At 68.5% G+C, this 228905-nt stretch carries 212 protein-coding genes and 1 pseudogene (2 of these 213 running past the window's edge); 83 read left to right on the top strand and 130 right to left on the bottom strand.

Annotation, left to right across the window (positions count from 1 at the left end; genetic code table 11):
* From ACFYO1_RS10720 to ACFYO1_RS10700, 5 genes are all read left to right on the top strand, one after another.
* On the top strand, positions 1–313 hold the 3' portion of the coding sequence (locus tag ACFYO1_RS10720; RefSeq protein WP_150404614.1) for an Lrp/AsnC family transcriptional regulator. 125 nt of this gene lie to the left of the window's left edge; 313 of the gene's 438 nt are visible here — the last part of the coding sequence; its start codon lies beyond the left edge, outside the window; it ends in the stop codon at positions 311–313.
* 76 nt (positions 314–389) lie between these two features.
* Positions 390–1025 (top strand): precorrin-8X methylmutase, encoded by a 636-nt coding sequence (locus ACFYO1_RS10715; RefSeq protein WP_387229219.1) that lies wholly within the window; start codon positions 390–392, stop codon positions 1023–1025.
* A 98-nt stretch (positions 1026–1123) separates the two neighbouring features.
* Positions 1124–2842 (top strand): precorrin-3B C(17)-methyltransferase, encoded by a 1719-nt coding sequence (gene cobJ, locus ACFYO1_RS10710; RefSeq protein ID WP_387231831.1) that lies wholly within the window; start codon positions 1124–1126, stop codon positions 2840–2842.
* A gap of 32 nt (positions 2843–2874) precedes the next feature.
* Positions 2875–3141 (top strand): hypothetical protein, encoded by a 267-nt coding sequence (locus tag ACFYO1_RS10705; protein ID WP_150404611.1) that lies wholly within the window; start codon positions 2875–2877, stop codon positions 3139–3141.
* 72 nt (positions 3142–3213) lie between these two features.
* Positions 3214–3744: a PadR family transcriptional regulator gene (locus ACFYO1_RS10700; protein ID WP_387229217.1), complete on the top strand. Its 531-nt coding sequence runs from the start codon at positions 3214–3216 to the stop codon at positions 3742–3744.
* On the opposite strand, the gene ACFYO1_RS10695 is transcribed toward ACFYO1_RS10700, so the two are convergent.
* From ACFYO1_RS10695 to ACFYO1_RS10675, 5 genes are all read right to left on the bottom strand, one after another.
* Positions 3730–4470 (bottom strand): cobalt-precorrin-6A reductase, encoded by a 741-nt coding sequence (locus tag ACFYO1_RS10695; RefSeq protein ID WP_387231829.1) that lies wholly within the window; start codon positions 4468–4470, stop codon positions 3730–3732. The genes ACFYO1_RS10700 and ACFYO1_RS10695 overlap by 15 nt on opposite strands.
* Entirely contained in the window at positions 4467–5084 is a 618-nt protein-coding gene (locus ACFYO1_RS10690; protein WP_387229215.1) for a hypothetical protein, read from the bottom strand. Before ACFYO1_RS10690 ends, ACFYO1_RS10695 begins: the two co-directional genes overlap by 4 nt.
* 78 nt (positions 5085–5162) lie before the next feature.
* Positions 5163–6437: a precorrin-6y C5,15-methyltransferase (decarboxylating) subunit CbiE gene (cbiE, locus tag ACFYO1_RS10685; protein WP_387229212.1), complete on the bottom strand. Its 1275-nt coding sequence runs from the start codon at positions 6435–6437 to the stop codon at positions 5163–5165.
* On the bottom strand, positions 6434–6904 hold the full coding sequence (locus ACFYO1_RS10680; protein WP_387229209.1) for a hypothetical protein: 471 nt from the start codon (positions 6902–6904) through the stop codon (positions 6434–6436). Before ACFYO1_RS10680 ends, cbiE begins: the two co-directional genes overlap by 4 nt.
* A 44-nt stretch (positions 6905–6948) precedes the next feature.
* Entirely contained in the window at positions 6949–7704 is a 756-nt protein-coding gene (locus ACFYO1_RS10675; protein WP_387229206.1) for an SDR family NAD(P)-dependent oxidoreductase, read from the bottom strand.
* A 696-nt stretch (positions 7705–8400) separates the two neighbouring features.
* On the opposite strand from ACFYO1_RS10675, the gene ACFYO1_RS10670 reads away from it, so the two are divergent.
* On the top strand, positions 8401–8835 hold the full coding sequence (locus ACFYO1_RS10670; RefSeq protein WP_387229203.1) for a pyridoxamine 5'-phosphate oxidase family protein: 435 nt from the start codon (positions 8401–8403) through the stop codon (positions 8833–8835).
* Positions 8836–8943: 108 nt separating this feature from the next.
* Here the strand turns inward: ACFYO1_RS10670 and ACFYO1_RS10665 are convergent, their stop codons facing one another.
* On the bottom strand, positions 8944–10071 hold the full coding sequence (locus ACFYO1_RS10665; protein WP_387229200.1) for a M24 family metallopeptidase: 1128 nt from the start codon (positions 10069–10071) through the stop codon (positions 8944–8946).
* 924 nt (positions 10072–10995) lie between these two features.
* Here ACFYO1_RS10665 and ACFYO1_RS10660 point away from each other — a divergent pair.
* The gene (locus ACFYO1_RS10660; protein ID WP_387229198.1) at positions 10996–11967 is read left to right on the top strand and encodes a 5'-3' exonuclease H3TH domain-containing protein; all 972 of its coding nucleotides are present in this window, start codon (positions 10996–10998) and stop codon (positions 11965–11967) included.
* Positions 11968–12401: 434 nt separating this feature from the next.
* Here ACFYO1_RS10660 and ACFYO1_RS10655 read toward each other — a convergent pair whose 3' ends face one another.
* From ACFYO1_RS10655 to ACFYO1_RS10625, 7 genes are all read right to left on the bottom strand, one after another.
* On the bottom strand, positions 12402–13091 hold the full coding sequence (locus ACFYO1_RS10655) for a DUF4333 domain-containing protein (protein ID WP_387229196.1): 690 nt from the start codon (positions 13089–13091) through the stop codon (positions 12402–12404).
* A gap of 119 nt (positions 13092–13210) precedes the next feature.
* On the bottom strand, positions 13211–15913 hold the full coding sequence (locus ACFYO1_RS10650) for a DEAD/DEAH box helicase (protein ID WP_387229194.1): 2703 nt from the start codon (positions 15911–15913) through the stop codon (positions 13211–13213).
* Positions 15914–15915: 2 nt separating this feature from the next.
* Entirely contained in the window at positions 15916–16869 is a 954-nt protein-coding gene (gene tatC, locus ACFYO1_RS10645) for a twin-arginine translocase subunit TatC (RefSeq protein ID WP_387229192.1), read from the bottom strand.
* 115 nt (positions 16870–16984) lie between these two features.
* Positions 16985–17260: a Sec-independent protein translocase subunit TatA gene (gene tatA / locus ACFYO1_RS10640; protein WP_387229190.1), complete on the bottom strand. Its 276-nt coding sequence runs from the start codon at positions 17258–17260 to the stop codon at positions 16985–16987.
* Between the two features lie 103 nt (positions 17261–17363).
* Positions 17364–18389, bottom strand: a complete 1026-nt coding sequence (locus ACFYO1_RS10635; protein WP_387229188.1) for a 2-dehydropantoate 2-reductase — start codon at positions 18387–18389, stop codon at positions 17364–17366.
* Complete coding sequence (locus ACFYO1_RS10630; protein ID WP_387229186.1) at positions 18386–19360, bottom strand: helix-turn-helix transcriptional regulator; 975 nt, start codon at positions 19358–19360, stop codon at positions 18386–18388. The genes ACFYO1_RS10635 and ACFYO1_RS10630 overlap by 4 nt, the downstream gene beginning before the upstream one ends.
* Entirely contained in the window at positions 19357–20352 is a 996-nt protein-coding gene (locus ACFYO1_RS10625; protein ID WP_387229184.1) for a helix-turn-helix transcriptional regulator, read from the bottom strand. The genes ACFYO1_RS10630 and ACFYO1_RS10625 overlap by 4 nt, the downstream gene beginning before the upstream one ends.
* A gap of 112 nt (positions 20353–20464) precedes the next feature.
* Here ACFYO1_RS10625 and ACFYO1_RS10620 point away from each other — a divergent pair, with 112 nt between their 5' ends.
* Complete coding sequence (locus tag ACFYO1_RS10620; RefSeq protein ID WP_387229182.1) at positions 20465–20761, top strand: MTH1187 family thiamine-binding protein; 297 nt, start codon at positions 20465–20467, stop codon at positions 20759–20761.
* 102 nt (positions 20762–20863) lie between these two features.
* Here the strand turns inward: ACFYO1_RS10620 and ACFYO1_RS10615 are convergent, their stop codons facing one another.
* The 7 genes from ACFYO1_RS10615 to dop form a co-directional block, all read right to left on the bottom strand.
* Positions 20864–21241, bottom strand: a complete 378-nt coding sequence (locus ACFYO1_RS10615) for a nuclear transport factor 2 family protein (protein WP_387229179.1) — start codon at positions 21239–21241, stop codon at positions 20864–20866.
* Positions 21242–21371: 130 nt separating this feature from the next.
* Entirely contained in the window at positions 21372–21524 is a 153-nt protein-coding gene (locus ACFYO1_RS10610; protein WP_387229177.1) for a hypothetical protein, read from the bottom strand.
* A 47-nt stretch (positions 21525–21571) separates the two neighbouring features.
* The gene (gene pafA / locus ACFYO1_RS10605; protein WP_186818252.1) at positions 21572–22930 is read right to left on the bottom strand and encodes a Pup--protein ligase; all 1359 of its coding nucleotides are present in this window, start codon (positions 22928–22930) and stop codon (positions 21572–21574) included.
* Between the two features lie 199 nt (positions 22931–23129).
* On the bottom strand, positions 23130–23903 hold the full coding sequence (gene prcA, locus ACFYO1_RS10600) for a proteasome subunit alpha (protein WP_387229175.1): 774 nt from the start codon (positions 23901–23903) through the stop codon (positions 23130–23132).
* Complete coding sequence (gene prcB / locus ACFYO1_RS10595; RefSeq protein WP_387229173.1) at positions 23900–24691, bottom strand: proteasome subunit beta; 792 nt, start codon at positions 24689–24691, stop codon at positions 23900–23902. The genes prcA and prcB overlap by 4 nt, the downstream gene beginning before the upstream one ends.
* A gap of 65 nt (positions 24692–24756) precedes the next feature.
* Positions 24757–24951, bottom strand: a complete 195-nt coding sequence (locus ACFYO1_RS10590; RefSeq protein ID WP_150404595.1) for a ubiquitin-like protein Pup — start codon at positions 24949–24951, stop codon at positions 24757–24759.
* 286 nt (positions 24952–25237) lie between these two features.
* On the bottom strand, positions 25238–26737 hold the full coding sequence (gene dop, locus ACFYO1_RS10585) for a depupylase/deamidase Dop (RefSeq protein ID WP_387229170.1): 1500 nt from the start codon (positions 26735–26737) through the stop codon (positions 25238–25240).
* A 155-nt stretch (positions 26738–26892) separates the two neighbouring features.
* Here dop and ACFYO1_RS10580 point away from each other — a divergent pair, with 155 nt between their 5' ends.
* On the top strand, positions 26893–28110 hold the full coding sequence (locus ACFYO1_RS10580; RefSeq protein WP_387229168.1) for a DUF418 domain-containing protein: 1218 nt from the start codon (positions 26893–26895) through the stop codon (positions 28108–28110).
* Between the two features lie 6 nt (positions 28111–28116).
* On the opposite strand, the gene ACFYO1_RS10575 is transcribed toward ACFYO1_RS10580, so the two are convergent.
* Positions 28117–28872 (bottom strand): DUF6882 domain-containing protein, encoded by a 756-nt coding sequence (locus tag ACFYO1_RS10575; RefSeq protein WP_387229166.1) that lies wholly within the window; start codon positions 28870–28872, stop codon positions 28117–28119.
* Positions 28873–28936: 64 nt separating this feature from the next.
* Between ACFYO1_RS10575 and ACFYO1_RS10570 the strand changes: the two genes are divergently transcribed.
* Complete coding sequence (locus ACFYO1_RS10570) at positions 28937–29464, top strand: NUDIX domain-containing protein (RefSeq protein ID WP_387229164.1); 528 nt, start codon at positions 28937–28939, stop codon at positions 29462–29464.
* 9 nt (positions 29465–29473) lie between these two features.
* On the opposite strand, the gene ACFYO1_RS10565 is transcribed toward ACFYO1_RS10570, so the two are convergent.
* A complete protein-coding gene (locus ACFYO1_RS10565) occupies positions 29474–30184 on the bottom strand; it encodes a TetR/AcrR family transcriptional regulator (protein ID WP_387229162.1) in 711 nt (236 codons plus the stop codon).
* A 99-nt stretch (positions 30185–30283) separates the two neighbouring features.
* Here ACFYO1_RS10565 and ACFYO1_RS10560 point away from each other — a divergent pair, with 99 nt between their 5' ends.
* The 13 genes from ACFYO1_RS10560 (at position 30284) to yidC (ending at position 47860) form a co-directional block, all read left to right on the top strand.
* A complete protein-coding gene (locus ACFYO1_RS10560) occupies positions 30284–31183 on the top strand; it encodes a diiron oxygenase (protein ID WP_387229160.1) in 900 nt (299 codons plus the stop codon).
* On the top strand, positions 31180–32937 hold the full coding sequence (locus tag ACFYO1_RS10555; RefSeq protein ID WP_387229157.1) for a DUF4873 domain-containing protein: 1758 nt from the start codon (positions 31180–31182) through the stop codon (positions 32935–32937). The genes ACFYO1_RS10560 and ACFYO1_RS10555 overlap by 4 nt, the downstream gene beginning before the upstream one ends.
* 39 nt (positions 32938–32976) lie before the next feature.
* Positions 32977–33258 (top strand): DUF427 domain-containing protein, encoded by a 282-nt coding sequence (locus ACFYO1_RS10550; protein WP_387229155.1) that lies wholly within the window; start codon positions 32977–32979, stop codon positions 33256–33258.
* Between the two features lie 210 nt (positions 33259–33468).
* Entirely contained in the window at positions 33469–35085 is a 1617-nt protein-coding gene (locus tag ACFYO1_RS10545) for a hypothetical protein (RefSeq protein WP_387229153.1), read from the top strand.
* A 195-nt stretch (positions 35086–35280) separates the two neighbouring features.
* A complete protein-coding gene (locus ACFYO1_RS10540) occupies positions 35281–37086 on the top strand; it encodes an AMP-dependent synthetase/ligase (protein ID WP_387229151.1) in 1806 nt (601 codons plus the stop codon).
* Between the two features lie 19 nt (positions 37087–37105).
* Positions 37106–38278: a PucR family transcriptional regulator gene (locus ACFYO1_RS10535; protein WP_387229149.1), complete on the top strand. Its 1173-nt coding sequence runs from the start codon at positions 37106–37108 to the stop codon at positions 38276–38278.
* A 261-nt stretch (positions 38279–38539) separates the two neighbouring features.
* A complete protein-coding gene (locus ACFYO1_RS10530) occupies positions 38540–40588 on the top strand; it encodes a CocE/NonD family hydrolase (RefSeq protein ID WP_387231827.1) in 2049 nt (682 codons plus the stop codon).
* Between the two features lie 440 nt (positions 40589–41028).
* The gene (locus ACFYO1_RS10525; protein WP_387229146.1) at positions 41029–42474 is read left to right on the top strand and encodes a condensation domain-containing protein; all 1446 of its coding nucleotides are present in this window, start codon (positions 41029–41031) and stop codon (positions 42472–42474) included.
* A complete protein-coding gene (locus ACFYO1_RS10520) occupies positions 42468–43922 on the top strand; it encodes a condensation domain-containing protein (protein ID WP_387229144.1) in 1455 nt (484 codons plus the stop codon). The genes ACFYO1_RS10525 and ACFYO1_RS10520 overlap by 7 nt, the downstream gene beginning before the upstream one ends.
* Positions 43922–45301, top strand: a complete 1380-nt coding sequence (locus ACFYO1_RS10515) for a condensation domain-containing protein (protein ID WP_387229142.1) — start codon at positions 43922–43924, stop codon at positions 45299–45301. Before ACFYO1_RS10520 ends, ACFYO1_RS10515 begins: the two co-directional genes overlap by 1 nt.
* Before the next feature lie 197 nt (positions 45302–45498).
* Positions 45499–46290 carry a helix-turn-helix domain-containing protein gene (locus tag ACFYO1_RS10510; RefSeq protein ID WP_387229139.1) on the top strand — a complete coding sequence of 264 codons (792 nt, stop codon included), beginning with the start codon at positions 45499–45501 and terminating at the stop codon, positions 46288–46290.
* 85 nt (positions 46291–46375) lie between these two features.
* A complete protein-coding gene (locus tag ACFYO1_RS10505; RefSeq protein ID WP_378722261.1) occupies positions 46376–46675 on the top strand; it encodes a DUF6412 domain-containing protein in 300 nt (99 codons plus the stop codon).
* Positions 46676–46768: 93 nt separating this feature from the next.
* A complete protein-coding gene (gene yidC, locus ACFYO1_RS10500) occupies positions 46769–47860 on the top strand; it encodes a membrane protein insertase YidC (protein WP_387229136.1) in 1092 nt (363 codons plus the stop codon).
* A gap of 49 nt (positions 47861–47909) precedes the next feature.
* On the opposite strand, the gene ACFYO1_RS10495 is transcribed toward yidC, so the two are convergent.
* From ACFYO1_RS10495 to ACFYO1_RS10475, 5 genes are all read right to left on the bottom strand, one after another.
* A complete protein-coding gene (locus ACFYO1_RS10495; protein WP_387229134.1) occupies positions 47910–48140 on the bottom strand; it encodes a hypothetical protein in 231 nt (76 codons plus the stop codon).
* Positions 48141–48284: 144 nt separating this feature from the next.
* On the bottom strand, positions 48285–48728 hold the full coding sequence (locus ACFYO1_RS10490; RefSeq protein WP_387229132.1) for an SRPBCC domain-containing protein: 444 nt from the start codon (positions 48726–48728) through the stop codon (positions 48285–48287).
* Positions 48729–48730: 2 nt separating this feature from the next.
* Positions 48731–49072 (bottom strand): ArsR/SmtB family transcription factor, encoded by a 342-nt coding sequence (locus ACFYO1_RS10485; protein WP_387229130.1) that lies wholly within the window; start codon positions 49070–49072, stop codon positions 48731–48733.
* Between the two features lie 104 nt (positions 49073–49176).
* Positions 49177–49557, bottom strand: a complete 381-nt coding sequence (locus ACFYO1_RS10480; protein ID WP_387229128.1) for a VOC family protein — start codon at positions 49555–49557, stop codon at positions 49177–49179.
* Between the two features lie 93 nt (positions 49558–49650).
* The gene (locus tag ACFYO1_RS10475) at positions 49651–50034 is read right to left on the bottom strand and encodes a nitroreductase family deazaflavin-dependent oxidoreductase (protein WP_387229126.1); all 384 of its coding nucleotides are present in this window, start codon (positions 50032–50034) and stop codon (positions 49651–49653) included.
* A 91-nt stretch (positions 50035–50125) separates the two neighbouring features.
* On the opposite strand from ACFYO1_RS10475, the gene ACFYO1_RS10470 reads away from it, so the two are divergent.
* Positions 50126–50632, top strand: coding sequence for an NUDIX domain-containing protein (locus ACFYO1_RS10470; RefSeq protein WP_387231825.1), 507 nt, complete (start codon positions 50126–50128; stop codon positions 50630–50632).
* Positions 50633–50776: 144 nt separating this feature from the next.
* Here the strand turns inward: ACFYO1_RS10470 and ACFYO1_RS10465 are convergent, their stop codons facing one another.
* Together ACFYO1_RS10465 and ACFYO1_RS10460 are read right to left on the bottom strand one after the other, a co-directional pair.
* On the bottom strand, positions 50777–51457 hold the full coding sequence (locus ACFYO1_RS10465) for a TIGR00266 family protein (RefSeq protein ID WP_150404576.1): 681 nt from the start codon (positions 51455–51457) through the stop codon (positions 50777–50779).
* 62 nt (positions 51458–51519) lie between these two features.
* Positions 51520–51888 (bottom strand): arsenate reductase family protein, encoded by a 369-nt coding sequence (locus ACFYO1_RS10460; protein ID WP_387229124.1) that lies wholly within the window; start codon positions 51886–51888, stop codon positions 51520–51522.
* 91 nt (positions 51889–51979) lie between these two features.
* Here ACFYO1_RS10460 and ACFYO1_RS10455 point away from each other — a divergent pair, with 91 nt between their 5' ends.
* Positions 51980–53461 carry a bifunctional phosphatase PAP2/diacylglycerol kinase family protein gene (locus ACFYO1_RS10455; RefSeq protein WP_387229121.1) on the top strand — a complete coding sequence of 494 codons (1482 nt, stop codon included), beginning with the start codon at positions 51980–51982 and terminating at the stop codon, positions 53459–53461.
* Between the two features lie 151 nt (positions 53462–53612).
* Here the strand turns inward: ACFYO1_RS10455 and ACFYO1_RS10450 are convergent, their stop codons facing one another.
* The 7 genes from ACFYO1_RS10450 to ACFYO1_RS10420 all read right to left on the bottom strand — a co-directional run bounded on the left by ACFYO1_RS10450 (position 53613) and on the right by ACFYO1_RS10420 (position 61043).
* Positions 53613–54755 (bottom strand): ABC transporter substrate-binding protein, encoded by a 1143-nt coding sequence (locus tag ACFYO1_RS10450; RefSeq protein WP_387229118.1) that lies wholly within the window; start codon positions 54753–54755, stop codon positions 53613–53615.
* Entirely contained in the window at positions 54752–55537 is a 786-nt protein-coding gene (locus ACFYO1_RS10445; RefSeq protein ID WP_387229116.1) for an ABC transporter permease, read from the bottom strand. The genes ACFYO1_RS10450 and ACFYO1_RS10445 overlap by 4 nt, the downstream gene beginning before the upstream one ends.
* Positions 55537–56439, bottom strand: coding sequence for an ABC transporter ATP-binding protein (locus ACFYO1_RS10440; protein WP_387229114.1), 903 nt, complete (start codon positions 56437–56439; stop codon positions 55537–55539). The genes ACFYO1_RS10445 and ACFYO1_RS10440 overlap by 1 nt, the downstream gene beginning before the upstream one ends.
* Before the next feature lie 91 nt (positions 56440–56530).
* A complete protein-coding gene (locus tag ACFYO1_RS10435) occupies positions 56531–57412 on the bottom strand; it encodes an ABC transporter permease (RefSeq protein WP_387229111.1) in 882 nt (293 codons plus the stop codon).
* 286 nt (positions 57413–57698) lie between these two features.
* The gene (locus ACFYO1_RS10430; RefSeq protein ID WP_387229109.1) at positions 57699–58733 is read right to left on the bottom strand and encodes a TIGR03842 family LLM class F420-dependent oxidoreductase; all 1035 of its coding nucleotides are present in this window, start codon (positions 58731–58733) and stop codon (positions 57699–57701) included.
* 39 nt (positions 58734–58772) lie between these two features.
* A complete protein-coding gene (hydA, locus tag ACFYO1_RS10425) occupies positions 58773–60194 on the bottom strand; it encodes a dihydropyrimidinase (protein WP_387229107.1) in 1422 nt (473 codons plus the stop codon).
* A gap of 12 nt (positions 60195–60206) precedes the next feature.
* On the bottom strand, positions 60207–61043 hold the full coding sequence (locus tag ACFYO1_RS10420; RefSeq protein ID WP_387229104.1) for a nitrilase-related carbon-nitrogen hydrolase: 837 nt from the start codon (positions 61041–61043) through the stop codon (positions 60207–60209).
* Positions 61044–61285: 242 nt separating this feature from the next.
* Here ACFYO1_RS10420 and ACFYO1_RS10415 point away from each other — a divergent pair, with 242 nt between their 5' ends.
* Both ACFYO1_RS10415 and ACFYO1_RS10410 read left to right on the top strand, forming a co-directional pair.
* Positions 61286–62707: a PLP-dependent aminotransferase family protein gene (locus ACFYO1_RS10415; protein ID WP_387229102.1), complete on the top strand. Its 1422-nt coding sequence runs from the start codon at positions 61286–61288 to the stop codon at positions 62705–62707.
* Positions 62708–62894: 187 nt separating this feature from the next.
* Positions 62895–63623, top strand: coding sequence for a peptidylprolyl isomerase (locus ACFYO1_RS10410; RefSeq protein ID WP_387229100.1), 729 nt, complete (start codon positions 62895–62897; stop codon positions 63621–63623).
* Here the strand turns inward: ACFYO1_RS10410 and ACFYO1_RS10405 are convergent.
* The 7 genes and pseudogenes from ACFYO1_RS10405 to arc form a co-directional block, all read right to left on the bottom strand.
* A pseudogene (locus tag ACFYO1_RS10405) lies at positions 63620–65615 on the bottom strand (CocE/NonD family hydrolase). The gene ACFYO1_RS10410 and the pseudogene ACFYO1_RS10405 overlap by 4 nt on opposite strands.
* 231 nt (positions 65616–65846) lie before the next feature.
* The gene (locus ACFYO1_RS10400) at positions 65847–66593 is read right to left on the bottom strand and encodes a class I SAM-dependent methyltransferase (RefSeq protein ID WP_387229098.1); all 747 of its coding nucleotides are present in this window, start codon (positions 66591–66593) and stop codon (positions 65847–65849) included.
* A 48-nt stretch (positions 66594–66641) separates the two neighbouring features.
* Positions 66642–67856, bottom strand: a complete 1215-nt coding sequence (locus ACFYO1_RS10395) for a Fic family protein (protein WP_387229096.1) — start codon at positions 67854–67856, stop codon at positions 66642–66644.
* Positions 67857–67980: 124 nt separating this feature from the next.
* Positions 67981–69495 carry an ArnT family glycosyltransferase gene (locus ACFYO1_RS10390; protein ID WP_387229094.1) on the bottom strand — a complete coding sequence of 505 codons (1515 nt, stop codon included), beginning with the start codon at positions 69493–69495 and terminating at the stop codon, positions 67981–67983.
* Positions 69488–70123: a TetR/AcrR family transcriptional regulator gene (locus tag ACFYO1_RS10385; RefSeq protein ID WP_387229092.1), complete on the bottom strand. Its 636-nt coding sequence runs from the start codon at positions 70121–70123 to the stop codon at positions 69488–69490. Before ACFYO1_RS10385 ends, ACFYO1_RS10390 begins: the two co-directional genes overlap by 8 nt.
* An 18-nt stretch (positions 70124–70141) precedes the next feature.
* Entirely contained in the window at positions 70142–71392 is a 1251-nt protein-coding gene (locus tag ACFYO1_RS10380; RefSeq protein WP_387229090.1) for a carboxylesterase/lipase family protein, read from the bottom strand.
* A gap of 177 nt (positions 71393–71569) precedes the next feature.
* Positions 71570–73330: a proteasome ATPase gene (gene arc, locus ACFYO1_RS10375; RefSeq protein WP_387229088.1), complete on the bottom strand. Its 1761-nt coding sequence runs from the start codon at positions 73328–73330 to the stop codon at positions 71570–71572.
* Between the two features lie 293 nt (positions 73331–73623).
* On the opposite strand from arc, the gene ACFYO1_RS10370 reads away from it, so the two are divergent.
* A complete protein-coding gene (locus ACFYO1_RS10370) occupies positions 73624–74019 on the top strand; it encodes a hypothetical protein (protein ID WP_387229086.1) in 396 nt (131 codons plus the stop codon).
* An 81-nt stretch (positions 74020–74100) separates the two neighbouring features.
* Here the strand turns inward: ACFYO1_RS10370 and ACFYO1_RS10365 are convergent, their stop codons facing one another.
* Complete coding sequence (locus ACFYO1_RS10365) at positions 74101–74934, bottom strand: tRNA (adenine-N1)-methyltransferase (RefSeq protein ID WP_387229084.1); 834 nt, start codon at positions 74932–74934, stop codon at positions 74101–74103.
* Positions 74935–75015: 81 nt separating this feature from the next.
* Here ACFYO1_RS10365 and ACFYO1_RS10360 point away from each other — a divergent pair, with 81 nt between their 5' ends.
* Complete coding sequence (locus tag ACFYO1_RS10360; protein ID WP_387229082.1) at positions 75016–75927, top strand: RecB family exonuclease; 912 nt, start codon at positions 75016–75018, stop codon at positions 75925–75927.
* Between the two features lie 7 nt (positions 75928–75934).
* On the opposite strand, the gene ACFYO1_RS10355 is transcribed toward ACFYO1_RS10360, so the two are convergent.
* From ACFYO1_RS10355 to ACFYO1_RS10335, 5 genes are all read right to left on the bottom strand, one after another.
* Positions 75935–76096 (bottom strand): hypothetical protein, encoded by a 162-nt coding sequence (locus ACFYO1_RS10355; RefSeq protein ID WP_387229079.1) that lies wholly within the window; start codon positions 76094–76096, stop codon positions 75935–75937.
* Positions 76097–76256: 160 nt separating this feature from the next.
* A complete protein-coding gene (locus ACFYO1_RS10350; RefSeq protein ID WP_387229077.1) occupies positions 76257–77468 on the bottom strand; it encodes a YeiH family protein in 1212 nt (403 codons plus the stop codon).
* The gene (locus tag ACFYO1_RS10345) at positions 77468–77602 is read right to left on the bottom strand and encodes a hypothetical protein (RefSeq protein ID WP_387229075.1); all 135 of its coding nucleotides are present in this window, start codon (positions 77600–77602) and stop codon (positions 77468–77470) included. Before ACFYO1_RS10345 ends, ACFYO1_RS10350 begins: the two co-directional genes overlap by 1 nt.
* A gap of 125 nt (positions 77603–77727) precedes the next feature.
* Complete coding sequence (gene hisG, locus ACFYO1_RS10340) at positions 77728–78579, bottom strand: ATP phosphoribosyltransferase (RefSeq protein ID WP_387229073.1); 852 nt, start codon at positions 78577–78579, stop codon at positions 77728–77730.
* A 48-nt stretch (positions 78580–78627) separates the two neighbouring features.
* A complete protein-coding gene (locus tag ACFYO1_RS10335) occupies positions 78628–78909 on the bottom strand; it encodes a phosphoribosyl-ATP diphosphatase (protein WP_387231824.1) in 282 nt (93 codons plus the stop codon).
* Positions 78910–78947: 38 nt separating this feature from the next.
* Between ACFYO1_RS10335 and ACFYO1_RS10330 the strand changes: the two genes are divergently transcribed.
* The gene (locus tag ACFYO1_RS10330; protein WP_387229071.1) at positions 78948–79916 is read left to right on the top strand and encodes an NAD(P)H-dependent flavin oxidoreductase; all 969 of its coding nucleotides are present in this window, start codon (positions 78948–78950) and stop codon (positions 79914–79916) included.
* 48 nt (positions 79917–79964) lie between these two features.
* Here the strand turns inward: ACFYO1_RS10330 and ACFYO1_RS10325 are convergent, their stop codons facing one another.
* The 6 genes from ACFYO1_RS10325 to metH all read right to left on the bottom strand — a co-directional run bounded on the left by ACFYO1_RS10325 (position 79965) and on the right by metH (position 90254).
* Positions 79965–81776, bottom strand: coding sequence for a choline/carnitine O-acyltransferase (locus tag ACFYO1_RS10325; protein WP_387229069.1), 1812 nt, complete (start codon positions 81774–81776; stop codon positions 79965–79967).
* A complete protein-coding gene (locus ACFYO1_RS10320) occupies positions 81773–82609 on the bottom strand; it encodes a class I SAM-dependent methyltransferase (RefSeq protein ID WP_387229066.1) in 837 nt (278 codons plus the stop codon). Before ACFYO1_RS10320 ends, ACFYO1_RS10325 begins: the two co-directional genes overlap by 4 nt.
* 61 nt (positions 82610–82670) lie before the next feature.
* Complete coding sequence (locus ACFYO1_RS10315; protein ID WP_387229063.1) at positions 82671–83534, bottom strand: arpA protein; 864 nt, start codon at positions 83532–83534, stop codon at positions 82671–82673.
* A 149-nt stretch (positions 83535–83683) separates the two neighbouring features.
* Complete coding sequence (locus ACFYO1_RS10310; RefSeq protein ID WP_387229061.1) at positions 83684–84355, bottom strand: HAD family hydrolase; 672 nt, start codon at positions 84353–84355, stop codon at positions 83684–83686.
* Positions 84356–84470: 115 nt separating this feature from the next.
* Positions 84471–86180, bottom strand: a complete 1710-nt coding sequence (locus tag ACFYO1_RS10305; protein WP_387229059.1) for a protein kinase — start codon at positions 86178–86180, stop codon at positions 84471–84473.
* Positions 86181–86657: 477 nt separating this feature from the next.
* A complete protein-coding gene (gene metH / locus ACFYO1_RS10300) occupies positions 86658–90254 on the bottom strand; it encodes a methionine synthase (RefSeq protein WP_387229057.1) in 3597 nt (1198 codons plus the stop codon).
* Positions 90255–90404: 150 nt separating this feature from the next.
* Between metH and ACFYO1_RS10295 the strand changes: the two genes are divergently transcribed.
* Entirely contained in the window at positions 90405–91289 is an 885-nt protein-coding gene (locus ACFYO1_RS10295; RefSeq protein ID WP_378720949.1) for a PAC2 family protein, read from the top strand.
* A gap of 586 nt (positions 91290–91875) precedes the next feature.
* Here ACFYO1_RS10295 and ACFYO1_RS10290 read toward each other — a convergent pair.
* Entirely contained in the window at positions 91876–92181 is a 306-nt protein-coding gene (locus ACFYO1_RS10290) for a hypothetical protein (protein ID WP_387229055.1), read from the bottom strand.
* A 328-nt stretch (positions 92182–92509) separates the two neighbouring features.
* On the opposite strand from ACFYO1_RS10290, the gene ACFYO1_RS10285 reads away from it, so the two are divergent.
* The 4 genes from ACFYO1_RS10285 to ACFYO1_RS10270 all read left to right on the top strand — a co-directional run bounded on the left by ACFYO1_RS10285 (position 92510) and on the right by ACFYO1_RS10270 (position 101090).
* Positions 92510–93649, top strand: coding sequence for an XRE family transcriptional regulator (locus ACFYO1_RS10285; RefSeq protein ID WP_387229053.1), 1140 nt, complete (start codon positions 92510–92512; stop codon positions 93647–93649).
* A gap of 172 nt (positions 93650–93821) precedes the next feature.
* Positions 93822–95492, top strand: coding sequence for a TIGR02677 family protein (locus ACFYO1_RS10280; protein ID WP_387231822.1), 1671 nt, complete (start codon positions 93822–93824; stop codon positions 95490–95492).
* Positions 95492–96901 (top strand): TIGR02678 family protein, encoded by a 1410-nt coding sequence (locus ACFYO1_RS10275; RefSeq protein WP_387231820.1) that lies wholly within the window; start codon positions 95492–95494, stop codon positions 96899–96901. Before ACFYO1_RS10280 ends, ACFYO1_RS10275 begins: the two co-directional genes overlap by 1 nt.
* A 4-nt stretch (positions 96902–96905) precedes the next feature.
* Positions 96906–101090 carry a TIGR02680 family protein gene (locus tag ACFYO1_RS10270; protein ID WP_387229050.1) on the top strand — a complete coding sequence of 1395 codons (4185 nt, stop codon included), beginning with the start codon at positions 96906–96908 and terminating at the stop codon, positions 101088–101090.
* 50 nt (positions 101091–101140) lie between these two features.
* Here ACFYO1_RS10270 and ACFYO1_RS10265 read toward each other — a convergent pair whose 3' ends face one another.
* From ACFYO1_RS10265 to ACFYO1_RS10250, 4 genes are all read right to left on the bottom strand, one after another.
* Positions 101141–102532, bottom strand: coding sequence for a serine hydrolase domain-containing protein (locus tag ACFYO1_RS10265; protein ID WP_387229048.1), 1392 nt, complete (start codon positions 102530–102532; stop codon positions 101141–101143).
* A gap of 27 nt (positions 102533–102559) precedes the next feature.
* Positions 102560–103549, bottom strand: coding sequence for an alpha/beta hydrolase (locus ACFYO1_RS10260; RefSeq protein WP_387229045.1), 990 nt, complete (start codon positions 103547–103549; stop codon positions 102560–102562).
* Positions 103550–103953: 404 nt separating this feature from the next.
* Positions 103954–105558: an FAD-dependent oxidoreductase gene (locus ACFYO1_RS10255; RefSeq protein WP_387229043.1), complete on the bottom strand. Its 1605-nt coding sequence runs from the start codon at positions 105556–105558 to the stop codon at positions 103954–103956.
* A 53-nt stretch (positions 105559–105611) separates the two neighbouring features.
* Positions 105612–106262: a TetR/AcrR family transcriptional regulator gene (locus tag ACFYO1_RS10250; protein WP_387229041.1), complete on the bottom strand. Its 651-nt coding sequence runs from the start codon at positions 106260–106262 to the stop codon at positions 105612–105614.
* Between the two features lie 94 nt (positions 106263–106356).
* Between ACFYO1_RS10250 and ACFYO1_RS10245 the strand changes: the two genes are divergently transcribed.
* Positions 106357–107241, top strand: a complete 885-nt coding sequence (locus ACFYO1_RS10245) for an NAD(P)-dependent oxidoreductase (protein WP_387229039.1) — start codon at positions 106357–106359, stop codon at positions 107239–107241.
* On the opposite strand, the gene ACFYO1_RS10240 is transcribed toward ACFYO1_RS10245, so the two are convergent.
* From ACFYO1_RS10240 to ACFYO1_RS10220, 5 genes are all read right to left on the bottom strand, one after another.
* Positions 107238–107684 (bottom strand): M15 family metallopeptidase, encoded by a 447-nt coding sequence (locus ACFYO1_RS10240; RefSeq protein ID WP_387231818.1) that lies wholly within the window; start codon positions 107682–107684, stop codon positions 107238–107240. The genes ACFYO1_RS10245 and ACFYO1_RS10240 overlap by 4 nt on opposite strands.
* 136 nt (positions 107685–107820) lie before the next feature.
* Complete coding sequence (locus ACFYO1_RS10235; RefSeq protein ID WP_387229036.1) at positions 107821–108144, bottom strand: hypothetical protein; 324 nt, start codon at positions 108142–108144, stop codon at positions 107821–107823.
* Entirely contained in the window at positions 108141–108401 is a 261-nt protein-coding gene (locus ACFYO1_RS10230) for a hypothetical protein (RefSeq protein WP_387229034.1), read from the bottom strand. The genes ACFYO1_RS10235 and ACFYO1_RS10230 overlap by 4 nt, the downstream gene beginning before the upstream one ends.
* A gap of 463 nt (positions 108402–108864) precedes the next feature.
* The gene (locus ACFYO1_RS10225; RefSeq protein WP_387229032.1) at positions 108865–109332 is read right to left on the bottom strand and encodes a hypothetical protein; all 468 of its coding nucleotides are present in this window, start codon (positions 109330–109332) and stop codon (positions 108865–108867) included.
* A 281-nt stretch (positions 109333–109613) separates the two neighbouring features.
* Positions 109614–110471, bottom strand: a complete 858-nt coding sequence (locus tag ACFYO1_RS10220; RefSeq protein WP_387229030.1) for a class I SAM-dependent methyltransferase — start codon at positions 110469–110471, stop codon at positions 109614–109616.
* 273 nt (positions 110472–110744) lie between these two features.
* Here ACFYO1_RS10220 and ACFYO1_RS10215 point away from each other — a divergent pair, with 273 nt between their 5' ends.
* Positions 110745–111836 (top strand): alkane 1-monooxygenase, encoded by a 1092-nt coding sequence (locus ACFYO1_RS10215; protein WP_387229028.1) that lies wholly within the window; start codon positions 110745–110747, stop codon positions 111834–111836.
* Between the two features lie 34 nt (positions 111837–111870).
* Here ACFYO1_RS10215 and ACFYO1_RS10210 read toward each other — a convergent pair whose 3' ends face one another.
* Entirely contained in the window at positions 111871–113547 is a 1677-nt protein-coding gene (locus ACFYO1_RS10210; RefSeq protein ID WP_387229026.1) for a fumarate hydratase, read from the bottom strand.
* Positions 113548–113805: 258 nt separating this feature from the next.
* Between ACFYO1_RS10210 and ACFYO1_RS10205 the strand changes: the two genes are divergently transcribed.
* Entirely contained in the window at positions 113806–114276 is a 471-nt protein-coding gene (locus ACFYO1_RS10205) for a MarR family winged helix-turn-helix transcriptional regulator (RefSeq protein WP_150404525.1), read from the top strand.
* 4 nt (positions 114277–114280) lie between these two features.
* Here the strand turns inward: ACFYO1_RS10205 and mftD are convergent, their stop codons facing one another.
* A complete protein-coding gene (mftD, locus tag ACFYO1_RS10200; protein WP_387229023.1) occupies positions 114281–115531 on the bottom strand; it encodes a pre-mycofactocin synthase MftD in 1251 nt (416 codons plus the stop codon).
* On the bottom strand, positions 115528–116283 hold the full coding sequence (gene mftE, locus ACFYO1_RS10195) for a mycofactocin biosynthesis peptidyl-dipeptidase MftE (protein WP_387229021.1): 756 nt from the start codon (positions 116281–116283) through the stop codon (positions 115528–115530). Before mftE ends, mftD begins: the two co-directional genes overlap by 4 nt.
* Positions 116284–116323: 40 nt before the next feature.
* On the opposite strand from mftE, the gene mftR reads away from it, so the two are divergent.
* The 6 genes from mftR (at position 116324) to ACFYO1_RS10165 (ending at position 121741) form a co-directional block, all read left to right on the top strand.
* Positions 116324–116917, top strand: coding sequence for a mycofactocin system transcriptional regulator (gene mftR, locus ACFYO1_RS10190; protein ID WP_387229019.1), 594 nt, complete (start codon positions 116324–116326; stop codon positions 116915–116917).
* Positions 116918–117044: 127 nt separating this feature from the next.
* On the top strand, positions 117045–117950 hold the full coding sequence (locus ACFYO1_RS10185; RefSeq protein ID WP_040735778.1) for an STAS domain-containing protein: 906 nt from the start codon (positions 117045–117047) through the stop codon (positions 117948–117950).
* Positions 117951–117964: 14 nt separating this feature from the next.
* Complete coding sequence (locus ACFYO1_RS10180; protein ID WP_107660644.1) at positions 117965–118354, top strand: STAS domain-containing protein; 390 nt, start codon at positions 117965–117967, stop codon at positions 118352–118354.
* Positions 118344–118757, top strand: coding sequence for an ATP-binding protein (locus ACFYO1_RS10175; RefSeq protein WP_387229016.1), 414 nt, complete (start codon positions 118344–118346; stop codon positions 118755–118757). Before ACFYO1_RS10180 ends, ACFYO1_RS10175 begins: the two co-directional genes overlap by 11 nt.
* Positions 118750–119385, top strand: a complete 636-nt coding sequence (locus ACFYO1_RS10170) for a SpoIIE family protein phosphatase (RefSeq protein ID WP_387229014.1) — start codon at positions 118750–118752, stop codon at positions 119383–119385. Before ACFYO1_RS10175 ends, ACFYO1_RS10170 begins: the two co-directional genes overlap by 8 nt.
* A 13-nt stretch (positions 119386–119398) precedes the next feature.
* Positions 119399–121741, top strand: coding sequence for a SpoIIE family protein phosphatase (locus ACFYO1_RS10165; RefSeq protein ID WP_387229012.1), 2343 nt, complete (start codon positions 119399–119401; stop codon positions 121739–121741).
* Here the strand turns inward: ACFYO1_RS10165 and ACFYO1_RS10160 are convergent.
* Positions 121738–121941 carry a hypothetical protein gene (locus tag ACFYO1_RS10160; protein WP_387229009.1) on the bottom strand — a complete coding sequence of 68 codons (204 nt, stop codon included), beginning with the start codon at positions 121939–121941 and terminating at the stop codon, positions 121738–121740. The genes ACFYO1_RS10165 and ACFYO1_RS10160 overlap by 4 nt on opposite strands.
* Before the next feature lie 101 nt (positions 121942–122042).
* Between ACFYO1_RS10160 and ACFYO1_RS10155 the strand changes: the two genes are divergently transcribed.
* Positions 122043–122672 carry a flavin reductase family protein gene (locus tag ACFYO1_RS10155; RefSeq protein ID WP_387229007.1) on the top strand — a complete coding sequence of 210 codons (630 nt, stop codon included), beginning with the start codon at positions 122043–122045 and terminating at the stop codon, positions 122670–122672.
* 172 nt (positions 122673–122844) lie between these two features.
* The gene (locus tag ACFYO1_RS10150; protein ID WP_387231816.1) at positions 122845–123183 is read left to right on the top strand and encodes an STAS domain-containing protein; all 339 of its coding nucleotides are present in this window, start codon (positions 122845–122847) and stop codon (positions 123181–123183) included.
* Between the two features lie 60 nt (positions 123184–123243).
* Here the strand turns inward: ACFYO1_RS10150 and ACFYO1_RS10145 are convergent, their stop codons facing one another.
* Complete coding sequence (locus ACFYO1_RS10145) at positions 123244–124281, bottom strand: LLM class F420-dependent oxidoreductase (protein WP_387229005.1); 1038 nt, start codon at positions 124279–124281, stop codon at positions 123244–123246.
* A 131-nt stretch (positions 124282–124412) separates the two neighbouring features.
* Between ACFYO1_RS10145 and ACFYO1_RS10140 the strand changes: the two genes are divergently transcribed.
* A complete protein-coding gene (locus ACFYO1_RS10140; RefSeq protein WP_387229002.1) occupies positions 124413–125072 on the top strand; it encodes a cyclodeaminase/cyclohydrolase family protein in 660 nt (219 codons plus the stop codon).
* A 68-nt stretch (positions 125073–125140) separates the two neighbouring features.
* On the top strand, positions 125141–126115 hold the full coding sequence (locus ACFYO1_RS10135) for a TIGR03557 family F420-dependent LLM class oxidoreductase (protein WP_387229000.1): 975 nt from the start codon (positions 125141–125143) through the stop codon (positions 126113–126115).
* On the opposite strand, the gene ACFYO1_RS10130 is transcribed toward ACFYO1_RS10135, so the two are convergent.
* On the bottom strand, positions 126116–127036 hold the full coding sequence (locus tag ACFYO1_RS10130) for an NADP-dependent oxidoreductase (protein WP_387228998.1): 921 nt from the start codon (positions 127034–127036) through the stop codon (positions 126116–126118).
* Between the two features lie 67 nt (positions 127037–127103).
* On the opposite strand from ACFYO1_RS10130, the gene ACFYO1_RS10125 reads away from it, so the two are divergent.
* The 3 genes from ACFYO1_RS10125 to ACFYO1_RS10115 all read left to right on the top strand — a co-directional run bounded on the left by ACFYO1_RS10125 (position 127104) and on the right by ACFYO1_RS10115 (position 129557).
* Positions 127104–127508 (top strand): winged helix-turn-helix transcriptional regulator, encoded by a 405-nt coding sequence (locus ACFYO1_RS10125; RefSeq protein WP_387228995.1) that lies wholly within the window; start codon positions 127104–127106, stop codon positions 127506–127508.
* A 241-nt stretch (positions 127509–127749) separates the two neighbouring features.
* Positions 127750–128502, top strand: a complete 753-nt coding sequence (locus ACFYO1_RS10120; RefSeq protein WP_387228993.1) for a L,D-transpeptidase family protein — start codon at positions 127750–127752, stop codon at positions 128500–128502.
* A gap of 155 nt (positions 128503–128657) precedes the next feature.
* Positions 128658–129557, top strand: a complete 900-nt coding sequence (locus ACFYO1_RS10115; RefSeq protein ID WP_387228991.1) for an alpha/beta hydrolase — start codon at positions 128658–128660, stop codon at positions 129555–129557.
* Here ACFYO1_RS10115 and ACFYO1_RS10110 read toward each other — a convergent pair.
* Complete coding sequence (locus tag ACFYO1_RS10110) at positions 129554–131311, bottom strand: ABC transporter ATP-binding protein (protein WP_387228989.1); 1758 nt, start codon at positions 131309–131311, stop codon at positions 129554–129556. The two genes, ACFYO1_RS10115 and ACFYO1_RS10110, sit on opposite strands and share 4 nt — an antisense overlap.
* Positions 131312–131393: 82 nt before the next feature.
* Here ACFYO1_RS10110 and ACFYO1_RS10105 point away from each other — a divergent pair, with 82 nt between their 5' ends.
* Both ACFYO1_RS10105 and ACFYO1_RS10100 read left to right on the top strand, forming a co-directional pair.
* Entirely contained in the window at positions 131394–131819 is a 426-nt protein-coding gene (locus ACFYO1_RS10105) for a MarR family winged helix-turn-helix transcriptional regulator (protein ID WP_387228987.1), read from the top strand.
* A 170-nt stretch (positions 131820–131989) separates the two neighbouring features.
* Entirely contained in the window at positions 131990–132760 is a 771-nt protein-coding gene (locus tag ACFYO1_RS10100; protein WP_387228985.1) for a hypothetical protein, read from the top strand.
* Positions 132761–132769: 9 nt separating this feature from the next.
* On the opposite strand, the gene ACFYO1_RS10095 is transcribed toward ACFYO1_RS10100, so the two are convergent.
* From ACFYO1_RS10095 to ACFYO1_RS10065, 7 genes are all read right to left on the bottom strand, one after another.
* Complete coding sequence (locus ACFYO1_RS10095; RefSeq protein WP_387228982.1) at positions 132770–133903, bottom strand: mandelate racemase/muconate lactonizing enzyme family protein; 1134 nt, start codon at positions 133901–133903, stop codon at positions 132770–132772.
* Positions 133900–135279 carry an aldehyde dehydrogenase family protein gene (locus ACFYO1_RS10090; RefSeq protein WP_387228980.1) on the bottom strand — a complete coding sequence of 460 codons (1380 nt, stop codon included), beginning with the start codon at positions 135277–135279 and terminating at the stop codon, positions 133900–133902. Before ACFYO1_RS10090 ends, ACFYO1_RS10095 begins: the two co-directional genes overlap by 4 nt.
* A complete protein-coding gene (locus tag ACFYO1_RS10085) occupies positions 135276–135866 on the bottom strand; it encodes a thiamine pyrophosphate-dependent enzyme (protein WP_387228978.1) in 591 nt (196 codons plus the stop codon). Before ACFYO1_RS10085 ends, ACFYO1_RS10090 begins: the two co-directional genes overlap by 4 nt.
* A 2-nt stretch (positions 135867–135868) precedes the next feature.
* Positions 135869–136411: a thiamine pyrophosphate-binding protein gene (locus ACFYO1_RS10080; protein WP_387228976.1), complete on the bottom strand. Its 543-nt coding sequence runs from the start codon at positions 136409–136411 to the stop codon at positions 135869–135871.
* Positions 136412–136535: 124 nt separating this feature from the next.
* Positions 136536–137255, bottom strand: a complete 720-nt coding sequence (locus ACFYO1_RS10075) for a GntR family transcriptional regulator (protein ID WP_387228975.1) — start codon at positions 137253–137255, stop codon at positions 136536–136538.
* Between the two features lie 78 nt (positions 137256–137333).
* A complete protein-coding gene (locus ACFYO1_RS10070; protein ID WP_387228973.1) occupies positions 137334–138632 on the bottom strand; it encodes an MFS transporter in 1299 nt (432 codons plus the stop codon).
* A 199-nt stretch (positions 138633–138831) separates the two neighbouring features.
* Positions 138832–139650, bottom strand: a complete 819-nt coding sequence (locus ACFYO1_RS10065; protein WP_387228972.1) for an MBL fold metallo-hydrolase — start codon at positions 139648–139650, stop codon at positions 138832–138834.
* 110 nt (positions 139651–139760) lie between these two features.
* Here ACFYO1_RS10065 and ACFYO1_RS10060 point away from each other — a divergent pair, with 110 nt between their 5' ends.
* A complete protein-coding gene (locus ACFYO1_RS10060) occupies positions 139761–140369 on the top strand; it encodes a helix-turn-helix domain-containing protein (protein ID WP_387228969.1) in 609 nt (202 codons plus the stop codon).
* A 7-nt stretch (positions 140370–140376) separates the two neighbouring features.
* Here the strand turns inward: ACFYO1_RS10060 and ACFYO1_RS10055 are convergent, their stop codons facing one another.
* Positions 140377–141228: a bifunctional 5,10-methylenetetrahydrofolate dehydrogenase/5,10-methenyltetrahydrofolate cyclohydrolase gene (locus ACFYO1_RS10055; protein ID WP_387228967.1), complete on the bottom strand. Its 852-nt coding sequence runs from the start codon at positions 141226–141228 to the stop codon at positions 140377–140379.
* Positions 141229–141452: 224 nt separating this feature from the next.
* On the opposite strand from ACFYO1_RS10055, the gene ACFYO1_RS10050 reads away from it, so the two are divergent.
* Together ACFYO1_RS10050 and ACFYO1_RS10045 are read left to right on the top strand one after the other, a co-directional pair.
* Positions 141453–142322 carry a YdcF family protein gene (locus ACFYO1_RS10050; protein ID WP_387228965.1) on the top strand — a complete coding sequence of 290 codons (870 nt, stop codon included), beginning with the start codon at positions 141453–141455 and terminating at the stop codon, positions 142320–142322.
* A 115-nt stretch (positions 142323–142437) separates the two neighbouring features.
* Positions 142438–143238: a putative protein N(5)-glutamine methyltransferase gene (locus tag ACFYO1_RS10045; RefSeq protein ID WP_387228964.1), complete on the top strand. Its 801-nt coding sequence runs from the start codon at positions 142438–142440 to the stop codon at positions 143236–143238.
* A gap of 2 nt (positions 143239–143240) precedes the next feature.
* Here the strand turns inward: ACFYO1_RS10045 and ACFYO1_RS10040 are convergent, their stop codons facing one another.
* Both ACFYO1_RS10040 and ACFYO1_RS10035 read right to left on the bottom strand, forming a co-directional pair.
* Positions 143241–144071, bottom strand: coding sequence for an SDR family oxidoreductase (locus ACFYO1_RS10040; protein ID WP_387228962.1), 831 nt, complete (start codon positions 144069–144071; stop codon positions 143241–143243).
* 30 nt (positions 144072–144101) lie between these two features.
* Positions 144102–145673 carry a succinic semialdehyde dehydrogenase gene (locus ACFYO1_RS10035; protein ID WP_387228960.1) on the bottom strand — a complete coding sequence of 524 codons (1572 nt, stop codon included), beginning with the start codon at positions 145671–145673 and terminating at the stop codon, positions 144102–144104.
* A 168-nt stretch (positions 145674–145841) separates the two neighbouring features.
* Between ACFYO1_RS10035 and ACFYO1_RS10030 the strand changes: the two genes are divergently transcribed.
* A complete protein-coding gene (locus ACFYO1_RS10030; protein WP_387228958.1) occupies positions 145842–146513 on the top strand; it encodes a TetR/AcrR family transcriptional regulator in 672 nt (223 codons plus the stop codon).
* A 69-nt stretch (positions 146514–146582) separates the two neighbouring features.
* Here the strand turns inward: ACFYO1_RS10030 and ACFYO1_RS10025 are convergent, their stop codons facing one another.
* Entirely contained in the window at positions 146583–147347 is a 765-nt protein-coding gene (locus tag ACFYO1_RS10025; protein ID WP_387228956.1) for a ferredoxin reductase, read from the bottom strand.
* A 174-nt stretch (positions 147348–147521) separates the two neighbouring features.
* On the opposite strand from ACFYO1_RS10025, the gene ACFYO1_RS10020 reads away from it, so the two are divergent.
* The gene (locus ACFYO1_RS10020; protein ID WP_387228953.1) at positions 147522–148187 is read left to right on the top strand and encodes a TetR/AcrR family transcriptional regulator; all 666 of its coding nucleotides are present in this window, start codon (positions 147522–147524) and stop codon (positions 148185–148187) included.
* Here the strand turns inward: ACFYO1_RS10020 and ACFYO1_RS10015 are convergent.
* Complete coding sequence (locus tag ACFYO1_RS10015) at positions 148184–149677, bottom strand: flavin-containing monooxygenase (protein ID WP_387228952.1); 1494 nt, start codon at positions 149675–149677, stop codon at positions 148184–148186. The genes ACFYO1_RS10020 and ACFYO1_RS10015 overlap by 4 nt on opposite strands.
* A 548-nt stretch (positions 149678–150225) precedes the next feature.
* Here ACFYO1_RS10015 and ACFYO1_RS10010 point away from each other — a divergent pair.
* From ACFYO1_RS10010 to ACFYO1_RS09980, 7 genes are read left to right on the top strand one after another with little or no spacing between them, the layout of a single operon-like run.
* On the top strand, positions 150226–151275 hold the full coding sequence (locus tag ACFYO1_RS10010) for a 3-oxoacyl-ACP synthase III family protein (protein ID WP_387228950.1): 1050 nt from the start codon (positions 150226–150228) through the stop codon (positions 151273–151275).
* 8 nt (positions 151276–151283) lie between these two features.
* Positions 151284–152186 carry a hypothetical protein gene (locus ACFYO1_RS10005; protein WP_387228947.1) on the top strand — a complete coding sequence of 301 codons (903 nt, stop codon included), beginning with the start codon at positions 151284–151286 and terminating at the stop codon, positions 152184–152186.
* Complete coding sequence (locus ACFYO1_RS10000) at positions 152183–153853, top strand: fatty acid CoA ligase family protein (protein ID WP_387228945.1); 1671 nt, start codon at positions 152183–152185, stop codon at positions 153851–153853. The genes ACFYO1_RS10005 and ACFYO1_RS10000 overlap by 4 nt, the downstream gene beginning before the upstream one ends.
* Positions 153850–154125: a hypothetical protein gene (locus ACFYO1_RS09995; RefSeq protein ID WP_387228943.1), complete on the top strand. Its 276-nt coding sequence runs from the start codon at positions 153850–153852 to the stop codon at positions 154123–154125. Before ACFYO1_RS10000 ends, ACFYO1_RS09995 begins: the two co-directional genes overlap by 4 nt.
* Entirely contained in the window at positions 154122–155168 is a 1047-nt protein-coding gene (locus ACFYO1_RS09990) for an NAD-dependent epimerase/dehydratase family protein (protein WP_387228941.1), read from the top strand. The genes ACFYO1_RS09995 and ACFYO1_RS09990 overlap by 4 nt, the downstream gene beginning before the upstream one ends.
* Before the next feature lie 31 nt (positions 155169–155199).
* Entirely contained in the window at positions 155200–156399 is a 1200-nt protein-coding gene (locus tag ACFYO1_RS09985; protein ID WP_387228940.1) for a peptide synthetase, read from the top strand.
* Positions 156396–158510 carry an MMPL family transporter gene (locus ACFYO1_RS09980; protein WP_387228939.1) on the top strand — a complete coding sequence of 705 codons (2115 nt, stop codon included), beginning with the start codon at positions 156396–156398 and terminating at the stop codon, positions 158508–158510. The genes ACFYO1_RS09985 and ACFYO1_RS09980 overlap by 4 nt, the downstream gene beginning before the upstream one ends.
* A 379-nt stretch (positions 158511–158889) precedes the next feature.
* Here the strand turns inward: ACFYO1_RS09980 and ACFYO1_RS09975 are convergent, their stop codons facing one another.
* Entirely contained in the window at positions 158890–159909 is a 1020-nt protein-coding gene (locus ACFYO1_RS09975) for an NAD(P)/FAD-dependent oxidoreductase (protein ID WP_387228937.1), read from the bottom strand.
* Positions 159910–159988: 79 nt separating this feature from the next.
* Between ACFYO1_RS09975 and ACFYO1_RS09970 the strand changes: the two genes are divergently transcribed.
* Positions 159989–160579, top strand: coding sequence for a helix-turn-helix domain-containing protein (locus ACFYO1_RS09970; protein WP_387228935.1), 591 nt, complete (start codon positions 159989–159991; stop codon positions 160577–160579).
* Positions 160580–160744: 165 nt separating this feature from the next.
* Entirely contained in the window at positions 160745–161497 is a 753-nt protein-coding gene (locus ACFYO1_RS09965; RefSeq protein ID WP_387228932.1) for a nucleotidyltransferase domain-containing protein, read from the top strand.
* A 49-nt stretch (positions 161498–161546) separates the two neighbouring features.
* On the opposite strand, the gene ACFYO1_RS09960 is transcribed toward ACFYO1_RS09965, so the two are convergent.
* From ACFYO1_RS09960 to ACFYO1_RS09945, 4 genes are all read right to left on the bottom strand, one after another.
* A complete protein-coding gene (locus ACFYO1_RS09960) occupies positions 161547–161942 on the bottom strand; it encodes a hypothetical protein (protein WP_387228930.1) in 396 nt (131 codons plus the stop codon).
* Positions 161903–162124, bottom strand: coding sequence for a 50S ribosomal protein L28 (gene rpmB, locus ACFYO1_RS09955; protein WP_387231814.1), 222 nt, complete (start codon positions 162122–162124; stop codon positions 161903–161905). The genes ACFYO1_RS09960 and rpmB overlap by 40 nt, the downstream gene beginning before the upstream one ends.
* Before the next feature lie 196 nt (positions 162125–162320).
* Entirely contained in the window at positions 162321–162926 is a 606-nt protein-coding gene (locus ACFYO1_RS09950) for a DNA-binding response regulator (protein ID WP_387228928.1), read from the bottom strand.
* A gap of 375 nt (positions 162927–163301) precedes the next feature.
* A complete protein-coding gene (locus ACFYO1_RS09945) occupies positions 163302–164180 on the bottom strand; it encodes a LysR family transcriptional regulator (RefSeq protein ID WP_387228926.1) in 879 nt (292 codons plus the stop codon).
* Between the two features lie 145 nt (positions 164181–164325).
* Between ACFYO1_RS09945 and ACFYO1_RS09940 the strand changes: the two genes are divergently transcribed.
* Positions 164326–165381, top strand: coding sequence for an AMP-binding protein (locus ACFYO1_RS09940; protein WP_387228925.1), 1056 nt, complete (start codon positions 164326–164328; stop codon positions 165379–165381).
* Positions 165381–166742 carry an aldehyde dehydrogenase family protein gene (locus ACFYO1_RS09935; RefSeq protein ID WP_387228923.1) on the top strand — a complete coding sequence of 454 codons (1362 nt, stop codon included), beginning with the start codon at positions 165381–165383 and terminating at the stop codon, positions 166740–166742. The genes ACFYO1_RS09940 and ACFYO1_RS09935 overlap by 1 nt, the downstream gene beginning before the upstream one ends.
* 13 nt (positions 166743–166755) lie before the next feature.
* On the opposite strand, the gene ACFYO1_RS09930 is transcribed toward ACFYO1_RS09935, so the two are convergent.
* Both ACFYO1_RS09930 and ACFYO1_RS09925 read right to left on the bottom strand, forming a co-directional pair.
* A complete protein-coding gene (locus ACFYO1_RS09930) occupies positions 166756–168750 on the bottom strand; it encodes a TerD family protein (RefSeq protein ID WP_387228921.1) in 1995 nt (664 codons plus the stop codon).
* A 139-nt stretch (positions 168751–168889) separates the two neighbouring features.
* Complete coding sequence (locus ACFYO1_RS09925; protein WP_387228919.1) at positions 168890–169126, bottom strand: hypothetical protein; 237 nt, start codon at positions 169124–169126, stop codon at positions 168890–168892.
* Positions 169127–169444: 318 nt separating this feature from the next.
* Between ACFYO1_RS09925 and ACFYO1_RS09920 the strand changes: the two genes are divergently transcribed.
* The 3 genes from ACFYO1_RS09920 to ACFYO1_RS09910 are packed head-to-tail and all read left to right on the top strand — an operon-like array spanning position 169445 to position 171103.
* Positions 169445–169774 carry a hypothetical protein gene (locus ACFYO1_RS09920; protein WP_387228917.1) on the top strand — a complete coding sequence of 110 codons (330 nt, stop codon included), beginning with the start codon at positions 169445–169447 and terminating at the stop codon, positions 169772–169774.
* Positions 169710–170264, top strand: a complete 555-nt coding sequence (locus tag ACFYO1_RS09915; protein WP_387228915.1) for a DUF6879 family protein — start codon at positions 169710–169712, stop codon at positions 170262–170264. The genes ACFYO1_RS09920 and ACFYO1_RS09915 overlap by 65 nt, the downstream gene beginning before the upstream one ends.
* Positions 170261–171103 (top strand): helix-turn-helix domain-containing protein, encoded by an 843-nt coding sequence (locus ACFYO1_RS09910; protein WP_387228913.1) that lies wholly within the window; start codon positions 170261–170263, stop codon positions 171101–171103. Before ACFYO1_RS09915 ends, ACFYO1_RS09910 begins: the two co-directional genes overlap by 4 nt.
* Before the next feature lie 99 nt (positions 171104–171202).
* On the opposite strand, the gene ACFYO1_RS09905 is transcribed toward ACFYO1_RS09910, so the two are convergent.
* The 5 genes from ACFYO1_RS09905 to ACFYO1_RS09885 form a co-directional block, all read right to left on the bottom strand.
* Complete coding sequence (locus tag ACFYO1_RS09905) at positions 171203–171562, bottom strand: hypothetical protein (RefSeq protein ID WP_387228911.1); 360 nt, start codon at positions 171560–171562, stop codon at positions 171203–171205.
* Positions 171563–171687: 125 nt separating this feature from the next.
* Positions 171688–171918 (bottom strand): ferredoxin, encoded by a 231-nt coding sequence (locus tag ACFYO1_RS09900; protein WP_150404470.1) that lies wholly within the window; start codon positions 171916–171918, stop codon positions 171688–171690.
* Between the two features lie 12 nt (positions 171919–171930).
* Positions 171931–173133 (bottom strand): cytochrome P450, encoded by a 1203-nt coding sequence (locus ACFYO1_RS09895; RefSeq protein WP_387228908.1) that lies wholly within the window; start codon positions 173131–173133, stop codon positions 171931–171933.
* Between the two features lie 107 nt (positions 173134–173240).
* Entirely contained in the window at positions 173241–173837 is a 597-nt protein-coding gene (locus ACFYO1_RS09890; protein ID WP_387228906.1) for a TetR family transcriptional regulator, read from the bottom strand.
* A 144-nt stretch (positions 173838–173981) separates the two neighbouring features.
* Positions 173982–174878, bottom strand: a complete 897-nt coding sequence (locus ACFYO1_RS09885) for an alpha/beta hydrolase (RefSeq protein WP_387231812.1) — start codon at positions 174876–174878, stop codon at positions 173982–173984.
* A gap of 589 nt (positions 174879–175467) precedes the next feature.
* Here ACFYO1_RS09885 and ACFYO1_RS09880 point away from each other — a divergent pair.
* Complete coding sequence (locus ACFYO1_RS09880) at positions 175468–175671, top strand: cold-shock protein (protein ID WP_387228904.1); 204 nt, start codon at positions 175468–175470, stop codon at positions 175669–175671.
* A gap of 101 nt (positions 175672–175772) precedes the next feature.
* Here the strand turns inward: ACFYO1_RS09880 and ACFYO1_RS09875 are convergent, their stop codons facing one another.
* The 8 genes from ACFYO1_RS09875 to recC all read right to left on the bottom strand — a co-directional run bounded on the left by ACFYO1_RS09875 (position 175773) and on the right by recC (position 187510).
* A complete protein-coding gene (locus ACFYO1_RS09875; RefSeq protein ID WP_387228902.1) occupies positions 175773–176282 on the bottom strand; it encodes a methylated-DNA--[protein]-cysteine S-methyltransferase in 510 nt (169 codons plus the stop codon).
* Positions 176283–176344: 62 nt separating this feature from the next.
* Positions 176345–176608, bottom strand: coding sequence for an Ada metal-binding domain-containing protein (locus ACFYO1_RS09870; protein WP_387228900.1), 264 nt, complete (start codon positions 176606–176608; stop codon positions 176345–176347).
* 4 nt (positions 176609–176612) lie between these two features.
* A complete protein-coding gene (locus ACFYO1_RS09865; protein ID WP_387228898.1) occupies positions 176613–177341 on the bottom strand; it encodes a 2OG-Fe(II) oxygenase in 729 nt (242 codons plus the stop codon).
* A 36-nt stretch (positions 177342–177377) separates the two neighbouring features.
* Complete coding sequence (locus tag ACFYO1_RS09860) at positions 177378–177992, bottom strand: methylated-DNA--[protein]-cysteine S-methyltransferase (RefSeq protein ID WP_387231810.1); 615 nt, start codon at positions 177990–177992, stop codon at positions 177378–177380.
* A complete protein-coding gene (locus tag ACFYO1_RS09855) occupies positions 177992–178465 on the bottom strand; it encodes an RNA polymerase sigma factor (RefSeq protein WP_387231809.1) in 474 nt (157 codons plus the stop codon). The genes ACFYO1_RS09860 and ACFYO1_RS09855 overlap by 1 nt, the downstream gene beginning before the upstream one ends.
* A gap of 49 nt (positions 178466–178514) precedes the next feature.
* A complete protein-coding gene (recD, locus tag ACFYO1_RS09850) occupies positions 178515–180428 on the bottom strand; it encodes an exodeoxyribonuclease V subunit alpha (protein WP_387228896.1) in 1914 nt (637 codons plus the stop codon).
* Between the two features lie 52 nt (positions 180429–180480).
* Positions 180481–183873: a UvrD-helicase domain-containing protein gene (locus tag ACFYO1_RS09845; protein ID WP_387231807.1), complete on the bottom strand. Its 3393-nt coding sequence runs from the start codon at positions 183871–183873 to the stop codon at positions 180481–180483.
* Between the two features lie 247 nt (positions 183874–184120).
* On the bottom strand, positions 184121–187510 hold the full coding sequence (gene recC / locus ACFYO1_RS09840) for an exodeoxyribonuclease V subunit gamma (RefSeq protein WP_387228894.1): 3390 nt from the start codon (positions 187508–187510) through the stop codon (positions 184121–184123).
* Between the two features lie 667 nt (positions 187511–188177).
* On the opposite strand from recC, the gene ACFYO1_RS09835 reads away from it, so the two are divergent.
* On the top strand, positions 188178–189023 hold the full coding sequence (locus ACFYO1_RS09835) for a tat pathway signal sequence (RefSeq protein WP_387228892.1): 846 nt from the start codon (positions 188178–188180) through the stop codon (positions 189021–189023).
* 21 nt (positions 189024–189044) lie between these two features.
* Here ACFYO1_RS09835 and ACFYO1_RS09830 read toward each other — a convergent pair whose 3' ends face one another.
* A complete protein-coding gene (locus ACFYO1_RS09830) occupies positions 189045–190556 on the bottom strand; it encodes a cytochrome P450 (RefSeq protein ID WP_387228890.1) in 1512 nt (503 codons plus the stop codon).
* 221 nt (positions 190557–190777) lie between these two features.
* Here ACFYO1_RS09830 and ACFYO1_RS09825 point away from each other — a divergent pair, with 221 nt between their 5' ends.
* Positions 190778–192241 carry an NAD(P)/FAD-dependent oxidoreductase gene (locus ACFYO1_RS09825; protein ID WP_387228888.1) on the top strand — a complete coding sequence of 488 codons (1464 nt, stop codon included), beginning with the start codon at positions 190778–190780 and terminating at the stop codon, positions 192239–192241.
* Positions 192242–192533: 292 nt separating this feature from the next.
* Positions 192534–193253, top strand: coding sequence for a hypothetical protein (locus ACFYO1_RS09820; RefSeq protein ID WP_387228886.1), 720 nt, complete (start codon positions 192534–192536; stop codon positions 193251–193253).
* A 344-nt stretch (positions 193254–193597) separates the two neighbouring features.
* Here the strand turns inward: ACFYO1_RS09820 and ACFYO1_RS09815 are convergent, their stop codons facing one another.
* From ACFYO1_RS09815 to ACFYO1_RS09800, 4 genes are all read right to left on the bottom strand, one after another.
* Positions 193598–194254: an urease accessory protein UreD gene (locus tag ACFYO1_RS09815; protein ID WP_387228884.1), complete on the bottom strand. Its 657-nt coding sequence runs from the start codon at positions 194252–194254 to the stop codon at positions 193598–193600.
* Positions 194244–194960 carry an urease accessory protein UreG gene (gene ureG, locus ACFYO1_RS09810; protein WP_387228882.1) on the bottom strand — a complete coding sequence of 239 codons (717 nt, stop codon included), beginning with the start codon at positions 194958–194960 and terminating at the stop codon, positions 194244–194246. The genes ACFYO1_RS09815 and ureG overlap by 11 nt, the downstream gene beginning before the upstream one ends.
* A 26-nt stretch (positions 194961–194986) precedes the next feature.
* The gene (locus ACFYO1_RS09805) at positions 194987–195619 is read right to left on the bottom strand and encodes an urease accessory protein UreF (RefSeq protein ID WP_387231805.1); all 633 of its coding nucleotides are present in this window, start codon (positions 195617–195619) and stop codon (positions 194987–194989) included.
* A gap of 253 nt (positions 195620–195872) precedes the next feature.
* Positions 195873–196208: an ArsR/SmtB family transcription factor gene (locus ACFYO1_RS09800; protein ID WP_387228880.1), complete on the bottom strand. Its 336-nt coding sequence runs from the start codon at positions 196206–196208 to the stop codon at positions 195873–195875.
* Between the two features lie 118 nt (positions 196209–196326).
* On the opposite strand from ACFYO1_RS09800, the gene ACFYO1_RS09795 reads away from it, so the two are divergent.
* The gene (locus ACFYO1_RS09795; RefSeq protein ID WP_387228878.1) at positions 196327–197526 is read left to right on the top strand and encodes an FAD-dependent monooxygenase; all 1200 of its coding nucleotides are present in this window, start codon (positions 196327–196329) and stop codon (positions 197524–197526) included.
* Between the two features lie 50 nt (positions 197527–197576).
* Here the strand turns inward: ACFYO1_RS09795 and ACFYO1_RS09790 are convergent, their stop codons facing one another.
* A complete protein-coding gene (locus tag ACFYO1_RS09790) occupies positions 197577–198470 on the bottom strand; it encodes an SDR family NAD(P)-dependent oxidoreductase (RefSeq protein WP_387228876.1) in 894 nt (297 codons plus the stop codon).
* Positions 198471–198626: 156 nt separating this feature from the next.
* Complete coding sequence (locus tag ACFYO1_RS09785) at positions 198627–200126, bottom strand: MFS transporter (protein WP_387228874.1); 1500 nt, start codon at positions 200124–200126, stop codon at positions 198627–198629.
* Between the two features lie 91 nt (positions 200127–200217).
* Between ACFYO1_RS09785 and ACFYO1_RS09780 the strand changes: the two genes are divergently transcribed.
* The 3 genes from ACFYO1_RS09780 to ACFYO1_RS09770 are packed head-to-tail and all read left to right on the top strand — an operon-like array spanning position 200218 to position 202572.
* Positions 200218–200898 (top strand): TetR/AcrR family transcriptional regulator, encoded by a 681-nt coding sequence (locus ACFYO1_RS09780; RefSeq protein ID WP_378721394.1) that lies wholly within the window; start codon positions 200218–200220, stop codon positions 200896–200898.
* Between the two features lie 52 nt (positions 200899–200950).
* Positions 200951–201946, top strand: coding sequence for a zinc-binding dehydrogenase (locus tag ACFYO1_RS09775; protein ID WP_387228872.1), 996 nt, complete (start codon positions 200951–200953; stop codon positions 201944–201946).
* A 44-nt stretch (positions 201947–201990) separates the two neighbouring features.
* On the top strand, positions 201991–202572 hold the full coding sequence (locus ACFYO1_RS09770; RefSeq protein ID WP_387228870.1) for a TetR/AcrR family transcriptional regulator: 582 nt from the start codon (positions 201991–201993) through the stop codon (positions 202570–202572).
* Positions 202573–202576: 4 nt separating this feature from the next.
* Here ACFYO1_RS09770 and ACFYO1_RS09765 read toward each other — a convergent pair whose 3' ends face one another.
* The 10 genes from ACFYO1_RS09765 to ACFYO1_RS09720 form a co-directional block, all read right to left on the bottom strand.
* Positions 202577–205300, bottom strand: coding sequence for an acyl-CoA dehydrogenase family protein (locus ACFYO1_RS09765; RefSeq protein WP_387231803.1), 2724 nt, complete (start codon positions 205298–205300; stop codon positions 202577–202579).
* 314 nt (positions 205301–205614) lie between these two features.
* Positions 205615–206469, bottom strand: coding sequence for an enoyl-CoA hydratase/isomerase family protein (locus ACFYO1_RS09760; protein WP_387228868.1), 855 nt, complete (start codon positions 206467–206469; stop codon positions 205615–205617).
* Positions 206466–207482 (bottom strand): TIGR03617 family F420-dependent LLM class oxidoreductase, encoded by a 1017-nt coding sequence (locus ACFYO1_RS09755; protein WP_387228866.1) that lies wholly within the window; start codon positions 207480–207482, stop codon positions 206466–206468. Before ACFYO1_RS09755 ends, ACFYO1_RS09760 begins: the two co-directional genes overlap by 4 nt.
* Positions 207479–208738, bottom strand: a complete 1260-nt coding sequence (locus ACFYO1_RS09750) for a cytochrome P450 (RefSeq protein WP_387228864.1) — start codon at positions 208736–208738, stop codon at positions 207479–207481. The genes ACFYO1_RS09755 and ACFYO1_RS09750 overlap by 4 nt, the downstream gene beginning before the upstream one ends.
* A 254-nt stretch (positions 208739–208992) precedes the next feature.
* Positions 208993–209667, bottom strand: coding sequence for an O-methyltransferase (locus ACFYO1_RS09745; protein WP_387228863.1), 675 nt, complete (start codon positions 209665–209667; stop codon positions 208993–208995).
* A gap of 189 nt (positions 209668–209856) precedes the next feature.
* Positions 209857–211497: a tetratricopeptide repeat protein gene (locus ACFYO1_RS09740; RefSeq protein WP_387228861.1), complete on the bottom strand. Its 1641-nt coding sequence runs from the start codon at positions 211495–211497 to the stop codon at positions 209857–209859.
* Between the two features lie 122 nt (positions 211498–211619).
* Entirely contained in the window at positions 211620–213458 is a 1839-nt protein-coding gene (locus ACFYO1_RS09735) for a hypothetical protein (RefSeq protein ID WP_387228860.1), read from the bottom strand.
* Positions 213458–214726, bottom strand: a complete 1269-nt coding sequence (locus ACFYO1_RS09730; protein ID WP_387228858.1) for an ABC transporter substrate-binding protein — start codon at positions 214724–214726, stop codon at positions 213458–213460. The genes ACFYO1_RS09735 and ACFYO1_RS09730 overlap by 1 nt, the downstream gene beginning before the upstream one ends.
* A gap of 61 nt (positions 214727–214787) precedes the next feature.
* Positions 214788–216101 carry an SPFH domain-containing protein gene (locus tag ACFYO1_RS09725; RefSeq protein WP_387228856.1) on the bottom strand — a complete coding sequence of 438 codons (1314 nt, stop codon included), beginning with the start codon at positions 216099–216101 and terminating at the stop codon, positions 214788–214790.
* On the bottom strand, positions 216101–216532 hold the full coding sequence (locus ACFYO1_RS09720; protein WP_387228854.1) for an NfeD family protein: 432 nt from the start codon (positions 216530–216532) through the stop codon (positions 216101–216103). The genes ACFYO1_RS09725 and ACFYO1_RS09720 overlap by 1 nt, the downstream gene beginning before the upstream one ends.
* Positions 216533–216653: 121 nt before the next feature.
* Here ACFYO1_RS09720 and ACFYO1_RS09715 point away from each other — a divergent pair, with 121 nt between their 5' ends.
* The 3 genes from ACFYO1_RS09715 (at position 216654) to ACFYO1_RS09705 (ending at position 219837) form a co-directional block, all read left to right on the top strand.
* Positions 216654–217481 (top strand): DUF3097 domain-containing protein, encoded by an 828-nt coding sequence (locus tag ACFYO1_RS09715; RefSeq protein WP_387228852.1) that lies wholly within the window; start codon positions 216654–216656, stop codon positions 217479–217481.
* Between the two features lie 90 nt (positions 217482–217571).
* A complete protein-coding gene (locus ACFYO1_RS09710; RefSeq protein ID WP_387228849.1) occupies positions 217572–218387 on the top strand; it encodes a hypothetical protein in 816 nt (271 codons plus the stop codon).
* 697 nt (positions 218388–219084) lie between these two features.
* The gene (locus tag ACFYO1_RS09705) at positions 219085–219837 is read left to right on the top strand and encodes a S1 family peptidase (RefSeq protein WP_387228847.1); all 753 of its coding nucleotides are present in this window, start codon (positions 219085–219087) and stop codon (positions 219835–219837) included.
* 153 nt (positions 219838–219990) lie between these two features.
* Here the strand turns inward: ACFYO1_RS09705 and ACFYO1_RS09700 are convergent, their stop codons facing one another.
* From ACFYO1_RS09700 to ACFYO1_RS09660, 9 genes are all read right to left on the bottom strand, one after another.
* Positions 219991–220464 (bottom strand): hypothetical protein, encoded by a 474-nt coding sequence (locus tag ACFYO1_RS09700; RefSeq protein WP_387228844.1) that lies wholly within the window; start codon positions 220462–220464, stop codon positions 219991–219993.
* Between the two features lie 70 nt (positions 220465–220534).
* Positions 220535–221596: a ferrochelatase gene (locus tag ACFYO1_RS09695; RefSeq protein WP_387228843.1), complete on the bottom strand. Its 1062-nt coding sequence runs from the start codon at positions 221594–221596 to the stop codon at positions 220535–220537.
* Positions 221597–221613: 17 nt separating this feature from the next.
* Positions 221614–222450: an NADH-dependent enoyl-ACP reductase InhA gene (inhA, locus tag ACFYO1_RS09690; protein ID WP_387228841.1), complete on the bottom strand. Its 837-nt coding sequence runs from the start codon at positions 222448–222450 to the stop codon at positions 221614–221616.
* A 78-nt stretch (positions 222451–222528) separates the two neighbouring features.
* Entirely contained in the window at positions 222529–223245 is a 717-nt protein-coding gene (fabG1, locus tag ACFYO1_RS09685) for a 3-oxoacyl-ACP reductase FabG1 (RefSeq protein ID WP_387228839.1), read from the bottom strand.
* A gap of 77 nt (positions 223246–223322) precedes the next feature.
* Positions 223323–224327 (bottom strand): VWA domain-containing protein, encoded by a 1005-nt coding sequence (locus ACFYO1_RS09680; protein WP_387228838.1) that lies wholly within the window; start codon positions 224325–224327, stop codon positions 223323–223325.
* Entirely contained in the window at positions 224324–225325 is a 1002-nt protein-coding gene (locus tag ACFYO1_RS09675) for a DUF58 domain-containing protein (protein WP_387228836.1), read from the bottom strand. Before ACFYO1_RS09675 ends, ACFYO1_RS09680 begins: the two co-directional genes overlap by 4 nt.
* 26 nt (positions 225326–225351) lie before the next feature.
* Positions 225352–226566, bottom strand: a complete 1215-nt coding sequence (locus ACFYO1_RS09670) for an AAA family ATPase (protein WP_387228834.1) — start codon at positions 226564–226566, stop codon at positions 225352–225354.
* A gap of 144 nt (positions 226567–226710) precedes the next feature.
* Positions 226711–228126, bottom strand: a complete 1416-nt coding sequence (locus ACFYO1_RS09665) for an NlpC/P60 family protein (protein ID WP_387228832.1) — start codon at positions 228124–228126, stop codon at positions 226711–226713.
* A 265-nt stretch (positions 228127–228391) separates the two neighbouring features.
* A protein-coding gene (locus tag ACFYO1_RS09660; protein WP_387228830.1) for a DUF6676 family protein crosses the window boundary here: on the bottom strand, positions 228392–228905 show its 3' portion. The gene runs 59 nt beyond the window's last position; 514 of the gene's 573 nt are visible here — the last part of the coding sequence; its start codon lies beyond the right edge, outside the window; the stop codon is at positions 228392–228394.

The raw sequence follows: 228905 nt of genomic DNA, 5'->3' as shown, positions 1-228905 counted from the left end.
CGCGAGCAAACAGATCACCGGTTTCACCGCGCTGGTGAACCCGGCGGCGATGGGCTGGAAGACCGAGGCGTACGTCGAGGTGTACTACCGCGACAACATCTCCCCCGCCGAACTGCGCCGCACGCTGGAACCGATCCCGCAGATCGTCGGCGTGTGGACCATCGCCGGCGAGGCCGACGCCCTGGTGCACGTCATGGCCACCGACATGGCCGAGATCGAGGTCACCGTCGAGCGCATCCGCGAGAACGCGCGGGTCGGCCGCACCCGCAGCTCGATCGTCATGTCCCGCATCCTCGAACGTCCCCGCACCTGATTGCCGCAAACGCGAACCGGATCCTCCGGCGACCCGCGCCGACCTGGCCGGGAACCCACCTCTTAGGGTGGAGCGCATGTCCGACGTGCGTGCCAGCTACCTCACCGACGGGGCCGAGATCTATCGGCGCTCGTTCGCGATGATCCGCGCCGAGGCGGATCTCAGCGGGTTTCCGCTGGACGTGGCGCAGGTGGTGGTACGGATGATCCACGGTTGCGGGCAGGTGGATCTGGCCGAGGACGTGGCGTTTTCGCCGGGGGTGGTGGCTTCGGCGCGGGCCGCGTTGCGGGCGGGGGCGCCGATTCTGTGTGACGCGAACATGGTCGCGTCCGGGGTGACGCGTAAGCGGCTGCCCGCCGGCAATCCGGTGCTGTGCACGCTCACCGATCCGCGAGTGCCGGAACTTGCCGCGGCGCTGGGGAATACGCGGTCCGCGGCGGCGCTCGAGCTGTGGCGGGAGCATCTCGACGGTGCCGTCGTCGCCATCGGGAACGCGCCGACCGCGCTGTTCCATCTGCTCGACCTGCTCGACGCGGGTGCTCCTCGCCCGGCCGCCATCCTGGGCATCCCGGTCGGCTTCATCGGTGCGGCGGAGTCGAAGGACGCGCTGATCGATTTCGGCGGCATCGAGTACCTGACCGTTCGTGGCCGGCGGGGTGGCAGCGCGATCACCGCCTCGGCGCTGAATGCGATTGCGAGCGAACAGGAATGACGAACGGTACGCAGCCTCGCGCTGACCACGCCGTGCGTGCTGACGGCACCAGCGACACCAGTATCGCGCCGTTGATCGACGGCTCAGGTGCGCCGCCGATGGACACTCCGGGGTCAGCGACAGCCGAATCACGAACGCCGCCAGGGAAGTTGTGGGGTGTCGGGCTCGGCCCCGGCGATCCCGAGCTGGTCACGGTGAAGGCGGCGCGGATCATCGGTCAGGCCGATGTAATCGCGTTCCACAGCGCACGGCATGGGCGGAGCATCTCCAAAGGAATTGCCGCGCCGTACATGCGAGCCGGGCAGTTGGAGGAGCACCTCGTCTATCCGGTGACCACCGAGACCACCGATCATCCCGGCGGTTATCAAGGTGCGATCGATGAGTTCTATGAACAAGCGGCCGAGCGGCTTGCCAGGCATCTGGCGGCAGGGCGTTCGGTTGCGCTGCTCGCCGCGGGTGACCCGCTGTTCTACAGCTCCTACATGCACATGCACCGGCGGTTGGCCGATCGGTTCGAGGCGGAGATCATTCCGGGCATCACCTCGGTGAGCGCGGCGTCGGCGGCGCTCGGCACCCCGCTGGTCGAGGGCGAGCAGGTGCTGACCATTCTGCCGGGCACCATGCCCGTCGATGAGCTGACCCGTCGGCTCCGCGACACCGAGGCCGCCGCCATCATGAAGCTCGGCCGCACCTACCCCGGTGTGCGCCAGGCCCTTTCGGATTCCGGCCGACTCGATGACGCCTTCTACATCGAACGCGCGAGTAGCACTCGCCAGCGCGTCCTGCGCGCGGGCGACGTCGACGACGCGGACGTCCCCTACTTCTCCATCACGCTCGTCCCCGGCCCGACGCCGACTACCCCACTCCCCCCCGCCAAAGCAGAACCCGCCGCGGTGTATCAGGATCCGAAAACTCACGAATCACGCTCAGCAGCAAACCATCTCGCGACACAGCCAGTAAGCAACGCCGCGTACCGCCAAGGTCGAGCGCACGCCGCCGACGTTCAAGTCAGCACTTCCGACCAGGAATTCGCACAGGGCAACCCTCCCGGTCACGTTGTCGTCGTCGGCCTCGGCCCCGGTGCGGCCGAGTGGACGACCACCGAGGTGCACGAAGCGCTCGCGGACGCAACAGATCTCGTCGGTTACACCACTTACTTGAACCGGGTGCCCGAACGCCCCGGCCAGCGCAGGCACGCCAGCGACAACCGCGTCGAGTCCGAGCGCGCCGCCATGGCGTTGGACTTGGCCAGCCGCGGCGCACGGGTCGTGGTGGTCTCGTCAGGCGATCCCGGCGTGTTCGCGATGGCGGCGGCGGTGCTGGAGGAGGCCGCCGATCCCCAGTGGCGGGGGGTGCCGGTGCGGGTGCTGCCGGGCATGACCGCGGCCAACGCGGTGGCCAGCCGGGTCGGGGCGCCGCTGGGGCACGACTACGCGATGATCTCCCTCTCCGATCGCCTGAAACCGTGGGAGGTTGTCGCCCAACGCCTTTCCGCCGTGGCCGCGGCCGACATGGCGATCGCCGTCTACAACCCCGCCTCCTCGCAGCGCACCTGGCAGGTCGGCGCCATGCGCGACCTGCTGCTCGAGCATCGCAAGCCGGACACGCCCGTGGTGCTCGGCCGGGACGTGGGCGGCCCGGCGGAGTCCGTGCGTGTGGTGCAGCTCGGCGAACTCGAGCCGGCCGAGGTCGACATGCGCACCCTGCTGATCATCGGCGCGTCCACCACCGCGATACAGGAAACCGACCGAGGAGTCCGTGTTTATACCTCGCGACGCTACGCCCGCGCGGGCGACGCACCCTCGCCCGACGCGTAAGATCTCCTGACGCACTGACGATTGGAGGGATCTTGGCCGCGACACTGTCGGAGCTGACGCTGCGCGCCCGAGCCCTGGAGGCCCGAGCTACCGCCGGCGAACAAGCACTCGACGAACAGGGTGACGTCCTCAGCGAACTCGCGGCCCTCACCAGGAAAGCGCTCGACGGTATCGACCGGATCGAGGAGCGGACCGAAAAGATCGAGGAAGACCTCGTCGAACTGCGCCTGGGTCAGGCGCGCTTGGAAGAGGGCATGGCGCTGGTGCTGGCCCGTCTCGACCAGCTGGCCGGAAAGTAGGCCGGCCGCCGATCCGGCGCACGTTCGTATAACATTCCATTATGGAAGGTTGAGGGCGAAGGGAGCAGTCGGTTGACGAACACCGCGACCAGCCGCAAGCCGTTGAACTCCACGGCCGCGTCGCTGCTCGGATTTCTGCACGAAGGACCGATGTCCGGCTGGGATCTGGTGGCCAAGGCCCAGGACCGGATCGGGGACTTCTGGACGATCACGCAAAGCCAGGTCTACCGCGAGCTCGCCTCGATGGACGCGGCCGGCCTGGTCGAGAAGGGCGCACCGGGCGCCCGGGAACGCACGCCATACCTGATCACCGACGCGGGACGTGAAGTGTTCCTGGAGTGGATCGCTCGCGACCCCGGCGGCGAGAACATCCGGTTCCCACTGCTGTTGACGCTCTCCTTCGGCGACCATCTCGATCGCCCGCATCTGGATCGAATCATCGCCGCCAACCGGGAGATCCACCAGACGCGACTCAGCAGGTACCTGGACGAGGATCCGACCGACCTGCCCGCCTTCGCCCGCGCCACCCTGGATTTCGGTATCGGGTACGAACGCGCGGTGCTCGACTGGTTCGATCGCCTGCCCGAGCTACTCGGCAGCTGACCTCAGCCAATCCCATACCTGCGCAACGTTTTCCATGATCACCGCGCCTGCGGGAAGTGGGGGGCGGTCGATCATGACAACAGGAAGTCCCGCCCGGCGAGCGGCGGTCAGTTTGGCCTCGGTCTGGTCGCCGCCGCTGTCCTTTGTGACGACGACATCGATGCGGCGGTCCGCCAACAGCCGGACCTCGTCCTCGATCCGGAAAGGTCCACGGGCAAGCAGCAATTCGTGCCGCGGCGGGAGTTCGCCCGCCGGCGGATCGATCGCGCGGATCAGAAACCACTGGCGGGTCGATCCGGCGAAAGCGCCGACACCCTGTCGGCCGATGGTCAGGAAGACCCGATCCCCCAGTTCCCCAACGGCCTTCGCCGCGGCGCCGAGATCGGGCACCCGGATCCACCGATCGCCGGGCCGCGCCGACCAGCCGGGCCGCCGCAGATGCACGAGCGGCAAGCGCAGATCCGCCGCTGCCGCAGCGGCATTCGCGCTGATGCTGCCCGCGAACGGATGGGTGGCATCGACCACGGACTCGATACCGTTGTCTGCCAACCATTTCCGCAGACCCTCGACCCCACCGAAACCGCCGACGCGCACCGCGCCGACCGGCAGCAAGGGGTCGCGAACGCGTCCGGCGAGCGAGGAGACGATGTCGAATCCTTGCTCGCCGGACGCGATGGCGGCCAGTTCCCGGGCTTCCCGGGTACCGCCCAGAATCAGGGTTTTCAGGGCTGACCGCTGAAGTAGGCGATGCCCGCGTTCAGCAGCGACGGTCCGCCCGCGACGGCCAGGCCGATAATCGCGCCGAGCACGGCACCGGGCAGGATGCCGACACCGAAGAACAGGATTCCGACCGCGGCGCCGATCAATCCGCCGACGAGCGCACCGAGCGAGGCCCGCTGCAGCTCGGCGAAGAACCAGTCCTGCGCGCCGATGAATTCGGCGGCGACCGGCGCGTTCGCGTTCGGCGCGACCTTCGGGGTCAGGGTCAGCTGCTTGGCGTCGTCGGCGATGGCTGCGGCGATCTCCACCTGCTCGCCCTTGACCGGCTGGGTCAGCGGAATGGTGGTGACGGTCTGGCCCGCGGCGTTGGTCAGAGTGACCGACTGCTTGTCCGCGGCCAGGCTGAACGCGCCGCCGGTGACGTTGGTGACGACGGACTTGCCCGCGTCGGCCAACTGCAGCGCGTAGCTGACACCCTGGTCCTCGCCCGTGACGGACGGGACGGCGGCGGTCTGGTCCTGCACGGCGGGCGGCGTGGGCGCGGCATACGCGGTGCCCGCGCTGACTCCGGTGGCGGCGATGGCCAAAAGTGCGGTAGCGGCGAACTTCTTGTATTTCATCTATCTCCCCATCAGGAACCGGATCTCCGATCATGACCGGAACTCGGCCCCGACCCTACCCGCTGGAGTGAACCCTTTTCATTCGTGGACTTCATTCTGCGGGTTCGCTCTGTGCAGTTTCACAACTGACAATTGCGTGACGGGGAGTTGCGGACGCCAGGTCGTGAACGATCCCAGCGGCTCCGCACGATAGATCTGAAACTTCCGCAATGTGCCGCCGTGCGCGGCCGCCCAGCTGAGCAGCAGCGATTCGGATTCCGCGGTCACCGCGTTCACCACGAGGCGGCCGCCCTGTCGCAGCTGTGCCCAGCATGTCTCGAATAGGCCAGGCTGGGTGAGTCCGCCGCCGATGAAAATGGCGTCGGGAGCGGAGGATTGCGATGCCGCGGTCTGCCGCAGTTCGGCGGCGGCCTCGCCGCGTACGACGATGTTCGGTACGCCGAGGGCGGCCGCGTTGTCGGCGATCTGCTTCCGTCGATGTTCGAGGCGTTCGAAAGTGATTGCGCGGCAGGTGGGGTGGGTGCGGCACCATTCGATCGCGATGCTGCCCGAACCGCCGCCGATGTCCCACAGGAGTTCGCCGGGGGCGGGGGCCAGGGCGGTCAGGGTCAGGGCGCGGACCTCGTGCTTGGTGAGTTGCCCGTCGCCGGTGAACAGTTCGTCCGGCAGGCCCGGCAGTCGCGTCGCTCGAAGGTGGTCCGGGTCGGCGACGCATTCGATTGCCACGATGTTCAACGGATCACCCGCCGGTCGCTGCCATTGTTCGGCGATACCCGCCTCGACGTGTTCCGCCGGACCGCCGAGCTGCTCGAGCACGGTCACTGCCGAATTCCCGAATCCGTTGCGCCCCAGCAACTCCGCCAGCCGACCCGGTGTGTGCTCATCAGCACTGAGCACCAAAACCCGTCGGCCGTCGACCAACTCCGGGATGACTGTCTCCAACGCGCGCCCCACCACACTGATCACCGGCGTCTCGGCGACTCCCCACCCTAATCTGGCGCACGCCAACGAAACCGACGACGGCTGCGGCAGTACCCGAAGCGCCTCCGCACCCAGCAACCGGGCCAACGTCACCCCGATCCCATAGAACATGGGATCCCCACTCGCCAGGACGCACACCCGCGCGCCCGCATACCGCTCGAACAACCCGGGCAGCGCAGGCACCAACGGCGACGGCCACACCACCCGCTCCCCCACCGAATCCCGTTCCGGCACAAGCGAAATCTGCCGCGCAGACCCGAAAAGCACCTCCGCCGTAGCGATCGCCTCCCGCGCCGCCCGCCCGAGCCCGTCCCACCCATCGGCCCCGATCCCGACCACCGCGACCGGCGGACCAGACCACGAACCCGTCATCGCACGGCACCGCGCAGGACATCCAGCGTCAGGTGACGCGGCGACGGCAACCGGCCCACACCACCCCGCCCCACACCCACCGAAACACCCGCCGCCAAATCACTTCCCGGCAGCGTCACGCGACGCGGCGACGGCAACCGGCCCGCACCTGCCTGACCGACACCTACCGAAACACCCGCCATCAGATCACTTCCCGGCAGCGTCACGCGACACGGCGACACCACCCGGCCCACACCGCCCTGCCCCACACCCACCGAAACACCCGCCGCCAAATCACTTCGCAGCAACGTCAGGCGACGCGGCGACACCACCCGGCCCGCACCTCCCTGACCGATACTCGCCGAAACACCCACCACCAGCTCGCTTCCCCGCAGCGTCAGGCGACGCGGCGACACCACCCGACCCACACGGCCCTGCCCCACACCCATCGAAACACCCGGCACCAGATCATTTTCCGGCACCGTCACGCGACCCGACGACACCACCCGGCCCACACCTCGCTGACCGACACTCACCGGGGCATCCGGCGCCAGATCGATTGGGGCATAAGGCGCATCGCGACGAATACCAGTCGCAGGATGCCCGGAGTGGTGACGACTCCCGCGCGCTTGTGCAGGCCCTTGACCACAGCGGCGGCTACCTGGTCGGGGGTGCTGGAGAACGGGGCCGGTTCCATGCCCGCGGTCATTCGGCCGATGACGAAGCCGGTGCGCACCAGCAGAAGGTGAACGCCGGTGCCGTACAACGCATCCGCGAGTCCGCTGGCGAAACCGTCGAGGCCGGCCTTCGCCGATCCGTAGACGTAGTTGGCCCGGCGGACGCGCACACCCGCGACCGAGCTGAACACGACGATCTGCCCTTCCCCTTGTGCGCGAAGGAGATTCGCGAGGGTGGTGAGCACGCTGACCTGAGCGACATAGTCGGTCTGCACCACGGCGATCGCGTGCGCCGGATCCTGTTCGGCCCGCGCCTGATCACCGAGCACGCCGAACGCGAGCACCGCCACGCCGATCTGCCCGTACTCGGCCGCGATCTTCTCCAGGAAAGCCGGATGGGCCGCGGTGTCGTCGGCGTCGAACTCCACGCAATGCACGGCCGCCGCGCCGCCCTCGGTCAACGCCGCGACCTGCTCGCTCAGGTCCCCACTCCGCCGCGCCGCGAGAATGACCACCTGCCCCGGCGCCAGCCGCCGCGCCACCTCGAGCCCGATCTCGCTGCGCCCGCCGAGCAGCAGCACCGTCCCCTCCGCAATCCCGCGCAATCCCATGCCCTAAGTCTGTCATTCCACTCCCACCCACCCGCACACCCCACACCCAACGAACCCCACCGAGCCAACACCCGAGTACGCCCACCGCGAAGTCCCGTTGACCGCACTGCGCTTCACCGAACGGGCCACCGCGGCGACAACCTCCCGCGTCCTCCCGCGCCGGCGAGCCCCTCGTTCCCGACCCGGTGATCCCACTCATTCTCGAATCGACAGGCGACGCCGAGGGACACGTCCAACCGCCCCGCCAAACGGGACACCACCGAGCCAATTACCGCGTGTCGCCACCATGAAGTCCCATCCGACACGCCACGACCCACCGAGCGGGACACCGAGCTTCACCGAACCGGACCCCCGCAGCGGCAACCTCCCGAGCTACCGCGCCGGCGGGCGCCGCGTTCCCGACCTGGTGGTCCCACTCATTCTCAAATCGACAGACGACGCCGAGGGACACGTCCAACCGCCCCCGCGCCAAACGGGACACCACCGAGCCAATTACCGAGTGCGGCCACCGTGAGGTCCCGGTGACCACGCCACTGTTCACCGAGTGGGACACCATCGTGGGGCCCTTCAGGGTGCTACCGCCGTGGTGTCCCGTTGGTTCGAAATTGTGCATGAGGGGCCGCTGGGTTTCTGGATTCGGCGCGGAGACGGCGTCCCTGCGAGGTGCGGGGTGGAGGTGGCGGCTACGGTCGGGGGATGGCGACCCAGATTGTGGAGCTCTCTCCGGCAGCGCTCGAGTTCGTGACCGAACGGCACCTTGCGACGTTGACTACGTTGCGGGGCAACGGGACACCGCATGTTGTCGCGGTGGGATTCACCTGGGATCCGGAGGCCGGTATCGCCAGGGTGATCACCGATGGTGGGTCGACGAAGGTGCGCAACGTGCGGCGGGGTAGTTATGCCGCCGTCAGTCAGGTCGAGGGGCGTCGGTGGCTCACGCTGGAGGGGCCGGCGACGGTGCTCGATGATCCGGAATCGGTTGCCGAGGCGGTCGAGCGGTACGCGGGACGCTACCGGGTGCCTCGCGAAAACCCCACTCGCGTAGTAATCGCCATCCAGGTCCAGCGCATCCTGTCCAGCTCCACCCTGGTTGCGCCCTCGGCCGACAACGGCTCAGCTCGACCGCTGTAGACAAAAACGCGCCTGCCCGACCCCTATCAAATGGAAACGCGCCCGCCAAGGCTCGCAGCAGACAGAAACGCGCCCGCTCGGACTCGAGCGGGCGCGTTCCGGGTTCGGCTACAGAACGGTCAGACCATGCGGGCGCTGGTTCATGGACTCACATCCGTCCTCGGTGACCACGACGATGTCTTCGATGCGGGCGCCCCAGTCGCCGCGGAAGTAGATGCCGGGTTCGATGCTGAACGCCATCCCCTCTTGCAGCACGAGGTCGTTGCCTTCGACGATGTAGGGCTCCTCGTGCACCGACAGGCCGATGCCGTGCCCGGTGCGGTGCACGAACGCCTCGCCTAAACCGGCCTCCTTCAACACATTTCGAGCGGCGGCATCGACGAACTCGGCGGTGGCGCCGGGACGGACCGCCGCCACCGACGCGGCCTGCGCCTGCTCCAGCACGGCGAAGCGGGCGGCACGCTTCGGGTCGGGCTCGCCGAGGGCGTAGGTGCGGGTCGAGTCGGAGTAGTAGCCGGGGTCGACCGGGCCGCCGATGTCGATGACGACGATATCGCCGGATTCGATCCGTCGCTCGGAGTCGTGGTGGTGCGGGTCGGCACCGTGCGGGCCGCTGCCGACGATGACGAACGCGGCCTCGGTGTGGCCCTCCTCGACGATGGCGGCCGCGATGTCCGCGCCGACCTCGGCCTCGGTCCGACCGACCTGGAGGAACTCGCCCATCCGCGCGTGCACTCGGTCGATGGCGGCGCCCGCCCGGCGCAGCGCGTCGATCTCCGCGGCGTCCTTGATCATGCGCAGCTCGCGCAGCACGGGGGTGGCGGAGGCGGGCAGGCCGGTGAACGACTCGGCCAGCGGGATCAGGTGCAGGGCGGGCATCGCGTCGGCGACGGCCACTCGCGAACCGACGTGCAGCGCGGACTTCACCACGCCGTACGGATCGACGCCGTCGACCCAGTCCAGGACCTGCAGGCCGAGTTCACCGGCCGCGGAACCCGCCAGCGAGGCCAGTTCCAGCTTCGGGATGACGACCGACGGCGTCGCACCGTCGGCGGGGATAACCAGGCAGGTCAGGCGTTCGAAGGACTCGGCGGCGGACCCGATCAGATAGCGCAGATCCGGGCCCGGAGTGATCAACAGGGCGTCCAGATGGGCGGCCCGCATCAGCTGCACCGCCCGCTCCAACCGCTCCCCGTAAATGTCCGCCGCGAACCTGGAATCCGTATGCGAGCTCATTCGTCCGACGTTACCTGTCCGAACCGCCCCGACGAACCCGAGTGCCCCCACTCCCCTCCCCGAATCCGCCCCGTCGTCGCACCCAGCGGCACCCCCGCTGAACCGCACCGACTCCCGGCCCCCACACCCCGGCACCGCACGCACACCATCTCACCGATCGACGCCAACTTCACTCCGCGCGGCCACACACAACCACGACTCTCTGCCCCGCATCTTTGGCACTGAGCCCGCAGCAGCTCACACATCGACACCAACTTCACGCACCGCTGCCAGGCCCACTGCGCCGACTCCCGCCCCACACACCCAGCACCGAACCCGCACTACCTCAACGATCGACACGAATTTCGCCCCGCGCTTCCACACACAAACGCGCCGACTCCCGGGGACGCCCCCGGTTGATTCCTGATCTGTAAGGACTTCGTCCTCGCTGAAAGCGATGTACACAATGCCGAAGCCGTATCCGGTGGAATTCCGCCGCGATGTTGTCGCGATCGCCCGTAGGGGCCATACGCCGATCAAGCAGGTCGCGAAGGATTTCGGGATCGCCTAAGTGTGCTTGCACAACTGGCTCAACCAGGCCGATATCGAGGACGGATACAAACCCGGTATGACACGGGAAGAGTCCGCGCAGCTGCGTGAACGCACCAAGCAGCTGGAACAGGGAACGAGATCCTGCGCCGGGCCCCAACTGGCGTCGAGCCCATATCAACCCGCACTTCGACACCAACTTCACTCCACGCGGCCACGCACAACCGCGCCGACAGCCGGTTCCACAGATCTGGCGTCGGGGGCGCGACGACTCACCGATGGACACCACCTTCGGTCGGCGCGTGACACCGGTGGCCGAGGGCTGCGTGCGCTACGGCTCGCACGCCTCGGGCAGATCGGCCGGGGTTTGTCGGGGGCTGGAGGTAGCCTCAGCGCGTGACTTCTGCTGCGACTTCCGGTGGACCGCTGTTGCTCCTCGACGGGGCGAGTCTGTGGTTCCGTGCCTTCCACGCGATCCCCGAGAAGATCACCGCGCCGGACGGGCGATCGGTCAACGCGCTGCGCGGGTTCACCGACATGGTCGCGTCGCTGATCGCCAAGCATTCGCCGAGCAGGCTGGTCGTGTGCCTGGATCTGAACTGGCGGCCGGATTTCCGGGTCGAACTGGTGCCGTCGTACAAGGCGCATCGGCTCGATACCTCACCCGACGCCGGGCCGGGCGCCGAGACGGTGCCGGACACGCTGACCCCGCAGGTGGACATGATCCTCGAGGTGCTCGAGGCAGCCGGGATCGCGACCGGCGGCGCCGACGGGCTGGAGGCCGACGACGTGCTCGGCACGCTCGCCACCCGCGAGACCTCCGACGAGGTGGTGGTCGTCAGCGGCGACCGCGACCTGCTGCAACTCGTCCGCGACACGCCCGGTCCGCCGGTGCGGGTGCTCTATGCCGGACGCGGACTGGCCAAGGCCGAGTTGTTCGGCCCGGCCGAGGTGTCCGCCAAATACGGTGTGCCGCTGGAGAATGCGGGCCGCGCCTACGCCGACCTCGCCACCCTGCGCGGCGACGCCTCGGACGGCCTGCCCGGTGTCGCGGGCATCGGCGAGAAGTCCGCGTCGCTGCTGATCACCCGATTCGGTTCCCTGGAAGCGTTAGTCGCCGCCGTCGAAGACCCCGACGCCGACCTCGCCCAGGGCATTCGCGCCAAACTCCGTGCGGCAGAAGAGTATTTGAAGGCCGCCGCCCCGGTCGTCCGCGTAGTCTGCGACGCCGACGTAAAACTCTCGCGTTCCGACACCCTCCCCACCACCCCCGTGGACGAAAACCGCCTCCGCGAACTGGCCACCGCCTACAACGCGGAAAGCCCCATCACCCGCCTCATCAAGGCCCTGACCACCCGCACCCCTTAACCCCTCGCGCATTTCCGCTCCCCGCACCCGGACTGCCAGCAATTCCATGCGCAGCAACACAATTCGTGCCCCGCGGCGCGCGGCTCGGCAGTGCGTGCGCCCATCAACGCGTGCGCTCTGCGCACCACAGCCGCACTCCCTCGGGATCCGCACTCGGAATAGGGCCCGGAACGCCACCCGCACTACTGCTGATTTCCCGCACCGAGAATCGCATGCGAATTTCGGTGCGGGAAAATAGAAGTGGTGCGGCTGCGTCGCTGCGGCTGCATACGCGCCAGGTCGGTGGGCGGCTCGACATGGAGGGCGGGCGGCTTGCGTGAATCCCAAGTTTCAGCGCGGATCTCGAGTCAAAGTGCGGACCCGGATTTGGCCGGGAAAGGGAACGGTCGGCCCACCGTGGTGGGCCGACCGGGGGGTTCGAGCGGGGGCTGAGGCTAGTTCGGGCGGCCGACCTCGTAGGTGCCGTCGTCGCGGGTGATCTTGATGGTCACCTTTTTGGCTTCGCCGCTGACCTTGAGGTTGCAGTCGAAGGTGGCGTCGACCTTGACCTCCTGGCCGGACGGGCAGGAGACGTCGCTGACGTCCTGGATGCCGTAGGAGTCGGTGAGGACCTTCTTGACGCCGTCCTGGACGGCCGACTGGTCCAGCTTGTCCTTGGAGGTCAGCAGGAGCACAAGGGCGAGGATGGCGCCGATGACCACGAGGGCGAGCACGGCCAGGCCGATGAGCAGGCCCTTTCCTTTGCCGCCGGACTGCGGCGGCTGCTGCTGCCCGCCCCACTGCGGCTGCTGACCCCACTGCGGCTGCTGACCCTGCTGCCAATCCTGCGGCTGCTGGGCCTGACCCCACTGCGGCTGGCTCGGCTGGCTGGGCTGCTGACCCCACTGCGGCGCGGGCTGCTGCCCCCACTGCGGCTGAGCCGGCTGCTGCGGCTGACCACCCCACGGCTGCTGCGGTGGCTGCTGGTCACCGCCACCCCACTGCTGGGTCGGCTGCGCCGACGCCGGGGACTGCGGTTGACCACCCCACTGAGGGGTCCCGCCGGGTGCCTGCTGTCCACCCCACTGCTGGGTGGGATCGTTGCGTCCCTCCCCGGGTTCGCTGGGTCCAAACGGGCCGCTCATCTGGTTGCCTCCACTCGCATCGTTGTACACACGGTAGCCCCCCGCGTGGGAACGGTCCGATAACTCAAGCCCTCCACCACGGTCGGTACGCGAAAGAAATCAAATCACAATCGAATCCGCTACGCGGCGTCCACCGCGACGACACCCCGCCGGATCGCGCGCACCGCCTTCGCGGCGGTCGACGCGACCTCCGGATCGTCGGCACTGCCGTGGATCTGATCGAGCAGGTCGATCACCTGCCTGCACCAGCGCACGAAATCGCCCGCGGACAGCGGCGCGGCCTGGTCGCCACTGGCGAGCAACGACTCGGCCAACCCGTCGCCGCGCGCCCACTTGTGCACCCCGGTGACGAAGCCGAGGTCCGGTTCCCTGGTCGGCGGCAGCTTGTGCCGCGACTCGTCGGCGCGCAGCTCGCTCCACGCCCGGATGGTCTCGCCGATGGCCCGCCGGATCGGTTCGGTCGGACCGGTGACACCGAGATAGCCACCGTCCTGGCGGGATTCGAACACGAGAATGGAGACGACACCGGCCAATTCGGCCGGACCCAGCCCGCGCCACAGTCCCTGGCGCAGGCATTCGGCGACCAGCAGGTCGCTCTCGGAGTAGATCCGCGCGAGCCTGCGGCCGTCGGCGGTCACCTCGGACTCGTGCACGAACCCGCGCTCCTCCAGCAGCCCGACGATCCGATCGAAGGTGCGAGCCAGCGAGTTCGTGGTCGCGGCAACCTTCTGGCGCATGGTCTCGGTTTCCCGCTCCAGCCGGTTGTAGCGCTCGCCGATGCGCGACATCTGCTCCCGATCCGGGCGGGTGTGCGCCGGATGCGAGCGCAGGCTGCGCCGCAGGGTGGACAATTCCCGATCGTCGGCCGCGGAGGCGCGCTTGCCCCGGCGCGGGCGGCCGGGCGCGGAAATTCCGGTGCTGCGCAAGGCCGAAGCCAGATCGCGACGGGCCTGGGCGGTCCGGTGATCGACCCGGCGCGGCAACCGCATGTGCCCCAGCGTCTCCGCGGGCACCGGGAAGTCCGCCACCGAAACCCGGCCGGCCCACTTGTCCTCGGTGAGCACCAGCGGCCGCGGATCTCCCGGCGTCGCATCGGGTTCCAGGATGACCGCGAGCCCGGCGCGGCGCCCGGACGGGATGGCTACCACGTCACCGCGGCGCAACGCGGTGAGCGCGGCGACCGCCACCCCGCGCCGGTCCGAGCGGCCCTGCTGCTCGATCTGCCGTTCCCGCTGCTTGATCCGCTCGCGCAGCGAAATGTATTCCAGGAAGCCACCTTCGGCACCGCCGAGCTGACTGCGCAGCTTGCGCAGCTGGGCCTCGTTGCGTTCGATGCCGCGCACCAGCCCGACCACCGAGCGATCGGCCTGGAACTGCGCGAACGAACGCTCCAGCAGCGCCCGGGATTCGCTCGCACCCATCCGATCGATCAGGTTGATCGACATGTTGTAGCCCGGCTTGAACGAACTGCGCAGCGGATAGGTCCGGGTGGAGGCCAGGCCGGCGACCGCGCTGGTGTCGACCTCGGGCTGCCACAGCACCACCGCGTGCCCCTCGACGTCGATGCCGCGACGTCCGGCCCGACCGGTCAGCTGCGTGTACTCGCCGGGCGTGAGTTCGGCATGCGACTCGCCGTTGTACTTGACCAGCCGCTCCAGCACGACGGTCCGCGCGGGCATGTTGATGCCGAGAGCCAGTGTCTCCGTGGCGAATACGGCCCGCACCAGACCCTTGACGAACAGTTCCTCGACGGTGTGCCGGAACGCGGGCAGCATCCCCGCGTGGTGCGCGGCCAGTCCGCGATCCACCGCCTCGCGCCACTCCCAGAAGCCGAGTACCTCCAGATCCGCCTTCGGCAGATCACCGGTGTGCTTCTCGATGATCGCGTCGATCTCCTCGCGGTCGCCGTCCCGGCTCAGATCCAGCCGCGCGCGCAGGCACTGGGCCAGCGCGCCGTCGCACCCCGCGCGACTGAAGATGAAGGTGATCGCGGGCAGCAGCCCCTCTTCGTCCAGCTTGGCCAGCACCTCGGGCCGGGGCAGCGGCCGGAAGTCGCGCCGCGGTCCCCCGCGCCCGTGCCGCGGCCGGTCCCAGCTGTTCGCCCGGTCGGCCGCCTCCCGCTGCCGGATGAACCGCACGAGATCCTCGTCGACCACCACCTTCTGGTCGGTGGAATCGGTGTCGAACAGGTCGAACATCCGCCGCCCGACCATCACGTGCTGCCACAGCGGCACCGGCCGGGTCTCGTCCACCACCACGGCGGTGTCGCCGCGCACGGTTTCCATCCAGGCGCCGAACTCCTCGGCATTGCTGACCGTGGCCGACAGGCTGACCAGCTTCACGTCCGGCGGCAGGTGCAGGATCACTTCCTCCCACACCGCGCCGCGGAACCGGTCGGCGAGGTAGTGCACCTCGTCCATCACCACGAACGACAGCCCGCGCAACGCGTCCGACGACGCGTACAGCATGTTCCGCAACACCTCGGTGGTCATCACGACCACCGGCGCATTCGGATTGATCGACTGGTCGCCGGTGAGCAGGCCGACGCTGTCGCGCCCGTAGCGCTCGGTCAGGTCGGCGAACTTCTGGTTCGACAACGCCTTGATCGGCGTGGTGTAGAAGCATTTGCCGCCCGCGGCCAGCGCCAGGTGCACGGCGAACTCGCCGACGACGGTTTTACCGGCTCCGGTCGGCGCGCATACCAGGACGCTGTGTCCTTCTTCGAGTGCCGTACAGGCGGTGCGCTGGAAGGGATCCAGGCTGAACTTCAGCTCGGTGGAAAACTTCGCAAGCTCGCCCGTATGCGACCGGTGATGTGTCACCGTCAGAGGGTATCGGAGTAGTCCGACATCGAGCGCCCGGTTTTATCCGGGGGCGTCACCAGCGAGTCGGCGGGGTCGATCGGGCTGGGACCGGTGATCGAGGACGCTTCTTCGTCGGACAGCGCGGCCAGGTCTTCGGCTTCCTTGCGTGCCCGGCGGATGTCGTTGATCCGGGAGAATTGGATCGCGACCTCGAACAGCACGGTCAGCGCCAACGCCAACGCCAGCATGGAGAACGGGTCCTGCGGGGTGACGATGGCCGCGAACACGAACAGCCCGAAGGTGATTCCGCGCCGCCACGCCTTGAGCCGCTTGTAGGTCAGCACCCCGATCAGGTTCAATCCGATGATCAGCAGCGGGGTTTCGAAGCTGACGCCGAAGATGACCAGCAGCTGGATGATGAAGCCGAAGTACTGCGAACCGCTCAGCGCGGTGATCTGGACATTGTTGCCGATCGAGAGCAGGAAGCTCAAGGCATGGGCGACAACGACATACGCGAGCGCGGCGCCGGTGGCGAACAGCACCGTCCCGGTCGAGACGAAGCCGATCGCGTACTTGCGCTCCTTCGCGTACAGGCCCGGGGTGATGAACGCCCACAGCTGGTACAGCCAGACCGGCGCGGCGAGCACGATGCCCGCGGTCATGCCGACCTTCAACCGCAGGGTGAACTGCTCGAACGGAGCGGTGGCCAGCAGCTTGCAGGTGCCGTCCGGGCTGATCGCGGCGCGCGCGGAGTCCGGCAGCGAGCAGTAGGGTCCGCGCAGGATGTCGCCGAGGCTCTCGATGCCGAGGAACCCGTACTCGTACCAGATGAACCCCAGCACGGTGGTGACGATGACCGCCGCGATCGAGACCAGCAACCGGTAGCGCAGTTCCTGCAGATGCTCGACCAACGACATGGTGCCGTCGGGGTTGGTCCGGCGCTTGCTCTGCCGGGGATCGAACGGGATTCGCATGGCTGGTGATTGCCCCTGGGTCGGAAGCTCGGCAACTGAACGCGCTGGCGGGCGCACGAGGCGACCGCATTACTACCGGAGTGAGAATCTACTCACCCCGGGACGAGCATTGCGCTCAGAGCGTCTTCGGCTCGGCCTGCGGCTGGGGCTGCTGGGCGACCGACGGGGTCACCGGCTGCGCGGCAGGCAGTTGCTGCGCGGGCTGCTGCACCGGAGCGGCCGGCGCGTGGTCGGACTCCTTGCCCTCGTTCTGCATCTGACTGACCTCGCTCTTGAAGATGCGCAGCGATCGGCCCAGGCTGCGGGCCGCGTCGGGCATCCGCTTGGCACCGAAGAACATCACGAAAACGACCGCAATGATCAGCCAGTGCCAGATGCTCAGACTGCCCATGATTATTACCTCCCAAGACTGGTGATGGTTCTGATGCTACCGGAGGGTGACGTGCGCGAACGCACCCTCCGGCCGGGCGTTCGGCCGCGTGGTGACGACTCTCTCAACGGACGCTCGCGTGCGCGGCCCGCAGTTGTTCGTACAGTTCGGCCCCGGTCCAGGTCCGCCGGTCGCCCTGCTCGGCCGCGACGATCAGTTCGATCAGCCGCTGGTTCACCGGGGTGGGCAATCCGACCATCGTCCCCAGACCGATGATTTCCCCACAGAGCCAAGAGATTTCGGTCTTGCGGCCGAGTTCGAGGTCATCGGCCATGGACGAGCGGGCCATCGGGTCGACGGCCAGCACGCGGCCGAAGACGCGCCGGAACACGCCGTCCGGCACGGTCAGCAGCCTGGCCATCGCGGCGGGCGGCAGCGGAGTCAGGCGGGCGGGGGTGATGCGCGCTTTGTGCATCACCGCGAGCGCTTCGCGCTGGGTCAGCGCCAGGCAGCGGCGATAGTTACGGTCGGCGAGTTCCTCGCGTAGCGGCCGCCCGGACAGCGCGTTGATCGGGTTGTTCAGGTTCAGCAGCAGCTTCGCCCACTGCACGGGCCGCAGGTCGGGGTAGCGGCGCAGGGCGAGGCCGGCCTGCTCGAAGATCCCGAGGAACGGGGTGAGTCCCGGATCGTCCTGCACGGCGAGCACGCCCTGGGTGCCGCGATGGAATCGGCCGCCCGGGTGGTGCACCACGTTGAACATGACCATGCCGGCCAGCACCACGCAGTTGGGCAGGATCTCCCGGATGACGGTGTCGTTGCCGATGCCGTTCTGCAGGCTCAGCACCACCGTGCCGGGCCGGATCTTGCCGGTGAGCTCGCGCACCGCGTCCGCGGTCGCCGCCGATTTCACCGCGACCAGGACCAGGTCGGCCGAGCCGACATCATTCGGTTCGGTGGCGACGTGGAAGCGATCGGTGGGCAGCGAATCGTCGCCGCCGTCGAGGTCGGTGAGCCGGAGGCCGGACGCGGAGATCTCGTCGAGCATCCGCGGCCGGCCGACGAAGGTCACGTCGGCGCCCGCCACGGCCAGTTTGCCGCCGACGAACAGGCCGATGCTGCCCGCGCCGACCACCATCACCCGACTCTTCACCCGGCCTCCTCGAATCCGGCCGCTGCGTAGGCGGCCAGTGCGGCGTTCGAGCGTTCGCGCACCGCGGCGACCAGGTCCGGTGGGCCGAGCACGGTGACGCCCGCGCCGAAACCGAGCAGCAGGCGCGCCATCCAGTCCAGGGTGGCGAACCGCATGGTCGCCTCCAGGCTGCCGTCGGCGTTCACCGCGACCCGGTGCATCGGGTACTGATCGAGAACCCAGGCGTAGTCGCCGTGAATGCGCAAGCGCGCCAACGGAACCGCGGGATCGTCCTGGAACAGGTCGAGGGCGGCGGATTCCTCGGTGGCGTGGCTCGGCGGCCTGGCCGGCTCGTCGAGTTCGGTGGCGGCCTCGATCCGGTCGAACCGGAACAGCCGCACGCCCTCGGCCTGCCTGCACCAGGCCTGCAGGTAACTCATGTTGTCCACCAGGACGATCCGGATCGGATCGACGACGCGTTCGGTGACGACGTCGCGGCTGGCCGAGTAGTAGACCAGGGCCAGCGCGCGCTGCCTGGCCAGCGCCGAACGCACCGTGGCGACGGCCGGAGCCTCCGGCGGCGGGATGCGGGCGTGGCCGGGTTCGGCGGCGGAACCGCCGACGATGGCCGATTCGATCTTCGCGATGGCGGCGTGCGCGGCGGTCGGGTCGACCATGCCCGGCATGTCCACGATCGAGCGCAGCGCCACCAGCAGCGCGGTCGCCTCGGTGGAGGTGAGGCGCAGGGGTCGGTCGATGCCCGCGGAGAAGGTGACCTCGATGCTCTCCTCGGAGAACGACAGGTCGATCAGGTCGCCGGGTCCGTAGCCGGGCAGGCCGCACATCCACAGCTGGTTCAGGTCGCTCATCAGCTGTTTGCTGGTCACGCCGAGATCGGCGGCGGCCTCGGCGGCGCTGATCCCCGGGTGTGCGATGAAGTACGGGATCATGTTCAGCAGGCGCGAAAGCCGAACGGAGAGCCGGGAGTTCACGCCGTGACCTCCGTGCGGTCGAAGACCGAGCGCAGCCGGGCGACGACATCGGTGCGCAGTTCTTCCGGGGCGAGCACGACCGCGTCCGGGCCGAGGCCGGTGATCAGGCGGGCGATCCAGTCACGTGAGCGGACCGGCAGTTCGACCACCGCGCCGGGCCGGCCGCCGATGGTGCGTTCGCCGGTGACCTGGCCGATCCGGCGCAGTTCGCGGCCGCGGCCGTCGGCCACCCAGACCGTGGCGGTGCCGCTGACCGGGGCCGAGCGGGTGACCTGATCGACGATCTTGCGCAGATCGATACCGTCCGGTTTGCTGACCGCGTTCTCCGGGCCGTAGGCGGTCACGTCGTCGCCGATCCGGGACAGGCGGAAGCTGCGGACGGCATCGCGGGCACGATCGTGTCCGACGAGGTACCAGCGGCCGTGCCGGGTCACCACGCCCCATGGCTCGACATCGCGCATCAGATAGGGGGCGTTGATCGCGCCGCGGTGTTCGAAGCGCACGGCCTGGCCGGCGTCGATCGCGGCGAGCAGCTTGCCGAGCACCGGTTCCGAGCCGCGGGTTCGCGCGGGGACCGCGGGCACCGAGGCGACGGCGGTGTCGGTCTCCACGTGGATTCCGGCGGCGCGCAGCTTGAGCAACGCGCCTTCCGCGGCGGCGGCCAGTTCCGGCGATTCCCACATCTGCACGGCCACCGCGACGGCGGCGGCCTCCTCGTCGCTCAGGTCGATCTCGGGCAGCTCGTAGGCGTCGCGGTTGATCCGGTAGCCCTCCACCGACGAGTACCGGCCCACCGGCCCGATCTCCAGGGGTATACCCAGGTCACGCAGCTCGTTCTTGTCTCGTTCGAACATTCGGCTGAACGCCTCGTCGCTGGCCGAATCCTCGTATCCCGCGACGCTGTCCCGGATCCGCTCCGCGGTCAGGAACTGCCGGGTCGACAGCAGCGCGATGACCAGATTCATCAGCCGCTCGACCTTGGATATCGCCACCCGATAGAGGGTAATCTGCCCGGCTGCGCGCGTGCGCGTCGGCGCGCGATTCACTCGATCACATGTGCGCCTGTACGCCATAACCACAGCTCTGGCGGGCAGTATTGATCTCATGATCATCGCCTTCTCCGTGACCCCACTCGGCACCGGCGTAGACGTCGGCCGCGCCGTCGCCGAGGCCGTCCGGGTAGTCCGCGCCAGCGGCCTGCCCAACCACACCGACGCCATGTTCACCACCCTCGAGGGCGAATGGGACGAGGTGATGTCCGTCGTCAAACAAGCCACCGACGCCGTCCTGGCCGCCGCACCCCGCTGCAGCCTCGTCCTCAAAGCCGACATCCGCCCCGGCGTCACCAACGGCATGACCTCGAAGGTCGAGACCGTCGAGCGCTACCTCGCCGAGGGCTAAGTCCGATCAGCCGCACACCGTCTGATTTCCCGCACAGCAACTCGCCGCCGTGACACGCGTGCGGATGTCAAAAGGTGTGCGGCGGGATACCCGCAGCCGGGCCTAGTCCGGAATCGGCGTCTGTTGATAGAGCGCCATTTTCCATTCGCCGCCTGCCCGCAGGTAGACGCTGGACATGATCCCGCGGAACGCGGGCGCCTCCGCCGCGCCGTAGGCGACGCCGGTGTAGACCAGGATCTTGCTGTCTACATCGGCGTCGACCACGCGCGGATCGAGGATCTCGTAAGTCCGCCACGGCGGTGAATCTTTGAGCGCGGCAACGACTTCGTCGCGCCCCAGCACCATCCCGTTGGCCAGCACCATCACCGCGTCCCCGGTCATCAACGATCCGTAGAAATCGGCCCCGGTCCCGTCACACAACGAGTCCCAGCCCTTACGTTCGACCTCGAGCAGCTCGTTCAAAAGCCCCGTATCTGCCATACCCCACGGTAGGCACAATCACGGAAGCCGCGCCGCCCGACACAACGGGACGCAGACCGACTGTGCCCACTCTGCGACGGCACGGTCGCTGCGTCGCATTCCGGATGCGCCGAACCGCTGTTCGCGCTCATCACGCACCACGAATATCCGCCCTGATATGCTCCGCCAGCCCGATCGCCCACTGTCGCAGGTAAGCCTGAAGCGACATACCTGCATCGGCCGCGCAACGACGCAGCGCTTCGACGTCTTCGTCCGGGACATCCCGAATCCAGATAGTTGCCATAGCACTACCCTATGAAGCGGCATCGGCTCCGCGAAGCGTTCCTTTACCTACATGGATGCGATCAGGCGGTCCACGCGTTCGTCCACCGAGCGGAACGGGTCCTTGCAGAGGACTGTGCGCTGGGCTTGGTCGTTGAGCTTGAGGTGGACCCAGTCGACGGTGAAGTCGCGGCCTGCTTCCTGGGCGGCGGTGATGAAGTCGCCGCGGAGTTTGGCCCTGGTGGTCTGGGGCGGGGTGTCGACGGCGGCGTCCACCGCCTCGTCCTCGGTGATGCGCTTGGCCAGGCCCTTGCGCTGGAGCAGGTCGAAGACGCCGCGACCGCGCTTGATGTCGTGGTAGGCGAGGTCGAGCTGGGCGATCTTCGGATCGGACAGCTCCATGCTGTAGCGGTCCTGGTAGCGCTGGAACAGCTTGCGCTTGATCACCCAGTCGATCTCGGTGTCGACCTTGGCGAAGTCCTGCGCCTCGACGGCGTCGAGGGTGCGGCCCCACAGATCGACGACCTGGTCGATCTGCGGATCGCGATCCCGGTTGCGCAGGTGCTCGACCGCGCGGGCGTAGTACTCGCGCTGGATGTCGAGGGCGCTGGCCTGCCGGCCGCCGGCCAGCCGCACCGGACGACGACCGGTCAGATCGTGACTTACCTCGCGAATGGCGCGAATCGGGTTGTCCAGGGCGAAGTCCCGGAACGAGACGCCCGCCTCGATCATCTCCAGCACCAGCGCCGCGGTGCCGACCTTGAGCATGGTGGTCGGCTCGGCCATGTTCGAGTCGCCGACGATCACGTGCAGGCGGCGGTATTTCTCCGCGTCCGCGTGCGGCTCGTCGCGGGTGTTGATGATCGGCCGCGAGCGCGTGGTCGCGGACGAGACACCCTCCCAGATGTGCTCGGCCCGCTGGGACAGGCAGAACGTGGCCGCCTTCGGCGTCTGCAGGATCTTGCCCGCGCCACAGATCAGCTGGCGCGTGACCAGGAACGGCAACAGCACGTCGGAGATCCGGGAGAACTCACCGGCGCGCACCACGAGGAAGTTCTCGTGGCAGCCGTAGGAGTTGCCCGCGGAGTCGGTGTTGTTCTTGAACAGGTAGATGTCGCCGCCGATGCCCTCCTCGGCGAGCCGCTGCTCGGCATCGATCAGCAACTCTTCGAGGACCCGCTCGCCCGCTCGGTCGTGGGTCACCAGTTGGTGCAGGCTGTCGCATTCGGCAGTCGCGTACTCCGGATGGGACCCGACATCGAGATAGAGCCGAGCACCGTTGCGGAGGAACACGTTCGAGCTGCGGCCCCAGGACACCACCCGGCGGAAAAGGTACCGGGCTACCTCGTCGGGGGACAGCCGACGGTGACCGTGGAAGGTGCATGTCACACCGAACTCGGTCTCGATCCCCATGATTCGTCGCTGCACACTATCGACATTACAGCCATGTCATGCGCTCGCGTGGGGCTGCGGACAACACGAACGCATACGTCTTCACAACGATTCGGCTCGGCCTACCGGCGCGAGTGGGCAGTATCACCCTCGATCCGGGCCCGCGATGAACACAGTTCGGGCCCGTGCACTGGTGCGACGCACCCGTGCACGGGCCCTGGCTTCGGTCCGGTGGCTACTCCGCTTCGGGAGTCTCCTCCGCCGGCGGTTCGGCCGCCTTGGCCTTGGTGGCCTTCTTCGCCGGACTCAGCAACTGCTCCAGCGCGGAGTTGGTGACCCGGCGGAACGCCCGCCGCGGCCGCGCCTGCTCCAGCGCCGCGACCTCGAGCGAGTTCACGTCGAGCACCCGCTTTTCCTTCTCCGCGCCTTCGGGCACGCCCGCCTGCAACGCCCCGACCGCGACCTTGATCGCGCCGGCCAGGTCGAGACCCGGCTTGTAGGACGCCTTCAGCGCCGTGACGATCGGCTCGGTCGTGCCGCCCATCACCACGTATTCGCGCTCGTCCACGATCGACCCGTCGAAGGTGATCCGGTACAGCACCGAGGTCGGCTGCTGGTCCGGGTAACCCACCTCCGCCACACAGATCTCCACCTCGTAGGGCTTGAGCTGATCGGTGAAGATCGAGCCGAGCACCTGAGCGTAGGCGTTGGCCAGTGCACGGCCGGTCACGTCGCGGCGGTCGTACTGGTACCCGCGAATGTCGGCCTGCAGGATTCCGCTGCGGCGCAGATTCTCGAACTCGTTGTACTTGCCGACCGCGGCGAAACCGACCCGGTCGTAGAGCTCACTCACCTTGTGCAGCGTCGCGGACGGGTTCTCCGCGACGAACAGCACACCCTTGTCGTACACCAGGACCACGACGCTGCGACCCCGACCGATGCCCTTGCGGGCGAGCTCGGTCTTGTCCCGCATGATCTGCTCTGCGGACGCGTAATAAGGCAGAGTCATGGGCGGGCACTCCCCTCTTCCGCCGCCGCACGATCGGCGACGATGCCGCGCGCGATCACCTCGAGGCGGTCCTCGGTCACCTCGACCGCACCTTCCTCATCGATCACGATCGCCGTCGGATAGATCCCGCGCATCAGATCGGGACCGCCCGTCGCGGTGTCGTCGTCGGCCGCGTCGAACAGCGCCTCCACGGCGATGCGCAACGCGCGCTCCTGATCAATTCCCTTGGCGTACAGCTTCTTCAGCGACCCCTTGGCGAAGACCGAACCCGATCCCACCGCGGCGTAACCGAACCGCTCCTCGCTGCGTCCACCCACCACGTCGTAGGACACGATGCGACCGACCTTGTCCGGATCGGTGGCATTCACGTCGTAACCGACCAACATCGGAACCACCGCCAGCCCCTGCAGGGCGGCGGGCAAGTTCTCGCGCACCATCTTCGACAGCTTGTTGGACTTGCCGTCGAAGGTCAGGGACACGCCCTCGAGCTTCTCGTAGTGCTCCAGCTCCACCGCGAAGATCCGCACCATCTCGACGGCCATGCCCGCGGTGCCGGCGATGCCGGCCGCGGAGTAGCTGTCGGTGATGTAGACCTTCTCGATGTCCCTGCTGGCCAACAGGTTTCCCTGGGTGGCCCGCCGGTCACCGGCGATGAGCACGCCACCGCGGTAGCTGATCGCGACGATGGTGGTGCCATGCGGCGCGATGTCCTTCGCATTCGAGGCGCTCATAGCCGCGCCGTCGATCTGTCCGAACCTGTTGCCGGGCAACATTTCCGGAGCGTGCATGCGAAGGTATTCGGAGAAGGACGAGAGGGCGTACCCCAGGTGGAGACGCGAGGGGTCACCTACTGTCACTGGCCGCCTTTCTGAACGTACGCACGGACGAAGTCTTCGGCGTTCTCCTCGAGCACATCATCGATCTCGTCGAGCAGGTCGTCGGTGTCCTCCGCCAGCTTTTCGCGGCGCTCCTGACCGGCGGCGTCCGCACCCTCCGGACCATCATCCTCGTCGCCGCCCCCGGCGCGCTTGGTCTGCTCTTGTGCCATGGCAGCCGACCTCCTCTGTCCTCATCATGACCGGAGCTCAATTCTGAGCACGGCCCCGGTCATGAGCAATGTCCGTGCTCGTTCCTCAACACTACTGTGTTAGTCGGCTGCGTGGCCGCAGCTTGCCCGCGGCCGCCGTATGTCTCGCGTCCGGGCTGTCGAGACTGGCGACTTCGTCGCATGCGCTTCGACAGCCCGGACGCGAGACCGGCCGCGGGCGAGTCGCTCGCTGAACTCGCTCCGTTGTGGGCGGGTCCGGTCGACCGTCTCACCCGTTCTCCGTGACCTATGTTGTGAGCTGTTCCACAAGATCGGCGGCGGAGGTTACGCCGTCCAGCAGCTTGCCTACGTGCGCCTTTGTCCCGCGCCGCGGTTCCAGGGTGGGGATGCGGACCAGCGAATCGCCGCCCAGGTCGAAGATCACCGAATCCCAGCTCGCCGCGGCGATGTCGGCGCCGAAACGGCGCAGGCATTCGCCGCGGAAGTAGGCCCGGGTGTCGGTGGGCGGGTTGGTCATCGCGTCCAGCACCTGCTGCTCGGTGACGAGCCGTTTCATCGACCCGCGGGCCACCAGGCGGTTGTAGAGGCCCTTGTCCAGGCGCACGTCGGAGTACTGCAGGTCCATCAGGTGCAGCTTGGGCGCGGCCCAGCCCAGGCCCTCGCGCTGGCGCATGCCCTCGAGCAGGCGCAGCTTGGCCGGCCAGTCGAGCAGGCTCGCGCATTCCATCGGGTCGCGCTCGAGCAGATCGAGCACCATGGCCCAGTTCTCGATGATGTCCTGCACGCGCTTGTCGTCGTTGCCGGTGCGATCGACTAACTTGATCACCCGGTCCAGGTACATCCGCTGCAGCGCAAGGCCGGTCAGCTCGCGGCCGTCGGTGAGCGCGACGGTGGCGCGCAGCGTCGGGTCGTGGCTGATCGTGTGCACGGCGGTGACCGGGCGGGCCAGCTGGAATTCGGACAGGTCCTCGCCGGCCTCGATCAGGTCGAGCACCAGCGCGGTGGTGCCGACCTTGAGGTAGGTGGACATCTCGGCCAGGTTGGCGTCGCCGATGATGACGTGCAGCCTGCGGTACTTGTCCGCGTCGGCGTGCGGCTCGTCGCGGGTGTTGATGATGCCGCGCTTGAGCGTGGTCTCCAGGCCGACCTCGACCTCGATGTAGTCGGCGCGCTGGGACAGCTGGAAGCCGGCGTGATCGCCGGACTGCCCGATGCCGACCCGGCCGGAGCCGGTGATCACCTGACGCGAGACGAAGAACGGGGTGAGGCCGAGGATGATCTGGTTGAACGGGGTGTCGCGGCTCATCAGGTAGTTCTCGTGGGTGCCGTAGGAGGCGCCCTTGCCGTCGACGTTGTTCTTGTACAGCTGCAGGCGCGGTGCGCCGGGCACGCTCGACGCGTGCCGCGCGGCGGCCTCCATCACGCGCTCGCCCGCTTTGTCCCAGATGACCGCGTCCAGCGGATCGGTCACCTCGGGGGCGGAGTATTCGGGGTGGGCATGGTCGACGTAGAGCCGGGCGCCGTTGGTGAGGATCATGTTCGCCGCGCCGACCTCGTCGGCGTCGATCACCGGCGCGGGGCCGTTCATCCGGCTCAGGTCGAAGCCGCGCGCGTCGCGCAGCGGCGACTCCACCTCGTAGTCCCAGCGGGTGCGTTTCGCCCGCGGCACACCCTCCGCGGCGGCGTAGGCGAGCACGGCCTGGGTTGAGGTGAGGATCGGGTTGGCCGACGGCTCGGTTGGGGTCGAAATGCCGTACTCGACCTCGATTCCGATGATGCGCTGCATGGGTCGAGCCTAACGGGCATCGCCGGGCGAAGTCCGTGGGCTGCCCGCGCCGGGCCCGGTGTCGGCGCCGCGGGCACTGGTGGAGCCCAATCTCATACCGCGGGTGGTACTTCCGGAGGACCCGCGCGAACGCCGGTCGGCGGGACAGTTTCGGTATGACCGAATCTCTCGCCGATCCGCAGGTCGGCACCGCGGCGCGACATCGTGCGCCGGACGTCCCGGCCACGGCCGGGCACTCGCGACTGGTCGCGCTGGACGTGCTGCGCGGAATTGCGATCCTCGGCACGCTCGGCACCAATATCTGGATCATGACCAACCGGGAGGGACTCGTCGGCTATATCGGCGAGTTGAAGGATCCCGCGTCCGGCTGGCTGTGGGCCGAGCGGGTCTTGCAGCAGTTGGCGCAGGGCAAGTTCCTCGGGTTGCTGACCATCATGTTCGGCATCGGGCTGGCCATCCAACAGGGCTCGGCGCGGCGGGGCGGGCGGCACTGGCCGGGCACGTATCCGGTCCGGGCCGGGCTGTTGCTGCTCGACGGACTGCTGAACTTCGTGTTCGTCGCGGAGTTCGACGTCCTGATGGGGTACGCGGTGACCGGGTTGGTCGTCGCGTTCGTGCTCGCGACAAGTGAACGGGCGCAACGGCGTTGGCTATTCGTGTCGGCGGGTATCCACCTCGCGATGCTCACCGCGATCGGGCTGGCGATGGCGTTCGCGCCGCGCGCGGATCCGCCGCCGCGCACGCCGCTGGACCCGAATCCCTATGCGGACGGGTCGTTCTGGGATCTGGTGGTGTTCCGGCTGCACAACGCGGGCGAGTTCCGGTCGGAGACGGTGTTCGTGTTCGCCATGTCGGTGGCGTTGTTCCTGCTCGGCGCCCGGCTGTTCCGGGGCGGGGTGTTCCGGCCGGAGGGCGCGCGGATGCGCAAGTGGCTGATGATCGCCGGGTTCGGTGTCGCGGCGCCGATCGACCTGGTCGCCGGTGTCGCGGGCAATGGCGATTACTTCCTCTTCACCCGCTACGGCACCGCACCCGTTGTCTCCCTGGGCATCCTGGCCCTGGTCGCGCACTTCTACCTGCGGCGCACCGAGGCCGGATTCCTCGGCCGACGCATGACCGAGGTCGGGCGCACCGCGCTGAGCTGCTATATCTTGCAGAACCTGGTGGCGTCGATCCTGTGCTACGGCTGGGGTTTCGGGCTCGCCGCACGCGTCGGCGCCGATGCCAGGGTGCCGTTCACCGTGGGCGTCTATCTGCTGGTTTCACTGATCATCGTGACCGGAGCGCACCTGTGGCTGCGGCGCTTCGAGCGCGGGCCGGTCGAATGGGCGTGGAACCGCAGCTTCCAGGCATTGACCGGCGGCAAAGCCTGATCCCGCTCACAACGAGTTGGCCGAGTGCGCTTTCGGCTCCGACGGCAGCTCGATGCGATCCATGACGACCCCGACGTCGAGGTTCGCGACGAGCCCGTCGTGGTCGAATTCGATGCTCCCGGCCATGCCGGAGCCGCTGAATTCGAGCAGCCGCTGATTCTCCACGAACTCGGTCACCAATCCTCTTCTACTCAGGTAACTCTGGGTGGCGCGCCGATAGTCGACCAGCGGCAGCGCGCCTATTCCGTGCGCCAGCACCCGCGCGATGCCGGACGCGGTGGGCGGCGGTAGCTCGAATGCCGGATGCTCGACGAGAAACGCCACACAGGTGCCCTCGGTGACCCCGCAGTACGAACTCCAGTGCCCGGAAATCACTTTCGCGGCGTCCGCGAGCAGCTCGGCCACCTGGTGCGGTTGCGGCGCCGCCCGCCCGAGCGCGACCGGCATTTCCGCGGCGCACAATTCGGCGACGCCGTATCGGAAACCGAACTCGCGCACCATCCGGGCCACCGCGATCAGCGGCTTGGGGAAACCCCACGGATTCGCCCAGGCCCACAGCCAGGTCTCCGCGTCGGCCGTACCGAGCAGGTGAAAGTCGGTGCACTCGAATGTCTGTTCGTCGCCGACGAATTCGAGCCGGCCCCCCTCCATGTCCGCCTGCCACCGGTGCGGACCCAGCAGTTCTTCGACGTGTAGCCGGTGCTCGAGCGACAGCAACCCCGCGTCGTCGAGCAGCCTCGTCAAGGGCACAGGTTCGGACACCGGCATGAGCGTAGTCAACGCACTCCCCCTCGTATGTAACGCCCGATCCCACTAGTTTCGTGAGGTGACCTTGGCCGACCGTTATCCGTTGTTGCACACCCCGGCCCACTGGGCGTGGGGCGATCTGGATGTCCAGTTCGCCGCCGAAGCACCACCCGACGAGCTGGTCACCAACGTCCACCTCGTCTGCTTCGTCGGCGACACTATCGTGCTGTGCCGCGACGACCGCGACATTTGGCTGCTTCCCGGCGGCACCCGCGAGCGGGACGAATCCATCGATGAATGCATCCGCCGCGAACTCCGCGAAGAAGCAGGCGCCCACCCTACCGGCCCGGTCCGCTGGATCGGCGCGCACTATGCCACCAGCAATCGGGCTGCGCCCTTTCGCGATTGGCAGCCGCATCCGCACAAGGCGTGGCTCTGGTGCGCCGCGGATGTCGTGCTGGATTCCGCGCCGACCAATCCGGACGACGCCGAGCAGATACTCGAGGTCCGCGCGTTCCCGTTCGCCGACGCGATGCGCCTGGCCCGCACCGACGGTGCGCATCTGGCCGAATTGATCGCTCTGGCAATCGAATTGCACCGGCCCTGACGGCTGGGATTACCGGGTGCGCAACGCTTCCGGCCGGACGAGCAGATCGCCGACGACCACGTCGCGTTCCAGCGGAACACCGAGACTGCGCGCGTTGCCCTCGAACAGGGCCAGCACCGACTCGGTGAGAATGCCTTCGACCTGATCGGAGGAGAGGGTCGAGGCGGGGTCGGCGCGCCAGCTGTTCACCACGCCGTCGACGAAGCCGATGATGCCGAACGCCATCGGGCGCGCCCGGCCGGGATCGATACCGAAGCGGGACAGCCAGATCGCGAACAGGTCGGCGAGCCGTCCGCCGATCCGGTCGCGCGCCCCGGCCAGTGACGAATCCCCCTGGGGCGCCGCGCCGCCGATGAATCGGTGCAGGTTCGGGTGACGTTCGACCCAGCGGACATAGGTGCCGACCGCGCCGCGAACGGCATCACGCACCGTGCCCTCCGGGTCGAGCTTCGGCATCATCTGTGCCAGTAGCGATTCCAGGATCTGCCGGCGGATCTGCTCGTCCAGATCGGCGCGGCCGTCGAAATGGCGGTAGACCACCGGACGCGGCAGCTCGAGCCGATCGGCGATCTGCTGCACCGACACCTCTACGCCGTGCTCCTCGATCACCGTGATCGCGGCGTCGATCACGTCGGCCCGGCGCTGCGCTTTGTGTCCGTTCCAGCGGGTGGCGCGGCCGTCGGTGACGGGAGGCTCGGGGTTTCCGCTGGTTGTGGTCACAGAATCACGATACCCGCAAGTAGGTTGACTGCGACAGGCCGTCTCACTAATCTAAATGTGACAGCTTGTATCGGTTAGTCGACATGTTGGAGAGCAGTCATGGGCAACGAGGCCGCACTGATCCCGCAAGAGTCCTTCGCGCAGCGCCTACTGACCGGATCGGTCAAGAAGTCCTACGACCCGGTGGTCGACATGGATTGGGACGCGCCGCTGGATCCGGACAAACTCTTCCTCCCCGCGGCGGTCGTGTCGCTGTACGGCACCGAGCTGTGGGAGTCGATGACGCCGCAGCAGCAGCGCGAACTGTCCCGCCAGGAGCTGGCGAACGTGCTGTCGGTCGGCATCTGGTTCGAGAACCTGCTGAACCGACTCTTGTTGCGCGAGTTGCTCGCCGACGATCCGACCACCCGCCACTCGCACTACACGCTGGTCGAGATGGGCGACGAGTGCCGGCACATGATGATGTTCGGCAAGCTGATCGACCGCATCGAGGCCCGCCCGTACTGGCCGCGGCGCGCGGGCAGGCTGGCCATCGGCGTGCTGCCGATTTTCTTGCGCGGCTCCATGACCTGGGTCGGCGCGCTGGTCGGCGAGGAGATCTTCGACGCGATCCAGCGGCGCACCCTGGACGATCCGGAGTTGCAGCCCTTGGTTTCCCGGGCGATGCGCATCCACGTCACCGAGGAGGCGCGGCACATCGGCTTCGCCAGGGACGCGCTGGCCAGGAGGGTGCCGACCATGTCGCGGGCCGAACTCGCCTACACCAGACTGTGTGTCGCGGTCGCGGCCCCGTTGTTCGTCTATCTGCTGACCAACCGGCACATGTACACCCGCGCGGGACTGGACGGGCGCGCGGCCCGGCGGATCGCGGTCGGCAATCCGGACGCCAAGCGGGCGCTCGGCATCGGCGCCGCGAATCTCGGTGCGTTCCTGCAGAAGCAGGGCCTGATCGGGCCGGTCGGCGAGTGGATCTGGCGTCGCCGGGGGCTGCTCGCATGAGCCGAGACCCCGAAATCGTCATTGTCGGCGCCGGTTTCGGCGGTCTCGGCATGGCCATCGAGCTGCGTAAGGCGGGCATCGACGACTTCGTCGTGCTGGAGAAGGCCGGCGAGATCGGCGGCACCTGGCGGGAGAACACCTATCCCGGCGCGGGCTGCGACGTGATGTCGCTGATGTATTCGTATTCGTTCGAGCCGAACAAGCGGTGGTCGCGAATGTTCGCCCGGCAGCCGGAGATCCTGGACTACCTGCGCCGCACCGCCGACAAGTACGACCTGCGCAGGCACATCCGGCTCGATTCCGAGGTGGTGACCCTCGATTTCGACGACGCCGCCGACCGCTGGGACGTCGGCCTCGCGGACGGCCGGGTGTTCCGTCCGCGCTTGGTCGTGATGGCGCCTGGACCGCTGCACGAGCCCTCGGTGCCGGACTTCCCCGGCCGGGACACCTTCCGCGGCAAGAGTTTCCATTCGGCCCGGTGGGACCACGACTTCGACGTGCGCGGCAAGCGGATCGCGGTCATCGGAACCGGTGCCAGCGCGGTGCAATTCGTGCCGCAGATCGCCAAAGACGCCGCCCAGGTGACAGTTTTCCAGCGCACCCCGCACTGGATCATCCCGAAACCGGACCGGCCGCTGTCCGCGGCGGAACACCGGATGTTCCGGTATCTGCCCGGCGCGCAACGGCTTTACCGGTGGGCGATCTACTGGGGCTACGAGTCGATGATCCCCGCGTTCATGAATCCGGAACTGATGCGTCAGGTGGAGAAGGTCGCCCGTGGCCATCTGCACCGCCAGGTGCACGACCCCGAGCTGCGTGACCGGCTGACCCCGGACTACCGGCTCGGGTGCAAGCGGATCCTGGTGTCCAACAACTACTACCCCGCCCTACAGCGCGAGAATGTGCGGCTGGAGACCACGCCCATCGCAGGTCTCACCGAGTCCGGCGTCGCCACCGTCGACGGCGTCGAGACCGACTTCGACGCGATCGTCTACGGCACCGGCTTCAAGATCTCCGACCGGTTCGCCGATCAGCACATCGTCGGCGCCAACGGCCTTGCGCTGCAGGCGGCTTGGCGCAACGGCGTCGAGGGTTTCCTCGGCGTCGCGGTGCACGGGTTCCCGAACATGTTCCTCATCGTCGGCCCCAATTCCGGCGGCGGTCATCAGTCGATCGTGTTCATGATCGAGGCACAGGCCCGCTATATCCGCCAGTGCGTCGAACTGTTGCGCAGGACGTCGAGCACCCGGATGGAGGTGCGCGCGGCGACCCAGCACGAGTTCAATCGCCGCACCCAGCGGAAACTGGCGGGCACCGTGTGGAATTCGGGCGGCTGCGACAGCTGGTACCTGGACGAGCACGGCGTCAACCGCGCCGCCTGGCCCGGCTCCAGCGTCTCCTACTGGCGCGCCGTGCGCCGTCCTGATCCGGGGCACTACGACCTCACCGTCGCGGCCGATCGTGAACCGGCACACGAGTATTCGGGTCCGGCCACGCTCGACTCCCCCGGCTCGCTGTGCTCGGTGACGGTCTCGCTCAGCGGCCACGCCGACCCGATCGACGGCCGGTACCACTGGTACGGCCGGATCACCGGCGACGATCTGCCGGACCCCGGTCGCGCCGAGGTCTTCCTCACCCTCCCCGGTCGCTTCCCCACCCCCGGCCGTCTCCAGGAGCGCGACCCGTGGGGCAACGTGCGCATCGTCGGCATCGGCGACCCGCCGTACCCCCTGGAGCCCGCCGAGGCGCGTTGATCGGTGGGCCACTCCTGGCGCTCAGGCAGAATCGATCGCATGGCAACGGCAACCTGGCAGGGCCGCGTCCTCGCGAGCAGCGACGACACGGTCATCGTCGAAGGCAACCACTACTTCCCACCCGACTCCGTGCAGCCCGAGTTCTTCAAGGCGTCCGAAACCAACACGTTCTGCCCGTGGAAGGGCACGGCGAGCTACTACACGGTCGTCGTCGACGGGGAAACCAACCCCGACGCCGCCTGGTACTACCCCGACCCCAAACCCGAAGCCGCCCACATCAAGGACTACGTGGCCTTCTGGCGGGGCGTAGACGTCGCCTGACGGGCAGCCGCACACCTTCTGACACACGCACGCGGGTCAGGACGGCGATTCGGTCTGCGGGAAATCAGGAGGTGTGCGGCTGCAGGCCTGGCGTCGGCACAAAGAATCGGCGGCAGGTTCGGCAATCTGTCAATACCACGCGGTCGGATCATGGGGTGGGCTGGAGTTGACGGCGGTGCGCGGCATCGCCGAGAACTCCGGAAGGCTCCCATGACACTGTCGTCACCGCGGTTCGCCGCGGCCGCCGCGCTGGGCTGCGCGCTCGCCGCCCCTGCGCTCCCCGCGAACGCCGAGCCCGGCCAGACCTGGTACGTCAGCGCGACCGCCATGCCCGGTGGAAACGGCACGGAAGCAACACCTTTCAATTCGTTGCCGACGGTGCAGCAGGCCTCGGGCGAGGGTGACACGATCGTCGTGCTGCCCGCGCCGATCGGCACTGCCCCGCTCGACGGCGGCCTCGCGCTCAAACCCGGCCAGCGCCTCCTCGGCCGTGCGGCGCCCGGAAGCGTTGCCGCCGTGGCGAATACGACCGACGCCAACGACGGTGACGCGATCCGGCTGGCCCCGGACACGGAGGTCCGCGACCTCACCGTCACCAGCGCCCAGCGCGGCGGCATCTACGGTCGCAATGTGGGCAGCACGGTCCTGGCCGGCAATACGATCGCCGCCACCAACCGCGCCTGCCACGACGGGTTCCTGGTGCAGCCGTTCCCGCCGATGATCGGCGTCCCGTTCGGCATGTCGCTTCCGGTCGCCCCCAACCTGGTCGCACTGAACAACGGCTGGGCGGGCATCATGATCGACTCCGACGCCGGCCCGAGCACGCTCACCCTCGACCGGAACACCGTGCGCGACACCGCGTGTGGCGACGGCATCGACCTGCGCACCACCGGCTCGGCCCAGGTCGGCGCCACGCTCACCGACAACCTGACCCAGAACATCAACGAGGGCATCGCCAAGCTCTCGGTGCTGGCCGTGGGCTTGCAGAGCACCGGAACCTCCTCGCTCACCGCCGCTTTGCGCGGCAACACCCAGCGCGGCATCGCGCTGCCGGCGAACGATCCGCTCAACGCCGCGGCGGACAGCGAGGGCATCTTCGTCAACGCAGCCGACCGCGCCCGCATGCGAATCACCATCGACCGCAACAGCTATCGGCACGGCGGCGGTCACCTCTCCGCCAACGGCATCGAATTCGTCACCAGCAACGGCACCCCGGACAGCGAGGTGACCCTCACCGACAGCGAATTCCTCGATGTCCCAGGCGATATCGTGCAGAACCTGAACCTCAGCGCGGAGGGCGCCCGGCACGTCATGACCATCGACGGCCTCACCGCGTCGGGCTCGAGCTTCCCCGGCGCGGTGCTCAACCCGCTGGTCCCGGGCAATCTCGGCAGCTGCCTGTTCGCCGCGAGCTTCGGCCGGGACAACACCACGGCCCTCACCCTGCGCAACGCACACCTGAGCCGATGCAGCGCCGACGGCATCGGCGTCTACGCCTATTCCCCGGCAGGTCCGGCCCCGGCCAAGGCGACCATGCGTTTCGACATCTCCGACACCACCGTCGCCGATACCGCCGTGGCCGACCTGCATGTCCGCACCGTCGGCGACCTGGCCCAGTTCACCGGCAGGATCGAACGCTCCCGCTTCGCCGGCCCCCTCATCCTGGGCCAGAGCGACAGCACGCTCGGCCCCGGCTCGGTACTCGACTTCGGCGGCGGCCGTCTCGGCAGCACCGGCGACAACTGCTTCGCTCCCGCCACCGCCGCCACCATGACCACCCCAAACCTGCCCCTCGACCAACCCGGCTCCTGGCCGGCCTGCGGCTGAACCGCCGTCCGCCTGGGGGCGGGGGGTCGCGAGGCCAGGTTTGGTCGAGTGCACAATGTCGCGCGCCACACTCTGCGTGTTTGTCGCTAGCGAACACAGTCTCTGATGCGTTCTGCTGATAGATGACGATGAGGTCATCCCCGTCCCCACACGACCGGGCATGACCTCGGCCCTTCGCTAGCAGAGGTTAGGTTCTTGGTTTCATCGACAGTCCCGGCGGCCGCCCGCCCGGACACGCTATGTGCGGCGTTCCAGTCGAACGTCGCGAAGTACCCGGACGCGGTCGCGCTGCGCACGCTCGGCGGCGCCGTCTCGATCACCTGGCGTGAGTACGGCGAGCGGGTGCGGGCCATCGCGACGGGTCTGGCCGCGCTCGGCATCGAATCCGGCGACACGGTCGCGATCATGCTGACCAACCGTCCCGAGTTCCACCTCTGCGACACCGCGATCCTGCACGCCGGCGCGACGCCGTTCTCGGTGTACAACACCAACCCGGTCGACCTGCTGGTCTATCAGTTCGGCAACGCGCGCAACAAGGCCGTCGTCTGCGAGAAGCAGTTCGCGCCGAAGATCCTGGAGGCCGTCGCCAAGGCCGCCGAGCAGGGCATCGTCGTCGAGCACGTGATCTGCGTGGACGAGGCCCCCGAGGGCGCCATCGCGCTGTCCGACGTCGAGCGGGCCACCGCGGGCGGCTTCGATTTCGACGCCACCTGGCGCAAGGTGCAGCCCGACGATCTGCTCACCATCGTCTATACCTCCGGCACCACCGGCCCGCCGAAGGGCGTCGAGCTCACCCACACGAACTTCATCGAAAACGCCCGCGTCCTGGACACATTCGGCGGTGGCGGCCCGGACGACCGGGTGATCTCGTACCTGCCCGACGCGCACGCCGCCAACCGCTGGTTCGCGCACTACCTGACCATCCTCGAGGGCTGCCAGATCACCACGGTGCCCGACTTCAAGCAGGTCGCAACGGCTTTGGCCGAGGTGCACCCGAGCGTGTTCCTCGGTGTTCCCCGGGTGTGGGTGAAAGTCAAAGGCGCGCTGGAGGAACGCTTCGCCACCGAGTCGCCGGTCAAGCGCCGCCTGATCGACTGGGCGATCGGCGTCGGCCGCGCCAAGGCCCGCGCCACCTCCGACGGCCGCGCCCTCGGCACGCTCGACCGGCTCCAGTACGCGCTCGCCGACCGGCTGGTGCTCGCCTCGATCCGCAACGGCCTCGGCCTCGATCAGGTCCGCGTCGCGGTCACCGGCTCGAACGCGATCCCGCCGGAGGTGCACGAGTTCTTCCTCGGCCTCGGCATCCCGCTGTGCGAGGGCTACGGCATGAGCGAGTGCACCGCGGGCGCCACGCTCAACCCGCCGGAACGGGTCAAGATCGGCACGGTCGGCACCCCGATCCCCGGCGCCGAGATCAAGCTCGCCGACGACGGCGAGGTGCTGATCCGGGGCAAGATGGTGATGCGCGGCTACCGCGACGACCCGGCCAAGACCGCCGAGACGATCGACGCCGACGGCTGGCTGCACACCGGCGACATCGGCAGCATCGACAGCGACGGCTACCTCTCGATCGTGGATCGCAAGAAGGAGCTGATCATCAACGCGTCGGGCAAGAACATGTCGCCGGCCAACATCGAGAACACGGTCACCGACAACTGCTCGCTGATCGGCACGGTGGTGGTCATCGGCGAGCAGCGCCCGTTCAACACCGCGCTGCTGGTGCTCGATCCCGACCTGGCCGCCGCCTACGCGCAGCGGCACAACCTGCCGGGCAAGACCGTCGCCGAGCTGGCCGAGGATCCGGACATTTTGACCGCTATCGAGCAGGGCATCGCCGCGGCGAACAGCAAACTGTCCAGGGTAGAGCAGATCAGGAAGTACATCGTGCTTCCCGAGGTCTGGGAGAACGGCAGCGACTACCTGACCGCTACTGGCAAACTCAAGCGAAAGCCCATCTCCAGCGGCTACACAGATACCATCGAAGCCTTGTATTCGACTTAGGTTCCGGAAGAAGAACAGCATGATGCCATCGCGGACTCGGGTGTTCGACGATCTCCATCGGCGGACCGCGTCGATGCTCGAAGCGTTCTACGCCGCGCTGCCGCCGTACCAGCGGCTGCCGCAATCGATGGTGGAGACCGACTTCGCCCGGGGCACCAAGCTCAACGTCGACCTGTTCTTCGACTATCTCGTCCGGGGCGAGGAACCCGCGGAAGAGGAAACCAGGGAGCTCGTGGAGCTGGCGATGGACCGGTTGCGCGACGGCACCCCGCTGCCGGAGGTGCTGGAGCGCTACCGATTCGGCGCGGCGTTCATCTGGGAGCGGCTGCGCGCCTCGGCCACGCCGGCCGAGCGCGAGCTGCTCTTCGACGCCTCGCTCATGCTGCTCAAGTACGTCACGCTGATCACCTCGCGGATCGCCACCGCGGCCACCCAGCGCGTGCACGACCCGCGCTGGGAACTCCTGGAGCGCCGGCGCGGCATCGCCGACGCGCTGCTCACCGGCCGCGACCCGGTCGAGTGGGCCAACGATCCGGTGATCCCGGTGGCCGACGCGTTCCTGGTCGCGGTGTTCCGCCTGTGCGGCACCCGCGGCGGGCCCGCGTCGGCGCTGCGGCACCGGGTGGAGGCGATCCCCGGGGTGTTCCTGCGGCTCGACGCGGGCGGCTGGACCGCGCTCATCCCGCTGCAGGCCGGCGACGACGGCTCGGCCACGCTGTCCGCGCTCACCTCCCGGCTGCCCGCGCAGGAACCGGCCGAGCCGCCGCCGTACTGGGTGGGTGTCGGCGCGGCGCGCAGCAAAGACGCGATTCCGGCCATGTACGCCGAGGCACGCGTGCTCGCCGAACTGGGCCGCTGCCTCACCCGGCGGGAAATCCTGTGCCGCCGAAAGGATTTGCAGTTCGAATACACGGTCGCGGTGAGCGACGCGGCCCGGCCGGGACTCGCGTCGGTGCTCGCCCCGCTCGACGCGCAACCGATGCTGGCGGAGACCCTGGAGGTGTTCGTCGACAGTGGTTTCAATCAGCTGGCGACGGCGCGACAACTCAATGTGCACCGAAATACGGTGACCTATCGCCTTTCCCGGGTACACGAGCTGACCGGGCTCGACCCGCATCGCCCCGCCGACGCGATGACCCTGTCCGCCGCTCGACTGGCTCGGCGACTCGAATCCGCCGCGTTCGCGCCGTAATCCGCTGCGGCGAGACAACTTTAGGCACTTTTCCAAAGACACGGCGAATCCCCTTCGGAATTGCCGGTGTTGCGGCACCCTGCTTATGCGTTGTGCTGTGTAGCGACGATGAAGTCAGGCGTGACTGTCGGACATCCGGACACAATCCGGGATCCAGCGGCCCCCAGGTTTCGGCACCCGATCCGCGGCATCGACCGGTGGAGGGTAGCGCCCGCCCGGCTTCGACCCCTAGCCCAGCAAAGGTTCAGGTAGTTGAGAATTGTGTTCCGGGCGCGGACATTCCGCCGCTCCATGCCGGTCGCCGCGGCTGTCACCGCCGTAGGTCTGATCGTTCAGCTCGCCCCTGCGGCAAACGCGGTGCCCGCCGCAGGCCCAGTTCCCAACGCACCGGCCAACTTCGGGTTGCCCGCCGACTATCAGCCGACACCCGAGCGCTACGGCATCGCTTACGAACTGGGACATATCGTTCCGCTCTCCGACGGCACCCGGTTGCAGACCGAGGTGCGCTACCCCACCGACCCCGCCACCGGTCAACGCGCCGCGGGCGAGTTCCCGGTGGTCGTCAACTTCACCACCTACGGCGCGGTGTCGAGCGCGCTCGCCGCCGCGGTGACCGGCGTGATCGACACGCTGCACATCGCGCTGCCGGATCAGCTGAAAGACGCGCGCCGAATCATCAACCAGGCCACCAGCGCTCAGGACATGCTGGTGCGGCGCGGCTACATCGAGGTGATCGCGGACGTGCGCGGCACCGGCGGGTCGACCGGTGCGTGGAACCCCGCGTCTCAGCAGGACGGCCTGGACGGCGCCCAGCTGGTCGACTGGGCCGCGAAGCTGCCCGGCGCCAACGGCAAGGTCGGCATGTTCGGGTACTCGTTCCCCGCGCTGTCCGCGCTGCGCACGGCCGAATCCGTCTCGCCCGGTTCGCCGTTGAAGGCGATCGTGCCGATGGCCATGCCGAACAACATCTTCAACGAGGTGCTCGGCCACGACGGCATGATGAGTCCGATCCTGCTGACGGCGATCTCGGTGCTGGTGCCGTACCTGAGCCTGATCGGCCCGTTCATCACGGCGGTGGTCTCGCCGCAGATGTTCATCGAGACCCTGGTCGACCATCTGCAAGCGGCGGTCTCCTCAGACAGCACCATCAAGTTGCTGATCGACGCGTACGCCGGCGGGCCGCTGGCCTACGACGGCCGGTTCTGGCAGGACCGCCGGTTCGAGACCGACCTGAACAAGGTGGTCGGCAACGGCATCGCCGTGTACCAGGTCGGCGGCCTGTGGGATCTGTATCAGGAAGGCCCGTGGCGCAACTACTCCCAGTTGCAGAACCTCGCGGCGGGCAAGGACCAGTTCGCGCCGATGGCGCCGGGGCAGGCCACCGACGGACGGTTCCAGCTGCTGATGGGCCCGTGGTATCACGTCGGGCTCGGCTTCGGACCCGGCTCGCGGATGGACACCGACATGATCACGCTGGCCTGGTTCGACCGCTGGCTCAAGGACATTCCGAACGGCGTCGACCGGACCGCCACCCCACTGCATGTCATCGACCCGAACAACATGGCCGTGGCCACCGCGCGCTATCCGTTCGAGCAGGCGGCCGTGCAACAGCGGTACTTCGACGGCGATCGGCTCGTCGCGCAGCCGCCGACGGTCGCGGACGCGTCGGATCGCCTGGACTACACCGGCATCGACACCATCTGCAACCGGCAGAGCCTCGGCCAGTACAGCGCCGGGCTGTTCGATTTCCTGTTCCGCCTGTTCAACGCCTATAACCCGTGCACCGAGTGGGTGCAGGAACCGGTCGCGGGCCGGCGCTACACGATGGACCCGGTCACCGAGCCGACGGTGCTCGCCGGGCCGAGCAGCGTGACCCTGTACGCGTCCTCGACCAGCACCGATGCCGCCTTCCAGGTGTGGCTCGACGATGTCGCGCCGGACGGTTCGGCGGTCAATATCACCGGCGGGTCGCAGTTGGCCAGTCAGCGCACGTTGAACGACGAAAAGACTTGGCGCACAACCGATGGCACGATCTACGCGCCGGAGCACGTGATCCGCGAGGACACCGAGCAGCTGCTCACCCCCGGCGCGGTGACCCGATTGGACATCAAGATCCGCCCGACCTTCTATCGCCTGGAACCCGGACACGCGCTGCGCCTGCGGATCACCAGCGGCACCTTCCCCTCCACTATGCCCATTCCGACTGATTTGCCGCGTTTGCTCGGTTCGTCCCAACAGCTGCACCGGGATGCGGCGCGGCCGTCCAGCCTGATCGTCCCGCTCGCGCCGGCCTCGGCGTTCGGCGGCTGAGACACCGGGGGCGCCTGGCGCCCGGATCACCGGGCCCGGATGCGTCCGAGGTCACGTTTAGCCCCTCTTCAAGCGCGGGAGCTGTAAAGATCATGCAAACCTGGGATGAATTCCAGGTGCATTGAGACACATTGTCCAGCAATCTATCAGCTACCTGAACATTAAGCGTTTCACATCCTCGCTGGCAGCGGCGTTGCACCCGGCTATTGCGCCGCCCGCAACGCCGTTGTCCGCGATTGCGGGGCAAATACCGGTGATCAGGCTCACCGTCACATTCACCGAGAATTTCTTCTACAGTTTGTCTCGTTCCGGTCCGACGATGACGTCCCGGGACCGTTCGGACAAAGTTCTCGGATGCAGGCCGAAATTCTTGTCACTATTCGGATCGGCAATTCCCTTACCGCTCACGGGGATCGCCGATGGGCAGCTGAAGGTGTGTCATGGAATTCATCGAACTGGCCGATTATCCGTTGCCGAGCGGCCGAGTGATCGAGTGGCTCCCGACTGCCACTTCGCACTGGGCCGACTGGCCGCGAGATACTCGCGCCGTTTCCTATAATCACGAGCATCATCTTCGAGATGCGGTGGAACACAGTCGAATACGGGACCGGCGCCACTACTGGCTCGGTCACGCGTTCCGGATCGACGGACCGCTCGACCCGCAAGCCTGGCGTACCGCCCTGGACGCCTGGATCGACCGGCACGAGGGTCTGCGCTCGCACGTCGCCATCGAGGGCGGCCAGCCGGCCAGATACACCCTGCCGCCCGGTGAGATCCGGGTACAGCCGGTCGACGCCGGCGCGCCGACCTCGACCATGGCGACATATCGCCTGGTCAACAGCCTGCTGGACGACGGAACGTCACCGCTGCGGTGGCCGTCCTACGTCTGCGTGACCATCGCGGGCCGGGCCGGCGTCACCGTCATCTTCGCCGCCGACCACTCGATCATGGACGGCTACTCCAGCGTTTCGACCAGCGGCGAACTGCTCGCGCTGTACAACGCCGCGCGCGCCGGTGAACCCGCACGGCTGCGCGACACCGGCAGCTACGTCGACTTCAGCCAGGACGAACGCGTTCGCGCCGCGGCGACCACCGCCGAGCATCCCGCGGTCGACACCTGGCGGACGTTCTTCCTGGAAGACACCTACAGCGACAGTCCGGCCGGCACCCTCAGCCGGGTCGCGGCGGCGCCGATCGAACTGGTCGACACCGCAGAGGCACCCCGGCGAGCACCGCAACGCACCCTGTCCGTCGAGTTGCTCGACGCCGATGCCGCCGACGCGGCCGCACGGATAGCGCGCGAGCACGGCCAAGGTTTGTTCGCCCTGTTGCTCGCCGCGTTCGCGGTGACCACCACCGAGCTCGGCGCCGGCCGCGATTTCCGCACCGTGATCCCGCTGCACACTCGTTCCGACCCGCAGTGGGCCGAGACCCTCGGCTGGTTCGTCGGGCTCGCGCCGTTCCAGCTCGACTGCGGAACGGCGCGCACGCTCGCCGAGCTGATCGCCCCGGCGGGCGAGGAACTGCGCCGCACCAACGGTGCGGCGACGGTGCCGTTCGCCAGGGTGTGCGAACTGCTCGGCGCCCAGCCGAGCATCTCGTTCATGGTGTCCTACATGGATATCCGCTCCGCACCCTGCGCGGCGACCTGGACCGAGACCGGTGCCTGCATCCTGCGCAGCAGCAACGTGTCGACCAACGAGTTCTACTTCTGGATCGCCCGCACCCCCCTGGGCGTGACCCTCAACATGCGTTATCCGGGCACCACCAAGGCGACCCGCGATGTCCACCGCCATGTGCTGCGCATGCGCGACCTGCTCGCCGAGCTCACCCGCTACGGCGATGCCCGAATCCGTCCGATCGAAGGAGCGCCGCTGTCATGGTAGAGATGACCCTCACCGAGCACTGGCAGCCGAAACCCGGCGTGCTACTCGAGTTCACCACCACCGCGGCGAGCCAGGCGGCCACCGAAACCACCGCGCCCTCAGACATTCCCGCGACCTACCTGCAGGAGTCGCACATCCGCCGCTGGTCGGCGCGCAGGCAGACCAACGATCCGCTCGCCTCCGAGCTGTCGTTCTGCTTCACCGTCGCGCGCCCGCTCGACGCGGAGGCGCTGCGCCGGACCTACATCGCGTTCCTGCAGCGCCACGAGACCCTGCGCTCGTGGTTCCGGATCGACGAGTCCGACGGCGGATTCGCGCTGACCAGGTACCTGCTCGACCCGGCGGCGGTCGACCTGGAAACCCACACCCTGGCCACCTTCACCGACAGCGGCGAGCTGCGCGACACCCTGGTCGCGAAGTTCAAGGCCAACGCGAACCCGACGCGCTGGCCGGCCATCGTCTGCTGCGCGATCGACCACGGTGCGGACGGATTCACCATCGTCTACAGCGCCGACCACGCGTTCACCGACGGCATGTCGGTGCTCACCTCCACCTACGAATTCCACGCGCTCTACACGGCGTTCAGCACCGGCCAGGAGCCCGTGCTGCCGCCGGTCGGCAGCTACGTCGAGTTCGCCAGAACCGAGCGCGCCGCGGTCGCCGCCCAGCCGCCGGAGCTGGAGCAGCTGGCGGGGCTGCTCGCCGAGAAGGGACATCGGGTCCGTCCGCTGCCGATCGAGCTGGGCCTCGCGCCCGGTGAGGTCGCCGACAGCTTCGGCACCAAGGTCGACATGCTGGACGCGGCCGAAATCGACGCGTTCGCCGCGGCCTGCAAGAGCGCGGGCGGATCGTTCTCCGCGGGGCTGTACGCCGCGGTCGCCCTTGCCGAGCTCGAGTTCGCGGGGCGGACCAGCTACCTGGGCATGAACGTGGTCGGCACCCGGAGTGAGCCGCAGTATCAGCTCGCGCAGGGCTGGTTCATCAACCTCATGCCGATCGCGTTCGAGCTCGACGGGGCACACCGGTTCACCGAGCTGATCGGCCGCGCCGGCGTGGCCCTGGACTGGACCAAGCCGCTGGCGAACGTCCCGATCCATGCCGCACTCGACCGGGCGGCCGCGCTCACCGGATCGCCGCTGCCGGTCACGACGGACTGGCCGTGGGTGTCCTACCTGGACATGCGGGCGGTGTCCGGCCCGGCGCTGGAGGCGGCGATGCCCGGCGTGTCCGGGATCAACGGCCTCGGCTCACGCAGCAAGATCGGGCAGACCTCGCCCATCTGGTTCAACCGCGAGCTGGAGCGGCTGCACGTCACGATGATGTACCCGGACACGCCGGTCGCGCACAAGTCGGCCGCCGACTATCTCGGGCAGATCCGCACCGTCTTGCGCGCCATCGCCGAAACCGGTGATTTCGCGGTCACCGCACCAGCTCTCGCGAGGTCATGATGCAGTTGCTTTTTCTCGACCAACTGAATGCACCACCGGGCACCCTGCTCGAATGGGCCGCGGTCGCCGAGCCGGGACCGACGCCCGATGCCACACCCCCGTCCTCCAACCAGGCGATCCACCTGTCCTCCGGCGGGCCGACCACCTGGCTGGCCGCGACGTTCGACGTGGCGGGCCCGATCGACGAATCCGCCTTGCAGACGGCCTTTTCGGTGTGGCTGCCCCGCCACGACGCGCTGCATTGCAGCTTCGAGCCGCCCGCCGACGGCAAGCCGGCGTCGGTGCACGTGGTGGTGGACAGCGATATCCGGCTCGTCCCGCAGCCCGCCGTCGAGACCGCGACCACCGAGGACCTGCGCACCGTCCTCGGCGGCCGGCTCGATCAGGCGTGCTCGCCGTTCACCTTCGCGCCGTACTTCCTCGGCGCGATCAGCAGGCCGGAAACCTCCACGGTGGTCTGCGGATTCGATCACGCGGTGTGCGACGCCTGGTCGATCACCATCGCGGTGGCGGAACTGGACGAGCTCTACCGGGCGGCCTGCGAGGACGGTCACGACGCGGCCGTCGCGGCCGCTGCCCGGCTGCCCGAGCCGGGCAGCTTCCTGTCCTACTCCACCAGGGAGGCCGCCATTCCGGCGGCGGCCACCGGTCCGCTGATCCGTTCGTGGCGGGACTTCCTGCACGCCGCGGGCAACGACCTGCCGCATTTCCCGCTCGATCTCGGCGTCCCGGCCGGGACGCTGGCGCCGTTCGGCAGCGACGTCCGGCTGCTGCTCGGCGCGATGGCCACCGACGCGCTGCATCGCAAGTCGAGGGCCGACGGGTATTCGATGTTCGCGGCGCTGCTGGCCGCGGTCGCGATGGCCGCGGCCGAGCTCGGCGGGCGCACCGGGATCGACCTGGTGTTCCCGGTGCACACCCGGCGGGAGCCGCGGCACCACAACACCTTTGGCTGGCTGGTGTCGAACGCGCCGGCGCACGTGCCGGTGGCGCACGACTTCTGCGCGACCGCGCAATCGGCCGACGACGCGGTCCGGTCCGGTCAGCGGCTGGCGCAGGTCCCGGCCAGCCGCGTACTCGCCGCGATGGGCAGCGACCTGCGCCGGAGCCGGCAGGATCTGTTCAGCGTCTCCTACACCGACTACCGGCGGCTACCCGGCGGATCGCGCAGCGACACGACCCGCACGGTGCCCAGGAATCCGGGCCAGCTCAGTCGCAGCGCCCCGCTGGACGACGTGCAACTCTGGTTCACCCGCACCGACGACGGGCTCGCCCTGCGTACCCGTTTCCCCGCCACCCCCACCTCCGGGCGGCTGATCGGTGAGTTCCTCGACAAGGTCGCCGCGACCTTGTCCAGCGCGATCTCGGTCCGGGTATGACGGCCCGGTACTCGCCCAGCGTCAACCCGGCTCGACTCGTCGGCCCGGCACCCGCGACGACGTGGGTGCCGGGTCGCGGAACGAACGACCCGTTCGAGCTCCGGCGATCGACAAACCACGACGGCCGGGGAGCCGAACCCGATAGTCTCAGCACAGGATCCAGCGAGGGACTCCCTCGTGAAAGCCGGGAGCGTCCGATGATGAAGGCTCTGGTCAGCAACGACTTCTCGACGTCATCGGACGCCGAAGCCACCGACACGGGGCAGTGGCGGGGCACTGCGCTACTACGGCCCGGCATTCTGGCGTTCGAGGGCGAAATCCTGCCGACGGAACTACACGCCCACCACGCCGTGCAGATCATGGCCGCCTGTACCCCCATCTCCGTGGTGGACGGCAGCGGGGTGCGGCAACAGGGCACGCACATCCTCATCCCCACCGACGCGCCACACCGGGTGTGTGCCGGAGCCAGGCACGGCGTCGCGATCTACCTCGACCCGGAGACCATCGCCGGTGCGGCCGCCGACCGGCGGGCGCATCTGCACGGCTGGGTGCAGGGGCTGAACGTCGATCCCGCGCACGGCAGCCTGGCCGGGCACGTCGCCGACGTGCTCGCGGATCTGCTGCGGGACAAGGCGACCATCGGCCTCGACGACCGGCACGGCGTGGTGACCGCGGCCTTGCAGTTGCTGCCCGACATGGTCAAGGACGGGTCGGTCCGCGGCTCGGATGTGGCGCGGCAGCTGGGGATCTCGGCGACCCGGCTGACCCATCTGTTCACCGAACAGGTCGGGATTCCGTTGCGCCGCTACATCCTCTGGCTGCGGCTCTACATCGCGATGAACGGCGTCATGGCCGGTGCCGACGTCGACACCGCGTCCGACGCGGCCGGTTTCGCGGACAGCTCGCACCTGACCCGGACGTGCCGGCGCACGTTCGGGTTGCCGCCGTCGATGATGAGCCGCGACGTGGACTGGGACATCAGTCTCTGACCTGACCCGCTCGGCTGCCCCGTCGTCCCGGTATTCGCCCGGGATGACGGGGCACTGTCGCGCTCGGAGCCAGTATGCTCAGAAGATGATCTCGCGGGCTCGGCTGATGGCGTATGCGGTTGTCGCATTCGTGCTGCCCGCGCTCGTGCTCTTCGCGATACCGGCGGGTGAGCCCGGCTCGGTGGCCGTGGTCGGTGTGGTGGCCGCGTCGCTGTTCGTCGCACTGGCCACCCTGCACACCGCCGCCGCGCTGCCGCTGGTCCAGGTCGGTTCCGGGCCGCCACCGTCCGCCCAGCGGCGCCGACGTGGCTCGTTCCTGCGCCAGAGCAATCCGGACACCCCGGGCCGTCCGCGCCCACGAGCACCAGGGTTCGCGACCGCCTGACGACAGCCTCCGCAGCCGCGGGGCGTCGTCGGCGTTGTCGTCGACCCCTTCCGTTCTCGTGCGCGCACGCACGCCCACAGTCAGGTGCTGTCCATGCTCGACTTCGTCTATTACCCGGTGTCCGCCATTCTCTGGGTCTGGCACTACCTCTTCGCCGCCGCCTTCGGACCCGCCAGCGGTCTCGCCTGGGTGCTCTCGGTGATATTTCTCGTACTCACTCTCCGCGCCGTCCTTTTTGTACCTTTCCTGAAACAAGCGCGCACCCAAGCAATTGTCAAAAAATTGCAACCCGAAGTTTCCAGACTGAAACAAAAATACAAGAATGATCGCGCGCTGCAGGCGAAGGAAATGCAGAAGCTGTACAAAGCGAACGGCATCAATAGCTTCGCGACACTGATTCCGATGATCGGTCAGGTTTTCGTATTCATCGGCCTGTTCCATGTGCTGCGCTCGTTCGATCGCACCGCGGGCCTCAGCCACCTGCCGTTCCAGGCCACCCCGACCCCGATGACGCCGGAGCAGAACGCCGCGACGCCCAACTACGTGTTCAGCGCCACCGACGTGCAGTCGTTCCTGCACGCCAAGCTGTTCGGCGCCCCGCTGTCGGCCATCCTCGGCGGGTCGGGCGATCTCCTGGCAACGGTCGCGGCCGTGGCCATCCCGTTGATGCTGATCGCCGCTGTCGCAACGCATTTCACCGCGCGGGCGTCGCTGAACCGACAGGAAGCCAGCCAGATTCCGCTGATGCGCCCGCTGAGCCTGTGGGCCTTCCCGGCGTTCGCGCTGATCGGCGGCGCGCTGGTGCCGGTGGCGATCCTGCTCTACTTCGTCACGAACAACGCGTGGACATTGGCCCAACAGCACTTCGTGTACCACCGCCTCGATGCCGAGGCCGCGGCGGAGGTGGCGCGGGTCGCGGCGGCTCGTGCCGAGTCGGCGCCCAAGCCGGGGGCGAAGCCCCAGCGAGCGCCGTCGACGCCCAAGCCCGGTGCCAAGCCGGTCCGTGCGCAGTCCGGCGCGAAACCGGTTCATGCGCAGTCGGTGCCGAAACCGGGCACCGAGGTGGTGCACGCAGAGTCGGTGTCGAAACCTGATCGCACCCGGTCGACGTCGAAGTCCAGGGCAAAGTCGGCGCACGCGAGTTCCGCGTCGAAGCCAGGCGGCAAGCCGGCCCGGCGTCGGTGAGGCACTGATCGGGGCGGGACCGACGACGCGGTCCCGCCCCGGCCCTCGACTACCGGTAAGTGATGACAGCCTTCTTGTTCGAACCGTCCGGCAGGCACTGTGCCGTGACGGCGCCCTTATGCCGCGCGTCATCGGTGAGCTTGAGGCATTCGCTCAGCGACAGCCCAGGATGTACCTGGGTCTGCGGCGCGGCGGCCGTCGCCGGACCCGCCGCGATCAGCGTGGCGAGGCCGCTCGCCGCGAGCACCACGAACCCCATTGCGGCAGTTTTCTTCACCATGATTCCCTCCCGTTTCCCTGCGCGTCTCCCCGTTCGGACGAGGCAGCGTTTCCCTCGCAAGATCATCGCCGACGCGCCAGGACTGTATCGCGAGGCACCGACAGCTTTGCCCGACAAGATGATTCGGGGTCGAGCGGCGACCCTTCACAGCGCGTCGAGCGCCTTGCCCAGGTTGCGCGCGACAGTCGGCCAGCCGCCGCCCATCATCCGGCGGGACAGTTGCTGCATCGGATCGTCCGGATCGAATCCGCTGTGCCGCAGCAATACTCGGGTGCCGCGCCCCTCCGGTCGCAAGCTCCAGGTGATCCGCCAGTCGGCGGGATTCTCGGCGGCGGCATCCGCCCAGCTGATCTGCAAGCGCTCGGCCTCGATCACCTCGAGCACCTCGCAGGCGACCTCGCCGGAGAAGTTCACCGCGGGAATCGGCTTGGCGCGCATGCTGAATCGGCAGCCGAGCACCGGTTCGAAGCCGTCCGGCTCCATCAGCCAGCGGCCCATCAATTCCGGGGTGGTCAGCGCCCGCCACACCTTCGCCGGCGGATGCGGGTAGAACTGGTCGACCTCGACCGCCGTCAGGTCGTCGCTCATGGTCACGTCCCGTCGTCCATCTCGTCGAGTACCTTGCCGAGCTCGGTCAAGCTGTCCCGCCAGTACCGCTCGTACGGGTTGAGCCAGTCGCGCAGCGCGAGCAACGGGTCCGCCGCGAGCCGGTAGTAGCGGAACCGCCCCTGCTTCTCCTCGGTGACCAGCCCGCAGTCGCGCAATACCTTCAGATGCTCGGACACGCTGGGTCGCGCCATGTCGAAGCGTTCGGCGATGGCCTGGACGGTCTGCTCGCCGTCGAGCAGTCCGTCCAGGATGTCCCGGCGGGTCGGGTTGGCCAGCGCGCCGAACAACAGGTCGACCGTGCTGGCTTTGGTTCGCTGCGGCATGTTCGCTTCCCGAAGATCGATCAGCACCGGCGGAACAGGACACACGCGGCCGGTGCGCACCGCCGACAATACCGAGGCGCCCCGCCGCGGCCGCGACCACGGGGTTACCGCTGCCAGTCCTGCGCCGGCGGCGCTTGCAGCACAAAGGAATTGCCGTCCGGATCGGCGAACGTGGCCTGCCGCCCCCACGGCAACTCGTCCGGCCCGTCGACCTCCGCCCCCGCATCCCGAAGCCGGGCAACGGCAGCGTCCACATCGTCACTACCCAGAATCACCCCGGCCAGCCCGCCCGCACTCGCCCCCGGGAACGGCTTGTGCAACACGATCGAAGTCCCCTCGCCCCCCGGCACAACCTCGAGCCACCGATTACCACCCACCACCCGATCGGCGCGCACCGCAAACCCCAGCACCGACGCATAGAACTCCTTGGCTTTGTCCTGGTCAGCCACGAAAGCAGTAATAGTGTTGATCCGATTGATCGTCATACCCCGACTATAGGTAGGATTTTTCCTACCTGTCAACCGCACCGGTCAGCGGCACGAGGCAAGATCGCGGCCGCCGAATTCAGGGTCGAACTGCTAGTCGGCCGCGGGACGCGCTTCGACGTAGTACTCGACGGACAGCGCCTTCAGCCAGGGGCGGACCGGGGCGGGGGCCCACCGGGCCGAAGGGTCTTGCTGGACAGCGGGGTTCGTCAGGGCGAGGGTTCGGCCGCGCGTGTGTAGCGTGAAATCGCCTGCGGCGCTGATGTTTTTGAGCCAGTCGACGTTGCGGCCGTAGGTCAGTGCGATGCGGTAGACGCCGTCGCGGTGGAACACCGCGACCGGGGTTCGGTACTCGCGGCCGGACTTTCGGCCGCGGTGCTGGACGAGGGCGAAGCCGGGGGTGCGGCCGGCGAGCAGGGCCGCCGCGGGATTGGTGGCATGCCGGTTGAATTTCGCCAGTGCGCGGGGAAGCACCATCGGCGCGATCCTCTCTCGAGTCTGCGAGCGACCCTAACGCTACTCTCGACCGGTGTCAGCGCAGCCGGAACCAGTGCAGCAGAAGTCCGAGATGATCGCCGTCTACGACGCGGCGGGCCGGGTGGTCGGCGCCGCCGACCGGGCTGCGGTCTACCGCGACGGATTGTGGCACGCCAGTGCCGGTGTGCTGCTGCGATCCGGTGATGGTGAGCGGATCTACGTGCATCGCCGCACCGACACCAAGATGGTCTTCGCCGGCCTGCACGACTGCTTGGCCGGCGGGGTGATCGACCCGGGCGAATCACCGGAGGAGACCGCCGTCCGGGAGTTGGCCGAAGAACTCGGCATCACCCTGACCGGTGCCGATGCGCTACGACCTGCGGCCACGGCGGCCTGGGATGGACAGTGGCAGGGCCGCCCCATGCGCTGCCACCTCTTCGCTTACGAACTGCGCTACGACGGACCGATCCGCCACCAGCCCGAGGAGATCGCCGACGGCTGGTGGTGGACGGACGCGGAATTGCGTGCCCACCTGGCAGACCCGGATTGGCCCTTCGTGCCGGACACCCGGGTACTCGTCGGCGATCTTCTCACCTGAGCGCTACCCCCGGACGCTCGTCTTACTCAACTACGCGGTCAAGCCGCGCTGCCGCTCCCCAGGGACAGCAGGGTGGTGGCGATGTTGGCAAAAACTTCGAGCAATTCCATGGTTCTCCGTAAGTCGGGTAGATCGATGGGGCGATTACCCGGAGGAGGCTACCGAACTCGCCCACGCGGCGAAAGCGCCAGGATTTCTGGTCTGCAGCAGCACCCGCCCCGGCCCGACGAAGTCGAAAACGAAACCCTCGCCGGACTTCAGCGACTGGATGGACCGCCCGACCACCGCGCGCCGGATGGTGAAGTTCATCGCCAGGTCGTAGGCCACCACGTGCCCGGTGTCGATGGTGATCGGCTCCCCCGGTTGCAGATCGATGACGTCGATCGCGCCGAACACACCGACCACGATCTCGCCCTCGCCGTGCGCGCGCAGGCCGAACCCGCCCTCGCCGCCGAACAGGTTCGCGAACCCGCCCCACTTGCTTTCCACCTGCACGCCATGGGAATTCGCGATCCAGCCGCCGCGGCTGATGAAGAACGGGCGGTCCTGGGTGATCTGCAGATTCAGCATGTCGCCGGGCAGCGCGGGCGCGACGTCCACCCAGCCGCCCTGCTGCGGCGCGGTGAACGTGGAGACGAAGAACGATTCGCCGGCCAGCACCGAGCGCTTCAGCCCGGCCAGGATGCCGCCTTCGGCCTTGGCCGCCAACGTGACTCCCGCCGAATGGGCGACCATGGCGCCACTCTCGACCCGCATCGGCTCGCCGCCGGCGAGGAAGCAGCGCGCGATGGTGGACGCCGGGTTGTGGCGCAGTTGTACCTTCATGAAAGCCGACCCTACCGCCTGATTCGCGGCGGCAGGGACACCACTATCGGGGTCCTCACGGGCTATTCCAGCGACCGCAACGCGGCGTCGTCGCGCGCCACGACCGCGCCGCCGTCCGCGGTCAGCACGATGGGCCGCTGGATCAGCCGCGGATGTTCGGCCAGCGCCTCGATCCACCGGTCCCGATCGGCGGGCGTGCGACCCCACGTGGACATCCCTAGGTCCTTGGCGATCTGCTCGCCGGTGCGGGTGATGTCCCACGGCTCGGCGTCCAGCCGCCGCAGCACGTCCCGGAGTTCGCCGGCGGTCGGCGGCGCGTCGAGGTAGCGCCGCACCGAGTACTCCACGCCGGCCTCGTCCAGGAACTTGGTGGCGGTGCGGCTCTTCGAGCACTGCGGGTTGTGCCAGATCTCCGTCGGCCCAGATGTCATGGGAGCAGCGTACCGAGGGGCATTCGCGCCACGGCCGACAAAGCGGCCGCGACACCGTTTGATTGTCCGCCGGCTGGATAAGCTCGATTCGATGCGTAAACGACTCCGTACTATCAACGCCTTCGACCGCCGCCTGGTGCAGCGCACCGCCCGCCTGCGGCCGACGCCCGCCGACCAGATGCTGCGCTCACTCAGCCTGAGCGCCAACCACAGTCGCCTCTGGATGGGCATCGCCGCCGTCCTGTTCGTGGCGGGCGGACGGGCCCAGCGGCGCGGCGCGGTGCGCGGTCTCGCGGCGGTGAGCCTGGCCAGCGGCGTCGCGAACGGGGTCGCCAAGCCGCTGTTCCCGCGCCGGCGCCCGCCGGTCGAGGCGGTGCCGCTGCTGCGGCGGCTGGTCAAACCGCCGGTGTCGTCGTCGTTCCCGTCCGGTCACGCGGCGTCGGCGGCGGCGTTCACCACCGCGGTCGCGCTGGAGTCGCCCGGTACCGCCGCGGTGATCGCACCGCTCGCGGTCGCGGTGGCCTACTCGCGGGTGCACATCGGCGTGCACTGGCCCTCCGACGTGGTGGCCGGGGCGGCGCTCGGTTCCGGGGTCGCGCTGGCGACCAGGCGGTGGTGGGCGGTGCGTGACGACGAACCCGCCACGCTGGGCCCGTCGAAGCGCACGGAACCGCTGCCCCAGGGGCGCGGGCTGCTGTTCGTGGTCAACCCGTCCTCGGGCACCGACGACGGCGGCGAACTGGCGGACCTGCTGCGCGGTCGGCTGCCCGAAGCGCAGATCCTCGAACTCGAGGGCGATATCGACCTCGCCGCCGAGCTCGACACGCGAGTGCAGGGCGGCGATGTCGCGGCGCTCGGCGTGCTCGGCGGCGACGGAACCGTATCGACCGTCGCGGAAGCCGCTGTGCGCCACAACCTTCCGCTGGCGGTGTTCGCCGGCGGGACGCTCAACCACTTCGCCCGCGACATCGGGGTGGAGGATCCGGCGACGACCCTGGCCGCCCTCGATTCGGGTCAGCTGGTGCTGGTCGACACGGCCCGGGTGCGGTTGGACGACGCCGCAGAACGCACCTTCATCAACACCGCCAGCCTGGGCGGCTACCCCGACTTCGTCCGCCTGCGCGAGCGCTGGGAACGCCGGATCGGCAAGTGGCCCGCGGCCGGTATCGCCATGCTGTGCGTGCTGTTCCGCGCGCAACCCCTGCACGCCACGCTCGACGGCAAGCACAGCGCCCTGTGGATGCTGTTCCTCGGCAACGGCGCATACCACCCGGCCGACCAGATCCCGATGTCCCGTCCGCGCATCCACGACGGCACCCTCGATGTCCGCTATCTCCGCGCCGACCTTCGCTTCTCCCGCCTCCGGCTGATCTTCGCCACCTTCACCGGCACGCTGAACCGCTCGGACACCTACGTCCATCAGCGCGTCGGACGCCTGAACGTCCAGGTAGACGGCGCCCCGGTCTCGCTGGCCACCGACGGCGAGGTCAACCACACGGCCGAGCGATTGGACTTCGCCAGCCAACCCGCCTCACTGGCCGTGTTCCGCGAACTCGACGCCGACGAGCAGTGACCTCGGCGGCCATACTGCACCGCCCAGGCCGATTTGTATCAGTCGTGGCAGCAGGGTGGCGTGGTCATCGCGCTCACTCCACGCTGAGGCCCCGCGAGACGATCGATCGCGGGGCCCCCTCGTGGCGGCGGCGGTCAGTGATCGCGCACGCTCACTTACCTCCTTCGGCCAGGGTGACCTGCTTCGGCGCGTAGCCGGTGCCGGTCACGTCGACGCCGGCGGCCATCAGCTGTTCCAGCGCCTTCATCACGTAGTCGCTGCTGTAGGCGCTCGCGTCGGGATCCTTCTTCAATACCGTTGCGCCTTCTTGGTTCTTGGTGTCCTTGGCGATCTTCACGGTCCGGTTCCAGGCCGTGCTGTCGACCATGCCGATGCCCGCCGGCGACGGCCAGATCAGCTTGTTCACCTCGTTGATCTGCCACTGCTGATGGGAGGCGCCGAGCGTGCTGCCCGCGGCGACGGTGATGTCGCGGCACTTGTCCACGTTGTCCCGGCAGAAGATCCAGCCCTTGAGCGAGGCGGCGATGAACTTCACCGTCTGCTCTTGATATTTGGCGTCCTTCAGCTTCTCGGTGTTGGCCCAGATCGCGTCCTGGAGCATCGCGACGCCCTCGGCGTTCCAGTCGATGGTCGCGAAATCATCTGCCGTGTACAGCTTTCCGGTGGCCGGGTTCTTCGTCTCCAGCAGCTGTGCGTACTCGTTGTAGGACATGGCCTGCGCCGCGGTGATGTCCTTGCTCAGGAAGGCGTTCATGTCGAACTGCTGCTGCACCAGCTTGACGTCCTTGGCCGGGTCGAGGCCCGCCTTGGTCATGCCGGCGAACAGCTCGAATTCGTTGCCGTAGCCCCAGTTTCCGACCGTCTTGCCGCGCAGCGCGGCGGCGTCGGGGATGTTCTCCGACTTGAACGACACCTGCTTGGTGCCGGAGCGCTGGAAGATCTGCGCCACATCGGTGATGCCCGCGCCCGCCTCCCGGGAGGCCAGCGCCTTCGGCACCCAGGCGACGGCGTAGTCGGCCTGCCCCTGCGCGAGCACGGTCTGCGGGACGATATCGGTTCCGCCGTCGAGGATGTCGACGGACAATCCCTGTTCCTTGTAGAAACCCTGGTCGGCCGCGGCCAGATAGCCCGCGAACTGTCCCTGTTTGAACCATTGCAGCTGCAACTTGACCTTGGTGAGCCCGTCGGCGGTGGTGCCGGACCCGCCGTCGGTGGTGCTGCAACCGGTCAGCGCGGCCGCGACCAGCGCGGCGAGCGCCAGACCGGTACGGAATCGCTTGGGGGACTTCATCATCTAGCTCTCCAGAGGGTGGTGCGGGGTCTGCGGGTGAGTTGTTCGAGGAGTAGGACGGCGGCGAGGAACAGCAGGCCGACGAGCACGGCGCCCGCCACATAGGCCCAGGCCCTCGGATAGGCGGTGTTGGCGGCGGCGGAGGTGATGCGGCTGCCCAGACCGTTCTGCAACCCGCCGAAATATTCGGCGATAATAGCGGCGATCACCGCGCCGGGCGCGGCAATGCGCAGCCCGGTGAACAGGTACGGCAGCGCCGCGGGCAGCCGGACGGTGCGGGTGATCTGCCAGCCGCCCGCCGCGTACGAGGTCATCAGGTCGGTATGAACCTGCGGGACCTGGCGCAGACCCCGGGCGGTGCTGACGAACATCGGGAAGAACACGACGATGGTGACCACCATCCGGCGCGGAGTGTCCGTCGTGGTCGAGTACATCGAATTCAGCAGGGGCGCAAGGGCAACGATCGGCACCGCGGCCGCCGCGGCGGACAGTGGCGTGAGCAATCCCTCGACCAGATGGAACCGCACGGCCAGCATCGCCGCGGCGATGCCGAGCACCGCGCCGACCAGCAGCCCGATCAGCGCATTGGTCCCGGTGGCGGTCGCGGCGTCGGCGATGCGGCCGAAGTTCTCGGTGAACTCGCTCGCGATCGCGGTGGGCGCGGGAAGCAGGAACGAGGGCACCCCGGCGACGACGGTGAGCACCTGCCACAGCGCCAGCCCGCCGACGCCGAACAGCAAGGGCGGCAACACGGTTCGCCACGGCAGCGGCGATTTCCCGGACATCACACCTCCCGGCCGGCGAGCGGATCGCCGTGGCCGCCGCGCAACGCCGCACGGACGGCGGCCACCGCCTCGAAGAACTCCGGGCTGGACCGCACGTCGTCGCCGGCCTCGGCGGCGTCGCGCCTGCCCCAGCCGCCGGTCGGCACGATCTCGGCGATCCGCCCCGGCCGCGGCGACATGACGACCACGCGGTCGGACAGGAACACCGCCTCCGGGATCGAGTGCGTCACGAAGACCACGGCGGCGCCGGTCTCCCCCGCGATGCGCAGCAGCTCGCCCTGCATTCGTTCGCGGGTCATCTCGTCGAGCGCGCCGAACGGTTCGTCCATCAGCAGCAGCGAGGGTTTGGGCGCCAGCGCGCGGACGATCGCGACCCGCTGCTGCATGCCGCCGGACAATTCGGCGGGATAGCGGGTGGCGAAGTCGGTCAGCCCGGCCAGCTCGAGCAGTTCCGCGCTGCGCGCGCGGCGTTCACGCTTGGGCACCTTGTGCAGTTCCAGGGGCAGTTCGACATTCGCCCGCACCGTGCGCCAGTCGAGCAGCCCGGACTGCTGGAAGGCGATTCCGTAGTCCTGGTCGATCCGGGCACGGCGCGCGGTCTTGCCGTGCACCGTGACGGTGCCGCCGGTCGGCTGCTCGAGGTCGGCGATGATGCGCAGCAGGGTCGACTTGCCGCAGCCGGAAGGGCCGATCAGCGAGACGAATTCGCCCGCGGCGACGGTCAGCGAGACCTCGGACAGCGCGGTGACCGACCCGGCGGCGTAGATCTTGCCCACGTCCGCGAGTTCCACCGCGGCGAGGCGCTCGGCGGCCGGCTCGGCGAGGTCGGCACCCGACTGCCCGGCCGCCGAATCCGGCTCCGATGTCGCCGTGGCGACGGCCGGTTGTACTTTGGCGGTCAACGGATACCTCCTGAAAAGCTGCCCGCGGCGTGCGGCGGACGGTCGTAACAGTGCGTGGATTCGATGGTCTGGGTGGCCGGGGCGCGGTCGATCACGAGGTTCCGACCGGCGAGCGCGATACGCCCGCGGGCCTGCTGTAGCGACGCAACGCCAGTTCGGCGAGTCCGACGACGGCGGTGACCGCTACGCCGAGCAGGGCGGCGGCGAGGACGGCGGCGTAGAGCCGGGAGGCGTCTCCGGTGGCCTGCTGGGCGAAAACGATTATCTGGCGGCCGATTCCACCTGCCGTGCCGGTGGAGATCTCCGCGACCACCGCGCCGATCACCGAGGCCGCGGCGGCCAAGCGCAAGGCGGGCAGGAAGTGCGGGACGGCGGAGGGAAACCGCAAGTGCACCAGCGTTTCCCACCAGCTCGCCGAGTAACTGTGCAGCAGTTCGACCGACGCCTTCGACGGCGCCTGCAACCCGCGCAGCATGCCGACAGCCACCGGGAAGAACGCGAGGTAGGACGCGATCACCGCGATGCTCATCCACGGCCGCCACGGCGCACCGGCGATCACGATCTTGCCGCCCCACCCGGCCACCAGCGGGGCCAGCGCGATCAACGGAACCGTTTGCGACACAATGATGTACGGCAACAGCCCGCGTTCGACCCAGCCGAAGCGCTGCATGAGAATCGCCAGCGCCACGCCGACCACGGTGCCGATGAGCAGCGCGAGCAAGGCCAGTCCGAAGGTGAATCCAGCTGTCCTGAGCAAGGTTTCACCGACGGTGCCGGAGTTGTCCCGCTCGCCGAGCACCGTCACCACCGACCACACATGGGGCAGCGCGCCGTCGCCGGTGCGGGGCAGGATCCGCTGGTCGCCGATGCTCACACCCCGTTCCGGAACAGCAAACTTCACCAGCTCCCACACCGCGAGCACCAGCACCAAAACCCCCACCGCGTAACCCACCCGGACCGCCCGAACCCTCACCTCCCTTCCCCCTGCCGCATGCCCGGCCGCCGCGCACCGCTTCGCGAGCCACGCACGAATCCGCCCGCAATCCCGTGCGCAGCCACACGATCCACGCGCGTCGGCCGCCGACGCTCCATACCCACCCGCGGCGCACCGCTTCGCGAGCCACGCACGAGATCGCCTGCAATCGCTTGCGCGGCAGCATGATTTGCACGCGTCGACGACCGGGTAGCGGCTCGGTGCGGGCCGAACTCGATCAGCGCCAACGCCGTCGCCGCGAGGATTCCCAGGATCAGCGCCGTCATCACGCGCCCTCCGTCGCGGTGACGGGGTGCGCCAGCCGGGGCAGCACCGATTCCCCGTACGCCTCGAGCGTCGCGGATTTCGCGTCGTGCTGCAGGTAGACCGCGAACTGGTCCACCCCGAGCGTCTCCAGTTCCCGCAGCCGGGCGAGCTGGTCGTCGGGCGTGCCGATCAGGCAGAACCGATCCACGATGGTGTCGGGGACGAAGTCCGCGTGCGTATTGCCCGCGCGCCCGTGCTGGTTGTAGTCGTAACCCTGCCTGCCCGCGATGTATTCGGTGAGCGCGGCCGGAACATCGCTGCCCGCGCCGTATTTCGCCACGATGTCGGCCACGTGATTGCCGACCATCCCGCCGAACCAGCGGCACTGTTCGCGGGCGTGCGTGAGCGCGGCCGCCGAACCATCGGTGACGTAGGCCGGTGCGGCGACACAGATCCGCACCGAGCCCGGGTCGCGCCCCGCTCGCTCGGCGGCCGACCGGACCCGCGCGATCGTCCACGCGGTGATGTCCGGGTCGGCCAGTTGCAGGATGAACCCGTCGGCGACCTCGCCGGTGAGATCCAGTGCGCGCGGGCCGTATCCGGCCATCCAGACCTCGAGCCGGGACGCCCCGGCCCACGGGAACCGCACAATGGTGTCGCCGACCCTGGCGCTGCGTCCGTTGCCGAGTTCCCGGATCACCTCGATGGATTCGCGCAGGGTGGCGAGGGTGGTCGGCTTGCCGCCGAGCGTGCGCACCGCCGAGTCGCCGCGGCCGATGCCGCACACGGTGCGATTGCCGAACATGTCGTTCAGCGTGGCGAAGGTCGACGCGGTCACCGTCCAGTCCCTGGTGGCCGGGTTGGTCACCATCGGGCCGACGACGACCTTCCTGGTGGCGGCCAGGATCTGGCTGTAGATGACGTAGGGCTCCTGCCACAGCAGATGCGAATCGAAGGTCCAGACGTGCGAGAACCCTTGGGTCTCGGCCTGTCTGGCCAGTTCGACCACCCTGGAGGCGGGAGGTGTGCATTGCAGCACCACACCGATGTCCATGCGGCACTCTCCGTTTCGAGGTCGGAGACAGCTGGGCTGTCAGATCAGGTTCTGCGATAGTTCGCGTTTGACGAACCGGCCGTGCCCGGCGCTGCCGAGATAGTTGCCGTCGTCGATGACCACCCGGCCGCGGGAGAGCACGGTGTCGACGTGGCCGTCGATCTCGAAGCCCTCGTAGGCCGAATAGTCCATGTTCATGTGATGGGTCTTGCCGAGGCCGATGCTGGTGTGCCCGTTCGGGTCGTAGATCACGATGTCGGCGTCGGCACCCGGACTGATCACGCCCTTGCGCGGATACATGCCGAACATGCGCGCCGGTGTCGTGCAGCAGACCTCGACCCAGCGTTCGAGCGAGATCTGCCCGCTCTTGACGCCCTGGAACATCAGGTCCATGCGGTGCTCGACGCCGCCGATTCCGTTCGGGATCTTACTGAAATCGCCGATGCCCATTTCCTTTTGGTCCTTCATGCAGAACGGGCAGTGGTCGGTGCTGACCGTGGTCACGTCGCCGGTGCGCAGGTAGCGCCACAGCTCGTCCTGATGCCCCTCGGCGCGCGAGCGCAGCGGCGTCGAGCAGACCCACTTGGCGCCCTCGAAACCCGGTGCGCCCAGCTGCTCTTCGAGCGAGAGATACAGATACTGCGGGCAGGTCTCGCCGAACACGTTCTGGCCGTTGCCCCGTGCGGTGGCGATCTGTTCCAGCGCCTGCTTCGCCGACACGTGCACCACGTACAGCGGCGCACCGGTCAACTGCGCCAGCATGATCGCGCGGTGGGTGGCCTCCTCCTCCATCTGCCACGGCCGGCTGGTCCCGTGGAAGTACGGGGCGGTGTCGCCGCGCGCGATGGCCTGTTCGACCAGAACGTCGATGGCGATCCCGTTCTCCGCGTGCATCATCAGCAGCGCGCCCAGATCGCCGGCCGACTGCATGGCGCGCAGGATCTGGCCGTCGGTGGAGTAGAAGACGCCGGGGTAGGCCATGAACAGCTTGAAGCTGGTGACACCCTCGGACACCAATTCGCTCATGCCCTTGAGGGATTCGTCGTTGACCTCGCCGATGATCTGGTGAAAGCCGTAGTCGATCGCGCACTTGCCCGCGGCCTTCTGGTGCCAGGCGCCGAGCGTGTCCTGCAACCGCTCCCCCGGTGTCTGCACCACGAAGTCGACGATCGTCGTCGTGCCGCCCCAGGCGGCGGCGCGGGTGCCGGTCTCGAAGGTGTCGGACGCCTCGGTGCCGCCGAACGGCATCTGCATGTGCGTATGTCCGTCCACGCCACCGGGAATCACGTACTTCCCGGTCGCGTCGATGACCACCTCGGCGGTCGCGGCGAGGTCCGCGCCGAGGGCCGTGGATCCGGGCTGCACCACGGCGACGATGGTTTCGCCGTCTACCAGCACGTCGAGCAGTTGCGATCCGGTGGCCGAGACCACCGTGCCGCCGTGGATGAAGGTCAGAGTCATGGCGTCGCCGATCTAGGGAGCCACCAGCGGACCGTAGGCATCCGGCCGGCGATCGCGATAGAAGGCCCACCGGTCGCGCACCGTTTTGATCAGGTCCAGATCCAGGTCGCGGATCACCAGCTCGGGATCGGTGTCCGAGGCGACCTCGCCGACGAACTTGCCCTCCGGGTCGACGAAGTAGCTGGTGCCGTAGAAGTCGTCGTCGCCGTACTCCTCGACGCCGACCCGGTTGATCGCGCCGATGTAGTACTCGTTGGCCACCGCGGACGCCGGCTGCTCCAGCTTCCACAGGTAGCCGGACAGGCCGCGCGAGGTCGCGGACGGGTTGAACACGATTTCCGCGCCCGCCAGGCCGAGCGCGCGCCAGCCCTCCGGGAAATGCCGGTCGTAACAGATATAGACGCCGACCTTGCCGACCGCGGTATCGAATACCGGCCAGCCGAGATTGCCCGGCCGGAAGTAGAACTTCTCCCAGAAGCCATTGACGTGCGGAATATGGTGTTTACGGTACTTGCCCAGGTAGCTGCCGTCGGCGTCGATCACCGCGGCGGTGTTGTAGAGCAGGCCCGGTTGCTCCTGCTCGTACACCGGCAGGACCATCACCATGCCCAATTCCTTTGCCAGCGCGGCGAATCGGTCCGTGGTGGGGCCCGGCACCGACTCGGCGTACTCGTAGAACTTCGCGTCCTGCAACTGGCAGAAATAGGGGCCGTAGAACAGCTCCTGGAAGCAGATCACCTTCGCGCCCTGTGCCGCCGCCTGACGGGCGTAATCCTCGTGCGCTTTGATCATGGACTCTTTGTCGCCGGTCCAGTTCGTCTGGACGAGCGCGGCTCGAACGATTCCCATGCTTTGTTATACTTCACTCCGAACCAATTCGGTTGTGTTACAAGATTGCGGAAACAGTTTCGTAGCCGTAAACCTTCCGGCGGGGTCATGGTTCCCGTGCCGCGCCCGACGCAGAATGACCGTGTGACCGAGGCAATCCGAGAGTCAGCAGACGATGCGGGCGGGACACGGTCGACCGCTGCCGGCACGCGGCACCCATGCGCACACCTTGTGACGAGCGTCGGTAGACCTCAGGGGGCACGGTGACGACGGAGCCGGTGGCGACGCCGTGGGTTGCCGCGGACGGGGTGGGGCGGTTCATCGCGGAATTGGCGGATCGGACACCCGCCGGAATCGCGGCGGCGGTCAGCCGGCAGATTCGTTCAGGGGTGTTGACGACCGGGGCCCGGCTGCCCACCGTTCGCGAGGTCGCGCGGGAGTTGAAGGTATCGCCCGCGACGGTGAACCAGGCGTGGCGGGCGCTCGCCGCGGCGGGTGTGATCGTCGCGCGGGGCCGCGCGGGCACCTTCGTCGGCGCACCGGCCAGCCCGGGGACGGTCCATGCCGTCGGCCGATATCAGCGTTTGCATCCGCCGTCCAGCAGTGCCTTTCGGATCGATCTGTCCCGCGGTACCCCCGATCCCGAACTCCTGCCCGATCTCGGTGCGGCACTGCGCGATCTGACCCGCGACGGGGCCAGTGACCTCGCCGCCGACTACCTCGGCGAAGCGGTCCTGCCCGAGCTCGCCACGAAAGTCCGCGCCGACTGGCCCTTTCGGGCCGAACGCATCGCGGTGCTCGACGGCGCGCTCGACGCCGTCGACCGGCTCCTGACCGCGCACATCCGGCTCGGCGACGCGGTGGCGGTCGAAGATCCCTGCTTCCCACCGTTTCTCGACCTGCTCGCCGGTCTGGGCGCGCGCCCCGTCCCGGTCCGGATGGACGAATCCGGCCTGCTGCCCGCCGAACTCGCCCGCGCGGTCACCGACCACGGCGCCACCGCGCTCATCCTGCAACCCCGCGGCCAGAATCCCACCGGCGTCTCGATCACCGCCCGCCGGATCCGCGAGCTGTCCGACATCCTCCTCGACACAACCACTCTCGTCATCGAGGACGACCACTCGGCCGGAATCGCCGCCGCCCCACTACGTTCCCTGGGTAGCCGGCTCCCCCGCCGCACCGTCCACATCCGCTCCTACTCCAAATCGCACGGCGCCGACCTGCGGCTGGCCGTGGCCGGCGGCCCGGCCGACCTGCTCGATCCGGTGGTCGAACGCCGCATGCTCGGCGCGGGCTGGTCCAGCAGGCTGCTGCAACGGGTGCTGCTGAGCATGCTCGACGACGAAACCGCCGGGCATGCCGTCACCACCGCCCGCGCCGAATACCGCAGGCGCTCGGCCGAACTCCGCCGCGCGCTGGCCCGCCGCGGCGTCACCGTCGCGCGCGGCGACGGCATCAACCTCTGGCTCCCGGTCGCGGACGAGAACGCCGCCATGATCTCCCTCGCCGCCGCGGGCATCAAAGCCGCACCGGGCGGCCCGTTCATCGTCGGCGACCCGCCGCCCACCGACCATCTGCGCATCACCATTTCGCCGCTCGCCGACGCCGATCTCGATTGGCTCGCCACCGAACTCGTCGCCGCGACCACCGCCGTGCCCACCTACCGCCGCGTCCGGCGCACCTGAATTCGATCGGTTAGATAGCCTGCGGACATCTATCGGCCACCCGAGGAACCCGTCAGTTATCGACCCGGCAACCTGGTGTTCGATTTCGCGGAGATCGTGACCGTCCCGGCACGCAAACGGCGGCGAGATGGGATGATTCGGCTCGGCATCAGCGGGTGCGCAATCCGAATGAAGGAGATTCCTAGCGGTGAGCAGCGAAGTGCAGGGGCGGCAGTTCGGCAACAGCAAACGTGGACGGCGGTTCGGTCTGCCGCGCGGGGTGCTGCGCGCCGTCGGCGTCGCGGCCGTCGCGGCGGCGCTCGCGGCGTTCGCGTCCGGCGGTGTTTCGGCGAACACGTGGACCGTGCGCACTCAGCAACAGGCCGGGCAATGCGCCGCGCCCGCGGCAGGCGCGGTGACCGCGCGCACCTACCCGGCCCCGGGCCCCGCCACCGAGCCCGGCGCCACCTACTCGGCGACGCTCGACACCTCCTGTGGCGCAATCCAGATCGCGCTCGACCCGCGCGCGCCGCAGACGGTCAACTCGTTCGCGTTCCTGTCCAACGAGCAGTACTTCGACCACACCAAGTGCCACCGCATCACCACCAAGGGCATCTACGTCCTGCAGTGCGGCGATCCGACCGCGCAGGGCACCGGCGGCCCGGGCTACCAGATCCCGGACGAGAACCTGGCCGGCGCCACCTACCCGGCGGGCACCGTCGCGATGGCGAACGCGGGACCGAATACCAATGGCAGCCAGTTCTTCCTGGTCTACCAGGACAGCCCGCTGCCCCCGAGCTACACCCCGTTCGGGCGCATCACCGCCGGGCTCGACGTCCTCCAGGGCGTCGCCGCGGCCGGCACGCGCGACGGTAGCCCGGACGGCATGCCGCGCGACGACGTCGTCCTGAACAAGGTCGAAACCACCAAGATCTAGTTTCTCCCCTCGAGACAATGGCGGCGTCCCCGACGCCGCCATTGTCGTTTCCAGGGGTCGTTCGGCCTATTTGTGCGGGGTGAGGTCGAACGTGGTGGAGCCGTTGTCGCCGGCCGGGATGATCGGCAGGATGACCGACGACGGATGGTCGGGGTCCTTGTAGATGGTTTGGGTCGCCTGCTCGGTGCGGGTGCTCTCGCCGAAGGGTTCGCCGGTGTTCGGGTTCGGCGCGTATTGCGGGTAGTCGCTGCTGGATACGGCGATGCGGATCCGGTCGCCGGCCTTGAACTGATAGCTGGTCGGCCAGATCTTGATCGTGAACTGATAGGGCCGGCCGGGAACGATCGGTGTCGGTGCGGTGAGCGAGTCGCGGAACGACGCGCGGATGATGCCGTTGTTCAAGTTGACCGAAGAACCATCCGGCGCAAGGACTTCCAGGCGCGCGACGAAATCGGTGTCGGGCGCGGTCGAGGAAGCCCACAGTTTCACCGTGGTCGGGCCGGTGAGTTCGGTGTCGGCGGTGAGTGGTTCCGTGTCGTAGGTGAGCACGTCTGAACGTTGTTCCGCCGCGGCCTGATCGAACGGTCCCTGCGGGCCGGTGCCCACGCCGCAGCAGGAATGGCCGCCGAGACTGGGCGCCGGATCGGCCGGGTCGTACAGATAATGGTCGGCGGCGGCCGGTCCGGTCGGCGCCTGCTCGACCAGCTTGCCCGCGCGCCCCCCGACACCGATCGCGCCCGTCCCGTTGAGATAGTAAGTCTCCCAGTGCGTTTGGGGTAGCGGCCAGCCCGGCGCGGTCTTCCAGCGGTTGGCGCCCATCACGTAGTAGTCGACGCGCGGGGTGCCCGCGACACCGTTGTCCGCGCCTTTCAGGAAATGGTCGAACCAGGAGAGCATCAGCTCGTTGATCGGGCTGTCGGCGACCGGCCCGAGCTGGTCCAGGCGTGGGGCGATGGTCGAGGTCGGCCGTCCCCAGCCGAGGTGGTCCCACGGGCCGATGACCAGCCGCTGGTTCTGGCGAGCCGCCGGCGTGCCCCCCTTGTCGACCATGCCGGTGAAATTCTCGATGCCGCCGGAGAGGAACGCGTCGTACCAGCCCTCCATGTCCAGCACCGGGACCTGCACATTCTGGTAGCGCTCGCGGATGCTGCGGTTCTTCCAGGAGTCGGTGTAGGTCGAGTTGCGGATCCAGTCGAAGTACCACGGGGCGACCGCCGGATTGCCCGGCTGCAACGGCGGAAAGTCTTTGTACGGGCGGAAATTCAGCCACTGCGTGGTGTTCTGCATGGCCGTTTGCAGCTGGGCGACGGTGGCGTCGTCGTGGCGCTGCTGGGCCGATTCCAAGCCGATGGTGCCGACCGCCCATGGTTCGACGAAGCCGAGGCGGAATTGGCCGCCCTCGTAGGTCCAGCCGTCGTAGTAGTCGGAGGCGGTGTTGGCCGGGACGATGGCGGCCAGGTGCGGCGGGGTCTCGACCGCGGCCAGCCATTGGGTCGCGCCGATGTAGGACGAGCCGTACATGCCGACTTTGCCGTTGGTGCCGGGTAATTGGGCCGCCCACTCGACGCTGTCGTAGCCGTCGCGCAGATCGTTGTCGAACTCGGTGAAGACGCCGTCCGAGGCGCCGAGGCCTCGAATGTCCTGAATCACAACGAGATAGCAGTGGGAGGCGAACCAGTCCGGGGTCTGGTAGCGCGAGGGTTGCACCTGCGCCGCGGTTTTCCCGTACTGGGTGCGCATCAGGATGACGGGAACCGGATCGGCGGTCGCGGGGCGGTACACGTCCGCGCGCAGGATCTTTCCGTCGCGCATCGCCGCGGGGACGTCGGTCTGTTTGTCGACCGCGCATTTTCCGCGGCCCCCATTCGGCGGCCAGGTTCCCGCCGGTGCGGGTGCCGCGGTCGGCGCGCCGTTCGTGTCGGAACTCGAGGTGCACCCGCCGACCAGCACCCCCACACATAACACCGCCGTGAGCAGGCGACCGAGACCCATTCCGTGAGCAGACAAGCTGACACACCTCCCAGGAGAGGCGCAGAACGGACACTCGACGCGTGTCACCCGGCCGTGCGAACGCCTCTGTCGAGAAAATGCTACCAAGATCCGGTAGCAACGTCCTATGAATGCGCACGGCCCTCGGTGCTTCGCGAAATCAGTTGAGCGGCTGCCCGTTCAGGAAGTAGACCGCTTCCCAGAGATGGTCGTCGGGATCGCACGTCGCCATTTTCAGCCGCCGCGCCGCGCGAGGGTGATGATCTCCGGGCTGCTCGCCGTCAGCCGGCCGCGATCCCAGTCCCCGAACTGCTCGGCGACAACCAATCCCGCCTCGGACAGGAACGCGGCCAACCCATTCTGGTCGAGAAACCGCAGCGTGCTGTGGCTCACCTCCGGCTGTTCCCAGCGGTCACAGGTGAAGGTGTGCGTGAACGAAACCAGGTCGCCCGCAACCGGTTCCGTTACTCGGCACACACAGTGCACCAACGCTCCGTCGTCATCGGTCACCACATCGGAATACCGCCGATCCCATGTCTCCCATTCCCGCACAAGCGGATTGCGCGTCTCGAACGCAAACCGGCCGTCCTCGGTCAGCACCGAAGCGACCACCGCCAACATCGACCGCAACTCGTCGTCCCCCACGAGCTGTTGAAAGGCATGCCCGGTCATCACCACCAACTCGAACTGCCGTACCCACCCCCGCACCGCCTCCGCATCCCCCAGCACCCACTCGATATCCTTGTGCCCCCGTGCGACTTCCAACATCGCCGCCGCCGGATCCAGCCCACACAGCCGCCCGGTGTGCCCGTCCCGCCGCGCCCGCCTTAACAGCTCCCCGGTCCCGCAACCGACATCGAGCACAGACCGCGCACCCATCACCAACGGCAGATAGAACGTGAAGTCCCCCCGCCCCTCCCACGAATTGAACCGGTCATAAACCGCAGCCAACCGTGCCTCACCGAACGCCCTGTCGACCATGATCGAAGGGTGCCAAACCCACCACCCCACCGCCACCCGTTTTCCGGCTCAACCACGTACGCGGCGGATCCCAGCGGCGAAATCGTCGAGGGCCGTGAGGATGTCGTCGGCCTGCCATACCCGATTGCGGGATCGTTGGGAAACCTCGTGGAGCACAGAGAATTCGACCAGACGATCTATGGCGCGTTGCGCGGCGACATCACTGACCCGGAAAATCCGGGTGAGATAGGCATTGTCGATCACGGGTTGCGCAACCAGCAGATCGATCACCCGCCAAGCGATCGAATCACTACGAGCGGTGGTCTTCTCGCGATATTCCGCGCGAATCGAACTGAGCTGCTCGACGAGATCGGTTCCACTACCGATGGCGAAGAACACGGCGTCGACGAACTGACGAACGATCGGTGCCGGATCGCCCCCTCGATACTGGTTCAGAGCTTCGAAGTAGGCCGCCGTGTTGACCAGCAGCCCGGCCGAGATCGGCACGGTCACGTGCTGTGTCAGACCCTTGCCCCGCAGCATCGCATGAACTAGGGCCCGTCCCGTGCGGCCGTTTCCGTCGGTAAACGGATGAATTGTCTCGAACTGCGCGTGTGCCAAGGCGATCTGCACGACCAGCGGGATATCGTCGCGGCGCACGAAATCAACCAGGTCGGCGATCGCGTCTGGCACCCGCTCGTGATGTGGCGGAACGAAATCGGCGACGTGTGGGCCGATATTGCTACCCCCGATCCATACCTGCTCGGTCCGCCATCGCCCGGCGTGGTCCGGATTGGATGATTCGAGCAGCGCCCGATGCATGGTCAGCAGCGTTTCGGCATCGACCGTGCGGCTGAGTTCAACCGCGGCTTCCATCGCCCGAACGTTTGCGGTTACGATGCGCGCGTTCCGGTTCGTGTGTTTGCCCAGCTCAGCGAGCGCGAGTTGCCGGGCGCCGACGGTCAGGTTCTCGATCTGCGACGACGCGGCGCTTTCCGTGCGCAGCAACACAGCGCTCATCGGTCCGAGCTCGCAATCCGTACCCAGCGCGGCGGACACGTGGGCGTCGAATCGTGCAAGCTGGTTCGCCGACTCTTCCGCTTCGGCCAGTAAACCTGCCGGTAGCTTTAGGACAACATCCGCGATCGCCGGAAGCACGGCGGCCGCGTAGGGACCCGCATGCTTGCGCAACTGGGTCCGCGATACATACGCATCACGGACTACCCACGGGCGGTCTTCGTACTCGACCGCAGGCCACAGGGGTCCCACCGGATCGTTTGCCATCCTCGTACGTTACCAAACCTTAAGGAAATAAGGTTTGGTAAACGATACAGTTACCAAACCTTATGCTCCTAAGGTTGGATAACGGACGGCGGGACCGAACGGTGGGTCACGCGGAGGCCGATGCTCACAGCTTCATCAGGCCAGGCCAGACCTCCGACCAGGGGGCGCGGGGTTGGTCGCAGCGCCAGATGGTTACGTCGCGGGTGGAGCCGGGGAAGCCCAGGCGGGCGTCGGCTCGGCCGATGGGGGTTATCGAGCCGAAGAGTGGGCGGACCTCGGATTCGTCGTTGCCTACCCAGAGGACAGTGGTGGCGGTGTCGGGTGGGGTGCCGAAGTAGCCGAAACCGCGGCTGGGGCTGTAGACGGCGGGGAGGTCGGTGCCGAGGACGTCGAGAGCGCTTGCCTGCCAGTAGGAGTCGGTGATGACGACGACGTTCGCGCGGTCGGCTTCGGGCAGGGATCGGTAGGCGGCGGAGGTGGCCGCGGCGAGTTCGGGCCAGCCGAACTTGCCGTAGACGCCGATCGACAGGCCCGCGTCGGCCGCGCCGGTCGCGGGCTCGATCTTGGATTCGGGTTGCCAGGGCATCGTGAATGCCGCCAGCACAACGGATATGACGATCATCGTGCTGGTGATGGTCGTCCGCAGGCGGCCGGTCTTCTCGGTCCAGCGCACCGCGCCGGCGGCGAAGAGCGCGGCGTAGCAACCGGCCGCGTAATAGGCGCGGCCGTCGGTGGCGATGAAGGCGACGGCGAGCAGGATCGGGAGCAGCGCGAGGAATCGATACTGGCGCAACGGTTCCCAGCGGAACAGGGTCACGATGCCGTAGATCAGCAGTACGCCGCCGAGGAGCCCGGCGGACGCCAAGGCCAGCGGCAGCCAGGTGTAGCGACCGCCGACGGTGGCCTGTTCCTCGGCGACCACCGCGCCGAGCCGCAGCTGCGGCCAGTCGTGGGCGGACTGCCAGATCAGGCTCGGCACCGTCACACAGAAGACCAGCACCGCGCCCAACCACAGTGCGGGGCGGCGGAACAGGTCGCGCGGGCCATAGATCGCCACGCCGATCGCGACCGCGATCCAGAAGAACGGAATCAGCCATTTGACCTGCATGTCCAGCGCGGTGGCCAGGGACGCCGACAGCAGCAGCGAGTCGTGCCGGGTGCGCACCCAGCGGATCAGCAGCCAGCTGATCAACACCCACAGCGCGGTGTCGACGGTATTGGTGGCCAGCTGGGTTCCCTGCACCAGCAGGAAGGGCGAGGTCGCGTAGGCGGCCGCGGTGAGCAACTGAGCGTTGCGCGCGCCACCGAACTCCCTGGCGATCTGGGCGCTGATCAGCACCGCGGCGACGGTCACCAGCATCGCCGGAATGCGCTGCGCCACCAGCGATCCCGGTGCGATCAGGTCCATCAGCCGGGCGATGGCCGGCAGCAGCGGTCCCTGATCGGCGTAGCTGACGGCGAGCCTGCGTCCGGCGGAGATGAAATACAGCTCGTCGCCGAAGAATCCGTACCGGCCGGCCGAGGCCAGCAGCGCGATCGCCGCGACGATCGCGATCGCGCCGACACCGACGACGGCGAACGGCGGCTGCCCCTCGCTCGAATCAGGTTGCCGTACTCGGGTTTCCGCAATGTCAGTCATCTGCCCCCACTTTTCGCGTAGCCACATCGAACAACCGGCACATATGTGCCGCGTACAGGTCCATGTCGAAGTCCGGCTCCCGGATCGCCCGCCCGGCCGCGCCGTCGATCGCGTCCCGGATGGACTTCGCCATCAGCAGCGGATCGAATTCACCGAAATCCCCGGCGCGCTGGCCGTCACGCATGATGTCGACCAGCGGCACGATGATCTCCTGCTCGCCGTCGGCCGAGGCGAACCGCGGCCGACCCTCCGCGTCGCGCAGGTTCAGCACCACATCGGTGAGCGCCGCGACGTAGTTCACGTTCGCGGCGATGAAGGCGAGATTGGATTCGATGTAGGCCAGCAACATGTTTCGCGGGCCGACCGCCTCGGCGACCTTCGGCGCGATGTGCTCCGCGCCCGAGACGTACAGCTGGATCACCAGCTGCGTCATCAGATCGTCTTTACCGGCGAAGTGGTAGGAGATGACCCCTTTGGAGATCCCGGCATGCTTCGCGATCCGGGCCAGCGACGCATTGCCGTACCCGACCTCGGAGATCACCTCCACCGCGGACGCGATGATCTGCCGCCGCCGGGCCTCCTCGATGAACGATCTTTGTTGGCCGTTCGGACTATTTTCTGACCGCACGGCCAGATATTAGCACGATCAGCCAGTGAAGTGCCGGGTGCTGCCGCGCTCCCACCCCGGATCGCCGTCCCGGACGAAACCGATCCAGCTGCGGCGCATCTCGTCGACCAGCTGCCGCGGTCGCTCGCCGCGCAGCATCGGCGCGTGCTGCCAGGCGTGGGCACTGCCGAGCAGGAACGGCAGCTCGAGGCAGTGGCACGCACCGAATGGACTGTCTTCCGGCTGCCAATCGAACCGGTACAGCCACGGCGCGACGCCGCGTTCGCCAAGCGCCGCGCCCAGTCGCCTCGTCGGCCCGCCGAACCCCTGTTCGGTGGCCTGTTCCATGACCTTCCAGTCGTCGGCGAAAAACGCCGCCGCCTCGTCCCTGGTCGTGCCGAGCAGGATCGGCATCGTGCTGCGCCGGCCCACCGCGCCCGCCGGGTCGGCATCGACCAGCGTCCCGTCTCCGGTCAGCTGGAACGGCGGGACGATCCGAGACGGTGCTCGACTCGCGACCGCGGCCTGCGCGGCCAGCAACTCGGCAACCGGCACCGCCCCGAGCTGTTCGGCCTCGATACCCAACTCCTGCAACAATTTTCCGCCGGTCTGCGCCGCCTCGTCCGGCGTGGCCGGCAGCATGCCCAGCGGCGTGCTCTGCAACACGACCTGCTGGAACAGTCCGCTCCCCCGTTCACCGGACAGCATGGCCACCAGCGATATCGCACCGGCCGACTGCCCGGCGGCGGTCACGCGAGCAGGGTCACCGCCGAAGGCCGCGATGTTCTCCCGCACCCAGGTGAGCGCGGCGATCTGATCGAGCAGCCCCAGGTTTCCGTCGCTCACCCCGGGCAGCCGCAGATACCCGAACACCCCGAGGCGATAGTTCACGGTCACCACCACGACATCCCCCAGCGCCGCGAACTCCGCCCCGTCGTACCACCCGAGACTCCCTGCGCCGCTGGAGAATCCGCCACCGTGCAGGAACACCAGAACCGGATGCCCCTCGCCCGGCGGCGCCCATACATTCAACGACAGACAATCCTCACCCTGCCGAATTTCGAAGTCCCCCATCACCCGCGCCAGCCGCGAAGCCAATTGCGGTGCCGCCGGCCCGAATTCGGCAGCCTCCCGCACTCCGGTCCACGACGCGCTCGGCTCCGGCGCACCGAATCGCGCGGCCCGCGCATAGGGAATACCCCGGTAAACCGTCACCGCCCCGTCGACCACACCGCGCACGGCCCCCGCGGTCGTCTCGACGATGCCCGACACATTGATCTCACTGGTCATGCGTCCGAGTCTGCCGCGCCCCCACCCATCGAGCCACCACTGCGCCGCCGAATGCCCGCACGGAACGGATTCGGTCCCCGCGCGTCGCCGGGCTCGCGGAGCCCGGTTTCGAGGGAGGGCACTGACCACACGAAAAAGCCGCGCCCCCAACGGAGACGCGGCCCTTCGTACTGAAACCTACAGGTACTGACCTGTGCTGGACTCGGTGTCGATCGCCCTGCTCGCGCTGGCGTTCTTGCCGGTGACCAGCGTGCGGATGTAGACGATCCGCTCGCCCTTCTTGCCCGAGATGCGGGCCCAGTCATCGGGATTCGTGGTGTTGGGCAGGTCCTCGTTTTCGGAGAACTCGTCCTGGATCGAATCGTAGAGATGCTGAAGACGCAGGCCGGGGTTGCCTGTGTCGAGGACGGATTTGATGGCGTACTTCTTGGAGCGGTCCACGATGTTCTGGATCATGGCGCCGGAGTTGAAGTCCTTGAAGTACAGGACCTCCTTGTCACCGTTGGCGTAGGTGACCTCCAGGAAGCGGTTGTCCTCGCTCTCGGCGTACATCCGGTCGACGACCCGCTCGATCATCGCCTGCACGCACGCCAGCTTGTCGCCGCCGAACTCGGCGAGATCGTCGGCGTGCAGGGGCAGCGTCTCCGTGAGGTACTTGGAGAAGATGTCCTGTGCCGACTCGGCGTCCGGCCGCTCGATCTTGATCTTCACGTCCAGGCGGCCGGGCCGCAGGATCGCGGGGTCGATCATGTCCTCGCGGTTGGAGGCGCCGATCACGATGACGTTCTCCAGGCCCTCGACGCCGTCGATCTCCGAAAGCAGCTGCGGCACAACCGTGGTCTCCACATCGGAGGACACGCCCGAACCGCGGGTGCGGAAGATGGAATCCATCTCGTCGAAGAACACGATCACCGGGGTGCCCTCGGACGCCTTCTCGCGCGCCCGCTGGAAGATGATCCGGATGTGACGCTCGGTCTCACCCACGAACTTGTTCAGCAGCTCGGGGCCCTTGATGTTCAGGAAGAAGGACTTGGCTTCCTTGGCATCCTCACCGCGCGCCTCGGCGATCTTCTTGGCCAGCGAGTTGGCCACCGCCTTGGCGATGAGCGTCTTACCGCAACCGGGCGGGCCGTAGAGCAGCACACCCTTGGGCGGGCGCAACGCGTACTCGCGGAACAGGTCCTTGTGCAGGAAGGGCAGCTCCACCGCATCGCGGATCTGCTCGATCTGCCGGCCGAGACCGCCGATATCGGTGTAGTCGACGTCCGGAACCTCTTCCAGCACAAGGTCTTCGACCTCGGCCTTGGGAATGCGCTCGAACGCGAAGCCCGCCTTGGTGTCCACCAGGAGTGAATCGCCGGGGCGCAGCTTGCGGATCGGGGAGTCCGGGTCGTCCATGTCGTCGTACTCGGCGACCTTGGCCAGCGGACCCGACAGCCAGACCACGCGCTCCTCGTCGGCATGACCGACCACGAGGGCACGGCGGCCGTCATCGAGGATCTCCCGCAGGGTGCCGATCTCGCCGATCGCGTCGAACACGCCGGCCTCGACCACCGTGAGCGCCTCGTTGAGGCGCACGGTCTGCCCGTATTCCAGGGTCGAGGTCTCGATGTTCGGTGAACACGTCAGCCGCATCTTGCGGCCGGAGGTGAACACGTCGACGGTCTGATCGTCGTAGACGCCGATCACGATGCCGTATCCGCTCGGCGGCTGACCGAGCCGATCGACCTCCTCGCGCAACGCGATCAGCTGCTGCCGCGCTTCCTTGAGGGTGTCCATCAGCTTGGTGTTGCGAATCGTCAGCGAATCGATGCGGGCTTCCAATTCCCGTGCACGATCCGGCGAATCGGCGAGTTGCCTGCGGAGTGCAGCCGCTTCGGCGCGTACCGCCTCGAGCTCTCTCCAGGCCGCCGAATCCGAATTCTCGATGGGGCTCATGTGCTGCTCCTCCCAGTCCCGGTCTATCAACGCTACCGGGCGCGAACCGTTCTCGCTTTCCGACATGGTTTCGTCGTGATCACATCTGGGCTGCGATCGACCGCCGGATAACCATGTTAGCCTGCCCTAACCCGCACTCGGTGAGCCCCCTCGCCGACCGAGCCGAAAGGTTGCTGAAGATGCTCCTTCCTGCCAGAACCCTCCGCGTTTCTCTTGCTACCGCTGCCGCCGCCCTCGCCGTTACCGCCGGGCTCGTCGGCTGTAGTTCCGATGACAACAAATCCGCTGCCACAGTGTCTTCCTCCAGCGCCGTCGCCGCCAGTACGTCCGGCAGCGCCGCGCCCGCGACCGCGCCCACCCCGGAGACGTTGCAGGCGGTGCTGGTGAAGCTGTCCGACCCGGCGGTACCCACGGCGGACAAGGCCAAGCTCATCGTCAACGGCGAAAAGCGCACGGCGAACATCGATCAGATGAACAAGGGCCTGGCCGGCTACACCCTGACCTACGCAGTGTCCGATGTCACAGTCCAGGGCAACACCGCGACCGCGCAGGTGACCATCAACTCGCCGCACGGCGCCGCCCCCGCGATGCCCATCACCTGGGAAAACGTCGACGGCACCTGGAAGCTCTCGGACACCAGCGGCTGCCTGCTCCTCGGCTTCGCCCAGGCCCCCTGCGTCCCGGCCTGACCGGCCTGCCGAAAGCCCCTTCGGTCGACTGGCGGGATGCCGGCCGAAGGGGTCCGGCCTGCTGAAATGCGCCCGCGGCCGTCAGCCCTTCGACGGCCTGCGCTGCGGCTTGGGGGTTACCGTGCCGTCGGCCAGCTTCCGTGCGCTCACCAGGAAGGCCGTGTGGCCCTGCATGCGGTGCTCGGGGCGCACGGCGAGACCGACGACGTGCCAGCCGCGCACGATCGATTCCCAGGACCGCGGTTCGGTCCAGCATTCCTGTTCGCGCAGCGCCTCCACGACTTTCGACAGCTGGGTCACCGTGGCCACGTAGACGATCAGCACGCCGCCGGGCACCAGCGCCTTGGCCACCGCGGGCAGCGCGTCCCAGGGCGCGAGCATGTCCAGCACCGCGCGATCGACCGGTTCGCCGTCGAAGCCGGCGACGTCGCCGACCGTCAGCGACCAGTTAGCCGGTCGTTCGCCATAGAACGTTTCGACGTTGCGGATGGCGTGATCGGCGTGATCCTGGCGGATTTCGTAGGAGATGACCTCGCCCTGCGGCCCGACGGCACGCAACAGCGAACAGGTCAGCGCGCCGGAACCCGCGCCGGCCTCCAGCACTCGCGCGCCCGGGAACATGTCGCCCTCGTGCACGATCTGGGCGGCGTCCTTCGGGTAGATGACCGCAGCGCCGCGCGGCATGGACAGCACGTAGTCGGTCAGCAACGGGCGCAAGGCCAGATACGGGGTGCCGTTGGTGGAGGTGACCACCGAGCCCTCGTCGGCGCCGATCAAGCTGTCGTGCTTGATCCCACCGCGATGGGTGTGGAACTCCTTGCCCTCCTCCAAGACCACCGTGTACAGGCGGCCCTTGGCATCGGTCAGCTGTACCCGGTCACCGAGGGTGAATGGCCCGGTCCGTCTGGCCGTCATGAATCTCCGTTCGCTGGAAGAACTAGTGCGGATGAATAGGCTCGCACCGGCGTGTCGGTGCCGCCGGATAGCCTGCCAGGTATGAGCTCGCCCGTGTCCACGCCCCCTGCCGACGGCGCCCCCGCGTCCGATCCCGGTGCGGCGGCGAGCCGGTCGCGCCCGGCGCTGTCGCCCTCGCGGGCAATGGATTTCAAGCAGTGCCCGCTGAAATACCGGTTCCGGGCGATCGACCGGATCCCGGAGCCGCCGAATCGCAACGCGCTGCGCGGCACGGTGGTGCACGCGGTGCTGGAGGACCTGTACGGGCTGCCCGCCGCGCAGCGGCAGCCGCAGTGCGCCGACGGCCTGGTCGTGCCCGCGTGGGCGCGGGTGGCGACCGAATGGCCCGCGGTGACCGAGCTGATCACCGACGACGAGCTGGACGGCTTCCTGGGCGAGGTGCGCTCGCTGGTGCAGGCGTATTACCGCCTGGAGGATCCGACCCGCTTCGATCCCGAGTCGCGCGAGGCGCGGGTCGAGGTCGAGCTCGACGACGGAGTTCTGTTGCGCGGCTTCGTAGATCGGATCGACGTCGCGCCGACCGGCCAGCTACGGGTGGTGGACTACAAGACCGGCCGCGCGCCCGGACCCAACCAGGAGACCAGGGCGCTGTTCCAGCTGAAGTTCTACGCCCTGGTCGTGCTGCGCACCCGCGGCATCCTGCCGGCCCAGCTGCGCCTGATCTATCTGTCCGACGAGCAGATCCTCACCTACGCCCCCGACGAAGAGGAGCTATGCCGCTTCGAACGCACGCTCGCCGCGCTCTGGGAGGCCATCCTGGCGGCGGGCCGCACCGGCGACTTCCCGCCGAACACCAGCTGGCTCTGCGCGTATTGCGACTACAAGCCGCTGTGCCCCGAATTCGGCGGCACGCCCCCGCCCTACCCCGGTTGGCCGGCCGGCGGCACCGGCGAGTCACCGGACGAGACCCTGGCCGACGCGGTCGCCGAATGATCGGGCGCTAGCGGCCCGTCAGCCAGGTGAGGAAATCCAGTGATGTGCCATGGGATCCGATGAGCGCGACCGCGACGATCAACACCACGACCCCGACCACGTCACCCATCAAGACCAGCACATTGCGCAGGCGCGGCCATCGGCCTACCCGCTCGACGTCCGAAATCATCGACGTCCTCTCATAACTCTGGTGCGAGCCCCGTGACCGCGCCCCGGCATTCTCAGTGTGTATTTCGCCCGACACACCGCACAGTGTTGCGGACCGACCATGAAATTTTCGTGAAGACTCGCGGAATTGGCGGGCACCGACAACCGATGCGCCGCCCGGCTCAGAGGGTGAAGTTGTGGAACAGCAGGACCGAAAGGCCGAGTCCAACGGCCAGGTTGACCACGACCGCGGAGCCGAACACCACAACCGGCCGCCAGCCCGCCTCCCGCAGCCCACGCAGCGAGAACTCCAGCCCGATGGACACGAACGCGAAGATCAGGAACCAGGTGCGCAGGTCGTTGACGATGGCGATGTGCGCGGCACCGGATTTCTTGTCCGCGGATTGCAGATAGAGCGTGCCGATGACGGACGCGGCGACGAAGCCGAGCACGAACTTGGGGAACCGCTCCCAGAACTGCCGCAGCGAGGGCCGCACCGCACCCGCGGTGCGCTCCACCTTCAGGGTGAAGTACGCGGTCAGCGCGATCGCCACGATGCCGATCAGCGCGTTCTGCGTGGTCTTGACGATGGTGGCGATCTGCAGCGCCTTCTCCCCCGCGATCGCGCCCGAGGCCGCGACCGCCGCCGTGGTGTCGATATTGCCACCGATCCACGCCCCGGCGACCGCGTCGGACAGCCCGAGAACGTCGGCCAGCCAAGGCAATACGAAGATCGAGGGCAGCGCGAAGATGATCACCAGCGAGGCCGCGTAGGCGATCTGCTCGCGCTTGGCCTGCACCGCGCCGGCCGCCGCGATGGCCGCGCTGACGCCGCAGATGGATACCGCCGAGGACAGCAGCGCGCGCAGTTTGTCATCGAGCCCGAGCCGCCCGCCGAACCACCAGGTGAAGCCGAACACCACGGTGATCAGCAGCAACGCCTGCACGATCGACGGGCCGGCGGCGGTCACCAGAATCTTCAGGTTAATCGAGGCGCCGAGCAGCACCACGCCGGTCTTGATGAAGAACTCGGTGCGGAAACCGGCCGAAAGCCGGTCGCGCAGGGCGAGTTTCGACAGGATGACATTGCCGAGCAGCCCGATCGCGATGGCGTACACCGGGAATTCGATCGACTTGGCCACCCGCTTGAACGGGGTGTCCGCCGCCCACCGCGGGACGTGCGTATCGAAGTAGCGGGTGAGCGCACCCAGAGCGATGACCACCACCAGACCCGCCACGATCGCGCCGACGGTCGGGCGCGAGACCGCTTGCAGCGCAGCCGTTTCCGACTTCACCGGGGCGGAAGCCGGAGTCTGCGCGCCGGTTCCGGCCGACGCGGTGACAACGCTCCCCTCGGCGGCCGGATCACCTTCGCGCGCTGGCGTATCCGACATCACGGCACCAGCCAATCCGGGATAGCGCCGACCAGAACCAACGCGATCAGCGCCAGTCCGACGATCGCCGCCAGCCAGTCCTCACTCCAGGCGACTATGCTCCCCGAGCGTTCCTCGGGCGATGTCTGTGACACGGGCGTGCTCCTTGCGTTCCTCATCGAGAGGCCGCACGGTAACAACGCCCGGTCACCCGGCACACCGGTTGCGTTCAGCGTGAATTATTCACGCATACACGACAAATCAGACGGCGATAATCCGCTCAGAACGCGCGGCAGGAGCGGATGTCGAAGGCGAGAATGGCCTTGGCACCGAGCTCGGCGAGCTGGTCCATCACCTCGTTGCCCTGTTTGCGCGGCACCATCGCCCGGATCGCGACCCAGTCGTCGTCGGCCAGCGGCGAGACCGTCGGCGACTCCAGACCCGGCGTGATCTTGACCGCCGCCTCCAGCAGCTCCTTCGGGCAGTCGTAGTCCAGCATGATGTACTGCTGGCCGAAGACCACGCCCTGCACGCGGGCGATGAGCTGGTTGCGTGCCCGTTCCTGCTGGTCGGAGCCGGTGCGCTCGATCAGCACGCCCTCCGAGTCGCACAGCGACTCACCGAACGCGACCAGGTTGTGCTGGCGCAGCGTCCGGCCCGAGCCGACCACGTCCGCGATGGCGTCGGCGACGCCGAGCTGGATGGAGATCTCCACCGCGCCGTCGAGGCGGATCACCTCGGCCTCGATGCCGCGGCGCTGCAGATCGCCGAGCACGAGGTTCGGGTAGGAGGTGGCGATCCGCTTGTCGTAGAGGTCCTCGACCCGCCAGTCCGGCCCGGCGGGCGCGGCGTAGCGGAAGGAGGAGCGGCCGAAGCCGAGGGCGAGCCGTTCGCTGACCGGCGCGCCGGAATCGAGCGCGAGATCGCGGCCGGTGATGCCGAGGTCGAGTTCGCCGGACCCGACGTAGATGGCGATGTCCTTGGGCCGCAGGAAGAAGAACTCGACCTGGTTGGCCGGGTCCAGCACGGTCAGGTCGCGGGAATCGGTCCGCTTGCGGTAGCCGGCCTCGACCAGGATGGCGGTGGCGGCTTCGGACAGGGCGCCTTTATTGGGGACTGCGACGCGCAGCATGGGCGGGGGTCCTTTCGGGGAGTGAAACTACGGAATACGACGCGGCCGTCACAGATGTCGGTACACGTCTTCGAGCTTCAGTCCACGACCCACCATCAGCACCTGCACCCAGTACAGCAACTGTGAGATCTCCTCGGCGAGCGACTCGTCGCTCTCGTGCTCGGCGGCCAGCCAGACCTCGCCGGCCTCCTCGAGCACCTTCTTACCCTGGCTATGCACGCCCGCGTCCAACGCGGCCACGGTTCCGGACCCCTCGGGGCGGGTGACCGCACGATCCTGCAGCTCGGCGAACAGGGTTTCGAAGTTCTTCACGATGGACCATTGTTTCAGACCGGTGTGCCGGACCGTTGCGGGGGCATTATGGGGGCATGCCGCTACGTACCGCACTGACCGAGTTGCTGGATTTGCGTCACCCGGTGGTGTCGGCACCGATGGGGGGTGTGGCCGGGGGTGCGCTGGCTGCCGCGGTGAGCAACGCCGGCGGGTTGGGGCTGGTCGGCAGTGGTGACCGCGCGTGGCTGGAACGGGAACTGGCGATCGTCGCGGACACCGCGCGGGCCGCGTGGGGTATCGGATTCCTCAGCTGGGCGGTGGACGACGAAACAGTCCAATGGGCACTGGCGGAGTATCAGCCGCGGGCGGTCATGCTGTCGTTCGGCGATCCGGCGCCGTTCGCCGAATCGGTTCGTGCCGCGGGCGCGGTGCTGATGGTGCAGGTCACCGACCACGACGCGGCTCGACGAGCCGTGCAGGTCGGCGCGGACGTGATCGTCGCGCAGGGCGGCGAAGCGGGCGGGCACGGCGCGGGCCGCTCGACGCTGACCTTGGTGCCGGCCGTCGCCGACCTCGTGCACCCGACGCCGGTGCTCGCGGCGGGTGGGATCGCGGACGGACGCGGCCTCGCCGCGGCGGTGACCCTCGGCGCGGCCGGAGCCATGATCGGCACCAGGTTCGAGGCAACCACCGAGGCGGTGCTCACCCCGGAGGAGGGGCGGGCCATCGTCGCCGCCCGCGGTGACGACACATCCCGTAATCGAGTCTTCGACATCGCCCGCCGCTCCGCCTGGCCGGCCAAGTACACCGCGCGCATGCTGCGCAACCCGTTCTTCGACCGCTGGCAGGACCGCGAGGACGTGCTGCGCGACGACTTCGCCGCGCAGGACGTCTACCTGGATGCCCTGCGCCGGGCCGATCCCACCGCACTGCCGGTCTGGGCCGGCGAGGGTGTCGACCTGATCACCGCGATCGAGCCCGCCGCAGAGGTGCTGGCCCGGATCGCCGCGGAGGCCGACGCCGCGCTCGCCCGCGCGGCACGCCGGCACATCGACGAACTTTGAGCGCACAGAGTTCACGGCGGCGCGTCCGCGAACTCGGTGCGCGCGAGATCATTCCGCGAGCAGCGCCGCCAAATCGGCTACCGCGGTGCGCAAGTGGCCGGCGAAGGCGTGCATCTCCGCGGCGACCGTGGTCGGCGTGGCCAGATACAGATTCCAGCGATCCGGCAGCAGGACGTACGCGACGCCGATGCAGCGCGGGCTGGTGGAGCCGAAACCGAAGTAGCGGATGTTGACCGACGGCGCCGAGCTGGTGCTCAGGTAGTCGTCGCGCATGATCAGCCAGCCGGGGCTGTCGTAGAGCGGAATCGGTTCGGTGACACCGAGTTCCGCGCCACGGCGGCGCTGGATCCACTGGAGTTCCCAGAGGTGCTGTTCGGGCGCGTCACCGGCCTGGCACTGCTTGGCCCTGGCGACATGCGCGGCGGCCGCGGTGCGCGCGGCGGCGAGCTTGGCCGCCTGATCGACCCCGGGATCCTGCATCGCGTCGACGAACGCGATCATCTCCGGGGTGATCACCCGCATGGCCTCGGTGCGGCCGTTGCGATACTGCCGGGTGGCGATGGATTCGTAAGTGGCGCCGGTGATTCCCTTGCTGCGCCGGTGCGCGAGCTGATAACTCAACTGCGCGAACGCGTCCGGGGAGATGCCGAGCCGCTTGGCCTGGGTGGTGCCGAAGTCCGGGAAAGAGACCGTCTGCGTGGCGTTTTCGGCGGCATAGCGGGCGAAGTCGGCGCCGGCGGCGGCAATGTCGTTGCGCTGCGCCGCGTCCAGCACGAAGTCGATCGGCTCGACCACCGGCAGGCCCTGCGCCTGCGCCCCGGATCGCTCGGCGTGGTCGGGCGCCGAGGTCTCCAGCAGGGCGTCGACGAAGGACAGCACGGTGGTGCCGTCGAGTCCGCAATGCTCGATGTTGATGCCCGCCTGGCCGTCCGCGAAGACGATGAACGACACCGCCTTGTCGAACCACCGGTTCGCGCTGTCGCCGTGCAGCAGGTTGTCACACGCCTGCTGCTCGTCGGCCGGCGCGAAGTCCTCCAGGCAGACGCAGAACAGCGCGGTCTCGATCGCGTCCAGCGCCGCGGCGTTGGTCGGATCGGCCAGCAATTGCTGCCTGCTCGCCGCCCATTCGGCCCGCGCCTTCGTGGTGAGATGGCCTACCGCGGAATCGGTTCGGGTCGAGCGGGCGCCGGCCTTGAGTACCTCGCGCAGCCCGCAGGCCAGGTCGTCGAGCGAGTGCGGCACGCCGTCCGGGCCGATCGCGTCCATCCGGAAGATGCTGCCGCGGAAGAAGACCGCGATGTGCGGGGCGTCCGACGGACCCGGCCATTCCGCGCTGTAGGGCACCCGGACGCTGTCCTGCTCCGTACCGGGGATGCGGGTCTCGGAGAACAGGTACTTGTTCTGCCACATGGACAGCGCCTGTCCGCGTTGCAACACCGGCGGGATCGCCTCGGCGTCCAGGGCGAGCTTGTAATCCACCGCGGCGGCGATGATTCCGGCCGCCCGGTCCACCTGGGTGGCGGCGGTCGAGGCGGCGAGCACGGTCTCGTCCCGGAACAGGAAGAAGAAGTTGGCGTTCAACGCGATCCGGTCGCGCCGGCCCAGATAGCGCGACGGCCAGAACAGGTCGAGCCAGCTGCCCGTGCCGGGGGCGGCGTCGTACTCGGCCAGGGCCGCGTGCAGCGTGCGGCCGGGTCCGTCCGCGCGCAGCAGGTCGGTGACCGCCGCCTCGGTGGTGGCGAGTTCATCGGCGGTCAGCAGCGGTGCGCACCACTCCAGGAATCTGGCGCAGCTGGCTTCCAGCGTCGGCAGGGGCACCCGGGGCAGGGTGTCGTCGGCGGCGAACGTGCGTTCGGTCAATGCTGGTCCTCGGTGTCGGCGTGGTGCTTCGGCAACGGTCGCGATAGGTACAGGCCGGCATAGAGCCAGCCGTCGGTTTCCCGGTCGGTGGTGTCGATTCCCTTGGCGGACAAGGTGTTCAGCACCTGGGCCTGCTCGGCCGCGGAGGCGAACCTGCGCTGCCGGTAGAGCCCCGGCGCCTGCTCGGTCCGGTAGCCGAGCGCGGCGAGGTCCGCGGCGATCGGCGCGAAATCGAACATGCGCAGCACGAAGTGTGCCATCCATGGTCGCCGACGCGGATGCGCGGTGGCGACCCGGGTCAGCGTTTTCTCGGTGACATAGCCGATGCACCCGGTGGAGATGATGATGTCCGCGCCGGCCAGCAGCTCGCGCTGCTCGTCGGTCGGCTCGCCGGACTCCAGGTCGGCGTGCACGGTGTCGTGCAGCAGGCCGGTCGCTTTCGCGTAGGTGAGCGCGGGCGCGGACGCGTCCATGCCGAGGAAGCGGACGTCGGCGAGGCTGTCCCGGCCGGCCAGATCGGCACGGTCGCGCGCGACGAGCGCGGCGTGGTCCCCTACCGCGGCGCGGTAGTGCTCGGCGAGCTCGGCCATGGTGGTGTCGAAGCGCAGCAGGGCCGCGTTGACGCCGTAGGAGCAGCCGATGTCGAGCACGGTGGGGGTGCTGACCCGCGCCGAGGCGCGGTACTCCCGGATCTGCTGCTGGAACACGGGTTTCGCCAGTTCCGGAATGCGATAGTCGAGGTCGGACATGCGGGCGTAGTAGTCGCGTGGATCGGGACGATCGTAGATGTCGTCGAAGGAGGCTTTCCCGGTCGTGTGTAACGGCACTGCCACAGTCGTTCCTCTCGGGTCGAGCGGTTGTCCCCGATCATGGGTATCGATCGGGCCGTTCGGCTCAGTCGAGCAAACGGTCGCCGCGGACAACGTCGGCCGCGGCGGCCAGATGGTCGGGTAGTACACGGCCGAAGAGTTGCCGGGTGCGCTCCACCGTGCCGATCACGCCGGGGCGGTCGGTGTAGGCGAAGATCGCCGAATGCCGTTGTGTGGCACCGGCGACGGGCGACACCCGGTGCAGCGAGAAACGTCCCTGGAACAGTTGCAGGTCGCCTGGGCGCAGGTCGAGGCGCTGGATCAGGCGCTCGCCCGCGCCGGTGAGCACGGCGCGCACATCGTCCAGGTTCTCCGCCTCCGGAGTGCGAATGTTGGGGCAGTACTCGAAGATTCCGCCCGACTCGGCGGGCTGGGTCAGCATGCTGACGGTGAATTCGTTGGTGTCGAAGTGCCACGGATGCGACATGCCGGGCGCAACGACGTTGAGGCACAGGCCCGCCAGCGGATCGGCGAACTCATGCAGCTCGGCCAGGGCGAAGCAGTCGGCGACGAAACGCTGGAATCCCCGGTCCGTGTACAGCTGATGGATGAGCGCGTCGCCGGGGATGCGGTCGCGCGGCACGAACGCGTTACCGCGCTCCAGCACGATGGCGCCCGGATGATCTTGCGGCAGTTCGGTATCCAGCGGGATGTTGTACGCGTTGACCCGCTCGACCTCGTAGTAGGCGTGTGGCGCCATCGCATCGCCCTGCGCCCGCAACGTTTCGGTCAGCTCCGGGCGGATGAAGCCGCGCAGCACGGTACACCCGCTCGCGGCCAATTCCGCCCTGGCGTGCGCCACGGCGGCGCTGCGGCCGGGGTCCGCGGAATTCGCGAGGGGATACCGTGCGGTATCTACGATCTCGTCGAGGACACCCAGCGCTGCCATGGCGACATTCTGGTAGAGCGGACCGCCGACACGCCCGGGATTGGGCGAGATTGCCGGTGATCGCGGTCACACCTATCAGCAGCGCGCACTACCGTTGCGGCACAGTAACTCTCGATAAAGCGCGGTCGGGAGTGTCGGACGACGTCCGGTCAGCCGCGCCGGTGCAGCGCTTGTTCGAGGTCGTCGAGCGTCAGCCCGACCAACGTGTCGCGGAAGCTGCGGCCGGGTCCGTCCGGCACCGGAATTTCGCACGGGATCACGATCACCGCGCAGCCCGCGGCCTGCGCGGCACGGGTGCCGGTCGGCGAATCCTCCACGGCGACACAGTGCTGCGGATCGACGCCGAGCAATTCGGCGGCACGCTGGTACACGTCCGGTTCCGGCTTGCCGCGCGCCACCTCGTCGCCGCACACCGACACGTCGAAGAAGTCGCGCCCCAGGGTATCGAGCCCGTACTCGGCGAGCGACCGCTTGGTATTGGTGACGAGAGCCGACTTCAGCCCGGCGGCCCGGACCAGCCCCAGCGCGTCCTTCGCGCCCGGCCGCCACGGGATGGGGCCGGTCATCAACTCGGTCACCCGGTGCTCGATGAACTCCCCCGCTTCACGCACCGCCTCGGGAGTCGGATCGACGCCGATGCCGGTGAACAGCAGCCGCAGCGCGTCCGGCCCGGACGCGCCGATGAATGAGTGCCGCAGCTCGGCGGTCAGTTCCCGGCCGTGCCGGCCGGCGAGCTCGCGCATCGCGATATCCCAGAGCTTCTCCGAATCCAGGAGCGTGCCGTCCATATCCCACAGAACAGCGACTGGTCGCGCGCTCACACATCTCCTCGTTCGAAGTACCTATCCGGCCGTAGCCACGATAACCGGCGCCACCGAACCACCGCCGCGGCCAGTTGCGCAGTTGTGGCCTCTACCACGCCCGGAGGGGTTGTGCTTACGCTCCCGACGCGGTGATCAGCATGCGGCCGTTCTCGGTGGCGACCTGGAACCAGCGGGTCTCGTTCACCGTCTCGCCGCTCTTCTTCACATAGGTGAGCGAGGCGACCGCGCGATTGTCGCCGTTCGGCGTCACCGAGCGAACGGTGATCGAGCGGATCGTGCCCCACCAGCGGACGTACTCGTTGTAGCCGCCGGCCACGCCCTGATACGCGGGCGAGAGCTGGGACCACGCGGCACTGGGATTGCCGGGGAGCATGCCGTAGTAACCGGACACGAACTGGGAAACCTTCTCCGGCGTCGGCGGACCGAAAGGCGTCGCGCTGACCGTCGGCGGTGGCGTCGTCGGAGGCGCGGACGAGGGTGGCGCGGAGGGCGGTGCCGACGACGGCGTGGGCGTGCCGCTCGGCTGCTCCGACGGCGTGGGGTTGGTGGCCGGCACCGGCGACTCCGCCTGGCCGGGCCCCGCCGCGTTCGGCGGCTGCGCGGGGACCTCCGGGGACGAGGACGCGATCGTGCTGGCCGGCGGCGTCGCGGTGTCGCCGCCCTTGCGATCGTTGGTGAGGAAGGCGACGAGCCCGATCACCGCGAGCACGACGACGAACGCGGCACCCGCCATGGCGAACGAACGGTTGCGCGAGGGCCCGCTGCCCGGGCCACCCGGCAGCGTCGCGCCGCTGCGCGGCGGGACCGGCGGCTGGGCGGAAACGGCTTGGGCGACAGGCGGATCGGTCAGCGCGGCGGTCGGCACCACGGCGGTGGCGTCGTTCGCGTTACCGCCCGGCGCGTCGGTGCCGGTCGAACTCGGTTGCGGCAGAACGGTGGTCGCGTTGTCCGCGCCGGGCGCGGGCAGCGCCTTGGTGAGCGCGGGCACGCCCAGGCTCGGAACCCGGCCCTCCGCAACGGCTTCCAGCGCCTTCTGCGCCTCACGCATGGTCGGGCGCGCGTCGATGGTCGGGGCGAGCAGGCGCAGCAGGACGGGTCCGAGCGCGCCGGCGTGCTCGGGCGCCGGCACCTCGCCGCGCGCGACGGCGTGCAGCACGGCCAGCGGGTTGTCGCCCTCGCCGAACGGCGGCTGCCCCTCCACCGCGGCGTAAAGCGTTGAGCCGAGGGCGAATACGTCGGACGCGGGTTCCGGGTTCTCGCCGCGCGCCACCTCGGGCGCGAGATAGGCCGGGGTGCCGGCGAGGAAGCCGGTGGCGGTCACGGTGACGTCGCCGACGGCGCGGGAGATGCCGAAGTCGGTGATCTTCACCGTGCCGTCGTCGCCGACGAGCAGGTTGGCCGGCTTCACGTCGCGGTGCATGATGCCCGCGTCGTGCGCGGCGGCCAGCGCGCCCGCCGCCTGCGCGCCGATCCGGGCGACCTCGACCGGCGACAGCGTGCGCTGGCCGGAGAGCTTGGCCGCCAGGCTCGGCGCGTCCATGTATTCCATGACCAGCCACGGCTGGCCGTCTTCCTCGGCGACGTCGAAGACGGTGATCGCGTGCGGATGGTGCAGGCGCGCGGCGATGCGCCCCTCGCGCATGGCGCGCAGCTTCGCCTCCAGCGCGGCGGTGCGGGTCAGTCCGGGTCCGAGGATGAGCTGTTTCACCGCGACCGTGCGTCGCAGGCGGACATCGGTGCCGCGCCAGACGACGCCCATCGCGCCTGTGCCGATCGGATCCGTGAGTCGATACCGTCCCGCGATCAATCGGTCCGCCGTCATGCTGTTGTGCCTTCCTGCTTACGCGCCGAGCTGGTACTGCATCGGCCCGCAACGCCGGGAAATCCCCGAAATTGCTACGCGCCGTGGTCCTTTACACCCGTAAGCAGCGATGGCGACGCATCCGCCGACTGCCCCGGATGCAGTTGCAACGCTTCCGACAATGGCACACCCACCCGACACACATCCACCTCACCGCACGCTCCCCGGCGATCGCCCAGGTCAGCGCCCCGCCACGCCGAAGCACGAAATCCACTCGGCGCGTCGGGATTTGCCCAAATCATGGCATACGAGCAGGTAGCCAAGGCCCTTGCGGTACGCGAACAGTGTTCCGCAGCACGGTGACCACGATCACTCGGTACCGACCGGTTCGATAACCGCCTAGACCCGCTAGGGTCACGCAGCCCGCCGCACACCCGCCGTGGCGAGCGTGCGGCTAACCCATCGACAGCACGGAGGTCACTCCCCTGCGGCCGAGCCTCAGGCGTTGAAGTACTTCGCCTCGGGATGCAGCAGCACGAAGGCGTCGGTGGACTGTTCCGGATGCAACTGGAGTTCCTCGGACAGGACGACGCCGATCCGATCAGCCTCCAGCAGGTCGACCAGTTTGGCACGGTCGTCCAGGTCCGGGCAGGCGCCGTAACCGAACGAGTAGCGCGCGCCGCGGTAGCCGAGTTTGAAGTATTCCAGAACGTCGCTGGGGTCGTCGTCGGCGACCGCGTGCCCGTCCAGGGTCAGTTCCTCGCGCACCCGGCGGTGCCAGTATTCGGCCAGGGCCTCGGTGAGCTGCACGCCGATGCCGTGTACCTCGAGGTAGTCGCGGTAGTTGTCCGCGGCGAACAACTCGTTGGCGAAGTCGGCGATCGGCTGGCCCATGGTGACCAGCTGGAACGGCAGCACGTCCACCTGGCCGGTCTGCTCGGCCCGCTCGCGCGAGCGGATGAAGTCGGCGATGCACAGGAAGCGGTCGCGCTGCTGACGCGGGAAGGTGAACCGATAGCGTTCGGGCGCACCGGGTTCGGGTTCGGTGAGCACGATCACGTCGTCGCCCTCGGACACCGCGGGGAAATACCCGTAGACGACCGCGGCGTGCTGCAATACGCCCTCGGTGCTGAGCCGATCGAGCCACGCGCGGAACCGCGGCCTGCCCTCGGTCTCCACCAGCTCCTCGTAGCTCGGGCCCTCGCCGCCGCGCTGGCCGCGCAGGCCCCACTGGCCGAGGAACAGCGCCCGCTCGTCGAGCAGCCCCGAATACTCGTGCAGCGCCAGGCCTTTCACCACCCGGGTGCCCCAGAACGGCGGGGTCGGCACCGGCACGTCCGCGGCGACGTCGGAGCGCGCGGGCACCTCGATCGGCACCTCGGTCGCCTTGCGCTCCTCGGCGATCCGCTTGGACCGCTCGTGGCGCGCCTTGCGCTGGGCCGCCTTCTCCCGCTCGGCGATCGCCTCCGGGCTGTCCGGGTCGATGCCGCCGCCGCGCTTGCGGGTCATGATGTCGTCCATCAGCCGCAGGCCCTCGAACGCGTCGCGGGCGTAGTGCACGTCGCCCTCGTACACCTCGGTCAGGTCGTTCTCGACGTAACCGCGGGTCAGCGCCGCGCCACCGAGCAGCACCGGGAACTGCGCGGCCACGCCCTTGGTGTTGAGCTCCTGAAGGTTTTCCTTCATGATCACGGTCGACTTCACCAGCAGCCCGGACATCCCGATGACGTCGGCCTTCTTGTCCACGGCGGCGTCGAGAATGGTCGCGATCGGCTGCTTGATGCCGAGGTTGACCACCTCGTAGCCGTTGTTGGACAGGATGATGTCGACCAGGTTCTTGCCGATGTCGTGCACGTCGCCCTTGACCGTGGCCAGCACGATGCGCCCCTTGCCGCTGTCGTCGGTGGCCTCCATGTGCGGCTCCAGGTAGGCGACCGCGGCCTTCATCACCTCGGCCGACTGCAACACGAACGGCAGCTGCATCTGGCCGGAGCCGAACAGCTCACCGACCGTCTTCATGCCGGACAGCAGCGTCTCGTTGATGATCTGCAACGGCGGCACCTGCTGCATCGCCTCGTCGAGGTCGGCCTCCATGCCGTTGCGCTCGCCGTCCACGATCCGCCGGGCCAGTCGCTCGAACAGCGGCAGCGCGGCCAGCTCCTCGGCCCGCGAGGCCCGCGACGACGACGTCGACACGCCCTCGAACAGGCTCATCAGCTTCTGCAGCGGGTCGTAGTCCGCCCCGCGACGGTCGTAGACCAGATCCAGCGCGGTCTCGCGCTGCTCCTCCGGGATCCGGGCCATCGGCAGGATCTTCGAGGCGTGCACGATCGCGGAATCCAGGCCGGCCTGGACACATTCGTGCATGAACACCGAGTTGAGCACCTGCCGGGCCGCCGGGTTCAGGCCGAAGGAGATGTTCGACAGACCCAGCGTGGTCTGCACGTCCGGGTGCTTGCTCTTCAGCAACCGGATGGCTTCGATCGTCTCGATGCCGTCCTTGCGCGACTCCTCCTGGCCGGTGCCCAGGGTGAAGGTCAGCGTGTCGATGATGATGTCGCTTTCGCGCACCCCCCAGTTGCCCGTGATGTCCGCGATGAGCCGCTCGGCGATGGCCACCTTCTTCGCGGCGGTGCGCGCCTGGCCCTCCTCGTCGATGGTCAGCGCGACCACCGCGGCGCCGTGCTCGGCGACCAGTCGCATGGTCTGCTGGAACCGCGACTCGGGGCCGTCGCCGTCCTCGTAGTTCACCGAGTTCACCGCGCACCGGCCGCCGAGATGCTCCAAACCAGCCTTCAGCACCGGGGTTTCGGTGGAGTCGAGCATGATCGGCAGCGTCGAGGAGGTGGCCAGCCGCGAGGCCAGCGCCTCCATGTCCTTCGCGCCGTCGCGGCCGACGTAGTCGACGCACAGGTCGAGCATGTGCGCGCCGTCGCGGGTCTGGTCCTTGGCGATGTCGAGGCACTTCTGCCAGTCCTCGGCCAGCATCGCGTCGCGGAAAGCCTTGGAGCCGTTGGCATTCGTCCGCTCGCCGATCATCATGACCGACGCTTCCTGCTCGAACGGCACCGCCGTGTACATGCTGGACACCGCGGGCTCGTGCACCGGGCTGCGCCGGTCGTCGAGCGGCGGCAGCTTCGGCTCGAGCTCGCGCACCGCCTCGGTGACCTGCCGGATGTGCTCGGGCGTGGTGCCGCAGCAGCCGCCGACCAGCGCGAGGCCGAACTCGGAGACGAAGCCGCTCAGCGCGACCGCCAGTTCCTCTGGGGTCAGCGGGTATTCGGCGCCGTGCTTACCGAGCACCGGGAGGCCGGCGTTCGGCATCACCGACACCGGCACCTGCGCGTGCCTCGACAGATGCCGCAGGTGCTCGCTCATCTCGGCCGGACCGGTCGCGCAGTTGAGGCCGATCATGTCGATGCCGAGCGGCTCCAGCGCGGTGAGCGCCGCGCCGATCTCGCTGCCGACCAGCATGGTGCCGGTGGTCTCCACGGTGACGTGGGTGATGATCGGAATGCGCCGGCCGAGCAGGCGCATGGCCTCCCGGCTGCCGTTCACCGCGGCCTTGACCTGGAGCAGGTCCTGACAGGTCTCGATGAGGATCGCGTCGGCGCCGCCCTCGAGCATGCCGAGCGCGGATTCGGTGTAGGCGTCGCGCAGCGCGGTATAAGGAGCATGGCCGAGGGTGGGCAGCTTCGTGCCCGGGCCCATCGAGCCGAGCACATAGCGCGGGGTACCGTCGGCGGACGGGCCCATCTCGTCGGCCACCTCGCGGGCCAGCCGGGTCCCGCGCTCGGAGAGGTCGCGGATGCGGTCGGCGATGTCGTAGTCGGCCAGGTTCGGCAGGTTGCAGCCGAAGGTGTTGGTCTCGACCGCGTCGGCGCCGGCCTCGAAGTACGCGCGGTGAATATTGCGCAGCACGTCGGGGCGGGTGTCGTTGAGGATCTCGTTGCAGCCTTCCAACCCGATGAAGTCATCGAGGGTCAGATCGGCCGCCTGCAACATGGTGCCCATCGCACCGTCGCCGATCACGACACGGCGTTGCAACGTGTCGAGGAGCGTGGTGTCGAACGCGGCGGGGATGGACGCAGACATGAGATCAAGCGTAATGGTCGGGTGCGACAGTGCAGCTCGCCGCGTCGAGTGGGCAGCGACACACCTGGCCGTCGCCGCCTCCGGCCCGACGCGGCCGAGCGGGCCACGGCATACGACACGCCAGCTCCCCGCACACATTAGGCTGACCGAGTGAACCCCAGTGAAACTCCCGATCCGGAACTGCCGACGTTGCGGGAACCGGTGCTGGTCGCGGCCTTCGAAGGCTGGAACGACGCGGGCGACGCGGCAAGCGGCGCCGTCGAGCATCTGGAATTGATCTGGGACGCCGAGCCGCTAGCCGAACTCGATTCCGAGGACTACTACGACTATCAGGTCAACCGGCCGACCGTTCGGCAGGTAGACGGCGTGACCAGGGAAATCCAGTGGCCTTCGACCATGCTGTCGGTCTGCTCGCCCCCGGGCAGCGATCGCGACGTCGTGCTGTTGCGCGGCATCGAGCCCAATATGCGCTGGCGCAGCTTCTGCGAGGATCTGCTGGAGTTCATCGAGCAACTCGGCGTGCAGACCGTGGTCATCCTCGGCGCGTTGCTCGCCGACACCCCGCACACCCGTCCCGTTCCGGTCACCGGCTCCGCGTATAGCAAGGAGGCGGCCGAGCGCTTCAATCTGGAGCAGACCCGTTACGAGGGACCGACCGGCATCACCGGCGTGCTGCAAGACCAGTGCGTCAAGGCCGGTGTCCCGGCGGTGTCGTTCTGGGCCGCCGTGCCGCACTATGTCTCGCAGCCGCCGAACCCGAAGGCGACCATCGCGTTGCTGCACCGGGTCGAGGACGTGCTCGATATCGAGGTGCCGCTCGGCGAGCTGCCCGCGCAGTCCGAGGAGTGGGAAACCGCGGTCAACGAGATGACCGCGGGCGACGACGAGGTCAGCGAGTACGTGCGCTCGCTCGAGGAGCGCGGCGACGCGGCGGTCGACGTGAACGAGGCGATGGCCAAGATCGACGGCGACGCCATCGCGGCCGAGTTCGAGAAGTACCTGCGCAGGCGCGGTCCGGGCAGCTTCGGTCTCTGAACCGCCTGGGCGGTAACCACTCTGGTTCGCTGTGTGCCGGATGGTTGCGGCATGCGTGGTCCACGATCGCGCTGACCGCAGTGCCGATCGCCGCACAGATTGCCGTCATGTTGCTGTCAGCCGGTCTGATAGGTCTGGCAAATGTGCAGCTGGACAACAGGATTCCGAGGCGGGGTCCGGCGGCGGACAAGGATGCGCCGTTCCCACCGATGGGCACGTAGTTGTCCGCCATCGGCTGGGCGGCCGCCGAAGATCGGCGGCGCTGGGGCAGTCGGCTCGTAGGCGCTGCCCAGTTGGCTTGTGTGCCCGGCTGTTTCGATTCACCGGACCGGGGAGCGAGTGGTCATGGCCGGGCGCCTGCCCTGATCGCCATGGCTGCGGCGGTCCAGGCCGGCAGCTCGCTGTTCGGTTATCTCCTGCGCGTGCAGGGGGATCCGCGGTGGGCAACGCCATGTTGCGGCGTTGCTCGCCTCGCTTCCGGGCCGGTGCGGCCGCGACGAGGGTACGCACGGAACTGAGACGGCCGACGGTAATCGCCTCGACCCCGGGTGTCACCCTGGTGGCCGGACCGGTGCCGTCCTGGCGTTCAGCTCTCGATGGTCCAGACCTGTGCCGCCGCTTCGCGGGCCAGCTTCGCCAGCAGGATATCCCGCGGGATCGTCTGGCCCGCAAGGTGATCGAGCGACGGCACCACGACGTGATGGGCGTCTGCCCGCTTGAGCTCCTGAGTCAGCTCGACAAACGCCGCGCCGTCACCGGAAGTCGATTCATGGAACGTTGCGGCGAAGCAGAGCCCTTCTTCGCGGGCGAGGGTGCTCATCGCATCCTCTAGCTCTGCACAGTGGCCATCGGCCAAATCGTCACGCAAGTATCCATAGATCAACGCTTCCACCCGAACCTCCGTTGGATTGGGTACCGCTGTCCTTATGTGGATCTCCCCATTGTGGGGTACTGCGCCTTGCAAGGACAGATGCAATTGCATCTGGTTGAGACGAGATGTGTCCGGCTAACTTTCCGCTCTCTTGTCCAGCATGTACAACGCCAACTTGCGAATGTAGATGTCAACCCACTGACACCTATATGCCCTATCTCGGCCACCGGGCGTTAACTGGTGCGATACTACTGACGTGGCCGCTGGAGACGATCGACCCGTCTGGGCTGTCCGGATGCGCTCCGAACGCGATGCGCGGGGGTGGTCACAAGCCGATGCCGTCCGCGTGATGCGCGCCAAGTCATCCCACAACCTGCCGACAGACAGTACACTGCTGCGTAACTGGCGCCGCTGGGAATCGGGCGAGTCGCGGCCGGATGATTTCTACGCACCGATCATTTCCGCCGCCTTCGACACTGTCACAGCGGCGTTCTTCCCCAAGGCCAGGCCGAATCGGGACGACGAGGTGCTCTCGGCAACCGGCATGGACACGCTGGAATTCATCGGGCGACTGCGCATGTCGGACGTCTCCCCCGCCACCCTGGACGCCATCCGGATCACCGCGGAACGCCTGTGCTGCGAGTACTCCTACGCCGATCCGCACGAGCTGCACGCCGAGGGAACCGGCTGGTTGCGGCGAATTACCTCACTGCTGGACGGACGACTGACTCTGGCCCAGCACCGGGACATCCTGGTGCTCGCGGGATGGGTTGCGCTGCTGGTGGGTTGCGTGGACTACGACCTCGGCAGGCGCACCGCCGCGGAGGCGACCCGGCGCGCCGCGCTGTCGCTCGGGCAGGAGGCGGACAACGCCGAAATCACCGGCTGGAGTGCGGAAATGGCCGCTTGGTTCGCGCTCACCCAGGGTAACTACCGGGGTGCCATCGACGCGGTCGACCAGGCGCTGGAGACCAGCCAGAACCTCGGCGTCGGCGTGCAACTCGCCGCGCAGCGGGCCAAAGCCTGGGCGCGCCTTGGCGACCGGCGCCAGGTCGATACCGCCCTCGACGAGGGCCGGGCAATTTTGCAGCGACTCGACCATCCGATCAATCTGGACAACCATTTCGTGGTCGATCCGCAGAAGTTCGACTTCTACGCGATGGACTGCTGCCGCGTCGCGGGCGAGGATCGGCTCGCGGAGACCTACGCGAACGAGGTCATCCGCAACTCGACCAGGGCGGACGGCACGGTACGCAATCCGATGCGGGTGTCCGAGGCGCACCTGACCCTCGCGGTCGTCGCGGTGCGCAACCGCGATCTGGAACTCGCGCTCGACGAGGGCCTGCGCGCGTTCGCGGGCAAGCGCCGTTCGCTGCCCTCGCTGATGTGGATCGCCGGCGAGGCTGCCCGCGAAATCATCGCCCGCTACCCGGGCGATCCGCGCACCCGCGCGTACCTCGACCAGCTGCGTTCGCTCTCCAGCGAGTGACCGGTAGCGGTCCGGCACAGCCTGATTCATCGGCGAACATCCGGCAAACAGGACACGCGCGCGGCGAACCGGGTATGTACGCGTCATCGGCGACCGGCCCGCTACTACCCTGTTCCCGGTGACCGACTCCGTCGACGCCGCCGCGAGCGCCTCCGTCCTGTGGGACGACCGGCTGCGGCTGTTCTCCTTCGCCACCGCCGAGCGCCGGGCCGACTACCTGTGGGTACTCCGCGCCTTCGACAGCGCGCGGGCCGCCTATGTGGTGTTACTGCATGCCGACGACGTGGCGGAGTGGATCGAGCGCAACGGGCACAGCCTGCGCACCCCCGACCTGCTCGACGCCGCCGAGCCGGTACCCGCGCCCGACGTTGAGGCCCAGCAACATACAGAGGACAAGCAGACCAGTCAGTCTGTAGATGATTCGCCGGTCGACGACGGTCCCGCGAGCGCTCAGGCCTGGTCCAGCGAGCGCGGCGCCCGCCCGAACGCGCCCCGGCTCACCGCCGCCGAGATCGGACCGCTACTCGATCAACTCCATCAGTGGGGCGTGCTGGAACGCAGTTACGACGGGACGCGCGCGGCCACGTTGGCCGAATATCGCAACCGGCACTTCGTCTACCAGTTCTCCCAGGCCGGTTTCCAGGCCTACCGCGCGGTCGCGGGCGTGCTCAACGCGCGGCTGGACGAGGCCTCGCTGTCCCGGCTGGTGCTGCCGGAGTTGCTGGCCGATCTGCACACCCTCGCCGCGGCCAATCGCGAGGGCGACGCCGAGCGGGTCTACCGCACGCTGCGCCGCCTCGACGCGGCGCTCACCGACATGGCCGCGCGCGCCGCGCACTTCTACCTATCCCTCGGCGATCTGGTGCGGACCACCGAGATCACCCCCGAATCGTTCCTGGCGCACAAGGACGCGCTGCTCGCGCACATGCGCGAGTTCAGCCTCGACCTGGCCCGGTTCGTGCCGCGGCTGGCCGGCGCGATCGCCGAGATCGAGGAGACCGGCGTGGACGAGCTGATCGAACGCGCCGCCGGGTGCGACGAGCGGGTGCTGCTGAGTGTCGCCGAGCGGCAGGCGGATTGGCACGCACGCTGGGACGGGCTGCGCACCTGGTTCGTCGCCTCCGGCACCGGCGAGCACGCCGGAACCACCGAGGCGGAACGCCTGCGCGAGGCGACCATGAGCGCCATCGCCGCCGTGCTCTCGCTGCTGCGCCGGGTCACCGAGACCCGGCGGGGCGGGGTGAGCCGCGAGTCGGCGCTGCGGCATCTGGCCGGCTGGTTCACCGCCGCGCCGACCGCGGACAGCGCGCACGCGCTCTACGACGCGGTGTTCGGCCTCGGCCGGCCGCGGCACCTGGCGATGGAACATCCGGACGCGGACCTGATCCCGGCGCAGCGATCCTGGTGGGAGGCACCGCCGTTGGAGATCTCGCGCACGCTGGCCGAGACCGGGCGCCCGCCCTCGGCCGGTGCGCCCGCCCGAATCCACCGCAACGACGCGAGCATTCGGCGATTGCGCGAGGTGCAGCTGGACGCGCAGCGGGCCCGCGCCGACGCGGCCAAGTCCCTGGCCTCCGCCGACGTGCACGATCGGGTGCTCGACGAACGGGAGACCGAAGTGCTGCTGCGGCTGCTCGACGCCGCGTCCACCGCGTGGGTGCCGGTGAGCGGGCGGGTCGCCGGGACCACCGGTTCCGACAGCGGCGTCACCCTGACCGTGTCCGAGCACGACGGGTCTACCGTGGTGCGGACCGCGCACGGACTGCTGCACCTGAACAATCGCAGGCTGGAGGTCCGCGAGACCACCAGGACCCGGCCGCGCGGCACCGGGGGGCGCGCATGATGCACGGACGCAAGATCGATTCCCTTGCGCTGGATAACTATCAGCGGGCCGCGCGCGTCATCCTCGCCAATCACCTGGTAACCAGGACCTATCCCGATCGGATCGCGCTGCCGCTGATCCGCCGGTGGGCCACCGAGCTGCGCGAGGACCTGGCCGAGCTGTTCGGCTACCGCCTGGAGGTCACCGAGACCACCGCGCGGGTGTTCCCCATCATCGACCGGCTGGACGCGGGCAAGCCCGCGCGCACGCCCGCCGACCGGCTCTTCGATCGCCGGCGCTACGCCTACCTCGCGCTGTCCATCGCCGCGCTCGGCCGGGCCGGTGACCAGATCACGCTGTCCGAGTTGGCCGATCAGGTCGCCGCCTACGCCGGCCGGGTGGAGGGCCTGGAACTGTCCACCGACCGCGCGGCGGACCGCGACGCCTTCGTCGACGCGGTCGGCTGGCTGACCCACCGCGGCGCGCTCACCCTGGCCGACGGCGACGCGGGCGGCTGGGCCAGCGACCCCGAGGCGGGCGAGGCGCTCTACGACATCGACCGGCCGGTGGTGTTCGCGCTGTTCCGGCCGCCGCGGGCGCTACAACATCTGCACAGCGTGCGCGGGCTGCTCACCGAGGAGGCCACGGGCACAAGCGGTTCCACGCACGCGGCGGATCTGGCCCGCCGGGTCCGCCGGACGCTGGTCGAGCGGCCGGTGGTCTATCTGGACGACCTCACGCCGGCGGAACGACCGGTGCTGGGTCAGGATCGGATCGTCGCCGATGTCGAGATGTTCACCGGACTGAAGGCCGAACGACGAGCCGAGGGGGTCGCGCTGATCGACACCTCCGGGCGGCTCTCCGACATCCGATTCCCGAGCACCGGGACCTTGGCGCAGGTCGGTCTGCTGCTGGCCGGCGAGATCGCCGACCGGGTGCTCGACATCGACAATCCCCTCGAATGGCGCACCGGAGCGCCGGACGCGGGCGAGGCGCTCGCCGCACAGCTGGACGGCGCGATCCCTGAGTCGACGGTCTTCGCGCCGCTGGCCGATCTCCGGGCGCTCGATGACTTTGGCACACAACCGGACTCGACGTCAGACGACGAGGCCGAGGAACCGGTCGAGCTGACCTACCCGCTGATCGAATCGGCCTGGGTGCGCGAGACCGTGCAGGCGCTCGCCGATCGATACGGCGCGACCTTCGCCGCCCAGTGGCAGGCCGATGTGCCCGGCCTGACCACCGAGGTGGTGGCATTGCTGGAACGGCTGCGCCTGGTGCGGACGGTGGACGACGGGCTGCTGGTGCTGCCCGCGCTCGCCCGCTATCGCGGCGCCGTCGTGACGGTCCGCACCAAGCGCACCGAGGAACTGTTCGTCACCGCGGCCGACACCTACGGCTCCGACGGCACTGGCACGGAAGGGAACTGAGGCGATGTCGCTCATTCACGGCGGAGTGCGGTTCATCCCGACCCGCGCCGGGATCGTCAACCTGTGGGACTACCGCGACCAGGAATTCTGCTTCGCCGACGGCAGATTGGTACTGCGCGGCCCCAACGGGTCCGGCAAGACCAAGGCCCTGGAAGTGCTGTTTCCGTTCGTGCTGGACGGGCGGATCGAGCCGCGCAGGCTCAATCCGTTCGCCGGCGAAGAGCGCACGATGAAGTCGAACCTGTTGTACCGCAAGCAGGAATCGGCCTACTCCTATGTCTGGATGGAGTTCGCGCGCGGCGACTGGGACGACGCGGAGGCGGTGACCGTCGGCATCGGCATGCGCGCCACCCGCTCCTCGGACAAGGTGACGCGCTGGTACTTCGTCGCCGATGGGCGCGTCGGCATCGACTTCTCCCTGATCGGTCCCGACGACCGGCCCTTCACCCGCAAGCAGCTGGCCGAGCAGATCGGCACCGACGCGATCGTCGACCGTCCGGTCGAATACCGGAATGCCATCGACGCCAGGATGTTCGGGCTCGGCACCCAGCGCTACGACCAGCTGATCAACCTGATCCTCACGCTGCGCCGCCCGCAGCTGGCGAAAAACCTGGACCCGCGCGGGCTTTCGCAGGCGCTCACCGACGGCCTGCGGCCGCTCGACGAGCAGCTGATCCTGGACGCGGCCCGCTCGTTCAGCGATATGGAGGAGGTCGGGCGCACCCTGGAGGGCCTGGTGCACGCCGACAGCGCCACCAGGACGTTCGTCGACGTCTATCGGAAATACCTTGCGGTACAGGCCAAGACGGACGTCGACCAGCTGCGCACCCGGCTGGACGCGGTCACCCACGCGAGCACCGCGCTGTTCGCCGCGACCGCGCTGCGCGAGCGCCGCGAGGGCGAACGGGCCGCCGCCGAGGCGCGCGCCGAGGACGCCGACCGCGCCTACGAGCAGGCGCTCGGCGACCGGGAGAACATCCAGCGCTCCAGCGCCTACGAGGGCAAACAGCAGCTCGACGATCTGGCCGACGCGGTCCGCCGCCTGGAGACCTCGGCGGGCGTGCACGGCGACAAGGCGCTGAAGGCGCGGCAAACGCTCGATCAGCGGGCGCAGGAGGCCGAACGCGCCCGCGCCGCGGTCCGCACCGCCGCCGCGGCGCTGGCCCGGGGCGAGGACGAATTGCGTTCCGCCGCAGAGGAAGCCGGGATCGACTGGACCGCGCTGTCGGAGCACGCGCGCGCCGAACAGCTCACCGCGACGGTGCGCGCGCACGCCGAGGAGCGCGACGCCGACGTGCGCGCGGTCCGGCAGGCCATGGGGGTCATGGAGACCGCGGCCGCCGAGCGCACCCGGGCCGAACGGCTCGCCGAACGCGCACGGGAGCTGAGCGAGGCGGCGGCGGCCGAGGTCGCGCACGCCGAGGCCGCGGTCGTGCTGGCCCGCACCGAGGCGAGCAGCGCGCTGCGCGGCTGGTGGGAGCAGCACCGGGAGGTCTACGCCCCGCTCGGCAACGGACTGTTCGAAGACCTGGATACCGCACTCGCACAAGCGGGTTCGGAAGAAGCGACGGTCGCCGAGGTGCTGGCCGAGCGCACCGAATCGTTGATCGACGAGATCCGCAACGACCGTCAGGAGGCGCGCGCCCGCGCGGCGACCGCGGGCGCGCAGATCGCCGAGCTGACCGCCGAACGCGACCGCGTCGCCGCGCAAAGCGACGACGCGCCACCGGCTTTCGCGGCCAGAGTGCGCGCGGCAGACGACCGGGCGGGCGCCCCGCTGTGGCGGCTGGTCCGCTTCGCCGACGACGTCGAGCCGCGGACAGCCGCCGGTATCGAGGCCGCGCTGCATGCCGCCGATCTGCTCGACGGCTGGATCTGCGCCGAACCGCCCGCGAAGTACGAGTCGGACCAGTTCCTGGTCCCGCTCCCGGCGAAGGAACGGCCGAAGGGCCGCACCCTCGCCGACGTGCTTGTGGTCGAGGAGGATTCGGCAGAGCTGACGGTCCCGCGACAGGCCGTCGCCGACGTGCTCGCCTCCATCGCCCTGCACGAGGGCAAGGGCGACCCGGCCGGTGGCCTCGCGGTGAGCGCCGCGGGCGCCTTCCGGCAGGGCGTGCAGGTCGGCAGGCATCACAAGACCGACGCCGAGTTCATCGGCGCCACCGCCAGGGCGCGCCGCCGCGAACACCGGCTGACCGAACTCGCGGCCGCACTGGAGGCGGCACACGAGGCACAGCGCGGCGCCATGGATCAGGAGACCGAGGCCACCACCGAGCTGGCCCGAATCTCAGCCGCCGCCAAGGCATTGCCGCGCGCCACCGCGGTCACCACCGCGCTGCGCGCGGTCTCCGAGACCGCGGGCCTGATGCGCTCCCGGTCCGAGGCGGCCGCCCAGGCCGAGCGCGACCTCGACCAAGCCGTCGCCGAGACCACCGCGGTCGAGAAGAAGCTGCGCGCCGCCGCGGCCAAGCACCGGACCCCGCGCGAGCCGCGCGAACTCGACGCCTTGGCCGCCGCCATCCGCCATTTCGAGAACACCGGCACCGGCCTGCTGCGGTTGCGCACCGAACACGAGCGGGAACGCGAACGCGAACGTGAGGGCTCCGACCGGCACGACGAGGCCAAGGACCTGGCCGAGGCGTTCGCCGAGGAGGCCGAGGCGGCCAAGTCCGGCTATCAGGAGCAGCTGCGCAAGCTCGAAACCCTGCGCGAGGCATTGGGCGCGGGCGCCGCCGACATCGATCAGGAACTGGAGAAGGCGCGCGCCAAGATCGAGGCGACCAAGGCCGAGCAGAAGGCCGCGCGCAAGGCCGCCAACGAGGCCATCGAGGCGATCGGCGACGCCGAGGCGGCCTACCGGACCGCGCACGAATCACTCGGCACCGCACTGACCGAGGTGCTCGCCGACGTGAAAGCCCTTGCCCCGTATGCCCGCCCGGATCTGCTCCGCCTGCTCGGCGCGACGTCCGAGGGGCGCTGGCCGAGCAGCGAGGCCGCCTGGTCCACGCCCGAGCAGCTGCTCTACCGGATTTCCCAGGCCGGCCCGGCGGCCGAGCCGCAGGTGCTGCCGGACGAGGTCGCCGAACTCTTCGAAAGCCTCACCGCCGCAACGTCGTCGGTGCGGGCCAGCGAGGCGACGCGCAAGTCGACGCGCAGTGCGGTGACGGCGGCGTTGCAGGAGTTCGACGCGGCGCTGTCCGGATCCGGTCGCGACTACCGGTTGCAGTGGGACGCCGCCGACGGGCTGACCGTGGTGCAAGTGCAGGACGACGACGGCATGTCCGCCCTGGCCGACTTCGCAGCCCGCATCGACGCCGCGCGCAAGGATCAGGAGCTGCTGCTCACCGACGCCGAGCGGCGCATCCTGGAGGACGCACTGCTCACCGGGCTGGCCCAGCAGATCTACGAACGCACCAGCGACGCCCGCGATCTCATCGCCAGGATGGGCGCGGAGATGAAGCAACGCCGGATGTCCTCCGGCAACACCATCGGCGTGCACTGGGTGCTGGCCGATACGTTGTCCGATCCGGCGCGGGCCATGTGCAAGCTGCTCGACCGCGACGCCTCGGCCCTCGGCGCGGACGAACTGGCCACCATCCGTGCGCATTTCGCGTCCGAGATCCGCGCCGCCCGGGCCGCGCACCCGGAGCGCTCCTACCCGGAGATCCTCGCCGCCACCCTGGATTACCGCACCTGGCGGGTGTTCTCGTTCACCCTGATCTCCGCGGACGGCAGCGAGGACAAGCTCACCGTGGCCAGGCACAGCGCGCTCTCCGGCGGCGAGCAGTCGGTCTCGCTGCACCTGCCGCTGTTCGCCGCCGCGCACGTCATGCTCGACTCGGCCGATCCGCAGGCCCCCCGCCTGCTCGCGCTGGACGAGGCGTTCGCCGGCGTCGACGACAACGGCCGCAGCGAATTGCTCGGCCTCAGCGTGCAATTCGACCTCGACCTGTTCATGACCGGCTACGACCTGTGGATCACCTACCCTCACGTCCCCGGCTGCGCACACTACGACCTCGCCCACGCCGCCGCCGAAAACACCGTCAGCGCAACCCTCCTGGTCTGGGACAGCGGCGACCTCCTCGCCGAACACGACGGCACCGACCTCACCGCCGCCCTCGGCTCCCCCAACCGCCGCCGCCTCCCCACCACCATCGAAGGCGCCCTCGAACTCACCCCCGTCAGCTGAGTGGTGCGGGAAGTCGGACTGTTGAACCCGGGCGAGGCCCTCGACCGGGGCTACCGAGGTCCGTGTCCGAGGCCGAGCAGCGCGGCGACGATCTGGCCGGTGGAGTCGAGCATGGCGGAGAAGATGTCCTGGGGGACGAGTTTTCCGTTGCACCAGAGGACATTGCAGTTCGACGGGGCGTAGGGGCCGACGCCGAGCAGGATTTGGGCGGTGTGTTCGGGGTCTACCCAGAAGGCGAGGTCGTCGAGGTCGCCGATGATGGGGCCGAAGTGGTCGCCGTAGCGGTACGGGTCGTCGGCGGGTTCGGCGGGGACGTCGGTGACCGCGGCGACGACGCGGCGCAGGAATTCCTTGTTGTCCGGGTTGGATTCGGCCGCGAGAGAGGTCTGCACGTTGCCGGTATCGATACCGCCGGGCACGCCGAGCCGGACGATCACCATGTCGCGGCTGGGGATCACCACGTTGAACTGGCCGAGCGCGCCGACGAAGGCGTACAGGTCGCGGGGTGCGCCGGGGAACATCGGGTGGTCGAACACCTTGGCCGTCGGCACGGTGGCGGTCTTGTAGGAGTCGCCGGCGTTGAGCCAGAACAGGAATCCGTAGCCGCCGTTGGCGTCGGTCGGCTGCCGCGCCTGCCGGATGTAGTCGGGATCGATGAGTTGCGCTCCGCCCCAGCGGCCTTCGTGCAGCAGGAGCAGGCCGAGGCGGGCCAGGTCGTCGGCGCGCATGGCGAGTCCGCCGTTGACGGCGGTGTTTCCGCTGCGATCGCGCAGCCAGACCCATTGGTCGCGGGCAATGCCCAACGGCTGCATGACCTCCCGCTGGACGAAGTCCTGGAAGTCCATCCCGGTGGTGATTTCCACGATCTTCGGCAGCAATGCGAGCACGGCCTGCGCGTATTGGAAGGTGGTGCCCGGTGCGAAAGCCGGCGGGGTTTCCAGGGTCTGGAGTACCTCGTCGGTGGCGATGCCCGCGATATCGGCGGCCCAGGTGAAGCGCAGGCCGGTGGTTTGATTCAGCACCTGACGCACGGTCAGCGCGGCATGCGCGGCGTCGGCCTGCGGGAAGAACTTGCCGAGCGGATCGTCGAGGCCGAAGTAGCCCAGGGTGATCGCGCGGCCGACCGCGACCGAGGCGACCCCCTTCGACGAACTGGCCAGCGGCGCGGGCAGATTGCCGGTGCCGGTGCGGTCACCGACCAGGCAGCCGTGCCGGTACACCTGAATCGCGTACGCGCCCTTGGCGGCGCCGAAATCGATCGCGTCGGTCAGCGCGGCCGGGTTTAGTCCGGCCGTCGCCGGATCGGTGCGTTGAACCGCTTGTCCCGCAGCAGGTTCGGCACACGCGATACCGGGATCCGCCGTTGCGCCGGGACATACCAGCGCGGAGGTGACCAATGCGGTGGCGCCGAGCGCACCTGCCCATGCCCGACGGAATCTCATACTCGACCCATTTCTGTTGTCCCCTGGTCAGTTCAACGCGCCGGCGAGCGCGTTGCGCTCGACGCTGAAGTACGTCTTGTCGGCGGGCAGCCGCCAGTTCGGTCCGACGAAATAGTCCTTGGCCACGTCGTCGCCGAACGCCTGGTAGCGCAGCCAGGCCAGCGCGGTCCCCGCGGACAGGTAGTTGTCCAGTCCATCGACCGGCGAGAAGTGGCTCACCCCACGGGCATTGGCGATCCACGCCGGTGCCTGGAAGGTTAGGTTGTACTGCCACCAGCGCACCCAGGCGAAGTCGGGCACCACCCAATCGTTGTAGCCGGTGAGGAACAGCGTCGGCACCGACACCAGCGCGCCTACCGCCAGCGGGCCGGGCTCGATGGCCAGCACACCGCGCACCCGCATGGCCGGGTCGATCGCCGCGGCGACACCGGGGAACAGAGTTCCCGCTTGCAGCGACGCCTGCCCGCCGCCGGAATGACCCCCGAAGATCGTCCGGCTCAGATCGATCTTGTTGTACAGCGGGGACTTCGGGTCCCGATTCGCGATGACCGCGGCGGCGACGCCGATGGCAGGCACGTAGGCGAGGGAGTTGAAGAAGTCGAAGGGGATCACCACGACGAAGCCGTTGCTCGCCCACTGCCGCGCGAGCGCGTCGTACATGCCCGGATTGGCGATGATGCCGCCGGTGAACACCACCAGCGGCGCGGCGGGGAGTTCGGCGAGGTCGGCCGGATAGTAGGTGTTCACCCCGATCGGCGATTCCAGGCCGTTCGGAAAGGCCTGGGTGCAGGTCATGTCGTCGCGGTTACCGAACAGGTGCACCACGATGTGCTCGGCCATCCCCCAGATCGATTCCTGGCACGGATTCGTGCGCACCGGCGTCGCGACCGGATGGGGCCCGGGCTTGTTGAACACGCTCTGCGCGGTGGGAACCGGTTCCGGCGGGTCCGCGCCGACAGCGGGCGCCGCGACCAACATCGCCACCGCCGCAACCACTATCGCGACCCCCGAGCGCATCCACGCGGCACACCTCATCATTGAGGACTCCCTCATCCACCCGGCCTCATCGCCGGATCTCCGCATTTTGATAGTGAAACCATTCAGTCTCGAATTCCAGCGAGAGTACCTCCCAGTGGCGCACGACACAATGGGCGCTTGCCGCGCCGCGCCCCAGCACGCCGAAATCTGCACTCTCACCCAGAGTCCGCGCTCGAGATAGGCGCTATTCCGAGTGCAGATCCCGAGTGAGGGTGCAGGTCACGAGCGAAGGCGTAGGTAGGTAGGTAGCGAGCGAGCGCGCAGGTCACGAGCGAGCGCTCGGATCCCTGGTAGGGGCGCAGATCCGCAATGGGGTGCCGATGAATAGTGGGGTGCGGATCCCTAGGAGCGCAGATCCGAGTGGGGGCGCGGATTTCCCGATATCAACGGGCCGCGAGATCGCGGCCGGCGATCCAGCCCCAGGTCAGGGCGGAGGCCACGGTCAGGCCGCCGGCGAAGGTGCCGGGGCCGAAGACGGCGGCGGCCGCGTTGCCCGCGGCGTAGAGGCCGGGGATGGGGTTGCCGGACCAGTCGAGGACGCGCGCGCGGCTGCCGGTGCGCGGGCCGCCCTTGGTGCCGACGGCGCTCGGGTAGACGGGGAGGGCGAAAAACGGTGGCTCGCTTACCGGTCCGAGATTGGGGTGCGCGGCGGACGGGTCGCCGAAGGCGTGTTCGTAGCGCGTGCGGCCGCGCTGGAAGTCGTCGTCGCGGCCGGCCTCGGCCATGGTGTTGAACCGAGCGATGGTGCGCTCCAGCGCTTTCGGGTCGATCCCGAGGAGCCCGGCGAGTTCGGCGATGCTGCCGGCGGTGATCAGCCAGTCCGGGGCAGGCGTGCCGGCGGGGATGCCCGCGACCGAGTACCTGGCCCGGAACCGCGCGTCGCCGATCGCCCAGGCGGGCAGGTTACGCGGGTGGTGGGTGTTGGGATCGAGTTCGGCGAAGGCGGCCGCGCAGTTGTGGCTGGCCTCGTTGACGAAGCGGCGGCCCGCCGGGTTCACCCACAACACGTGCGGCACCGAACGTTCCGTGATGGCGAGTTGCGGCTGCGCGGTGCCTGCCGGATCCGGCCAGGCCCGGCCGGGCGCCTGATAGGCGGGCCAGGACCAGTATTCGCCGGTGTAGGCCAGGGCCGCGCCGACCTGTCCGGCCATCCGCAGGCCATCGCCGTGCTGGATCGGCGGCGTCACCGGATGGGTGAGCGGCCCGGACAGCAGTTGCGCGCGCAGCACCGGGTCGTGTTCGAAACCGCCGGACGCGAGCACGACGCCGCGGTCCGCGCGCACCGAACGCAGCGGATCGCCGGTGCGCACCCCGGTGACGCGGCCGTCGCCGTCGCGGACCAGCTCGGTCACTCGACAGTCCCGGATGAGGTGAACGCCCGCCTTCCGGCAGCCGTGCAGCAGGCCGACGACGAGGCCGGCGCCCAGCGTCACCACCCCGGCGGACACGCGCCGCGCGATCAGCTCCATCGGCGGCGGACCGCCGGCGAACAGGTGGGTTTCCATCGCCTCCTGATTGGTCAGCACCGGCGCGAAAAACGGTACGGGCCACACCAGTTCGGACAGGTCGCCGAGATCGCCGAGGTCCTGCGGCACCACTTCGACGTGCCTGGCGGTCTTGCCGCCGGGCAGTTCGACGAAGGTGTCCGGGTAGGACGGCACCGGCGTGAACCGGATCGGCGAGTGCTCCTCGAGGAAACGCACCACCTCGGGCACGGTCCGCACGAACGTCTCCACCAGGGTGTCATCGCGTCCGGGCGCCGCGGCCCGGCAGTAGGTCAGCGCCTCCTCGGCCGAGTCGGCGAAGCCCGCCTCGATCATCCGATGGTTGGCCGGGGCCCACACCTGCCCGCCGGAGACCGCGGTCGATCCGCCCCAGCGCGCCGACGCCTCCAGCACCACCACCTCGGCTCCCCCGTCGGCCGCGGCCAGCGCCGCCGCCAAACCGGCCGCGCCGGAGCCGATCACCACCACGTCCGCTTCGATCATGACTCTCTCCTCGCCTATTTGCGTATAAGTACACAAAATAGGCGAGGGACTTGTCAAGAGCTCGAAATCAAGCCTTCTAGCAGTGCGTTCAGCCCGAAATCGTAGTTGTCGAAGGCGTGCGGCCACGCGCCCCCGATCGCGGCGACGGCCGGGGTCTGCCCCGGGTCGGCGGCGGCGATCATCTCGGACTGGAAGCGCGGGCGATCCAGCGCGGCGGCGGTGCGCTCGGTGGCGATGCGAATGGTCAGCACGCCGACCGTGTACTGCCACACCGTGCGATACGCGGCCCCCGCCTGAACCACGGTGAGCCCGGACGCCATGAACGCCTGCAAGATCTCCTCCAGCAACCACAGAATCGATCGGCCGGCCAGGTCGCCGCTCGCGAGCACGCCGACCAGCCACGGGCGCGCGACGAGCTCGTCGTGCAGGAACCGCCAGAGCACCCGCAAACGCTGCCGTGGATCCGCGGGCAGTTCCGGGCGTTCGAGGGCGGCCGCGGCCCGGTCGAGCAGCAACAGCAGCAGTTCGTCCTTGTCCCGGACGTGCCGGTAGATCGCCATCGGCGAGCTGGACAGGCGCTCCGCGACGGCCCGCATGGTCAGCGCGTCGATCCCGGCGGACTCGACGATTTCCTGCGCGGCCAGCAGGATCGCGTCCCGCGAGAGCCTGGCCGGGCGCCCGCGGCGCCGCACCGAATCGTTCATCTCCGCAGTCTGACAGCTGATGGTCCAGGCACCGGCGACCCGAGCCCGGTTCCACGATCACGAATGGCCTACCGGGGCTCGGTAGGGTGCCAGGATGGCGAAGATAGGCTTTCTCGGGGCGGGTCGGATGGGGTCGGGGATGGCGGCGCGCCTGCTGGCCGCCGGGCACGAGGTGGCCGTGTTCAATCGGTCGGCCGGCAAAGCGGCGGAACTGATTTCGGCCGGGGCGGTGGGCGCGGCGACACCGCGGGCGGCAGCGGACGGGGCCGACGCGGTCATTTCGATGGTGGCCGATGACGAGGCGTCCCGAGCGGTGTGGCTCGGTGCGGACGGCGCGCTGGCGGCGGATCTCGCGCCGGGCGCATTCGCGGTGGAGTGCTCGACCATCTCCCGGCCGTGGGTGTTGCAGCTGGCGAAACAGGCCGGTGCACAAGGGCTTCGATACCTCGACTCCCCGGTCACCGGGCTGCCGTCCGCGGCGGCGACCGGCGCGTTGACCCTCTTCGTCGGCGCCGGACCCGCCGACCTCGACGCCGCCCGGCCGCTGCTGGAACCGCTGTGCACCAACATCATTCACTTCGGCGCGGTCGGCGCGGGCACCGCGTACAAGCTGGTGCAGAACCTGTTCGGCTCGATCCAGATCGCGGCGACGGCGGAGGCCCTGCGCGTCGCGGAGCTGGCCGGACTCGACCTGGCGACCGTCGTCGACACCCTGGCCGGCAGCATTTCCGGGAGCCCCAACGTGGCGCGCGTCGGCCGCTTGATGCTCGACGGGGTGCACGACCGCGAGATCGCCTTCACCGGCACGCTGCGCCTGAAGGACACCCGCATCGGCCTCGAGCTGTCCGACGACCTGCAGGGACCGGCCGCGCTGGGCCATGCCGCGCACGACATCTTCAGCCGGCTCGTCGACGCCGGTTACGGCGAGCTCGACGAGACCAAGGTCATCGATCTACTGCGCGGGATGCGGCCTCGCTAGCGGCTGCTGGCGTCCGGGCGCATCGGCGGGCAGACCCCGCCGGGCACGGTGTTCAACTCGAAATGCCACCACTCGTTGTCGTACATCCGGCACAGGCCCCAGCGGGTTCCGTTGGCCTCCAGCCACTGCGCCCCTTCGAGCGGGCCGACGTCGACCGCCTTGCCCGACACGTGGGTCGACTCCTCGGGCGGCAGCACCCACCGGCGCGCCACATCCGGGCTGCCGTAGGTGGCCAGTCCGTTGTCCCACAGCTGCTGCTGTTCGCCCGGCGTGCGGTATCCAGAGGTGATCGACAGCGGCACGCCCTGCGCGTGCGCCTCGGTCTCGGCCAGCGTGTACGCCACCGCGAGCCGCGGCTCCAGCCCCTCGGTCCCGGCCGCCGACCCCAGCGCCTCCCGCTGATCGATCGCCACACCCTGCTCCGCCGCCGCCTGCGGCGCCATCAAACCCGTCGCGACCAGCGCGGGCAACACCGCCACCGGTAGCCCGAGCGCCAGCCGATTCCGCACACCACTCCGCAACACCATGTCGGCGATGGTAACGGCCGAGGCCGGCGACAACCGAAGTCGCCGCCGACACTCAGAGGTCGAGCTCGATTCGAAGCTTCGCGGACAGGCTCTCCATGGTCGCGACGCTCAGCTCGCCCAGTGGCCCGGACAACCACGGCCGGTAGGTACTGGTGATCAGATCGACCCTGACCCACCCGGCCACCGGGTCGTCGCTGCCGAGCTCGACCGCGACCATCGACTGCGGGTCCAGGCATTCGACGGGCGCGGTCAGCACCCGGACACGCTCGTCGGGCAGGCGGTAGTCCGCCGAGACGACGACTCGGTATGGCGTGCGTGGATCGTGCTCGCGGGAAGGGCGGTCGCGCTCGAACTCGTAGACCTCGCCGCGCCTCATGCGCGCGGACCGCGACGCGTCTCAGCGTCTGCGTCCGCCGCGTGTAGCTCGGCAAGCTCCGTCTCGGCCACGTCGAGGTCGTGCATGCCGAGGCTGCGGTCGCGAGCCGCCGAGCGGATGGCGTCTTGGTACAGCATCCAACTGTGTGCGCAACGGGCGAAATATGGCGAGAGTTGCATCCCGGCGGCGGCGGCACCCTGCTGCAAATCCGCCAGCACCGCCTCATCGACCGTGAGCGTGATCTTCCGCGTCGCCATATGTCTCACCATACCACCGGCCATACCATGGGCCGTCGGTGTTGGTTGCCACGAATCGGTCACACTCGGCGCCGAGATCCGGCGCCCTGGATGAGTTGACGAGGAGTCATAGTCGATAGGCATGGCCCATGCTTACCCGAAATCCGTTGCGTGGCAAATGCTTCATCCACAAGGAACGGAAGTTATCCACAATCTATCCCAGTGTTGTGGATCACAGTATCGACGGGTTGCTACCAGTCCGATTCGCGAAAATTGCGGTGGTTTCCCGAGTTTCACGACCGTACCGGTCTCGCCCACATCCCCCGATCCGGCTGCGGACGACACCCCGGGCTGAAGGAAGGTGTTCGTCCGCAGGCCGAGCGGTTTGTGCACAGGCGGCGAAAGTGTCCACATTCGCTCCCCATCGATGTGAACAGCCACTACAACGGACAATTCGACTACGGCACCGGGTAATCCGGACGAATCACTCGCGCAGCGGAGTGACCAGGGTGAGGTAGTCCCGCTCGGCGACCGAGGGGCGCATCGGCGCCGGACGGCGAATCGCCTCGGCCGCTTCACGATTGCGCCCGATCCGCTCGATGATCTCGCGGCCGTGGTCGCGCGCGTAGGCGATGGCGATCTTGATCTTGGTGGAGTGCAGGCTGGACTTCGCGCTCAGCACCTCGATGCGGCGCTCGACCGGACCGTCCAATTCTTGTAGGCGGGCAACGACTTCCCACACGTCCGGGCCGGCGACCAGGGCGGCGCGCCGGTCGTTCATCGGCCCGCGGAACACGATGCCGGGATGGTCGAGCTGATCGACGCCCTCCCGGATGAGGCGGTCGAGCAATGCGGTAGAAGTAGTACCCTCGCGCGCGGCACGTGCGGCCAGCCGGCGGCTGGCGGATTGCGAGAGACGCAGTGTTGTCGTGATGACCCTGGACGTACTCATTGCCCTCCTCGACCTTCAATGGCATCTGCGATGAACGGCACCCTTTGGAATCAACGATGTACATCGCTAAGGGTGCCTCGCGAACCCGCGGCATCACCCCGGCGATCGGGGTGACATTTGTGTGTCCGCACAAAAGCCTCCACGAAAATCGAACGTCCAGCTCAGGGCCCATACTCGCCGCCCAGCGGCGGCGAAATCGGGTGCCACGGGGTCCGGCGCGGCCGCCCTTCCGGCCGAGATGCCAGCAACCCCGACCGGCGATGGCGATCCGGTCCGGCGACCTATTCCGGCCGGAAGCGAACCACCGCCGACCACGGGTTGCGCAGGGGCTTGCGCGGGTCGGGCTGCGGGAGGTAGCTGAACGGTCGCAGATACCAGGGGGCGCGGCGCAGTTTGCGCGCGTGCACGAGCAGGTTCGCGCTGTCGACCGGCTGCCAGCCGAGCTTGCCGAAGAAGGCGAGGCCGTCGGCCGGGTCGAACTTCATCGGCGCGTTCTCGAACATCGCGCTGGTCCGCATGCGGTCCATCCGGAACGCGAGATCGGTCATCCACCAGGCGATTTCCGGCCTGGTCAGAGCGTGGGCCAGGTCGGCGACAGTCGCCTCGTCGAGATAGAACAGCAGCCCCTCGGTGAGCACCAGCGCCTTGGTCGCGGGCGCACTCGCCGGTCCGAGCGCGCCGAGCGCCTCGTCGAGGAACCTGTCCCGGGCCGACGGATCGGCGAGATCGACTGCGCGCCGGATCAATACGCCGTGCGGGGTCTCCCCCGCCAGCGCACGCTCCTTCTCCGCGAGCAGCTCGGGCAGATCGGCCTCGACCCAGACGAAACCGGCGGGCAGCGCGAGCCGGTACGGGCGGGTGTCCAACCCGGCCGCCAGGTTCAACACCCGGTCGCAGCCCTCGGCGATCGACTTCGCGATCAGGTCGTCGATGAGTTTCGTCCGAGTGACCACGGACCAGCCGTCGCGCATGATGCGCGGCGCCCGGTCGACGATGGCGTGCCCGTGTTCGCCGGCCAGCCGATCGGCCAGCGGATCCTGGAACAGCGCGTCGGGACGCGCGGTCTCGCGCGCACGATACGCGGCCACCCAGCGCGCGGTGTCCGACACATTCGCGATCGGTGCTTGCCCTCCGGCCATACCGCCCAGTCTGGCACGACCCCGTTTGCCCTGCTGAGTGGAGCGACCTGTCACAATTCGGAACGCTTTCGCTCCACACCGGTAACGAGATCCATGGTGGCGGCGACTCAGCTATCACAACCAACAAACGCACAGTGGATAATTCAGCAGTCTCAACAGATTACGGTTGCCCGGCGCCGGAATCTCAGGGAAAGAAGCAAGCAGATCAACCGTCGTCAGCCCCGAGGCCAGGACCGCAAGCGCCCGCTGTGGATGCTCGGCCTGATCGCGCCTATGTGCGCACTGCTCCCCTCGCAGCTCGTGCTGCACACCGGCGCGCCGGTGTTCTGGTGGATCGGCCCGATCATCGTGTTGATCGTCATCCCGGTGCTGGATTGGGTGGTCGGCGAGGACGGCGCGAACCCGCGTGAAGAGGACTACGAGCTGCTCTCCGGGGACCGCTATTACCGCTGGTGCACGTATCTTTTCCTGCCGATCCAGCTGTTCGGGCTCGGCATCGCGAGCTACCTGTGGGCCGGTGACGAACTCACCGTGGTGGACAAGCTCGGCCTGGCCGCGACGCTCGGTTTCGTCAGCGGCATCGGCATCAACGCCGCGCACGAACTCGGGCACCGGGTCGAGCACCTGGAACGCTGGCTGGCGAAAATCGCCCTCGCCCAATCGGGTTACGGCCACTTCTTCGTCGAACACAACCGCGGCCATCATGTACGGGTCGCGACGCCGGAGGATCCGGCCAGCGCCCGGCTCGGCGAATCGCTCTGGGAGTTCCTGCCGCGCAGTGTGAGTGGCGGCTTCCGCTCGGCCATCCGGCTCGAGCGCGAGCGGCTCGCGCGCAAGGACCGCGGCTGGTGGGACATCGACAACCACATCTTGCAGGCGTGGGCGATGACCGTGGTGCTGTTCGGCACCCTGGTCGCGCTGTTCGGCTGGCATATCCTGCCCTGGCTCGCGCTGCAGGCCGTGATCGGCATCGCGCTGCTGGAGACGGTGAACTACGTCGAGCACTACGGTCTGCTGCGCGCCCGGCGCGGCAACGGACGCTACGCCCGCTGCTCGCCGCGCGACAGCTGGAACAGCGACCGCCTGGTCACCAACATCTTCCTGTTCCACCTGCAGCGGCACAGCGACCATCATGCCAATCCTGGACGCCGGTACCAGACTCTTCGCAGCTCGACCGAGGCGCCGCAACTGCCCGCGGGGTACGCGACCATGGTCGTGCTCGCGGCCATCCCCCCGCTGTGGCGCATCGTGATGGACCACCGCGTGCTCGCCCACTACGACGGCGACATCACCTTGGCCAACGTCCAGCCGACCAAGCAGGGCCGGCTGCGCGCAACCCTGGCATACCGACGGGCAACCGGCTGATCGTCGCGCCCCACGCGACGATCAGCCGGGTACATCAGACCCGTTCCGCCGAGCGGGTGCGCACGCGCAGCGCGATCGGCTTCTGCGTTTCGGCGAAGAAGTCGTTGCCCTTGTCGTCCACGACGATGAACGCGGGGAAGTCCTCGACCTCGATCTTCCACACGGCTTCCATGCCCAGTTCGGGGTATTCGAGGACCTCGACGGACTTGATGCAGTCGAGGGCGAGGCGGGCGGCGGGGCCGCCGATCGAGCCGAGGTAGAAGCCGCCGTGCTCGTGGCACGCCTTGGTCACCTGGGCTGAGCGGTTGCCCTTGGCCAGCATGACGTGCGAGCCGCCGGCCGCCTGGAACTGGTCGACGTAGGAGTCCATCCGGCCCGCGGTGGTCGGGCCGAAGGAGCCGGAGGCGTAACCCTCCGGCGTCTTGGCCGGGCCCGCGTAGTAGACGGCCATGTCGCGCAGGTACTGCGGCATCGGCTCGCCGGCGTCGAGGCGTTCCTTGATCTTGGCGTGCGCGATGTCGCGGGCGACGACCAGCGGGCCGGTGAGCGAGAGCCGGGTCTTCACCGGGTATTTCGACAGCTCGGCGCGGATTTCCGACATCGGCCGGTTCAGGTCGATCCGCACCACGTCGCCGCCGAGGATCGAATCGGTCTGCTCGGGCAGGTAGTGCGCGGGCTCGCGTTCGAGCTGCTCCAGGAACACGCCCTCGGCCGTGATCTTGGCCAGCGCCTGCCGGTCGGCCGAGCAGGACACCGCGATGGCCACCGGGCAGCTGGCGCCGTGCCGGGGCAGCCGCACGACGCGCACGTCGTGGCAGAAGTACTTGCCGCCGAATTGCGCACCGATGCCGAAGGATTGGGTGAGCTTGAAGACCTCCTCCTCCAGCTCCAGATCCCGGAATCCGTGCGCGGCGAGCGATCCCTCGGTGGGCAGGTTGTCCAGGTAGTGCGCGGACGCGTATTTGGCCGTCTTCAAAGCGAATTCGGCGCTGGTACCGCCGATCACCACGGCGAGGTGGTAAGGCGGGCAGGCCGCGGTGCCGAGCGAACGGATCTTCTCGTCCAGGAACTCCAGCATGCGCGTGGGGTTCAGCACGGCCTTGGTCTCCTGGTACAGGAACGACTTGTTCGCCGAACCGCCACCCTTGGCCATGAACAGGAACTTGTACGCCGGATGCGCGGGATCGCCTGCCGTGGAATACAACTCGATCTGCGCGGGCAGGTTGGACCCGGTGTTCTTCTCGTCCCACATGGTGATCGGGGCGAGCTGGGAATAGCGCAGGTTCAGCTTGGTGTAGGCGTCGTAGACGCCGCGGCTGATCCATTCGGCGTCGTCCACGCCGGTCAGCACGCCCTCGGACTTCTTGCCCATGACGATCGCGGTGCCGGTGTCCTGGCACATCGGCAGGATGCCACCCGCGGAGATGTTCACGTTCTTGAGCAGGTCCAGCGCGACGAAGCGGTCGTTGCCGCTGGACTCGGGGTCGTCGATGATCTTGCGCAGCTGCGCCAGGTGGGTCGGCCGCAGGTAGTGGCTGATGTCGTGCATCGCCTCGGCGGTCAGCAGGCGCAGCGCCTCGGGCTCGACCTGCAGAAAGGTGCGGCCGCCGGCCTCGAAGGTGTGCACGCCCTCGGTGGTGAGCAACCGATACGAGGTGTCGTCCGCGCCGATCGGCAGCAGGTCTGAATAGCGAAAGTCCGGGGCGGTCACGGGAACGCACTCCTTCGGGCGGGGGCAGGGCTGGTCACAGGCACAGCGAGCGTATCCACCCGGCTACGTCACACGCTGGTTAGGCAAGGCTTATCTCTAGCAGTTGACACAAAAGGTTGCACGTTCAACCCCGGGGGTGCTACCTGTCGTTCCACACAAAAGCGTTAGGACGTCCAAGCGTCCCATCGCCGCAACAACCGTCGCGCGACACACAACGACGCGCGACAATGTATGAACGCCAGAGTTTGGAGCGCTATCGTGACCGATCCCCATTGGCTCGATGACGTCGAAATGCGCGCCTGGGTGGGCTTTGTGCGCACCCGCGACCTCATCGCCGCGGCGGTCGGGCGAGACTCGACGCGCGAATCGAATCTCACCTATGTCGAATACTCGGTGCTGGCCTTCCTGAGCAAGACCCCGGAGCACCGCTGCACCTTCGCCGATCTCGCCGCGCAGCTCGAGTGGTCGCAGAGCAGGTTGTCGCATCAGATCACCCGGATGGAGAAGCGCGGACTCGTTGTCCGCGAACCGATCCCCGACGACGCGCGCCGCACCGCGGCCCGGCTGACCCCGCGCGGCGCCGAGGTGCTGACCGGCGCCGCGCCCGCGCACGTGGTCAGCGTGCGCAAGCACATGATCGACATTCTCGACCGGCAGCAGCTGGCCGCGCTCGCCGACATCTACGACACCTTGCTCGCGCATCATCGGCAAACGCCGAGCGAGAACTGAGCGCTCAGGCGGAGGCGCTGGCCGCCTCCCGCGCCGCCGGCTCCGCGGATTCGCTTGCCCCGCCGCCGGTTTCGCGATGGCCGACGGGCAGGCCGAGCGCGCGCTCGAACCCAGCGGGCACCACGAGGTCGCCGCGATCCAGTTCGGCGACGCTGGTTTTGCGCAGGCCGAGCAGCGCCGAATCGATTCCACCGCGCAGGATGTCGAGGACGTTCTCCACCCCCGCCTGCCCGTTCGCGGCCAGGCCCCACAGATACCCGCGTCCGATCATCACCGCGCGGGCTCCGAGTGCGACCGCCTTGACCACGTCGCTGCCGCGCCGGATGCCGCCGTCGAGCACCACCTCGATCTGCGACCCCACCGCGCCGGCCACAGCGGGCAGCGCCCGGATGGCGGCGGGCGTCCCGTCCAGGTTGTTGCCGCCGTGGTTGGACACCGAGATAGCGGCCACGCCCGCGTCGACCGCACGCAGCGCGTCGTCGACCCGGATGACGCCCTTGAGCATCACCGGGCCGTCCCACTGGTCGCAAATCCATTGCACGTCTGCCCAATCCGGCGGCGGCGTGCCCATCCATTCGCCGTAGGCGCCGAAGAACCCGGGCGCCGGGCCGTCGCCGACGGCCATGTTCGGCGCGGTGAGATCCGGGATGTGCCCGGACTTGGCGTAGGTGGCCAGCCAGCGCGGCCTGGCCAGGGTCTGCGGCGCGAACTTCAGCATGGTGCGCAGGTCGAGCTTCTCCGGGATGACCGGGCTCCCCCAGTCCCGGCCGTGCGAGAACGACCAGTCCAGGGTCAGGATCAGCCCCACCGCGCCGGCCGCCTGCGCCCGTGCCATCCGCTGCAGGATCTCGTCTTTGCCGCCGCACCAGTACATCTGGAAGAAGGTCGCCGGATTGGCCGCGATGACCTCTTCGATCGGCTTGCTGGCAAAGGAGCTGAGCCCCATCGCGATTCCGCGCGCGGCGGCCGCACGGGCCACGGCCACTTCACCATCCGGGTGCACGGCCTGCACGCCGGTCGGCGAGATCATGACCGGCATCGAAAGGTGTTGCCCGAGAACGGTGGTCGACTGGTCGCGCGCGCCGATGGCGCCGGCGACGTGCGGCGCGAAACCGAGTTCGGTGAACGCCTGCTGGTTGTCCTCGATCGTCTGACCGCGCTCGGATCCGGCGATCAGCGCGCCGTACACCGACTTCGGCAGTCTCTTCTTAGCACGCCGCTGCGCTTCGGCAACGGTTTCGAACCACGGGTTCATGGTCGGAGGGTCCTTTCGGGAGCGGCTACCGGCCACCACAGCCGGGTTCGGTCGAGCAGGTCGGTGGTCAGGTGGTCGAGCAGCGCGACGCCCTCGTCGGCGTCGGCGCCGGTGGGATCGCCGAGCACGCCGTTGGCGCTGACCGAGCGCACTCCCGCGTCGCGCAGCAGCGGCATGAGCTGGGCGAGCGGGCGGACGTCGCCGGCTTCGGCGCGGTCGAGCCGCACCCGGTCCGGCGTGAGCGCCAGTTGCACCGCGGTTTCGGCGCGGCCCGCGTGCGGATCGCCTTGGTAGCGCGGCAGATACACGCGCACGTCGCGGGATTCGCCGCGCAGCAACGTTTCCGCGCGGCGCAGCGGTTCGAGGTTGCCGCCGTGCCAGTTGACGAGCAGGATGCGGTCGAAGGTGTCGGTCGCCGAGCGGCACAGCTCGACCACCAGCAGTTCCAGCGCGGCCTGCCCGATGGACAGGGTGCCGGGGAAGCCCGCGTGCTCGCCGCTGGCGCCGTACGGGATGGCCGGTGCGACAAGCACATCCGGCCGGGCAGCGGCCAGCCGCGCGCACAGGGCCGCGGCGATGTCGGTGTCGGTGGACAACGGCAGATGCGGTCCGTGCTGTTCGGTCGCGCCGACCGCCACCGCGAGAATCGCGTCCGCGGCCGCCCGCTCCCCGGCCTCCGGCCAGGTGAGATCGGCCACCGCGCGGGCCTGATCGGCCGGCCCGCCGCTGTGGTCTGCGACACTTTCGAACATATCCGGAGATTATCGTCAGTCACTGACATAATCAATAGCCGTGCCAGCCAGGACCACCCGCGGCCGCCCGCGCGGAACCAGCAAACGCGAACTCGAACTGATCGCCATGCGACTGTTCACCGAGCAGGGCTTCGAGGACACCACCGTCGAGCAGATCGCCGCCGCCGCCGGGATCAGCGGTCGCACCTTCTTCCGCTACTTCCCCACCAAGGCCGAGGTGCTCTGGTACCAGTTCGATGACGAAGTCGCCGCTCTGCGCACCGCCTTCGCCGAGGTGCCCGACGATGTTCCGATGATGACCGCGGTGCGTCGGGTTGTGGTGAACGCCAATCGATATCGGGCCGAGGACGTGCCCGAGCTACGCACCCGCATGCAACTGGTCGCCACCATCCCGGCGCTGGCCGCCACCGCGGGCGCGCACTACGACGCATGGGAGCGCGCGGTCAGCGACTTCGCCGCCCGCCGACTGGGCGAGCCGGATAACGCCTTGATCCCGCTGGCCGTCGGACGCACCACCCTGGCCGCGGCCCGCGCCGCGTTCGACGCCTGGCTGGCCCGCGCCGACGCCGATCTCACCGTCTATCTGGAGGAGGCGCTGCGCGGACTGGAACGCGGTTTCGCCCCCCGGCCGTGAATCGCAAGCGAACAACCGGCAGGTTTCATCGGCAACCCAGCTGGGGTATGACTAGGCTCGGTGTCGGCCTCACGGCCGAGACGCACGATGATCCCGACTCAAACCGTCGAAAGGGGCAGGAGTTTCCATGTCCGAGGTGTCCATGAGCCTTTCGGCGGATTCGCTGACCGCGGGACCGGTCGACAACCTGCTTCCGCAGCTGGTCGAGCATCTGCGCCAGAACCGCACCGCGCTGCGTGAGGAGTGGGCTCGCCGCATCACCGACGCTCAGCTCCTGACCGCGATGACCCCGGAGGAGATCTTCTCCGAGGCGACCTCCGTCTACGACAACTACGTCGAGGTGCTCGAGACCGGTAGCGTCGAGGCGCTGCAGGCCTACGCCCGCGACCTGTCCGAACGCATCATTCCCAGAGGCGTCGAAACCGACGAGGTCCTCGGCATCGTGCTGCTGCTGCGCGACGTGCTGGCCCGCTCGCTGTTCGAGAAGTACCAGGCCGACTTCCAGTTACTGAACGCGGTCCTGGACGCCTACGAGCCCGCGGCCAACCGCATCGCCAACACCGTGGGCGTCTCCTTCGTCCAGGAACGCGAGCGCGTCATCCGCCAGCAGCAGGAGGCGATCCGCGAGCTGTCCACGCCTGTTCTCCAGGTGCGTGAACAGCTGCTGATTCTCCCTATCATCGGCGTGCTGGACAGCCAGCGCGCGCGCCAGCTCACCGAGCAGTTGCTGCGCGCGATCCGGGCCAACCGCGCCAAGGTGGTCGTCATCGACATCACCGGTGTGCCGCAGATCGACTCGACCGTGGCCAACCACCTGGTGCAGACCGTCGACGCGTCCGGACTGATGGGCGCGAACGTGATCATCACCGGACTGTCCTCGGAGATCGCGCTGACCCTGGTCACCATCGGCCTGGACCTGTCCAAGATGAACGCGGTCGGCGACCTCCAGGGCGGCATCGAGGAAGCCGAACGTCTGCTGGGTTACGAGGTTTCCCGAGTCGCCGAACGGGTTACCGAACGCGACGGCCGCTAGATCAGGGCGGGCAGATGCCGGTACCGATTCTCAAACAGGGCACTTATCTCATCGCGTCGGTTCAATCAGCGTTGACCGACGCCGATACCGAACGCCTGCAGGACGACCTGATGAAACAGGTCAGCAAATACCGGGCACACGGCATCATCGTCGACGTCACCGCGATCGACATCATGGATTCCTTCGCGGCGAGATCGTTGCGTACCATCGCGCACATGACGCAGCTGCGCGGCGCCGAAACGGTGATCGTCGGGCTGCAGCCGGAAGTCGCGTTCGCCATGGTGCAATTGGGGCTGACGTTCGAGGACATGCACACCGCCCTCGATCTCGAAGAGGGTCTGGCCTGGCTGAACAAGAAGACCGCCTCCCCACGCCAGCGGGACGGTCGTGACAGTGGCCGCTGAGAACCTGGTGATAGCGGTCAGAGTGTCGGGCGACATCGTGATCGCACGTCAGGCTGGCCGCGAACTGGCAGCGAAGCTCGGATTCACACTGACAGACCGCACCATGATCTCCACGGCGATCTCCGAAATCGCCCGCAACATCACCAGTTACGCGGGCAGCGGCGAGATCCGCCTGCTGGTCGACGACCGCGAGGGCAGGCAGGCGCTGGTGGTGCAGGCCGAGGACCAGGGGCCCGGCATCATCGACATCCCCCGCGCACTCGAGGATGGCTATTCGACCGGGCGCGGACTAGGACTCGGTCTTCCCGGCGCGCGCAGGCTGATGGATCGGCTGCTCGTCGATTCCGCGCCTGGCAAGGGCACGTTGGTGGAGATGTGGAAGTGGGTACCCAACGGTGCATGAAGACGGGTTCATCGGCCGAATCGAGTGGGCGGTGGCCGGTCGCGCACTCCCCGGCCAGCGCGTCTCCGGTGATCGCGGCCTCATCCTCGACACCGGCGGCGGCACCGTCCTTTTCGCCGTCCTGGACGGGCTCGGCCACGGCGCGCCGGCGGCCGACGCCGCCGACCGGGCCGCGCAGGTGCTCTCGGAGAACCGCGCCGAACCATTGGACGTGCTGATGGTGCTCTGTCATCGGGCCATGGCCGACACCCGCGGCGCCGCGGTCTCGCTCGCGCTGTTCGATCCGAGCGACACGGTGCGCTGGCTCGGCGTGGGCAACGTCGAATCCCGGGTGCTCACCGTGAGTCCCGCCGGTCTGGCCGTGCGCGCGACCATCCTGCTCACCGCGGGCATAGTCGGTTACCGACTACCGCAGAATCTGCAACCGCAGACCATTCACGTGCGCCCCGGCGACCTGCTGCTGATGTCCACCGACGGCATCGTCACCGAGTCCGCCGACGCGATCGACCTGTCCAAGTCGACCGCGGACATCACCGCCGACATCCTCGGCAAGCACGCCAAGGACACCGACGACGCACTGGTGCTCGCCGCCCGCCACCGCGGTTCGGCGCAGGGCCCCGCGTCATGAGGGGCCGCGCGTTATGACCGCATTGGCCGAGTTCCTCGACGAGTACGCGAAAGCGCTACGGCGGCACCTGGATTCACCGACGCAGGGGACCCTGGCCGAGGGGTACGAGCTCGGCCGGCGCGCGCTGGTCGAGGGCATCAGCCTGCTCGATCTCAACGAGCACCACTTCCGGGTGGTGCAGGCCGCCGAGCACGACGCGGGCCTCGGCAAACCGGATTCCCGGCTGGCCGAGTCGGCGCTGGAGTTCCTGCTGCAAACCCTTGCCGCCCTGGACATCGCGACCCGCGGCTACCTCGACGGAGTCGGGCGGTATGAGCAACAGCGCACCCGCGCGGACGATCTGGCCGGCCGCGACGCCTTCCGCACCGCGCTGGTGGAGTCGCTACAGGACGGCTTCTTCGTCGCCGATTCGCAGGGCGCGATCATCGAGGTCAACTCCGCGTTCGGCGCGCTGACCGGTTACGGCGCCGCCGACGTGCCCTACCCGCTGCCGCATCCGTGGTCGATGCCGGAGGGGCCGCGCTATCCCGATCTCGGCACGGAGGCACTGCGTTTCGTCATCCCGATCCGGCATCGGGACGGGCGCTCGCTGTGGCTCGCGGTGAGCACCAGCGCCTTGGTCAAGCCGGAGAACAACGAACGCATCTTCGTCGGCACCATTCGCGACGTCACCGCCGAGCACGACGCGCAGGCCCGCGACCAGGCCGCGTCGCGGCTGGCCACCGCGGTGGGCGCGGCGACCAGCGTGGTCGAGGTGCTCGCGGTCGGGCTCGACGAACTGCGGCGCACGGTCGGCGCGCAGACGGCCGTGGTGTCGGTGTGGCCGAGCAGGCACGTCGAGCCGGAGGTGTACGTCTCCGGTGCGGAGGGCGCCAACGGCCCGGAGAGCGCCGAATTGGACGCGCGCGCACGGGCCATGCTCGACCGGGCCAGACGCAGACCCGGACGCAGCCTGTTCGCGATCCCGGAGGGCACCGACAGTTCCGAGGGCATCGTCGCGCCGCTCGGCGAAACCGGTGACGCCGCACTGTGGTTGCGCTTCGCCGCGCCGCGCGCGATCAGCGCCGCCGACTGGACCCTGTTCTCGCTGCTGATCGGGCACCTGAGCCTCGCGGTGCAGCGGGCGCGCAACTTCGATCAGGCCCGCTCGACCTCGCTGACCCTGCAGCGCGCCATGCTCGGTCCGATCGAACTGCCGCCGCGGTTCTCGGTGCACTACGAGCCGGCGCTGCCGCCGCTGGAGATCGGCGGCGACTGGTACGACGTGGTCCCGTTGCGCGACGGCACCATCGGCGTCGTGGTCGGCGACTGCGTCGGCCGTGGCCTGTCCGCCGCCGTGGTGATGGGTCAATTGCGTACGGCCGCACAGGCTTTGCTGTTGCGCGGGGCCGGGCCGGCGCAGTTGCTCGCCGAGCTGGACACCGTCGCCGGGCGGATTCCCGGCGCGATGTGCACGACCGTGTGCGCCGCGGTCCTCGACCCGGTGCGCGGGCTCGTCCGCTACAGCAGCGCAGGTCACATGCCGCCGATCCTGGCCGATGTCGACGCCACCGGTCGTCTGCTGGAAGGCGGGCGGTCGTTCCCCCTCGCCACCTTCGAGACGCCGCGCCGCCCGGAGGCGACCACGGCGCTGACGCCGGGCTCGACCCTGGTGCTGTTCACCGACGGCCTCGTCGAACAGCGCGGCGTCGACATCGACGACAGCTTCGCCAAGATCGCCGACGTGCTCTCCGGCACCTCCGCCAAGCTGCCCCGCGAGGTGGCCGACGCGGTGCTCTCGCGCCTGCGCCCCGCCGCGGGCTACGACGACGACGTCGCCATGGTGGTGTACCGCCAGCCGCCCGCGCCGCTGCGCCTGGAGGTGCCCGCGCACGCGGATGAGCTTGCGGCGCTGCGCCGTACGCTCAAGGCATGGCTGGCCGCCGCCGCGGTGCCGCACGATCTCGCCTCCGATCTGGTCGCCGCCACCAACGAGGCGTGCAGCAACAGCATCGAGCACGCCTACCGCAACGGCGCCGTGCCGACCGGCCGCCCGGAGAGCACCGACCGCTCGATGGGCCGCGTCGCCCGCGCCCTGCGCGACCCGTCCGGCGACGTCAACCGGGTCGAGTTGACCGCGACCTGCAACACCGAGACGGTGGTGATCACCGTCGAGGACGCCGGCAGCTGGAAGCCCCGCTCGGCCGACCCCGGCTACCGCGGCCGCGGCATCGACATGATGCGCGCCCTCACCGAGGAGCTCGACATCGACCACACCGGCCCCGGCACCCGCGTCCGCATGTCGGTCACCCTGCCCGCCATCACCTTCCCGGTGGCAAACCCGTTGCGCGGCATCAACCGCCGCATCACCGGCTAACCCTCCCGCCGAATCCCGTAGCGCAGGTGTGTGACTCGTTCACCGGGAATCACCGTCGGGTTGTCCAGCAGGTACGGCGCCACGCCGACCCGATCGAAGAACGGCACTCCGCCCCCGAGCACGACCGGCACCATATCCACCCAGATCCCTTCCAGCAGACCGAGTTCCAGACATTGCCGGGCCATGGTTCCGCCGTTCACGCCGATCATCTTGCCGTCGGCGAGCTGCGCCGCCTGCTGGACCGCCGCCGCGTCGAATTACCGCCAGCACGGACCCCTCAGCGCACGGCATCGTGGTCGGCATGCATCGAATTGTTGATCTCGGGGTTCTCTACTTCGGTACCCCGGTGGTGTTGATCGGCACCCGGAATCCGGACGGGAGCGCGAATCTCGCGCCGATGTCGTCGGCGTGGTGGTTGGGTGATCAGTGCATGCTCGGGATGAACACCGGGTCGCAGACCTCGCGGAACATGGTGCGGGAGCGGGAGTGTGTGTTGAACCTGCCGTCCTCGGCGCTGGCGGCGGCGGTGGACCGGCTGGCGCTGCTGACCGGTTCGCCGAGCATGAGCCCGCACAAGATCGAGAAGGGGTACCGGTACGAGCCGGACAAGTTCACCGCCGCCGGGCTCACCCGGCTCCCCGCGGACCTCGTCGCGGCGCCGCGGGTCGCCGAATGCCCGATTCACCTCGAATGCGAGCTGCTGGCCGCCGAACCGTTCGGCGTCGACACCGGCGCCATCGCCCACACGGTCCGCGTGCTGCGCGCACACGTGGCCGACGAGCTGATCATCCCGGGCACCACGCACGTCGATCCGGCCGGCTGGGATCCGCTGATCATGAAGTTCTGCGAATACTTCGGCAACGGCACCCAAGTACATCCGTCTCGGCTGGCCACCGCCTGGCAGATACCGAGCGCCGCGACCAGCCATTGAGCAGAACCGCCGGTAACGACCCGATTCTGAAGCGCCGCAACGGCAACTTCGGCCCGCGTCCTGCGGTAAGGTCGGACCTTATGAACGCGCCTGGGTTGCGAATTTGCCGCTACTTGTGTGTGGTGGAGTTGTGACAAACACTTCCGGAGACGCGTATCCCGTTGCCGACACGATGACCACCACGGTCGCTGCTCAGGACGGCGCGACGGTCCTCACGGTGGCAGGCGAGGTCGATCTGGCGACGGCGCCGGCACTGGAGAGCTCGATCGAGGCGATCCTGAACGGCAAGCCCGCGGCCCTGATCATCGACCTGAGCGCAGTCAGTTTCCTCGCCTCGGCGGGCATGGCCGTGCTCGTCGCTACCCACCAGCGTGCGGGCGAATCGACCGCGATCGCCGTCGTCGCCGACGGCCCGGCCACCAGCCGCCAACTGAGAATGACCAATCTCGACCAGGTCTTCGCCGTGCACTCCACCCTGGAGGCGGCGCTCGCGGGCTTCCGCGACCGCTGACCGCATCGCTGCGCCCGGCGAGCAAGCCGACAGTGCTTGCCCGCCAGCCGCTTCCGCGAATCAGCAGAGTTCGCGCAGCTGCTCGATCAGCTTGACCCGATCGGCCGGGGTGGCGGCCATGGGGAGCACGTTCAGCACGGTGACGCCCGCTTCGGCGAAGGCGGCGACCCGCTCCTTGACGTAGCTCGCGGGGCCGACCAGCGAGATGTCGCGGACCAGGGCGTCGGGGACGACCTTCGCCGCCTCCTCCTTCTTGCCCGCCAGGTACAGCTCCTGGATACGGTCGGCCTCGGCGCCGTAGCCGTACTTGGTGGCCAGCGCGTGGTAGAAGTTCTTGCCCTTGGCGCCCATGCCGCCGATGTAGAGCGCGAGGTGCGGCTTCACGAATTCCAGCAGCGGCTCGACATCCTCGCCGATGGCCAGCGCCGGGCTCGCGTACACCTCGAGTGGGCCGAGCTGCGGATCCCGCTTGGCGAAACCGGCCTCGAGCGACTCGCCCCAGATCTTGTTCGCCTGCTCCGGCAGGAAGAAGATCGGCTGCCAGCCCTCGGCGATCTCGGCGGTCAGCTCGACGTTCTTCGGGCCGATCGCGGCGAGCAGCACCGGAATACGTTCGCGCACCGGATGATTGATCAGCTTGAGCGGCTTGCCCAGGCCGGTGCCCTGCCCTTCGGGCAGCGGGATCTGGTAGTACTTGCCCTGGTATTCGAGCTTCTCCCGCCGCCACACCTTGCGGCAGATCTCCACCAGTTCCCGGGTGCGTCCGATGGGTGCGTCGTAGGGCACGCCGTGGAAGCCCTCGATCACCTGCGGACCCGACGCACCGAGGCCGAGGATGTAGCGGCCGTCGGAGACGAAGTCGAGGCCGGCCGCGGTCATCGCGGTCAGGCTCGGGGTGCGGGTGTAGATCTGCAGGATGCCCGAGGCCAGCTGCAGCCGGGTGGTCTTGGCCGCGAGGTAGCCGAGCGCGCTCACCGCGTCGTACGAGTACGCCTCGGGGACGAACACGATGTCCAAGCCCGCCTGCTCCAGATCGGCGACCTCCGCCGCCGCCTCTTTGAAACCGCCCGAGTAGTTGATGCCCAATCCGATCCGCATAGCACTCAACATAATGGCGACTACGGGCCGCCGCCGCACCGGACCGGTCCGGCAGGCCACGCATGCGGTCGAACCGGTAGCGTTGACCGCGCACTCCGCACCCTCGCCGCACCATGAAAGGCCACTGACCCGTGTCGCAGCCGAGCACCTCGTCCCAGGAAACCGCCTCCTCGTTCGGCGAGGCGACGCTCGCGCGGTACCTGGACGATCTGGCCGCCAAGATCCCCGCGCCGGGCGGCGGAGCCGTGGCCGCGCTGCACGCCGCGCAGGCGGCCGCGCTCGTCGCGATGGTGGCGCGCTACACGACGCGGGCCAAGGACGCCGAGCACCGGCCGGTGGTCGACCGGATCATCGAGGCCGCCGACGCCGCCCGCGCCCGCTCGCTGGCCCTGGCCGATGCCGATGCCGCCGCGTTCACCGCGGTCGGTGCCGCCTACAAGCTGCCGAAGGGCACGCCGGAGGAGATCGCCGAGCGCACCGCCACGATCAACGCCGCGCTGGTCGAGGCCGCGCGGGTGCCCGCCGCGGTGGTGGACGAGGCCGATGAGGTGCTCTCGCTGGCCACCGAGCTGTTCCCGATCGGCAACCCGAACGTGGTCACCGATATCGGCGCCGCCGCCGACGCCTGCCGGGCCGCGGCCGGCAGCTCGCAGCTCAATATCGAGATCAATGTCGCGTCGCTGCCCGCCGACGAGGGCGACCGGTTCGCCCCGGTTTTGCTGCGGATCGAGGAACTCGTCGCACGCGCCGACAGCCTGCATGCCGACGTGGTGCACGCCGTTCGCGGGTAGCCCCGGTTTCCGTATCGCACGGCCGGGTATGTCGGCGGAAAGTCGCCGACCAAGCCGAGGAGGTAGCCGTGCAGATCGGATATAAGCTGGCCGCGGAGGCATTCGGGCCGAAAGAGCTGATGCGCCAAGCGGTTCGAGCGGAATCCGCCGGATTCGACTTCGTCGAGATGAGCGACCACTATCACCCGTGGCTGGACGTGCAGGGGCATTCGCCGTTCGCATGGACGGTGCTGGGCGCGATCGCGGCGCAGACCGAGCGGATCGGGCTGGCGACCGGGGTGACCTGCCCGACCGTCCGCTATCACCCGGCGATCATCGCGCAGGCCGCGGCGACGCTGGCTCTGGTGTCCGATGGCCGGTTCACCCTCGGCGTGGGCTCGGGCGAGCGGCTGAACGAGCATGTGGTCGCGCGGGAGTTCCCGGACGCGCGCAAGCGTCAGGAGATGCTGCGCGAGGCGCTGGAGATCATCCGGCTGCTGTGGCGCGGCGGCTATCGCTCCTACGACGGACGCTACCTGTCGCTGTCGGACGCGCGGGTCTTCGACCTGCCCGATGAGCTTCCGGTCATTGCCGTCGCGGCCAGCGGACCACCCTCCGCGCGCATCGCCGCTGAGCTCGGTGACGGGCTGTTCGCCACCGAGCCGAAGTCCGAGATCATCGAGCACTACCAGGCGGCCGGTGGCGCCGGACCGCGCTATGCGGAGGTCCCGATGGCCTGGGCCCCGGACGAGGAGACCGCCGCCAAGGCGGTGCTCGAGACCAGCCGCTGGGCGCTGACCGGGTGGAAGGTGATGAGCGAACTGCCCAACCCGGTCAATTTCGATGCCGCGTCCAAGACGGTGCGGATCGAGGATGTGGTTCAGCAGTTCGCCTGCGGTCCGGATCCGGCCCGCTATGTCGACGTGGCGCAGAAGTTCGTCGACGCGGGGTTCGATCACCTGGTCATGCAGAACGCCGGACCGGACCCCGACGGTTTCATCGATTTCTATCAGCAGGAACTCGAACCCCGGCTCCGGCAGCTCACCCCGAAATCGGGGGCGTGATCAGATCGGCGAATTCCACGCCGTCAGCACGATTTTGCCGCGGACCCGGCCGGACTCGCTGAGCTGGTGTGCTTTTGCCACATCGGCGAGGGGCAGGACCTGATCGACCGTGACGCGCAGGTGTCCGCGGTCGACCATGGTGGTGATCTCACGCAGGGAGACACCCGCCGGTTCGACATAGAAGCGTTCGTATCGCGGATCGGTCTCGTCGCGCGGATCGGTCGCGCTGTCCGGGCCCTGCATGTCGAGGTAGCGCCCGTTCGGGCGGAGCACGCGCAGTGAGCGCGCACCGTATTCGCCGCCGACCAGGTCGAGCACGACATCGATGTCACCGACGGTGTCGGCGAAATCGACTGCGGTGTAATCGATCACCTCATCGATGCCGAGTTCCCGCAGATACTCGTGGTTGCCGGCGCGAGCGGTGCCGATCACGTGCGCGCCACGATGCTTGGCGATCTGCACCGCGAGATGACCGACGCCACCGGCCGCCGCGTGCACCAGGACGCGCTGCCCCGCACCGACGGCGGCCAGCGCCTGCCAGGCGGTCGACGCGGCGACCGGCAACGCCGCCGCGTGGATGTGATCCAGGCTCGCCGGTTTCAACGCCAGCGTATGTTCCTGCGCCACAAGGTATTCGGCGTTAGCACCGCCCATCACCATCCCGTGGACGGCATCGCCGCGCTGAAACCGTCCGGCCCCGGGCCCGAGCTCCTCGACGACCCCGGAAACGTCCAATCCCAGTGTCAGCGGCGGACTTCCGAGCACGGGCACGTGTCCCGCCCGAACCTTCCAGTCCGCCGCGTTCACGCTGGTCGCGGCGACCCGCACCAGCACCTCGCCGGGTCCCGGCCGCGGTTGTTCCACGTCGACCGTTTCGAGAACGTCCGGACCGCCGAATGCGCGTTGAATGATTGCCAACATGCCAACGATTCTGCGGCGACCTAGTATCTGTTGGAAAGAAGGCACCTTAATGATCCCGAGGTACCCAATGGATACTGCCCCCGCCTCGACCCTGGTCGAGAGCTACCTGCACAAGTGCCCGGCCCGCGAGATCTTCGCCGTCCTCGCCGACAAATGGGTCCTGCTGGTCCTCGTCGTCCTGCGCGACAACCAGACCCCCGTCCGCTTCAACGACCTGCGCCGCCGCCTCGACGGCATCACCCAGAAGATGCTCACCCGCACCCTGCGCAACCTCGAACGCGAGGGCCTGGTCCACCGAGCCGTCTACCCGACCGTCCCGCCCAAGGTCGAATACTCCCTGACTCCGCTGGGCGAAAGCCTCGGCGTGATCAGCCAGGCCCTCGGCAATTGGTCCGACGAACACCAACACCAAATCCTCGCCGCCCGAGCGGCTTTCGACGCCCGCCCAGCCCCGGAGCCACTACCCCTCTGACCGCGGGCGCGTTCACGGTCGACGCGGGACGCTCGGATCGACCGCTGACCTGCACGAACGATCGTGCGAGAGGTTGAACCGCCGGGTTTGCGGGCCGAGGGGGCGGGTAGGCAGCATAGAGAGGGGCATGGTGGTCGGTTACGACTGCGGCACGGCTGGGATCGATTCGTAGACCCGAGTTGATCATGCGGCCTAAAATTTAGTTTGCTTGCCTACCCACCATCTCGAAGGGGTGGAGCTCATGAGAAAAGTCATCCGATATCTGTTCCTAATGATCTTGATCGCGGTAATGGCCGTGTTCTGGTCGGGAACGGCGACAGCGACGCTGATCGGGAACACCACAACAATCGGTCCGGTCGAATCGATCGGGCCCTCGGGCGGGCAGGTGGTGGGCGTGGCCCACCCGGTGACCGTCCGATTCGCGGCACCGGTCGCCGATCGCGCGAAAGCCGAGCGGAGTATCGATATCCGGACCACGCAACCACTGACCGGGACGTTCGCGTGGACCAACGACCGGGAGGCGGTGTGGACGCCGACCGGCTTCCTGCCCGCCAATGCCAGGATCACCGTCGGCGTCGGCCCCGCCCGCGCCGAATTCGACACCAACGCAGGGGTTTACGGTGACGGCGACATGTCGGCGCACACATTCACGCTGACCGTCGGCGGCATACCGCGGACGATGCCCGCCTCGTACGGCAAGCCGAAGTACCCGACCCCGTCGGGCACCTTCCCCGTGCTGGAGAAGGCGCGCAACGTCGTGTTCGACTCGCGCACCATCGGCATTCCGCTGTCCTCGCCCGAGGGCTATGTGATCAACGGTGAATTCGCCGAACGCCTCACCTGGGGTGGTGTCTATATCCACTCGGCGCCGTGGTCGGTCGAGGATCAGGGCAACGCGAATGTCAGCCACGGTTGCCTCAACCTGTCCCCGGAAAACGCCGAATGGGTTTATAACGTCATCAATGTCGGTGACCCGGTCACGTTGCACTGGTAAAAGCATCGCACACCCGCGGACCGCTTCGGCGGTCCGCAGGTCCGGATACCCGCATCGGGACGGCGCGCATCGCGTCGCTGTCAGCTCCCCCGCATGACATGATCGAGCGAGTGAGACAGTAGATCTCAGTCGCTGGACCCGCTAGGAGCTGATTGATGACGACCGCAACCCGCTCGGATATCGAATTCCAGTCGGACGGCAGCACGGTGCGGGGCTGGCTGTATCGGCCCGAGACCACCGGCGAACCGGTTCCCGTCGTGGTCATGGCGCACGGGCTGGGCGCGGTCAAGGAAATGCGCCTGGATGCCTTCGCCGAACGATTCGCCGCCGCCGGGATCGCCGCGGTGGTATTCGACTACCGGCATTTCGGCGCCAGCGACGGCGAACCGCGGCAGCTGTTGAGCATCGGCCGTCAGCTCGCCGACTGGTCGGCGGCGATCGACTACGCCGCTCGCCTCGACGGTGTCGACTCGGCTCGAATCGCTGTGTTCGGAACGTCTTTCAGCGGCGGGCATGTGTTGCGCGTGGCCGCGCAGGATCGCCGGGTGGCGGCGGTCGTCTCGCAGTGCCCGTTCACCGACGGTCTCGCCTCGGCGCCGACCGTCGGCTTCCGGCCGCTGCTCGGCATCGCCGCCCGCGCCATCGCGGACGTCGCCGGCGCGGCCCTGCGCAGGCCGCCGGTCACCGTCGCGCTGACCGGCCGGCCGGGCGAGACCGCGTTGATGAACGCACCGGACGCGGCCCCCGGCTACACCGGGCTGGTGCCGCCGGCGTTCACCCATCCCAACGCCGTCGCGTCCCGCATCGGCCTGACCCTGCCCCTCTATCGCCCCGGCCGCAGCCTGCGCAAGATCGACGTCCCGGTCTTCCTCGGTGTCTGCCTGAACGACACCGTCGCCCCGGCGCGCCGCACCCTGCGTTACGCGGCGGCCGCCGGATCCACTGTCGAAGTGCACGAGTATCCGGCCGGCCATTTCGACATCTACGTCTCCCCCGATTTCGACAAGGTGGTGGCCGACGAGACCGCCTTCCTCGTCGAACACCTGCTGCCCTAGGCCGCCTCGATCAGCGTATCGTCGCGGGAAAGCAGTGCGGCATAACGCCCGTCGAGCGCCATCAGCTCGTCGTGCGATCCGCGCTCGACGACGCGTCCCTGGTCGAGTACGACGATCTGGTCGGCATCGCGAATGGTCGACAGCCGGTGCGCGATGGTGATCGTGGTCCGGTCGGCCGCGAGCGCGTCGATCGCCTGCTGCACCTCTTGCTCGGTGCGGGTGTCCAGCGCACTGGTCGCCTCGTCCAGCACCAGGATGGGCGGATTACGCAGCACCGCACGGGCAACGGCGAGGCGCTGCTTCTCGCCACCGGAGAACCGGTAGCCGCGCTCACCGACGAGAGTGTCGTAACCGTCCGGCAGGCTCATGATGTGCTCGTGGATCTGCGCGACGCGGGCCGCGTCGTGCAGTTCCCCTTCCGTCGCATCGGGTTTCGCAAACCGCAGGTTGTCGGCGACCGTGGCATGGAACAGGTAGGTCTCCTGCGACACCACGCCGACGGCGGCGGCGAGATCGGCAAAGGACAACTCGCGCACGTCCTTACCGTCGATGGCGATCCGCCCCGAGGTCACGTCGTAGAGCCGCGCCACGAGGTAGCCGAGAGTGGTTTTCCCGGAACCGGTTTCGCCGACGATGGCCAGACTCGACCCGGCGGGCACCGTGATGTCGATGTCGCTCAGCACCTCTCGGTTCCCCGATCCGTACGAGAACCCGACATGATCGAATCGGACGGCACCCGTCACCTCACCGAGCGGCACCGGCTGGACCGGCTCTTCGATATCCGGCTTCAGATCCAGGTACTCGAAGATCCTGCCGAACAACGCCATCGAGCTCTGCACCTCGACACCGGTCGACAGCAACTGCACCATCGGCCGCAGCAGCGTGGTCTGCAAAGTGGTGAACGCGACCAGCGTGCCGATCGACACCAACGGCCGTCCGCCCGTCGCCGTGAGTCCGGCTGCCCAATAAATGACGGCAGGCATGGCGGACATGACGATCATGATGGTCGACTGCCGCCACCGGCCCGCCATGCTCGCGCGCACCTCCAGATCGACCAGCCCGCGCGATTCCCGCACGAAACTGTCGACCAGCGCCGGCGAGCGCCCCATCGTGCGGCCGAGCAGAATGCCGCTCACCGACAGCGACTCCTCCACGATCGCCGACAGGCCGGCCAGCTTCTCCTGCCGCTGACCGGTGATCTTGCGCCGCTCGCTGCCGACGCGGCGGCTGATCCAGACGAAGAACGGCAGCATGACCAGCGAGACCAGGGTCAGCCGCCAGTCCAGCACGAGCATCGCGGTCACCGCGGCGAGCACCGTGGTGAAGTTCGAGACCAGCGACGTCGCGGTGGAGGTGACGGTCGACTGCATGCCGCCGATGTCGTTGGCGATGCGCGACTGCACCTCCCCGGTGCGGGTCTTGGTGAAGAAGGACAACGGCATTCGCTGGAGTTGCGCGTACACCGCGGACCGCAGGTCGTGCATGACGTCCTGGCCGACGGTGGTCGAGATGTAGGTCTGGAGCACCCCGAACACGCTGGTCAGCGCAGCGACCGCGATCATGCCCGCGGCGAGCAGGGTGAGCAGACCGGTGCGCCCGTGCGGAAGCGCGTCGTCGAGCACCGCGCGCAGCATGAACGGCGAGGCCAGTGCGACGACCGAGGAAAGACAGACGAGGGCGGCCACGAGGGCCAGCCGGACCCGATAGGGCCGGAACAGCCGGACGATCCGGCGAAGGTGATGTGGGGGCTGCATAGGCGCCTCCTTCCGAAAGCTAACTGATGAAACTGAGCATGACTCATAATTGTTCCCGAAACAATGAGTTATGCTCAGAATCATGGAGCCCGTGGACACCGACCTGCCCGAACTGTTCCTGCGTGCGGCCAAACGGATCCGGCGCAACCAGGTCGGCCGGCTCGCCCCGCTGGGCCTCACCCCGGCGCAGGCGCGCGCGTTGCGCATCATCGCGCACCACGACGAACCCCTGCGGATGACCGCGCTCGCCGAACACCTCGGCATCGTTCCCCGCTCGGCCACCACCGTCGTCGACGCCCTCACCGCCGCCGACCTGGTCACCCGCGCGCCCGACCCGGCCAACCGCCGCGCCACCCTGGTCACCCTGACCGATTCCGGCCACGCCACCCTCGCCCGGATGGCCGAAGCACGCCGCGAGGCGGCCGAGGAACTCTTCGCCAACCTCACCGCCGAGCAGCGCGACACCCTGCGAGACCTGCTGGCCACCCTCGATTCGACCGCCGGATAGCACAATCCGGACTTACCGACCGGTATCCCCCGCGCGTACACCATTGTCAGCAACCGGGCAGTATTCTGCCCGGAGCGACAGCGAGTCGGCCGGACATACGCGTCCGCACGTTGCTGCATTTCGGGAACGGTGCGGATAACCTGGCGATATGACCTGACGAAGGCGGGGCGATGGATCGACCGGAGATGGGCGCACAGCCCGGATACGACTATGGGCGGGGGCCGCAGATGATGAATCGTGGTGTGCCGGAACAGCGGTACACGCCGGAGCAACGGTACGCACCGGAGGAGAGGTACCGGGGCGAGTACGCCGACTGGGTCGACCAGATGCCCGCGCGCGAACCCGAGCCGGACTACGAGCCGGAGTACTTCGAGGACGAGTTCAGCGGACTGATCGATCGATCCAAGCGAAACCGATCGGCCCGCCGGTGGGTGGTGCCGCTGCTCGGTGTGCTCGGCGCGGCGGCGGTGGCGGCCGCCGCCTTCGTGTTCTTCGCCCGCGGCGACGAGCCGGCCTCGGTGGCGACCAGCACGCCGCGGATCGCCGACCCGGCCGCCTCCAGCGGCGCGCAGTGCACCTCGGAGCAGGTCGGCAACCGGATCAAGGGCAACGACGCGGGCAACTTCGACTCCGGGCCGGGCGCGATCTTCGCCTTCCAGCACGCGTACTACGTCACCCGCTCCGGCGACGAGGTGCGCGCCGCGACCACCCAGGACGCGGCGGTGGAACCGGCCGACGCCATCCAGCGCGGCATCGACAGCATTCCGGCGGGCACCACCTACTGCGTCGCGATCACCCCCGGGGCGTTCGCCGGCCAGTACATGGTGGTCGTCACCGAGAACCGTCCCGGCCGCGCGCCGGTCACCTACAACCCGCAGCTCGTCACCACCACCAAGGACGACGGCCGCACCCTGATCAGCGCCATCAGCCCCGGCCAATAGCGCTGCGGCTCAGGCGAACTCGTACTTGGCGACGACTTCCTCGTCGAGTTCGATGCCGAGTCCCGGGCGCTGCGGCACCTGCACCTGATTCGACCCATAGCGCAACCGGGTCTCCGGCGTGAGCAGCTGTTCGAAGTTGTAGATGCCCTTCTCCAGCGCGAAGTACTCGACGACCAGCGTGTTCACCACCGCGCCGCACAGGTGCACGTGCAGGTTGTGGTGCCAGTGCGGCGCCATCCGCAGCCCGAACGCGTCGGCGGCGTGCGCGACCCGCAGCCACTCGGTGACTCCCCCGACCACGCCGGCGTCGGCTTGCACGATCGAGGCCGCGCCCGCCTCGATGAGCTGGCGGAATTCCCACCGGGTCTGGTGGATCTCACCGGTGGCGACCGGGGTGCGGATCTGCCTGGCCAGCTCGCCGTGCCCGGCGATCGCGTCCGGCGAGAGCGGTTCCTCGAACCACCACAGTTCCCGGTCGCCGGCCGCGCGCTCGAACGCCTCGATGGCGCGGCGGGCCTCGTGCACCGAGTGATAGGCGTTGTTGGCGTCGAGCGCGAGCCGGCCGGTGTCGCCGATCGCCTCGACCGCGGCGGCCACCCGGCGCGCGTCCTCGGCCACGCTCAGGCCGCCGACCTTGATCTTGTGATCGGTAAAGCCTTGTCCGGCATTGAATTCGATTTCCTTGCGCACGGCCTGGGTCCACTCGCCCTCGTCCGGCCGGTAGTAGCCGCCGGACGCGTAGGCGGGCAGTGGGGCGGTCGAGCCGCCGAGCAGGCTGGCCAGGGGTAGTCCGGCACGCTTCGCCCGCAGGTCCCAGAGCGCGATGTCGATGGCCGACAAGGCCCGCAGCACGGCGCCGCGCCGGCCCGCGAGCAGCGCCTCCTGGTAGGCCAGGCTCCACAGCCCGGACACGTCGTTGTGGTCGGCGCCGAGGTAGACCGGCGCGAGCACGTCGTCGACCGCGCACTTGGTCAGCGTGCCGCCGCTGGTGCCCGCGTAGGTGTAGCCGAGGCCGGTCGCGCCGGTGTCGTCGGCGACCTCGACCAGGACGTAGTGCCGATCGGTCAAGTCCCGGTTGGACATTCGGGTCGGCTTGTCCACCGGGATGCCGACCACGCGGGCTGAGATTCGGGTGATGGTCATCGACTGCTCCTCGCGGATGGGGCGGTGCGTACCGCCTGGATGTTGGCGAATTCCGTGGCGCCGTAGGTGCTCAGCTCGCGGCCGTGCCCGCTGGCTTTGACCCCGCCGACGGGCAGGCGCGGGTCGGATTCGGAGATGCGGTTGACGAAGACGGAGCCGGCCGCGATGTTGGCCGCGAGTTGCTCGACCCGGCCGAGGTCGCGACCCCAGATCGAGCAGCTCAATCCGTACGCGGAGGCGTTGGCCGCGGTCAGCGCCGCGGCCGCCGAGCCGACCGGCAGCAGCGCGCCGAGCGGCCCGAACGTTTCCTCTTGAAACGCAACGGAATACGTGTCCGGCACCTCGACGATGGTCGGCGTGAACCAGGCGCCCGGACCGGAATCGTCCGCGCCGCCGGCCAATACCTCGGCCCCGGTGGCGACCGTCGCGTGCAGCTGCCTGCGCAATTCGTCGCGCAGGTCTGCGCGCGCCATCGGGCCGATGTCGGTGCCCGGCAACGCCGGATCCCCGACCGCCAGCTTGCCGAGTTCGGCCACCATCGCCTCGGCGAACTCGGGAAAGATGGTCCGCTCGACGATGATGCGCTTCGCGGCGATACAGCTCTGCCCGGCATTGAGGAACCGGGAGCGCACCGCCGCGGCGGCCGCGGCACCCACCTCGGCATCGGACAGCACGATGAACGGATCGGACCCACCGAGTTCCAGCACGACCTTCTTGACCGCCCGCCCCGCACGAGCCCCGACGATCGCACCGACCCGATTGCTGCCGGTGAATGCCACCGCCGCGATGCGCGGATCGTCGATCAGCGGCCCGATCCGATCCGGCGGCAACAATACGCTGGTCAGCACCCCCGTGCCGCACACCTCGTCGAACAGCCGCTGCACGGCCAGCGCGCAACCGGTCACATTGTCGGCGTGCTTGAGCAGCACCGTGTTGCCGATCGCGATCGCGGGCAGCATCGACCGGAAGACCTGCCAGAACGGGTAGTTCCACGGCATGATGGCGAGAATGACGCCGAGCGGCCGGGTTCGGATCTGGCCGCCGTCCGGGAAAACGTCGACCGCTTGCGGCGCAACCAGATCCGGCACGCGATCGGCGTAGTAGTCACAGGTGAGTGCGCACTTCTCGATCTCGGCGAGCGCCTGGCTGATCGGCTTGCCCATCTCGGTGGTGATCAGCGCCGCCAGCGTCGGCGAGTCGGAGCGCAGCCGGGCGGCCAGCAGTCGCAGCCGATCGGCCCGGTCCGCGAACGGCTCGTCGACCGCCCGTCGGGCAGCGGCGACGGCCCGGTTCAACAGCGCCGACAGCTGATGATCCGGGGTGAAAGAGTATGTCTCGATGGGACTTCCGTCGACGGGATTGATGGTGGTGATCATCGGCCCGCCTTGACGGTGGATCGCGCGGCCAGCCAGTCCTGGAAGCGCCGGCCGAGGATCACCGGATTCTCCAGCAGCTTCGGTACGCCGGTGGCATTACCCACGGCGATGCGGACATGCAGGAACACCGGGCCGTCGAGAGCCAGCACCTCGGTCAGCCGTTTGCCGAGTTCTTCGGAATCGGCCGCCCGACGGACCGTCCAGCCCGCCGCGGCGGCCAGCTCCCCCAGGTCGATGCGCGAACCATAGGTCGGCAGGTTCGCCGTCGCGCCGTACACCCCGTTGTCCAGCAACACCATCACCAGCTTCGCCGGCCGCAGGAACCCCGCTGTCGCAAGCACATTCGGGTTCATCAGCAGCGACCCGTCGCCTTCGATCGTCACCACCTTCGGCACATCGGTGTCGGCGATCCCCAGCGCGACCCCGGTGGCCACCGAACCGGCCAGTCCCATCGCGTCGAGCAGATACAGGTGGTTCGGGCGATCCGCCACCGCCGCCAGCTCCCGGCTGGACGCGGCACAGGTCACCACCACCGGCAGGCCGGTCGTGTGGGTGGCGATAATGCGCAGTGCGTCAATGCGTTTCACGATCAGGCCGCCTTGCCGTCGGTCGCCCAGAAGTGCGCGAGCACCACCACGGGACGGAAAGTCATGCGGGCGTGCACCCCCGCCTCGGTGACCACCGCCGCCCAATCCTCGGGGCCGCTGCGCCGGTCGATCTCGAAGGCCTGGATGCCGAACTGGTCGAGCATGCGCGGCACGTGCTGGCTGAACGTGTGGATCATCGAGTTGTACTCACCGAGCCCGCCGCGGGTGTTCGCGACGATCAGCATCGGCAGGTGATAGGCCACGTTGAACGTGGTCAGCGCGGTCAGCGCATTGCCGAAACCGTTGTCCTGCATGACGATCGCGCCGAGCTTCCCGGTCAGCGGCAGCGCGCCGATCAGGCCGGCCGCCTCTTCCTCCCTGGAGAGCGGGAACACCCGCTCCGAGATGCCCGCCGCGCCGCCGCTGGTCTGCACCAGCGCGGTGATGACGGGCGCCACGCTGACCGATGGCACGTACCCGACCAGATCGACCTCCGCCGCCCAGATGCCTCTGGCGACGGACGTCGCATACGAGTTGGAATTCACCGAATGTCCCTTCGCCGGACCGGCTGCCGAGCGCAGCCCCTTGGTGTCTGCAACATACTACTCATTGTGAGTAGCATGCAACACTCGGTTAGGGGTGACCCCGAGCCAGTTTCGAACCGAACTGTCAGTAGGTGACTTGATCGCCCTCGGGCACCGACACCGAGACCCAGCGCCGCCATTCCGCGACCAGGCCGCGGTTGTCGTCGCTGCTGTGCGCGACGAGCAGATCACCGGAACGCACCAGGTGCTTGCGCATCGCGCGCTCGGCGCCGACGCCGTCGCGCTTGCGCAGCGCGTCGATGATGTCCCAGTGGTCTTTCAGCGCGGTATCCACCGGCTGATAGCGCGGCACGCTGTGCCTGCCGTCGAGGGCCAGCGTCTGGCGCAGCTCGTTGACGAACTTGGCCAACCGCCGATTGCCGCTGGCCTGCAGGATCAGTTCGTGCAGGCGCTCATCGGCGGCGAAGTACTCGGTGCCGCCGTCGGCGGTGCGCTCCATGATCCGGTATTCGGCCAGCATGGCCTCGTCGTCGCGGCTGGTCAGCACCGCGGCGGCGCTGCGGCAGGCCGGCGGTTCCAGCAGCACGCGCAGGCTGCACAGGTCGACGATGCCGCGACCGTCCTGCCCGAGCACCCGGGCGCCGCGGTTGCGCTCGATCTTGACCAGGCCCAGATCGGCCAGCTTCAGCAGCGCCTCGCGCACCGGCGTCCGGGAGGCCCCGAACCGTTCGCCCAGTTCCCGCGACGAGTAGAGGATGCCGCGCTCGAGCCGCCCTTGCCGGATCGCGTCCCGGATCTCGGCAGCGATCTGCTCGGACTTGCTGTCAACCGCGTCCTGCGACAAGGCACCTCTTCATGGAGCGAAAGCAATGGGAAATCGCCCGTGGCACACCGACCTCGGGCGATTCCCCAGCATAGCCGCTCAGGCGGCGGGTATCGCCGCGGCGCGACGGGCCCGGGTCCGCACGGCGATGGCGCCGACCACCACCAGCGCCCCGACGTTGGCCGAGATCATCACCGCGATCGCGACGCTGGTGTGCCCGCCGGACGCGTCCTTGATCCAGCCGAAGGCATACGGGCTGACGAACCCGGCCGCGTTGCCGAGCGAGTTGATCAACGCGATGCCGCTGGCCGCGCCCGCGCCGGCCAGGTATGCCGTCGGCACCGACCAGAACAGCGGTTTCGCCGTCTGCGCGGCCATGGTCGCCACGGTGATCGCGGTGAACGCCAGCAGCGGCGAGCCGAGCGCGAACGCCGTCACGGTGAACGCGACCACCGAGATGCCCAGCGCGATCAGCACCGGCCGCGCCGAACGGTCGTTACGTACCAGCCGCCCGGTGATGTACATCCCGATCGCGGCGAGCAGGAACGGGATCGCCGAGAGCCAGCCGATCTGGAAGCTGGTGAGCCCGTGCCCGACCTCCTTGACCACCGACGGCATCCAGTAGGCCAGCGGATATGCCCCGCACAGCAACAGGAAGTAGGCCAGGCACAGGGCCAGCACCCGCCTGTCCCGCAGCGCCGCGAGATGACCGGCCGGCGCCGTCCGCGCGCGCTCGGCGTTCTCCGCGTCCAAGGTTTCCTTCAGCCACGCACGCTCGGCGTCGTCGAGCCACTTCGCCTTGTCCGGCGACTCGGTGAGCAGGAAGAAGAACACCACGCCGAGCACGATCGCGGGCACGCCGCCGACGATGAAGATCCAGCGCCAGCCGGCCAATCCGAATGCGCCGTCGAAGGTGTCGAGAATCCATCCGTTCAGCGGACTGCCGAGCACGCTGGCCACCGGAATAGCTACCATCACGGTGGCAATCACCTTGGTGCGCTGGGCATTCGGATACCACCGGGCGAGATAGACGATGATGCCCGGAAAGAAGCCCGCCTCCGCGACGCCGAGCAGGAAGCGCAGCACATAGACCATCTCGACGCTGGTCGCGAACGCGGTCAGCGCCGCGATGAGGCCCCAGGTGACCAGGATCCGGCTGAGCCAGATCCGGGCGCCCACCTTGGTCATGATGATGTTGCTCGGCACCTCGGCCAGCACATATCCGACGAAGAAGATGCCGGCCACGAACCCGTACTGGGTCGCGCTCATGCCGAACGTCTCCTCCATGCCGAACTTGGCGAAGCTGACGTTGATCCGGTCGATATAGCTGACGATGTAGCCGATCACCAGCAACGGCACCACCCGGCGGGTGATCTTCCGGATTGCGTTCGCCTGCATGACTTCCCCCTCGATACGAGGGATCGCACGGTCCATCTTCTTTCCTCCACAGCACAGAGCCACAAGCTGCGATGGCATGCCACCTAGATTAGTAACATGTCTCACTTGATGAGTGGCATGCTACTCATGCTGTGACCTGACGCACAAGAGCTTCGCAGACGCGACGAAGGGAGATGGCCGAAATGCGCTAGTGCCGGGTTCAGCCGATCGGTGGCGCGAGGTATTCCAGCGCGTATCCGTCACCGGCAGGGGTGACGCGGGCGATGCCAGGCGAGTCGAGGTGCGCGCCGGCGACGAAATGGTGCGGCCCGGTCAGCTGTTCGAGCAGGCCCGCTCGCGCGACGCGGGCCTGGGACTGGTCACCGTCGAACTCCCAGGCCACGTTCGGCCGATCGAATTGCAGCGTGGGCACATGCACGGTGTCACCCCAGGCGAGCAGGTGGCCTGCGCCGCTGCGGATCTCGTAGACGGTGTGACCGGGGGTGTGGCCCGGCGCCGGGATCGCGGTGACCCAGTCGTTGATCGCGACCCGTTCCGACACGGGAACGACCCGGTCGCGGATCGGCGCGAGCCGCCCGGTGAACACCTCGGCGTCGCCCGCGCCGATCCACACCCGCTCGAGTCCGGGAAACGCCTCCGAACCGTCCGGCGCGATCAGCCCGCTGACATGGTCTTCGTGCCGGTGCGTGATGGCCACATCGGTGATCCGCGCGCGGTCGACGCCCGCCTCGTCGAGCGCGGTGTAGATCAATCCCATGGTCGGGTCGTGCCAGACGTCGGACCCGCCGGTGTCCACGAGCACCGACCGCGTGCCGTCGGTGACGAAGAAGGCGTTCACCGACAGTCTCAAGCTGTCGCCGACCAGCGGGACGGCGGGCGGCAGCGCCACGAGCACGCACCCGTCCTCGTCGCGGAGCCGGGTCGGCGGCATGTCGATGTACCCGTCGCGCAACGAAATCACTTGCAGATCGCCGAATTCGAACGTGGCATGGTGCCGGCCACTCGAGCTGAAACGCATGGAACCTCCATCAGGTGCGGCGCCTCGCGCGCCTCTCCGATAGAAGAGTACATCTTCTTTAGGAGAAAGCTAGACTGTGCGCGCAAAGCATCCATCGATCGAGGAGCAAGGTGGTCCAGCACGACACGAACGCGGCCGAACCACCGCCGCGCGACGACCTGGCCGGCGCGTTCGGCGGTAACGTGCGGCGACGCCGCGAGGAGGCCGGGCTGACGCTGGAGCAACTGTCCGTACAGTCCTCGGTCAGCCGGGCGATGCTGTCGAAGGTCGAACGCGGGGAGAAGAGCCCGACGATCGGGGTCGCGTCCAAGATCGCCCACGCGCTCGACGCGTCGCTCTCCGACCTGATCGGCGGACCGGCCGGCGGCGGATCCGGTGTGGCCGTCGCCCTGCGCAGGCACGAACGCCCCGTATTCCGTGACCCGGCAACCGGTTTCGAACGGCACATGGTGTCCGCGGCCCCGGGTGCGAGCGGCGCGGAGATGATCGTCCACCATCTCCCCGCGCACGTCTCGACCGGCCTGCTGCCCGCCTATCCGGCGGGCACGGAGAAGCAGCTCGTGGTGCTCGACGGCACCCTCACCGTCGCGATCGGCGGCATCATCGAAACCCTGAACACCGGCGACTCCCTGTTCTTCCAGGCCGACGCGGACCACGGTTTCGCCAACCGGACGAATGCCCGCTGCGAATACATCATGGTCATCACGCGCCGAACCTGATCGGCCGCTAGTTCGCGGCTTTCTCCGCGGCGACCACGACGTGCCGCATGAGCAGCGCGGTGGTGACGGGGCCGATCCCGCCGGGGACCGGGCTCAGGGCCGCGGCCTTGCCGCGCACCGAGTCGGCGTCGACATCGCCGACGATGCTGCCATCCGCGGCTTCGTTGGTGCCGACATCGATGACGACCGCGCCCTCGCGCACGTGCTTGCCGGTGACCAGGCCGATGCGTCCCGCCGCGGCGACGACGACGTCCGCCGCCGACGTGACCGCGGGCAGATCGGTCGTGCGCGAGTGACAGATGGTGACCGTGGCGTTTTCGGCGAGCAGCAGCTGCGCGAGCGGTTTGCCGACCACATTGGACCGCCCGACGACCGCGACATGCCGACCGGACAGCGGAATCTCGTGATGCTTCAGCAGTTCGACCACCGCCTCGGACGTCGCGGCGACGAACCCGTCGAGCCCGGAGGCGAGCAGGCCGAGCGACAGCGGGCTCACGCCGTCGACGTCCTTGGTCGCGGCGATCGCCGAGCTGACGTCTTCGAGGGTGATGCCGGCCGGCAACGGCGTCTGCAGCATGATGCCGTCGGTCGCGCGGTCCGCGCTGCGCGCGGCGAGTTCCGCGCGGATCGTGTCCGCGGTCGCGTCGGCACCGAGATCGACGGTGTCGCAAGCGATCCCGAGACGCTCGGCGGCCTTGCGCAGCGAGTTCACATACCAGGCGCTGGCCGGGTCGTCGTTCGCCACGATCAGGGCCAGGCGCGGCGCGGCGCCCGCCTCGGCGCGCGCGGCGGCACGTTGCTTGGTGTCGGCGTTGATGGCGGCGGCGAGTTCCTTGCCGGTCAGCGAAACGGTATCCACGCTGTCACACCTTATCGGGGCCGCCGTACGACGCGGCGACCGCGCCCGACGAGCCGCGCCCGGTTTGTCCCGATGCCCGAAATAAGCCGCAGAATCCGCCCGGCAAATACGCGATTTCCAGATCACGCCGCCGTATCGTGATCATGCTTGCCCACGGCTAACTGCCAGCACGTGCCCTACCCGTTCTATGCCCTCAGCATTTTCGCGGAAAGGTGTCGACTGTAGTGAAGATTTCGAGGCACTGGAAACATCTGGCCGCGTCCCTGTTCGCGGCCGTCATCGTCACCGGCCTGGCCGCCGTCCCTGCGCACGCCGGTGAGACCGACGCCCTCTACAACTCCGCCCAGCGCAACTTCACCGACGGCAACGACGTCGCCGGCCGCGCCGACCTGCGCGCCCTGATCGGCGCCGACCCCGGCGACGCCGACGCCCTTTCGCTGCAGGCCATCTGGTCGCACTACGCGGGCGACCTGCCCGCCCTCGCCGACGCGATGGCCCGGCTCAACGTCGTCGATCCCGGCATGGCGGCGGGCACGACCCACGTGCTCGACGCCATCGGCGCCGCGGTCGGCACGCTGCCGAATCCGCTGCCCGCGCTGATCGGCCCGCAGACCGGCATCGTGGTCCTCGGCTACGGCCTGCTGCCCGACGGCGCGCTGCGCCCCGAGCTGGTGAACCGGCTGACCGCGGCCTGGCTGCAATCGATCGCCGCACCCATGTCCCCCATCGTGGTGACCGGCGGCAATCCGCAGAACGGCATCCCCGAGGCGGACGCGATGGCGGGCTGGCTGATCGGCCACGGCGTGCCACCGAACCGGATCAGCGTGGAGGGCCGGGCCGGGTCGACCGTGCAGAACGCGCTGTTCGGCACGCAGAAGCTGCGCGAGGCCGGCGCGACCAGCGCGGTGGTCGTCACCTCGCCCAACCACATCCGGCGCGCGGTCGCCGACTTCATCGTGGCGGGCACCCAGGTGGTCGGCGCGACCACCTCGCTGGAACAGCTGGTCTCCCAGCTGCCGCCGCCGGCCCGGCAGTCCCAGCGCGGCATCTACCTCGACGCCACCCGCACGTTCGAGTTGGACACTTCGCGCTGAGCTCAGCGCCCGCATCCGGGGTCCGCGCGGATCCCGGGTGCGCGGCGGTCCGGACCGGCAGCACCGGGAAATCCAGTGGCCCGACAGCGCGCCGGCACGGCAGGATGTCCGGGTGATGGCAGCTAGCACCGAGGTGGTCGAGGTCTTACGCGCGGCGGGATGCGTCTTCGCCGAGGACGAGGCCCGCCTGCTCACCGCCGCCGCCGCGGAAACCGGCGCCGAGCTGAACGCCCTGGTGGCGCAGCGGGTCGCCGGCACTCCCCTGGAACATCTGCTCGGCTGGGCCGAATTCCACGGCCTGCGGGTCGCGGTGGCGCCGGGTGTATTCGTGCCCCGCCAGCGCACCGCTTTTCTCGTCGACGTCGCCGCGGATCTGGTCCGCGCCCGCGACCGTCACTGTGTTGTCGTCGATTTATGTTGCGGCTCAGGCGCTTTGGGTCTGGCGCTGGCCACGATGCTGGCCGCCGAGCACACCGCGGTCACGCTCGCCGCCGCCGATGTCGACCCCGCGGCCGTCGAGTGCGCTCGGCGCAACCTCACGCCGATCGGCGCACCCGTCTACCAGGGCGACCTGTTCGAGCCACTGCCCGAAGAACTGCACGGCTGCCTCGACATCCTGCTCGCCAACACCCCGTACGTCCCGTCCGGCCTGATCGAGCGGATGCCGCCGGAAGCCCGCGACCACGAACCGCGCGCCGCCCTCGACGGCGGGCCGGACGGCCTGGACATCTTCCGCCGCGTCGCCGCGGGCGCCCGGACCTGGCTCGCTCCCGGCGGCCACCTGCTGATCGAATCCAGTCAGACGCAGGCACCGGTCGCGCTCGACGTGCTGAACGAGCACGGGCTCACCGGCCGGATCGCCGAATCCGACGAGGACTACGCCACCGTCGTCATCGGCACCAGACCCGCCCGCTAGCCCTACTTCTTGCGACCGGTGAACTCGTCCATCGAGTGGTAGACACCGACGGTGTTGAGGAACAGGTCGCGCAACTTGATCGGCAGGATGCCGGACAACGCCTTGTTCAGCCGCGAGGTCCACGGCAGGATCACCAGCGGTGTGCCGTTCTTCATCGCCCGCCACGAGGTGTCGACCACCTCGTCCTGCTCCAGGATCGGGGTGAACAGGAATCCCTTGGCGCCGTCGAACATTCCGGTGTTGATGTAGGTCGGGCAGACCGTCGTCACCCGGACGTGTTCGTGCCCCGCCTGCTCCAGCTCGATGCGCACCGAATCCGACCAGCCGAGCGCCGCCCACTTGGACGCCGCGTACACGCTCATCCGCGGATTCGACACCAGACCGGCGGACGACGCGATGGTCAGCACCCGCGCCTCGGCCGAGCCGGCCACCATGGCGGGCAGGAATTCGAGGGTGACGTACATCGGCGCGTGCGCGTTGATCGCCATCGTCTTCTCGATGTCGCCGCGATTCTCCGTCTCCCAGAAGTAGCTGTTGCCCCGGACGATGCCCGCGTTGTTGACCAGGACGTCGATGGCGCCGACCTCGGCGCGGACCGACTCCGCCGCCTCGGCGATGGCGTCCGGCGCGGACACGTCGACCACGAAGTGGTGGATGGTGCCGCCGAGACCGGTCAGCTCCGCGGCGGTCTCCTTCAGCGCGAGCTCGTTGATATCCCACAGCACCACCGCGGCCGCGCCCTCGCGCACCGCCCGCTCGGCGAACAGCTTGCCCAGGCCCATCGCGGCGCCCGTGACGAGCACCTTCTTGCCCGCAACCGTGTCGAGTCTCATCCGTTCCTGTCCTGTCGATTCTGCTGAAAGTTACTTCTGCCGAAGCTTTTTCATGACCCCGAAGTAGAGCGTCATGGTTTTGGCCCACAGCTCCTCGGACATGCCGGGCAGCGGTGCGATCGGCAGCATCCGCTGCACCGCGATGGTCTGGGTGTCGATGTATTTCAGCAGGCCCTCGGCGCCGTGCCTGCGTCCGGTGCCGGAGATGCCGAGCCCGCCGGACGGGGCGTCGGCGCTACCCCAGGCCGCGATGAAGCCCTCGTTCACGTTCACCGAACCGGCGTTGATCCGCGCCGCGACCTCGCGGCCACGGCCGATGTCCTTGGTCCAGACGCTGGCGTTCAGGCCGTAGGCGGTGTCGTTGGCCTGCTCGACCGCCTCGTCGTCGCTGCCGACCCGATAGATCGACACGACCGGGCCGAAGGTCTCCTCGCGGTACACGGTCATGCCGGGCCGCACGCCGCTCAGCACCGTCGGTTCGTAGAAGTACGGGCCGAGATCGGGCCGGTGCTTGCCGCCGGCCAGCACCGTCGCGCCCTTGGCCACCGCGTCGTCGACATGCGAACGGACCGTGTCCAATTGGCGCGGGAAGGTCAGCGAGCCCATGTCGTTGTCGTAGTTCAGCCCGCCGCCGAGCGCGATTCCCCGGACGTGCTCGACGAATTCGCTGACGAACTGGTCATACACCTTGTCGTGCACATAGATTCGCTCCATCGATTCGCACAGCTGCCCGGCCGAGGCAAAGCAGGCGCGGATGGCGATCTTGGCCGCCCTGGACACGTCGGCGTCGGCGAGCACCACCAGTGGATTCTTGCCGCCGAGCTCGAGCGAGTAGCCGATGAGCCGCTCGCCCGCCTGCTGCGCGATGGTGCGGCCGGTCGCGCTGGAACCGGTGTAGTCGACGTAGTCCGCGCGGCCGATCACCTCGTGCCCGATCACCGAGCCACGGCCGAGTACCGCCTGCCACAACCCCTTCGGCAGGCCGGCCCGTTCGGCGGCATCGATGGCCCAGAGCGCGGTGATCGCGGTCTGGTTGTCCGGGCGCGCGACCACCGCGTTGCCCGCGACCAGGGCGGGCAGGGCGTCGGAGGCGGCCAGCGCGAGCGGGTAGTTCCACGGCGAGATCACCGCGACCACGCCCTTGGGCCGGTGCCGCACGTCGACCTGGGTGAGCACCGGCAGCACACCGCGCGGTTTGCGGGTGGCCAGCAGTTTCGCGGCGACCTGCGCGTAGTACCTGGCGTTGACCGCCACATCGCCGACCTCGTCGAAGGCGTGCGCCCGCGACTTGCCGGTCTCGGTCTGCACGATGTCGAGGATGGTGTCCTGCTCGGCGAGCACGATGTCGTGGAAGCGGCGCAGCACTGCGGCGCGCTCGCGGATCGGGCGGCGGGCCCACTCCTGCTGCGCCGCGCGGGCCGTCGCGAAGGCCCGTTCGATGTCGGCGACCGAGGACTGCGGCAGGTTCGCCAGCTTGCGTCCGGTGGCCGGCGCGAACACCTCGACCGCGGGCGCGCCACCGGCGACCGCGCGGGCAAGCAACGGCTCTACCAGCGACGATGGCAATGCGTCGGCGGCGGCGAGCTGGGAGGCGGTCGTCATTGTCGGCCCTCTCATCGGACGGTCGGACGAGCCGGAAGCGCACCCGCCTTTAACTGAACACTAGTGTTAGATTAATAGGCGTGCCACACCTCGTGTCAAGCTCTTCGTCATGGAACACAGACATGACCGGCGGTTCGCTGTGAGCCGGCACCATGTCCACGAGGCGCGATGACCGAGGCGACGACGCGGCGCGGCCGACCGCCGCAGACGCAGGAGCAGGCCGAGGAGGTCCGCGCCCGGATCGTGCTCGCCACCGCCGAGGTGTTCACCCGCAACGGGTCGCGCGGGCTGAGCGTCGCGCAGATCATCGAGCAGGCGGGACTGGCCCGCCCCACCTTCTACCGCTACTTCGGCAACGCGACCGAGCCGCTGCACGTGCTGCTCAACACCTCGAACGACGGCCTGGTCGACGGCATCCGGCTGGCGCTGACCGGCACCGACGAACCCGTCGACCTGGGCATCCGCCTCATCGACGCCTACCTCGACTGGGCCGGCGGGCACGGCGCGATGCTGCGCCCGCTGTTCGCCGAACTGCACGACCCCGGCTCGCCGGTCTCGGCGTATCGCGAACGCGCGCTGGACGATATCCGCGCCCTCGTCCGCGCGAGATTCACCGAACTCGGCCGCCCGGTGCCCAGCCCGCTGGATCTCGATGCGGCGCTGCACGTCTGCGAGTACATCGTCTACCGCATCTCCGCGGGCACCGAACCCGGCGGCGAGCCGGACCCGGAAACGGTTGCCGCGGGACGGCTTACGATGATCCGCGTCCTGCTGACCACCCTCGGCACCCGCACCGACCTCGAATACGCGATGCGGCTGCCGGGCATCTTCCCGGTGTGATCGCGGCGGGCCGGCCGCGTGCCGACCCGCGAACTCGGCGAACGACGCTGGTCGCCGAGTCCACAGGTTTCAGGACACCGGCGCGAAACGCTCGATGTACAGCGAGGCCGTCGGGTCGTGCAGCGACAGCACCTGTCGCGCGGACTCGGCCAACGGCGGTGGGGCGCAGACATATACGGCCGCGCCGGTCGGCGCCTGCTCGAAGATCATCCACGGGTTCGGCCTGCCGAACTCGTCGTCCGGGCGCACCACCACATCGCCGCCGGTCAGTCGCGCCAGTTCGCACAGGAACGGCATCCGGGCCCGGGAACGACCGAAATACATCAGCCGCCACGGCGTTCCGGCGCGTTCGGCCGCGTGGACCATCGAGAGAATCGGCGCGATCCCGATGCCGCCGGCGACGAACAGGTACTGCCGCGCCTCGATGAACGGGAAGGTGTTGCGCACCGCACGCACCGACAGCCGGTCACCCGCGCGTAACCGCGCGTGGATCTCGGCCGATCCACCGTCGCCATCGGCGATGTGGCGCACGGCAATTCGGTATCGCCCTCGATCGGCCGGATCACTGGTCAGCGAATACTGCCGCCGCCTGCCCGAGGGCAGCACGACGTCGAGGTGCGCACCGGGCAACCATGCGGGTAACGGCACCTCGTGCGGATCGGTCAAGACCAGGCTGACCACCCCGTCGGCCTCCGGCTCGATCCGATCGATGACGACCTGCGGCATCGAAACCGACTGCGCCACATCCGCTTCCACGAACGTCCGCCGGTGCGCGTCGGCGGCCATCATCCGCAGCCCGGAACCCGCCCGATACCCTTCCTCGACGACCGTCACGCGACCGCGTTCGCCTGATCCGCACACACCGTGGAGCCCATCTCGCAACCCTCATCTCTGATCGGCGAAGCCCAGCACCGGCAACGAAGCCCAGTATCCTGGCAATCTATTGATGACATCAGACGCTGTCAACATCGCCCGAGGTCGGTATCTCGCCTGTGAGAAGATGGCGGGATGGTCGCCGAAGACGACGGGTCCATCCCCGGCATGCGCCGTTGGCGCGGACGGTCCCCCGCCGATCGGGTCGCCGGACGCCGTGAGCAGCTCATCGAGGCCTGCACCGAGCTGATGGCCACCGTGGGCGCCGCCGAGACCTCGATGCGCGGCGTGTGCCGGCAGGCCGGGCTCACCGAACGCTATTTCTACGAGAGCTTCGCGAACCTGGACGCGCTGCTCACCACCGTGCTGGACGCCGTCGTCCTCGGCGCGCGGGACCGATTACTCGACGCGTTACCTGAGGCGCCGATCGAACGCGACGCCATGTTCCGTCATCTGGTCGGCGTCTTCACCGACTACCTGGTCGACGATCGCCGCCGGGGCCGGATCATGTTCGTCGAATCGCAGGCCACCCCGGTGCTGATGCCCCGCGCCAACGAACTGATCGGGTTATTCACGGCGCCGATCGCTCTGACGATCGGCGCCGGCGACTACTCGAACGCACCACCCGACGAACACGACAACGCCCTCAACGCCAGCGCCATCTTCGGCGCCCTCGCCTACCTCTACCGGCCCTGGCTGGACGGCGAGATCCCGGTCCCCCGCGCGCGATTCGACGACCACGCCGCGACCGTGCTGGAACACATTGCCCGCGCCCGTTCTTCGGTGCGTACCGAGGCCTAGTCCGCCACCGCCACCGGCGCGCGATGCCCGGCCCGCGCGAAACTGATCGTGTCATCGGCGACCGAGCCGTGCCGCAGCGTGACCAGATCGCGCAGATAGTTCATCCGCAACCGCCACGGCGCCCGGTCGCCCTGGATCGGGAACTCGCTCGCGGACCGCAGCACATAGCCGGGATTGAAGTCGGCGAACAACGATTCGGCGCCGACCGACGGGTCACCCACCGGCATGCAGCGCACGTAACCGTGCCGGTCCATGTGCCGGAGCAACCGAACCACGTACTCGGACACCAGATCCGCCTTGAGCGTCCACGAGGCGTTGGTGTAGCCGATGATGTAGGCGAAGTTCGGCACGTCCGAGAGCATCATCGCCTTGTAGGCCATGCGTTCCGACAGCTTCACCGGCTTGCCGTCCACCACCAGGTCCATGCCGCCGAACGCGAGCAGGTTCAATCCCGTTGCGGTGACGATGATGTCGGCGTCCAGCGTCGCGCCGGAGGCCAGGCGCAGGCCGGTCTCGGTGAACGTCTCGATCCGGTCGGTGACGATCTCCAGCTTGTCCTTGCGGATGGCCCGGAAGAAATCGTTGTTGGGAGTCAGGCAAAGTCGCTGATCCCACGGGTCGTAACGGGGCGTGAAATGGGTGTCGATGTCATAGCCCGGCGGCAGCCAGCGTTGCTGGAGGCCGCGGATGCGTTCGCGCATCCAGGCCGGATAACGTTGGCTCAGTTCATACATCGTGGTCGTGAAGGCCACGTTCTTGGCCCGGATCACCGCATAGGCCGCCCGCGGCGACAGGTAGCGGCGCACCTTCATCGCGATCTTGTCCTTGGCCGGACGGGACACGATATAGCTCGGACTCCGCTGCACCATGGTGACCTGCGCACCCTGCTCGGTCAGCGCGGGCCCGAGGGTGACCGCGGTGGCGCCGCTGCCGATCACCACCACCCTCTTGTTCGCGTAATCGAGGCCCGCGGGCCAGGACTGGGGATGCACCACGGGTCCGGTGAAGCGGTCGGCACCGGGGAACTCCGGCACATACGGCTCGTCGTATCGGTAGTAGCCGGAGCAGGAGAACAGGAAACCGGCGGTGAGCGTGACGGTTTCGCCGGTGTCGGTGCGCTCGGCGGTCACGGTCCAGCGGTTGTCCGGCGAGGACCATTCGGCGCGCAGCACCCGGTGCCGGAACCGGATGTGGCGATCGATGCCGTTCTCCGCGGCCGTCTCCCGGACATAGTCGAGGATCGTGTCGCCGTCGGCGATCGACTTCTCCCCGAGCCACGGCTTGAACCGGTAACCGAGGGTGTACATGTCGGAGTCGGAGCGAATTCCGGGATACCGGAACAGATCCCAGGTCCCGCCGAGCGCCGCGCGCCCCTCCAGGATCGCGTAGGTCCGGCGCGGGAACGCTCGCTGCAACTGATAGGCCGCGCCGATGCCGGACAGTCCGGCCCCGACAATGAGCACATCGATGTGCTCGGTAGCGGTTGTCATCGCTGTCTCCTCGGCTAGGCGGGGTGCGTGCCCAGCCTACGACCCAGACAGTCGGTTCCGCGCAGCCGGATGAATCGTGGGATGTATACGTCGCGCGCCGTGCACGGATTCCGTTCGGCCGCAACGTAGTTAAGCATTGAACGAGAGGACCGTCCCGAGCGGAACCGAACGGCATCCCGCCGCCCGGCCCGCAGTGAACTCACTCACATCACGGCGGCGCACCACCCATTCCCCGCTCTCGAACATTGCGTTAGCTGACTATTTGCCAACTCGCGAGTTCCGTGCCGCACACAGCGCCGCCCGGCCGGTGCGCACCGGACCCGAAAACCATTGGCGACCCGCAAAATTCATGCCGCAGCGGCACTGTTCCACCTCCATAGCCAGCCGGTCACCAGTTAGTGATACCTCACGAAACACTTACTCTCACACTGTCGCTCACCCCAACACCCGAGCCATAGGCGTTCCTAGTTACCGTCGGGTAGTGTCCGTCGCACCGAAGATCAGAGACGATCCGGAACCGTTTCTTTCCACGATTTCCAGGAGCGCGCGTGTCGCATTCTCGATTCGAATCCATCGGCGCCTATCTGCCTTCGAATATCGTCACGACCCAGGAGCTGCTCTCCCGGCTCAAGGAACCCCCGTCTTTCGATCTCGAAAAAATTACCGGCGTGAAACAACGCCGGGTGCACGACACGAACCCGGACAGCTACGAGGACTCCTTCGCGATCGCGATGAAGGCCGCCGAGGACTGTCTATCCAGGTCGCGCTACGACGCGAGCGAGCTCGACGTCATCATCTCCACCTCCATCACGCGGAGCAAGCACGCCACCCGCATGTACATGGAACCGTCCTTCGCCGGTTCGATAAGCCGTCTTATTGGCGCGTCCAAGGCCATTACGTTCGATGTGTCGAACGCCTGCGCCGGAATGCTCACCGGCACCTACATTCTGGACCGGATGATCCGCTCGGGTGCGGTGCGCAACGGCATGGTGGTCAGCGGTGAGGCCATTACTCCGATCGCCGACACCGCGGTGGCCGAGATTTCGGAGAAATACGATCTGCAGTTCGCGTCGCTGTCGGTGGGCGACTCGGGCGCCGCGGTCGTGCTGGACGAGGCCGTCGACGACAACGACAAGATCCACTACATCGAGATGATGACCGCGGCGGAGTACTCGCAGCTGTGTCTCGGCATGCCCAGCGACAAGAGCCAGGGTGTTGCGCTGTACACCGATAACCGCAAAATGCACAACGAAGACCGCTTCCTGTTGGGCACCAACAGCCAGATCAACTACCTCCAGGCCCAGGGCCGCACCTTCGCCGACGAGCAGTTCGACTACGTCATCCACCACCAGTTCGGCGCGGCCGCCATTCCGTGGATGAACGCCATCTGCGAGCGCGAGTTCGGCACCCCGATGCCGCCGGATCTGCGGGTCATCGAGAAGTACGGAAACACCTCCACCACTTCGCATTTCATCGTCCTGCACGATCAGCTCAGCGACCAGAACATCCCGGCGGGCTCGAAGCTGCTGATGATTCCGGCCGCCTCCGGCATCGTGACCGGCTTCCTGTCCACCACCATCTCGTCGCTGAAGGTCTGAGGTCAGTCATGGGCGTGCGCATCAAATCCGTCGGCATCAGCCGGGAAACGCAAAGCAGTGTGGAGAACAGCGGCCTGGCCGCGAAGCAGAGCCTGGAGCGGGCCGGGGTGCGGCCCGACCAGGTCGGCGTGCTGATCAACGCGGGGGTCTTCCGCGACTCGAACACCGTCGAACCGGCCGTGTCCGCGCTGATCCAGAAGGCGGCGGGCATCGGCCTGGAGTACGCGAAGAACGACCCGCGGACCTTCTCCTTCGACCTGATGAACGGCGCGACCGGCGTGCTCAACGCCGTGCAGGTGGCCACCTCGCTGCTGGCGACCGGCAGCGCCGAGCACGTGCTCATCGTCGCCGGCGACGGCCACCCGTCGATGACCCGCACCGCCGCCGCGGACGACTTCCCGTACGCCACTTCGGGAGCCGCGTTGCTGCTGGACTACACCGACGAGCCGGACGGCTTCGGCACGGTGCACACGGTCAACGGCGAGGGCACCCCGGCGGTCGAGGCGTATGTCGACACGGCCGCCATGGGCAGTGTCGGCCGCGGCCTGATGACCGTCGACCGGGAGCCGGACTTCGAAGATCGGCTGCTGAGCGTCGCGACCGAGGCCGCGAAGGCCGCGCTCGCGGAGCACGCGGACCTGGCCGGCACGGCGCTCATCGCCTCGACGCCGACCGTGGAGTTTCCCAAACGGCTCGCGGATGTTCTCGGCATCGACCAGGATTCGGTGCGCACGCCGGACCTGACCGACGGCGACCCGCACACCGCGTCGCTGCCGCAGGCCTACGACCGGGCCGTCATCGCGGACACGCTGAAGGATTTCACCCACGTGCTGTTCGTCGCGGCGGGCGCGGGTCCGTCGGCGGCGGCGGTGCTGTACCGGCTGCCCGCGCTCGCCGGGGCGGCTGCGTGACCTCGGCGACCTACTGGGCCGCCATCGACCGGTTCCGTGCGTTCGCGCGCACGGAACCGGATCGAGAGGCGGTCATCTACCCCGACGGAACGTCGGGCGACCTGCCGTCCTACCGGCACGTCAGCTACCGCGAGCTCGACGACTGGTCCGAGACCATCGCCGAGCGGCTCACCGCGGCCGGGGTCGGCTCGGGCACCCGCACCATCGTGCTGGTGCTGCCGAGCCCGGAGCTGTACGCGATCCTGTTCGGGCTGTTGAAGATCGGCGCCGTGCCCGTGGTGATCGACCCGGGCATGGGCCTGCGCAAGATGGTGCACTGCCTGCGCGCGGTGGAGGCGGAGGCGTTCATCGGGATACCGCCCGCGCACGCCGTGCGGGTGTTGTTCCGGAGCAGCTTCCGCAAGGTGCGCACCACGGTGACCGTCGGCAAGCGCTGGTTCTGGCGCGGCGAACGGCTGGCGGCGTGGGGCCGCAGGCCGTCCGGCGCCGCACCGCAGCGGGTGCCCGCCCCCGCGGACGACGTGCTCGTCATCGGATTCACCACGGGCAGTACCGGACCCGCCAAGGCGGTCGAGCTGACCCACGGCAATCTGGCCTCGATGATCGACCAGGTGCACACCGCGCGCGGCGAGGTGGCGCCGGAGACCTCGCTGATCACGTTGCCGCTGGTCGGAATTCTCGACCTGCTGCTCGGATCCCGTTGCGTGCTACCGCCGTTGATCCCGAGCAAGGTCGGTTCCACCGACCCGGCGCATGTGGCGCACGCGATCGAGAAGTTCGGGGTGCGGACCATGTTCGCCTCCCCCGCCCTGCTGATTCCGCTGCTGCGTCATCTCCAGCAGCAGCCGATCGAGCTGAAGACGTTGAGCAGCATCTACTCCGGCGGCGCCCCCGTGCCGGACTGGTGCATCGCCGGGTTGCGCGAGGTGCTGGCCGAGGACGTGCGGATCTTCGCCGGCTACGGGTCGACCGAGGCCTTGCCGATGTCGCTCATCGAATCGCGGGAACTGTTCGGCGGTCTGGTGGAGCGGGCGCATCGGGGCGAGGGCACCTGCATCGGGCGTGCCGCCGACCAGATCGACGCGCGCGTCGTCGCGATCACCGATGCGGCGATTCCGGATTGGGCGCGGGTCGAGGAGCTGGCCGGCGAGCTCGAAAGCTCGCGCGGCATCGGCGAACTCGTCGTCGCTGGGCCGAATGTCAGCACGCACTACTACTGGCCGGAGGAAGCCAACCGGCAGGGCAAGATCGCCGACAGCGACCGGATCTGGCACCGCACCGGCGATCTCGCCCGAATCGACGCCGAGGGCCGAATCTGGTTCTGTGGGCGCAAGAGTCAGCGGGTGGAGACGGCCGACGGGCCGATGTTCACGGTGCAGGTCGAGCAGATCTTCAATACCGTGGCCGGCGTTGCCCGCACCGCCCTGGTCGGTGTGGGTGCGCGCGGAGCGCAACGGCCCGTGCTGTGTTTCGAACTGAAGCCCGAGGCCGACGGCGCAGCGGTCGGGGCCGCGCTGCGGGCCCGCGGACGGGAGTTCGAACTCACCCGCCCGATCGCCGACTTCCTCAGCCATCCCGGGTTCCCGGTCGATATCCGGCACAACGCCAAGATCGGCCGCGAGCAGCTGTCCCAGTGGGCGGCCGGGCAGATCGGAAAGCGCGGATGAGCGGGAAAACGACGGCCCTGCGGGCGATTCCGGTGCTCGGCTGGCTGTACCTGGCCGGCGGCGTCCTCGCCGTCGCGACCGATCGGGTGCCGCGGAACCGGCTGTTGCGCGCCGCGTGGTGGATCGACGCGTTCCTCAGCGTCGTCGTGCACGCGGCGCAGATCCGGCCCGCGCTGCGGGCGGCCGAGGGTTCGGGGCGCTCCCCCGTCGAGACGGCCGTGCTGACGCAGATCTTCGGAATGACCTGGTGGCGAACGCAGGAGACGCGATGACAAAGGTATTGGTGACCGGCGCCTCCGGGTTCCTCGGCGGCGCGCTGGTCCGCAGGCTGGTGCGCGACGGCGAGCACGATGTCTCGATCCTGGTGCGGCGCACCAGCAAGCTGGCCGACCTCGGCGCGGACGTCGATCGGGTGCAGCTGGTCTACGGCGATCTGACCGACCCGGCCTCGCTGGTCGCGGCGACCAATGGCGTCGACATCGTGTTCCACAGTGCCGCACGGGTGGACGAGCGCGGCACCCGGGAACAGTTCTGGGCGGAGAACGTTCGAGCGACCGAACGACTCCTGGACGCCGCTCGGCGCGGCGGCGCGTCCCGGTTCGTCTTCATCTCCAGCCCCAGCGCGTTGATGGCCTACGACGGCGGCGATCAGCTCGACATCGACGAGTCGGTCCCCTATCCGCGGCGGTACCTGAACCTCTACTCCGAGACCAAGGCCGCGGCCGAACGCGCCGTATTGGCCGCGAACACCGAAGGATTCACCACCTGCGCGCTGCGCCCCCGGGCGATCTGGGGCGCGGGCGACCGGTCCGGTCCGATCGTGCGCCTGCTCGGCAAGACCGCCGCCGGGACGCTGCCGGACATCTCGTTCGGCCGCACCGTCTACGCCTCGCTGTGCCATGTCGACAACATCGTCGAAGCGTGCGTCCGGGCGGCGGCTTCGGACGCGGTGGGCGGCAAGGCGTATTTCGTCGCCGATGCCGAGAAGACGAACGTCTGGGAGTTCCTCGGTTCCGTGGCGACGGATCTCGGCTACGCGCCGCCGAGCCGCAAGCCGAACCCCAAGGTGATCAACGGCGTGGTGAACGTCATCGAAACCCTCTGGCGCATACCGGCCGTCGCGGCCCGCTGGTCGCCGCCGCTGTCCCGCTACGCCGTCGCGCTCATGACGCGCAGCGCGACCTACGACACCACCGCCGCCACCCGCGATTTCGGCTACCGGCCGGTCGTCGATCGGAACACCGGGCTGGCCGCCTTCCTCGCGTGGCTCGAAACCCAGGGCGGCGCCGAAGAACTCACCCGACATCTGCGCTGAGCCACTCCCCCAGTCGTCACCGGAGGCAAACATGAACCCAGACACCGTCTTCCGCCGGAAGATCTCGCCCACGGAGCGCCTGTACTTCTTCACCAGGGAGCTGTCGCCGCCGTTCCTGATGCACATGGTCGTGCACGGTGTCGGCACCCTCGACCCCGCCGCGGTGCAGCGCGCCGTCGATGTGGCGTCGGCGGCGAATCCCGGTGCGCGGCTGGTCCGCGACGGCAAGTACTGGGTCGACAGCGGCGTCCCGGCGCAGGTCCGGGTGGTGCCGGGGTGGACACTCGACTACGCCACGCTGGAGAACGACGAGGTCCTGAACAGTCCGATCGGCCCCACCCCCGACCGGACCACCGAGGTGCTGCTGCTCACCGGTGAACAAACCACCGTCGTGTTCCGTGTCTTCCACGGAGTGATGGACGGGATGGGTATGCGGATGTGGGTCGACGACGTGCTGCGCGCGCTGCGCGGCGTGGCCCCGGTCGGGGCGCCCGACCCGATCTCCGACGCCGAGCTGGTGGCGCGGGTCGGAGCGCCGGGCAGGCAGACGCTGGTGCTGCCGACCTACCCGGCGCCCACTGGACGTGGCCGGCAGGATCCGGCGGCGTCACGATGGTTGTTGCGGCACCGGACTGTGCACGCCACCGGCAAGGGCATGGTCGCCCGGGTAGCGGCGATCCTCGCCGCCGAGACCGGCGCCAAGTCCCGCTTCATGGTGCCGGTGGATCTGCGCAGGCACGATCCGGCGCTGCGCTCGACCGGAAACCTGGCGCTGCCACTGTTTCTCGATGTCGAGCCCGGCGACAGCTGGGAGACGGTCAGCGCCCGCATGCGCGCCGGATTGCAGCAGAAGACCGAACTGAATCAGCTCGACAACGGCGGTCTGTCGAAGTTCCCGCCCGCCGTGATCCGCGCCGTACTACGGTTCAGCAACTGGATCGGCGCCCGGTTCAACCGGAACATGGTGTCGGCCACCGTGTCCCACATGGGCAGGTTCGACCTGGACGAGCTGGCGGTGCCCGGCTGGACACCGAGCACCATGCGGGTGCTGCCGCAGCACAGCGGGGCGATGCCGCTCCTGTTCGGCATGATGGAGTCGGGCGGCAAGATCGATCTGACGGTCTCCTGTCGCAACGGCGAAGGCGTCGAGGCGCGGCTGGAGGCCCTGCTCGACAAGATCGCCGTCACACTGGAAGCCGATCTGGCGCCGCAAGATTCGCCGGTACGATGACCGGCTGGGCTCGGTTCGTCCTCGCCCGGCCGCGCACGGTGCTGGCCGTGGTGACCGGGGTGATGCTGCTGTTCGGGTTGCTCGGCATGAACACCGCGGACAAGGTGAGCGCCGCCGGATTCACCGACCCGCACAGCGAATCGGCGGCGGTCGACCGGCTGGTCCGCGACCACTTCGGCCCGCAAACGCCCGACGCGGTCGCGCTCTACACCGCGCCCGCGGGCGAGACCCTGGACGATATCGGCCCGCGCGTGCGGCAGTCGCTGTCCCGGATCGATCCGGCCCTGCTCCAGCGCCCGATCGAAACCTATTGGAACAGCGTCCCGCCGCGGCAACAGTTCCTGAAGTCCGCGGACAACCGGCAGGCACTGGCGGCGGTGTTTCTCGCCGGCGACGACAACCGGCGGGTCACCGCCTACCCGGATATCGAAGCGGCACTGAAGGTTCCGGGCATCGATACGAAACTGTCCGGCTACAGCGCACTCGCGACCCAGATCAACGGTCAGTCCCAGCACGATCTGGTGCGCGCCGAATCCCTTTCGCTGCCACTGACTTTGCTCATCCTGGTGCTGGTGTTCGGCGGTCTGGTCGCGGCCTCGATGCCGGTCGCGGTCGGTGTGCTCGCCGTGCTCGGTGCGATGGGCACCATCCGTGTCCTCACCGAATTCACCGAGGTAAGCACGTTCGCGGTGAATATCGCCTCGCTGCTCGGGCTGGGCATGGCCATCGACTACGGGCTGTTCCTGGTGACCCGATTCCGGGAAGAACTCGCCGATGGTCGCGGTGTCGAGTCCGCCATCGAACGCACCTGCGCCACCGCAGGCCGCACCGTCGCCTTCTCCGCGCTGCTGCTGGTCTGCGCCTTCGCCGGCACCTTCGTCTTCCCGCAGGCGGTGCTGCGCTCACTGGGTTTCGGCGCCATCGCCGCGGTCGCGCTCGCCGCCGGACTCTCGCTCACCGTGTTGCCGGCCATGCTCGCGCTGTTCGGCGCCCGAATCGGCAAGGCGGGCAACAGGGACCGCACCGAGCGATTCTGGGGCCGGGTGGTGGACGCCGTGCTGCGCAGGCCGGGCCTCGTCGCCATCGTCGTCGGCGCGGCGCTCCTGGTCCTCGCCCTGCCGCTGACCGGCGCGAAACTCGGCGACATCGATCATCGCGCGTTACCGGCGGGCAACGAGATGCGCACCACCGTCGAGGAACTCACCGCCGGGTTCCCCGCCGCGAGCAGCGGCGTCACGGCGGTGCTGCAAGGGACCGACGGCCCGCCGCAGTCCGCCGCGGTCGACGCCGCGCGCACCGCGCTGAGTCACGTCGACGGTGTCCGGCAGGTGCTCCAGGTGGGACGCGCCGACGATTTCGTCGTCTTCCACGCGTTCCTCACCGCGACCGACCGCAGCGAAAACGCCTCGGCCACCGTCCATGACATCCGCGCCCTCACTCCCCCGGACGGCACCGTCCTGCGGATCGGCGGCGACACCGCCGCCACCGTCGACAGCGTCCGCTCCATCGTGCACGCCATGCCCTGGATGATCCTCGCCATGGTCACCGCGACCGTTCTGCTGCTCTTCGCGGCCTTCCGGTCGATCGTGTTGCCGCTCAAGGCCGTGCTGATGGCGTTTCTCAGCCTTGCCGCCACCTTCGGCGTCCTCACCTGGATCTTCGGCGACGGCCACCTGGCGAACCTGCTCGGCGTCAGCCCCGGTCCGCTCGCCGCGGGCATGCTCGTCTTGATCATCGCCGTGGTCTTCGGCCTCTCCACCGACTACGAGGTCTTCCTGCTCTCCCGCATGGTCGAAGCACACAACGCCGGCGCAGGCACCGCGGCCTCGGTCCGCATCGGCACCCTGAAGACGGCCCGCGTGATCACCGCCGCCGCCACCCTGCTCGTCATCGTCACCGGCGCCTTCACCCTCTCGCCGCTCACCCCCATGCGTTTCCTCGGCCTGGGCATGATCATCGCCCTCCTGATCGACGCCACCCTCGTGCGCATGCTGCTGGTCCCCGCCCTCGTCGAACTCATGGGCGCCGCCAACTGGTGGACCCCCTTCCGGCGCCCCCGCCGAATCGCCGCCACCGTCGAACCCGCAGCACAACCAGCACCAATTCCATGAATCATGCTGGGGCCCGGTCGAAGCGCCACACCGGATCCCGAAAACATCTGGAACATCAATGAATATCTTGTCCGCCGAATATTTTTCATACCGATCAGTCGCCACGCCGCGATGAAGATTGCAATACCTTCGATCGCTCTCCAGGCTTAGCTCCCATGTCCGCCGCCTGCCCCTCCTGCTCCTGGCCATCGCCGATGCTTGTCTCAACGCACGGGGCGGTGCGCTATATGCGCTGTGTATGTGGCAGATTCCTGGTTTCGCACCAGGGCGGGGTGAATTCGGTGACCGGCCGGAGTGCTTGCAAGACACCCAAAGTCGCCGAGCACCTCGAGTTGATTCCGATTCCCGAGGCATAACACTCGGCCGGTCATTCCCCGGCTCACATACCGTGCCGACGATCGGCCGACACCAATTCGCTGACCCGCGCTTCGTTTTCGGCGGAGAACGTGTTCCGATACTTCGCCACCGCTCGTTCGGTGTCCTCGGTGACCAGGTCCGCGTTGATCTGCGCGGCCGCGAGAGCGCCTGCCGCCGCGGCCCCGCCGACCTGTGCGGACAGATCGGTGACGTTGCCCGCGACCCACACGCCGGGCACCGCGCTGCGGCCCGTCGCGTCCGCGACGAGGTGCTCGCCGAGACCGGACGGGTGCTGGGCTGGCCGCAACCCGAGTCCGGCAAGGAAATCGGTGCGCGCCGACATCCGGCTCATCACGGTGAGTGCCGCGCGATGGACGAGCCGGCCGTCGCGCATGCGCACGCCGACCAGTCGATCGCCGACGATCTCCACCGACGCTACTTCGCCGTGCACCACGGCGATGCCGCGCGCGGCGAACTGCTCCAGCTCCGCGCCGCTCGGTGCCGGCATGGTGTGCGTGAAAAGGGTGATGTCGTCACTCCATTGACGGAACAGCAAGGTCTGGTGCACCGCCATCGGTCCGGTGCCGAGCACGCCGATCGCCTGGTCGCGGACCTCCCAGCCGTGGCAGTACGGGCAGTGCAGCACGTCCCGTCCCCACCGTTCGCGCAGACCCGGAAGTTCCGGCAGCTCGTCCACCAGTCCGGTGGTCACCAGCAGCCGCCGCGCGCGCGTCGTGCGGCCGTCGGCCAGGGTCACGACGAAGCCGTCATCCGCGCGGGACACGGTCTCGACCACACCGGAGACGACGTCGCCCCCGTAATCGCGTACCTCCGCCTGCCCGCGGGCCACCAGCTCGCTCGGCGCCATCCCGTCCCTGGCCAGCAACCCGTGCACGCCGCTCGCCGGAGCGTTGCGCGGCGCGCCCGCGTCGATCACCACCACCGACCGCCGCGCCCGCCCGAGCATCAGCGCCCCGCTCGATCCGGCCGCGCCGCCGCCGACCACCACCACGTCATAGCCGTCTTTCAGCTGTTCAGTCATCATGACCACCTCCACGACCACCCTGCGATCACATCCGGCATATCTGCAAACTTTGTTGCCGATATGGCAAGCTGTGGACATGGACGACGACCTCGATCAAGCCCTCGACGCGGTCGGGCCCCGGCTGCGCGCGCTGCGCAAGCAGCGCGAAACCACCCTGTCCGCCCTGTCCGCGGCCACCGGCATCTCGGTGAGCACCCTGTCCCGGCTGGAATCCGGCGGCCGTCGCCCCACGCTCGAGCAACTGCTCCCGCTCGCCCGCGCGCACGGCGTCACCCTCGACGAACTCGTCGACGCCCCGCCCACCGGCGACCCGCGCATCCACCTGCGCCCGGTGGCCGCGCACGGCATGACCATCCTCCCGCTGACCCGCCGGGCCGGCGGCATCCAGGCCTACAAGATGGTGCTGCCGGCCAAGTCCAGCCGCACCGAACCGTCGCCGCAGACCCACGAGGGCTACGAGTGGCTCTATGTGCTCAACGGCAAGCTGCGCCTCGTGCTCGGCGAACGCGACCTCGTGCTCACCCCCGGTGAGGCCGCCGAGTTCGACACCAGGGTGCCGCACTGGTTCGGCGCCGCGACCGCCGAATCCGTGGAGTTCCTCAGCCTTTTCGGCAAGCAGGGTGAACGCGCGCACCTGCGTGCCCGGCCCAAACAGCCGGATAAGTAATGGTCAGAAAATAGTTCGAGATCGTCACCGGCACTCGGTACCATCCGATGTCATGGAGTGATGACCGATGCCGAGTGCGCCCGCCGAATACGCTGCCGCAGTAGCGGTTCGAGCGTCCGGCGGTGCTGCCCGCATCCGTCATCACTCCTGCGACCTAGGACACTCATGCCCGACGAAACCTTCCTTCAGCACGTCACCGGCCGGTTGGCCGCCGTTCCCGGCGTCCGAGCGGTCACGCTGGGCGGCTCGCGCGCCCAGGGCACGCACACCCCGGACAGCGACTGGGACCTCGCCATCTACTACCGGGACACCCTCGACCCCACCGACCTCCGCGAACTCGGCTGGCCCGGTGAGGTTTCCGAACTCGGCGGCTGGGGCGGCGGCGTCTTCAACGGCGGCGCCTGGTTCACCATCGACGACCGCCAGGTCGACGTGCACTATCGCGACCTCGACGTCGTCGAACACGAACTCACCGAGGCCGGACAGGGCCGATTCCATTGGGAACCACTGATGTTCCATCTGGCCGGCATCCCCAGCTACCTGGTCGTCGCCGAACTGGCGATCAACCAGGTGTTGCACGGCAGCCTTCCGCGTCCCGACTATCCCCCGGCGCTACGCACAACGGCGCCGCCGATATGGCAGAGCCGCGCCGCAATGACGTTGCAGTACGCCGAGAACGCCTACGTCGAACGCGGCCAGGCCGCCGAAGTAGCGGCGTCCGTGGTCATCGCCGCGATGCAGACCGCCCACGCGGTCCTGGCCGCTCGCGGCGAATGGACCACCAACGAAAAGCGGCTGCTGCACCGGGCCGGACTCCGGGAAGTCGACAGCATCGCCCGCGGACTCGACTCGGACCCGAAGTCGTTGGCTCAGGCCATTATCGAAGCACAGGCGCTGTTCGACGGTGCGATGAAGTGAGCCACGCGTGCTCCCCGGCAGATCTGCCGGGGAGCACGCCGTGTCGGACTCAGTCCGGTCGCAGACGACTTTGCAATCGCGGACTGTGGTGTCCATATCCCGGCTGATTGAGAACCGCGGCAACGAAATCGGTGTGCCGCAGTCTGCGCCCGAGCCGGGCTTCGAGACAGCCGATGCAGAGAATGCTGTCGGCCGAAGCGGCGGCGCATTTCCATACCGAGTCGTGCACCGTGTACCACTCGTCCGGACCGTCTATGGGTGCGGTCGCCGATCCGCATTCGTGGCAGGGGAATTCATCCCGCGCGCAATGCCGCGCATCGATGGTTCGATCGCCGATGCCGTTCCACCACATCAGTAATCGATGCACCGAATTCGAAATAGTCTGCGCTGCCATCTTATTCGAAATCACCAAGCGCGACGCTGCACACTGCCCTTTTTGATGCAAGAGGTGCACACCTTCATTCGCACGGGCGCACCGTCTTTGACTGTTCGCACGGACTGGATGTTCGGATTGAACCGGCGACTCGTCCGTCCCTTCACGTACCGCTGCTGCGCACGGCGGCCGGCGCGGGCCACCTGATTTCCGAAGCTCGGCTTCTTGCCGCAGACGTCACAGTGGGCGGACATCATCTCTCCTGTTCTGGCGAGGTCATCGCCGTCGGCGTCGGTGGTCACTTGCATTGTTGGCGGTCTCCGTGAACCGCGCGCTGCCGTCCAGTCCCGCAGTGGGCGCCGAACAGGACCTATGACCAGCGCAAACAGCGATCGGTCTTGCCGCCGGATCGATGCAGAACGCATGGCATTCCGTGCAGATTGCACCGCCTCAAATCCATCCACGGTCGGCGGCGATCCGGATCGCCTCGATGCGGTTGCGCGCGCCCACCTTGCGATTGATGGCGGCCAGGTTGTTGCGAATGGTGCCCGGCGAAAGATGCAGCGCCACTGCGATTTCGTCGGGCGTGCGCCCTCGTGCGGCCAGCCGGAGGATGTCGACGTCGCGGGTGCCGAGCGGATTGTCCGGGCCGTGCATCGCCTCGGTGACCGCCTGCGGGTCCAGTACCCGGTCGCCGTGCGCGACCCGGCGCACGGCGGCGATCAGCGCGTCGATCGATGCGCCTTTACTCAAGAACCCCTCTACCTGCGCGGCCAGCGCGGACCGGAGCACATCCGGGCGGTGCGGCGTCGTCACGACGATCACGCGGCAGCCGGGCAACGCCGCCTTCAACCGTGCCGCCGCCGAAACCCCGTTCAGCCCTGCGAGTTCCGCGTCCAGCAGCGCCAGGTTCGGCCGGCTGCGCCGCGCGCTCGCCACCACCTCGGTGCCCAACTCCACCTGCGCGACCACCTGCATCCCCGGCTCGCCGGACAGGACGGCGGCCACCGCCTCGCGGGGGAGCCGCTGTCCCCCGGCGATCAGCACTCGAATCATGAGCGTATTCCTTGTCGGCGAATGCCGAATACACTGCGCCCGTTGACATCACGCGACCACCCGGCCTTCCCGCGCCGATCCGTCCGGATTTCGGTACCGGTGGTCGGACAGCGGGAAACAGCAGCGGGCAGGCCAAGCCGCGTGCGTCAACTGCGCACAGGAGCAGGAAAGGTACAACGAATATCCCAGGCCATCGGGAGCAGCCGTCCACAAACCGACCGGAGCACGCTTGCGCGGCTCACGGTCTCAGTGCCGGAACGACGACTCCTAAGCGTTTGGGATAGGTCATCACCTCAGAACTCGATGGAAGCCGGACACGGTTCGCGCCCCGCAAAACGCCACCACCATACGACCGGCCCCCGGCTTCACGCCAGTCTATTTCTCGCTCAGCCGCTCGATGATCATGTCGCGGAACCGTTGCGCCGCGTGCGACAGATAGGCGTCGTCGCGCCAGACGAGCCGCAGCGTGCGGTAGCTGTCCTGGCTGCTCAGCCGCACCGAGCCGACCTCGGGATGGGTGCCGACGCGCCGCGACATCGCCGGGATCAGACCGATCCCGAGCCCGGCGCTGACCATGTACTGCACCGCCGCGAGCTCGTCTCCTTCCACCACGACGTTCGGGACCAGGCCGGCGGCGGCGAACAGCCGATCGGTGAGCGCGCGCTGCCAATAGCCGGTCCGGGTGGTGACGATCGGCTCCCCCGCCAGCGCCTCGACCGGGACATCGGTGCGGCCGGCCAGTGGATGCGCGGCAGGCACGGCCAGCAGCACCGGCTCGCGGACCAGCTCGACTGTGCGCAGATCGGGTCCGGTGAGCGGCTGGGACGCGAGACACAGGTCGACCTCGCGCGCGGCGAGCTGCTGCACCATGCGCTCGGCGGTGGACTGGTAGAGCTGGATCTCGACCCCCGGATAGTGGGCGCGGAAGCCCGGCAGGAATTCGGTGAGCGAGAGCAGCGTTTCCGACGCGACCGCGACCAGGCCGTGCTCCAGACCGGCGGCGTCGGCCAATTCCCTACGCGCGTCGTCGATTTCGGCGAGGGCATGGGATATCCGGCGGAGGAAGGCCGCGCCGAACCGGTTCAACCGGATCTGGCGCCCCTGCCGGTCGAACAGCTGCACGCCCAGTTCGGCCTCCAGGCGGGCGATCGTCCGGCTGATCGACGGTTGCGCGACGCGCAGCTCCGCGGCGGCGCGACTGATGTGCTCGTGGCGGGCGACCACTTGGAAATAGCGCAGTGCCAGCAGGTCCATGCCAACCACTCTCTCATAACCGCCATGGCATCAATTCATGCGCGTTTCGGTCTTGGACGTTATCAACTGCCCGGTTCTAGCGTTGGTCGTGCAGCCGCCGAGTGCGTGCTTTTCGAGCGATAGATGTTCTGCGAGAGGATGTTCCATGCCCAAACAAGAATCCGGAGAGTTCGTGCGGGCGATGATGCGCTGGCACTTCAGCGAGCAGACCGGTTCGCCGTTCTGGTTGGCCCGCGCCAAGACCCTGGACTTCGATCCGCTGGTCGACGTCCGCGGTTTCGACGATCTCGCCCTGTTTCCCAATGTCGTCGACGAGTTGCGCGATATCGAGGTTCGCGACCTGATTCCGCGCGGCTGCGACGACCGCGCGGTGCGGGTATTCGAAAGCGGCGGCACCACCGGGCAACCGAAGCGGGTGGTGTTCACCGCGGACTGGGAACGCAGCGCCGCGGACTGGCTCAGCGAACGCTTCGACGCGCTCGGCATCTCCCGGGATGCCGACTGGCTCAGCGCGATTCCGAGCGGACCGCACGGCGTCGGCGCGACGATCGCCGGCCTGTGCCGTGCCCGGGGCAGCCTGAACTTCACCATCGATCTGGACCCGCGCTGGGTGAAGCGACTGATCGCCGGCGGACACCACGACCAGGCCGACGCCTACACCGACCATCTGATCGAGCAGATCGGTCACGTCTTGCGCAGCCAGGAGGTCGGCGTGTTCGTCTGCACCCCGCCGCTGCTGGAGCGGCTGGCGCGGCACGACGACCTGGTCGATCTGGTCGATCGCAAGGTCCGCACGATCATCTGGGGCGGCGCGCATCTGGACGCCGATACCAGGAACCTGCTGCGCCACGAGGTCTTCCCGCACGCCGATCTGGTCGGAATGTACGGCAGCACAATGATACTCGGCGCGGCGATCGAACGTCCCGGCCTGCGGGACGAGGAGCCGTGTGTGTTCGACACGTTCGCCCCGTACACCACCTTCCGGATCGTCGACCCGGACACCGGGCAGGTTGTTCCGTACGGCGAACGCGGTCAGGTCGTGATGCATCATCTGAGCAAGTCGGCGCTGCTGGTCAACAATGCCGAACGCGACCATGGCGTGCGAATGGCCGCGCCCACAGGGGGTTTCGGGGATTCCGTGGCCGATGTCGCGCCGGTTGCCGCATTCGGCGGTGCGGCCGTGATCGAGGGGGTGTACTGATGCTCGAGCTCGACGCGCTCGGCCCCACCGGTCCGTACCGGTCACGCAAGCAGGAGACGATCCCGGATCGCTCCGGAAACCCCGTCGCGACACTGAGTCTCGTGCCCCCGCTCTACGCCGCCCGGGCGATGCAGGCCATGCATCGGTCGTCCCCTGTTCCCGTCGATGAACGGATCGCGGCGATCGCTCGCGCGGGGCACGCGTTCGCGAACGAGCGGGTCGCCGGCCAGACCGCCGACGAATACCAGCGCACGGTCAGCGCGGTCGCCGGCATGCCGATCACCGTGGTACGCCAGGCAACCCGGGACATCGAGCGGGCCGCGGCGCACGCGTATCGCCACGTGCAGAACGCGCGCCCGGTCGGCGCGGTCGTCAAGTGGCAGGACCCGTCCACCCGTGCGGGACGGGCGGTGTGGACCCGGCGCGGCGAGGTCTTCGCCGTGCACGCCGCAGGCAATCACCCTGCGGTGCACCAGGGTTGGCTGGAACCCCTCGCCGTCGGGTTTCGCGTCGCAGTGCGTCCCTCCCGCCGTGAGCCCTTCACCCCGCACCGATTGATCAGCGCTCTGCGCGCGGCCGGGTTCGGCGACGACCAGGTCGTGCTGTTGCCCACCGAGCACGCTGCGGCCGACGAGATCCTGCGCATGGCCGACCTGGGCATGGTCTACGGAGGCGACGACGTGGTCGCCAAATACGCAGGCAGCCCAGGCATTCTGCCCCAAGGGCCGGGACGTTCCAAGATCCTGCTGACCGCAGGCACCGACTGGACCGCCGCTCTCGATACCATCGTCGAATCCGTCAGCGGCGGTGGCGGTGTCGGCTGCGTAAACGCCACCGCAGTGTTAGTCGAGGGCGATCCCGCCCCGGTAGCCGCCGCAGTCGCCGACCGGCTCGCCGCCCTCCCCAGCTTGCCCGCGCACGACGAACAAGCGATCCTCCCCGTCCACACGCTCCAGGAAGCCCGCCGATGGGAAGATCACCTACTGAAGCGAGCCGCGGGAACCACGCCATGGCTGGGCGGAACCGGAATAGTCGATGACCTCCGCGACGGCAGCGCCGTCCTCCGCCCCGCCGTACACCAGGTGAACAGCCCGTTCGCCGAGCAGGTCGGCGCCGAACTCCCCTTCCCCTGCGTGTGGATCGCCCCGTGGGCCCGCACCGACGGTGTCGCGCCGCTACGTAACACGCTGGTCCTCACCGCGTTCACCACCTCCGGGTCGCTGATCGACGACCTGATCAACGAACCGACCATCGGCAACGTCTACCTCGGCCACCACCCGACCAACTGGCTGGAGCCCGGTCTGCCGCACGACAGTTACCTCGGCGAGTTCCTCATGCGGACGAAAACGGTCCTGCGCTGACGGCGCTCGCGATCTACCCGCGTTGGCCGACCAAATCCGCTGGGGCCGAATCTGTTCCGCTGACCGCGGAGTGTTTCGGTGTCGCGGGTGCCCAACCGCGCAATGGTCGCACCACCGATCCGTAGAAGATGTCGGTCGCCGACTTCACACTGGTGACGAAGCTGGCCGCGGTTCCGGATCGGCGGTTGCCCATCGGGAAGTTCTGCTCCAGCGCGAAAGACACGATCGGTGCCGTGCGGCCCACGGTCAGCACCTTCGGGTTGGCCCGCCCGGTACGGAGCAGTTCGCAGGCTTCGGTGCCACGTTCGGCGAACACCACTTCCACTTGAACATCGTCCGGCGCGTTGTCGAGTTGCTTGATCAGCCAGGACAATCGACGGCCCGGGGTGCCCTCGGTCGGCGCGTCGAGGGTGGTGCGGCAGCGGATCCGATTGGTTCGCACATCCGCGACGATCACCAGATCGCCTGCGGCGTCCGGTATTCGGAGCACGGCCTCGAATGTTCCGTCGGCGGCGAACCGTTCGGCGACCGCGGCGTTGCGGGCGGCCGGATCGGCGCGGTGCCGGCGCGACAGCACATAGTTGACGGTCATGCCGAGCCGGGCGGTCATCCGCAGTGCGAGATGCCGGGACAGCGACACCCACGTGTCGGCGACGATCAGCGCCTTCTGATCGCTCGCGCGCAAGGTCCCGGCCGTCACCGCGTCCCGGACCGCGACCCAATGCCTGCCCATGTCGACGAATTCCGAGGCGCCCGAGCGCGGGCAGTCGAGGTAGCGCAGGAACTCGCTCAAGATCCAGGCCTGCAAGTCCTCTTCGATACCGCCGTGCGAGAGCAGCATTCGCGCCTCGTGCGCCACCTCGGCCCAAGACAGATGGCGTAAGGCCACCTTGGCCAGCTTGCGGCGGTCGACCTCGACCGGAAGTTCGCCGGGACCGGCAGGAATGTCGTTCGACAGGCTGACCACCACGTCGTAGTTCTTCCGGCGCGCCACGTCGAGGTAGTTCTCCAGCTGTTCTCGCCGCAGCTTGCCGTTGCCGGTCTTGACCTCGAGCAGCCCGGTCCACACTCGACTGCCGCGCGACACCTTCAGCACCGCGTCCGGGACCACCTTCGAATCGCCCCGCTCGAACTGCACCTCGATGTACCCCTCGAACACCCCCACCGGTGCACCCATCCGCGCACACACCGCCCGCGCGAACGGGCGCACCGCCTGCATCGTCGCGATCAGGGCCGATGTCGCACGCCGCTCCTGCTCCTCGCCGGCACCGACCCCGATCACCGAGAACAACGGAGCCCGCTGCCAGGTATCGAACTCGGCAAGCCGGAACTCCATCGGCTTCGCCTTCTTCGATGCCCGCTTGGCGGTGCGCACTCCGCGGTTCCGCACCGGAGGTCCGGCAGGTTGTTCGGGCGGCCGCGGTGCGGCGATCGCCGGTTCCGCACGCACACCCGGCGCCTCGACCTGCTCGACGTCCTCGTCCACCTCGACGCCGAAGTGCGTCGCCAGCCCGGCCAGACCCGACGCCCACCCCTGCCCCACCGCGCGGACCTTCCACGCGCTGCCCCGCCGGTACACCTCGCCGAAGACGAACGCCGACTCCGTGGTCGCATCGGCGGTGGTGTACTCCGCCAGCGAATGTCCCGCAGCGTCAACCACTCTCAATGTCAACTTGCCGAGGTCGCCGAACGTGCCCGCACCCACGCTGCCGACAAGCGCCACGGTATGCACCGCCGCGGAGACTGCCGACAAATCGACCGCGATCCGCGCCTGCGCCCCCTCCTCGGTCGCACTCGTTCCCAGAAACCGCACCGCCCCATCCACCGACTCCGGCTGATTGTAAAAGACGAAATCGCTGTCACAACCAACCTTCCCGTCCGCCCCCAACAGCAGCGCCGACCCATCGACCTCGATCTCCGACTCGGTCCACCCGATCACCACATCGATCCGCACCACATCCTCCGGCAGCGACAGATTCTGCCCCTTGCTCAGCATCGGAGACGCCACACCGATCACCCTTCTCGCGATTCGACCCGCCCGATGAGTCTCCCAACCAGCACATTCGCTGTCTGTCCCCCGAACACTCGACACCCCACCTCTGCGCCGAATCGGCGGATCGGCAACCGAATCCGCGAACGCCACCGATTCACGCACCGTCCCCGAGAACCGGCGACGCATACGACCGCGCATACGTGTAGTGCGGTGACACGGTGATCACGTCACACACCCGCACCACCCGCTCCGGCACCGTGCCGCCGAAATGCTCGGCGTTCGGCACGACAACCGCTTCGGCCCCCACGGCGCGAATAACGTTCAGCAGGCGCTCGACCGGCTCGTCGGTCTCCGCGCCGAACACCACCGTCTTCGCCAACTCATACCCCAACCGCTTTGCCAGGCTACGTATTTGAGTCTCATGCCAAGGCTGCGAGCAGCCGGACACATCGCGCCGCAGATACCCGATCGCCGTAGGTCGACTCACCGATTCACCCCATCCGACTCGTTGTTGGCCGGCGGCTCGGAACCGGGTTGACCGGCACCGGTCCCAAGCGCCGCCTACAACGCTATGAAGATCGATGATTGCCCGACCAACACATTGCACAATCGTGCACGAGACCTATTTCGCCAGTACAGAACTGGTATCAGTGGGCGACAATGGATCTATCGAAAGCATGATCCTGCACGAGGCGAAGGAGAACGCATCATGCGGTTACGGTTCCTCGGTAAAGGTGGTAGCACGAACAACGGTTGTCCGTCGCTGTTCGCCACCGACCAAGACAGCTATGTGGTGATGGGCTGGAAGACCCAACGCCCTGAGACAGTCGAAATCCCGCACCTACTCACCGGATTCGCCGAGCCGAGTACCTTCATCGGAGCCGCGCTCGGCGATACCGGACGCGGTACCTTCACTCTCACCGGCCGCCTGATCACCGATGACGAGACATTGAGTCAGCTGCAACCGGCCGACGATGAGGCCGCGGTCGAGGTACCCAAGCGAGAAAGGACGTTCTACGGTGCGGCTGATAGGCGATGACGGATTCAGGGACCTACTACGGTCCTGCAAACGCGAAGCTTTCCATCTCGAGGTGCTCGACTCCTATGCTGAACCGCATGAGCACGAACCGCTTCGCCGATTCCTCGACGGCGAGCCGGACGATTACATCTGGTTCCAACCGTGGATGGATGTCGTGCGGGAAACCACGGAACGCGGAGTAGCAATCACCCGAACGCGGATAGTGTCGGTGCCCCACACCGACTACACGAGGTTTTCTTTGACCGTCGCCGAACTCAACACTCAGGCCGGGGAGGACATCCGATACTTGCCGCGCCATCTCGCCGAAGACGTACCACCAGACGACTTCTGGCTGTTCGACGACGAACTGGTGATCTTCTCGGCGTTCGGCCCGTCCAGCGCGTGGTCCGGCGCGGTGACCGTGGACGCAACCATCGTGGGCTACTGCCAACGGATCAAAGAACGGTTCTGGCCATTGTCTGTGCCATATTCGGAGTACGCCACGGCGTGACCGACTCCGTACAGCAGCAACGTGAATCCCTCGGAGCACGGCTTCGGGAGATCCGTGTTGCCGCAAACGTCTCCGGCGCCGAGCTCGCCCGCCGCAACGCATGGCATCCGAGCAAAGTCTCGAAAATCGAATACGGGAGGATCAAGCCGTCGCGTGCAGACATCACGGCGTACTGCCGCGACTGCGACGCCGACAATCAGTTACCAGATCTTCTCGCAACTCGACACAATATCGATTCCGCGTACATGGAGTGGCGGAAGATTCTCGGCACCGGAACCAAACGACGCCAACAGGCATCAGTCAAATGGGAAGCCGAGGCCCGGATTCTGCGGTGGTACGAGCCTGTACTCATACCCGGCCTGCTCCAGACGGCCGACTACGCGACGGGCATCCTCCGGAAGGTCATCGACTTTCACCGCATCCCTGATGACCTCGACGAAGGCGTGTCCAAGCGTATGGAACGCCAACGCATTCTGTATCAGCGGGACCATCTGTTCCATTTCGTCATCGCCGAGCAGGCGCTGTACACCACCGTCGGACACGACCAAACCATGATCGGCCAGCTGGACCGGCTCATCGCCATTCAGGGAATGCCCAGAGTGACCCTGGGCATCGTGCCCTTCATGGCGCCGTTCGAGACCGCGACAACAAGCTTCGTCATGTTCGACAACAAGATGATCCTGGTCGAGGGAATCACGGCCGAACTCCGCATAACTCAGCCGAGGGAAATCGGAATCTATCACCGAACGTTCGACATTCTCGTCAACCAATCGGTGACCGGAGAGCCCGCCCGAGCGCTCATCGGCAAAGCGCTCGAACGAAGACGTCCAATCAACTAGATCTCGAAGCAGGCCGTGACCGAGGTCGAATCGCATCGGCCGATCTCCTGATTCAGCGAAGCCACCCTCGGCGGGAGTGTGCCGGGACGCGGCCAGGCGCTATTGCCCGTAGGAAAAGCGGAGGTTTGCGAAGAGGAGGTGGTTGAGGCGGCGGCGGAGGTGGCCGGTTTTGCTTTGGTCGGGGGGTTCGGCGGGGGTGAGGAGGGTGAAGTTCAGGAGGGTTTCGGCGGAATCGGTGGATGTCAGGTGGAAGTGGATCTGGTCGTCGGGTCTGGTGGGCCAGAGGGAGGACCAGACGACTCGGTGCGGGTTCTCGGCCGCCAGGACTGTGGGTTCGACTTCGTCGGAGAGGAGGATGAGCCAGGGGCGGGACTGGGGGCGGCGGGGGCGGGTCAGGGATTCCCAGACGATGTGGGGTGGGGCGGGGAGGCGGCGGCTTCTCGAGCCGAACTCGATCATTCTTGCAGCGTAGGGCGCATGCGGATCTGGCGACACCGCGCGGAGATGTCCGGTCGTCACGCGCGGCGGTTGCGGACAGGTGCGTGCGGCCGGGGTAGAGCCCCTGCACCGAGGGGCTCTACCGTTCACTGCTCGGGGCTGAGGATCTCTCCGGTGTCGGCCGCGCGAACGAGGATCGCCTCGATCGGGCAGGATTCGGCGGCGTCGATGAGCAGGTCGTCGGGCTGGACGACCTCGGCGATCGGACTGGACCGGCCGTCGACGAGGGTGAAGTGTTCGGGGGCCAGGCCGGTGCACATGCCGGAGCCGAGGCAGGCGCCACGGTCCACTTCGATCCGCCACTTCTGTTCTGCCATAACAGTTTCCCCTTACCAGCTGACGGGAAGCGCCTTCGGCCCACGGACCAGCAGGCCGGTCTTCCACGGTACTTCCTCGAACGGGACCGCGAGGTGCAGCGTCGGGAAGCGTTGCAGCAGTGAGCCTAACGCGACCTGCAGCTCCAGTCTGGCGAGTTGGGCGCCAAGGCAGTGATGGATGCCGTGACCGAACGCCATGTGCGGGTTGTTGTTTCGGGTGAGATCGAGCTCATCGGAGTTCTCGAACACGCTCTCGTCGCGGTTGGCGGCCTGCGTGTTGACGATCACCGACTCCCCCGCTCGCACGGTCACACCGCTCAGCACGACGTCCTCGGTGGCGACCCGGGCGAAGGACCCGCCGGAGCCGAGCTGAACGTAGCGCAGCAGCTCCTCGACGGCGCCGGGCACCAGCTCCGGCCGGCTGCGCAGCAATTCCCAGTGCCGCCGCTCGCTGAGCAGGACGTAGGTGAAGTTGGCGATCTGGTTGGCGGTGGTCTCGTGGCCCGCGATCAGCAGGCCGATACCCATGTTGACCAGCTCGTCCTCGGTGAGCCGGTCGTCGTTGTCGCGGGCGGCGACCAGCGCGGCGAGCAGGTCGTCGGCGGGTTCGGCCCGGCGCTGCGCCACCAGCTCGGCGAGGTACTCCTCGAGCGAGACGCGCGCCGCGTCGATCTGCGCGGGGGTGTGCGCGGTGGTGGACAGCACGGTGTCGGAGAAGTCGCGGAAGCGATGCTGGTCCTCGGTGGGCACGCCGAGCATCTCGCAGATCACGGTGACCGGCAGCGGCAGGGCGAGACTCTGCACCAAATCGGCTACCGGGCCTGCTGATTCGATCTCGGTGAGCCGCTCGTCCACGATCTGCTGGGCCCGCGGGCGCAGCTGCTCGACCCGCCGGCTGGTGAACGCCTTGGCGACCAGCTTGCGCAGCCTGCTGTGTTCGGGCGCGTCCATGCTGAGCAACGAATTCTGCCGAGACGGGCCCGGCGTGGTGCGCGGAATGTCCTCGCGGTCAACGGTTACCGCGCGGCTGAACCGCGGGTCGGCGAGCACCAGCTTGGCGTCCGCGTAGCGGGTGACCAGCCAGCCCTCGCCGCCGTAGGGCAGCTGGACGCGCGAGGTCGGTTCCTCGCGGCGCAGCTTGGCGAACAGCGGATCCATGTCCAGGCGGATGGGTTCACCGAAAGGGTATTGGCGCACCTCAGTTTTCACGGTCATGCGGGTCTCCCTTGGCCGACGCCGATCGGCGCGGTAGTGATGTAAGCAATTGCTTACAACACTTCATGTTAGGGAGGTCACAATCCCGCGTCAACGGTCGGATCCCGTTACGGCGGCGGGAAATTCACGTCCGTCCGGGGCAGCAGCGCCTGCGCCGCCTTCAGCACATGGCGGGCAACCGTGGCCGAATCCGCACTGGCCAGCGGCTCTCTGCGGTGCACGGTGCGCAGCAGGCCGATGCCGAGCAACCAGGCCAGCAGCAGATCCGCACACAGCTCGCTATCGGGATCGTCGCCGAGCGAGGACATCGCCCGGACGTACTCGTCCCCCAGTTCGCGGCGAATCGCCGAGGCCCCCTCGTCGTGTCCGCTGGACCGCAGCGCGGCCTGCAACCAATGCTCCTGCGCCACCGACCCGCTCGGCTCGAGTATTCCGACGAGCAGCCTGCTCAGCAGCCCTTCGACCGGCCCGTCCTCCAGTCTGCGCCGCCCCTGGTCCGCGATCGCCGCCCGGAACAGTTCGTCCTTGTTGCCGAAATACCGGAACAGCAACGCCTGATTCACCCCGGCCCGCGTCGCGATGTCGCGCACCGTCGCCCGCTCGTAGCCGCGCTCGGCGAACAGCTCCTGGGCCGCGGTCAGAATCGCGGCGCTGGTAGCGGCCGAATCCCGTTTGCGGCTGACCGTTTCGTTCTCGCTGGACATGCATCCTCCGGTTGCCGAATCTCCGGGTGAGCAGCGTAAAGCAGGCAACCGATCCTTCGCTGACATCGGCCGCGGCGGACGAGCGGATGAGCCGCGGCTGACGCTAAGGATTGTCTACTTCGCCCGTTCTGGCGAGGTCAGCGGTTACGCGCCGAGCGCACCGGCCAGCAGCGGCCAGGAATCGTGCAGATCCGTCTCGAACTGGCCCCAGGTATGCGCGCCCTCGGGCCGGTTGACGTGTACCGCGGGCAACCCGAGCTGATCGAGCCGGTCGGCGAAGGCGGCCGTGCACGCGCTCGCGATGGCCTCGATCGGCGGAAAGGCCAGCCCGCCTTCGTCGATCGCGCCGGGCGTGCCGGTCGCGGCGGACAGGTAGATCGTTTTCCCGGCCAGCGCGGCGGCATTGGCGAACGCGTCGTGGGCGCGCCAGATCGCATCGCCCGGCGCACCCCACATGTTCGCGGTGTTGCCGCCGCCGCGCACGACCTGGGCACTGACCATCGCGACGCCGAGAGCGTCTGCGGTCCAGGGACATCCGCTGTAGGCGGCGACGGCGCGGTAGACGTCGGGCGCTTGGATCGCGAGGTCGACCGCGGAACCCGCGCTCATCGACACCCCGGCGATGGCGTTGCGTCCGGTGCTGCCGAGTCGCGCGTCGAGTACGCCGGGAAGTTCGCGGGTGAGATAGGTCAGCCAGCGGTTGCGGCCGACCATCGGGTCGTCGGCGAGCCAGTCGGTGTAGAGGCTGTACGCGCCGCCCACCGGCATCACCACGTTGACGTGCTTGTCCGCGAAGAACTCCCGGACGTCGGTGTCGTCCCACCAGGAGATGCCGTCGGTCCCGCCGCCGATCCCGGTGAGCAGATACAGCGTGGGCGCCGGACCGCCCGCGGCCCGGATCACCCGGTTGGTCACCACCCGATCCATCGCCGGCGAGTAGACGTCCAGCTGCACGATCGACCCGCCCAGCGAAGACTCTTCGACCAACCGCGCCCCGGACGGAGCTGCCGCGGCCGAGCCGACGGACAGGACCGAAACCATCAGCACACCGACCAGTGAAACCAAAAACCTCGAAGCCGCCACTATTCCGTTGTACCGCCGCAGGATCGGCGCAAAACCCGAAGGGGAAGACCAAGATTCAGGTCTTGACAAGGTGCCGGGCCCACGCGCGCCCCTCCCCGCACCCCTCGAGCCGGCGCACCGTGACCCCCACCGAGCCCCGGCTATGCCGAATTGGATCGTGCCCAATTTCTGCCGGAGAATTTTCATCGGAATTCGCCGACACACGCCACCGTCGTTGAAGGTTGCACCGAAGCCGAACTAAACCCCAATTTCGGTGAACAAATCACACACAATGCCGCGTCGCCGCGCCGGTTTCGTGACGCGCCGAAGGATCGACCCAGGTTGCCGGCCACGCCGCCCACCCGCAATCCGCCGGAAAAAGGTAGGCTGACGCGGCGCCAGTGCGGTCGGCAGTAGGTCGGCCGCGCAGTGAGCGGAGAATGCTTTTGCACACATTCCGCTCGCCCGCGTTAACCACGCGGCCGGCGCACATGGAATGCTGTCCACTGAGTCCGTGAATGTGCAACATTTCTGTGGACTGAAACATCACTGAGTACAAGGAGAAAATATGACACAGGGCGTCGTCAAGTGGTTCAACGCGGAGAAGGGGTTCGGCTTCATCGCGCAGGACGGCGGCGGTCCCGACGTCTTCGTCCACTACTCGGCTCTCAGCGGTTCCGGGTTCAAGTCCCTCGATGAGGGACAGCGAGTGGAGTTCGAGGTCGGCCAGGGCCAGAAGGGCCCGCAGGCCACGGACGTCCGCACCATCTGATCAGGCCGGATGCATGCTCCTCTCACCGTCCGGTGGGAGGGGCGCATCTGCGTGATTCCGCACACGCCGGCTCGCCACCGCGCCGACGAGCGCCGTTCCGGTCAGATAGCCAGCGGCAGCAGCAGCTCTGCGGACTCGAGGTCCAGTAGGGCGCGTTTGGCCGGCAGGCCGCCCGCGTATCCGGTGAGCGCGCCGTCCGCGCCGACGACGCGGTGGCACGGGAGCAGGATCAGCAGCGGGTTGCGGGCCAGTGCGCCGCCGACCTTGCGGGCGTCCGCGCTTCCACGGCCGAGGGCACGGGTGAGCGCGCCGTAGGTCGTCGTGCAGCCGTAACCGGCTGTGGCTTCGAGAGTTTCCAGGACCTGGCGGTCGAAGCCGCTCAGCGCGGAGCGATCCATCGGCACGGTGAATTCCTGCCGGCCGCCCGCCAGGTACCCGTCGACCTGGGCTATCGCGGTGACGAGATATTCGAGGGCACAAGAGTTCTCGGCGCTCGGTGCGGTGGGCGCGTCCGCGGTGAACGCGACTCGGGTGACGCCCAGCGCGCTTGCTTCGACGCGGAGGTTGCCGAGGGTCGAGGCGTGAACTGCTCGGGCACTCGAGATCTGCATGGTGTACTCCTGTTCGGCGTTCTTGTCATTCGGTAGACGCCGGCCGAGGCGGAAACGTGAGATCACTCGGAATCACTGTGCCGCGCGGCTTTCCATGCCGCGTACCGCTGCGGCAGGCAGACCGCACACGGCCGGTAGCCCGCGCTGATCGCGGTGGGCTCATCGGCGAAGAAGACACGGTGCACGCGGTACGCGCCACGGGCCAGCGCGCGCAACGCGGACGGACAGTCCAGCCGACCGTAGATTCTGCCGCGCCGATGACCCCCGTACGTTCCCGGTGCCGGGCTGAGGTACGAGCGGCCATCGGCGTCGAGCAACGTGAACATGTGATCATTCGGCGTCATGTAGCACGAGACCGAGGGTGTGCCGGACACCGCCCCGAATTCGGCTGACGCCGTGCCGAACCGGCGCGCGGGACCAGCCGCGGCTCGACGGAGTCGGCCGGTCCCGGGTGGTGAAGATCAGGCCGTGCCCCTGTTCCAGCACGGTGACGGTGGCCTTCGACTGTGCGCGTGGGCGTTGCTCGACGAGCGTGAACTCCCCGCCGGTGTGGTCTGTCCCCGGACGGTCCAGCCCGATCACCACCTGCAACGGGAACACCCGGTCGCCGTACAGGTCGCGATGCAAGGCGTTCCAGTCACCTTCGGTGTAGCGCAACAGAATCGGCGTGGGCCGGGACTGGCCGGCGGCATGACAGGCGTCGAGCCAGGCGCCGAAGTCGTCCGGCCACGGCGCCGGATCGCCGAGCCGCTCGGCCCAGGAGCGGGCCACCGGCAACAACTTCCGGTAGAACGCCGCACGCATCGCCATGATCGGCTCGGGCACCGGGTCGGCGAAGTAGCGATAGGTGCCCTGCCCGAATCGATAGCGCGCCATGTCGATGGTGGAGCGGAATCTCGCGACGTCGTCCCACATCTCGACGAACTCGGCACACTCGTCGGGCGTCAGCAGCGGGCCGGTTTGCGCGCACCCGTAGGCGTCGATCTCCTCGATCAGGCCGGGCCAGGACTGCGCGGCCACTCGATCGGCCAGCGGGGCCGAGGTTTCGGTGTTCTGCATTCCGCCTCCAAGGTCAGCGGGTTGTCGGTGCCGCGCTCACGCGGCTTCCAGTGTCAGCAGGGCGGTTTTGGCCTCGATCCCGCCCACGTACTGCCCGATCGATCCATCGCTGCGGACCACCCGATGGCACGGAATCACCACGGGCAGTGGGTTGTGCGCGCAGGCGGAGCCGACAGCGCGCACCGCCCGCGGGTTGCCGACGGCGGCGGCGACGGCGGCATAGCTTTCGCGCTGCCCGTAGCCGATGTCGATCAGATGCTCGATCACCTGGCGGCGGAAGCCACCGGTCAGTCGCAGATCCAGGGGCAGGTCGAAATGCGTTCGGGCACCGGCGAAGTACTCGTCGATCTCGCGGGCCCCGGCGTCCAGGCGTGCGGGTGCGGCGAGCACGCGCGGACTGACCCGTTCGGCGAGCGTGGTCAGGACGGCGTCGTGGTCTTCGCTGGGGTAGGCGACGCGGACCAGCCCGGCCGGGGTGGCGGCGAGCAGCAACGTGCCGACGGGGGTGTCCATGGTGCGGTAGGCGACGTCGAGCAGGCCCGCGGACTGTGCGTCGACCACCAAACGGCGGTGCAGTTCGGTCAGTAGAGCGTCGTCCGGGGTCAGGCCGTCGAACAGGCCGTTCGGGTCGCCACGATCGATGGTGGCCATCATGAGTCATCCTTCGGGTAGAGCTTGCGCAGGGTTTTCAGGCCGTCGGCGGCGGCGCGGCGGGCGGCATCGGTGGAATTGCCCAGCAGCTCCGCGATCTCGGCGTGTGGCAGGCCTGCCAGGTAGTGGTAGGCGACCGCCTGACGCTGCTTGGGCGGCAACGTTCTCAAGGCGGCCCAGAGGTGCGGGTCGTAGTCGGCGGGGTCGGGCGCCGCGGACGGGCGCTCGGGCAGGGTCTCGGCCGGGATCGGCGCGCGGGTGAGCGCGCGGCCGACATCGATCGCGCGGCGGTGCGCGATGGTGACCAACCAGGCCTCGATGTTCGCGTCGGGGTCGAGGTCGGGATAGGCGCGCAAAGCGGACAGGAACGTCTCCGACCACGCGTCGGCCGCGTCCGTCGGACCGAGCACGGCCCGGCAGACGCGCAACACCATCGGGCCGTATTCGGCCACCACTTCCTCGAACGGAGGCAATCTCACACTGGGTAGACGTGCGGGGCCGGGAAAACGTGAGATGCGCTGGTCATCGGTCGCCGTCCACCCGGCGGGACAGGCCGCTGGCGCGCAGCACGCGCCGGGCGATGCCGGCCCGGATGGACTCGTCGGTGCCGATCACCCGGACGTGGCGGCGGGCGCGGGTGATCGCCGTGTAGAGCAGTTCCCTGGTCAGCAGGGTCGATTCCGGTTCCGGCAGGACCACCGAGACGGTGTCGTACTGGCTGCCCTGGCTGCGGTGGATGGTCATGGCGAACACCGTGACCACGGCCGGGAACTGGGTCGGGTGCACCAGGTACGGCTCGCTGCCGCGTTGCAGTGCGGCGCGTAACGAACCGTCGGGCATGCGCACGACGACGCCGGTGTCGCCGTTGTAGATGCGGGCCTCGTGGTCGTTGGCGGTGACCAGCAGCGGCTGACCCGGATACCAAGGGGCGGAGTGGGATTCGGGACCCGCTCCCCCGGCCGCGGCCCATTCCGCGGCCATCCGGTCCCAGCGTTCGACGCCGAACGGACCCTGGCGGTGCGCGCACAGCAGACGGTGCGATTCGAGGGCGGCGAGCGCGCCCGCGGCATCGCCGTCGAGGGCGGCGGTGGTCACCTCGCGGGCGGCCCGCACGACATCGGCACGGACACCGGCCATTTCGTCCGGGGCGCTGAGCGACAGTTCGTCGCCGCCCGCGCGGAGCAGATCCAGGGCGGTGTCGGCGTCGCCGGCCCGGACGGCGACCGCGAGGTCGGCGATCCGGCCGCCGAAGCGGCGACCACGGGTCAGGCGAACGATGCCGCCGCGCAGGCGAGTTCGTTCCAGGGCGGTGAGGGCGGACGAGTTCTGTTCCGGCGCGGCCGATTCCGGGGAGTCGGCGCCGAGGATCTCGTCGAGCAACGGATTCGGGGTGCCCGCAACGGGTCCCGCGACGAGGTCGGCGAGCACCGCGCCCGCGTCGACCGACGCGAGCTGGTCCGGGTCGCCGACGAGGACCAGGCGGGTGTCCGGGCGCAGCGCGGCGAACAGCCTGCTCATCATGGTCAGCGAGACCATGGAGGTTTCGTCGACCACGATCACGTCGTACGGGAGCCGGTTGAATTCGTGGTACTTGAACCGGGTGGTGCGGCCGCGCTGCCAGCCGAGCAGGCGGTGCAGGGTGGCGGCGGTGAGGTCGGGCAGGTCGAGTTCTTCGGCTTGTTCCCGGACGGCCTCTTGCAGACGCGCGGCGGCCTTGCCGGTCGGCGCGGCCAGTGCGATGCGCAGTGCGGGCAGTTTGGGATTGGCTTTGCGGTGCGCGTCGAGCAGGCCGATGATGCGCGCGATGGTGTGGGTCTTGCCGGTGCCGGGGCCGCCCGCGACGACCGTGGTCCAGTGGGTCGCGGCGAGTGCGGCGGCGAGGCGCTGGCGGTCGGGGACGCCGCCGACCGGCGCGTCGAACAGCCGATCCAGTTCGCGGCGAACGATATTCGGGTCGACCACCGGGTGATGTCCGGATCGCTCGGTGAGGACGCGGCGGACCGTCTGCTCCTGCTGGTAGTACCGGTCCAGGTAGAGCAGCGGACCGGAATCGTCGCGGCTGCGCGATTCCACCAGTCGCAACGGTTGCAACGGACCGGCGGGTCCACCGGTCACCAGCGGGCTGACCCGCAGCGCGGCCACCACCGCGTCGATGTCGGGCCACGGCAGCGTCGCCGGATCGATGCGCTCACCGGTGTCCCAGGTCTCGTCCGCGTCGATGCCGATCTCCCGCATCCGATGCAGCTCCAGGCACACCGACCCGGAACGCACCGCCCGCACCGCGAGCGCCGCCGCGAACAACACCGCCTCGGTGTCCTCCCGCCCCAACCGCCCCAGCCGAACCGCGACATGCACGTCCGCGGCGGACAACACCCCCGCCTCGTTGAACGTCCGCAACAGTCCAGTCCCCCGCTGCGCCAACTGAATCGAGGTCATAAGACCACCCCGCCGCTGCGCGGGCCGTCGGGAGGGGTGCGGGGGTGGGGGGTCATCGGGGGGACTCTCCGGCGAGGAGGCGGGATATGGCGAGGATGAGCGGGGCGGGTGGGTTCCAGTCGAAGACGCCGTGGCCTTCGGGGGTTTCGGGGCCGATCATGCCGCGGACGAACAGGTAGCGGGCGCCGCCGAGGTGGTGGGCGGGGTCGTAGGCGGGCAGGCGCCAGCGGAGGTAGCGGTGCAGGGCTACCGCGTAGAGGAGGGCCTGGAGGGGATAGTGGGAGCGGATCATCTCAGCGGCCATGCGCTCGCGGGTGTAGTGGGCGACGGTGAGGTCGCCGGTGCCGAGGCGGTTGGTCTTGTAGTCGACGATGACGAAACGAGTGTCCGTGCCGTCGGTTACGCGCAGGACGGCGTCGATGCTGCCGGTGAGGTAGCCGCGCAGCGGGATGTCGTCGAGGGTGGCCAGGTGATCGGCATAGACGTACAGGTCGTCGTCGGGTGACAGGTGGGTGCGCAGCAGGTCGGCGATCTGACGCAGGGTCGCGGTCGCCGCACCCGGGGTGTCACCGCCGGCCAGGGGCAGCTCGAATTCCAACTCGTTCAAGCGATCTCGGGTCGAGATGTCGGCGAGCGAGCCGAAACCGAGCGGGGTGCGCAGCGCGGCGAGCACGGCGGTGCTGAGCACCGCCGGGTCGGCCTCGGCCATGAGTTCGTCGACGGCCGCGCGGCAGCGGTTGTCCACCTCGGCGGCGAGATCCGGTGCGTCCGTGTCGATCAGCTCGAACACGCCGTGCACGAGGGTGCCGAATTCCGCGCCGTAGGGCAGGGAGTTCATCAGCGACGCCGGGCCGGCGAACACCTCTTCGACCTCGGCGACCACCGGAGTGCTCGGCTCGTCGGCGGGGCCGCGAGTGTCCTCGGGTTCGATCTCCAGTTCGGGTGTGACGGGTCCGTGCGCGGAGGCGGTGAGCGCGGAGTACGAAGTGCGGCGCCAGTGCTGGTCGAGTTTGCGGTCGAAGTGCGCGGCGGCCAGCTCGCCGGTGACGGATTCGGTGCGCACTCGTTCGATCTCCACGTCGTCGGTGCCCACGACGGCGGTCACCGAGATGGCCTCCGCCGCTCCCCCGGCCCAGGCCGAAAGCAGACCCGGGGCAACGGCATCCGCGGGCACCGAGGCGCGCGGCGGAACGGTGTCGCCACCATCGGGGCGGCCGAGGATCATCCGGTGCAGTGGCGACGCGGCGGTCGTGATCGCCGGCGCCCACCAGGCGACCACCTGGCACATGGCGCGGGTCAGCGCGACGTATAGCAGGCGCAGTTCCTCACCGGCCTCTTCGGATTCGCTGCGCAGCTTGCGTTCCGCGTAACCGGAGGCATCGGGGCCGCCGACATCGAGGACGCGCATGTCGTTGTCGTCGTGGAACAACAGGGTGGCCGGGTAGGGGTTCTTCGCGTTGTCCCAGGCGAAAGGCACATAGACGATGGGGAATTCGAGGCCCTTACTGGCGTGCACGGTGGCGATCTGCACGGCCGCGGCGTCGCGGTCGAGCCTGCGGCTGCGATCGGCGACGGTGCCCGACGCGGGGTCGCGCACCCGATCGCCGAGCCAGCGGGTCAACGCGGTCAGCCCGAGCGATTCGGTGAGCGAGACCTGATCGAGCAGCTGGGCGATGTGCCGCAGGTCGGTCAGCTGGCGTTCGCCGTTCTCGACGGCGAGCAACCGGTGCGCCAGATCCGCCTCGGCAGAGATCTTTTCGAAGACGGCCGCGAAACCGGCGCGCGCGAACAGGCGCGCGGCATCACGGAGTTGCGCGCTGATCCGGCCGACCAGATCCGCTCCGCCGCTGTCGATCTCGGCGGCGGTGACACCGATCAGCGGCGTGCAGGCCGCCAACCTGACGCGGTCGCCGCGGTGCGGCTGCTCCAGCGCCCGCAGCAACCAGAGCCAGTCGGTGGCGCTGCTGGTGGCAAACACACTGGTGCCACCGGCCAGCACGGAGGCGACGCCGACCCGATCCAAAGCTGCTCGTACCACATCGATTTGAGACCGTGTCCGCACCAGGACCGCGATATCGCCCGGGCTGATCGGCCTGCGCGCGTCCATCGCCGTTCCCCGATCGGCGAACCCCGCTCCGGCGTTCGGCAAGACGGAATCCTGGCCGATATGGGTCGGTCGCGCGTTTGTGGTCAACGCGACCCCGGACTCCAAGAGCCGGACGATGTCGGCGGCCAAATCGTCGGCGACCTTCGCGCGCATACGACCGACCGCGGGGAAGCCGGATTTGTTCAACGGCCCTGCGCCGGTACGGGTCAGGCATCGCATGCGCAGCGGCGTGATCAGCTCGTCCGGTCCGGACAGCCGCGACCACGAGCGGGTGGCGTGCACCGGATAGACGGTGATCTCCTTGTGCCCCAACGCCGCACCGCCCTGCAGGTGGTCCAGCGCGGCGAGCAGGCCGGCGTCGCTGCGCCAGTTGGTGGTGAGTTCCTTGCGGGTGTCGGCGTGCGCGACCGCGTCCAGGTAGCTGAGCACCTCCGCGCCGCGGAAGGCGTAGATGGCCTGCTTCGGGTCGCCGACCAGCACCAGCGTGGTGTGGCCGTGGAAGGCGCGGCGCAGGATGTCCCATTGCAGCGGGTCGGTGTCCTGGAACTCGTCGACCAGCGCGACGCGGTAGCGCTCGCGGATGCGGCGGCAGGCGAGCGGGCCGTGCTCGTCGTCGGCCAGCACGTCGTGCAGCAGGACGAGCAGGTCGTCGAAGTCGCGCAGCCCGGCGAGGCGCTTGCGGCGTTCGGTTTCCGCGCGCACCGCCGTCGCGAAGGCCACCCGTTCGCCGGCCACGGAGTCGCCCTTCGGCATCAGCACCGCGTGCCGGTCGCGCACGGCGGCCAGCGCCAGGGTGTGCGCCTCCTTGACCGAGAACGGCGGTTCGGTACGGGCGTACCGATTCAGGTAGAGGTCGTCGGCGACCGTGCCGATCAGCTCGTCGACGGTCTCGACCAGGCGCGAACCGGGGTCGTGCTCGCCGGCCAGGCCGAGTTCGTCCAGCATCCGCTGGCAGAAGCTGTGCGTGGTCGCGATGGTGCCCGCGTCGAAATCCGAGAGGGCCGCGAGCAATCGGGCCCGGCGGCGGCGCACCTCGTCCGGATCCGCCTGCGCGAGATGCCGGATCAGTTCGTCGGCGTGCGCGCGGGCCAGCTCAGGATCCGCCAGCCCAGCCGCGACCACCACGAACCGATCTCGCGTGCGCTCGCGCAATTCCTGGGTGGCCGCCCGGCTGAACGTCACCAGCAGCAACTGGGAGACATCGATCCCGGCCTCGGCCACATACCGCACCGCCAGCCCGACGATCGCGTGTGTCTTGCCGGTCCCCGCACTGGCTTCCAACACGGTCGTCCCGGTGGGCAGCGGACCATACGGCTCGAAGCTGTCGGGCGCCCCCATCTCGGACACCACGAACGAGGTGTCTTGCACGGTCACGCGAACACCCGCCTTCCGACCCGCCGAAAGTGCCATTCTGCCGCCCCGACCCGCCCCACCGCGCCACCGACACGCGTGACGATCACCGCAGCCACCCCCGACCCACGCCGAACTCGCCAGTAGTCGCCGACCCTCAACGCCTCCGCCCCGCTCCCCAAGCGACCACCCCGATTCGCCCGGCCCCGAACAGGGCGGACTCGGTTGCCAGCGCTCACGGTTGGCCCTGGGTTTCGGCGGTCAGCAGGGGGGCCCACAGGCGGCGGGCCAGTGCGCCGAAGCGGGTGGTCTCGCCTGGCTCGCCGGGCGGGGCCGGGATTTCCATGAGGTGTTCGAGGCGGGGGGCCGGGCCCCAGACGTAGCGGAGGTGGCGGTCGGTGTGGTCGCCGAAGGGTCCGGGTCCGTTCGGGCCGCCGTTGAATTCGCGTTCGGCGGCGGCGATGGCCTCGTCGACGTTGGCGCCGCGGAAGCGGCGCTCGGCGTAGGCGGCGGTGGCGGTGGGGGTGATCGGCAGGGGTTCGGTTAGTCCGGCGTCACGCAGGGCTACGAGTTCGCGCAGAATGCCGCGGGCGGCGGGCATTTCCGGGGCGGTGATCTCCGAACGCCATGCGGGGCGGCCGAATTGGCCGCGGCCGGTGGTGACGGCGCGCCAGGTGCGGTCCTCGGTGACGGCCAGGGCCAGCAGCGAAACCCAGGCGGCGATCCGGTGTTTCGGGGCGAGCCGGGAGAACGTGGTGCGGACCAGGGTCTCGCCGCGCACCTCGGGAACGGTGCCGGTGAGCCTGCGTCCGTTGCCGAGATCCACCGCGACGTCGACGGCGCGCGGGCTGCCCTCGTAGTCGCCCTGCGACGCGCGGACCAGCTTGTCCACCGTGTGTTCGACCTCGTCGAGCACCGCCGCGCCGAAACCGAAGGGCGGCAACGTGCCTCGCCGCCACTCGGCGGCGCGCAACCCGGCCGCGTCCGCACCGGTCAGGCGGGCGGCCAGCAGGCGTTCGCCCAGTTCCCATTTCGCCAGCCCGTCGAGTTCGATGGGCAACCGGTCCGCGATGTCCTCTTCGTGCTCGGGCACCCGCAAGCCGAGCCGCTGCCACAGGAACGCGCGAATCGGATGCTCGACGAACGAAATCAAGTCGGCCAGTGCCACATCCGTGAACTCCGGGGCCGGCAACGGCTCCGGCAGGAACGGTGGGCGCGGCACCGGGGGTTGCCCGGCGGAGCGCGCCCCGGCCAGCGCGACGGTGTCGAAGCTGAACGGATGTTCGGCGCGGAAGTTGCGACGATCGAAGGCCTGCAACGGATGCCGGGTCACCACGGCGTCCATGCCTTGCGCGCCGACGTGCGCGCGCAGCACATCGAGCACCTCGGCGACCGGGATAGCGGGCGGGCGGTGCGCGCCGGTGACCGGGTCGGCGCCGGTGTGCAAAATCAGCAGCTTGTCCCTGGCCGACAGGATCGCGTCGAGCAACAGCTGCCGGTCCTCGCTGCGCGGATCCCGTTCGCCGAGTTGCGGGTTGCGGGCCAGCACGTCGTCGCCGTCGACACCGCCGGCACGCGGGAACACGTCGTCGTCGAGGCCGAGCAGCACCACCACGCGATGCGGCACCGACCGCATCGGCACCAGCGTGCACACGGTCAGCTCGCCGGTGCGGAAGTTGGCGCGGGTCGGCCGGGCGGCCAGCCGGGAGTGCAACAGCACCCCGACGTCGGCCAGCCGCAGCGACACATCGCCGGCGTGCTCGGTGGCGGCGGCCAGTTCCTGCCGGGCCTCGGTGCGCACCCAGGACTGCGAATCCGGCACGTCCGTCAGCAGGTCCAGCGCGCGGCCGAGCACCGCCGCCCACTCGTGCGCGGGGCGCGGGCCGCGCAGATCACGCAGGCAGACGGCGAGCCGGTCGATGAATTCGGCGAACCGGCCGGCCAGATCGACATCGTTGCTGTCCACGTCGTCCAGGGGCAGCGCGAGATCGAGCCAGTCTTCCGAGGTTTCGCCCGCGGTGACGCCGAGCAGGATGCGGTCCACCGCGGCGTTCAGCGTGTTCTGCGCGAAGTCGGCCAGCCCGAACGCCTGCCGCTGCCGCTGCCCGATCCCCCAGCGCGCGCCGGACTCGGCGGCCCACTCGCGCAGCCGCTCGATGTCGTCGTCGTCGAATCCGCAACGCCGCCGGACCGTTTCGGCCGCGGCCAGATCGAGCACCTGGGTCACGGTGACCCGGCCGTCGGCCAGCTCGAGCAGCACCCCGATCACCGCGAGCAGCGGATTGGTGATGCCCCGCCCGCGATCCGCGAGCCGGACCCGCAGGCGATGCGCCGGATGCCCCGAATCCGGCGCCTGCTCAACCGATCCCGGCGCCCGCTGGCCGAAGGCCGCGCGCACCAGCGGCGCGAACGCCTCCACCTCGGGGCACATGACCAGCACGTCGCGCGGTTCCAAGGTCTCGTCCGCGGCGAACAATCCGAGCAGGCACTCGCGCAGCACCTCGACCTGCCGCGCGGGTCCGTGACAGGCGTGGATCTGCACCGTTCCGTCACCGGCACACACCGCGGCCGGCGGCCACCGGTCGTCGCGGATTCCCGCCTGCAACGCCGCGAGCAGCGTCGCATCGGACGTATCACCTTGCGGCACAAGATCATCCGAAATCGGATAGTGAGTATCCGAGCCCACGGACTCGGCCAGCCGCTGTTGCAATTCGCGAACATCGCGCGCGAGACCCGCCAGCAGCGGATGCCGCACGGCACTTCCGCTGCGATCGGCCGCCCGCGAACGCGCCGCCGGACTTCCGGCCAGCTCGGTCCACATCACCGGACTCGGGTGCGGCAGCCACAGATGGATCTCCCGCGTCTGCGCCAGCGCGGACAACACCGCGAGCTGATCGGTGGACATCCGGGTCGCGCCGAACAACGAGAACCGCTCCGGAAATGGAACAAGTTCACCGTCTGCCCGCAGCCGCGCGCACGCCGCCTCGAGTCGCTCCGCCGGACTCGGCGCGCCGGACTCGGCGCGCAGCCGCCGCCACAGTTCGGGCTGCCACAGCAGATCGCCGGGCACCGGATTTCCCGCGCCGTCGGTGTCGGACCCCGCGGCCCAGTCGAGGATCAGCCCCGGCCGCTGCGCCGCGTAACTGTCGAACAGCGCGGCCACGTGCGCGGCCGTGGCGTACCGGCGGCCGATCCGATGATCGTGCCCGGCCGGGTCGTTCGCGCCCAGATGCCGGGCGAGCACCGCGCACCACGGCTCGCCGAGCGAGGCATCGATCACCCGCAGCAACGTCCATACGACCCGCTCGCCCGCCCACGGATCGTCCTCCGGCCGGACCCCGCTCGCCGCCGCCAGCGCGGCGGTGACCAGCGCGGAGGGCGACGGAAACTGGATATTCGCCGCGACGCCGTCGGTCGAGGCGGCGTCGAAGGACGCCGAGAACGCCACCGCCCCGGACACACCGAGCACCGACGACAACCGCTGCGTCAGCCACCGCTCGACCCCCTTCGCGGGCACCGCGACCAGCTCCGCCGCGAACGGATCGGGCAGGGGCGTGGTCAGCAGCTCGGCGAGTCCGTCGGCCAGGACGTCGGCGCGCTCGGCACGGTGGATGTGCAGCGGCATCTGCGCCTTTCGGTCGGCGGGGCAATCGGACAGGCGCGGGGACTCGCGACGGGGTGGTGATCGCTCACGTGTGGCGAATCGCCTCCGGGCTTCGTGCACGTTTATACGCCCAGTGACTCCGAGGCAACTGTGCCACCCCGAAGCAGTTCCGAACGGACCTGTTTACGTTACCTGTGTGACTGGAGTGAAATGAACCACACAAGAACACATTCCTACGCCGTGTCCGCTCGGATCCGCGCGCCCGATGTGCGACAGTGCTGAACCGGGGAGGACGAGAGAGCTGCACCGAAAGGCTGGTTCGCGTTCATGATTGCGATGGTGATTCCCCTGGTTCCGCGAGGCGGGTTCACAGTCCGCCGCGTAGGAGATCGCTGGGAGCTCGTCAACTCGCGAGGCTACGGCCGCACGGTCGTCCTACATTCGTGGCCGCGCGACCAGCACACCGAGGCGTTCGAGCACTGCTACCGCCTCAACGGACGCACAGTAGAGGAACTGAAGGCCGCGTTCCGCTGAACCGCGGGTGGTGGCCGAAACCCGCTGGGGCGCAAGTACGCAACATCGCTTAGCACACGCCGGTCCGGAGCTCAAGACGTGCGTCTGGCTCGCCGATGTGCGATCGTGTTGCCTCGTGCGTCATCCCTCGCCCGCCACCCGTTCCGTTCCGCGCGTGGCCGCATCCGCCTGTGTCCTCGCCGCTGCGGCGATCCTCATCCCCAGCGCGCCAACTCTGCTGCCCAGCGCCGCCGCGCTACCCCTGGCGCATACCCAGGGGTGCCTGGCCGGGTTCGACTGCGATATGAGCAGCCGGATCGCCGCGGTGGACAAGTACCTGGCCGGGCGCCCCGGCGTCACCGGTTACGTTGTGCGCGACCGGGTCTCCGGCGGCGTGTACGCGAATGCCAACGCGGAGAACAAGGTCTGGACCGCGTCCACGATCAAGCTCGCCATCGCCGAGGACCTGCTGAACCGGGCCAGGGTCGGCGCGATCAACCTGACGCCGGAAGATCGCGGAACCATGGAGGCGATGCTCGCCACGTCCAACGACGGCGCGGCGGACATCCTCTGGACCAAGTACTCGGGTCTGGACCGGATGGCGTTCAACAACGCGTTCCGCGCGAACGGCATGGCCACCCTGGACCCGCAGCCGACCAACACCGCGCTGTTCCCGGACTGGTCGTTCCAGAAGTGCACCGCGGCCGACCTGGACCGGTTGATGGACAACATCCTCAGCCGCATGCACCCGGACGACCGCAACTACCTGCTCGACCGCATGCGCGCGGTGGACAGCAACCAGCACTGGGGTGTGTGGGGCGCGGGTGCTGCGATGCGACCGGGCCTGAAGAACGGCTGGTCGCAGGAGCAGGGCGGCTGGGTGGTCAACTCGGTCGGCTTCGCGGGCCCCGGCGAGCGCTACACGCTGGCCATCATGACCTCGCTCGGCGACGGCGGCGTCTTCACCGACGGCGCGGACACCGACACCAAGGTCGCCGAGATGTTGTTCGCGGGGCGCTGAACCCGCCACGCACACACCGGATTACCCGGAGCGCCGGTGCAACACCATCGGCGCTCCGTCCCGCGGGAACGGAATCGAGGTGTACCCCCACGGCATTCGGTAGGCGTCGGGAATCTGCCACGTGTACGCACGCACCAGCGCGGCGATGACCGTCTTCACCTCGAAGGTGCCGAAGTGCATGCCGATGCACTTGTGCGCGCCCGCGCCGAACGGCATCCAGGCCAGCCGATGCGACTTGTCCTCGCGCCGTTGCTCGTCGAACCGTTCGGGGTCGAACAGCTCTGGGCGCGTCCACAATTCGGGTAGCAGATGGTTGACCTGATAGGCGAGATCGATCGGCGTGCCCGCCGGGATGTAGTGACCGGCGATCTCGGTGTCGCGCACCGCGCGACGCGACAGCCCGGGCACCGGCGGCATCAACCGCAGGCTCTCCTTGATCACCAGATCCAGATCGCGCAGACCCTCCAGATCGGTGATAGTCGGTGCGGCGCCGCTCTTTTCGCTGTCCAGCCCGAGCACCTCGTTGCGCACCCGCTCCTGCCACTCCGGGTGCTTGCCGAGGTAGTAGGCGACGGCGGTCGCGGTGGTCGTCGTGGTGTCGTGCGCGGCCATGATCAGGAAGATCATGTGGTTCACCACGTCCGCGTCGCCGAACACCCCGCCGTCCTCGCTGCGCGCATGACACAGGCCGGAGAAGAAGTCCGGTGATTCGGTGCGCCGCTTCTCCGGCAGCATCGCGGTGAAGTAGTCCTGCAACACTTTTCGGCCGCGCAGACCCGAGCGCCAGTGGCCGCCCGGAACCGAGTGCCGGATGATCGCCAGGCCCGCGTGCGTACAGTCGATGAACGCGTCGATCAGTTGACGCCGGCGCGGGCCGACGTCGACGCCCATGAACGTCTCGCCCGCGATGTCGAGGGTCAGTTCCTTGAGCGTCGGATACAGCTGGACCGTCCGTTCGGCGTTGCCGCCCTGCGGAATCCAGCGATCGATGCTCGTGCGCACGACCGGGGTCAGCGCGGCGAGGTGCGCTTCCAGCCGTTCCCTGGTGAAGGCCTGCTGCATGATCCGGCGATGGAATTTGTGCTCTTCGAATTCGAGCAGCAGCAGCCCGCGCCGGAAGAACGGGCCGATGAAATAGTCCCAGCCCTGGCCGAAGTCGCGGCGGCGGCGGCCGAGCACCTCGTCGAGCGCCTCGGGCCCGGCGACCAGCACCCGGTCGATGCCGAGCGAGGTGTTCAACGAGACCGGTCCGTACTTGCGGTAGCGGCCGACCATCTCGGCCGGGCCCCAGCGCATGTACTGGAGCACGCGACCGAGGTAGGGCAGCCCGGCGTCGCCGTGCACCGCGGTGGTCTCGCTACCCTCCGGCGGGGTCGCCAGCACCTGGTGCCGCTCGGGGATCAGGTCCAGCGCCCGGTCCAGCAGATGGTCGTGCGGGATGTCGATCAGCGCGGAGTTCTCGGACCGGGGTAAGTCCTCGGATTTCCCGCGCACGCTGGGCTTTCGGCCTACTGCACGGTCCCCGGCGACCATCGCGAACCTCCCTGAACGAGGGTATTCATCGTATTCTCTTTCGCCGTCTGCTTAGGCCGGTTCGCGCAACCGACTCGGGCAAATACGACGCGACCCCGTCGCGCAACACACCGGGAACAGGGACGTCGTCGCGACGGCCGGGATGGAGCCGACTACGGTTGGGACCTGACCACAACTGTTCGCGGGGGACAATCCCCAGGTCTGTCGAGGAGTCAGCAACCATGAGCACAGCATCGCGCAGCGATTCGGTGAGCGGCGGTGACCGGGCGGGTCGGCACCAGGTGGTAGTGATCGGCTCCGGCTTCGGCGGCCTGTTCGGCACCAAGCACCTCAAGCGCGCGGACGTGGACGTCACGTTGATCTCCAAGACCACGTCGCACCTATTCCAGCCGCTGCTCTACCAGGTGGCCACCGGCATCCTCTCGGTCGGCGAGATCGCGCCCGCGACCCGGCTGGTGTTGCGCAAGCAGAAGAACGCGCAGGTGCTGCTCGGCGATGTCATCGACATCGACCTCGAGGCCAAGACGGTCACCTCGCGGCTGCTCAACTCGAACACGGTCACCCCGTTCGACAGCCTGATCGTGGCCACCGGCGCGCAGCAGTCGTACTTCGGCAACGACCAGTTCGCCACCTACGCCCCCGGCATGAAGACCATCGACGACGCGCTGGAGCTACGCGGCCGCATTCTCGGCTCGTTCGAGGGTGCGGAGCTGGCCACCAGCCAGGAGATGCGGGACCGCCTGCTCACCTTCGTGGTGGTCGGCGCCGGGCCCACCGGAGTCGAATTGGCCGGGCAGATCGCCGAACTCGCCGATCGCACGCTCGAGGGCACGTTCCACAACATCGATCCGCGCGACGCCCGCGTGGTGCTGCTCGAAGGAGCCGGCGCGGTGCTCGGGCCGATGGGACCGAAGCTCGGACTCAAGGCCAAGAAGCGGCTGGAGAAGATGGGTGTCGAGATCCAGCTCAACGCCATGGTCACCGATATCGACGCGCTCGGCGTGACGGTCAAGGACTCCGACGGCACCATCCGGCGCATCGAGTCCTCCTGCAAGGTGTGGTCGGCCGGCGTGCAGGCCAGCCCGCTGGGCAAGATGCTCGCCGAGCGCTCCGACGGCACCGAGGTGGACCGGGCCGGGCGCGTCATCGTGGAGCCGGACCTGACCATCAAGGGACATCCGAACGTCTTCGTCGTCGGCGACCTGATGTCCGTGCCGGACGTGCCGGGCCAGGCGCAGGGCGCGATCCAGGGCGCCACCTACGCGGCCAAGGCGATCAAGGCGGGACTGAACGGTCAAGCGCCGCAAGACCGTAAGCCGTTCAAGTACTTCAACAAGGGCAGCATGGCGACCGTGTCCCGGTTCAACGCCGTGTGCCAGATCGGCAAGCTGGAGTTCAGCGGGTTCATCGCCTGGCTCGCCTGGCTGGCGCTGCACCTGTACTACCTGATCGGCTACCGCAGCCGGATCGTCACGGTCATCCAGTGGTTCGTCACGTTCCTCGGGCGCAGTCGCGGGCAGATGGCCGCGACCGAGCAGTGGGTGTTCGCCCGGCTCGCGCTCGAACAGGTCAATTCCGACGAGGAAGAGGCCGACGAGCTCGCGGCCGCGCTCGGTGCGCCGCCGGCCGAGAGGGGCAAGCTGGCGGAGAAGGCCAAGGCGGCGATCGACGGCCGGGTGGGCTGAGCTCGATCCGATCCCATCGAAGGCGACTCTCGGACTGTCCGAGGGTCGCCTTCGTCGTTGTGCCCGACATGTCCGAAAGGCCGTTCGCGGCGGAGTTCGCGACTCCCGCGTAGCTATTTACCGGCAATGCGAGGGCCGGTAAATCGACCGATAATGCACCCATCCATTCGCCGAGCAGATCCGAATGTCGGACGTCGAAAGTGACATCTCTTCTGACCTGACGAAAGGCGATCTACCTATGGGCACAGGCAAGCACAGAGCCCCCAACCCGCAGCGGCAAAAGGTGGGCTCGATGGTCGCGGCAGGTGCGGTACCGCTGGTCCTCGCACTGGTCGGCACCGGCACCGCCAATGCCGAGCCTGCACAACCCAACGTGACGGCGCAGCCCGACCATCCGGTGCAGTGGCCCGCGGCCGAGCCGCCGAACGCGATGCCGTACGAGGGCTTGAACATCCCGGACAACACCAAGAGCTCGTTGCAGTGGTCGCGGCCGATGCCGGAGAAGAAGTACCTGGCGCCGGTCGGCGTGCTGCACCCGCCCGTGCCGGTGGCCCCCGTGCCGCCGATCGCGCCGCCGCCGGGCAAGTTCCGCTTCGGTGACGTGCAGGTCGACGCGCCGGACTTCATCGACTCCGAGCAGGCCATCCAGATCAACGACAACTCGGCCATGCTCGAGGCGAACCTGGCCACCTTCTTCGACTCGGTCGGCATGGAACGCAGCCGGTCCGACCGGATGGCCGGGCAGATCGTCGGCACCGCCGCCATGGGCGCCGTGGCCGGTGCTGCCTCGGGTGCGCCGATCGCGGCGACCTCCGCGCTGGTCGGCGGGGCGATCGGGCTGGTCGTCGGGCTGCCGTTCGTGCCGGTCGGCATCGTGGCCGGGCCGATGCTCGGCGCGTCCGTCGGCGCGGCCGTGATCACAGTTCCCGCGGCCGCCGTCGGCGCTGCGGCCGGTGCGGCCGTCGGCGCGGTCAACGCGTTCAACGCGCCCTCGCGAGTCGTGGGCGACTGATCACTTAGGTGCGAGCAGAACCGAACAGGGTGGGAACCCGACGACACTGTCGAGTTCCCACCCTTTCTCGTTTCTCCCCTCCTGGGCGGGGATACACCTCGAGGTGACGGCGGACACGCACCCGCGTTTCTGATTCGGCGAGTCGCTTTCGGCGAGTCGTGTTGACATCAAGATCAGCGCAACACAACAGCAATTCCGAGCGGCCCGAGCGATGCCCACCGGCGACCAAAGGTATCGACTTGCCGCACACCATTTGATTTCCCGCACACCCGGCTCGCCGCCACGACACGGGTGCGGATGCCACAAGGTGTGCGGCTTCGCGCGATCGAGGTGCTACGAGCCGATCAAGGCGCGGCGGCCAGGAGGGAGCCCGTTCGGGTGAGCAGGGTGCCGCCTGCCGCCAGGGGGAGGCGGGTTTCGGTGAGGTCGGTGGTTTCGGCCGGGTGATCGTCGGGGTAGCGGAGTTCGCTTTCCAACGCTCGTGGGGCGGCGAGCCGGTCATCGGCGGCGGTGCCCGCGCCCAGCTCCAAACGGTGTCGGAGCAAAGGCATTTCGCCGAGGTCGGCGATCAAGTCGCCGCGCCAGCCGCCGGCGTCTTCGCCGGAACGGCCGATCTGCACGCGTTCGCGCAGGCGCAGGCGAGCGTCGGGGGCGAGGCGGACCGAGGTGATGGTGTGGTGATGCGCGCCGCCCGCGACGATCGTCGGCTCGGGATCGAAGTCGAGCTCTCCCCCGGTGTCGACCTGAAAACGCCAGTGCGCCAGGGACGCTGGGGTCGCGGCGCTCGGCAGGGCGATGGTCGCCGCGACCGAGCGCACGGCCAGGCGCGCGCCCGGGCCGACCACGATGGTGATGTCGAGTTCGTCCCCGCCGAGCGGGGTCGCGGCGGTGCCGATCAGGTGCACGGTGTGCGGCGCGGTGCGGCGGGCCGACAGCCCGCCGCTCGCGTGGATCTCGGGCAGCGCCGTCGCGCTCGCGACGATCCGGACCTCAGTGCGCAACAGCGGATCCGGTGCCGGCCCGGTCCTGCTCGGCGATGACGCGCAGTTGCTCGCGCACCCAGGCGAGCACCTGGGTGGCGGCCGGGTCGTCGGTGAGCGAGATGAGCGCGGTCGGGCGGCCCTCGCGCACCTTCGCCGCGTCGCGTTCCATCACCCCCAGATCCGCGCCGACCAGCGGAGCCAGGTCGGTCTTGTTGACCACGAGCAGATCCGAGAAGGTCACGCCCGGACCGCCTTTGCGCGGCACCTTGTCGCCGCCGGCCACATCGACCACGAAGATCTGCACGTCGATCAGGCCGGAGGAGAACGTCGCGGTGAGGTTGTCGCCGCCGGACTCGACCAGGATCAGGTCCAGCGGCGGGTTGGCCGCGATGAGGTCGTCGATGGCGTCGAGGTTCGCGGTGATGTCGTCGCGGATGGCGGTGTGCGGGCAGCCGCCGGTCTGCACGGCGGTGATCCGCTCGTCCGGCAGCACCGCGTGCCTGCGCAGGAAGTCGGCGTCCTCGGTGGTGTAGATGTCGTTGGTCAGCACGGCGAGCGACAGTTCCTCGCGCAGTTGCCTGCACAGCGCGGCCACCAGCGCGGTCTTGCCGGAGCCGACCGGGCCGCCGATGCCGATGCGCAGCGCCTCACCGGCGGTGCGGTCGCGTTTCGGGCGATCGTGGGTGTGGTCGTGCGGTTCACCGTCGATCAGGTGCGGTGGCATGGTGGCGATCTCCTTCTATCGGGGACTCAGCTGGCGAACAGGGGCATGTCACGGTGCAGGTGACGTTCGGCGAGCACGTCTTGCAGCGGGTCGGAGAGGCAGGCGAGGCCGTCCGCGGCGGTGGCGGCGGTGCGGTCGCAGAGGTCGGCGAGGCGGATCGTGCAACCGGCGATGGCGGCGGGATCGAGCGCGAGCAGGCGCTGGGCGGCGGTGGCGGCGCCGGTCAGGGTCGTGTAGACGACCACGCCCGCGATCTCCTTCGGGGTGACGGCGCAGGCCGCGCCGACCATGCCGAACACCGTCGACAGATGCGGGCGGGCGCCGAGTGCGGACCAATCCTCTTGCGGCCACAGCTGTTTGGCCAACCGCAGCAGGCCACGCCCCTGTGCGCGCGACGCGGTGCGGGCGGCGGGCGACGGTGTCCGCGCGTCGGCCTCGGCTTCCGCGCGAGCGGGTTCGAGCGCCCCGGCACAGACCGCGGCGGCCAACGAGGCGGCGACCAGTCCCGAGGTGCTGATCCGGCGCCGCAGATACAACTCGACCGTCCCCACATCGCGCACCACCCCGCACGCGATCGCCTCCTCCACCCCACCCGAGTGCACATGCCCGCCGATCGGCAACCGCGAATCCGCCAACGCCAGCAGCGTCGCCAGACTCACCGACCCGATTTCACCCACCGACGGATCCTATGCCCGGCGTGTTGCATCGGCGTGTCCTGGTCGACTCTCCCTGCACCACACCGCCGGACATCTCCCCGCGAGAGGGACACGGCGGCGACGAACATCGAGTAGCGACGCCACGATGTCCCGCTCAGCAGCCGCCGCCGAAATCCTTGCCGCCCAACGGGACACGACTGTCCACTCGCGGGGTAATGACCGAGATCAGCTTCGTCGGCGAGACGAGGAGCCCGGTTCAGCGCGGTTCGGTACCGCCCTGATGTTCGGCTTCCAGCAGTGCGAGCAGTCCGGGAAACCTGCTCTCGACGTCCGTGCGTCGCAGGCGGATGCCCTTGCGATTTCCGTAGTCGATCTCGTCGATGAGGCCTGCTTCGCGCAGCACCCGGAAGTGGTGGGTCTGGGTCTGCTTCGAGATCGGGAGATCGAACGAGTTGCAGCCGCGCTCGCTGTCGGTGCGGTCGGCGGCCAGCTTCGTCATCACCGACCGGCGGTGTTCGTCGGCGAGGGCGCGAAGCACCACGCCCAGCTCGAGCGCACCGGCCTCGGGACCGACCAGGTTCGTTCCGGCCACGGACACCTCCTTCAGGTACGTATTGCATCGTACCTGAGCGGCGTGCTCTACTCGAGTACGAAATTGATCGTACCTAGACGGCAGGCAGGTGTCCGTCGATGCTCCGAGAGGTCTTGTCATGAAGAAGCCCGAGGTGCTCATAGTCGGTGCCGGAATCGCCGGACCCACCCTCGCGTACTGGCTCGCCCGGCATGGATATCGGCCGACCGTCGTCGAGCACGCCAGGCAGCTGCGCTCCGGCGGCAGCGCGATCGTCGTGCGCGGGCCCGCGATACCGGTCGCCGAGCGCATGGGCATCCTGCCGCGGCTGCGCGAACTCGCCACCCGCAATCGGTCGCTGATCCTGCTCGATCCGGTCGGCAAACCGGTCCTGCGACTTCCCTCCGCCCCGGGCGGGTCGCCCGCGGTCGAGGTGACCCGGGCCGACCTGTCCGAAGTTCTCCACCGGTCGGCGCGCGACGATGCCGAGTTCGTGTTCGACGACACGGTCACCGCACTCGATCAGGACGAAGCCGGGGTCGACGTCACCTTTCGACGGTCCGCGCCACGGCGTTTCGACCTGGTGATCGGCGCCGATGGAATGCACTCCACCACAAGGCGTCTGGTGTTCGGGGACGAGCAGCAGTTCGTGCGCGATCTGGGCCTCTTTGGCGCGACCGTCCCGCTGGAACCCGGCGCCGTCGATGATCCGAGCGAGCTGACGATGCTGACCGTGCCGAACCGGATGCTGGTCGTCCATCCCTCGCGCACGACGCCGCTCGCGATCTTCACCTTCCGGGCCGCACCGCGGGCGCCCCACGACCGCAAGAACATCGCTGCGCACAAGCAGATCGTGGCCGACGCGTACGCCGACGTGCGATGGCGGACACCGGAATTCGTGGCGGCGTACCTCGACCACCCGGCCCCGTTCTTCGACCCGCTGACCACCGTCCGGATGCCCTCGTGGTCCCGCGGACGGATCGTCCTGCTCGGGGACGCGGCGGCGGCCACCGCCCTGCTGGGGGACGGGTCGAGCATGGCGATGGCAGGGGCGCATGCCCTCGCGGAGGAACTCGCCGCCCACCCCGGCGACCACGCCCGCGCCTTCGCCGCCTACGAGTCGCGGCTACGCCACGAAGTGCGACCGCGGCAACGACGCGTCGGCCTGCTCGCCAGACTCCTGGTGCCCGCCACCGGACCGGGGCTCGCGGTACGCAACACGGTGGGTCGCGCGATCGTTCGCACGACCCGGATCACCTCTCGCGAACCACAACGGAAAGACCGGGCAGCGGCGGGAACCGGTGACCGCGACGATCTGCCTCGACTCGGCAGGAGCTGAGTTCGGCGGGAGCTACCGGGCATGCGGTGGCGCGGGGTCGACAAACGGGTCTAGCTCCGGCGCGACTTCCCTGGCATGCGGCGGGGCATGCGTTCGAAGAAGCGCTGGACCTGGTTGCGGGTGAGGTTGGTCCAGGCTTGGACGGGGGCGGACCACCAGGGGGCGATTTCGCGGGGCTTGGCGGTGACGGCGTGGCAGACGAGGTCGGAGGCTTCGTCGACGGTCAGGCCGGGGACTCGGCTGAAGTCGGTGGGAGCGCTCATCCTGGTGTGCACCAACGGCATATAGATGGAGGTGGAGGTGACGCCGTCGCCGGCCGCCTCGGCGGCGACGCTGCGCAGCCAGACGTCGAAGGCGGATTTGGACGCGCCGTAGGCGGCCCACTGCGGGGCGGGCGGGACGAGGATCGCCCAGGTGGAGATGTTGACGATGTGGCCCTGTTTGCGTTCGCGCATGTCCGGCAGCAACGTGAGCAGCAGGCGCACCGGGCCGAGATAGTTGATGTCGATGGTGCGGGTGAAGTCGTGGAAGCGGTCGTAGGACTTGCTGATCGGGCGGCGAATCGACTTGCCCGCGTTGTTGATCACCATGTCGACGTGCCCGTGTTCGTCGAGTAGTTGCCTGCCGAGTTTCTCGACGGCGTCCATGTCGGTGAGGTCGGTGGGATAGACGTGCGCGGTGCCGCCGTCGGCCTCGATCTCGGCGGCCACCTGATGCAGGTCGTCGGCGGAGCGCGCGACGAGCAGCACGACCGCTCCGGCCGCGCCGAGCTTGCGCGCGCTCGCCTTGCCGATGCCGTGCGACGCGCCGGTGACCAGCACGATCTTGCCGTCCACCGCCGCGTGCAGCTTGCCGTCGCGCGGGCGCGAGGTCGGATACAACAGTCGTGCGGCCACTCGCTCGGCGATCGGGCGACCGTTGCTCTGCGCCGGAGTCTCGTTCACGATTCCGACTCTATTAGCAGCACGTCAATTTAGTTGGAGATCGTTGGCCGCGTTCGGCGGCGGCAGCATTGCCGGCGGTCATGCGCCGCCCGCGCATCGAACACGTGCGCCGAATGCAGTTTCCGTCGGACCACGGCCGCACGCAAGCGCCCGCCGCTAGTGCCCGACGCCGCTCGACTCGACCCGGGCCGGTGAGGCGAACCGCGCGATCATCGCCATCGCGATCAGCACCGTCGCGCCGACCGCGGTGGCGATATGCATGCCGGAGACGAACGATTCACGCGCGGACTCGATCAGGGCGGTGTTGCCGCCCGCTTCCTGGATGGTCTCCCCCAGCGTCGCGGCGTAGTCGCCGCCGGAGCGGAAGATCAGTGCGGCAAGGGATCCCAGCAGGGCCAGGCCGAGCGCGTTGCCTAGCTCGAAGCTGGTCTCCGAGATGCCGACCGCCGAGCCGGCGCGTTCGGCGGGGACCGAGGACACCGCGACATCCGAAACCAGCGTGAACGCAAGGCCGTAACCGATACCGGCGACGGTGGAGCCGACCAGGTACCACCACAGGCCGCCGTGCACGCCGACGCCGAGCAGCATGAGATTGCCTACGGCCGAAGCGGTCAGCGCGAACACGAAGGTATTGCGCGTGCCGAAGCGTCGACCGAACCGGGCGCCGCTCATCGAGCAGACGAACACTGCGACCGCCATCGGAATGCCGAACAGGGCCGCCGCGAGCGGGTCGCGGCCGGTGACCGATTGCAGGTAGATACTGGTGAGGTAGCTCATCGCGGCCAGCGACATCATGCCGACCAGGCTGGAGCCGATCGCCACCGAAAACCCGGCACGGGTGAACAACCGCAGGTCGAGCAATGGTTCGTCGAGCTTGCGCTGCCTGCGCACGAAGACGGTCAGGAGCACCACGCCGATCAGCGAGATCAGGATCGCCTCCGCGTCGACCCCGTCGGCCGCGGCGTGCTTGATGCCGTACACCAGCGGCAGGATGCCGCCGATGGACAGCGCGACGCTCGGCAGATCCAGCGGTCCGCGCACCCCGGCGCGATGCTCGGGCAGCACGAACGGGCCGAGCGCGAGCAGGATCAGCAGCACCGGGATGTTGATGAGAAAGACCGAGCCCCACCAGAACTGGTGCAGCAGCATGCCGCCGATGATCGGCCCGACCGCCGAACCGCCGGCGAAGAACGCGGTCCAGATGCCGATCGCGGCGGCCCGCTTGCGCGCGTCGGGGAACAGGGTGGAGATCAGCGCGAGGCTGGACGGCAGCAGGGTCGCGCCGCCGATGCCCATCATGGCCCGCGCGATGATCAGTACCGCGGAACTCGGCGCGAACGCGGCCAGGACGGAGGCGATGCCGAAGATGGTGGCGCCGGCGAGCAGGATGTTGCGCCGGCCGATCCGGTCGCCGAGGTTGCCCATGGTGATCAGCAGGCCGGCGATCAGGAAGCCGTAGATGTCCAGGATCCACAGCTGCTCGGCGGCCGAGGGATCCAGGTCGACGGTGAGCGTCGGCATGGCCAGGAACAGCACCGAGATGTCCATCGACACCAGCAGCACCGGCAGCAGCAACACCGCGAGGCCGAGCCAGGCACGGCGCGAGCCGACAGTGGGCGCCGCCTGCGCGGGCCGTACTGCCTCGACGTCTGTCATCCTTGGTAATCCTCTCCATCTCGCGTACGCCGTACGCACAACTGGAGTACAGTGTACGCAAGCTCCCCCGGAAGTGAAAGTGAGTCATGGGATGTCTGAGCTCAAGCTCAACCGAGCCGCCATCATCGACACCGCGATAACGCTTGCCGACGAAGAGGGTCTCGACGCGTTGTCCATGCGCCGGATCGCCGACAAGCTGGGTGTCGGCGCCATGTCCCTGTACCGGCATGTGGCGAACAAGGACGAACTGCTCGCCGAGATGACCGACGAGGTGGCCAGACGCAACCCGTACCCCTCCGCGGAGGGACAGCAGTGGACCTGGCGCGACCGGGTGCGCATCGCCGCCGAGATCGATTGGGCGCTCTACCAGCAACATCCGTGGGTCCTGCTCACCTTCGCCACGCCGCGCTACAGCTTCGGGCCGATGAGCCTGGCCTGCCTGGCCTGGATGGTCGAGGGATTCTCCGAGCTGAATGTGTCGACCAGGGAAGCCACGACGATGGCGTTCACCGTGTGGAATCACATCTCCGGCGCGACCCTCCCGCACATCAGCGCCGCGCTGATGGCCCGCAAGGGCATGAACCCGGAGGGCGACAACGGACTGCGCACGATGCTGAAAGGAAGATCACAGTTTCCGGTGCCTGCCGCGCTCGCGGACCTCGAGGGCAGCGGGATCAACGATCTATCCCAGGAAGATCTGCTCTATGCCGGTCTCGCCGCCCTGTGCGACGGCTTCGAGGCCAAGGCGCGGCTGCGGGCCGACTTGACCTGAACCTGACTTCATGTTGCACGGTGATCGGCGACCATCACGAACAGGAGCCACCGTGCACGCGATCCGCCTTCATGCCTTCGGCCCGGCCGACAATCTGCGTTACGAGACCGTTCCCGATCCGAGTCCAGGGGCGGGTCAGGTGCGAATTGCCGTGGCGGCGGCCGGTGTTCATCTGGTCGATACGGCGTTGCGCAAGGGGCTGCCGGGGCCCTATCCGGTTCCGGAACTGCCCACCATTCCCGGTCGCGAAGTGGCCGGGACGATCGATGCGGTGGGCGCAGGGGTCGATCCGAGCTGGATCGGCAAGCAGGTGGTAGCACATCTGGGCTCGGCGCCCGGCGGTTACGCCGAGTTCGCGGTCGCGGAAGCGGCTCGGCTGCACGAGATCCCGGCCGCGCTCGGACCCGCCGGAGCGGTGGCGATGATCGGCACCGGGCGGACCACCATGGGCATCCTGCAATTCACCGAGCTCGGGCCGGACAGTGTGGTGCTCGTGCCCGCCGCCGCGGGCGGAATCGGCACGCTGCTGGTGCAATTCGCGAAAAACGCGGGCGCGACCGTCATCGGGCTGGCCGGCGGACCCGCGAAAGCCGAACTGGTACAGCGCAACGGCGCCGACCTGGCCGTCGACTACCTGCTACCCGATTGGCCGGAACAGGTCCGAGGTTTCCTCGCCGGGCGGTCCGCGACGGTCCTGTTCGATTCGGTAGGCGGCGAGATCGCCCGCGCCGCCCTCGATCTGCTGGGTGCGGGCGGGCAGCATCTGGTGTTCGGCGCATCCGCCCAGAGTCCGGCAGATGCCGCGACGCCCGCCCGTTCGAGCGAGGAACTAGCGGCTCGTGGCATCACCTCCGAGTTCGTGCTCGGGCCGCCGATGATCCAGCGCGCGGGCGGGGACATCCGAGTCCTGGAGGAACGCGCGCTGGCGGAGGCGACCGCCGGTCGGTTGCGTCCTGCGGTACAAAGGTTTTCACTCGCCGAAGCCGCTGCGGCGCACCACGCCCTGGAGACTCGGGCGACCACCGGCAAGGTCGTGCTGATTCCCTAGCGCCGCAACCGAGCGGTTGGCCGGCCGCGTCCTACCATGCACAGATGAGCTCGCAAGCGCGCCCACGTCCTGGTCGGCCCCGGGACGCCGACAAGGATCTCGCCGTACTGGTCGCCGCGCGCCGGCTGCTCGCCGAGGTCGGCTATCAGCAGACCACCGTCGCCGCCATCGCGCGCCGGGCCGGGGTGAACGCACCGGCCATCTATCGGCGATGGCCGAGCCGAGAGGCATTGCTCGAGGAGGCGGTGCACGGTCCGGGCGCGCATCAGTTGCCTGAACCAACCGGTGACCTGCGGGCCGACCTGCGGACCTGGGTGCGGATCTTCCTGGCCCGCGCGGCCAGTCCCGCGGCCCGCTCCGGGGTGCCCGGCCTGCTGGCCGATTCGCAGACCGAGGAGGCACGCAGGCGACTGCTCGCCATCGGGGCCCCGGTCCGGCTGGCGTTCGCCGAAATGCTGCGCCGGGCAGACGATTCCGGGGCGGGCACCGACCACGAGGTACTGTTCGAAATCCTCGCCGGCACAACAACCTTCCATGCCTTGGTGCGCGGCGGCGACGATCACGACGGCTTCGCCGAGACGCTCGCGGACGCTCTGTGCGTGCTCGCCGGAACCGGCCGTAGCTGAGCGCCTAGCGCGGCAGACCGAGTACCCGCTGCGCGATCACATTGAGCTGGATTTCGATCGTGCCTCCGCCGATCAATACCGCGGGCACGCCGAGATAGTCCTCGGCGTAGGGCAATTCCGGGCCGCCCAGGCAGCCGAGGGGACCGAGCAGCCCGAGTACGGCCCGCGCGCCATCACGCTGCGCGATGGCGTGGAACACCTTGCGCACGCTGGCGATCCCCGCGACTTCGCTACCACCCATACGGCTCAACGCGTCTCGGAGATTGAGCGCGGCCACCGAGCATTCCCGCGCGGTGTTACGGCCCAGCGTCCGCACCGCGTCGTCCCGGGTGCAGGCGTGGTCGCCACGCTCGATCAGGGTGCGCACCAGCGCCGCCGAGCCGTGGCCGAAATCCGCGTTGCCCATGGCGGATCGCTCGTGCGACAGCGTGCCCACCGCCAGGCGCCAACCGTCGCCGGGTTCGCCGACGACACAGTCGTCCGGCACGAATACCTCGTCCAGGAAGACCTCGTGGAATTCCCACACCCCGGTGGCCTGACGAACCCGGCGCACCTCGACGCCGGGTGCCCGCATGGGTAACAGAAAGTAGGTCAGCCCAGCGTGTTTGGCCACGTCCGGGTCGGTGCGGGCCAAGCAGACACCCCAGTCGGCCTCGGCCGCCTGGGTATTCCAGACCTTCTGTCCGGTCAGCCGCCATCCCCCGTCGACCCGGACGGCCCGGGTGGTGAGCCCGGCGAGGTCCGAACCTGCCCCGGGTTCGGAAAACAGCTGACACCAGACGATGCGGCCGCGCAGAGTCGGTGTCACGAACCGATCATGTTGCGCCACAGTACCGTTGGCGATCAGCGAGGGCAGCACCCAGTCACCGATGCCCAGCCGGGGCGGCGTGAGGCCGCGACCGCGGAACTCCGCGTCGATAACGGCCTGTTCCCGCGGACCGGCGCCGAGTCCGAACGGCGCCGGATAGTGCGGAGCGACCAATCCCGCGTCCGCCAGCCGGGCGCGACGCGCGCCGCCCCGGGGCGGCGCCCACCCGGCGGAAGGCTGCTCGTCGTCCGGCATGCCCAGCACGTCGTCGAGCACGACGCCGACTCGCGCGCGCAGGTCGGGCAGTGTGCCGGGTTCGACGAACGAGAAGTCCCGCTCGGCCAGCAGGGCGATCCGGCCGAGCCGGTCCGCCCACGTGTCCTCCGCGCCGGCGAGCGCGGCGATGCTGATCGCCCGCCGCCAGTAGAGGTGGGCGTCGTGCTCCCAGCTGAAGCCGATCGCGCCGAGCAGGCCGATGCATTCCAGCGCCTGATCCACCACGGCTGGAAGCGCGGCCACCGCGGCGTGCGCGGCAGCCAGCTCCCGTTGCTGCGCCGGCTGTCCCGCGGCACGAGCGGCATCCCAGGCGGCCGCCTTGATCACCTCCGCCCGCACCAGCATCAGCGCGGCCCGATGCTGCACGGCCTGGAAAGTGCCGACGGCCCGGCCGAATTGGGTGCGAACACGAACATAACCAACCGCCGTATCGAGGCACCAAGCCGCGATGCCACTGGCCTCCGCCGCAAGCAGACTGATGCGAATCAGCTCGACGTCGGCCGAACCGACCCCGCTCAGCACAGAGTTCGCGGCAACCGGATGCTCCGTGAGCCGCAATCGACCGACCGACCTGGTCAGATCGATCGACTCCCCCGCGACGACGGCACCGGTCGAGCCGTCGACCGTCGCGGCGGCGCAGACCACAGCACCACGGACTGCGGAATCACGGACCGAAGCGTCATGGGCAGCGGCGTCGAGGGTGGCGGCGTCGAGGGTGGCGACATCACAAGCAACGGCGTCATCAGCTACGGCGTCAAGGGTCGCAGCATCACGAGCCGCGACGTCGAAGGCTGCGGCACCACAGCTAGCGGTATCAAGGGCTGCGGCACCACGACTCGCGGCATCAAAGTTCGCAGCGGCACGAGTCACCCCTTCGCCAGGCGCGACACCACGGATCGCCCCATCACGAGTTGCGGCATCACTGGTCACACCATCGCCGGACGCGGCAGCGCGCGCTACCCCATCACCAGGCACGACCCCACGGATCGCCCCATCACGAGTTACGGCATCACTGGTCACACCATTGCCGGACGCGGCAGCGCGCGCTACCCCATCACCAGGCACGACACCACGGATCGCCCCATCACGAGTTACGGCATCACTGGTCACACCATCGCCGGACGCGGCAGCGCGGATTGCCTCATCGGTCGCGGCAGCATGGGGTGCGGTGTTGAGGGTTGTGGTGTCGAGCCAGAACCAGAGGGGCTCGGTGCTTCCCGGCTTTTGGGCCGCTACCACGATCATGGATGCGGTGGGTAGGCCGATGGCCGGGTCCGAGAGGCCGGATACTACCCATTCGCCGTTGCGGTGATGGGCGGTGAGGGTGCCGCCGGTGCAGAGTGCACCGGTTGCGCCGGCGGCGAAAGCCGCCAGTAGATCGTGGTTTTCGTCGGCGGTCGCGGCTACCGAGCCGGCCAGGATGGTCGGGAGATAGGGGCCGGGGAGCAGTGCCCGGCCGAATTGCTCGACGACCACCGCGAGCGTGTCCAGGCCGCACTCGTCGCCGCCGAAACGCTCGGGCAGATGCATGGCGTGCAGGCCCTGGCGCACAATTTGCTGCCAAAGCTGTTGGTGCGCATCGGCTTCGCCGAGCCGGTCGCGGGTCACCGAGAGCGGCGCGTGCCGCTGTGCGAACGCCGCCATGGACTCGGCGAGCGCGTGCTGGTCTGCGTCCAGGGCCAATGACATCGGTCGATCTCCTCGCTGGAATCGATGACCGCTCGCGCGATACGAAGCGGTCGATAGGACCCGACGCGCCACCGGATGGCCGTCGGATCGGAACGAAATAGGCTGACTGGCAGTCAGTTACATCGACGCACCCCGATCGCGTCGAAGTCACGGCATGGCGCTGATCGCTCGCACCGCGAGGACTACGCAGACGTCGAATCCGCGGGCGTCGCCGTGATCATGTCGGCCTCCGCCTGCCACGACCATCACTTCGCCGACCTCCGCGTCGACTACTTCTCACCGAGGCCGGAAACAAGCTCATCACCCGCCGACGTTCCCGTGACGGGGTCCGGTAATTCAGCGGAGACGCGCGCCGACCACTGCGGTTCGCGGCGCTCGAGATAGGCCCGGACACCTTCGGCAGCATCGGACGTGCCCATCACCCGGTGGTGCAACTCGGTCTCGAGTGCGGCGACCGCTGCCGGACCATAGCCGTGACGAGCGGTGTCCCACAGCAGCTTTTTGGACAATGCGGCGGACAGCGGCGCGACGTGGGTGGCGATCTCGCGGGCCGTCGCCAGCGCGGCGGGCAGCACCTCCGCGGCGGGCAGGCATCGGCTCGCCAATCCGAGCCGGACCACCTCGGCACCGTCGAGCCTGCGCCCGGTCAACAGGATGTCGGCCGCCACGGCGACGCCGGTCAGGTGCTGAACGGTCCAGTGCGCCATGGCATCCGGCACCATCCCGAACCGCACCTGGGGCACCGCGTAGGCCGCGTCGTCGGCGACCAATCGAATGTCGGCCTGCAGGGCGAGGGTGAATCCGATGCCGATCGCATGCCCGTTCATCGCCGCGATGACCGGCTTGCGCAGGTCGAACGCGGCGGGCGCTACCGGTGACGCACTGAAACCCGGGTCGTCCGGCGCCGCGAAGGTGTCCGCACCGCCGCCGAGGTCCGCACCCGCGCAGAACGCCGGTGGCGTGCCGGTCAGCACGATGACGCGCACCGCGTCGTCGGCGTCGAACGCGCGGTAGTACTCCCCCAGGGCCGTGCCCATTTCGCTGGTGAACGCATTGCGCCGTTCGGGCCGGTGCAGGGTCAGCACGCCGACGCCGTCCTCGACCCGGGCGCGGACCACACTCACGCGGCACCTGCCCGCAACGCTCGAATCAGCTCTGCGACATGGCGGTTCGATACCGGATAGCCGGGGAAGTAGCAGCAGACGCGGTCGGCGTGGGCACCGAACCGGGCCAGGATCTGCGCCGCGCATTCTTCCGGGGTGCCGTGCACCGCCAGCGTAGTGAGCATGGCGTCATCGATCAGCCCGGTCATGGCGGCGCGGTCGCCCTGCTTGCTCAGCACGTTCAGCTTCGGCTGCAACCCGCCCCAGCCCTCCACCTCGAGCACCGGCCGGTACGCGGGCGTGGAACCGTAGAACGCCAGGAGCGTGCGCACACCCGTTGCGGCGGCGGACAATTCGTCGGGCGTGCGGCCGACCCCGACGATGATCTGCGGGTAGATCGACAGGTCGCCCGGCGCGCGCCCGGCGGCCGCCAGCCCGGCCGCCACCGCGGGCAGGGTACGCTCGCGAAAATGCGCGGCGCTGTTGAACGGCATCACCAGCAGCCCGTCGGCGACCTCGGCGGCGGCGCGCGTCATCCGCGGACCGAGAGCCCCGAGGCAAACCTGCGGCGGGCCATACGGATTGGGCCCCGGATCGAAGGTCGGCGGCATCAGCGTATGTGTGGTGAAGCGCCCGCGGAACCGCAACGGCTCCCGGCCTTCCCACGCCGCGAAGATCGCCTTGATCGCCAGCACCATCTCGCGCATCCGCGCGGCCGGTTCCGACCACTGCGCACCGTAACGCTTTTCGATATGCGGGCGGATCTGCGAACCGAGACCGAGCCGGAATCGCCCGTGACTCAAGGTTTGCAGGTCGTAGGCGACGTGCGCCAGATGCAATGGGCTGCGCGGCAAGGCGATCGCGACATTGGACATGAGATCCGCGCGCACCGCGGCGGCGGCCAGGGTCAGCGGCACGAAGACATCGTTGGCGCCCTCGAAGGTGAACAACCCGTCGGCACCGAGTGCGACCAGTTCCGCAGCCCGGGCGGCGGTATCTTCGAGCTTTCCGTCCAGCCGCAGGTCGACCTTCATCGCGCCCCCGCTCCGGCCCGGTAATCGACCGGGCACTTCTTGATTCCGTTGATCCAGCCCGACCGCAACCGCTCCGGTTCGCCCACTGCGGCCAGATCGGGGAGATGATCGGCGATGGCGTCGAAAATGAGTTCGACCTCCAGCCGGGCCAGGTTGGCACCGACGCAATAGTGTGCGCCGGTCCCGCCGAAAGACAAGTGCGGGTTGGGATCACGCGAGATATCGAAGCGGTCGGGATGGTCGAACACGGCCTCATCGAAGTTGGCCGACCGGTAGGACATCACCACCCGCTGCCCCTGCGCGATCCGCACGCCGCCGATGGTGGTGTCGGCCAGCGCCGTCCGCTGAAAGGCGGAGACCGGGGTGGCCCAGCGAATGATCTCGTCCGCCGCCGTTTTCGGCCGGGCGGACTTGAACAGCGCCCATTGGTCCGGGTTTTCGAGAAACCCGAGCAGGCCGTGGGTGATCGCGTTGCGCGTCGTCTCGTTGCCCGCGACCGCGAGCAGGATCACCAGGAAACCGAACTCCTCGGCGGTCAGCGCTTCGCCCTCGGCGTCGGCGCGCACCAGCTCGGTCACGAGATCGGCTGCCGGGCAGGCCTTTCGGGCCTCGGCCAGCTGCCAGGCGTAGCCGAGGATCTCGGTCGCCGCGACCACCGGGTCGGCGTCGTTGCCCGGATCGTCGTAGGCCGTCATCTGATTCGACCAGCGGAAAACCCGCAGCCGGTCTTCCTGCGGTATCCCGAGCAACTCGGCGATGGCCTGCAGCGGCAGCTCACACGCCACCTGGGTAACGAAGTCGCCCCACCCGACAGCGGCGGCCGCCAGCACAATCGACTCCGCCCGCGCCGCGAGCTCGGCGCGCAGGCCGTTGACGGCCCGTGGCGTGAAACCCTTGGCGACCAGCTTGCGCAACCTGGTGTGTTCCGGCGCGTCCTGGTTGACCATCGAGAACCGCTGTAGTTCGAGTTGCTCGCGGGTGAAACCATCGGCGAAGCGCGGGATCGCGGTGTTCTCGAAACTGGAGAACACGTCGCTACGCCGCGATACCTCCTTGACGTCGGCATGCCTGGTGATCAGCCAGAAGCCGTCGTCCGGGAAGCCACCGACACCGGGCGGCTGCGGGGTCCACCAGATCGGCGCGGTGCGGCGCAGCTCGGCCAGCTCCCGATCCGGGATCCCGGCGCCCCAGAGTGCCGGGTCGGTCGCATCGAAACCCGAAGGCGGTACCGGATATTCGATCCGACGGTCTCCCACCAGCTACTCCTCACCGCCGCGCGGTCCTTCGCGAAGCACCGCCGATAAATACGTTACGACCTGTTACGTAAGTATGCACCGCCGGACGGAATCCACGTTGCGGCAATGCCACTCAGCGGGACGCCGCCCGGGTCGATCAGCGAAATCATCGAAATCGGCTTGACCACAGCGTCGGTCGCTCGCCCAGCCGCTCGCCGCCGGTGTCAGGCGCTGGACGCGCATCCTCCCGCGCCGGCGAACGCGATCAGACAGCCTCAGTCCGTGTCACCCTTCACCACCGCATACGCGAACCCGTCCCAGCCCTTGCTGCCGACGGTCTGCACGACGGTCGCTTCCAGAGTCGGCTCGGCGGCGAGCAGTTCGACGACGGCGCGGCTGGCGCGGATCATCTCGTCCTCCGAAACCGAGTCGGCGAGACCACCTTTGCGGACGACGTTGTCGACGATGATCACCGAACCCGGACGGGTCAGTTTCAGCGCCCACCGGACGTAGTTCGAGTTGTTGACCTTGTCTGCGTCGATGAACACCAGGTCGAACGGTTCCTGCCCCTCCTGCGCAAGCACCGGGAGGCTGTCCAGCGCCGCGCCGACTCGAATATCGACCCGCTCGCCCACCCCCGCGTTGTCCAAGTTCTTGCGCGCGAACTCGGCGTGCTCCTGCTGGAATTCCAGGGTCACCACCTGCCCCTTCTCGCCGACCGCGCGCGCGAGCCAGATCGTGCTGTACCCGCCGAGGGTGCCGATCTCCAGCACCCGCCGCGCCCGCGCCGTCAGCGCGAGCAGATACAGAAACTTCCCCTGCGGCGGAGACACATCGATCGCAGGCAGCCGCGCGGCCGCATTCGCCGTCAACGCCGCCGCGGTGTCGGCATCGCGCACCAGAGTGTCCACGATGTAGCTGTCTACATCGCCCCATTCGGTAGTCGTCATACCTCGCAGTCTGCCACCGAAACCGGCGTCCTCGCCGAGATCGGACCCGTTCATGATCAACGAGACACCCGGCCCAGGACCGACACCCGGCCTCGGCGCTGAAGCTCGCGTGGATCCCGGGCGAACGCGGATTCGCTGGAGCCGAGCACGACTCGGCACCAGGGCGCGTCGATCATGGACGGTTACGGATCAGTGCGGGTCACCGACCGGAAGGGGCCAGCGGTCGATGTGGCCCAAGACGGTCAGATTGGTACCGGCCAGGCTCGAACGAGCTTTTTCGATATAGCCTTCGGCGTAGCACTCGGTGTTCCGATCATGCAGGCGGTACCGGCGGTGCAGGCGGTGGGCTTCGAACAGCCAGCCACTGGCTTGGCGTCGAACTTCGTTGTGGGTGATGGGTTGGTCGGCGGCGAAGAGGGTGCCGCCGTGTTCCGGGCCGACGACCATGGCGGAGCCGAGGTGTTGCAGACACCGGGCGGTGCCGAGGTCGTCGGCCAAGGTGCGGTAGCCGGTCAGCGCCTGCTGCCAGCAGCGCACCGCGCGGCCGAACTCACCGCGCGCCCACCACACGATGCCCATGGTCTCCCGGATGTGCGCACGCCCGTCCGGGTCGCGGCCGCCGCGGGTCAGCGATTCGGCCAGTTCCAGGCGGTCCTGGGCCGCGACGAGCCGGCCCTGCCGGAGATGCACGACGGCCAGGTTGATCAGCGCGCAGACCTCGCCCGCCACGTCTTCGCGCGGCAGCAACCACCAGGCGGCCTCCAGTCGCTCGGCCACCACGGGCAAGGTGCCGCGCCGCCAATCCTGCTCGGACAGTCCACCGGGTGGGTCGGTGAGCAGGCGCAGCGCCTCCCGGTGCTCCCATCGCGCGGACAGGCTGGTGGACAGGTTGCGGGGTCGATAGCGGTTCGGCTTCCCAGGTAGCCGGCCCGCTCGCAGCTGCGCCAGGTCGCCATGCAGCACAACATCTTCCATCCCGCGTACCGAACACAGGGTGGTGGCCAGCCTGGCCTGGCGTTCCCCGTCGCCGATTCGGGCATACCACCCGTCCAGCGCGTCTCCGATCCGCGCCACTTCGGCAACCGCGGTCGCCGGTACCCGCTCGCCGAGGTCCACGTAGGCGGAGACCAGGCCGCTCAGGTCCGCTTCGTGCGCCCCGAACCAGCGTCGCGCCCCCGCGGCGAAACGCACCGAATCCAGCGCGAATGCCCAGCGGGTCGACAGCTCGGCGTAGTAGTGCGCCAGTGCGGTCACGGCCGTCGGCCACCGCGCTCCCTCGAACACCTCGTCAGGTTCCGGCCACCGAGGCACTATGGCCAATCGATAACGCTGCGCACCAACGATTTTCACTCTTGGCGGACTGTGCTCCAGTAATTGGCGGAGCAGCACTTCGGCAGTCGACGGCGGCTCATCCTGTGCACCGGGTGCCGCGGTCCGCCGGGCCGGTGCTTCACGTACAGCGGTCAACACGGCAAGCAGGGCAGCCGCTTCGAATTCACGCACGCCCAGATCCCGTACCACCGCCATCGCCTCATCGGTCCACGCCGGATCGGGGTCGGGGTTCGGGGCCGGGTTCGGGTCCGGGTTCGCCGCAACGACCTCCGCGCCGGGTTCGACCAGATCCGCGATCAGCTCGAGTTCGTTTGCCGTGCGGATCTTTTCGCGATACCGCTGCACGAACCGATACCCCACATAGACCGCCGCCGCGGCAATGACGAGCACCGACAACCACCGCAACGTCCCGGCCGCAAACTTGACCGCCGGGCTCTCCCCGAGCGAATTCAATACCAGATTGCGCGCCAGCTCGAACAACAACGCATACGCAACCACCGAGGCCGTGCCTAGAAACCCTTGCCAGACAGACGATCTCGGTGTGCTCGGTGCCACCGGCGAGGGCTCATCGGGTCGCGCAGGTCCGCCGTGCTCGCGGTGTTCCTGTCCCCCAGGCTGACTCATCGCAATGCTCCGCCGGTCAGGCCGGGGACGAGCCAGCGCCGCCACGTCGCCAGCACCAGGGCTACCGGAAGGATCGCCGACATCAGCGCACCGGCCGCCAATTGCGCCGAGTTCTCGCCGAATTGACGTGCTTCGCCCCAGAGCAGCAGCGACCACGGGGTCGCGCCCGCGCCGCTGATCAGGAGCCCGATCACGAAATCGTTCCAGACCTGGACGAATTCGAGCACCGCGACCGCGACGAGAGCCGGGCCCGCCGAGGTCAGTACCCGCCGGGCGATCGTGCCCGGACCGGCCAGGCCGTGCAGCGCGTCGGCGGCCGGGCTGCCTGGTGGGGCGAGCAGAGCGCCGCGCAGGACGAGGATGGCGACCGGCAGACCGGCCGCGGCATGCAGCAGGATCAACGGGATTCGGGTGCCGGACAGACCGTAACCGTCGATGAAGGCGTTCACCGGACCGAGGTAGCTCTGCACCGGCAGCACCGCGAGCACGACCAGGAAAACCACCGCCGTGCTCGCGGCGGGACGGTTCGGTCGCAGGGCCGCGAGGCGGTACGCGACCGGCACCGCCGCGGCCACCACGACCAGGGTGGTGAGGGCGGCCACCCACGCCGTCGTCTCCAGTGACCGCAGCAACGCGGGATCGCGCCACATGCGCGTGAACGCGCCGAAGCCCCAGCCGTTCCCGTCCTGGAGCATGGTCAGGACCAGCGCGACTATCGGGAACAACGCCACCCCCGACACCGCAAGCATCCCGAGGATCCGCAATGGCCTCGGCGGTTGCCACGCGGCCGGGGCCGTCCGTTCGGCCGGCGCGGTCCGGTGTTTACCCACGTCGTGTTGCAGCAGCCAGCCCAGGAATCCGACCAGCACCGCGAGCGGAAACCCGTAGGCCGCCGCCACGCCGGCGTCGACATCGGAGTCGACCGCCAACCGCCACCAGTGCACGGTCGCGCTGTCGATCTGATACTGCATCGAACCCGGCACCCCGATCAGCACCACGTCGAACACCCTCGCCGCGGCGACGCCGACGGCCAGCCCGGCGATCAGTACCACCGGGCGCAACAGGACATAGAGCCGCAACGGCAACAGCTTGCCCCCGTGAGGCAGATCACCGACACGCGCCGGATCGGTCTCGATGGCGTGGATTCCGGCGCGGAACAGCCCGGTGACGAAGCCGAGCCAAGTCCACAGGAACGCGGAACCCAGCATCGCCGCGAACCAGAACCGGTACAGCCCAACGCTTTCGATCCCGAGCCGGTCGCCGAGGTACTGGAAGATCAACCGAAAGGCGACACCGGAGACCACCGCGGAAATCCCGAACGGCACGATCAACGGCCGCCACAACCACCGCGAATCCCTTCCCCACCAAGCGATCCCCATAGCGACCGCCAGCAGCACCACCCCGAACAGCACCCAGACCAGCGTGCGCAGATAGGCCCAGCCGCCGTCGCGCCCCAGTGCGGCGCCGAGCAACCACAAGCCCGCGACCAGCGGTGCGCTCGGGATCGGCCACAGCCCGGCGACCACGAGCCCGCCCGGGATCGGCACCGGTCCCACCCGAAATTCCAGATGGGATCGGTGCCGGACGAGCAGGGTCAAGCCGACCGCACCGGCCGCGGCCAGCACACACGAGCCGACCAGCAGCGGACGCGCCCGCACCGCGAGCACCACGGTCCACACCACCGGCACCGCGATCAGCGACACCGTCAGCACGATCGCGGGCAACCCGGCGGCCCAGCCGACCCATCGCCGCGGATGGGTCCCTGCGACCAGCGGCCCGCGCATCCGCCGGGTGGCCAGCTCCAATGCCAGCCCATGTGGTCGATATTCGGGCATCATCGCCGCCCCCGGTCCACCGCGTCGAGCGCGACGATCGCCCGATCGGTCGCCTCGTCGAGTCGTTCGATCTGCCCGTCGCCGACCGCGATCAGGAAGTCGGTCAGTATGCGCCACAACCCGTTTCGGCCACCGACCGCGCCGATCCGATCGGACAGGTCGAAGGCGGTGCGGGTACCGAGAGCGCGGGCCGCCGGTTCGAGGAACCGCGAATACTGTGCGTCCGTCCGCAGATTCGGGGCCATGAAGCCGCCGTAGTCCTTGATCCACGGCAATGGCGCGGCCGGGTCGGCGAGCGCCTTGACCAGGTCCATGGCGCGATCGGAGGCGGACTCGGTCACCACCATCACGTCGCCGCCGACGATCCGCGGCGGATCCTGCCCGGCGGCGACGGCGGGGAAGGCGGCCACGCCGACCACGTCTTCGGGCCGCCGCCCGGAGCGGCGCACGGCGGCCAGGACGATCGGTTCGGCGAAGTCCGGCGCCACGACCATCACCGCCCGCCGGTGCTCGAATACCTCGCGGACGGCGTCCGGAAATTGGCGGGTCAACGCCGAGGCGATGCCGCCGGGAAACGCGTGCCGATGTCCCCACAGCGAGCCGAGGTGGCCGAACGCCGCCCGCACCGCGGGGCTCTCCCAGGTGCGATCGTTGCGGCCGGTGGCCACCTCGTCGTAGATCCGCGGCGACTCGGCGAGCAACGCGTTCTCGAACACGTCGGTGAGTACCCAGCCGTCCGCGGCGCCGAGGGCGAGCAGCCGCACGGGGGTCTCGGCGAGTACCTCCATGCGGTCGAGCCAGTCGGCGAGGGTCCAGCCGACCGGGTCGCCGAGGCCGTGCTGGTCGACGAGCCGGCGGTCGTACCAGACCATCGACTTGTCCGCCGCCTTGAACGGCACGCCGTACGGTTTTCCGTTGTGCTGCACCAACTGTCGCCACACGTCCGGGTAGCGCGAGCCGAGCTCGTCGGACCACAGCGCGTCCGGAACCGGCCGCAGTTTGCGTTGCTCGGCGAGCGGGCGCACCCGTCCCGCCTGCGGCAGCATCACGATGTCCGGTGCGGACCGGCCGCCCGCGGTGAACGCGGTCTCGATCTCGTCGCCGAGCGGGACGACGTCCACCTCGTGGCGGTAGTCGAGGCGAGCGAGCACCGCGCGGAACGCCGCGAGTTCGGACCCGCTCCACGACACCCCGATGCGGACCGCGCCGGGGTTGCCGAGCAGGAGATTCGGGGCGCAGGCGGCGGCGAGCGGTGCGATCAGCGCCACTCGCAAAAGTTCCCGCCTGGTTCGCATAGCCCCCCGGAGCCCACCTACCTCGCGCGAGCGCCTACTTCGAGAAGTTCTCCGGCGGCTGCCACGGGCGACCGTGCGGGTCGTCGGGGCGGTACTGCTGGGGTTGCTGCTGCGGCGGTTGCTGCTGCGGCAACTGCTGCGGTTGCGACTGTTGCGGCGGGAACTCCTCCTGCGGCGGCATCACCGGCTGATGCGGCGACGGCTGATGCGGCGTCGACTGGCGCGGGGCGGCCGGGGGCGGGGTCATCAAGCCGTCCACCGAGGTGCGCGCGGTCTCTTCGGCGGCGCGCACCGCCTTGGCGATGGCCGGGTCCGGCGCGGTGTCGAACCAGTCCGCGACGTCCTCGGAGTCGTCCTCCACCTTGATCGCCTCGCCGTCGGGCGCGGGCGGTTCGTAGCGGAAGATGCCGTCCTCGCCCTTGCTGCCGAAGCTGGTGGCGAAGCCCTCTAGCGCCTTGCCGAAATCGCTCGGCACCAGCCACACCTTGTTGGCGTCACCGCGCGCGACCATCGGCAGCGTCTGCATGTATTGGTAGGCAAGCAGTTCCGGCGTCGGCTTGCCGTTCTTGATTGCGGCGAAGACCTTTTCGATGGCCTTGGCCTGACCCTGCGCCTGCAGGTAAGAGGCGGCCCGTTCACCCTGCGCGCGCAGGATGCGGCTCTGCCGTTCACCTTCGGCCTCCAGGATCGCCGACTGCTTGGCGCCCTCGGCGGAGAGCACCTGCGCCTGCTTGGCGCCCTCGGCCATCTTGATCTGCGATTCCCGGGTGCCCTCGGCGGTGAGGATCATCGCCCGCTTCTCCCGGTCGGCCTTCATCTGCTTTTCCATCGACTCCTGGATGGACGCGGGCGGGTCGATGCTCTTCAGCTCGACCCGCGCCACCCGCAGGCCCCAGCGCCCGGTCGCCTCGTCGAGCACGCCGCGCAGCTGGCCGTTGATCTGATCGCGCGAGGTCAGCGTCTGTTCCAGGGTCATGCCGCCGACCACGTTGCGCAGCGTGGTGACGGTGAGCTGCTCGACCGCGGCGATGTAGTTGCTGATCTCGTAGACCGCGGCCTGCGGGCTGGTGACCTGGAAATACACCACGGTGTCGATGTGCAGGGTGAGGTTGTCCTCGGTGATCACCGGCTGCGGCGGGAACGACACCACCCGCTCGCGCAGGTCGACCTTGGCGCGAATACGGTCGGCGAACGGAACCAGGAACGTCAGCTGACCGGACACCGTGCGCGAATACCGGCCGAGCCGCTCGATCACCGCCGCCTCGGCCTGCGGCACCAGCGCGATCGACTTGAACACCACCACCACAATCAGCAACACGAGTACGGCGGCAACGATCAGTACAGCCATTACGGCCCCTTCCAGACGACGGCGGTCGCGCCTTCGATCCTCATGACATACACCTTCGTACCCGGTTCATAAACCTCGGACTCGTCCATCGGCCGCGCGGTCCAGACCTCGCCGCCCAGCTTCACCTGGCCCGTGTGCGCGGCCACCTGCTCCAGCACCGTCGCCGACTTGCCTTGCAACGCATCCACGTTCGTCGGGGTCGGCGGCGGCGTCCCGAAACGGCGGCGCAGCAGCGGGCGCACGCCGAGGAACAGCAACAGCGTGAGCACGCCGAAGACGACGGCATCCCCCACCAGCGTGGTATCCGCGACCGCGCTGACCCCCGCGGTGCCCAGCGCGGCGACACCGAGCATGAGCAGCGTCAGGTCACCGGTGAGCATCTCCGCCGCCGCGAGCAGGATCCCCGCGACCAGCCAAACTATTGCGGCCACGAAACCCACTCTAGTGCGCATTCGTCCCGGGCCGGTGCTCTTGCCGCAGGTACGTGTCGCAAAAGTTGCCGCGCCGCGTGCGCGGGTCGAATGTGCTTCCCCGCCTGCTAGGTTCGGGCGGGTGAGCGGACATGACAGCTATGGCGGCGACATCTTCGCCGGCCACGCACGCGCCAGAAAGCGGGTGGTGCCGCGGGTGACCGCGGACCGCGACCTGGTCGTGGAGGACGCGGCGACCGGATTCTGCGGCGCCGTGGTCGGTTTCGATCGCAGCTACGACGGCGAGTTCGTGAAACTCGAGGACGCGCGTGGCGCGGTGCGGCTCTTCGCGATGCGCGAGGCCGCGTTCCTGATCGACGGCGAGCCGGTCACCCTGGTCCGGCCGACGGCCACCGCGCCGAAGAAGGAGACACGTTCGGCCTCCGGCTCCACCCGGGTGGAGGGCTTGCGCGCGCGGGTCGCCAGGACCAGCCGGATCTGGGTGGAGGGCGTGCACGACGCGGCGCTGGTCGAGCGGGTGTGGGGACACGATCTGCGGGTCGAAGGCGTGGTCGTCGAACATCTGGAAGGCCTGGACAATCTCGGCGAGCGGCTCACCGAGTTCGCGCCGGGACCCGGTCGCCGGGTCGGAGTGCTGGTCGACCATCTGGTCACCGGTTCCAAGGAAACTCAGCTCACCACCGGACTGGGACCGAACGTGCTCGTCACCGGTCATCCGTTCATCGATGTCTGGCAGGCGGTGCGGCCGGCGACGGTCGGGATCGAGGCCTGGCCGGACGTGCCCCGCGGCGAGGACTGGAAAACAGGCATTTGCAATCGGCTCGGCTGGGGCACCCCGCAGGACGGCTGGCGGCGGGTGTACGGCTCGGTGGAGTCCTTCCGCGACTTGGAGGCTCCGCTCATCGGCGCGGTCGAGCGGCTCATCGACTTCGTCACAGAACCGGAATAACCCGGCCGACCTGGTCGCTCGCGCCGCTGCTCAGGAATGCCCTTTCCGGGAATGCCCGCGAATAACCGTCACCCTTTATGCTCGATAATTATGTGCTCTCCTAGTGCCACGCTGACGGTGTGGGCCGGCTCCTGGCTGGCCGGCTGCAGCGCGCCCGACGACGTGTTGGAGGCCCTGCACGCGTGGGCGCCCCAGCACACCATCGCCGCCGGTGATCCCGTCACGGGTGGTCGGACGGACCTGCCCTGGTCGTCCAGGGGCAACCTGCCCGGCACCGGAATGATGGCGCTGCTCAAGGTGATTCGGGAAAGCATGGCCGAGCCCGGCGCGCAGCTGCGCCTGGTGCTGCCGGTGCCCGGCGACGTGCGCGGCCTGCCCGCAGGCACCGCCTTCGCCGCCGACGCGATCGAGGCGGAGGAGGGCCTGCTGATCGGGGTGCCCGGCGCCGAGGGCACCGGCCTGATCCCGCAGTGGACCGACGAGGACACGTTGCAGTGGTCCGTCTACAGCACGCCGATCCCGCCGGCGCCGGGGCAGGACATGTCGCTCGGTGAAGCCGAATACGCGATGCGCGAAGCGGTCCGCGACGCGGCCGACGCACTGATGCAACTGCACACCACGTCGGTCGGTTCCGCGGACTCGGATCCGCGCGAGCTCATCGAGGCCGAACTCGCCGACTACTCCCGGCACGACTATCCGGACTCGATCCCGTTGCGGGCCAGAAAGATTCTCGACACCGCCGACCACGTAGCGGCGATACTCACTGTGGCCCAACGCGAACCAGCATCCTCACCAACCTCCGCAAGCGCCATCGGCGCCCAGGAGTCCCTACTACGCCCACTCTGGGACGCAATCCGCGCCGCCCGCCTGGTAGCCATCCACGCAGCCGCCCGCAGCACACCGTGAGTTCATGCGCCGCCCGATCGCGATGACGCCCGCCGCCCGATCGCGATGGTCCCTTCACTACCGCAGAGGTACCCGTCGCGGATCACAGCAGCATCCATTCCGACATCGCAATAGACCCGCTTCCCCATCGCGATAGCGCCCGCCCCTCTACCGCGACAGCACCCGCCACCTATCGCAGCACCACTCCCGCCAACGTCGCAATGGGCCCCGCTCACCCTGTGGGACGATCCGCGCCGCACTACTGGCGGTCATTCACGCGGCGGCCGGCAACTCCAGTGAATTCGAATGCCGCCTGATCGCGATAGCACAACTCTTGGTTGCGAAAGCACCGCTGCCTTAGCGTGACTGCACCCGTCCGCCACATCGACAGCATCGCTATCCGTCGCAGCAGCACTCACTGCGGCGTCGCAATAGGCCCGCTCCTCATCGCGATACCCACTTCCCGTCGCGGTAGCGGTTGTTCCTATCCCGATAGCGCCCGGTCCCATCGCGGCAGCGCCCCCTCATCGTGATTGCGTCTGCGCCTAGTTGCGATAACGCCCCTCCCTGGTCGCAACGACATCGCTGAGACGCTGTCTGGTGCGGACGCGCGATCGCTCGTGGTATCCGTGTAGGCGTGCCCCAGTGAAACGGTCGTCGCGGCGATATTTCTGCTTGAATGAATCGACCTTCCGGCCCACTCAGCAGGTGGTATGACATGCAACTCTCGCGTCGCGGTGCCGCGACTCTGGTCGCCGCGTTGATCGCGCTCGGCTTGCCTGCCGCGGCGCCGGCTGCGGCGATCGTCGGTGGTACCGAGGCCGAGGCGAGCACCTACCCGTGGCTCGGCGCGGTGGGCAGCCCCCTGTTCTTCACCAGGCCATCGGGGCAGTTCTGCGGTGGCGCGCTGATCGCGCCCGATCAGGTGCTCACTGCGGCGCACTGTGTGTCGCTCGCGCAACCGGTCGCTCAGGCGGTCACGGTTACCTTCGGCCGCACCGACTTACGCGACTCCGATGGGGTCAAGGTGCACGTCAAGGACATTCGGATTCACCCGGGTTTCTACGACACCGACTTCGACGGCGAGACCGTGCATCACAACGATCTGGCCATCCTCACCTTGGACCGCCCGCAACCCGGTCCGTTCGTGAAAGTCGCCGCCGCACAAGGGAACACCGGAACGATTCTCGGCTGGGGCGCGACCTCGGAATCCGACGAATCGAACACCCACCTGCGCAGCGCCAATGTCCCGCTCGTCCCGGACGCCGACTGCGCCGCCGCGTACGGCTCCGCGTTCGATCCGAACGAGATGCTGTGCGCCGGCTCCCCCGCAGCCGACACCGCCGAATACGACAGCGGCGGCCCGCTTCTGGTCGACGGTCAACTGGCCGGCCTCACCTCATGGGGCAAGGGCGCCGCCCGCCCAGGCTTCCCGGGTGTCTACACGAAGCTGTCCGCCGTCGGGTTCTGAGCCACAACCGCACGCCTTTTGATTCCCCGCACCGAAAATCGCATGCAATTCTCGGTGCGGGAAATCAGAAATGGTGCGAATTGGCCAGTGCCCTGCCAGAGCAGAGCCGACCGGCCGACACCCGCTACGTGAGCGTCAGCTCAGCGCGGCTGGCTACTGATACGGCTGCGGCGGGTACTGCTGCTGCGGCTGCTGGGGCGTGTACGGCTGCTGATACTGCTGCTGCGGCGCGTACTGCTGCCCCGGGTAGGGCTGCTGCCCCTGATACTGCTGCGGCGAATACTGCTGCTGAGCCGGATACGGCTGCTGACCGGGATACTGCTGCTGCTGACCCGGGTATTGCTGCCCGCCATACGGCTGCTGATACGGCTGCGGCGCATTGTGCTGCTGCGGGAACTGCGTCTGCTGCTGATTCGAGTTCTTCTTGCGCGAGATCACCACGAGCACCACGATGCCGACCAAAACCAGGCCCAGACACACGAACCCGACCACCCAGGAACCGCCGCTGCTCCCCCCATGGCTGCGGCGCCGGGCCTCACTGGTCTCGAGCCCCGCCGCCCAGACGCTCTGGTCGGACCAGACCTGCGGATCGAGCAGCCCGGTGGTCAACATTTCGGTATAGATCATTCAAGTTCATCTTTCGCCCCGCTTCGGCTTTCTCCGAAGGCGAAGCGATGCTATCGCAACCCGATTCGCCTCACTCGGCGACCGCTGGACGGCGCTGCGGCGCACAGCAACCGATGGCGCAGGGCGTGCCGTTCAGCGTGCAGCCGTAGCCGGGAACCTCGCCGAGGTGCCGGGACGCGGTGTCGTTCAACTGCTCGTCGATCAGTTCGACGACCAGCCGCGCGAAGCGCGGGTCGGTGCCCGGGGTGGCGGCGCGGGCGAAGGCGATCCCGAGTTCGGCGGCCTTCTCCTTCGCCTCGTTGTCCAGGTCCCAGATCACCTCGAGGTGATCGGAGACGAAACCGACCGGGCAGACGATGACCGCCTCGACGTTCTTGGCGGCGAGATCATCGAGATGATCGACGATGTCCGGGTCGAGCCACGGCACCTGCGGCGGCCCGGAGCGCGACTGCCAGACGACGTCGTAATCGGTGAAACCGGTTGCGGCGGCGGCTAGTCGGGCCGCCTCGGCGACCTGGCGGCTGTACAGATGCCCACCGTCGGCGGGCGGTCCCGCGGCGGTGTCGGCGCTGATCGGGATGGAGTGCGCGGTGAACACGAGCCGAGCACCATCGCGCCGTTGCTCCGGAAGTTCTTCCCGCGCCGCGCGAATCGCGTCGGCGAAGGCCTCAATCAACAGCGGATGATCGAAGTATTGCCGCAGCTTGACCAGATCCGGCGCGTCGGCGCCGAAAGCGGTTCGCGCCCTGGTGATGTCCTCGTGATACTGCAGGCATCCCGAGTACCCACCCCACGCCGACGTGGGGAACACCAGAGCCGAACGAACACCGTCGGCGGCCATCCGCGCGACGGTGTCCTCCACCATCGGAGCCCAATTCCGGTTACCGAAGTACACCGGGAGATCTATTCCGGCCGTGGCCAATTCGGCCTCGACCGCCGCGATGATGTCCCGGTTGAGCGCGTTGATCGGCGAGACTCCGCCGAAGTGCAGGTAGTGCTCGGCGACCTCTTCGAGCCGTTCGCGCGGCACTCCCCGGCCCCGAGTGACGTTCTCCAGGAACGGCATCACGTCCTCGGGGCGCTCCGGACCGCCGAAGGACAGCAGCAACAGCGCGTCAGCAGTCCGAACCACAATGCCCTCCTCGGAGATCAGTTGATCGACATGCCCTCGGGGAACCAGGTGTTGTGGCTGGCTCCGCCGTCGACGTAGATGATCGACGCGGTGGTGCCCGGCAGCCAGTCCGACAGCAGCGCGACGATGGACTTGGCGACCACCGTCGGGTCGTCGACGTCCCAGCCGATCGGGGACGCGCCGTCCCAGTACTCGTTGAGCTGGTTGAGCTTGGCGGCATCGTCGGTCGCGGTGCCGGCGATGGCCTTGGCGGCCAGCGTCTTGATCGGGCCGGCGGCGATCAGATTCGAGCGAATCTTCTTGGCGGCGCCCACCTCTCGCGCCACGTACCGGTTGACCGACTCGAGCGCGGCCTTCGCCACACCCATCCAGTTGTAGTACGGCATCGCGGTGCGCGGATCGAAGTCCATGCCGACGATCGAGCCGCGCTCGTTCATCACCGGCAGCACCGCGCGGGCCAGCGACGCGTAGCTCCACGCGGAGATCTCGAACGCCTTGGCCGCGTCCGGGCCGGGGCCCTCGAGGAACGGACGCGCCTCCGGACCCATCAGGGTGCGCGGCGCGAACGCGATCGAGTGCAGCACGCCGTCCACGCCCTCGGGCGCCAGCTCGCGCACCTTGTCCGCCAGCTCGGCGAGGTTCTCCTCGTTGGTGACGTCGAGCGGGATGGCCGGGGGGACCTCGTGCGGCAGCCGCTTGGCGATCCGGTCGATCAGCCGCAGCCGCTCCGGAATGCCGGTGATGATCACCTTCGCGCCCTGCTCCTGCGCGACGGCGGCCGCGTGGAACGCGATCGACGAGTCGGTGATGATGCCGGTGACCAGAATGGTCTTACCTTCGAGCAGTCCGCCCATAAGTTTTCGGTTCTCCTGGAGTCGAGTGTGGAATTGCTTGCGGCCGCCGAGGTTTCGCCGACCGCGGGGTCCGTCAGGTCAGTGGCCCATGCCCATGCCGCCATCGACCGGGATGATCGCGCCGGACACGTAGCGGGAATCCTCGGAGGCCAGGAAGCTGACCACGGCCGCGACATCCTCGGGCTGGCCGAGGCGCTGCAACGGGATGAACTTCTTGGCCATATCGCGCAGATCGTCAGGCAGATCCTTGGTCATATCGGTCTCGATGAAGCCCGGCGCGACCACGTTCGCGGTGATCGAGCGCGAGCCGAGCTCACGAGTGATGGAGCGCGCCAGGCCGATCACACCGGCCTTCGAGGACGCGTAATTGATCTGACCGGCCTGACCGGCCAGGCCGACGACCGAGCCGAGGAAGATCATCCGGCCCCAGCGTGCCCGCAGCATCGCCCGGTTGGCCCGCTTCGCGCAGCGGAACGCACCGGTGAGGTTTGCGTCGATGACCTTCGAAAACTGCTCTTCGGTCATCCGCATCAGCAGCGTGTCGTCGGTGATGCCCGCGTTCGCGACAAGCACCTCGACCGGACCTTGCTTCTCCTCGATCTCACTGAAGGCCGCATCGACCGAAGCACTATCGGTCACATCGCATTTCACGCCGAGCATGCCGTCCGGCGCGCCCGACCCACGATGCGTGACGGCCACCTTGTGACCGTCGGCCAGCAGCCGCTGCGCGACCGCGAGCCCGATGCCGCGATTACCGCCGGTGACGAGGACGGACCGGGATGTGATGTTCGACATGACGATCAACCTATCTGGTGAGGTTCGGACGCCGCGCCTTGGCTCCACCCCTTGGTAGATGCCACAAGTCGCAGGCGTTACGGCAGGCGTTGACGATAAAGCAATCCGGTGACGACGCCCGCGGCGACCAGCAGCATGCCGAGCAACAGCCACGGTCTGCTGGCATCGCCCCTGGTCATCTCGTAACCGATCTGCTGTTCGAGGGTGTCGTAGACCGCGGTCAGTTCCGCGAGGCTGGACGCGGTGTAGAAATCGCCGCCGGAGAGCTTGGCGATCTCGCGCAACGAGTCGTTGTCGACCGGCACCTTGACCCGCTGGGAGCCCTGTCCGTCCTGGTCAGGGATCTCCACCGACCCCCATTCGGTGCCGAACGAGATCGTCGACACCGGGATGTTCTTGTTCTTGGCCAGGCGCGCGGCGGTGAAGCCGTGACGCGGATTGTCGATGTCCTTGTCGTCCGGCACGGTCTGCTTGCCGTCCGACATGAGCACGATGCGGGCCGGCGGCGGGGTCTCCGCGCCGCCGAGCACCGAGGCCAGGGTGTCGATGGAATTGAGCGCGGTGAAGATGCCCTCACCGGTCGCGGTGCGCTCGGCCAGCTTGATGTTGTCGATAGCGGCCTTGACCGCTTCCCGGTTGGTGGTCGGCGAGACCATCACCGAGGCGGTGCCGGCGAAGGTGACGAAGCCGAGATTGATGCCGGGGGTGAGTCCGTCGACGAACTCCTTGCCCGCCTTCTGCGCGACCTGCAACCGGCTCGGCGGCACGTCGGTCGCCTCCATGGACAGCGAAACGTCCATCACCAGAATGACCGTCGCGCGATTGCGCGGCACCTTCTTGACCGCCGTCGGACCGGCGGCCGCGACGGTCAGGAAGACCAGGCCGACCAGCATCAGCGCGACCGGCACATGCCGGAACTGACTCGGCCGCGCGGGGGCGACCTTCTCCAGCAGCTCCATGTTGCTGAACTGGAGCATGTGCTTGTGCCTGCTGCGCTGGACCAGGATGTAGCCGAGCGCGATCAGCGCGACGACGACCAGGAAACCGAGCCAGATCTGCGCGGTGAAATGCGAAATACTCACTGGCGTGGCACCCGCCCGGTCGGGGCGCCCAAGCTGTGGCGCCGGGTGGACACGAACCGGACCACGTCGGAGATCCAGTCCCGATCGGTCTGCAGGGTGAGCACCGGTGCGCCGCAACTGCGCAACGCCTCTTCGACCTGATTCCGGTGCCGTTGCGCGGCGGCCGCGAAATCGGCGCGCAGCGTGGGCGTCACGCTGAATTCGCGGGTGCGCCCGGTCTCCGGATCGTGCAGCACGACGTCGCCGACGTCGGGCAGCGACAGGTCACGCGGGTCGAGCACCTCCACCGCGAGCAGGTCGTGGCGCGCGGAGATGGCGCGCAGCGAACGCTGCCAGTCGATATCGCCGAGGAAGTCGCTGATGATCACCGCGAGGCCGCGCTTGCGCTGTGGCCTGCGCAGCGATTCGATGCCGCCGCGCAGGTCGCCGCGCACGCCGTCGCGGGCGTGCGGGGTGGTCGCGATGCTGCGCAGCAGCGACTGCGCGTGTACCCGGCCGCTGCGCGCGGGCACCCGGACCAGTTCCTCGCCGGTCGCGACGACGGCGCCGATCCGGTTGCCGCCGCCGCTGGTGAGATGGGTGATGGCGGCCGCGGCGGCGATCGCCAGGTCGCGCTTCTGGCACAGCGCGGTGCCGAAGTCGAGGCTGGCCGACAGGTCGACAACCATCCAGGTTTCCAGCTCCCGGTCGGCGATGCTCTGCCGCACGTGCGGATGGGTGGTGCGGGCGGTGACCGACCAATCCATTTGCCGCACATCGTCACCCGGCTGATAAGTGCGCGCCTCGCCCGGCTCGGAGCCGGGTCCGGGGATCAGGCCGAGATGGTCGCCGTGCAGCACGCCGTCGAGCCGGCGGCGCACCGTGAGCTCGAGCGTTTTCAGCGCCGCGGTCAGCCGCGGGTCGGTCAGCTCACCCGCGTGGAAGGACGGCGGGGCGTGCGAAGACCTGGCCCCTGGGGATTGGTGGGGAGGCGGAGCCGACCGAGGGTGGGTAGACACTGCGGGAAGCGGTTCCGGCGCTGCGCTCACTTGTTCTGAACGTTGCCGGCGGGCTGGGACTGCTGCCCGTTCGGCGGCTGCGGAACGGCCTGCTGTTGCGGCTGCTGGGCCGGCTGCGGCGCGGGCCCGTTCTGCTGCGAAAGCTGTTGCGGCGCAGCGGAACCGGCAGGCGGTGCGGCGGGCGCACCCGGGGCGACGGCCTGCGGGGCGACCTGCGGCAGGCCGACGGTCTGCAACACCCGCTTGATCACTTCCTCCGGGCTGATCTCGTCGGCCAGCGCGTCGTAGGACAGCACCAGACGGTGCCGCAGCACGTCCGGGATGACCTCGACGACGTCCTGCGGCACCACGTAGTCGCGGCCGCGGATCAGCGCGACGGCGCGGGCCGCGGCGATGATGCCGAGGCTGGCGCGCGGCGAGGCGCCGTAGGCGATCCAGCTGGCCACGTCCTGCATGCCGAAGTCGGCGGGCTTGCGGGTCGCCGCGATCACCCGGACCACGTAGTCGACCAGCGCGTGGTGCACGAACACGGTGGCCGCGACCTGCTGCAGGCGGACCACGTCCTCCGGGGTCAGGATGCGCGACGCCTCCGGCGGGGTGACCCCCATCCGGTAGATGATCTCGCGCTCCTCCTCGACCGAGGGGTAGTCGACGACGACCTTGAACAGGAAGCGGTCGCGCTGCGCCTCGGGCAGCGGGTACACGCCCTCGCTCTCGATCGGGTTCTGCGTCGCCATCACCAGGAACGGGTTGGGCATCGGGTAGGTCTTGCCGCCGATCGACACGTGCCGCTCGGCCATCACCTCGAGCAGCGCCGACTGCACCTTGGCGGGCGCGCGGTTGATCTCGTCGGCGAGCACGAAGTTCGCCACGACCGGGCCGAGCTCGGTGTCGAACTCCTCGCGGCCCTGCCGGTAGATACGGGTACCGATGAGGTCGGTGGGCACGAGGTCCGGGGTGAACTGCACCCGGGAGAACGAGCCGCCGATCACCTTGGCGAAGGTCTCCACGGCCAGCGTCTTCGCGATGCCGGGCACGCCTTCGAGCAACACGTGACCCCGCGCGAGCACGCCCACGAGCAGCCGTTCGACCAGCCGATCCTGGCCGACGATTACCCGCTTGACCTCATAGATCGCCTTCTCCAGGGTCTGGACGTCACGCTCCAGGGTGTCGGGCGTGGACGCTGGCGCATCTTTCGCCAATTTCGCCCCGCTGACACCGTCTGTCGAAGTCACCAACATCCCCGCTTTCGCCTTGGTCCTGTGCGTGCTGCCACAACTATTCCAGGTAATGGCCGTATGTGCCGCAACCGGACCCGACATGAAGGGAATTCAAAGCTTTCAGTGTCCGGTTCGGTCGATCCGCGGCACGGCGAAGGATAAACGTCAGCTGACGATCCGCACCGCGTACGGCATGATGCCACCCTCGCGCACCGACGTCACCCGGACGACCTCGCCGGATTCCGGCGCCTCGATCATCTGCCCGTTACCCAGGTACAACGCGACGTGCTCGCTGGCGTTCGCACCCCAGAACAGCATGTCGCCGCGGGCGCGCTGATCGACCGGCACCCGAGTGCCCGCGTTGTACTGGTACCCGCTGTAGTGCGGCAGCGAAACCCCGATCCCGGCAAAGGCATAGATCATCAGGCCGGAGCAGTCGAAGCCGATCTTGTTGTAATCGCCGTAGCTGTCGGCGACACCCCCGTCGTGGATGCCGTAGGTCGGGCCGTCCTCGTCGCCACCGCCCCAGGCGTAGATGACGCCGAGCTGGGACATGGCGCGGTCGACCACCGTCTCGATCGCCGCGGAGCCGCTGACCGACGGCAGGCTCGGACGCGGGGTGCCGCGGCGCGGCGGGGGCGAATTCTCCATTTGGGTGTGCGGGCGCTTGCCGTCGCCGAGCTGGCCGGCCCGGCCCTGGGCGTTCTGGTCGGCGGCGGCGCGCGCGGCGGCGGCCGCGGCGGCGGCGCGCACCGCGGCCTCTTCGGCCTTGCGCTGCTGCTCCCAGTTCAAATAGGCGTCCCGCTGTCCTTGTAGTCCGGCGACGTTCTGTCGCGCGAAGTCCAAGCGATTCTGCGCGTCCTGGCGCTGGCGTTGCAGGTTGTCGCGCTGCACGGTTTGCTGATCCAGCGCGGCCTTGGCGGCGACCACCGCCTGCTCGGCGTCGCGCTTGGCTTGTTCGGCGGCCGCGGCGGCCGCGTCGGCGTCCGACTTCGCTTGGCGCGCACTGGAATTCTTGTTGCCCTGATCGATCTGGGCGCGACGTAGGCGGTCGAGGACCTGCTGCTGATTCTTCGAGACCAAGGCTAGGAGCTGGGCCTGGTCGAGGGCGGCGGCCGGCGTGGCCGCGGCTAGGTAGACGACCATGGATTCGGCCGCGGGGCGGGTGTAGGCCTGGGTGGCGAACTGGTCGAAGTTGCGCCGGGCCGCGCCGACTTTCGTTCCGGCGTCGGCCAATTCGCGCTGGGTCTGCTCCACCACGGCGGCGGCCGCGTCGGCGGCGTCGCGCGCGTTCTGCAGGTCGACGAGGGCCTTGTTCACCTCTTCGCGCTTGCGGGCGACCTCGCTGTCGAGCTGTTGCAACTGCTGGTCGACCACCGCGACCTGATTGATGAGTCCGCCGACCTCGGTCACGCCGGCGTCGACTTGGGCTCCGGCGCCGGCGATCTCGCCGTCACTCGGGTTCGGCGGGGCGGGCGGCACCGCGGCGGCGGGTCCGGTCAGGACCAGCGCGACCGAAACCAGCAACCCCAGAGCGATCCCCAGCGGACGCCGATAGGCGGCTTCGCCGTTGTTGCGCATCGCACCTCCCAAGGACCCGAACCCAGCAACGCCCCACGAGCACCAACCACACCTACCGGCTCGATGGTGGGCAGATAACCCTCGACAACACTCTTTCCCCATCGGTAACTACACGACCGTACGACACTCGAGTCACCAAAGGAACTCCAGCCACAGAATGACAGGCGCGTAATTTTGCCGTTGCCTGAAAATAGCCGCATGCGGCAAAGGTTTCCGAGCGGTATTACATACCGGTCGTCAGGAAAAGTAGCTGGTTAGCAACCAGCTATACGGTGGAGGCCCGATCGCCATCCGAATCTGAAACACTCACCGGCGTGGCGGGTTCGGCACGCCGACGCGACTTCACGAAGTAGAGGCCGACCACGACCGCGGCGGTGCCCGCGAGCAACACACTGGCGATCGTGGTCCAGGAGACGACCTCCGGCTGCTCCAGTTTGGCCACGAACTGCTGTGCCGCCTCGGCCGAGTGTCCGCCGTTGAACTTCGCCTTGTCCTCGGCCCATTCCAGCCGGACCCGGGAGATGGAGTCGCTGTAGGTGCCCGCCCAGTCGTCACTCAGCACGAGGACGGTGCCCTGCTCGTCCTTGCCGATCGTGGTGGCCAGGTCACGCAGGCTTTCGTGGCCGGGAGCGCCGGGCACGATCACGATGTTCAGCGGGATTCCGTGCGCGTTCGCATCGGCGGCGACGGCCGCCAGCTCCGTCTGGTCCTTGCCGTCGAGCGTGGCGACATGGTTGTCGGCCAGGTCGGTTTTGATGGTGGCGACGGTTTCGTCGGTG

It is taken from the genome of Nocardia sp. NPDC006044, assembly GCF_042871115.1.
Lineage (GTDB): Bacteria > Actinomycetota > Actinomycetes > Mycobacteriales > Mycobacteriaceae > Nocardia.
Note: the sequence above shows the minus strand (reverse complement) of the source record. Positions and strands in the feature narration are given on the sequence as shown.

Excerpts from the sequence above, each read along its gene's own strand:
- prcB (WP_387229173.1), bottom strand. The coding sequence starts at position 24,691 with ATGCACGCTCCGGAAATGTTGCCCGGCAACAGGTTCGGACAGATCGAC.
- ACFYO1_RS09870 (WP_387228900.1), bottom strand. The coding sequence starts at position 176,608 with ATGTTCACGTTGCTCGACGCCGATGGCCGCTCGTACCTCAGCCCGGCA.
- ACFYO1_RS09975 (WP_387228937.1), bottom strand. The coding sequence starts at position 159,909 with ATGACTGAACAGCTGAAAGACGGCTATGACGTGGTGGTGGTCGGCGGC.
- ACFYO1_RS10360 (WP_387229082.1), top strand. The coding sequence starts at position 75,016 with ATGAGCTCGCCCGTGTCCACGCCCCCTGCCGACGGCGCCCCCGCGTCC.
- ACFYO1_RS10180 (WP_107660644.1), top strand. The coding sequence starts at position 117,965 with ATGCCGGTACCGATTCTCAAACAGGGCACTTATCTCATCGCGTCGGTT.
- fabG1 (WP_387228839.1), bottom strand. The coding sequence starts at position 223,245 with ATGTCGAACATCACATCCCGGTCCGTCCTCGTCACCGGCGGTAATCGC.
- ureG (WP_387228882.1), bottom strand. The coding sequence starts at position 194,960 with ATGCCACCGCACCTGATCGACGGTGAACCGCACGACCACACCCACGAT.
- ACFYO1_RS10400 (WP_387229098.1), bottom strand. The coding sequence starts at position 66,593 with ATGGTCGACAGGGCGTTCGGTGAGGCACGGTTGGCTGCGGTTTATGAC.
- ACFYO1_RS09745 (WP_387228863.1), bottom strand. The coding sequence starts at position 209,667 with ATGACGACTACCGAATGGGGCGATGTAGACAGCTACATCGTGGACACT.
- ACFYO1_RS10090 (WP_387228980.1), bottom strand. The coding sequence starts at position 135,279 with ATGATCACCACCATCAATCCCGTCGACGGAAGTCCCATCGAGACATAC.
- ACFYO1_RS10555 (WP_387229157.1), top strand. The coding sequence starts at position 31,180 with ATGAGCCGAGACCCCGAAATCGTCATTGTCGGCGCCGGTTTCGGCGGT.
- ACFYO1_RS10040 (WP_387228962.1), bottom strand. The coding sequence starts at position 144,071 with ATGAGACTCGACACGGTTGCGGGCAAGAAGGTGCTCGTCACGGGCGCC.
- ACFYO1_RS10470 (WP_387231825.1), top strand. The coding sequence starts at position 50,126 with ATGATCGCCGTCTACGACGCGGCGGGCCGGGTGGTCGGCGCCGCCGAC.
- ACFYO1_RS10620 (WP_387229182.1), top strand. The coding sequence starts at position 20,465 with ATGATCATCGCCTTCTCCGTGACCCCACTCGGCACCGGCGTAGACGTC.
- ACFYO1_RS10420 (WP_387229104.1), bottom strand. The coding sequence starts at position 61,043 with ATGGGAATCGTTCGAGCCGCGCTCGTCCAGACGAACTGGACCGGCGAC.
- ACFYO1_RS10495 (WP_387229134.1), bottom strand. The coding sequence starts at position 48,140 with ATGGTGAAGAAAACTGCCGCAATGGGGTTCGTGGTGCTCGCGGCGAGC.
- ACFYO1_RS09780 (WP_378721394.1), top strand. The coding sequence starts at position 200,218 with ATGTCTGAGCTCAAGCTCAACCGAGCCGCCATCATCGACACCGCGATA.
- ACFYO1_RS09725 (WP_387228856.1), bottom strand. The coding sequence starts at position 216,101 with ATGGCTGTACTGATCGTTGCCGCCGTACTCGTGTTGCTGATTGTGGTG.
- ACFYO1_RS10305 (WP_387229059.1), bottom strand. The coding sequence starts at position 86,180 with ATGACGGCGGACCGATTGATCGCGGGACGGTATCGACTCACGGATCCG.
- ACFYO1_RS10070 (WP_387228973.1), bottom strand. The coding sequence starts at position 138,632 with ATGCAGGCGAACGCAATCCGGAAGATCACCCGCCGGGTGGTGCCGTTG.
- ACFYO1_RS10445 (WP_387229116.1), bottom strand. The coding sequence starts at position 55,537 with ATGTCCGGGAAATCGCCGCTGCCGTGGCGAACCGTGTTGCCGCCCTTG.
- ACFYO1_RS10350 (WP_387229077.1), bottom strand. The coding sequence starts at position 77,468 with ATGTCGGATACGCCAGCGCGCGAAGGTGATCCGGCCGCCGAGGGGAGC.
- ACFYO1_RS10615 (WP_387229179.1), bottom strand. The coding sequence starts at position 21,241 with ATGGCAGATACGGGGCTTTTGAACGAGCTGCTCGAGGTCGAACGTAAG.
- ACFYO1_RS10270 (WP_387229050.1), top strand. The coding sequence starts at position 96,906 with ATGTCGCTCATTCACGGCGGAGTGCGGTTCATCCCGACCCGCGCCGGG.
- dop (WP_387229170.1), bottom strand. The coding sequence starts at position 26,737 with ATGCAGCGCATCATCGGAATCGAGGTCGAGTACGGCATTTCGACCCCA.
- ACFYO1_RS10020 (WP_387228953.1), top strand. The coding sequence starts at position 147,522 with ATGGTCGCCGAAGACGACGGGTCCATCCCCGGCATGCGCCGTTGGCGC.
- ACFYO1_RS10525 (WP_387229146.1), top strand. The coding sequence starts at position 41,029 with ATGGAATTCATCGAACTGGCCGATTATCCGTTGCCGAGCGGCCGAGTG.
- ACFYO1_RS09950 (WP_387228928.1), bottom strand. The coding sequence starts at position 162,926 with ATGATTCGAGTGCTGATCGCCGGGGGACAGCGGCTCCCCCGCGAGGCG.
- ACFYO1_RS10355 (WP_387229079.1), bottom strand. The coding sequence starts at position 76,096 with ATGATTTCGGACGTCGAGCGGGTAGGCCGATGGCCGCGCCTGCGCAAT.
- ACFYO1_RS10365 (WP_387229084.1), bottom strand. The coding sequence starts at position 74,934 with ATGACGGCCAGACGGACCGGGCCATTCACCCTCGGTGACCGGGTACAG.
- ACFYO1_RS09670 (WP_387228834.1), bottom strand. The coding sequence starts at position 226,566 with ATGTTGGTGACTTCGACAGACGGTGTCAGCGGGGCGAAATTGGCGAAA.
- cbiE (WP_387229212.1), bottom strand. The coding sequence starts at position 6,437 with ATGACGGGTTCGTGGTCTGGTCCGCCGGTCGCGGTGGTCGGGATCGGG.
- ACFYO1_RS09865 (WP_387228898.1), bottom strand. The coding sequence starts at position 177,341 with ATGCAGAACACCGAAACCTCGGCCCCGCTGGCCGATCGAGTGGCCGCG.
- ACFYO1_RS09700 (WP_387228844.1), bottom strand. The coding sequence starts at position 220,464 with ATGATCTATACCGAAATGTTGACCACCGGGCTGCTCGATCCGCAGGTC.
- cobJ (WP_387231831.1), top strand. The coding sequence starts at position 1,124 with ATGGACACTCCGGGGTCAGCGACAGCCGAATCACGAACGCCGCCAGGG.
- ACFYO1_RS10655 (WP_387229196.1), bottom strand. The coding sequence starts at position 13,091 with ATGAGCGGCCCGTTTGGACCCAGCGAACCCGGGGAGGGACGCAACGAT.
- ACFYO1_RS09825 (WP_387228888.1), top strand. The coding sequence starts at position 190,778 with ATGAGCACAGCATCGCGCAGCGATTCGGTGAGCGGCGGTGACCGGGCG.
- ACFYO1_RS09900 (WP_150404470.1), bottom strand. The coding sequence starts at position 171,918 with ATGGCAGAACAGAAGTGGCGGATCGAAGTGGACCGTGGCGCCTGCCTC.
- ACFYO1_RS10315 (WP_387229063.1), bottom strand. The coding sequence starts at position 83,534 with ATGGCAGCGCTGGGTGTCCTCGACGAGATCGTAGATACCGCACGGTAT.
- ACFYO1_RS10490 (WP_387229132.1), bottom strand. The coding sequence starts at position 48,728 with ATGAGCGACGACCTGACGGCGGTCGAGGTCGACCAGTTCTACCCGCAT.
- ACFYO1_RS09665 (WP_387228832.1), bottom strand. The coding sequence starts at position 228,126 with ATGCGCAACAACGGCGAAGCCGCCTATCGGCGTCCGCTGGGGATCGCT.
- ACFYO1_RS10275 (WP_387231820.1), top strand. The coding sequence starts at position 95,492 with ATGCACGGACGCAAGATCGATTCCCTTGCGCTGGATAACTATCAGCGG.
- tatC (WP_387229192.1), bottom strand. The coding sequence starts at position 16,869 with ATGCGAATCCCGTTCGATCCCCGGCAGAGCAAGCGCCGGACCAACCCC.
- ACFYO1_RS10105 (WP_387228987.1), top strand. The coding sequence starts at position 131,394 with ATGGAGCCCGTGGACACCGACCTGCCCGAACTGTTCCTGCGTGCGGCC.
- ACFYO1_RS10260 (WP_387229045.1), bottom strand. The coding sequence starts at position 103,549 with ATGCGCTCGGGGGTCGCGATAGTGGTTGCGGCGGTGGCGATGTTGGTC.
- ACFYO1_RS10505 (WP_378722261.1), top strand. The coding sequence starts at position 46,376 with ATGATCTCGCGGGCTCGGCTGATGGCGTATGCGGTTGTCGCATTCGTG.
- ACFYO1_RS10395 (WP_387229096.1), bottom strand. The coding sequence starts at position 67,856 with ATGGCAAACGATCCGGTGGGACCCCTGTGGCCTGCGGTCGAGTACGAA.
- ACFYO1_RS10145 (WP_387229005.1), bottom strand. The coding sequence starts at position 124,281 with ATGCGGATCGGATTGGGCATCAACTACTCGGGCGGTTTCAAAGAGGCG.
- ACFYO1_RS10520 (WP_387229144.1), top strand. The coding sequence starts at position 42,468 with ATGGTAGAGATGACCCTCACCGAGCACTGGCAGCCGAAACCCGGCGTG.
- ACFYO1_RS10690 (WP_387229215.1), bottom strand. The coding sequence starts at position 5,084 with ATGAAATACAAGAAGTTCGCCGCTACCGCACTTTTGGCCATCGCCGCC.
- ACFYO1_RS10120 (WP_387228993.1), top strand. The coding sequence starts at position 127,750 with ATGAGAAAAGTCATCCGATATCTGTTCCTAATGATCTTGATCGCGGTA.
- ACFYO1_RS10035 (WP_387228960.1), bottom strand. The coding sequence starts at position 145,673 with ATGACGACCGCCTCCCAGCTCGCCGCCGCCGACGCATTGCCATCGTCG.
- ACFYO1_RS10485 (WP_387229130.1), bottom strand. The coding sequence starts at position 49,072 with ATGCCGCAGCGAACCAAAGCCAGCACGGTCGACCTGTTGTTCGGCGCG.
- ACFYO1_RS10130 (WP_387228998.1), bottom strand. The coding sequence starts at position 127,036 with ATGTTGGCAATCATTCAACGCGCATTCGGCGGTCCGGACGTTCTCGAA.
- ACFYO1_RS09785 (WP_387228874.1), bottom strand. The coding sequence starts at position 200,126 with ATGACAGACGTCGAGGCAGTACGGCCCGCGCAGGCGGCGCCCACTGTC.
- prcA (WP_387229175.1), bottom strand. The coding sequence starts at position 23,903 with ATGACTCTGCCTTATTACGCGTCCGCAGAGCAGATCATGCGGGACAAG.
- ACFYO1_RS09845 (WP_387231807.1), bottom strand. The coding sequence starts at position 183,873 with ATGGGGGCGCCCGACAGCTTCGAGCCGTATGGTCCGCTGCCCACCGGG.
- ACFYO1_RS10330 (WP_387229071.1), top strand. The coding sequence starts at position 78,948 with ATGCCGCTACGTACCGCACTGACCGAGTTGCTGGATTTGCGTCACCCG.
- ACFYO1_RS10460 (WP_387229124.1), bottom strand. The coding sequence starts at position 51,888 with ATGACATCTGGGCCGACGGAGATCTGGCACAACCCGCAGTGCTCGAAG.
- ACFYO1_RS10590 (WP_150404595.1), bottom strand. The coding sequence starts at position 24,951 with ATGGCACAAGAGCAGACCAAGCGCGCCGGGGGCGGCGACGAGGATGAT.
- ACFYO1_RS10155 (WP_387229007.1), top strand. The coding sequence starts at position 122,043 with ATGCATCGAATTGTTGATCTCGGGGTTCTCTACTTCGGTACCCCGGTG.
- ACFYO1_RS10465 (WP_150404576.1), bottom strand. The coding sequence starts at position 51,457 with ATGAAGGTACAACTGCGCCACAACCCGGCGTCCACCATCGCGCGCTGC.
- ACFYO1_RS09885 (WP_387231812.1), bottom strand. The coding sequence starts at position 174,878 with ATGGTTTCGGTCCTGTCCGTCGGCTCGGCCGCGGCAGCTCCGTCCGGG.
- ACFYO1_RS10030 (WP_387228958.1), top strand. The coding sequence starts at position 145,842 with ATGACCGAGGCGACGACGCGGCGCGGCCGACCGCCGCAGACGCAGGAG.
- ACFYO1_RS10220 (WP_387229030.1), bottom strand. The coding sequence starts at position 110,471 with ATGGCCGGAGGGCAAGCACCGATCGCGAATGTGTCGGACACCGCGCGC.
- mftD (WP_387229023.1), bottom strand. The coding sequence starts at position 115,531 with ATGAACCCGTGGTTCGAAACCGTTGCCGAAGCGCAGCGGCGTGCTAAG.
- ACFYO1_RS10255 (WP_387229043.1), bottom strand. The coding sequence starts at position 105,558 with ATGATCGAAGCGGACGTGGTGGTGATCGGCTCCGGCGCGGCCGGTTTG.
- ACFYO1_RS10250 (WP_387229041.1), bottom strand. The coding sequence starts at position 106,262 with ATGAACGATTCGGTGCGGCGCCGCGGGCGCCCGGCCAGGCTCTCGCGG.
- mftE (WP_387229021.1), bottom strand. The coding sequence starts at position 116,283 with ATGTTCGAAAGTGTCGCAGACCACAGCGGCGGGCCGGCCGATCAGGCC.
- ACFYO1_RS10580 (WP_387229168.1), top strand. The coding sequence starts at position 26,893 with ATGACCGAATCTCTCGCCGATCCGCAGGTCGGCACCGCGGCGCGACAT.
- ACFYO1_RS09705 (WP_387228847.1), top strand. The coding sequence starts at position 219,085 with ATGCAACTCTCGCGTCGCGGTGCCGCGACTCTGGTCGCCGCGTTGATC.
- ACFYO1_RS09965 (WP_387228932.1), top strand. The coding sequence starts at position 160,745 with ATGCCCGACGAAACCTTCCTTCAGCACGTCACCGGCCGGTTGGCCGCC.
- ACFYO1_RS09875 (WP_387228902.1), bottom strand. The coding sequence starts at position 176,282 with ATGCAGATCTCGAGTGCCCGAGCAGTTCACGCCTCGACCCTCGGCAAC.
- ACFYO1_RS09940 (WP_387228925.1), top strand. The coding sequence starts at position 164,326 with ATGCCCAAACAAGAATCCGGAGAGTTCGTGCGGGCGATGATGCGCTGG.
- ACFYO1_RS10185 (WP_040735778.1), top strand. The coding sequence starts at position 117,045 with ATGTCCGAGGTGTCCATGAGCCTTTCGGCGGATTCGCTGACCGCGGGA.
- ACFYO1_RS10455 (WP_387229121.1), top strand. The coding sequence starts at position 51,980 with ATGCGTAAACGACTCCGTACTATCAACGCCTTCGACCGCCGCCTGGTG.
- ACFYO1_RS10005 (WP_387228947.1), top strand. The coding sequence starts at position 151,284 with ATGGGCGTGCGCATCAAATCCGTCGGCATCAGCCGGGAAACGCAAAGC.
- ACFYO1_RS10535 (WP_387229149.1), top strand. The coding sequence starts at position 37,106 with ATGATGCCATCGCGGACTCGGGTGTTCGACGATCTCCATCGGCGGACC.
- ACFYO1_RS10095 (WP_387228982.1), bottom strand. The coding sequence starts at position 133,903 with ATGACCATCACCCGAATCTCAGCCCGCGTGGTCGGCATCCCGGTGGAC.
- ACFYO1_RS10100 (WP_387228985.1), top strand. The coding sequence starts at position 131,990 with ATGGATCGACCGGAGATGGGCGCACAGCCCGGATACGACTATGGGCGG.
- ACFYO1_RS09935 (WP_387228923.1), top strand. The coding sequence starts at position 165,381 with ATGCTCGAGCTCGACGCGCTCGGCCCCACCGGTCCGTACCGGTCACGC.
- ACFYO1_RS10390 (WP_387229094.1), bottom strand. The coding sequence starts at position 69,495 with ATGACTGACATTGCGGAAACCCGAGTACGGCAACCTGATTCGAGCGAG.
- ACFYO1_RS10215 (WP_387229028.1), top strand. The coding sequence starts at position 110,745 with ATGTGCGCACTGCTCCCCTCGCAGCTCGTGCTGCACACCGGCGCGCCG.
- recD (WP_387228896.1), bottom strand. The coding sequence starts at position 180,428 with ATGACCTCGATTCAGTTGGCGCAGCGGGGGACTGGACTGTTGCGGACG.
- ACFYO1_RS10670 (WP_387229203.1), top strand. The coding sequence starts at position 8,401 with ATGGCGACCCAGATTGTGGAGCTCTCTCCGGCAGCGCTCGAGTTCGTG.
- metH (WP_387229057.1), bottom strand. The coding sequence starts at position 90,254 with ATGTCTGCGTCCATCCCCGCCGCGTTCGACACCACGCTCCTCGACACG.
- ACFYO1_RS09905 (WP_387228911.1), bottom strand. The coding sequence starts at position 171,562 with ATGATCGAGTTCGGCTCGAGAAGCCGCCGCCTCCCCGCCCCACCCCAC.
- ACFYO1_RS09985 (WP_387228940.1), top strand. The coding sequence starts at position 155,200 with ATGAACCCAGACACCGTCTTCCGCCGGAAGATCTCGCCCACGGAGCGC.
- ACFYO1_RS10475 (WP_387229126.1), bottom strand. The coding sequence starts at position 50,034 with ATGGTGCTTCCCCGCGCACTGGCGAAATTCAACCGGCATGCCACCAAT.
- recC (WP_387228894.1), bottom strand. The coding sequence starts at position 187,510 with ATGCCGCTGCACATCCACCGTGCCGAGCGCGCCGACGTCCTGGCCGAC.
- ACFYO1_RS10545 (WP_387229153.1), top strand. The coding sequence starts at position 33,469 with ATGACACTGTCGTCACCGCGGTTCGCCGCGGCCGCCGCGCTGGGCTGC.
- ACFYO1_RS09920 (WP_387228917.1), top strand. The coding sequence starts at position 169,445 with ATGCGGTTACGGTTCCTCGGTAAAGGTGGTAGCACGAACAACGGTTGT.
- ACFYO1_RS09820 (WP_387228886.1), top strand. The coding sequence starts at position 192,534 with ATGGTCGCGGCAGGTGCGGTACCGCTGGTCCTCGCACTGGTCGGCACC.
- ACFYO1_RS09830 (WP_387228890.1), bottom strand. The coding sequence starts at position 190,556 with ATGGTCGCCGGGGACCGTGCAGTAGGCCGAAAGCCCAGCGTGCGCGGG.
- ACFYO1_RS09980 (WP_387228939.1), top strand. The coding sequence starts at position 156,396 with ATGACCGGCTGGGCTCGGTTCGTCCTCGCCCGGCCGCGCACGGTGCTG.
- ACFYO1_RS10515 (WP_387229142.1), top strand. The coding sequence starts at position 43,922 with ATGCAGTTGCTTTTTCTCGACCAACTGAATGCACCACCGGGCACCCTG.
- ACFYO1_RS10225 (WP_387229032.1), bottom strand. The coding sequence starts at position 109,332 with ATGAGTACGTCCAGGGTCATCACGACAACACTGCGTCTCTCGCAATCC.
- inhA (WP_387228841.1), bottom strand. The coding sequence starts at position 222,450 with ATGGGCGGACTGCTCGAAGGTAAGACCATTCTGGTCACCGGCATCATC.
- ACFYO1_RS09860 (WP_387231810.1), bottom strand. The coding sequence starts at position 177,992 with ATGGCCACCATCGATCGTGGCGACCCGAACGGCCTGTTCGACGGCCTG.
- ACFYO1_RS09795 (WP_387228878.1), top strand. The coding sequence starts at position 196,327 with ATGAAGAAGCCCGAGGTGCTCATAGTCGGTGCCGGAATCGCCGGACCC.
- ACFYO1_RS10235 (WP_387229036.1), bottom strand. The coding sequence starts at position 108,144 with ATGAGGCGCGGCGAGGTCTACGAGTTCGAGCGCGACCGCCCTTCCCGC.
- ACFYO1_RS10480 (WP_387229128.1), bottom strand. The coding sequence starts at position 49,557 with ATGACGATCAATCGGATCAACACTATTACTGCTTTCGTGGCTGACCAG.
- ACFYO1_RS09770 (WP_387228870.1), top strand. The coding sequence starts at position 201,991 with ATGAGCTCGCAAGCGCGCCCACGTCCTGGTCGGCCCCGGGACGCCGAC.
- ACFYO1_RS09945 (WP_387228926.1), bottom strand. The coding sequence starts at position 164,180 with ATGGACCTGCTGGCACTGCGCTATTTCCAAGTGGTCGCCCGCCACGAG.
- yidC (WP_387229136.1), top strand. The coding sequence starts at position 46,769 with ATGCTCGACTTCGTCTATTACCCGGTGTCCGCCATTCTCTGGGTCTGG.
- ACFYO1_RS10285 (WP_387229053.1), top strand. The coding sequence starts at position 92,510 with ATGCGCGCCAAGTCATCCCACAACCTGCCGACAGACAGTACACTGCTG.
- ACFYO1_RS09880 (WP_387228904.1), top strand. The coding sequence starts at position 175,468 with ATGACACAGGGCGTCGTCAAGTGGTTCAACGCGGAGAAGGGGTTCGGC.
- hisG (WP_387229073.1), bottom strand. The coding sequence starts at position 78,579 with ATGCTGCGCGTCGCAGTCCCCAATAAAGGCGCCCTGTCCGAAGCCGCC.
- ACFYO1_RS10240 (WP_387231818.1), bottom strand. The coding sequence starts at position 107,684 with ATGGCGCCGCAGGCGGCGGCGGAGCAGGGTGTGGCGATCGATCAGCGG.
- ACFYO1_RS10430 (WP_387229109.1), bottom strand. The coding sequence starts at position 58,733 with ATGGACATCGGTGTGGTGCTGCAATGCACACCTCCCGCCTCCAGGGTG.
- ACFYO1_RS09755 (WP_387228866.1), bottom strand. The coding sequence starts at position 207,482 with ATGAAGGTCGACCTGCGGCTGGACGGAAAGCTCGAAGATACCGCCGCC.
- ACFYO1_RS10045 (WP_387228964.1), top strand. The coding sequence starts at position 142,438 with ATGGCAGCTAGCACCGAGGTGGTCGAGGTCTTACGCGCGGCGGGATGC.
- ACFYO1_RS10610 (WP_387229177.1), bottom strand. The coding sequence starts at position 21,524 with ATGGCAACTATCTGGATTCGGGATGTCCCGGACGAAGACGTCGAAGCG.
- ACFYO1_RS10245 (WP_387229039.1), top strand. The coding sequence starts at position 106,357 with ATGGCGAAGATAGGCTTTCTCGGGGCGGGTCGGATGGGGTCGGGGATG.
- ACFYO1_RS10150 (WP_387231816.1), top strand. The coding sequence starts at position 122,845 with ATGACCACCACGGTCGCTGCTCAGGACGGCGCGACGGTCCTCACGGTG.
- ACFYO1_RS09895 (WP_387228908.1), bottom strand. The coding sequence starts at position 173,133 with ATGACCGTGAAAACTGAGGTGCGCCAATACCCTTTCGGTGAACCCATC.
- ACFYO1_RS10015 (WP_387228952.1), bottom strand. The coding sequence starts at position 149,677 with ATGACAACCGCTACCGAGCACATCGATGTGCTCATTGTCGGGGCCGGA.
- hydA (WP_387229107.1), bottom strand. The coding sequence starts at position 60,194 with ATGACTCTGACCTTCATCCACGGCGGCACGGTGGTCTCGGCCACCGGA.
- ACFYO1_RS10265 (WP_387229048.1), bottom strand. The coding sequence starts at position 102,532 with ATGAGATTCCGTCGGGCATGGGCAGGTGCGCTCGGCGCCACCGCATTG.
- ACFYO1_RS09995 (WP_387228943.1), top strand. The coding sequence starts at position 153,850 with ATGAGCGGGAAAACGACGGCCCTGCGGGCGATTCCGGTGCTCGGCTGG.
- tatA (WP_387229190.1), bottom strand. The coding sequence starts at position 17,260 with ATGGGCAGTCTGAGCATCTGGCACTGGCTGATCATTGCGGTCGTTTTC.
- ACFYO1_RS09970 (WP_387228935.1), top strand. The coding sequence starts at position 159,989 with ATGGACGACGACCTCGATCAAGCCCTCGACGCGGTCGGGCCCCGGCTG.
- ACFYO1_RS09890 (WP_387228906.1), bottom strand. The coding sequence starts at position 173,837 with ATGTCCAGCGAGAACGAAACGGTCAGCCGCAAACGGGATTCGGCCGCT.
- rpmB (WP_387231814.1), bottom strand. The coding sequence starts at position 162,124 with ATGTCCGCCCACTGTGACGTCTGCGGCAAGAAGCCGAGCTTCGGAAAT.
- arc (WP_387229088.1), bottom strand. The coding sequence starts at position 73,330 with ATGAGCCCCATCGAGAATTCGGATTCGGCGGCCTGGAGAGAGCTCGAG.
- ACFYO1_RS09735 (WP_387228860.1), bottom strand. The coding sequence starts at position 213,458 with ATGCCCGAATATCGACCACATGGGCTGGCATTGGAGCTGGCCACCCGG.
- ACFYO1_RS09990 (WP_387228941.1), top strand. The coding sequence starts at position 154,122 with ATGACAAAGGTATTGGTGACCGGCGCCTCCGGGTTCCTCGGCGGCGCG.
- ACFYO1_RS10715 (WP_387229219.1), top strand. The coding sequence starts at position 390 with ATGTCCGACGTGCGTGCCAGCTACCTCACCGACGGGGCCGAGATCTAT.
- ACFYO1_RS10550 (WP_387229155.1), top strand. The coding sequence starts at position 32,977 with ATGGCAACGGCAACCTGGCAGGGCCGCGTCCTCGCGAGCAGCGACGAC.
- ACFYO1_RS10380 (WP_387229090.1), bottom strand. The coding sequence starts at position 71,392 with ATGACCAGTGAGATCAATGTGTCGGGCATCGTCGAGACGACCGCGGGG.
- ACFYO1_RS09710 (WP_387228849.1), top strand. The coding sequence starts at position 217,572 with ATGTGCTCTCCTAGTGCCACGCTGACGGTGTGGGCCGGCTCCTGGCTG.
- ACFYO1_RS10230 (WP_387229034.1), bottom strand. The coding sequence starts at position 108,401 with ATGGCGACGCGGAAGATCACGCTCACGGTCGATGAGGCGGTGCTGGCG.
- ACFYO1_RS10065 (WP_387228972.1), bottom strand. The coding sequence starts at position 139,650 with ATGCGTTTCAGCTCGAGTGGCCGGCACCATGCCACGTTCGAATTCGGC.
- ACFYO1_RS10110 (WP_387228989.1), bottom strand. The coding sequence starts at position 131,311 with ATGCAGCCCCCACATCACCTTCGCCGGATCGTCCGGCTGTTCCGGCCC.
- ACFYO1_RS10165 (WP_387229012.1), top strand. The coding sequence starts at position 119,399 with ATGACCGCATTGGCCGAGTTCCTCGACGAGTACGCGAAAGCGCTACGG.
- ACFYO1_RS10115 (WP_387228991.1), top strand. The coding sequence starts at position 128,658 with ATGACGACCGCAACCCGCTCGGATATCGAATTCCAGTCGGACGGCAGC.
- ACFYO1_RS10675 (WP_387229206.1), bottom strand. The coding sequence starts at position 7,704 with ATGGGATTGCGCGGGATTGCGGAGGGGACGGTGCTGCTGCTCGGCGGG.
- ACFYO1_RS09765 (WP_387231803.1), bottom strand. The coding sequence starts at position 205,300 with ATGGCGGCGTTCGCACAGCGGCACGCGCCGCTCTCGGTGACCCGCGAC.
- ACFYO1_RS10665 (WP_387229200.1), bottom strand. The coding sequence starts at position 10,071 with ATGAGCTCGCATACGGATTCCAGGTTCGCGGCGGACATTTACGGGGAG.
- ACFYO1_RS10510 (WP_387229139.1), top strand. The coding sequence starts at position 45,499 with ATGATGAAGGCTCTGGTCAGCAACGACTTCTCGACGTCATCGGACGCC.
- ACFYO1_RS10450 (WP_387229118.1), bottom strand. The coding sequence starts at position 54,755 with ATGATGAAGTCCCCCAAGCGATTCCGTACCGGTCTGGCGCTCGCCGCG.
- ACFYO1_RS09915 (WP_387228915.1), top strand. The coding sequence starts at position 169,710 with ATGAGGCCGCGGTCGAGGTACCCAAGCGAGAAAGGACGTTCTACGGTG.
- ACFYO1_RS10560 (WP_387229160.1), top strand. The coding sequence starts at position 30,284 with ATGGGCAACGAGGCCGCACTGATCCCGCAAGAGTCCTTCGCGCAGCGC.
- ACFYO1_RS10125 (WP_387228995.1), top strand. The coding sequence starts at position 127,104 with ATGGATACTGCCCCCGCCTCGACCCTGGTCGAGAGCTACCTGCACAAG.